Source organism: Dechloromonas sp. ARDL1 (assembly GCF_051122455.1).
GTDB lineage: Bacteria > Pseudomonadota > Gammaproteobacteria > Burkholderiales > Rhodocyclaceae > Azonexus.
The window spans coordinates 1,530,393-1,753,667 of the sequence record NZ_CP168939.1 but is presented as its reverse complement, the minus strand read 5'-3'; the positions used below and the strand labels follow the sequence as shown (position 1 = coordinate 1,753,667).

228 protein-coding genes, 5 tRNA genes, 1 pseudogene, 2 riboswitches and 1 other annotated feature (2 of these 237 running past the window's edge) are annotated in these 223,275 nt (G+C 57.3%); of the genes and pseudogenes, 135 read left to right on the top strand and 99 right to left on the bottom strand.

What is annotated here, in order from left to right:
• From pheS to rpoS, 10 genes are all read left to right on the top strand, one after another.
• A protein-coding gene (gene pheS, locus AB6Q56_RS08705; RefSeq protein WP_434516659.1) for a phenylalanine--tRNA ligase subunit alpha crosses the window boundary here: on the top strand, positions 1-715 show its 3' portion. Its footprint begins 332 nt before the window's first position; only the last 715 of its 1,047 coding nucleotides appear in the window; its start codon lies beyond the left edge, outside the window; it ends in the stop codon at positions 713-715.
• A 21-nt stretch (positions 716-736) separates the two neighbouring features.
• Entirely contained in the window at positions 737-3,121 is a 2,385-nt protein-coding gene (pheT, locus tag AB6Q56_RS08700) for a phenylalanine--tRNA ligase subunit beta (protein ID WP_434516658.1), read from the top strand.
• A gap of 7 nt (positions 3,122-3,128) precedes the next feature.
• On the top strand, positions 3,129-3,437 hold the full coding sequence (locus AB6Q56_RS08695; RefSeq protein WP_223879645.1) for an integration host factor subunit alpha: 309 nt from the start codon (positions 3,129-3,131) through the stop codon (positions 3,435-3,437).
• The gene (locus AB6Q56_RS08690) at positions 3,421-3,798 is read left to right on the top strand and encodes a MerR family transcriptional regulator (protein ID WP_434516657.1); all 378 of its coding nucleotides are present in this window, start codon (positions 3,421-3,423) and stop codon (positions 3,796-3,798) included. The genes AB6Q56_RS08695 and AB6Q56_RS08690 overlap by 17 nt, the downstream gene beginning before the upstream one ends.
• A 37-nt stretch (positions 3,799-3,835) precedes the next feature.
• Positions 3,836-3,912, top strand: a tRNA-Pro gene (locus AB6Q56_RS08685).
• Positions 3,913-4,013: 101 nt separating this feature from the next.
• Entirely contained in the window at positions 4,014-4,331 is a 318-nt protein-coding gene (locus tag AB6Q56_RS08680; protein ID WP_434516656.1) for an H-NS family nucleoid-associated regulatory protein, read from the top strand.
• A gap of 3 nt (positions 4,332-4,334) precedes the next feature.
• Positions 4,335-5,075, top strand: a complete 741-nt coding sequence (gene surE, locus AB6Q56_RS08675) for a 5'/3'-nucleotidase SurE (protein ID WP_434516655.1) — start codon at positions 4,335-4,337, stop codon at positions 5,073-5,075.
• A 53-nt stretch (positions 5,076-5,128) separates the two neighbouring features.
• Positions 5,129-5,734: a protein-L-isoaspartate(D-aspartate) O-methyltransferase gene (locus tag AB6Q56_RS08670; protein ID WP_434516654.1), complete on the top strand. Its 606-nt coding sequence runs from the start codon at positions 5,129-5,131 to the stop codon at positions 5,732-5,734.
• Between the two features lie 254 nt (positions 5,735-5,988).
• The gene (locus AB6Q56_RS08665) at positions 5,989-6,651 is read left to right on the top strand and encodes a peptidoglycan DD-metalloendopeptidase family protein (protein WP_434516653.1); all 663 of its coding nucleotides are present in this window, start codon (positions 5,989-5,991) and stop codon (positions 6,649-6,651) included.
• Positions 6,648-7,577 (top strand): RNA polymerase sigma factor RpoS, encoded by a 930-nt coding sequence (gene rpoS, locus AB6Q56_RS08660; RefSeq protein WP_434516652.1) that lies wholly within the window; start codon positions 6,648-6,650, stop codon positions 7,575-7,577. The genes AB6Q56_RS08665 and rpoS overlap by 4 nt, the downstream gene beginning before the upstream one ends.
• Here the strand turns inward: rpoS and mltB are convergent.
• The 4 genes from mltB to AB6Q56_RS08640 are packed head-to-tail and all read right to left on the bottom strand — an operon-like array spanning position 7,540 to position 12,424.
• Positions 7,540-8,586, bottom strand: coding sequence for a lytic murein transglycosylase B (mltB, locus tag AB6Q56_RS08655; protein ID WP_434516651.1), 1,047 nt, complete (start codon positions 8,584-8,586; stop codon positions 7,540-7,542). The genes rpoS and mltB overlap by 38 nt on opposite strands.
• On the bottom strand, positions 8,583-10,523 hold the full coding sequence (locus AB6Q56_RS08650) for a transglutaminase TgpA family protein (protein WP_434516650.1): 1,941 nt from the start codon (positions 10,521-10,523) through the stop codon (positions 8,583-8,585). The genes mltB and AB6Q56_RS08650 overlap by 4 nt, the downstream gene beginning before the upstream one ends.
• The gene (locus AB6Q56_RS08645) at positions 10,520-11,473 is read right to left on the bottom strand and encodes a DUF58 domain-containing protein (protein WP_434516649.1); all 954 of its coding nucleotides are present in this window, start codon (positions 11,471-11,473) and stop codon (positions 10,520-10,522) included. The genes AB6Q56_RS08650 and AB6Q56_RS08645 overlap by 4 nt, the downstream gene beginning before the upstream one ends.
• A gap of 3 nt (positions 11,474-11,476) precedes the next feature.
• Entirely contained in the window at positions 11,477-12,424 is a 948-nt protein-coding gene (locus tag AB6Q56_RS08640; protein WP_434517146.1) for an AAA family ATPase, read from the bottom strand.
• 120 nt (positions 12,425-12,544) lie between these two features.
• On the opposite strand from AB6Q56_RS08640, the gene AB6Q56_RS08635 reads away from it, so the two are divergent.
• From AB6Q56_RS08635 to AB6Q56_RS08615, 5 genes and pseudogenes are all read left to right on the top strand, one after another.
• Positions 12,545-13,471: a histone deacetylase family protein gene (locus tag AB6Q56_RS08635; protein WP_434516648.1), complete on the top strand. Its 927-nt coding sequence runs from the start codon at positions 12,545-12,547 to the stop codon at positions 13,469-13,471.
• Positions 13,472-13,554: 83 nt separating this feature from the next.
• Positions 13,555-14,775 (top strand): aspartate kinase, encoded by a 1,221-nt coding sequence (locus AB6Q56_RS08630; protein ID WP_434516647.1) that lies wholly within the window; start codon positions 13,555-13,557, stop codon positions 14,773-14,775.
• Positions 14,776-14,824: 49 nt separating this feature from the next.
• Positions 14,825-14,917 (top strand) — tRNA-Ser (locus AB6Q56_RS08625).
• A gap of 70 nt (positions 14,918-14,987) precedes the next feature.
• Positions 14,988-15,152, top strand: a pseudogene (locus AB6Q56_RS08620) (hypothetical protein); the annotation flags it as partial.
• A 69-nt stretch (positions 15,153-15,221) separates the two neighbouring features.
• Complete coding sequence (locus AB6Q56_RS08615; protein ID WP_434517145.1) at positions 15,222-16,631, top strand: site-specific integrase; 1,410 nt, start codon at positions 15,222-15,224, stop codon at positions 16,629-16,631.
• A gap of 49 nt (positions 16,632-16,680) precedes the next feature.
• On the opposite strand, the gene AB6Q56_RS08610 is transcribed toward AB6Q56_RS08615, so the two are convergent.
• From AB6Q56_RS08610 to AB6Q56_RS08595, 4 genes are all read right to left on the bottom strand, one after another.
• Positions 16,681-17,985 carry a hypothetical protein gene (locus AB6Q56_RS08610; RefSeq protein ID WP_434516646.1) on the bottom strand — a complete coding sequence of 435 codons (1,305 nt, stop codon included), beginning with the start codon at positions 17,983-17,985 and terminating at the stop codon, positions 16,681-16,683.
• Positions 17,986-18,557: 572 nt separating this feature from the next.
• Positions 18,558-18,725: a hypothetical protein gene (locus tag AB6Q56_RS08605; RefSeq protein ID WP_434516645.1), complete on the bottom strand. Its 168-nt coding sequence runs from the start codon at positions 18,723-18,725 to the stop codon at positions 18,558-18,560.
• Positions 18,722-20,467: a relaxase/mobilization nuclease domain-containing protein gene (locus AB6Q56_RS08600; RefSeq protein ID WP_434516644.1), complete on the bottom strand. Its 1,746-nt coding sequence runs from the start codon at positions 20,465-20,467 to the stop codon at positions 18,722-18,724. The genes AB6Q56_RS08605 and AB6Q56_RS08600 overlap by 4 nt, the downstream gene beginning before the upstream one ends.
• Complete coding sequence (locus AB6Q56_RS08595) at positions 20,464-20,823, bottom strand: plasmid mobilization protein (protein ID WP_434516643.1); 360 nt, start codon at positions 20,821-20,823, stop codon at positions 20,464-20,466. The genes AB6Q56_RS08600 and AB6Q56_RS08595 overlap by 4 nt, the downstream gene beginning before the upstream one ends.
• A gap of 550 nt (positions 20,824-21,373) precedes the next feature.
• Here AB6Q56_RS08595 and AB6Q56_RS08590 point away from each other — a divergent pair.
• The gene (locus AB6Q56_RS08590) at positions 21,374-21,730 is read left to right on the top strand and encodes an H-NS family nucleoid-associated regulatory protein (RefSeq protein WP_434516642.1); all 357 of its coding nucleotides are present in this window, start codon (positions 21,374-21,376) and stop codon (positions 21,728-21,730) included.
• Positions 21,731-21,787: 57 nt separating this feature from the next.
• On the opposite strand, the gene AB6Q56_RS08585 is transcribed toward AB6Q56_RS08590, so the two are convergent.
• The gene (locus AB6Q56_RS08585; RefSeq protein WP_434516641.1) at positions 21,788-22,051 is read right to left on the bottom strand and encodes a helix-turn-helix domain-containing protein; all 264 of its coding nucleotides are present in this window, start codon (positions 22,049-22,051) and stop codon (positions 21,788-21,790) included.
• A gap of 109 nt (positions 22,052-22,160) precedes the next feature.
• Between AB6Q56_RS08585 and AB6Q56_RS08580 the strand changes: the two genes are divergently transcribed.
• Entirely contained in the window at positions 22,161-22,571 is a 411-nt protein-coding gene (locus AB6Q56_RS08580; protein ID WP_434516640.1) for a bacteriohemerythrin, read from the top strand.
• A 254-nt stretch (positions 22,572-22,825) separates the two neighbouring features.
• Here the strand turns inward: AB6Q56_RS08580 and AB6Q56_RS08575 are convergent, their stop codons facing one another.
• Positions 22,826-23,092 (bottom strand): GIY-YIG nuclease family protein, encoded by a 267-nt coding sequence (locus AB6Q56_RS08575; protein WP_434516639.1) that lies wholly within the window; start codon positions 23,090-23,092, stop codon positions 22,826-22,828.
• A gap of 327 nt (positions 23,093-23,419) precedes the next feature.
• Here AB6Q56_RS08575 and AB6Q56_RS08570 point away from each other — a divergent pair, with 327 nt between their 5' ends.
• The 7 genes from AB6Q56_RS08570 (at position 23,420) to AB6Q56_RS08540 (ending at position 28,971) form a co-directional block, all read left to right on the top strand.
• A complete protein-coding gene (locus AB6Q56_RS08570; RefSeq protein ID WP_434516638.1) occupies positions 23,420-24,070 on the top strand; it encodes a 3'-5' exonuclease in 651 nt (216 codons plus the stop codon).
• Positions 24,067-24,711: a YceH family protein gene (locus tag AB6Q56_RS08565; RefSeq protein WP_434516637.1), complete on the top strand. Its 645-nt coding sequence runs from the start codon at positions 24,067-24,069 to the stop codon at positions 24,709-24,711. The genes AB6Q56_RS08570 and AB6Q56_RS08565 overlap by 4 nt, the downstream gene beginning before the upstream one ends.
• Before the next feature lie 48 nt (positions 24,712-24,759).
• Entirely contained in the window at positions 24,760-25,821 is a 1,062-nt protein-coding gene (gene rfbB, locus AB6Q56_RS08560) for a dTDP-glucose 4,6-dehydratase (RefSeq protein ID WP_434516636.1), read from the top strand.
• 24 nt (positions 25,822-25,845) lie between these two features.
• The gene (rfbA, locus tag AB6Q56_RS08555) at positions 25,846-26,724 is read left to right on the top strand and encodes a glucose-1-phosphate thymidylyltransferase RfbA (RefSeq protein WP_434516635.1); all 879 of its coding nucleotides are present in this window, start codon (positions 25,846-25,848) and stop codon (positions 26,722-26,724) included.
• A complete protein-coding gene (gene rfbC, locus AB6Q56_RS08550) occupies positions 26,724-27,260 on the top strand; it encodes a dTDP-4-dehydrorhamnose 3,5-epimerase (protein ID WP_434516634.1) in 537 nt (178 codons plus the stop codon). The genes rfbA and rfbC overlap by 1 nt, the downstream gene beginning before the upstream one ends.
• Before the next feature lie 76 nt (positions 27,261-27,336).
• Positions 27,337-28,350: a DnaJ C-terminal domain-containing protein gene (locus tag AB6Q56_RS08545; RefSeq protein WP_434516633.1), complete on the top strand. Its 1,014-nt coding sequence runs from the start codon at positions 27,337-27,339 to the stop codon at positions 28,348-28,350.
• 150 nt (positions 28,351-28,500) lie between these two features.
• Complete coding sequence (locus tag AB6Q56_RS08540; protein WP_434516632.1) at positions 28,501-28,971, top strand: GlcG/HbpS family heme-binding protein; 471 nt, start codon at positions 28,501-28,503, stop codon at positions 28,969-28,971.
• A gap of 17 nt (positions 28,972-28,988) precedes the next feature.
• Here the strand turns inward: AB6Q56_RS08540 and AB6Q56_RS08535 are convergent, their stop codons facing one another.
• From AB6Q56_RS08535 to gcvT, 4 genes are read right to left on the bottom strand one after another with little or no spacing between them, the layout of a single operon-like run.
• Positions 28,989-29,531 (bottom strand): DUF2946 family protein, encoded by a 543-nt coding sequence (locus AB6Q56_RS08535; RefSeq protein WP_434516631.1) that lies wholly within the window; start codon positions 29,529-29,531, stop codon positions 28,989-28,991.
• Positions 29,531-32,422 carry an aminomethyl-transferring glycine dehydrogenase gene (gcvP, locus tag AB6Q56_RS08530; protein ID WP_434516630.1) on the bottom strand — a complete coding sequence of 964 codons (2,892 nt, stop codon included), beginning with the start codon at positions 32,420-32,422 and terminating at the stop codon, positions 29,531-29,533. Before gcvP ends, AB6Q56_RS08535 begins: the two co-directional genes overlap by 1 nt.
• A 13-nt stretch (positions 32,423-32,435) precedes the next feature.
• Positions 32,436-32,822 (bottom strand): glycine cleavage system protein GcvH, encoded by a 387-nt coding sequence (gene gcvH, locus AB6Q56_RS08525; RefSeq protein WP_434516629.1) that lies wholly within the window; start codon positions 32,820-32,822, stop codon positions 32,436-32,438.
• Positions 32,823-32,845: 23 nt separating this feature from the next.
• On the bottom strand, positions 32,846-33,937 hold the full coding sequence (gcvT, locus tag AB6Q56_RS08520; RefSeq protein WP_434516628.1) for a glycine cleavage system aminomethyltransferase GcvT: 1,092 nt from the start codon (positions 33,935-33,937) through the stop codon (positions 32,846-32,848).
• A gap of 77 nt (positions 33,938-34,014) precedes the next feature.
• Positions 34,015-34,094: riboswitch (glycine riboswitch) on the bottom strand.
• 8 nt (positions 34,095-34,102) lie between these two features.
• A riboswitch (glycine riboswitch) is annotated at positions 34,103-34,191 on the bottom strand.
• 73 nt (positions 34,192-34,264) lie between these two features.
• On the opposite strand from gcvT, the gene AB6Q56_RS08515 reads away from it, so the two are divergent.
• The 15 genes from AB6Q56_RS08515 (at position 34,265) to pnp (ending at position 49,071) form a co-directional block, all read left to right on the top strand.
• The gene (locus tag AB6Q56_RS08515; RefSeq protein ID WP_434516627.1) at positions 34,265-35,140 is read left to right on the top strand and encodes a 3',5'-nucleoside bisphosphate phosphatase; all 876 of its coding nucleotides are present in this window, start codon (positions 34,265-34,267) and stop codon (positions 35,138-35,140) included.
• A 2-nt stretch (positions 35,141-35,142) separates the two neighbouring features.
• Positions 35,143-35,769: an L-threonylcarbamoyladenylate synthase gene (locus tag AB6Q56_RS08510; protein WP_434516626.1), complete on the top strand. Its 627-nt coding sequence runs from the start codon at positions 35,143-35,145 to the stop codon at positions 35,767-35,769.
• Positions 35,770-35,776: 7 nt separating this feature from the next.
• On the top strand, positions 35,777-36,427 hold the full coding sequence (locus AB6Q56_RS08505) for a site-2 protease family protein (RefSeq protein ID WP_434517144.1): 651 nt from the start codon (positions 35,777-35,779) through the stop codon (positions 36,425-36,427).
• 6 nt (positions 36,428-36,433) lie between these two features.
• Positions 36,434-37,636: a tryptophan--tRNA ligase gene (locus AB6Q56_RS08500; protein ID WP_434516625.1), complete on the top strand. Its 1,203-nt coding sequence runs from the start codon at positions 36,434-36,436 to the stop codon at positions 37,634-37,636.
• The gene (locus AB6Q56_RS08495) at positions 37,636-37,926 is read left to right on the top strand and encodes a lipid-A-disaccharide synthase N-terminal domain-containing protein (protein WP_434516624.1); all 291 of its coding nucleotides are present in this window, start codon (positions 37,636-37,638) and stop codon (positions 37,924-37,926) included. The genes AB6Q56_RS08500 and AB6Q56_RS08495 overlap by 1 nt, the downstream gene beginning before the upstream one ends.
• 1 nt (position 37,927) lies before the next feature.
• On the top strand, positions 37,928-38,824 hold the full coding sequence (locus AB6Q56_RS08490) for a segregation and condensation protein A (RefSeq protein WP_434516623.1): 897 nt from the start codon (positions 37,928-37,930) through the stop codon (positions 38,822-38,824).
• Positions 38,793-39,326, top strand: a complete 534-nt coding sequence (scpB, locus tag AB6Q56_RS08485) for an SMC-Scp complex subunit ScpB (RefSeq protein WP_434516622.1) — start codon at positions 38,793-38,795, stop codon at positions 39,324-39,326. Before AB6Q56_RS08490 ends, scpB begins: the two co-directional genes overlap by 32 nt.
• Positions 39,326-40,345, top strand: a complete 1,020-nt coding sequence (gene rluB, locus AB6Q56_RS08480; protein WP_434516621.1) for a 23S rRNA pseudouridine(2605) synthase RluB — start codon at positions 39,326-39,328, stop codon at positions 40,343-40,345. The genes scpB and rluB overlap by 1 nt, the downstream gene beginning before the upstream one ends.
• Before the next feature lie 117 nt (positions 40,346-40,462).
• On the top strand, positions 40,463-40,903 hold the full coding sequence (gene rimP, locus AB6Q56_RS08475) for a ribosome maturation factor RimP (RefSeq protein ID WP_434516620.1): 441 nt from the start codon (positions 40,463-40,465) through the stop codon (positions 40,901-40,903).
• A gap of 21 nt (positions 40,904-40,924) precedes the next feature.
• Entirely contained in the window at positions 40,925-42,397 is a 1,473-nt protein-coding gene (gene nusA / locus AB6Q56_RS08470) for a transcription termination factor NusA (protein WP_434516619.1), read from the top strand.
• A 17-nt stretch (positions 42,398-42,414) separates the two neighbouring features.
• Positions 42,415-45,114 carry a translation initiation factor IF-2 gene (gene infB, locus AB6Q56_RS08465; protein WP_434516618.1) on the top strand — a complete coding sequence of 900 codons (2,700 nt, stop codon included), beginning with the start codon at positions 42,415-42,417 and terminating at the stop codon, positions 45,112-45,114.
• On the top strand, positions 45,114-45,491 hold the full coding sequence (gene rbfA / locus AB6Q56_RS08460; RefSeq protein ID WP_434516617.1) for a 30S ribosome-binding factor RbfA: 378 nt from the start codon (positions 45,114-45,116) through the stop codon (positions 45,489-45,491). Before infB ends, rbfA begins: the two co-directional genes overlap by 1 nt.
• Positions 45,492-45,498: 7 nt before the next feature.
• A complete protein-coding gene (gene truB / locus AB6Q56_RS08455; protein ID WP_434516616.1) occupies positions 45,499-46,404 on the top strand; it encodes a tRNA pseudouridine(55) synthase TruB in 906 nt (301 codons plus the stop codon).
• 99 nt (positions 46,405-46,503) lie between these two features.
• Positions 46,504-46,773, top strand: a complete 270-nt coding sequence (gene rpsO / locus AB6Q56_RS08450; protein WP_434516615.1) for a 30S ribosomal protein S15 — start codon at positions 46,504-46,506, stop codon at positions 46,771-46,773.
• Between the two features lie 135 nt (positions 46,774-46,908).
• On the top strand, positions 46,909-49,071 hold the full coding sequence (pnp, locus tag AB6Q56_RS08445) for a polyribonucleotide nucleotidyltransferase (protein WP_434516614.1): 2,163 nt from the start codon (positions 46,909-46,911) through the stop codon (positions 49,069-49,071).
• Positions 49,072-49,174: 103 nt separating this feature from the next.
• Here pnp and dksA read toward each other — a convergent pair whose 3' ends face one another.
• Complete coding sequence (gene dksA, locus AB6Q56_RS08440) at positions 49,175-49,600, bottom strand: RNA polymerase-binding protein DksA (protein WP_150429228.1); 426 nt, start codon at positions 49,598-49,600, stop codon at positions 49,175-49,177.
• Positions 49,601-49,744: 144 nt separating this feature from the next.
• On the opposite strand from dksA, the gene AB6Q56_RS08435 reads away from it, so the two are divergent.
• The 19 genes from AB6Q56_RS08435 (at position 49,745) to AB6Q56_RS08345 (ending at position 60,959) form a co-directional block, all read left to right on the top strand.
• Positions 49,745-49,821 (top strand) — tRNA-Pro (locus AB6Q56_RS08435).
• 23 nt (positions 49,822-49,844) lie between these two features.
• Positions 49,845-49,921 (top strand) — tRNA-Arg (locus AB6Q56_RS08430).
• Positions 49,922-50,577: 656 nt separating this feature from the next.
• Positions 50,578-51,000 (top strand): hypothetical protein, encoded by a 423-nt coding sequence (locus tag AB6Q56_RS08425; protein ID WP_434516613.1) that lies wholly within the window; start codon positions 50,578-50,580, stop codon positions 50,998-51,000.
• An 89-nt stretch (positions 51,001-51,089) separates the two neighbouring features.
• A complete protein-coding gene (locus tag AB6Q56_RS08420) occupies positions 51,090-51,524 on the top strand; it encodes a hypothetical protein (protein ID WP_434516612.1) in 435 nt (144 codons plus the stop codon).
• Between the two features lie 393 nt (positions 51,525-51,917).
• A complete protein-coding gene (locus tag AB6Q56_RS08415; RefSeq protein WP_434516611.1) occupies positions 51,918-52,268 on the top strand; it encodes a hypothetical protein in 351 nt (116 codons plus the stop codon).
• 288 nt (positions 52,269-52,556) lie between these two features.
• Positions 52,557-52,883 (top strand): hypothetical protein, encoded by a 327-nt coding sequence (locus AB6Q56_RS08410; RefSeq protein ID WP_434516610.1) that lies wholly within the window; start codon positions 52,557-52,559, stop codon positions 52,881-52,883.
• Positions 52,880-53,188, top strand: a complete 309-nt coding sequence (locus tag AB6Q56_RS08405; protein ID WP_434516609.1) for a hypothetical protein — start codon at positions 52,880-52,882, stop codon at positions 53,186-53,188. Before AB6Q56_RS08410 ends, AB6Q56_RS08405 begins: the two co-directional genes overlap by 4 nt.
• Entirely contained in the window at positions 53,185-54,666 is a 1,482-nt protein-coding gene (locus AB6Q56_RS08400) for a type IV secretory system conjugative DNA transfer family protein (RefSeq protein ID WP_434516608.1), read from the top strand. Before AB6Q56_RS08405 ends, AB6Q56_RS08400 begins: the two co-directional genes overlap by 4 nt.
• Positions 54,663-55,397 carry a hypothetical protein gene (locus AB6Q56_RS08395; protein WP_434516607.1) on the top strand — a complete coding sequence of 245 codons (735 nt, stop codon included), beginning with the start codon at positions 54,663-54,665 and terminating at the stop codon, positions 55,395-55,397. The genes AB6Q56_RS08400 and AB6Q56_RS08395 overlap by 4 nt, the downstream gene beginning before the upstream one ends.
• Before the next feature lie 13 nt (positions 55,398-55,410).
• A complete protein-coding gene (locus tag AB6Q56_RS08390) occupies positions 55,411-55,659 on the top strand; it encodes a hypothetical protein (protein WP_434516606.1) in 249 nt (82 codons plus the stop codon).
• Positions 55,660-56,891: 1,232 nt separating this feature from the next.
• Positions 56,892-57,287: a hypothetical protein gene (locus AB6Q56_RS08385; protein ID WP_434516605.1), complete on the top strand. Its 396-nt coding sequence runs from the start codon at positions 56,892-56,894 to the stop codon at positions 57,285-57,287.
• A 110-nt stretch (positions 57,288-57,397) separates the two neighbouring features.
• Positions 57,398-57,628, top strand: a complete 231-nt coding sequence (locus tag AB6Q56_RS08380) for a hypothetical protein (protein ID WP_434516604.1) — start codon at positions 57,398-57,400, stop codon at positions 57,626-57,628.
• A gap of 618 nt (positions 57,629-58,246) precedes the next feature.
• Positions 58,247-58,414 carry a hypothetical protein gene (locus tag AB6Q56_RS08375; protein ID WP_434516603.1) on the top strand — a complete coding sequence of 56 codons (168 nt, stop codon included), beginning with the start codon at positions 58,247-58,249 and terminating at the stop codon, positions 58,412-58,414.
• Between the two features lie 14 nt (positions 58,415-58,428).
• Positions 58,429-58,668, top strand: a complete 240-nt coding sequence (locus AB6Q56_RS08370) for a hypothetical protein (protein WP_434516602.1) — start codon at positions 58,429-58,431, stop codon at positions 58,666-58,668.
• On the top strand, positions 58,668-58,892 hold the full coding sequence (locus AB6Q56_RS08365) for a hypothetical protein (RefSeq protein ID WP_434516601.1): 225 nt from the start codon (positions 58,668-58,670) through the stop codon (positions 58,890-58,892). Before AB6Q56_RS08370 ends, AB6Q56_RS08365 begins: the two co-directional genes overlap by 1 nt.
• A complete protein-coding gene (locus tag AB6Q56_RS08360) occupies positions 58,889-59,155 on the top strand; it encodes a hypothetical protein (protein WP_434516600.1) in 267 nt (88 codons plus the stop codon). The genes AB6Q56_RS08365 and AB6Q56_RS08360 overlap by 4 nt, the downstream gene beginning before the upstream one ends.
• An 84-nt stretch (positions 59,156-59,239) precedes the next feature.
• Positions 59,240-59,536, top strand: coding sequence for a hypothetical protein (locus tag AB6Q56_RS08355; protein WP_434516599.1), 297 nt, complete (start codon positions 59,240-59,242; stop codon positions 59,534-59,536).
• 2 nt (positions 59,537-59,538) lie between these two features.
• Positions 59,539-59,823, top strand: coding sequence for a hypothetical protein (locus AB6Q56_RS08350; protein WP_434516598.1), 285 nt, complete (start codon positions 59,539-59,541; stop codon positions 59,821-59,823).
• Complete coding sequence (locus AB6Q56_RS08345) at positions 59,817-60,959, top strand: type IV secretion system protein (RefSeq protein ID WP_434516597.1); 1,143 nt, start codon at positions 59,817-59,819, stop codon at positions 60,957-60,959. The genes AB6Q56_RS08350 and AB6Q56_RS08345 overlap by 7 nt, the downstream gene beginning before the upstream one ends.
• Before the next feature lie 99 nt (positions 60,960-61,058).
• On the opposite strand, the gene AB6Q56_RS08340 is transcribed toward AB6Q56_RS08345, so the two are convergent.
• Positions 61,059-62,153, bottom strand: a complete 1,095-nt coding sequence (locus tag AB6Q56_RS08340; RefSeq protein ID WP_434516596.1) for a site-specific integrase — start codon at positions 62,151-62,153, stop codon at positions 61,059-61,061.
• Between the two features lie 482 nt (positions 62,154-62,635).
• Here AB6Q56_RS08340 and AB6Q56_RS08335 point away from each other — a divergent pair, with 482 nt between their 5' ends.
• From AB6Q56_RS08335 to AB6Q56_RS08320, 4 genes are all read left to right on the top strand, one after another.
• Positions 62,636-63,310 (top strand): hypothetical protein, encoded by a 675-nt coding sequence (locus tag AB6Q56_RS08335; RefSeq protein ID WP_434516595.1) that lies wholly within the window; start codon positions 62,636-62,638, stop codon positions 63,308-63,310.
• A gap of 3 nt (positions 63,311-63,313) precedes the next feature.
• Positions 63,314-63,604, top strand: coding sequence for an HPr-rel-A system PqqD family peptide chaperone (locus AB6Q56_RS08330; protein WP_434516594.1), 291 nt, complete (start codon positions 63,314-63,316; stop codon positions 63,602-63,604).
• 65 nt (positions 63,605-63,669) lie between these two features.
• Positions 63,670-64,536 carry an HprK-related kinase A gene (locus AB6Q56_RS08325; protein WP_434517143.1) on the top strand — a complete coding sequence of 289 codons (867 nt, stop codon included), beginning with the start codon at positions 63,670-63,672 and terminating at the stop codon, positions 64,534-64,536.
• Positions 64,537-64,573: 37 nt separating this feature from the next.
• A complete protein-coding gene (locus AB6Q56_RS08320; RefSeq protein WP_434516593.1) occupies positions 64,574-65,602 on the top strand; it encodes a nucleotidyltransferase domain-containing protein in 1,029 nt (342 codons plus the stop codon).
• 34 nt (positions 65,603-65,636) lie between these two features.
• Here the strand turns inward: AB6Q56_RS08320 and AB6Q56_RS08315 are convergent, their stop codons facing one another.
• The 13 genes from AB6Q56_RS08315 to AB6Q56_RS08255 all read right to left on the bottom strand — a co-directional run bounded on the left by AB6Q56_RS08315 (position 65,637) and on the right by AB6Q56_RS08255 (position 82,554).
• Positions 65,637-66,329 carry a S1C family serine protease gene (locus AB6Q56_RS08315; protein WP_434516592.1) on the bottom strand — a complete coding sequence of 231 codons (693 nt, stop codon included), beginning with the start codon at positions 66,327-66,329 and terminating at the stop codon, positions 65,637-65,639.
• Between the two features lie 47 nt (positions 66,330-66,376).
• A complete protein-coding gene (locus tag AB6Q56_RS08310) occupies positions 66,377-67,291 on the bottom strand; it encodes a lytic transglycosylase domain-containing protein (protein WP_434516591.1) in 915 nt (304 codons plus the stop codon).
• Positions 67,292-67,301: 10 nt separating this feature from the next.
• Complete coding sequence (locus AB6Q56_RS08305) at positions 67,302-68,582, bottom strand: nucleotide sugar dehydrogenase (protein ID WP_434516590.1); 1,281 nt, start codon at positions 68,580-68,582, stop codon at positions 67,302-67,304.
• A gap of 103 nt (positions 68,583-68,685) precedes the next feature.
• A complete protein-coding gene (gene prsT / locus AB6Q56_RS08300) occupies positions 68,686-71,466 on the bottom strand; it encodes an XrtA/PEP-CTERM system TPR-repeat protein PrsT (protein ID WP_434516589.1) in 2,781 nt (926 codons plus the stop codon).
• A gap of 16 nt (positions 71,467-71,482) precedes the next feature.
• Positions 71,483-72,838, bottom strand: coding sequence for a PEP-CTERM-box response regulator transcription factor (gene prsR, locus AB6Q56_RS08295; protein ID WP_434516588.1), 1,356 nt, complete (start codon positions 72,836-72,838; stop codon positions 71,483-71,485).
• Positions 72,835-74,946, bottom strand: a complete 2,112-nt coding sequence (gene prsK, locus AB6Q56_RS08290; protein WP_434516587.1) for an XrtA/PEP-CTERM system histidine kinase PrsK — start codon at positions 74,944-74,946, stop codon at positions 72,835-72,837. Before prsK ends, prsR begins: the two co-directional genes overlap by 4 nt.
• A 134-nt stretch (positions 74,947-75,080) precedes the next feature.
• Positions 75,081-75,674, bottom strand: coding sequence for a plasmid pRiA4b ORF-3 family protein (locus AB6Q56_RS08285; RefSeq protein WP_434513752.1), 594 nt, complete (start codon positions 75,672-75,674; stop codon positions 75,081-75,083).
• 1 nt (position 75,675) lies between these two features.
• Positions 75,676-77,211 carry an IS66 family transposase gene (gene tnpC, locus AB6Q56_RS08280; protein WP_434513753.1) on the bottom strand — a complete coding sequence of 512 codons (1,536 nt, stop codon included), beginning with the start codon at positions 77,209-77,211 and terminating at the stop codon, positions 75,676-75,678.
• A 52-nt stretch (positions 77,212-77,263) separates the two neighbouring features.
• Positions 77,264-77,611: an IS66 family insertion sequence element accessory protein TnpB gene (gene tnpB, locus AB6Q56_RS08275; protein ID WP_434513754.1), complete on the bottom strand. Its 348-nt coding sequence runs from the start codon at positions 77,609-77,611 to the stop codon at positions 77,264-77,266.
• The gene (locus AB6Q56_RS08270) at positions 77,608-77,937 is read right to left on the bottom strand and encodes a transposase (protein WP_434517123.1); all 330 of its coding nucleotides are present in this window, start codon (positions 77,935-77,937) and stop codon (positions 77,608-77,610) included. Before AB6Q56_RS08270 ends, tnpB (AB6Q56_RS08275) begins: the two co-directional genes overlap by 4 nt.
• Before the next feature lie 124 nt (positions 77,938-78,061).
• The gene (locus AB6Q56_RS08265) at positions 78,062-79,429 is read right to left on the bottom strand and encodes a TIGR03013 family XrtA/PEP-CTERM system glycosyltransferase (protein ID WP_434516586.1); all 1,368 of its coding nucleotides are present in this window, start codon (positions 79,427-79,429) and stop codon (positions 78,062-78,064) included.
• Positions 79,430-79,681: 252 nt separating this feature from the next.
• Complete coding sequence (locus AB6Q56_RS08260; protein ID WP_434516585.1) at positions 79,682-80,929, bottom strand: pyridoxal-dependent decarboxylase, exosortase A system-associated; 1,248 nt, start codon at positions 80,927-80,929, stop codon at positions 79,682-79,684.
• A gap of 23 nt (positions 80,930-80,952) precedes the next feature.
• Positions 80,953-82,554: an acyl-CoA ligase (AMP-forming), exosortase A system-associated gene (locus AB6Q56_RS08255; protein WP_434516584.1), complete on the bottom strand. Its 1,602-nt coding sequence runs from the start codon at positions 82,552-82,554 to the stop codon at positions 80,953-80,955.
• Between the two features lie 81 nt (positions 82,555-82,635).
• Here AB6Q56_RS08255 and AB6Q56_RS08250 point away from each other — a divergent pair, with 81 nt between their 5' ends.
• The 19 genes from AB6Q56_RS08250 to AB6Q56_RS08160 all read left to right on the top strand — a co-directional run bounded on the left by AB6Q56_RS08250 (position 82,636) and on the right by AB6Q56_RS08160 (position 101,963).
• Complete coding sequence (locus AB6Q56_RS08250) at positions 82,636-82,887, top strand: acyl carrier protein (protein WP_434516583.1); 252 nt, start codon at positions 82,636-82,638, stop codon at positions 82,885-82,887.
• A 5-nt stretch (positions 82,888-82,892) separates the two neighbouring features.
• The gene (locus tag AB6Q56_RS08245; RefSeq protein WP_434516582.1) at positions 82,893-83,720 is read left to right on the top strand and encodes a hydrolase 2, exosortase A system-associated; all 828 of its coding nucleotides are present in this window, start codon (positions 82,893-82,895) and stop codon (positions 83,718-83,720) included.
• The gene (locus AB6Q56_RS08240) at positions 83,713-84,555 is read left to right on the top strand and encodes a hydrolase 1, exosortase A system-associated (protein WP_434516581.1); all 843 of its coding nucleotides are present in this window, start codon (positions 83,713-83,715) and stop codon (positions 84,553-84,555) included. The genes AB6Q56_RS08245 and AB6Q56_RS08240 overlap by 8 nt, the downstream gene beginning before the upstream one ends.
• A complete protein-coding gene (locus AB6Q56_RS08235; protein ID WP_434516580.1) occupies positions 84,552-85,592 on the top strand; it encodes a GNAT family N-acetyltransferase in 1,041 nt (346 codons plus the stop codon). The genes AB6Q56_RS08240 and AB6Q56_RS08235 overlap by 4 nt, the downstream gene beginning before the upstream one ends.
• A gap of 37 nt (positions 85,593-85,629) precedes the next feature.
• A complete protein-coding gene (locus AB6Q56_RS08230; protein ID WP_434516579.1) occupies positions 85,630-87,075 on the top strand; it encodes a hypothetical protein in 1,446 nt (481 codons plus the stop codon).
• A 115-nt stretch (positions 87,076-87,190) separates the two neighbouring features.
• Positions 87,191-88,384: a glycosyltransferase family 4 protein gene (locus AB6Q56_RS08225; RefSeq protein WP_434516578.1), complete on the top strand. Its 1,194-nt coding sequence runs from the start codon at positions 87,191-87,193 to the stop codon at positions 88,382-88,384.
• Positions 88,384-88,563, top strand: a complete 180-nt coding sequence (locus AB6Q56_RS08220) for a hypothetical protein (protein ID WP_434516577.1) — start codon at positions 88,384-88,386, stop codon at positions 88,561-88,563. The genes AB6Q56_RS08225 and AB6Q56_RS08220 overlap by 1 nt, the downstream gene beginning before the upstream one ends.
• A complete protein-coding gene (locus AB6Q56_RS08215; RefSeq protein WP_434516576.1) occupies positions 88,556-89,368 on the top strand; it encodes a glycosyltransferase family 2 protein in 813 nt (270 codons plus the stop codon). The genes AB6Q56_RS08220 and AB6Q56_RS08215 overlap by 8 nt, the downstream gene beginning before the upstream one ends.
• Before the next feature lie 10 nt (positions 89,369-89,378).
• Entirely contained in the window at positions 89,379-90,602 is a 1,224-nt protein-coding gene (locus tag AB6Q56_RS08210) for a TIGR04063 family PEP-CTERM/XrtA system glycosyltransferase (protein WP_434516575.1), read from the top strand.
• Positions 90,595-91,947: a putative O-glycosylation ligase, exosortase A system-associated gene (locus AB6Q56_RS08205; RefSeq protein WP_434516574.1), complete on the top strand. Its 1,353-nt coding sequence runs from the start codon at positions 90,595-90,597 to the stop codon at positions 91,945-91,947. The genes AB6Q56_RS08210 and AB6Q56_RS08205 overlap by 8 nt, the downstream gene beginning before the upstream one ends.
• Positions 91,940-92,908: a polysaccharide deacetylase family protein gene (locus AB6Q56_RS08200; protein WP_434516573.1), complete on the top strand. Its 969-nt coding sequence runs from the start codon at positions 91,940-91,942 to the stop codon at positions 92,906-92,908. Before AB6Q56_RS08205 ends, AB6Q56_RS08200 begins: the two co-directional genes overlap by 8 nt.
• A 164-nt stretch (positions 92,909-93,072) precedes the next feature.
• Positions 93,073-94,155, top strand: coding sequence for a glycosyltransferase (locus AB6Q56_RS08195; protein WP_434516572.1), 1,083 nt, complete (start codon positions 93,073-93,075; stop codon positions 94,153-94,155).
• Complete coding sequence (locus AB6Q56_RS08190; RefSeq protein WP_434516571.1) at positions 94,148-94,675, top strand: acyltransferase family protein; 528 nt, start codon at positions 94,148-94,150, stop codon at positions 94,673-94,675. The genes AB6Q56_RS08195 and AB6Q56_RS08190 overlap by 8 nt, the downstream gene beginning before the upstream one ends.
• Positions 94,676-94,752: 77 nt before the next feature.
• Positions 94,753-95,244: a hypothetical protein gene (locus AB6Q56_RS08185; RefSeq protein ID WP_434516570.1), complete on the top strand. Its 492-nt coding sequence runs from the start codon at positions 94,753-94,755 to the stop codon at positions 95,242-95,244.
• A 27-nt stretch (positions 95,245-95,271) separates the two neighbouring features.
• A complete protein-coding gene (locus AB6Q56_RS08180) occupies positions 95,272-96,954 on the top strand; it encodes a hypothetical protein (RefSeq protein ID WP_434516569.1) in 1,683 nt (560 codons plus the stop codon).
• Positions 96,955-97,062: 108 nt separating this feature from the next.
• The gene (locus tag AB6Q56_RS08175; RefSeq protein WP_434516568.1) at positions 97,063-97,626 is read left to right on the top strand and encodes a GNAT family N-acetyltransferase; all 564 of its coding nucleotides are present in this window, start codon (positions 97,063-97,065) and stop codon (positions 97,624-97,626) included.
• A gap of 16 nt (positions 97,627-97,642) precedes the next feature.
• Positions 97,643-99,106, top strand: a complete 1,464-nt coding sequence (locus tag AB6Q56_RS08170) for an oligosaccharide flippase family protein (protein ID WP_434516567.1) — start codon at positions 97,643-97,645, stop codon at positions 99,104-99,106.
• Positions 99,103-100,809: a hypothetical protein gene (locus AB6Q56_RS08165; RefSeq protein WP_434516566.1), complete on the top strand. Its 1,707-nt coding sequence runs from the start codon at positions 99,103-99,105 to the stop codon at positions 100,807-100,809. Before AB6Q56_RS08170 ends, AB6Q56_RS08165 begins: the two co-directional genes overlap by 4 nt.
• A 20-nt stretch (positions 100,810-100,829) precedes the next feature.
• Positions 100,830-101,963: a N(5)-(carboxyethyl)ornithine synthase gene (locus AB6Q56_RS08160; protein ID WP_434516565.1), complete on the top strand. Its 1,134-nt coding sequence runs from the start codon at positions 100,830-100,832 to the stop codon at positions 101,961-101,963.
• Between the two features lie 8 nt (positions 101,964-101,971).
• Here AB6Q56_RS08160 and AB6Q56_RS08155 read toward each other — a convergent pair whose 3' ends face one another.
• From AB6Q56_RS08155 to AB6Q56_RS08140, 4 genes are all read right to left on the bottom strand, one after another.
• Positions 101,972-102,901, bottom strand: coding sequence for an AAC(3) family N-acetyltransferase (locus AB6Q56_RS08155; protein WP_434516564.1), 930 nt, complete (start codon positions 102,899-102,901; stop codon positions 101,972-101,974).
• The gene (locus tag AB6Q56_RS08150; protein ID WP_434516563.1) at positions 102,894-104,087 is read right to left on the bottom strand and encodes a hypothetical protein; all 1,194 of its coding nucleotides are present in this window, start codon (positions 104,085-104,087) and stop codon (positions 102,894-102,896) included. Before AB6Q56_RS08150 ends, AB6Q56_RS08155 begins: the two co-directional genes overlap by 8 nt.
• Before the next feature lie 66 nt (positions 104,088-104,153).
• The gene (locus AB6Q56_RS08145) at positions 104,154-105,473 is read right to left on the bottom strand and encodes a right-handed parallel beta-helix repeat-containing protein (RefSeq protein WP_434516562.1); all 1,320 of its coding nucleotides are present in this window, start codon (positions 105,471-105,473) and stop codon (positions 104,154-104,156) included.
• Positions 105,474-105,490: 17 nt separating this feature from the next.
• Positions 105,491-105,757: a glycosyltransferase gene (locus AB6Q56_RS08140; protein ID WP_434516561.1), complete on the bottom strand. Its 267-nt coding sequence runs from the start codon at positions 105,755-105,757 to the stop codon at positions 105,491-105,493.
• Positions 105,758-105,897: 140 nt separating this feature from the next.
• Here AB6Q56_RS08140 and AB6Q56_RS08135 point away from each other — a divergent pair, with 140 nt between their 5' ends.
• The 5 genes from AB6Q56_RS08135 (at position 105,898) to AB6Q56_RS08115 (ending at position 110,854) form a co-directional block, all read left to right on the top strand.
• On the top strand, positions 105,898-106,455 hold the full coding sequence (locus AB6Q56_RS08135; protein WP_434516560.1) for a TraI domain-containing protein: 558 nt from the start codon (positions 105,898-105,900) through the stop codon (positions 106,453-106,455).
• A 68-nt stretch (positions 106,456-106,523) separates the two neighbouring features.
• A complete protein-coding gene (locus AB6Q56_RS08130; RefSeq protein WP_434516559.1) occupies positions 106,524-106,781 on the top strand; it encodes a hypothetical protein in 258 nt (85 codons plus the stop codon).
• A complete protein-coding gene (locus tag AB6Q56_RS08125) occupies positions 106,682-106,924 on the top strand; it encodes a conjugal transfer nickase/helicase domain-containing protein (protein ID WP_434516558.1) in 243 nt (80 codons plus the stop codon). Before AB6Q56_RS08130 ends, AB6Q56_RS08125 begins: the two co-directional genes overlap by 100 nt.
• Positions 106,925-106,960: 36 nt before the next feature.
• Complete coding sequence (locus tag AB6Q56_RS08120; RefSeq protein ID WP_231403494.1) at positions 106,961-108,169, top strand: GIY-YIG nuclease family protein; 1,209 nt, start codon at positions 106,961-106,963, stop codon at positions 108,167-108,169.
• Positions 108,170-108,274: 105 nt separating this feature from the next.
• A complete protein-coding gene (locus AB6Q56_RS08115) occupies positions 108,275-110,854 on the top strand; it encodes an EAL domain-containing protein (protein ID WP_196996153.1) in 2,580 nt (859 codons plus the stop codon).
• Between the two features lie 265 nt (positions 110,855-111,119).
• Here the strand turns inward: AB6Q56_RS08115 and AB6Q56_RS08110 are convergent, their stop codons facing one another.
• From AB6Q56_RS08110 to AB6Q56_RS08085, 6 genes are read right to left on the bottom strand one after another with little or no spacing between them, the layout of a single operon-like run.
• The gene (locus tag AB6Q56_RS08110) at positions 111,120-111,326 is read right to left on the bottom strand and encodes a hypothetical protein (RefSeq protein WP_434516557.1); all 207 of its coding nucleotides are present in this window, start codon (positions 111,324-111,326) and stop codon (positions 111,120-111,122) included.
• Positions 111,327-111,357: 31 nt separating this feature from the next.
• Positions 111,358-111,684 (bottom strand): hypothetical protein, encoded by a 327-nt coding sequence (locus AB6Q56_RS08105; protein WP_196996154.1) that lies wholly within the window; start codon positions 111,682-111,684, stop codon positions 111,358-111,360.
• A 23-nt stretch (positions 111,685-111,707) separates the two neighbouring features.
• A complete protein-coding gene (locus AB6Q56_RS08100; RefSeq protein ID WP_196996155.1) occupies positions 111,708-112,103 on the bottom strand; it encodes a hypothetical protein in 396 nt (131 codons plus the stop codon).
• The gene (locus tag AB6Q56_RS08095; protein ID WP_196996156.1) at positions 112,100-112,459 is read right to left on the bottom strand and encodes a transposase; all 360 of its coding nucleotides are present in this window, start codon (positions 112,457-112,459) and stop codon (positions 112,100-112,102) included. Before AB6Q56_RS08095 ends, AB6Q56_RS08100 begins: the two co-directional genes overlap by 4 nt.
• A gap of 14 nt (positions 112,460-112,473) precedes the next feature.
• Complete coding sequence (locus AB6Q56_RS08090) at positions 112,474-112,809, bottom strand: helix-turn-helix domain-containing protein (protein WP_196996157.1); 336 nt, start codon at positions 112,807-112,809, stop codon at positions 112,474-112,476.
• The gene (locus AB6Q56_RS08085; RefSeq protein ID WP_196996158.1) at positions 112,790-113,167 is read right to left on the bottom strand and encodes a type II toxin-antitoxin system RelE/ParE family toxin; all 378 of its coding nucleotides are present in this window, start codon (positions 113,165-113,167) and stop codon (positions 112,790-112,792) included. The genes AB6Q56_RS08090 and AB6Q56_RS08085 overlap by 20 nt, the downstream gene beginning before the upstream one ends.
• A gap of 191 nt (positions 113,168-113,358) precedes the next feature.
• On the opposite strand from AB6Q56_RS08085, the gene AB6Q56_RS08080 reads away from it, so the two are divergent.
• Both AB6Q56_RS08080 and AB6Q56_RS08075 read left to right on the top strand, forming a co-directional pair.
• Complete coding sequence (locus tag AB6Q56_RS08080; RefSeq protein WP_196996159.1) at positions 113,359-113,949, top strand: recombinase family protein; 591 nt, start codon at positions 113,359-113,361, stop codon at positions 113,947-113,949.
• 4 nt (positions 113,950-113,953) lie between these two features.
• On the top strand, positions 113,954-116,914 hold the full coding sequence (locus tag AB6Q56_RS08075; RefSeq protein WP_196996160.1) for a Tn3 family transposase: 2,961 nt from the start codon (positions 113,954-113,956) through the stop codon (positions 116,912-116,914).
• 33 nt (positions 116,915-116,947) lie between these two features.
• Here the strand turns inward: AB6Q56_RS08075 and AB6Q56_RS08070 are convergent, their stop codons facing one another.
• From AB6Q56_RS08070 to AB6Q56_RS07995, 16 genes are all read right to left on the bottom strand, one after another.
• The gene (locus AB6Q56_RS08070) at positions 116,948-117,826 is read right to left on the bottom strand and encodes a glycosyltransferase (protein ID WP_434516556.1); all 879 of its coding nucleotides are present in this window, start codon (positions 117,824-117,826) and stop codon (positions 116,948-116,950) included.
• Positions 117,827-117,828: 2 nt separating this feature from the next.
• Entirely contained in the window at positions 117,829-119,721 is a 1,893-nt protein-coding gene (locus AB6Q56_RS08065; RefSeq protein ID WP_434516555.1) for an XrtA/PEP-CTERM system amidotransferase, read from the bottom strand.
• A gap of 2 nt (positions 119,722-119,723) precedes the next feature.
• Positions 119,724-121,262, bottom strand: a complete 1,539-nt coding sequence (xrtA, locus tag AB6Q56_RS08060) for an exosortase A (RefSeq protein ID WP_434516554.1) — start codon at positions 121,260-121,262, stop codon at positions 119,724-119,726.
• A 7-nt stretch (positions 121,263-121,269) separates the two neighbouring features.
• Positions 121,270-122,466, bottom strand: coding sequence for a TIGR03087 family PEP-CTERM/XrtA system glycosyltransferase (locus tag AB6Q56_RS08055; protein ID WP_434516553.1), 1,197 nt, complete (start codon positions 122,464-122,466; stop codon positions 121,270-121,272).
• Positions 122,467-122,468: 2 nt separating this feature from the next.
• Positions 122,469-123,503, bottom strand: coding sequence for a FemAB family XrtA/PEP-CTERM system-associated protein (locus AB6Q56_RS08050; protein WP_434516552.1), 1,035 nt, complete (start codon positions 123,501-123,503; stop codon positions 122,469-122,471).
• Positions 123,500-124,345, bottom strand: a complete 846-nt coding sequence (locus AB6Q56_RS08045; protein ID WP_434516551.1) for an XrtA system polysaccharide deacetylase — start codon at positions 124,343-124,345, stop codon at positions 123,500-123,502. The genes AB6Q56_RS08050 and AB6Q56_RS08045 overlap by 4 nt, the downstream gene beginning before the upstream one ends.
• Position 124,346: 1 nt before the next feature.
• Positions 124,347-125,516: a non-hydrolyzing UDP-N-acetylglucosamine 2-epimerase gene (gene wecB / locus AB6Q56_RS08040; RefSeq protein WP_434516550.1), complete on the bottom strand. Its 1,170-nt coding sequence runs from the start codon at positions 125,514-125,516 to the stop codon at positions 124,347-124,349.
• A complete protein-coding gene (locus tag AB6Q56_RS08035; RefSeq protein WP_434516549.1) occupies positions 125,503-126,609 on the bottom strand; it encodes an XrtA/PEP-CTERM system-associated ATPase in 1,107 nt (368 codons plus the stop codon). Before AB6Q56_RS08035 ends, wecB begins: the two co-directional genes overlap by 14 nt.
• A 4-nt stretch (positions 126,610-126,613) precedes the next feature.
• On the bottom strand, positions 126,614-128,233 hold the full coding sequence (locus tag AB6Q56_RS08030; protein WP_434516548.1) for a TIGR03016 family PEP-CTERM system-associated outer membrane protein: 1,620 nt from the start codon (positions 128,231-128,233) through the stop codon (positions 126,614-126,616).
• Entirely contained in the window at positions 128,226-129,188 is a 963-nt protein-coding gene (locus AB6Q56_RS08025; RefSeq protein WP_434516547.1) for an XrtA-associated tyrosine autokinase, read from the bottom strand. Before AB6Q56_RS08025 ends, AB6Q56_RS08030 begins: the two co-directional genes overlap by 8 nt.
• A gap of 2 nt (positions 129,189-129,190) precedes the next feature.
• Positions 129,191-130,750, bottom strand: coding sequence for an XrtA system polysaccharide chain length determinant (locus tag AB6Q56_RS08020; RefSeq protein WP_434516546.1), 1,560 nt, complete (start codon positions 130,748-130,750; stop codon positions 129,191-129,193).
• Between the two features lie 66 nt (positions 130,751-130,816).
• Positions 130,817-131,419, bottom strand: coding sequence for an XrtA/PEP-CTERM system exopolysaccharide export protein (locus AB6Q56_RS08015; protein WP_434516545.1), 603 nt, complete (start codon positions 131,417-131,419; stop codon positions 130,817-130,819).
• Positions 131,420-131,565: 146 nt separating this feature from the next.
• Complete coding sequence (locus tag AB6Q56_RS08010; RefSeq protein ID WP_434516544.1) at positions 131,566-132,792, bottom strand: ABC transporter permease; 1,227 nt, start codon at positions 132,790-132,792, stop codon at positions 131,566-131,568.
• Entirely contained in the window at positions 132,792-133,382 is a 591-nt protein-coding gene (locus tag AB6Q56_RS08005) for an FtsX-like permease family protein (RefSeq protein WP_434516543.1), read from the bottom strand. Before AB6Q56_RS08005 ends, AB6Q56_RS08010 begins: the two co-directional genes overlap by 1 nt.
• Before the next feature lie 82 nt (positions 133,383-133,464).
• Entirely contained in the window at positions 133,465-134,559 is a 1,095-nt protein-coding gene (locus AB6Q56_RS08000; protein WP_046535740.1) for an IS5 family transposase, read from the bottom strand.
• Between the two features lie 83 nt (positions 134,560-134,642).
• Positions 134,643-135,332: an ABC transporter permease gene (locus tag AB6Q56_RS07995; protein ID WP_434516542.1), complete on the bottom strand. Its 690-nt coding sequence runs from the start codon at positions 135,330-135,332 to the stop codon at positions 134,643-134,645.
• Positions 135,333-135,441: 109 nt separating this feature from the next.
• Between AB6Q56_RS07995 and AB6Q56_RS07990 the strand changes: the two genes are divergently transcribed.
• Positions 135,442-136,302, top strand: coding sequence for a ThiF family adenylyltransferase (locus AB6Q56_RS07990; protein ID WP_434516541.1), 861 nt, complete (start codon positions 135,442-135,444; stop codon positions 136,300-136,302).
• 66 nt (positions 136,303-136,368) lie between these two features.
• Here the strand turns inward: AB6Q56_RS07990 and AB6Q56_RS07985 are convergent, their stop codons facing one another.
• The 4 genes from AB6Q56_RS07985 to AB6Q56_RS07970 all read right to left on the bottom strand — a co-directional run bounded on the left by AB6Q56_RS07985 (position 136,369) and on the right by AB6Q56_RS07970 (position 140,684).
• Positions 136,369-137,394, bottom strand: coding sequence for a hypothetical protein (locus tag AB6Q56_RS07985; RefSeq protein WP_434516540.1), 1,026 nt, complete (start codon positions 137,392-137,394; stop codon positions 136,369-136,371).
• A gap of 85 nt (positions 137,395-137,479) precedes the next feature.
• Positions 137,480-138,343 carry a THxN family PEP-CTERM protein gene (locus AB6Q56_RS07980; RefSeq protein WP_434516539.1) on the bottom strand — a complete coding sequence of 288 codons (864 nt, stop codon included), beginning with the start codon at positions 138,341-138,343 and terminating at the stop codon, positions 137,480-137,482.
• A 169-nt stretch (positions 138,344-138,512) separates the two neighbouring features.
• Complete coding sequence (locus tag AB6Q56_RS07975; RefSeq protein WP_434516538.1) at positions 138,513-139,853, bottom strand: DUF1302 family protein; 1,341 nt, start codon at positions 139,851-139,853, stop codon at positions 138,513-138,515.
• 18 nt (positions 139,854-139,871) lie between these two features.
• Positions 139,872-140,684, bottom strand: a complete 813-nt coding sequence (locus AB6Q56_RS07970) for an ABC transporter ATP-binding protein (RefSeq protein WP_434516537.1) — start codon at positions 140,682-140,684, stop codon at positions 139,872-139,874.
• A 48-nt stretch (positions 140,685-140,732) separates the two neighbouring features.
• Between AB6Q56_RS07970 and AB6Q56_RS07965 the strand changes: the two genes are divergently transcribed.
• Both AB6Q56_RS07965 and AB6Q56_RS07960 read left to right on the top strand, forming a co-directional pair.
• Positions 140,733-141,524 (top strand): outer membrane lipoprotein-sorting protein, encoded by a 792-nt coding sequence (locus AB6Q56_RS07965; protein WP_434516536.1) that lies wholly within the window; start codon positions 140,733-140,735, stop codon positions 141,522-141,524.
• Between the two features lie 15 nt (positions 141,525-141,539).
• Positions 141,540-142,985: a mannose-1-phosphate guanylyltransferase/mannose-6-phosphate isomerase gene (locus AB6Q56_RS07960; protein WP_434516535.1), complete on the top strand. Its 1,446-nt coding sequence runs from the start codon at positions 141,540-141,542 to the stop codon at positions 142,983-142,985.
• Here the strand turns inward: AB6Q56_RS07960 and AB6Q56_RS07955 are convergent, their stop codons facing one another.
• Entirely contained in the window at positions 142,986-143,357 is a 372-nt protein-coding gene (locus AB6Q56_RS07955) for an Mth938-like domain-containing protein (protein WP_434516534.1), read from the bottom strand.
• Positions 143,358-143,464: 107 nt separating this feature from the next.
• On the opposite strand from AB6Q56_RS07955, the gene AB6Q56_RS07950 reads away from it, so the two are divergent.
• A complete protein-coding gene (locus AB6Q56_RS07950; protein ID WP_434516533.1) occupies positions 143,465-144,712 on the top strand; it encodes a pyridoxal phosphate-dependent aminotransferase in 1,248 nt (415 codons plus the stop codon).
• 2 nt (positions 144,713-144,714) lie between these two features.
• Positions 144,715-146,025, top strand: coding sequence for a homoserine dehydrogenase (locus AB6Q56_RS07945; protein WP_434516532.1), 1,311 nt, complete (start codon positions 144,715-144,717; stop codon positions 146,023-146,025).
• Positions 146,026-146,098: 73 nt separating this feature from the next.
• On the opposite strand, the gene AB6Q56_RS07940 is transcribed toward AB6Q56_RS07945, so the two are convergent.
• A complete protein-coding gene (locus AB6Q56_RS07940) occupies positions 146,099-147,535 on the bottom strand; it encodes a PLP-dependent aminotransferase family protein (protein ID WP_434516531.1) in 1,437 nt (478 codons plus the stop codon).
• A 190-nt stretch (positions 147,536-147,725) separates the two neighbouring features.
• On the opposite strand from AB6Q56_RS07940, the gene AB6Q56_RS07935 reads away from it, so the two are divergent.
• The 5 genes from AB6Q56_RS07935 (at position 147,726) to AB6Q56_RS07915 (ending at position 151,655) form a co-directional block, all read left to right on the top strand.
• A complete protein-coding gene (locus AB6Q56_RS07935) occupies positions 147,726-148,061 on the top strand; it encodes a hypothetical protein (protein WP_434516530.1) in 336 nt (111 codons plus the stop codon).
• A 103-nt stretch (positions 148,062-148,164) separates the two neighbouring features.
• Positions 148,165-148,443: a DUF2249 domain-containing protein gene (locus tag AB6Q56_RS07930; protein ID WP_434516529.1), complete on the top strand. Its 279-nt coding sequence runs from the start codon at positions 148,165-148,167 to the stop codon at positions 148,441-148,443.
• Positions 148,444-149,568, top strand: a complete 1,125-nt coding sequence (locus tag AB6Q56_RS07925; RefSeq protein ID WP_434516528.1) for a hypothetical protein — start codon at positions 148,444-148,446, stop codon at positions 149,566-149,568.
• A gap of 33 nt (positions 149,569-149,601) precedes the next feature.
• Positions 149,602-151,029 carry a threonine synthase gene (thrC, locus tag AB6Q56_RS07920; protein WP_434516527.1) on the top strand — a complete coding sequence of 476 codons (1,428 nt, stop codon included), beginning with the start codon at positions 149,602-149,604 and terminating at the stop codon, positions 151,027-151,029.
• Entirely contained in the window at positions 151,026-151,655 is a 630-nt protein-coding gene (locus AB6Q56_RS07915) for an SAM-dependent methyltransferase (RefSeq protein ID WP_434516526.1), read from the top strand. The genes thrC and AB6Q56_RS07915 overlap by 4 nt, the downstream gene beginning before the upstream one ends.
• Here the strand turns inward: AB6Q56_RS07915 and AB6Q56_RS07910 are convergent.
• From AB6Q56_RS07910 to AB6Q56_RS07845, 14 genes are all read right to left on the bottom strand, one after another.
• Positions 151,642-151,779, bottom strand: coding sequence for a hypothetical protein (locus AB6Q56_RS07910; RefSeq protein ID WP_434516525.1), 138 nt, complete (start codon positions 151,777-151,779; stop codon positions 151,642-151,644). The genes AB6Q56_RS07915 and AB6Q56_RS07910 overlap by 14 nt on opposite strands.
• 68 nt (positions 151,780-151,847) lie before the next feature.
• Positions 151,848-152,711, bottom strand: a complete 864-nt coding sequence (nadC, locus tag AB6Q56_RS07905; RefSeq protein WP_434516524.1) for a carboxylating nicotinate-nucleotide diphosphorylase — start codon at positions 152,709-152,711, stop codon at positions 151,848-151,850.
• A gap of 32 nt (positions 152,712-152,743) precedes the next feature.
• On the bottom strand, positions 152,744-154,240 hold the full coding sequence (locus AB6Q56_RS07900) for an NAD(P)H-hydrate dehydratase (protein WP_434516523.1): 1,497 nt from the start codon (positions 154,238-154,240) through the stop codon (positions 152,744-152,746).
• Between the two features lie 9 nt (positions 154,241-154,249).
• Positions 154,250-155,149 carry a histone deacetylase family protein gene (locus AB6Q56_RS07895; RefSeq protein WP_434516522.1) on the bottom strand — a complete coding sequence of 300 codons (900 nt, stop codon included), beginning with the start codon at positions 155,147-155,149 and terminating at the stop codon, positions 154,250-154,252.
• Between the two features lie 25 nt (positions 155,150-155,174).
• Positions 155,175-156,032, bottom strand: a complete 858-nt coding sequence (locus AB6Q56_RS07890; protein ID WP_434516521.1) for a tetratricopeptide repeat protein — start codon at positions 156,030-156,032, stop codon at positions 155,175-155,177.
• Positions 156,033-156,050: 18 nt separating this feature from the next.
• The gene (locus AB6Q56_RS07885) at positions 156,051-156,725 is read right to left on the bottom strand and encodes a hypothetical protein (protein ID WP_434516520.1); all 675 of its coding nucleotides are present in this window, start codon (positions 156,723-156,725) and stop codon (positions 156,051-156,053) included.
• The gene (locus AB6Q56_RS07880) at positions 156,725-157,807 is read right to left on the bottom strand and encodes a beta-ketoacyl synthase N-terminal-like domain-containing protein (RefSeq protein WP_434516519.1); all 1,083 of its coding nucleotides are present in this window, start codon (positions 157,805-157,807) and stop codon (positions 156,725-156,727) included. Before AB6Q56_RS07880 ends, AB6Q56_RS07885 begins: the two co-directional genes overlap by 1 nt.
• 8 nt (positions 157,808-157,815) lie before the next feature.
• Positions 157,816-158,085 carry a phosphopantetheine-binding protein gene (locus tag AB6Q56_RS07875; RefSeq protein ID WP_434516518.1) on the bottom strand — a complete coding sequence of 90 codons (270 nt, stop codon included), beginning with the start codon at positions 158,083-158,085 and terminating at the stop codon, positions 157,816-157,818.
• On the bottom strand, positions 158,082-159,299 hold the full coding sequence (locus AB6Q56_RS07870; RefSeq protein WP_434516517.1) for an ABC transporter permease: 1,218 nt from the start codon (positions 159,297-159,299) through the stop codon (positions 158,082-158,084). The genes AB6Q56_RS07875 and AB6Q56_RS07870 overlap by 4 nt, the downstream gene beginning before the upstream one ends.
• 3 nt (positions 159,300-159,302) lie before the next feature.
• A complete protein-coding gene (locus tag AB6Q56_RS07865; protein ID WP_434516516.1) occupies positions 159,303-160,214 on the bottom strand; it encodes an ABC transporter ATP-binding protein in 912 nt (303 codons plus the stop codon).
• Entirely contained in the window at positions 160,214-161,203 is a 990-nt protein-coding gene (locus AB6Q56_RS07860) for a BtrH N-terminal domain-containing protein (RefSeq protein ID WP_434516515.1), read from the bottom strand. Before AB6Q56_RS07860 ends, AB6Q56_RS07865 begins: the two co-directional genes overlap by 1 nt.
• Positions 161,203-161,598: a hypothetical protein gene (locus tag AB6Q56_RS07855; RefSeq protein ID WP_434516514.1), complete on the bottom strand. Its 396-nt coding sequence runs from the start codon at positions 161,596-161,598 to the stop codon at positions 161,203-161,205. The genes AB6Q56_RS07860 and AB6Q56_RS07855 overlap by 1 nt, the downstream gene beginning before the upstream one ends.
• Positions 161,588-162,739 (bottom strand): beta-ketoacyl-ACP synthase III, encoded by a 1,152-nt coding sequence (locus AB6Q56_RS07850; RefSeq protein WP_434516513.1) that lies wholly within the window; start codon positions 162,737-162,739, stop codon positions 161,588-161,590. The genes AB6Q56_RS07855 and AB6Q56_RS07850 overlap by 11 nt, the downstream gene beginning before the upstream one ends.
• Positions 162,723-163,673, bottom strand: a complete 951-nt coding sequence (locus tag AB6Q56_RS07845; RefSeq protein ID WP_434516512.1) for a dialkylrecorsinol condensing enzyme — start codon at positions 163,671-163,673, stop codon at positions 162,723-162,725. The genes AB6Q56_RS07850 and AB6Q56_RS07845 overlap by 17 nt, the downstream gene beginning before the upstream one ends.
• A 158-nt stretch (positions 163,674-163,831) precedes the next feature.
• Here AB6Q56_RS07845 and AB6Q56_RS07840 point away from each other — a divergent pair, with 158 nt between their 5' ends.
• The 7 genes from AB6Q56_RS07840 to AB6Q56_RS07810 all read left to right on the top strand — a co-directional run bounded on the left by AB6Q56_RS07840 (position 163,832) and on the right by AB6Q56_RS07810 (position 169,394).
• Positions 163,832-165,469 (top strand): CTP synthase, encoded by a 1,638-nt coding sequence (locus AB6Q56_RS07840; protein WP_434516511.1) that lies wholly within the window; start codon positions 163,832-163,834, stop codon positions 165,467-165,469.
• Entirely contained in the window at positions 165,469-166,305 is an 837-nt protein-coding gene (kdsA, locus tag AB6Q56_RS07835; RefSeq protein WP_434516510.1) for a 3-deoxy-8-phosphooctulonate synthase, read from the top strand. Before AB6Q56_RS07840 ends, kdsA begins: the two co-directional genes overlap by 1 nt.
• Entirely contained in the window at positions 166,305-166,613 is a 309-nt protein-coding gene (locus tag AB6Q56_RS07830; RefSeq protein ID WP_434516509.1) for a DUF1330 domain-containing protein, read from the top strand. The genes kdsA and AB6Q56_RS07830 overlap by 1 nt, the downstream gene beginning before the upstream one ends.
• Before the next feature lie 36 nt (positions 166,614-166,649).
• Positions 166,650-167,933, top strand: coding sequence for a phosphopyruvate hydratase (gene eno / locus AB6Q56_RS07825; RefSeq protein ID WP_434516508.1), 1,284 nt, complete (start codon positions 166,650-166,652; stop codon positions 167,931-167,933).
• A gap of 6 nt (positions 167,934-167,939) precedes the next feature.
• Positions 167,940-168,224, top strand: a complete 285-nt coding sequence (gene ftsB / locus AB6Q56_RS07820) for a cell division protein FtsB (RefSeq protein ID WP_011288098.1) — start codon at positions 167,940-167,942, stop codon at positions 168,222-168,224.
• Positions 168,225-168,306: 82 nt separating this feature from the next.
• Entirely contained in the window at positions 168,307-168,777 is a 471-nt protein-coding gene (locus AB6Q56_RS07815) for a peroxiredoxin (protein WP_434516507.1), read from the top strand.
• Positions 168,778-168,893: 116 nt separating this feature from the next.
• Positions 168,894-169,394: an FKBP-type peptidyl-prolyl cis-trans isomerase gene (locus AB6Q56_RS07810; protein ID WP_434516506.1), complete on the top strand. Its 501-nt coding sequence runs from the start codon at positions 168,894-168,896 to the stop codon at positions 169,392-169,394.
• A gap of 46 nt (positions 169,395-169,440) precedes the next feature.
• Here AB6Q56_RS07810 and AB6Q56_RS07805 read toward each other — a convergent pair whose 3' ends face one another.
• Together AB6Q56_RS07805 and mutS are read right to left on the bottom strand one after the other, a co-directional pair.
• Positions 169,441-170,391 carry a metallophosphoesterase gene (locus AB6Q56_RS07805; RefSeq protein ID WP_434516505.1) on the bottom strand — a complete coding sequence of 317 codons (951 nt, stop codon included), beginning with the start codon at positions 170,389-170,391 and terminating at the stop codon, positions 169,441-169,443.
• A complete protein-coding gene (gene mutS, locus AB6Q56_RS07800; RefSeq protein WP_434516504.1) occupies positions 170,388-172,982 on the bottom strand; it encodes a DNA mismatch repair protein MutS in 2,595 nt (864 codons plus the stop codon). Before mutS ends, AB6Q56_RS07805 begins: the two co-directional genes overlap by 4 nt.
• Positions 172,983-173,208: 226 nt before the next feature.
• Here mutS and AB6Q56_RS07795 point away from each other — a divergent pair, with 226 nt between their 5' ends.
• The 3 genes from AB6Q56_RS07795 to AB6Q56_RS07785 all read left to right on the top strand — a co-directional run bounded on the left by AB6Q56_RS07795 (position 173,209) and on the right by AB6Q56_RS07785 (position 175,832).
• Entirely contained in the window at positions 173,209-174,759 is a 1,551-nt protein-coding gene (locus AB6Q56_RS07795; protein WP_434516503.1) for a tyrosine-type recombinase/integrase, read from the top strand.
• Complete coding sequence (locus AB6Q56_RS07790) at positions 174,756-175,355, top strand: helix-turn-helix domain-containing protein (RefSeq protein ID WP_434516502.1); 600 nt, start codon at positions 174,756-174,758, stop codon at positions 175,353-175,355. Before AB6Q56_RS07795 ends, AB6Q56_RS07790 begins: the two co-directional genes overlap by 4 nt.
• A gap of 81 nt (positions 175,356-175,436) precedes the next feature.
• A complete protein-coding gene (locus AB6Q56_RS07785; RefSeq protein WP_434516501.1) occupies positions 175,437-175,832 on the top strand; it encodes a PilZ domain-containing protein in 396 nt (131 codons plus the stop codon).
• Between the two features lie 186 nt (positions 175,833-176,018).
• Here AB6Q56_RS07785 and AB6Q56_RS07780 read toward each other — a convergent pair whose 3' ends face one another.
• Together AB6Q56_RS07780 and AB6Q56_RS07775 are read right to left on the bottom strand one after the other, a co-directional pair.
• Entirely contained in the window at positions 176,019-177,896 is a 1,878-nt protein-coding gene (locus AB6Q56_RS07780; protein WP_434516500.1) for a DUF5906 domain-containing protein, read from the bottom strand.
• Between the two features lie 156 nt (positions 177,897-178,052).
• Positions 178,053-178,268, bottom strand: a complete 216-nt coding sequence (locus tag AB6Q56_RS07775) for a hypothetical protein (protein WP_434516499.1) — start codon at positions 178,266-178,268, stop codon at positions 178,053-178,055.
• Positions 178,269-179,168: 900 nt separating this feature from the next.
• Between AB6Q56_RS07775 and AB6Q56_RS07770 the strand changes: the two genes are divergently transcribed.
• The gene (locus AB6Q56_RS07770; RefSeq protein WP_434516498.1) at positions 179,169-180,401 is read left to right on the top strand and encodes a diguanylate cyclase; all 1,233 of its coding nucleotides are present in this window, start codon (positions 179,169-179,171) and stop codon (positions 180,399-180,401) included.
• A 60-nt stretch (positions 180,402-180,461) separates the two neighbouring features.
• On the opposite strand, the gene AB6Q56_RS07765 is transcribed toward AB6Q56_RS07770, so the two are convergent.
• On the bottom strand, positions 180,462-180,818 hold the full coding sequence (locus tag AB6Q56_RS07765; protein ID WP_434516497.1) for a hypothetical protein: 357 nt from the start codon (positions 180,816-180,818) through the stop codon (positions 180,462-180,464).
• A 144-nt stretch (positions 180,819-180,962) separates the two neighbouring features.
• Here AB6Q56_RS07765 and AB6Q56_RS07760 point away from each other — a divergent pair, with 144 nt between their 5' ends.
• The 5 genes from AB6Q56_RS07760 to AB6Q56_RS07740 all read left to right on the top strand — a co-directional run bounded on the left by AB6Q56_RS07760 (position 180,963) and on the right by AB6Q56_RS07740 (position 185,328).
• A complete protein-coding gene (locus AB6Q56_RS07760) occupies positions 180,963-181,310 on the top strand; it encodes a hypothetical protein (protein ID WP_434516496.1) in 348 nt (115 codons plus the stop codon).
• A gap of 106 nt (positions 181,311-181,416) precedes the next feature.
• The gene (locus AB6Q56_RS07755) at positions 181,417-182,070 is read left to right on the top strand and encodes an ankyrin repeat domain-containing protein (protein ID WP_434516495.1); all 654 of its coding nucleotides are present in this window, start codon (positions 181,417-181,419) and stop codon (positions 182,068-182,070) included.
• Positions 182,071-183,040: 970 nt separating this feature from the next.
• Positions 183,041-184,333, top strand: coding sequence for a site-specific DNA-methyltransferase (locus AB6Q56_RS07750; protein ID WP_434516494.1), 1,293 nt, complete (start codon positions 183,041-183,043; stop codon positions 184,331-184,333).
• A 133-nt stretch (positions 184,334-184,466) separates the two neighbouring features.
• The gene (locus AB6Q56_RS07745) at positions 184,467-184,964 is read left to right on the top strand and encodes a pilin (protein ID WP_434516493.1); all 498 of its coding nucleotides are present in this window, start codon (positions 184,467-184,469) and stop codon (positions 184,962-184,964) included.
• 163 nt (positions 184,965-185,127) lie between these two features.
• Entirely contained in the window at positions 185,128-185,328 is a 201-nt protein-coding gene (locus tag AB6Q56_RS07740) for a hypothetical protein (protein WP_434516492.1), read from the top strand.
• A 114-nt stretch (positions 185,329-185,442) separates the two neighbouring features.
• On the opposite strand, the gene AB6Q56_RS07735 is transcribed toward AB6Q56_RS07740, so the two are convergent.
• A complete protein-coding gene (locus tag AB6Q56_RS07735; RefSeq protein ID WP_434516491.1) occupies positions 185,443-185,691 on the bottom strand; it encodes a hypothetical protein in 249 nt (82 codons plus the stop codon).
• Between the two features lie 136 nt (positions 185,692-185,827).
• Between AB6Q56_RS07735 and AB6Q56_RS07730 the strand changes: the two genes are divergently transcribed.
• Both AB6Q56_RS07730 and AB6Q56_RS07725 read left to right on the top strand, forming a co-directional pair.
• Positions 185,828-185,986 carry a hypothetical protein gene (locus AB6Q56_RS07730; protein WP_434516490.1) on the top strand — a complete coding sequence of 53 codons (159 nt, stop codon included), beginning with the start codon at positions 185,828-185,830 and terminating at the stop codon, positions 185,984-185,986.
• 64 nt (positions 185,987-186,050) lie between these two features.
• Positions 186,051-186,476 carry a lytic transglycosylase domain-containing protein gene (locus AB6Q56_RS07725; protein WP_434516489.1) on the top strand — a complete coding sequence of 142 codons (426 nt, stop codon included), beginning with the start codon at positions 186,051-186,053 and terminating at the stop codon, positions 186,474-186,476.
• Here AB6Q56_RS07725 and AB6Q56_RS07720 read toward each other — a convergent pair whose 3' ends face one another.
• From AB6Q56_RS07720 to AB6Q56_RS07690, 7 genes are all read right to left on the bottom strand, one after another.
• Positions 186,477-187,196, bottom strand: coding sequence for a matrixin family metalloprotease (locus AB6Q56_RS07720; RefSeq protein WP_434516488.1), 720 nt, complete (start codon positions 187,194-187,196; stop codon positions 186,477-186,479).
• A gap of 69 nt (positions 187,197-187,265) precedes the next feature.
• A complete protein-coding gene (locus AB6Q56_RS07715; RefSeq protein WP_434516487.1) occupies positions 187,266-188,168 on the bottom strand; it encodes a hypothetical protein in 903 nt (300 codons plus the stop codon).
• Positions 188,169-188,193: 25 nt separating this feature from the next.
• Positions 188,194-189,858, bottom strand: coding sequence for a secretin N-terminal domain-containing protein (locus AB6Q56_RS07710; protein ID WP_434516486.1), 1,665 nt, complete (start codon positions 189,856-189,858; stop codon positions 188,194-188,196).
• Positions 189,859-190,006: 148 nt separating this feature from the next.
• Complete coding sequence (locus AB6Q56_RS07705) at positions 190,007-191,221, bottom strand: type II secretion system F family protein (RefSeq protein ID WP_434516485.1); 1,215 nt, start codon at positions 191,219-191,221, stop codon at positions 190,007-190,009.
• A complete protein-coding gene (locus AB6Q56_RS07700; protein WP_434516484.1) occupies positions 191,218-191,910 on the bottom strand; it encodes a hypothetical protein in 693 nt (230 codons plus the stop codon). The genes AB6Q56_RS07705 and AB6Q56_RS07700 overlap by 4 nt, the downstream gene beginning before the upstream one ends.
• A gap of 18 nt (positions 191,911-191,928) precedes the next feature.
• Positions 191,929-193,542, bottom strand: a complete 1,614-nt coding sequence (locus AB6Q56_RS07695; protein WP_434516483.1) for a hypothetical protein — start codon at positions 193,540-193,542, stop codon at positions 191,929-191,931.
• Position 193,543: 1 nt separating this feature from the next.
• Positions 193,544-193,711: a hypothetical protein gene (locus tag AB6Q56_RS07690; RefSeq protein WP_434516482.1), complete on the bottom strand. Its 168-nt coding sequence runs from the start codon at positions 193,709-193,711 to the stop codon at positions 193,544-193,546.
• Between the two features lie 655 nt (positions 193,712-194,366).
• On the opposite strand from AB6Q56_RS07690, the gene AB6Q56_RS07685 reads away from it, so the two are divergent.
• The 5 genes from AB6Q56_RS07685 (at position 194,367) to AB6Q56_RS07665 (ending at position 201,844) form a co-directional block, all read left to right on the top strand.
• Positions 194,367-194,837: a type II secretion system protein gene (locus AB6Q56_RS07685; RefSeq protein ID WP_434516481.1), complete on the top strand. Its 471-nt coding sequence runs from the start codon at positions 194,367-194,369 to the stop codon at positions 194,835-194,837.
• Positions 194,834-195,280, top strand: a complete 447-nt coding sequence (locus tag AB6Q56_RS07680; protein WP_434516480.1) for a type IV pilus modification PilV family protein — start codon at positions 194,834-194,836, stop codon at positions 195,278-195,280. Before AB6Q56_RS07685 ends, AB6Q56_RS07680 begins: the two co-directional genes overlap by 4 nt.
• Positions 195,281-195,354: 74 nt before the next feature.
• On the top strand, positions 195,355-196,797 hold the full coding sequence (locus tag AB6Q56_RS07675; protein WP_434516479.1) for a LamG-like jellyroll fold domain-containing protein: 1,443 nt from the start codon (positions 195,355-195,357) through the stop codon (positions 196,795-196,797).
• A gap of 102 nt (positions 196,798-196,899) precedes the next feature.
• On the top strand, positions 196,900-201,282 hold the full coding sequence (locus tag AB6Q56_RS07670) for a LamG-like jellyroll fold domain-containing protein (RefSeq protein ID WP_434516478.1): 4,383 nt from the start codon (positions 196,900-196,902) through the stop codon (positions 201,280-201,282).
• Positions 201,283-201,358: 76 nt separating this feature from the next.
• Positions 201,359-201,844, top strand: coding sequence for a type II secretion system protein (locus AB6Q56_RS07665; RefSeq protein WP_434516477.1), 486 nt, complete (start codon positions 201,359-201,361; stop codon positions 201,842-201,844).
• Between the two features lie 31 nt (positions 201,845-201,875).
• Here AB6Q56_RS07665 and AB6Q56_RS07660 read toward each other — a convergent pair.
• Positions 201,876-203,107, bottom strand: a protein-coding gene (locus AB6Q56_RS07660) for an IS3 family transposase (protein ID WP_434517128.1) whose coding sequence is annotated in 2 segments (ribosomal slippage) — positions 201,876-202,819 and positions 202,819-203,107 — 1,233 coding nt in all. Because the reading frame shifts where the segments join, the coding sequence is not laid out codon by codon here.
• Positions 202,713-202,829, bottom strand: a sequence feature (AL1L pseudoknot). (Overlaps the previous gene by 117 nt.)
• Positions 203,108-203,264: 157 nt before the next feature.
• Between AB6Q56_RS07660 and tnpB (AB6Q56_RS07655) the strand changes: the two genes are divergently transcribed.
• Genes tnpB (AB6Q56_RS07655) through AB6Q56_RS07645 form a run of 3 tightly spaced genes read left to right on the top strand, consistent with a single transcriptional unit; the run spans position 203,265 to position 205,795 of the window.
• Entirely contained in the window at positions 203,265-203,612 is a 348-nt protein-coding gene (tnpB, locus tag AB6Q56_RS07655; protein ID WP_434513754.1) for an IS66 family insertion sequence element accessory protein TnpB, read from the top strand.
• Between the two features lie 52 nt (positions 203,613-203,664).
• Entirely contained in the window at positions 203,665-205,200 is a 1,536-nt protein-coding gene (tnpC, locus tag AB6Q56_RS07650) for an IS66 family transposase (RefSeq protein WP_434513753.1), read from the top strand.
• Position 205,201: 1 nt separating this feature from the next.
• A complete protein-coding gene (locus AB6Q56_RS07645) occupies positions 205,202-205,795 on the top strand; it encodes a plasmid pRiA4b ORF-3 family protein (protein WP_434513752.1) in 594 nt (197 codons plus the stop codon).
• A gap of 721 nt (positions 205,796-206,516) precedes the next feature.
• Here the strand turns inward: AB6Q56_RS07645 and AB6Q56_RS07640 are convergent.
• Complete coding sequence (locus AB6Q56_RS07640) at positions 206,517-207,353, bottom strand: ankyrin repeat domain-containing protein (RefSeq protein WP_434516476.1); 837 nt, start codon at positions 207,351-207,353, stop codon at positions 206,517-206,519.
• A 187-nt stretch (positions 207,354-207,540) separates the two neighbouring features.
• Positions 207,541-208,374 (bottom strand): ankyrin repeat domain-containing protein, encoded by an 834-nt coding sequence (locus AB6Q56_RS07635; protein WP_434516475.1) that lies wholly within the window; start codon positions 208,372-208,374, stop codon positions 207,541-207,543.
• Positions 208,375-208,524: 150 nt separating this feature from the next.
• Between AB6Q56_RS07635 and AB6Q56_RS07630 the strand changes: the two genes are divergently transcribed.
• Positions 208,525-208,887 (top strand): hypothetical protein, encoded by a 363-nt coding sequence (locus AB6Q56_RS07630; RefSeq protein ID WP_434516474.1) that lies wholly within the window; start codon positions 208,525-208,527, stop codon positions 208,885-208,887.
• 107 nt (positions 208,888-208,994) lie between these two features.
• On the opposite strand, the gene AB6Q56_RS07625 is transcribed toward AB6Q56_RS07630, so the two are convergent.
• The 3 genes from AB6Q56_RS07625 to AB6Q56_RS07615 are packed head-to-tail and all read right to left on the bottom strand — an operon-like array spanning position 208,995 to position 210,421.
• Positions 208,995-209,243, bottom strand: coding sequence for a hypothetical protein (locus AB6Q56_RS07625; protein ID WP_434516473.1), 249 nt, complete (start codon positions 209,241-209,243; stop codon positions 208,995-208,997).
• Between the two features lie 18 nt (positions 209,244-209,261).
• Complete coding sequence (locus AB6Q56_RS07620) at positions 209,262-210,104, bottom strand: DUF6036 family nucleotidyltransferase (protein WP_434516472.1); 843 nt, start codon at positions 210,102-210,104, stop codon at positions 209,262-209,264.
• A complete protein-coding gene (locus AB6Q56_RS07615; protein WP_434516471.1) occupies positions 210,101-210,421 on the bottom strand; it encodes a hypothetical protein in 321 nt (106 codons plus the stop codon). Before AB6Q56_RS07615 ends, AB6Q56_RS07620 begins: the two co-directional genes overlap by 4 nt.
• A 177-nt stretch (positions 210,422-210,598) precedes the next feature.
• Between AB6Q56_RS07615 and AB6Q56_RS07610 the strand changes: the two genes are divergently transcribed.
• From AB6Q56_RS07610 to umuC, 7 genes are all read left to right on the top strand, one after another.
• Complete coding sequence (locus tag AB6Q56_RS07610) at positions 210,599-211,066, top strand: hypothetical protein (protein ID WP_434516470.1); 468 nt, start codon at positions 210,599-210,601, stop codon at positions 211,064-211,066.
• A gap of 347 nt (positions 211,067-211,413) precedes the next feature.
• On the top strand, positions 211,414-212,145 hold the full coding sequence (locus tag AB6Q56_RS07605; protein WP_434516469.1) for a hypothetical protein: 732 nt from the start codon (positions 211,414-211,416) through the stop codon (positions 212,143-212,145).
• Between the two features lie 298 nt (positions 212,146-212,443).
• Positions 212,444-213,940 carry an IS21 family transposase gene (gene istA, locus AB6Q56_RS07600; RefSeq protein WP_434517118.1) on the top strand — a complete coding sequence of 499 codons (1,497 nt, stop codon included), beginning with the start codon at positions 212,444-212,446 and terminating at the stop codon, positions 213,938-213,940.
• Positions 213,930-214,730: an IS21-like element helper ATPase IstB gene (gene istB, locus AB6Q56_RS07595; RefSeq protein ID WP_434517117.1), complete on the top strand. Its 801-nt coding sequence runs from the start codon at positions 213,930-213,932 to the stop codon at positions 214,728-214,730. Before istA ends, istB begins: the two co-directional genes overlap by 11 nt.
• A gap of 446 nt (positions 214,731-215,176) precedes the next feature.
• On the top strand, positions 215,177-215,575 hold the full coding sequence (locus AB6Q56_RS07590; RefSeq protein WP_434516468.1) for a hypothetical protein: 399 nt from the start codon (positions 215,177-215,179) through the stop codon (positions 215,573-215,575).
• A gap of 42 nt (positions 215,576-215,617) precedes the next feature.
• Positions 215,618-216,058 carry a LexA family protein gene (locus tag AB6Q56_RS07585; RefSeq protein WP_434516467.1) on the top strand — a complete coding sequence of 147 codons (441 nt, stop codon included), beginning with the start codon at positions 215,618-215,620 and terminating at the stop codon, positions 216,056-216,058.
• Positions 216,058-217,359: a translesion error-prone DNA polymerase V subunit UmuC gene (gene umuC, locus AB6Q56_RS07580; RefSeq protein ID WP_434516466.1), complete on the top strand. Its 1,302-nt coding sequence runs from the start codon at positions 216,058-216,060 to the stop codon at positions 217,357-217,359. The genes AB6Q56_RS07585 and umuC overlap by 1 nt, the downstream gene beginning before the upstream one ends.
• Here umuC and AB6Q56_RS07575 read toward each other — a convergent pair.
• The 3 genes from AB6Q56_RS07575 to menD form a co-directional block, all read right to left on the bottom strand.
• Positions 217,330-217,872: an SOS response-associated peptidase gene (locus AB6Q56_RS07575; RefSeq protein ID WP_434516465.1), complete on the bottom strand. Its 543-nt coding sequence runs from the start codon at positions 217,870-217,872 to the stop codon at positions 217,330-217,332. The two genes, umuC and AB6Q56_RS07575, sit on opposite strands and share 30 nt — an antisense overlap.
• A gap of 504 nt (positions 217,873-218,376) precedes the next feature.
• Complete coding sequence (gene queF, locus AB6Q56_RS07570; protein ID WP_434516464.1) at positions 218,377-219,222, bottom strand: NADPH-dependent 7-cyano-7-deazaguanine reductase QueF; 846 nt, start codon at positions 219,220-219,222, stop codon at positions 218,377-218,379.
• A gap of 40 nt (positions 219,223-219,262) precedes the next feature.
• Positions 219,263-220,876, bottom strand: a complete 1,614-nt coding sequence (gene menD / locus AB6Q56_RS07565; RefSeq protein ID WP_434516463.1) for a 2-succinyl-5-enolpyruvyl-6-hydroxy-3-cyclohexene-1-carboxylic-acid synthase — start codon at positions 220,874-220,876, stop codon at positions 219,263-219,265.
• A 114-nt stretch (positions 220,877-220,990) separates the two neighbouring features.
• Between menD and AB6Q56_RS07560 the strand changes: the two genes are divergently transcribed.
• Both AB6Q56_RS07560 and AB6Q56_RS07555 read left to right on the top strand, forming a co-directional pair.
• Positions 220,991-221,067: transfer RNA gene (locus AB6Q56_RS07560), tRNA-Asp, on the top strand.
• 167 nt (positions 221,068-221,234) lie between these two features.
• Positions 221,235-221,636 carry an Hpt domain-containing protein gene (locus tag AB6Q56_RS07555; RefSeq protein ID WP_434516462.1) on the top strand — a complete coding sequence of 134 codons (402 nt, stop codon included), beginning with the start codon at positions 221,235-221,237 and terminating at the stop codon, positions 221,634-221,636.
• A 20-nt stretch (positions 221,637-221,656) separates the two neighbouring features.
• Here AB6Q56_RS07555 and AB6Q56_RS07550 read toward each other — a convergent pair whose 3' ends face one another.
• Positions 221,657-222,292: a response regulator gene (locus tag AB6Q56_RS07550; RefSeq protein WP_434516461.1), complete on the bottom strand. Its 636-nt coding sequence runs from the start codon at positions 222,290-222,292 to the stop codon at positions 221,657-221,659.
• A gap of 83 nt (positions 222,293-222,375) precedes the next feature.
• The gene (smpB, locus tag AB6Q56_RS07545) at positions 222,376-222,825 is read right to left on the bottom strand and encodes an SsrA-binding protein SmpB (RefSeq protein ID WP_434516460.1); all 450 of its coding nucleotides are present in this window, start codon (positions 222,823-222,825) and stop codon (positions 222,376-222,378) included.
• Positions 222,826-222,883: 58 nt separating this feature from the next.
• Here smpB and AB6Q56_RS07540 point away from each other — a divergent pair, with 58 nt between their 5' ends.
• On the top strand, positions 222,884-223,275 hold the 5' portion of the coding sequence (locus AB6Q56_RS07540) for a type II toxin-antitoxin system RatA family toxin (RefSeq protein ID WP_434516459.1). It continues 52 nt past the right edge of the window; the window shows 392 of its 444 coding nt (coding positions 1-392); its start codon is at positions 222,884-222,886; the stop codon falls past the right edge of the window.

The window sequence follows — 223,275 nt, the reverse complement described above, 5'->3', positions numbered from 1 at the left end:
CACGCTGGAGCGCATTGAATCCCTGTTCGCCTCGATCGGCTTCGAAGTCGCCGATGGCCCGGAAATCGAAGAGGATTTCCACAACTTCACCGCCTTGAACACGCCCGAGGATCACCCGGCCCGTTCGATGCACGACACGTTCTACCTGCAGAACCCGGACGGCACACTGGCCGACAAGGTGCTGCTGCGTACCCACACCAGTCCGATCCAGGCGCGCTACATGCAGGCTCACGTCGCCAAGTTCGGCCAACTGGAAACCATGCCCGAGATTCGTATCATTGCCCCGGGCCGCGTCTATCGCGTCGACTCCGACGCGACGCATTCGCCAATGTTCCATCAGGTCGAAGGCCTGTGGGTCGGCGAGAACGTTTCCTTTGCCGATCTGAAGGGCGTGATCGCCGATTTCCTGAAGAGTTTCTTCGAAACCGACGATCTGACCGTCCGCTTCCGCCCGTCCTTTTTCCCGTTTACCGAACCGTCGGCTGAAATTGACGTCGCTTTCATGAGCGGTGCGCTGAAGGGCCGCTGGCTAGAGATCGCCGGCTGCGGCATGGTGCATCCGAACGTCTTGCGCATCGCCGGCATCGATCCGGAAAAATACACCGGCTTCGCCTTTGGCTTCGGGCCGGACCGCCTGACCATGCTGCGTTACGGCGTCAATGATCTTCGCCTGTTCTTCGAAGGTGATCTGCGCTTCCTGCGCCAGTTCGCCTGATTCCATTTTCGAGACACGCCAATGAAATTCTCCGAATCCTGGTTGCGTACCCTTGTCGATCCGAAGCTGACGAGCGAGGAACTATCCCATCTGCTGACCATGGCCGGCCTCGAAGTTGAGGAGCTTGACCCGGTTGCTCCCGTTTTCGACAGCGTCGTCGTCGCCCATGTTCTGGAAGTCGTCAAGCATCCGGACGCTGACCGCCTGAATGTCTGCCAAGTCGATACCGGCAGCGGCAGTCCGACGACCATCGTCTGCGGTGCGCCGAACGTCGCTGTCGGACTCAAGGTGCCGTGCGCGCTGCCTGGCGCCAAACTGCCGGGTGACTTCACCATCAAGATCGCCAAGGTGCGCGGCATTGAATCCTCCGGCATGCTGTGTTCGGCCAAGGAGCTGGGTATTGCCGAAGAGGCATCCGGCCTGCTCATCCTGCCGGCCGATGCGCCGGTCGGTCAGTCGATTCGCCAGTACCTGGAACTTGACGATAACGTCTTCGAGATCAAGCTGACGCCGAACCGTGCCGACTGCCTCTCGCTGCAAGGGATTGCTCGTGAAGTCGGGGCCATTACCGGTGCAGCTGCGTCGCTGCCGCAAGTAGCGGAAGTGCCGGCCAGTATTGCCGACATGCGTGCGGTGGTGCTCGACGCGCCGGCCGCCTGCCCGCTGTACTACGGACGTATCGTCAAGAATGTGGATGCCAAGGCGCCGACACCGGAGTGGATGAAGCGCCGTCTGGAGCGTAGCGGCATTCGTGCCATTTCAGCCCTGGTCGACATTACTAATTACGTGATGCTCGAACTCGGCCAACCGTTGCACGCCTTCGATAACACCCGCTTGGAAGGCGCCGTGCATGCCCGCATGGCTAATCCGGAAGAAAAGCTATTGCTGCTCAATGAACAGGCCATTGCCGTCGATAGTGATGTGCTGATGATCGCCGACGACGCCAAACCTCTGGCTATGGCTGGGATCATGGGCGGCGAGGAGAGTGGTATCACCCTCGACACGACCGAGCTTTTCCTGGAGTCGGCTTTCTTTGCGCCGAAAGCCATTGCCGGCCGTGCCCGTCGCTACGGTTTTACGTCGGATGCGTCGCACCGCTTCGAGCGGGGCGTTGATTTCGGCGGCACGCGTGCCGCTATCGAGCGCGCGACGCAGCTGATTCTGGAAATCTGCGGCGGCCAGGCCGGTCCGGTGACCGAAGCCAAGGCTGAGTTGCCGGCCCGGACGCCGGTTCGTCTGCGCACCGCCCGTGCCGAGAAGGTTCTTGGCCTGGCCCTGGGGGCCGAGCGCATTGCCGGTCTGTTCAAGGGACTGGCCCTGTCCTTCGTGCAGCAGGGCGACGATTTCCTGGTGACGCCGCCGTCCTGGCGTTTCGACATGGAAATCGAGGAAGATCTGATCGAGGAAATCGCCCGTCTGTACGGCTACGACAATATCCCGTCGCCGGCGCCGCGCGGTCGCATGGAGATGATGCGGAAGCCCGAGGCGCAGCGCCCGGCCTACAGTATCCGCCAGATGCTGGCTGATCGTGGCTATCAGGAAGTGGTGAACTATGCCTTCGTCGAGGAGGCCTGGGAGGCCGATTTCGCGGCGAAAATCGCCGAGGCTGACCTGATTCGCTTGGCTAATCCGATTGCCAGTCAGATGGCGGTGATGCGTTCCAACCTGTTTGGCGGCTTGATTTCGAACCTGGTTACCAACCTGAAGCGCAAACAAAACCGTGTCCGTTTGTTCGAAGTCGGGCGCACTTTCCATCGTGATGCGGCGGCACAGCCGGTGGCTGGCTTTCGCCAGCCATGGAAGCTGGCCGGCCTGGCATTTGGTGGTGCCTTGCCGGAAGGTTGGGGCGCGGGTTCGCGCAAGGTCGATTTTTACGACGTCAAGGGTGATATCGAAGCGCTCCTCGCACCGGCCATGCTGCGCTTCGAAAAGCTGACCCATCCGGCCCTGCATCCGGGGCGTGCGGCGCGCGTTCTGCTGGATGCTCAGGAAATCGGCTGCATCGGCGAACTGCACCCGGAGTGGGTGCAGAAGTATGATTTACCGCAAGCCCCGGTGCTGTTCGAGCTCGATTTTGCGGCAGTGAAGTCGGTTCGTGTCCCGGCTTACGTGGAAGTTTCGAAATTTCCGCCGGTTGTGCGCGATCTCGCCATCGTGGTTGATCAGAACGTTGCCTTGCAGACCCTGATCGATAGTTTGAAAGGTCAGGTTTCCGGGCTCATTCAGGACATCCAGTTGTTCGATGTGTACGTCGGCAAAGGGGTTCCTGAAAACAAAAAAAGTCTTGCTTTCCGTATAGTTATGCAAGATACTCAACGCACTTTGCAAGATTCGGAAGTTGATGCTGCAATGCAGCAACTGGTGTCCTGTTTCGAACAGGCATTCGGTGCTCAACTGCGTGCCTGACGGAACAATAACGATGACGCTGACAAAAGCCGAGCTCGCCGACCTGTTGTTTGAAAAAGTGGGCCTCAACAAGCGTGAGGCCAAGGACATGGTTGAGGCCTTCTTCGAAGAAATCCGCAATGCCCTTGAAACCGGTGATGGCGTAAAGCTCTCCGGTTTCGGTAATTTTCAGCTGCGCGACAAGCCGCAGCGCCCCGGGCGCAACCCCAAGACCGGCCAGGAAATCCCCATTACGGCACGCCGTGTCGTTACCTTCCACGCCAGCCAGAAACTTAAATCGGACGTTGAATTAGCCTTCGATGGAACCGCGGCATAAAATTGCAGGCGGCGATGAATTGCCGCCGATTCCCGCCAAGCGCTACTTCACCATTGGTGAGGTCAGTGAGTTGTGCGGTGTCAAACCCCATGTGCTGCGCTACTGGGAGCAGGAGTTCAACCAACTGAAGCCGGTTAAACGACGGGGCAACCGCCGCTATTACCAACACCACGAGGTTTTGCTGGTGCGTCGCATCCGTGAACTTCTCTATAATCAAGGGTTTACGATTAGTGGTGCGCGGAATAGGTTGGACGAGGGGGGGGTAGTCGAAATCGCTGTCGCCGATGTTCCGGAAGTTGCCAAAATACCCGGAGGCCTGCGCAGTGAATTGAAATCCATCATTGATATGTTGCAGCTGTGAAAACGGCGGATTTTCGGATATAATGCAGGTCTCGTGTCGGGGCGTAGCGCAGCCTGGTAGCGCACTTGCATGGGGTGCAAGGGGTCGCGAGTTCGAATCCCGCCGCCCCGACCAAAATTAAAAAAACCGGCCTAGGCCGGTTTTTTAATTTGTGGCGTTGAAAAAATCATTTAGACAAATTAAATTATCACCACAATTTTATTAAGGAGGTAATCATGGATTTGTCCAATTTGAGCGTTTCCCAATTGCGCGACTTACTGCAGCAGATTCCGGCTGAAATTAAACGTCGTGAAGCTCAGGAAAAAGTGAGTGTCCTGAATGAATTGCGTGCTTTCGCCAAAGCCCGTGGTTATGCGATTGAGGAATTGTTGGCCAAGGAAGTCAAGCCTAAAGCTATTTCTGGAGGCAAGGTCAAGGTTAAATACCGCCACCCCGAGAATGCCGAACTGGAATGGACCGGTCGTGGTCGCAAGCCGAAATGGGTCGAGGCCTGGTTGGAGTCCGGTAAAACCATGGAAAATCTTCTGGTTTGATTTATGCGCATTCTGCTGAGTAACGATGACGGCTATTTCGCGCCGGGGCTTAGCGCCCTAGCCGATGCCTTGGGTGACTTGGGCGATGTGGTGGTGGTTGCTCCGGAGCAGAATCGTAGTGGTGCCAGCAACTCGTTGACGCTGGACAGGCCGCTGTTTTTGAAAAAGGCGGCCAACGGTTTTCATTTTGTGAATGGCACGCCGACTGATTGTGTGCATTTGGCAGTAACCGGGATGCTGGATAGCTTGCCGGATATCATCGTTTCCGGAATTAATAATGGCGCCAACATGGGGGACGATACGATTTATTCCGGAACAGTCGCTGCCGCCACCGAGGGGTATTTGTTGGGTATTCCCTCGATTGCCATTTCTTTGACCAGTTTCGATGGCAGGAATTTTGCATCGGCCGGATTGGTGGCACGGCAATTGGTTGAGCGTTTTATTCGCCAGCCGATGCAAGAGCCCGTCTTGCTGAATGTCAATGTTCCGGATATTCCATATTCGGAATTGAAGGGAATGGAAGTGACGCGCCTCGGGCGGCGTCACAAGGCTGAGCCAGTTGTTAAAACGGTTTCTCCGCGCAACGAGACGCTTTACTGGATCGGTGCGGCAGGCGCTGCAGCCGATGCCGGGCCGGGAACGGATTTCAATGCAGTCGAGCGTGGTTGTGTGTCGATCACGCCCTTGCAGATCGACCTGACGCATTCCGCGCAATTGCCAGCTCTTGTTCAGTGGATGGAGTGAGGCATACGGTGTTGCACGGCATTGGCATGACTTCACAGCGTACTAGAGCGCGTATGATCGAACGGCTGCGCGAGAAAGGTATCCGCAACGAGGCTGTCCTGAAAGCCATGGCAGCGGTGCCACGCCATGTTTTCGTGGAGGAGGCCTTGGCTTCGCGGGCATATGAAGATACGGCCTTGCCGCTCGGCATGGGGCAGACGATCTCCCAGCCATACGTTGTAGCCCGGATGATCGAGCTCTTGCTCAATGGCAGGAATACTTTGGGCAAGGCGCTGGAGATCGGTGCCGGTTGTGGTTATCAGGCCGCTGTGCTGGCGCAGTTGACGAACGAGGTCTATGCTGTCGAACGCTTGGGGCCGTTGCTGGAGAAGGCAAAAGCCCACATGCGAACCTTGCAGCAATTCAATGTTCGCCTCAAGCATGCCGATGGACAGTTTGGATTACCCGAGGCCGGGCCGTTCGACAGCATCATTGTTGCCGCCGCCGGTGTTCAGGTGCCGCCTGCGCTGTTGCAGCAATTGGCGCCTGGCGGACGTCTGGTCTTGCCAGTGGGGGCTGGTGAGCAGTATCTTAGTTTCATTGAGCATACGGCGCAGGGCTATATCGAAACCCGCCTCGATGCCGTGCGCTTCGTCCCGCTTTTGTCAGGAACACAATGATTCGTTTTTTCGCTGCAATTATTCCGACTGTATTACTGACCGGTTGTCTATCCCAGCAGCCGGCCCCCACTGTGGATCGGGCGGGAAGCACATCACCCCGCACATCAGCGCAGGCTCAGCCGGTTGGTCCAGGCTACTACACTGTCAAGCGTGGGGATACGCTATACCGTATCGCGCTCGACAATGGGCAGGATCACCGTGACATCGCAGCTTGGAACAATATTGCCAATCCTTCCTCAATCAAGGAAGGGCAGGTGCTCAGGGTCATTCCGCCGGGGGCTGCCGAGCCGACCGATGGGGCTGTGAGCAAGCCGATTGCCACGGTTTCCGGTGTCGAGGCGCGATCGCTGGATCAGCCGGCGCCGCAGGTGGCGGCCACTTCGGGCTCGTTGAAGCGGGAGCCTCGTGTCGGCAAGGAGCCCTATTCGGACGAAGCCTATGCACGACTGAACAAGCAGGCCGAGGCTGCTAAGCCGGTCGAAGTCAAGCCGGAAACGAAACCCGAGGTGCCGCCGCCGGCTCCCGCGCCGGCCTCGCCCTCCGGGCCTGACGACGTTGCCTGGGCGTGGCCGAGCACGGCCAAGGTGACTGCACAGTACAGCGAATCCGGCAACAAGGGTCTGGATTTCTCCGGTAAGGCTGGCGATCCGGTGCTTGCCGCTGGTGACGGCAAGGTGGTCTATGCCGGAAGTGGTTTGCGGGGGTTCGGCGAGTTGGTGATCGTCAAGCACAATGCGACCTTCCTGTCGGCCTATGCCCACAATCGCAAGATACTGGTCAAGGAAGGGCAGCAGGTTACCCGGGGCCAGAAAATCGCGGAAATGGGCAATACCGATGCCGACTCGGTGAAGCTTCACTTTGAAATCCGCAAGCAGGGCAAACCGGTCGATCCTTCGGTCTATCTCCCGAAACGATGAGCGAGACCGGCGACGACATCGGGGATGATTTCGAGGGGCAACCCGATGAATCCCTGCTGCCGCCGGAACCTGAACCTGTCACCCCGGAAATCGAGCTGCTCGAGGATGTGACGCAGCTTTATCTGTCGGAAATCGGCGCCAAGCCCTTGCTGACGCCGGAAGAGGAACTGGCGACGTCACGCTTGGTACGTCAGGGCGACTTTTCTGCCCGCCAGCGCATGATCGAGCACAACCTGCGGCTGGTGGTGAATATTGCCAAGCATTACCTGAATCGCGGTATTCCTTTGCTTGATCTGGTCGAGGAGGGCAACCTCGGCTTGATCCACGCCCTGGAGAAATTCGATCCGGAGCGTGGTTTCAGGTTCTCGACCTATGCGACCTGGTGGATACGCCAGAATATCGAACGCGGCATCATGAACCAGTCGCGGACTATCCGCCTGCCGGTTCATATCGTCAAGGAAATCAACGTTGTACTCCGTGCCATGCGGCATCTGGAATCGGAGGACAAGCGCGATTCGACTGTGGAGCGTATTGCTGCGCTGATCGACCGGCCGGTCGACGATGTGCGCCGTATCCTGTCGCTCAACGAACACATTGCATCGCTCGATGCGCCGCTGGAAATCGATCCCAACCATACGATCGGCGAGAACATCGCCGACGAAGGCGGTGCCGATCCGGAATCCCTGCTGCAGGAAAGCGAAATCGGTTTGCTGGTCGATGACTGGTTGGCGCAGCTATCCGAACGCCAGCGCTCGGTTATCGAGCGCCGCTATGGTCTTAACGGCGCCGACGTGGCGACGCTGGACGCCATTGCCACCGACCTCGGCCTGACCCGCGAGCGGGTTCGTCAGATTCAGATCGAGGGGCTGGATCGTCTGCGCAAGATCATCAAGCGCGGCAATATCTCCCGCGATTCTCTGCTGTAGCCGGAAGCTGGGTGCACAGCCGGTTGCGAATCTCTTCGGCCAGCTGGAATACCGACATCGCATAGAAGCTCGAGCGGTTGTAGCGGGTGATGACGTAGAAGTTCTCGAAACCCAGCCAGTATTCGGTTTCCTTGTTTGGCGAGACCAGATCGATCAGGGCGACGGTGGCTTGCGGGTCGGTTTCGGCACGGATGCCTTTGGCAGCCAGTTCCGCAGCCTTCAGGCTCGGACGAATGCCGGCCTGGAGCAGCGACGGATCAGGCGTGCCATTCGTTGCGGCGGACACGGCGATTGTCTGTCCGGCCTGCCAGCCGTGTTGTTCCAGAAAACGGGCGACGCTGCCGATGGCATCGTCGACGCTGTTGCTGAGGTCGACGCGCTGGTCGCCGTCGAAGTCGACCGCATAGCGGCGTTGGCTGCCCGGCATGAACTGCGGGATGCCGATGGCGCCGGCGAAGGAACCCTTTACGGCGAGCGGGTCGAGGGCGTTTTCCCGCGATAGGAGAAGGAATTGTTCGAGTTCGGTGCGGAAAAACTCGGCGCGGGGCGGGTATTTGAAAGCGAGGGTCGCCAGTGCTTCGAGAACGCGAAAGCCGCCGGTATTGCGGCCGTATTCGGTTTCGACGCCGATGATCGCAACGATGATCTCGGGCGGCACGCCATACAAGGCGCTGGCCTTGACGAGTTGCCCCTCGTTTTCTTGCCAGAAACGCACGCCGCCATCAATGCGGCGATCATTCAGAAAGCGCGGGCGGTAGCGCTCCCATGAGCGTTGCAGCGGCGAACTGGGCGGCTTGATCAGTTGCAGTACCTTGGCGTTCGGACGGATCTGGGCGAATTGGGAGAGCAGGGTGTCGGCATTGAAACCGTGCCGTTGTTCCAGATCGCGGGCAAAGTCGACGACCGCCGGTTCATCGGCAAAGCTGGTGGTCTGCGCGCCGGCGTGACCATACAGTGCGGTCGATATGAGGAGCAGTGTGGCCAGGGTGTTTTTGAGCTTGAGATTCATTGTTCAAATCGCGCGACGGCATCGCGCAATGGGGTTAGGTTGTCGTTGGCGTCGCCGTAGCGGACCCGAAGGTAGGCATCGACGACATTCTGGAAAGCTTCGCCCAGCTCAGGGTGTTGTTCCCGCACGCGCTGCGCCAATGCCATCGGCGTTTCCCAGGGCGCGCAGTGTACCTGTCTTCTGGCGAGTTGGCGCAGGGCTTTGTGCCAAAGCCGGAGGGCCGGATCTATTCTCGGTCGTTGATAGAGCGTCCACGCAGTCGTGGCAGCGAGCAGTATGCCGCAGACGATGCCCATCAGCGTTGCCAGACTGCGCCAGTCAGTGTCCGGGAGGCCGAGGCGGGACAGCAATTCGCGCTGGCGTTGCGGGTCGTAGCCCAGGACGTGCTGATTCCAGGCGTTGTTGACGGCTTCCCAGCGGTAACGCAGGTTGCGCAGCCAGTCGGCGCGCAGTTGCACAAGGGCGGGCAGGGGTTCGCCGAAGGCCAGGGCGTCGACGATGCCGGTTTCAATGCGGGCGGGGGAGACCGAGGCGGTCGGGTCGACGCGCAACCATCCGCGCCCTTCCAGCCAGACTTCGGCCCAGGCATGGGCGTCGGATTGCCGGACGACCAAGTGGCCGTCGAGCGGATTGAGTTCCCCGCCCTGATAGCCGGTGACGACGCGGGCCGGGATGCCCGCCGCCCGCATCAGAAAGACAAAAGCGCCGGCATAGTGCTCGCAGAAACCGCGTCGGGTCACGAACAGGAACTCGTCGATCCCGTTCGAGCCGAGGAGCGGCGGTTGCAGGGTGTAGGTGAATTCGGCCGCGAAAAGGTCTTGCGCCTTGCGGATGATCTCCTCAGGACGGAGACCGGTTTGCCGCCAGCCGAGCGCCAGGGCACGGGTTTTCGGGTTCGCTTGCGCCGGGATGCTGAGGTTGCGCTGCAGCGTTCGCGGGTCCTCGTCGGCATTGAAACGATAGTCGAGACTGGCGGCGAGCGCGAAACGTTGCCGCTCGGTCACTGGCTGGCGCTGGGTGGCAGCGAGGGCGGCATTCAGGAAGATGCCCTCGGGCAGGCTGACTGGCGCGTCGAGGGCCAGTATCCAGCGCTGGTTGTGTGCTTCCAGCGTCAGTTCGTAGCGGACCGGAGGCGACATCCTGTCCAGCGTTGCCGCGGCGCCTTGTCCGGTGTGCGGCCGCCAGGTCGTGCCGTCGAAATTCTCCAGAACCGGGCCGCGCCAATAGAGCTTGTGCTTGGCAGGCGACGCATCGATGAAGCGGGCGCGGAATGCGATGTCGGCGCTCTGCGCCAAGCGGGAAATGCTGCCCGGCGACATGCTGTCGGAGAGGCCGGTCATGCCGGCGTGCGCATCCGATGGCAGCCCCCACAGCGGGCCGGATATGCGGGGGAATAACAGATAGAGCACCAGCATGAACGGGATCGCTTGCAGGCACAGCCTGGCCGCGTAACGCAGGCTTGCGCCGCCCGTGTTCGATGGCCCGCCATGCAGGCGGATCAGGGTGGTCGTCAGCAGCCAGAGCGCGAACAGCAGCCAGATGCCCGTCGGAATGTTCTGGGAGTAGAGGTAATGTGTGAGCAGCAGGAAATAACCGAGCACGACGACGACCATGGCATCTCGTCGTGACTTCAGTTCGAGCAGTTTCATTGCCATGAAAACCACCAGCATGGCGACGCCGGCATCGCGTCCGAACAAGGTGCGGAACTCGATCAGGATGCCAGCGCAGCCGGCGACTACCAGTAGGATCAGCAGCCAGCGACCGGGCAGGCGCTCGTCTTTCCACCACAAGCGTACCGCCCAGAGCAGCAAAAGCAGGCTGATCGCGCTCAGCCAGTAGGCTTGGTGCGAAACATGCGGTGCGGCGGTGGCCACGGCGCTGGCAAATAGCCAGGGGCTTGCCTGGCGTTCGAGAGCTTGGTCGGCGCGTGTGCTCATGCTGGAAACAGGGCCAGCGCTTCGAGGCAACGTCGGCAGTGCCGGTCGCCACGCTCAGGTGGCAAGGAGAGATTGGGGAGGCGCAGGCCGTAGGGGTTGCCGGCAGCCTCGGCGGCGAGTATCCATCCGGCGAGTATGCCGAGGCGTACTTCGTCGGAGAGCCCCGGGGCGGTGTTTTGCCAGTCGAAAACCTGCTCGCTTTGCATGCCACCGGCAAATTCCTTGATCAGCAGCGGCCCTTCGCCGGCATGGCGGGCGCTGGCTTTCCATGCAACGTGGCGCGGCGAATCAGCGGGCTGCCTTTCGCGGAAGCCCGAGAAGTCCTCATGTCCGCCGTCGCCGTGCAGATTGTCGCCGCGCTGGCTGGCGCTCGCCGTCGGCATGGGGGCCGTGACGGGTTGGGGGTAGACCAGGCAACGCATCTCGGGCTGAAGGTAAGACCAGGCTGTAAACAAGCCGAGCGGATACCGGGTTGTCAGGCGTACCGGCGGCAAGGTCAGCCAGCCTCGCCGATGTGCAGGCAGCGGTACGCGAACCCGGGTCTTGCCCAGGCTTGCAACGGCTGCGCTGACCGGCAGGTCGACGTCGGCGGCGAGTTCAAGCGCCAGACGTGGGCTCTGCCGGTCATTATCGAGCGAAAGCTGGAAAAAGGCCGTTTCGCCGGCGAATACGGGGTCGCAGCGTCCTGGTGCGATGATCAGGCCGAACAGGTTGCGAAACGTGTGGATCATGCCGACGATGCCCAGCCCGGCCAGCAGGAAGACCAGCGCATGGCCCAGCGCAAGGTTGTAGTTGATGGCACCGAGCAGCATGACGACCAAGGCCAGTGCGAAGAGCAAGCCGCCGCGCGAAGGAAGGATATAAATGCGTCGCTGCCCGAGTCGCAGCGGCCCCGTGCCGTCGCTCTTCCAGCGGAAAAGAAGCTGCTTCAGATACGGGCCGATTTTCACGGATCAGGGAATCGCGACGCTGCGGATCAGGCGGGTGATGTCCTCCGTCTGCGCGTGGCCGCCGGTCTGTGTCGTGCGCAGGCGATGGCGTGCCACGGCCGGCAGGACGGCCTGCACATCGTCCGGGATGACCATTTCCCGGCCGTCCAGCCAGGCCCAGGCACGGGCGGCCGAGAGCAACGCGAGCCCGGCGCGGGGCGACAGGCCGTGCTGGAAAGCCGGGTCGTGACGTGTCGCATCAACCAGCGCCTGAACGTAATCGATGAGCGGGGGGGCGGCATGGACTTGGGCAACCGCCTGTCGGACGGCGGGTAGTTCGGTCGGTGAAATCCGGCTGCTCAGCGTGTCTGCCCGGTTGCGCTGCCCGCCGGCGGCGAGCAAGGCTCTCTCGGCACTCGGGTCCGGGTAGCCCAGTTCGATACGCATCAGGAAGCGGTCGAGTTGGGATTCGGGCAAGGGGAATGTACCGATCTGGTGCGCCGGGTTCTGCGTGGCGATGACGAAGAACGGCTGCGGCAGCGGGCGGGTCTGCCCTTCGGCCGTGACCTGGCCTTCTTCCATGGCTTCGAGCAGCGCGCTCTGGGTTTTCGGCGTGGCACGGTTGATTTCATCAGCGAGCACCAGTTGCGCGAAAACGGGGCCGGGCAGGAAGCGGAATTCGCTTTTGTCGCGCTCGAAGATCGAAACCCCGGTGATGTCGGCGGGCAACAGGTCGCTGGTGAACTGGATGCGCGAAAACTGCAGCCCGAGCAGGTGGGCCAGGGCATGGGCCAGTGTCGTCTTGCCCATGCCGGGCAGATCCTCGATCAGCAAATGGCCGCCGGCGAGCAGGCAGGCGACCGCCAACCTGATCTCGGTGTGCTTGCCGAGAATGATCTGTCCGGCTTCGCTCAGGATCTGGTCGAAAGGCTGGGGAGGTCCGGCAAGTGCCGAAAGTTTGCTTTTTAGCATCATCGATGTCCGTCGTTGCAGCGTTACGCGATTCTAATGCTTGAAGCGGCCGATATATTGGGACGATAATGGCATTTCGACGTGCGCCTTTTTGTGCGCCGGTTCGCAGAGAGAGAACAAGTGACGACCACTGCCTTCATCACCCATCGCGACTGCCAGTTGCACGACATGGGATCGCATCACCCGGAATGCCCGCAACGTCTCACCGCCATCAATGATCACCTGATTGCTCAGGGGATTGATGCCTACTTCGTTTACTACGACGCACCGCTGGCCACCTTCGAACAACTGCTACGCGTCCACCCGGCTTCCCATCTGGAACGCATCAAGCGTGCTTCTCCGGAAATGGGCGTCGTCCATCTCGACCCCGATACCGCCATGAATCCGCACACCTGGCAAGCTGCACTGCGTTCTGCCGGGGCTGGGTGCCACGCTGTCGACCTCGTCATGAAAGGCGAGATCGAGAATGCCTTCTGTGCGGTTCGCCCGCCGGGTCACCATTGCGAAAAGTCCACACCCATGGGCTTCTGCTTCTTCAACAACATCGGCGTCGCGGCGATGCATGCCATCAAGGCCCATGGTCTGGAGCGTGTCGCCATCATCGACTTCGACGTACACCATGGTAACGGTACTGAGGACTGCTTTGCCGGTGACGAACGGATATTGATGTGCAGTATTTTCCAGCACCCGTTCTACCCCTACAGCGGGACCGACAAGCCCGCCGCCAACATGTGCAACGTGCCGCTGGCGGCAGGTAGCGGCGGCGAGGAATTCCGCGATGCCGTCATGCAGGTATGGACGCCGCGCCTGCGCGAATTCAAGCCGCAGATGATCCTCATTTCAGCCGGTTTCGACGCCCATTACGAGGACGACATGGGCGGACTCAAGCTGTTCGAGAAAGACTATGCCTGGGTGACCGATCACCTGAAGATGCTGGCGGCCGAAATGTGCGACAAGCGTATCGTTGCCATGCTCGAAGGCGGCTACGTGATGACCTCCCTGGCCCGTAGCGTTGGCGCGCATCTGCGTTCGCTGGCCGATCTGTAAGCGCTTAATCCTTTAGGAAAAGGGCAGGCTGGGTTAAAATCCAGCCTCTTTTTCATGTTTGCAACGTTTAACCGGATAAATCCATGGCGTTGATTGTTCAAAAATACGGCGGCACGTCGGTCGGCAACCCCGAGCGCATCAAGAACGTCGCCAAGCGCGTAGCCAAGTTCCACGCGCAGGGCCACCAGGTCGTGGTGGTCGTTTCCGCAATGAGCGGCGAAACCAACAAGCTGATCGCGCTGGCCAAGGAAGTTCAGGCCAATCCCGACCCCCGCGAGCTGGATCAGATCTGCGCCACCGGCGAACAGGTCACCATCGGCCTGCTGTCGATGGCGCTCAAGAGCATCGGCGTTCCGGCACGCAGCTACACCGGTGGCCAGGTCAAGGTTCTGACTGACAACACCTTTACCAAGGCACGCATCCTGTCGATCGACGAAAGCAACATGCGTCGCGACCTCGACGAAGGTAAGGTTGTTGTCGTCGCCGGCTTCCAGGGGGTCGATGCCGACGGCAACGTTACCACGCTCGGCCGTGGTGGTTCCGATACCTCCGGTGTTGCACTGGCGGCTGCCCTGAAGGCGGACGAATGCCAGATTTACACCGACGTCGATGGCGTTTACACCACCGACCCGCGTGTCGTGCCGGAAGCCAAGAAGCTCGACACCATCACCTTCGAGGAGATGCTGGAAATGGCCAGCCTCGGCTCCAAGGTACTGCAGATCCGCTCGGTCGAATTTGCCGGCAAGTACAAGGTCAAACTGCGTGTTCTTTCCAGCTTCCAGGACGAAGGGGAAGGCACGCTGATCACTGTTGAGGAAGACAAGAACATGGAACAACCGATTATCTCCGGTATCGCCTTCAATCGCGACGAAGCCAAGCTGACCATGCTCGGCGTTCCGGACACCCCGGGCATTGCCTATCAGATTCTCGGCGCCATTGCCGACGCCAATATCGACGTCGACATGATCATCCAGAATGTCGGCCACGACGGAACCACCGACTTCTCCTTTACCGTCAATCGCGGCGACTTCGCCAAGGCACAGGGCATCCTCGAAGCCACCAAGGCTAAGCTGGGTGCGCGTGAAATCACCGGTGACAACAAAATTTGCAAGGTCTCGGCGGTGGGCGTCGGCATGCGTTCGCATCCGGGCGTCGCCTCCAAGATGTTCAAGGCGCTGGCTGACGAAGGCATCAACATCCAGATGATTTCGACCTCCGAGATCAAGATTTCCGTCGTCATCGACGAAAAATATCTTGAACTGGCCGTGCGCGTCCTGCACCGCACCTTCGGTCTGGATCAGTAAGGTTTGACCAAAGGGCGCGGAGCCTATATCATCCGCGCCTCACTGGTAAGGAGACGTGGCCGAGAGGTCGAAGGCACTCCCCTGCTAAGGGAGCATGCGGCCAAAAACTGCATCGAGGGTTCGAATCCCTCCGTCTCCGCCAGAGCCTGCAGCGAAAAAGCAAAAGCCCTTGATTTTTAAGGGCTTTTTGCTTTTCTAGTCTTACATGTTCGATGGTGATCCAAAGTGGTGATCCAGAAAGTGAGCCGAACATGTCAAACCTTCGGGTTCCGTCGTACCTTTCCAAAAGCCGTCATGGCATCTATTACGCACGCTTTGCCACCCCCACTGCGTTAAAACGGGCTTGCCCTAGTCTCCCTACGGAAATCCGGAAAAGTCTCAATACGCGCGATTTGCGCGATGCTGTTGTGCGTTCTAGGAAGCTCGCATTAGACTTCCGGCTTCTAATGACTCAAGCGATTGAAGCTATGAACCCGAGAGACAACTACAACGGGCAATTTCTTGTTGAGCGTGGTGCTGACGGTAGCATCCAATATAAGTTTGAAGAGGGTGACACTGCGGAAAAGGTCAAAGAGTACATCCAGCTATTGCAAGCAACTGGACAACTTCCGGTAGATGCCAACTCTTTGCAGCGGTCTGTGGTCGTTCCTAGTGATTCGGAAATGCGGGAGCTACGGATAGAAGCCAAGTCACAGAAAGCCGGTGGTATTTGGTTGTCTGAACTAATTCAAGCGTATGCCGATGAAAAGTTAGCTACAAACGAATGGACGGAGAACACTTGGCAGCAAACTTATAGGCCGTTGTTGCGTGATTTTCGAGAACTTGTATCTAAATCGAAGCGGACAATTACAAATAAGGATGGTTTAGAACAAGATATATGGGATATTCAAGCGTCTGAACTTGAAGAGCAACATATACAGACATACACAAGCGCTATGTTCAAGTTCCCGAAGAACTACGGCTCAATGAAAGGTCTAGAGGATGCAAAGCAAGCATTAAATGCCGGGCTTCCAACTCAGAGTAGGGAAAACGCATTTAAGAAGATGCGTATGGTAAAGACTTTCCTTACTTGGTCGTACAAGCGTAAGAAGTTGTCAGAGCAACTTGATATATTGTTGCCGACTGAAAAGAAAGATAAGAAGCGCGATAAGTCTAAGGATGGTTATCAACCGTGGGTGGATGCGGAGCTAAAAAAGATTTTTGAGCGTGAGAACTATCCGGCAGATGGCTTCAAGTTCTGGACGCCGCTAATTGCTCTATATACCGGCGCTCGGGCTAACGAAATAGCACAGCTTCTAGTGTCAGACATAAAACAGGTTGGTGGTATCCAATGTATCAGCATCATGGACTTGGATGATGATGTGGATGATGATGAACCTGTGGCGACTCCAGATGATAAGCCAATTAAGTCATTAAAAACGGCTGCTAGTCGTAGATTGGTTCCAATTCATCCGAAATTGATTGAGGTTGGATTTTTGAAGTTTGTAGAACATCAGAAAGAACAAGGCGAAAAGCGTTTGTTTCCTGAATTGAATTATTCTGATGTTGGTGGATACGGTCGCAACGTATCTAGAAATTTTGCAGAAGTAACCAAACGACTCGGTATATGGGTTGAGCGTAAGAAGGTCTTCCATAGCTTCCGAAGTACATTTAACGGGCGTTTAATGAAGCTTGGAACATCGCAAGAGTTGCGCGAGTTTTTGTTAGGCCATGCAAATGATTCGATGAATGTCCAAGCATACGGAAAGCAAATTGAAGACCGTCCTTATATGCAACTATATGAAGAAGTCAAAAAAGTTGATTTCGGATTGACTCATAAGGCTTGGGAGCCTGCTTTGAAGTTGCCTAGTCTTTAACTGTTGACTAGCCAGTGTTACACATGGATTGTTCCACTGGCTAGCGATATTAACTATTAAAATCTAGGTCGTCTTCTACTATAGGTAGCGGCACTTGAGCCTGAACGATAGGCGCGGGGTTCATGTAGGCATGAATCTTTGCGTTGAACTCTTCTATTTCAAAATTACATTTTGAAGTCTGAGTAGATACAAGTTTATCTTGTTCTTTTTCTGTTGATGCTTCTTTTAATTTATGCGCCAGCTTCTTGGCGTGCTTGCGTTTAATTAAATCTATATTAGATTTAATTGTTTCGTCACACATACGCAAAGCCATGCGTTTGACACTGCCGGGGTGTGTTGATTCGCTAACGGCTGCACGCAATAGAAAAGCCAAGCCTGCGCGTTCATTGGTTGGCGCTGTGGCTACCATGTGATGTACTTGAGGGTACTCGATACGGTTGGGCTTATCTTCTTCTGCACCGAGTTCTGTAGGCTTCTGCCAGCTTGTAGGGCAGGGTATGCCTAGCTTTGTAGCTAACAGGCCTACATTCCATTTATCACGCCCTTGGATGGCCTTGGCTGCTCTAATCCAGTCATTTCCGGCTAGAGTATTGCCGCGCTTACTGTCGTCCAATAATTGAAATAGTGTCTTTAAGTCGCTCTTGCTGTCTGTCTTGGTGTCGTATGCGGCTACTTCTGCGGCAATTTCTTTTGCAATATATCTTGCATCAAACTCGCCATTTTTCCGTAAATCAACACCATGACTATTGCACTTCAAGCCAAATTTCTTTAATGAAGCCTTCCATTTCTCTAATGCGACCTCTAGAAAGCCATCTATATTTGTACCGGGTGTATATGTAATCAGGTCGTGGATATGGATATGCAAGCCGTTGGAACCTACCGGCGATTCCATAGTTCTAATGCGCCCAAGGCTTCCTAATGCAGAAAGGTTATATTTTATTGATTGCCTGAAGTCATCTAGAGCAAGATAGAAATTGGCTACAAAGATGGACCAATCTATATCGCGTTTATGGTGGGCTGTAAGTGTTAGAAGTGCAATATGTATATTGCGTCTATCAATCTCGGGCAAGAATACTTGAGTAAGCCAGTCGCGCATATGGGCTGCTTTTACACCGGAGCAATGAGCGCAAAGGTGAGCATTGCCGCAGTGGGCAACATCGCACATCTTAGCTACTGTGCGGCCATCTTTCTTATTGACTTCAATATATGCGGTGTCTGGGTTGCTACTATTGTGAGCTTTTGCGCGTCTGCATAGCTTTAAGCCATCGCCTAAAATGTTTTCTTTGGTAGCTCTGTAATGCTTATTTAGTAGTCTTGCGGCTTTGTGCTGTCTTGTTGCTGTTCTGTAGTTCATTGGTTGAGTCCTCGTTAAATTACAAAACTGAGGAACTTTTACCAACTAATTTAAGCTAGCTTTACTTGACTATTTTTAACTATTGTGTAAAATAAGTACTTGAAAGAGATTGAGGCATTGGTTGGGTGCTATCAGTCTTGAGTAATTCAAACTGCTAATTTGAATTACTCCGATTACATTACTATATTAGATTGATATAGTCAACAAAACCGGGGCTAAATACTCCGGTTTTTTTACGCCTATAGTTTTATGTAAATCTATCTATTAATTAATTATATAAGTATTTATAGATGATTTTTATTTTTTTGAAAATCTCGGAAACCGTTGCGGCTGCTATCTTTGGGTTGTGTTTCTGACGGTGTTTTTTCCCGCTAATACAATTATTACCTAGGGCTGACGCCCCCCACCCATCCGGGCGGGTCCCCCTTAATGTATTTGACACATAAATAAAATGGGGTTGTGATTCTAATTAACTTGATGTATCAATCTAATTGGTGTATTGTTGTATTTGTCAGTTGCCCCACACGTGGGGATTGAAAGGCATAGATAGGGGTGTTAGTAAAATAACATTCCTATTTTTTGCTATTTTTATTATTGCAAGGTAGAGAAGGCTTTGGCTTTTCACTCTTCATGGTTTTTGCAGTAGCATCTATTAGCTCGGTTAATCCTAGCTTCTCTTCTTCGTGTATCAATGCTTTGACTGCGGCCTTGCGATAGGCCTTTTCAATTCTAGTTTTCATTGACAATTACAATCATCATTTCCAGAACCAGAACCGCCTTTACCTTTTTCAGGTTTGCCAGTTTCACTGTTATAGCCTTTTTGTTTTAAGAATTTACCTGTTCCAGATTCATAATCATAGCCAGCATTCTTTGATGCTTGTTTGAGACGGCCAGCAGGGTCATCCATAGAATCATCAGGCTCATTTTTACTAGATGCAGCCGCAAGACGCTCATTAAGTCCTTTGTCTGGTGTCCATGTTTCAGCATGTGGCTTCTCTGATTGAACCACAAGTTTTCGGTGTCGAGCTTGCTCCTGGTCAAACATCTCTTCGGATTGTTCACGAGTGAAGCCCTTAGACATAAAACCCCGCAAGGTGCGCTCTCTACGACTTGCTACTTCAGTTTCTTGTGAATCGACTGCAACCACTGATTGTTCGTTTCTTCGTTTCTGTTCAACTGCTCCATTTTTGCTATCGTTGAGTTTAGTTGATTTTGTTGGCTCGAATTGTGACCCAGTGTCAGGAACAGAGACAGGCTCAAGATTACTATAATCACGATGTTCATTAATAGAACTGGATTCTTGTAAGCTGGTACTGTCAAAGGCGGTGGGGGATTTGTGCTCTGGGCTATTAACTTGTCCAATTTCTTCATTGTCAATTGCTGCCGGTCTAATATTGGTTGCAAGTCTAAGGCTTGCTGCTGCTTCATCAATTCCGGTAGAGATTCTAGAGAGTCGTTCAATCTCTTCAACTGATATGATAGTTCCGATATTGCTTTCTCTTGTTGTACTTGCTCTATCTTTGAGTTCTTCAAGTTTTGTAAAGTCTCTTTCGTGCTCATAATTCAATTCCTTTTGTAATTTAGTCCATTTGTATCTATTTCCCAAGTCTGATGCTTTGGTAAAACTGTCCATTCCATCTATTGAGAATGACAGGCCATTTACTTTCGATGCGCTCATATTGGGTTTAACCCTAATTCCGTATTGCTCTGTAAGTTCTATGAACCTATCAAACCGCTTATTACATTGGGTATATGCGAGTTCTAGACGGCCTGCAAGGTCTAGACTAGGTGCAATCTCTCCTTTGTTGGCTAAATGAACTACAGCATTACTAGGGCGTTTAATTTGAGATTGTCTATGCTCGCCTTCGTGTTCCATTGCTTTACGGTGTGTGACTCGTTCTAGACCGTGTTTAATTTCTAATTGTTCATTAGTTAGTTCCCACTGGCGAAAGTCTCGAACTTTAACCTTCTTGCCTTCTTCATTAGTCATTGTTGAGCCATCCCATATTTTTCCGTGGCTATCTACCATGCTGGCTACAAAGTGGACATGAAGGTGTTTCTTGTCGCCATGTAATGCAAAATACATTGGACGGTCATAGCCCATTGTTTCACCGACAGCTTCACGAGCAACTTTAATAATTTTTTGATGGTCAAGGTATTCATTCCCATCTTTGTCGGTACTCATGAACTTTGCTGTATCAGAAGAGCCAAATGAGATAACACCAGCCATTGCAGGGCTGGCAGGTTGTTTTTTACCTGCTCGTTTTTCTTCATTCCATTGCATTAATTGGTCTGTTACGTCGTGGGAGGTACGGTTCCTCTCAACATCTAGGCCAGCATCAATGTAATCAGATTCAATAGACAAGGTTCGTTCGCCATGAATGTAATGTTTATTCTTTTTGTCTTTATCTGGCGCAATGGTGTATCTAACATAACGCTGTATGTCGCCCGATGATTCAACGCGGCGTACATTGGTTATCATAATTTAGCCTTGAGTTCTGCTAACTGGTCTTTCATTTCTTGCAATCTCAAACCCAAGCCACTTAATGTAACTCCTGATTCGGTTGCGATATTCGCAGCTTTAGCCAACTGATTGATGTTATTTCCGATTGCGGATAGTTCCCGCAACACATCATCTGTCACTTTTGGATTAGGTTTTTTGATTTCTGCTTTAGCCAAAATTGCTCGAACTAGTTGGCTTTTACCGAGGTTTGATTCTTCTTCTAATTCCTTAAATCTAGCCATTGTACTTTCAGTTAGTCTAATACTGACTACATGGCTTTTTTTCTTCTGGTAGTAATTAGCGTTCTGTTCTTTCTTTGCTATTTGTGTAGTCATTTTTCTGGTCTCCGTTTTATTTTTGTTTTAAGTATGCGAAGCATCAGGGGGACCCGTGGAGCGTTAGCGAGATGGGGGCGCTAGGGACTGACGAAATGAGCGCAGCGATTGTAGTCAGTTCCTATTGGTGCCTATCTCGTATAAATAGATAAAAACCAATTTCGTAACATCCATAGGTTAAACATAAATGCATTAACATACTTAATGAATTTAATATATCAAAATGTAGTCAGTAATTCAATAAATTAGCGAAATATATTTAACCTAACCTAATGTTGATGATTGGGATAAGAAAAAGATAGGCGCTATATATGTATTCGCCGCCTAGGTTAGCTAGTGTAATTAGGCTTTGTGTGGTTCGGATTGTTAAACTGACTACACTCAGAAAGGCACACTAGCCAGAGGTTTAATGTATGTTGGGTTCGTGTTTGGCTTGCTTGCAAACAAACAGGAACCAGACAAGTGCAGCGCGTCAGTATCTGTGTTGCAACAATCTCGTATGCGGTGTAGAGTGCTTACGGATTAACTTTCTATTGAGGGAGTGTGTAGGATGTCTAAGACTTACAAGGAACTAATCAAAGACCGCGCACAATTAGATGACGCGATTAAAACCGCTCTTGTAAATGAAAAACCTGCGGCTATCGCATCTGTTCTCGAATTGATTAAGGACTTTGGTCTTACTGCTGAAGAGTGTGGTTTTAAGGTAGCCGCACCAAAGAAGAAGGCATCAAAAGCTGTAGATAAGCCGGATGGTCGTACCGCACCTAAGCCCGCTAAGTATCGGAACCCAAACAATCCGAATGAGACTTGGACTGGTCTTGGTGCCAAGAACAAAAAGCCGGTCTGGGTTCAGGAATATCTGGCGGCGGGTGGAAAGATTGAGGACTGCTTGATTAATCCGAAATAAACGGAAGTGCCGCAGTTAGTCTTGGGTGGGGGAGGATGGCCGACAATATTGATAAGACTAGGGGAGTCTTGTTTGTCGGTCGTTCTTTTCTTGGGTATAGGTATTGATGAACATTGCGGCATCTATACCCATTGCTTCAGCAATTTCGACAAACTCCGGTACATCAATCCTGCGCTCACCTCTCTCTAGCTTTGAAATGAAGCTTTGAGGTTTTCGCAATCTCAGCGCAACTTCCGTTTGTGTCAGGCCAGCATCCCGCCTCGCCTGAACAATCAGACGACGAAAAATTTCATATTGCGGACTGTGGAGTGAGGTTGGCATCCTCCACAGGCTAATAACCCACTATAGAATATCCCAGTGTGGGTTATTTTTGCATCATCCAATGCTCCAGTGCTACAATGCACCCCAAATATCAAAACAGAATGTAGCTATGCCTCAGAAGACTCAATGGAATCCCGCTTTCAGTGTCGGCAATTCGACTCTTGATGAGCAGCATAAGAAGTTGCTGGCTGTTTGTGCGGCCTTGGAGGAATGCTGCGAGATGCAGGGTCAAGCAAAGATTTCGCGGTTTCACGAACTTCTAGACGAACTTGCGAGATATGTTTGGGAACACTTTAAGACAGAAGAGCGCATTCTGGCTAGATGTGGGTATGTAGGACTTGAAGACCAGAAGGTAGAGCATCTGGCCTATGAGGAAAAGCTCGTTGGTATTATTGCTGATGCTGCCTTTGGTCAGTATGACATTCAGGGAACATCCCTTTTCATGTCCGATTGGTGGCCAAAGCACATTCTGGAATCAGACATGAAATATAAGGAACATCTCCTACGCTCAGCCAACTGATAGCCATTCGGGCTACCAGGGGGAGGAATTGCTGTAGAATGCTGTTTGTTCGTACAGCGGTGTGCCAAAAAGTGAGCCAAAGTGGTGCGCCAAACTTGGTGTTTTATAGTGCTATCGAACTTGTAAGATTCTGAAAAATAAGGGTTTTTGCAAGGGGTGGTAGAGACGGCCTGAATCCCTCCGTCTCCGCCAACAAATTGTTGGATTCCTGCCAGTAAATGCAATCAAGCGCCCTTTGGGGCGCTTTTTTGTTTCTAGGGTTTGCCCTGAAGCGTCGCCGCGTATTTCCGTTTTTCCGCCGGGCTCAGCCGTTTGATTCGGTATTCGGCCTTCGACGCCGAGGAGCGGTCGGGGTGGGGCTCGAAGCCAAGCAGTCGGGCCGGCGGGTGCGACCGGGTGTAGCGGGCGCCGGTGCCGTTGCAGTGGGCGGTGTAGCGTGCTTCGACATCAACGGCGATGCCGGTATAGAGGCTGCCATCCGTGCATTCGATGATGTAGAGAAACCAGATTTTGCTAGTCATGGGCCGGAGCTCGGGCCAAGGCGTCCCGGATACGTTGAAGCGTTTTGTCGGGCTCCGCCCTGATTGAGACCTCCAAGCCTAGGTCACGGGCAATCGCGTTGATTTTGGCGGTGTTGAGTGGAATGCCGCCCCGATCGATTGCCGCGATCAGCTTCCTGGCGCGACCGTATTCGTCGAATGCTGGCGATTTGCGGAAAAGCCGTGTGAAAAATCGTGCAAAAATTCCGGGTTGGCGGTGTGATCCCATACACTGGCGTCTGTTCAAATTGCGAAGGATACAGCGATGCATTCAGGAGCGTCGAACGAGCATCGCCAGGAAGTCATGCGATGAGCGGCGTGGTACTCAATCGTCGTCAAATTGCCGACAGCGAACTGCCGTTCTACCGCGGGGTTTCCATGGCCGAAATCACCACGGTCGATTGTCCCGAGGCGGCCTGGTCTGCGCGTTCCATACTGCTGGCCGCACCGGTGGTCGGTTTCGATACCGAGTCGAAGCCGACCTTCCGCAAAGGCGAGGTGTCCACCGGCCCGCATTTGGTGCAACTGGCTGTCGAGTCGCAGGTTTATCTCTTTCCCGTTTGGTGCGAGGCGAATCACGCGGCCTTGAAGGACGTGCTGGAAAGCGGGGATGTCATCAAGGTCGGTTTCGGCTTGGGCAACGATCGCAGCGCGCTGAAATCGCGCCTGGGGATCGAATTGAATCGCGTAGTCGATCTCGGTGAGGTGTTGCGCGGTCCCGGGCATCGCGGAACCGTGGGCGCCAAGGTTGCAGTGGCACATTACTTTGGGGAGAAGTTGATCAAGTCGAAAAGGGTGGGTACCAGCAACTGGGCCAACCGACATCTCGACGAGCGCCAGATGCTGTATGCCGCCAACGACGCCCGGGTGGCCTTGAAAATCTACCATGCCTGGTTGCGCGACATGTCTCGTAACAGAGCGGTCTCAACGCATCCCGGTAATACTCAGGAATATTCATGATCGATTCACTGCCCGAACTCACCCTGCTTGAAACCCGCATTCTCGGAACCTTGCTGGAGAAACAGAGGACCGTGCCCGACACCTACCCGCTTTCGGTCAATGCCCTGCAGTCCGGCTGCAACCAGAAAACCAGCCGGAATCCGGTCATCGACGCAACCGAGGCCGAGATACTCGTGGCGCTGGATGCCCTGAAAGATCATGGCCTGGTGCGCGAGGTCAGCGGCAGCCGGGTCAGCCGTTTCGAGCATCTGCTGGAAAAGGTGCTGGGCGTGCCCACCCAGGCTTCCGCCTTGCTCGCCGTATTGATGCTGCGCGGTCCGCAGACGGCCGGAGAACTGCGCCTGAATTGCGAGCGCCTGCATCGCTTTGCCGATATTTCGTCGGTCGAGGCGTTCCTGAACGAACTGGCGGGTCGCGCCGAGGGCGCCTTGGTCGTTTTGCTGCCTCGCTTGCCCGGTGCGCGCGAAAATCGCTGGATGCATTTGCTCAGCGGGCAGGGGAGCGGCGAAACGCTGCAGGCGGCCGACAGGGCGGTTGTGGGATCGGCGGGCGACATGGACGAACTACGCGCACGCGTCGCTGCGCTGGAGGCCGAGGTGGCGGAACTGCGTAGCTTGGTACAGGGGAGGGCTGGGCAGTAGGGGCGTAGCTGAACGATAATTCCCGAAATTCCACACCTGACTAGCGACATGACCATTCTGGTAACCGGCGGAGCCGGATTCATCGGCAGCAATTTCGTTCTCGACTGGTTGGCCGGCAGCGGCGAGTGGGTCGTCAATGTGGACAAGCTGACCTATGCCGGAAACCTGCAAAACCTGAGCTCGCTCGCTGGAGACGAGCGCCATGTCTTCGTGCGCGGCGATATTGCGGATTCGGACCTGATCGCTCGTTTGCTGGCGGAGCACCAGCCCAGGGCCGTCGTGAATTTTGCCGCCGAGTCCCATGTCGATCGCAGCATCCATGGTCCGGAAGATTTCATCCAGACGAATATCGTCGGCACATTTCGCCTCCTGGAGGCGGTCAGGGCCTATTGGAGCGGCTTGGCGAACCATGGGCGCGAGGCTTTCCGCTTCCTGCATGTCTCGACAGATGAGGTTTATGGGTCGCTGGCGGCGGACGCACCGGCATTCACGGAGTCCAATCGCTACAAGCCGAACAGTCCGTATTCGGCGAGCAAGGCTGCAAGTGATCATCTGGTCAGGGCCTACCATCATACTTACGGTCTTCCGGTGTTGACGACCAATTGCTCGAACAATTACGGGCCGTTCCATTTTCCGGAAAAGCTTATCCCCTTGGTCATTCACAACGCCCTGGCAGGCAAGGCTTTGCCCATCTACGGCGATGGCCAGCAGATTCGGGACTGGCTTTACGTCAAGGATCATTGCAGCGCCATTCGCCGTGTGCTCGAAGCAGGTGCGGTTGGCGCAACCTATAATGTCGGCGGCTGGAATGAGCAGGCCAATCTCGATGTCGTGCGCCTGGTGTGTGAACTGCTGGATGAACTGAATCCGCGTCACGAGGGTACCTCATACGCCAGTCAGATTGTCTATGTGGCGGATCGTCCCGGACACGACCATCGATATGCCATCGATGCCGGCAAGATCGAGCGCGAACTGGGCTGGCGTCCACAGGAAACCTTCGCGAGCGGGATTCGCAAGACGGTGCAGTGGTATCTTGGGAATCAGGAATGGGTCGCCAATGTCACCAGTGGTGCCTATCGCGACTGGATTGTTCAGCAATATGCTTCGTGAGTTGTGCGTCAGTTAAGGAAAAGCATGCGTAAAGGCATCATCCTCGCCGGGGGATCCGGTACTCGTCTGTATCCGGTGACCTTGGCCGTTTCCAAGCAGTTGCTGCCGATTCACGACAAGCCGATGATCTATTACCCGTTGAGTACCCTGATGCTGGCGGGGATACGGGATATTCTAGTTATTTCGACTCCGCAGGATGTGCCTCGTTTTGAGCAATTGCTCGGCGATGGCAGCCAGTGGGGCCTGAACCTGACGTATGCCGTTCAGGCCTCCCCCGATGGCATCGCCCAGGCATTCGTCATCGGCCGGGATTTCATCGGTCGCGACAATTGTGCGCTGGTGCTCGGCGACAATATTTTCTACGGTCACGAATTTGCCCACGACGTCGAGGCGGCCTGTGCCCAGCAAAAAGGGGCAACGGTCTTCGTCTACCATGTGCAGGATCCGGAGCGCTACGGCGTCGTGGAATTTGACGCGGCCGGGCGGGCGCTTACCCTGGAAGAAAAGCCAAGCAATCCGAAATCCAACTATGCGGTGACCGGGCTTTATTTCTATGACAACCAGGTGCTCGATATCGCCCGTAACCTGCAACCGTCCGCGCGCGGCGAATTCGAGATTACCGACGTGAATCGGGTCTATCTGGAGCGCCGGCAATTGACGGTGCAGGTCATGGGGCGCGGCCATGCCTGGCTGGATACCGGTACGCACGAGAGCCTGCTGGAAGCAGGGCAATTCATCGCGACCATCGAGAAACGGCAGGGTTTGAAGGTGGCCTGTCCGGAAGAAATTGCCTATCGCAAGGGATGGATTGATGCTGGGCAACTGGATAAGCTGGCGCAACCGATGCTCAAGAATCCCTACGGCCAGTATCTGGTGTCGCTCCTGCGGGAGCGCGTCTTCTGATGCGTGCGACCCTGACGGCTATTCCCGATGTGTTGCTGCTGGAGCCGAAAGTCTTCGGCGACGAGCGCGGCTTTTTCTTCGAGAGTTATAACGAGAAGGCCTTTTTCGAGGCAACAGGCGTCAAGCCGCATTTCGTCCAGGACAATCATTCACGCTCCCTGAGCAACGTCTTGCGCGGCCTTCATTATCAGGTCGAGCAGCCGCAGGGGAAATTGGTTCGCGTTGCCTTGGGTGAAGTCTTTGATGTCGTGGTCGATATTCGCAAGGGCTCGGCAACCTACGGTCGATGGGTCGGGCAGCGGCTCTCAGCCGAAAACAAGCGGCAGATATGGGTGCCACCGGGGCTGGCGCACGGATTTCTGGTGCTCTCGGATGTCGCCGAGTTTTTGTACAAGACAACCGATTTCTATGCGCCCGAACATGAGCGCTGTATCGCCTGGAACGACCCCGACCTCGCTATCGCATGGCCGCTGGAGGGGCAGCCGCAGCTGTCGGCCAAGGATCAGCAGGGCATTTCGTTTCGCGATGCGGTGTGAGTTGGCTGTCCGTGATTGAATCTATCGAATATCGTCGTACGTTGGTTGCCGTGCAATATCCCTTCTTGATTTCCGTATGAGCCCATCGCTGATGGAAGTCGACCCCTTCGATATTCTTGGCGTGGCGCGGGATTCAGCTCCCGACGACTGGAAACGTGCCTACCGACGGCTGGCCATGCGCTGGCATCCGGATCGCAATGCCGATCCTGCGGCAACCGAGCGATTCAAGGAAATCAATGCGGCGTATGAGCAACTGATAGCGGCGGACAATCCGGAGGTCGTCGACGAAGACACCCGCGAGCATGAGGACGTCCAGGAGCCGGCGGTTGCCCGGGCGGCGGATATCCGCCTGAATATCGAGGTCAGCCTTGAGGAGGCGGCGGCCGGTTGCCGCAAACCGGTGCATTATTCGCGCGGCAGGCCTTGTGCGACGTGCGATGGTAGTGGTGAGGCGGGAGTGTCCAAAACCCGATTTTGTGCTGCCTGCCACGGCAGCGGTCGCGTACACGACGCAGATCGGGTTCTTGTTCGCTGTGGCGAGTGTAACGGGCGTGGACTGTTCACCGAGCGTATCTGCCCAGCGTGCGGTGGTAGTGGCCGCGATGCCGACGATGTCAGCCTGGAAATCACGATTCCGGCGGGCATGCTGCCGGGTGACGAATTGCGCCTGGTAGGGCAGGGCGAGCCAGGAGACGAGGCGCAGCAGGCGGGTGATCTCTACCTGACGCTCATCATTCGCACTCACCTGCTCTACCGTTTGAATGGCCGTGATCTGCAATTCGCCATGCCGGTCAGCGCCTTGAGCATGATGGCGGGGAGTACGATTGAATTGCCTTCCCTGACTGGCGTTTTCGATTATTCATTGGAGGCCGGGTTGGCAGAGCCTCGCCAGTTGCGAATCTCAGGCAGGGGCTACCCGGGGCGAGGGAAGCACAAGGCGGGGGATTTGCTGGTCGAACTGATACCGGTTTTCCCTCGGCAATTGAGCGTCCGGCAGCGCAAACTGCTGCTTCAGGCCGATTCCGCGCTGCTTGATGATGCCGAAAACGCCTTGCCGGAAATCCACGCCTGGCGACAGGCACAGGGCTGAATAGAGCGGAAGTGACAGGGCTACTGGTTTTCCCGGGGATGCCCCTCGCGGCTTTCCCGCTATAGTGCGTGACGGACCGGGGTGGCAGTTCGTTTTTGCTGTTTCGGCCGGTACGATCAACCAGACGATTCAGTTCCAGGAGACGATGTAATGGATATACGCAAACTGACCGCGCTTTCGTTGTTGTTCGCCATGCCTTTTGCCGCCCAGGCGCAATTGGTCGATAAAAAGGGGCTGACGCTGGCCGAAGCCCACAAAGCGGTGGTCGCTGCAACGGCGGAAGCCAAGGCCAATAACTGGAATGTGGTGATTGCGGTGGTCGATGACGCTGGTTACCCACTGAGAGTCGACCGTCTCGACAACGCTCAACGTCCCAGCGTCGATATCGCGATAGGTAAGGCCAGAACCGCTGCGCTCTTTCGCCGTCCGAGCGCGGCGCTTGAGGATGCGGTTAACAAGGGGCGCCCGGCCTTGTTGTCGGCCGAAGGCTATATCTTCATGCAGGGCGGAGTGCCGATCATCGTGAACGGTGAGGTGATTGGTGCGGTCGGCGTTTCCGGTGTGCGCGCCGATCAGGACGAGCAAGTTGCCACAGCCGGCGTCAAGGTGCTTGGGCGCTAGGCACAGGCCCCGAGGCTTCAGGGCTTCGGGGCAGGATTGAAGCCGTAGCGCAGGGCTACGGTGTCCGAATGAATCGGCTGAACGGGCATCTTTCCCCAGAGCACCCCAGTTTCACTCCCTTGCATCAGGTCGGCAAGGAGATAATCGGCCGCGGGGTTTCCCTCACGGTCGCGGCAGGCCGACAGAAAGCCGGCCAGGTCGCGGTCGTCAAGCAGGCCGATGCCAAGCGGCGTTTCGAGCAAGACGTTGCCCTGTTCGTCGAGCCAAACAGCAAGCGCTTCTCCGGCCGCTTCCCCGATGTGGCTGAATAGCCTGCCTGCATCGCTACGGAAGATCCACGGGGTGTAGGCCAGGCTGACAAAGACCCGTTGCGGGCCGTTTTGCAGAAACCAGTTGCCTGACGCATCAACCCCGTACTGGCGGTTGATGAAATCGATCAGGCCACGATGCGTGATGCGCTCTCCCTGCAATCGCCAGTCGCCCCGCCGGTCCAGTGACAACCAGCCGTAACAGGCCGGAACGTCGGGCCATTTGGCGATGGCAGAGAGATCGACCGCCATTAGTCGGCGTAAGCCTCCATCGGCGGGCAGGCGCAGTTCAGGTTGCGGTCGCCATATACATCGTCGATACGATTGACGCTCGGCCAGAACTTGTTGGCCGCCACCCACGGCAGCGGGAAGACGGCCTGCTGGCGGCTGTACGGATGCTGCCAGTCAGCATCGATGACATCCGCCTGGGAATGCGGGGCATTCTTCAGCGGATTGTTGTCGGCCGACCACACGCCATTCTCGATCTGGCGGATTTCCTCACGAATGCTGACCAGGGCCGCGATGAAGCGGTCCAGCTCGGCCTTCGACTCGGATTCCGTCGGCTCGACCATGATGGTGCCGGCGACCGGGAAGGACACCGTCGGCGCATGGAAACCGTAGTCCATCAGGCGCTTGGCGATGTCGATCTCGGCGATGCCGGTGGCGGCCTTGATCGGACGGATGTCGAGGATGCACTCGTGCGCCACGCGGCCGTTCTTGCCGACGTAAAGCACCGGGTAGTGGGCATTCAGCTTGGTCGCCACGTAATTGGCATTCAGGATGGCGACTTGTGTGGCCTTCTTGACGCCTTCGGCCCCCAGCATTGCCAGGTACATCCAGGAGATGGTCAGGATCGACGCCGAACCGAAGGGGGCGGCGGAGACCGCTCCCTGGCCGGCATTGACGCGGTTGGCGTCGCCGGTCGGCTGGATCACGTGGTCGGCCATGAACGGTGCCAGATGGGCCTTGAGGCCGATCGGGCCCATGCCCGGTCCGCCGCCGCCATGCGGGATGGCGAAGGTCTTGTGCAGGTTCATGTGGCTGACGTCGGCGCCGATGAAGCCGGGTGAGGTCAGGCCGACCTGGGCGTTGAGGTTGGCGCCGTCCATGTATACCTGGCCGCCGTTGGCATGGACGATGGTGCAGATCTCGCGAACCGCTTCCTCGAACACGCCGTGCGTCGACGGGTAGGTGATCATCAGGCAGGACAGGTCGTTCTTGTGTTCCTCGGCCTTGGCCTTGAGATCGGCGACATCGACGTTGCCGTTGTCGTCGCAATCGACGACGACGACCTTCATGTTGGCCATCTGGGCGGTAGCCGGGTTGGTGCCGTGTGCCGACTTGGGAATCAGGCAGACATTGCGATGCGCCTCGCCACGGCTGGCATGGTAGCGGTCAATGGCGACCAGGCCGGCATATTCGCCCTGCGCACCGGAGTTCGGCTGCATGCAGATGGCGTCGAAACCGGTCACGGTCTTCAGCCATTCGGTCAGGCTGGCGATCATTTCGAGATAGCCGGCCGCCTGATCGCGCGGAGCGAACGGGTGCAAGCCGCCGAATTCCGGCCAGGTGACCGGGATCATCTCGCTGGTCGCATTCAGCTTCATGGTGCAGGAGCCGAGCGAAATCATCGAGTGGTCGAGCGCCAGATCCTTGTTCTGCAGCGACTTCAGGTAGCGCAGCATTTCGTGCTCGGTGTGATGCGTGTTGAACACCGGATGCTGAAGTACGGCGTCGGTACGGAGCAGCGCGTCCGGCAGCGCGGAGTCGGCGGCGGCGACTTGCGCGTCGATGCTGGCGACATCGAGCGTGACCTGGGTGATCAGCTTGAACAGCGTCGCCACGTCCTCGCGCGTGGTGGTTTCGTCGAAGGAAACACCGAGTACGCCGGCCGAGACGCGGCGCAGGTTGTAGCCGGCAGCCAGGGCGTCGCTGTAAACCGCTTCGGCACGGGCGCCGAGGTCGAAGTGCACCGTATCGTAGAACTGCTTGGTCAGCAGGTTGACGCCAGCCCGCTTCAGACCTTCGGCGAGGATGGCGGTCAACCGGTGGATGCGGCCGGCGATCAGGCGCAAGCCTTCCGAGCCGTGGTGGACGGCATACATGCCGGCCATGTTGGCGAGCAGCACCTGCGAGGTGCAGATGTTGGAGTTGGCCTTCTCGCGGCGGATGTGCTGCTCGCGCGTCTGCAGCGTCATGCGGTAGGCGGTGTTGCCGCGGGCATCCTTGGAAACGCCGATGATGCGGCCAGGCATGGAGCGGACGAAGGCTTCGCGGGTGGCGAAGAAGGCAGCATGCGGGCCGCCGAAGCCCATCGGGATGCCGAAGCGCTGGCTGGAGCCGAGGGCGATGTCGGCGCCCATGGAGCCCGGCGACTTGAGCAGGACCAGAGCCATCAAGTCGGTGGCGACGGCCACGGTGGCACCCTTGGCCTTGAGGCTGGCGATGACGTCGGTCAGGTCGCGGACTTCGCCGTTGTCGTTCGGGTACTGGAGCAGGGCGCCGAAGAATTCGCCGTCCTTGTAGTCGTCAAGCTTGCCGATGACCAGTTCGAAGCCGAAGTAGGCGGCGCGGGTCTTGACCACGTCGATGGTCTGCGGGAAGCAGGCGGCATCGACCAGGAAGCGGTTCGATTTCGACTTGGAGACGCGGCGCGCCATGGTCATGGCCTCGGCAGCGGCGGTGGCTTCATCGAGCAGCGAGGCGTTGGCGATTTCCAGGCCGGTCAGATCGACGACCATCTGCTGGAAATTCATCAGTGCTTCCAGTCGGCCCTGGGCGATTTCAGCCTGGTAGGGCGTATAGGCGGTGTACCAGCCCGGGTTTTCCATGACGTTGCGCAGGATGACCTTGGGCGTCAGCGTGTCGTAATAGCCCATGCCGATGCAGGACTTGTTGACGACATTCTTGCTGGCCATGGCCTTGAGGTCGGCCAGCGCTTCGTGTTCGCGGCGCGGTGCCGGCAGGGGCAGGTCGGCCGGCAGGCGAATGGCGGCCGGGACGGTCTGGTCGATAAGTTGATCCAGGCTGTCGGCACCGATGGCGGCCAGCATGGCGGCCATTTCGGTAGTGCACGGTCCGATGTGACGGCCGATGAACTCGTCGTGCTGTTCCAGCGCGGAGAGCGGTTGATTGAGCGGCATGGGCAGTCCTTGCTTAGGCGGCGTCGGCGACGGCCTGGTAAGCAGCGGCGTCGAGCATCTTGTCGAGGTCGGCAACGTTGTCAGGCGTCATCTTGAATAGCCAGGCGGCGTAAGCGTCGGCATTAACCGATTCCGGCGCATCGGCGGCAGCCTGGTTCACTTCGGTGACGGTGCCGGCGATCGGGGCGTAGACGTCGGCGGCGGCCTTGACCGACTCGACAACGGCGATTTCCTTCTCGGCGTCGTAATGGGCGCCGACTTCCGGCAGCTCGACGAAGACGAGGTCGCCAAGGGCTTCCTGGGCGTGGTCGGTAATACCGACAGTGACGGTGCCGTCAGCGTTGAGCAGCATCCATTCGTGAGAGGCGGCGTACTTGAGGTTGGCGGGAACGTTCGACATGGTTTTCTCCTGAATGGATTGAATTAAATGACTGCTTTGCCGTTGCGGGCGAATACGGGTTTGGTGACCTTGGCCTTGAGCAGCTTGCCGCGAATGTCGACTTGTACTTCGTCGCCAATGGCGACGCCAAGCGGCAGACGGGCCAGCGCGATCGATTGCTGCAGGGTGGGCGAGAAGGAACCGGAGGTGATTTCGCCTTCGCCCTGGGCGGTGACGACCTTCTGATGGCCGCGCAGCACGCCCTTGTCGAGCAGGATCAGGCCGAGGAACTGGTTCTGCTGGCCGTTGGCGACCAGCGCGGCCTTGCCGACGAAATCGCGGTCGGTGTTCAACGAAACCGTCCAGGCCAGGCCGGCGTCGAGCGGCGACACGGTTTCGTCCATGTCCTGGCCGTAGAGGTTCATGCCGGCTTCGAGACGCAGCGTGTCGCGGGCACCCAGGCCGCACGGGGCGACGCCGGCATCCTTGAGCTTGTTCCACAGGCTTTCAGCCTCGCCGGCCGGCAGCATGATTTCGTAGCCGTCTTCGCCGGTGTAGCCGGTGCTGGCGATAAAATACTGATCGACTTGGGCGGCGAAGAAGGCTTTCAGGCCTTCGGTGGCGGCCTTGGCCTGCGGCAGCACCTGCCAAACCTTGGCGCGGGCGTTTGGACCTTGCACGGCGATGATGCCGAGGGCGTTGTCGCCATCGCGGCGCTGGGTGATGGTCACATCCATCTTCCATTCGGCGGCCTTGGCCTGCATCCAGGACAGATCCTTCTCGGCGGTGCCAGCGTTGACCACGATGCGGAAGCGGGTGTCGGTCAGGAAATAGATGATCAGGTCGTCGATGACGCCGCCAGCCTCGTTGAGCATGGCGGAGTAGAGCGCCTTGCCGGAAACGGTGAGCTTGGCGACGTCGTTGGCGACGAGGCGGGAGAGGAAGGGGCGGCAATCGGTGCCGACGACATCGACCGGACACATGTGCGACACGTCGAACATGCCGCAATCGTTGCGCACGGCGTGGTGTTCCTCGATCTGCGAGCCGTAGTTGACCGGCATGTCCCAGCCGCCGAAATCAACCATTCGGGCGTTGATCGCACGATGGGCTGCATTCAAAACCGTTTTCTTCAGCATATCAATCCTTTACAGACGTTTTGTGACGTCAGTTCTAGAAACGGAAAAGGGGTGAAACGTAAAACTCGCGTCTTGCGTTTCACCCCTCTGTCCTCGATACCTGAGAGATTTGCCCCATCGGTGGACGTTGTCTACGTCACTCTCCAGAGTTTTGCCGCTACTGCCAGCAGTCCCGCGGTCCTTTTGCCTGAGCGTTTTCGGGTGAAATTGCGCCTTCGGCGGCAGATCGAACTGCTCTCTCCCACGGAACGGGAGGCACTATAACGGGATGCGGCGGTCTGATCAACATGCTGCGCCGCACAAGGGAAGCCGGGTGGTGCCGCCTTCGTGATAAACTCTTCGTTTGCCTTCAAGCGCTTGCCTGTGACGCCCGCCAATTTCGATTTCCATTGCCATTCCATCGTTTCCGACGGTTTGCTGCCACCCGAGGTAGTTGCTCGACGTGCGGCTGCCAACGGCGTCGATCTGTGGGCGCTGACCGATCACGATGATATCGGCGGTTTGCCTCAGGCTAAGGCGACTGCCAGTGAAGTCGGCATGCGTTTCGTCAATGGGGTCGAAATTTCGATCGAGTGGCGTGGCACACCGATTCATATTGTCGGCCTTGGCTTTGATGAAGCCTATCCGGAATTGGTCAATGGCCTTAACGATCTCCGCCAGGGACGCGTCGAGCGCGCCCGGCGCATGGGCGATGCGCTGGCAGCTATAGGCATTCCCGGTGTCTATGAAGGCGCGCTGTGCTTCGTGACCAATCCGAGCCTGATTTCGCGTGCCCACTTTGCCCGTTATCTGGTGTCGATCGGTATAGCCCGCGATGTGCCGGGCGTATTTCAGCACTACCTGACGCCGGGAAAGCCCGGTTATGTCGATCATCAATGGGTGACGCTCGAAAATGCCGTCAATTGGATCAACAACGCCGGTGGTGTGGCCGTGGTTGCCCATCCGGGGCGCTACAAGATGTCCGGCGCCGAGATGCGCCGCTTCCTCGATGATTTCAAGGATGCCGGCGGGCGCGGCATCGAGGTGACCTGCGGCAGCCATTCGCCGGATCACGTCATGCATTTCGCCCGCCTGGCCCGTCACTACGAGTTCCACGCCTCGCGGGGCTCCGATTTCCACGGGCCTGAGGAAAGTTATGTCGATCTCGGCAAGCTGCCGCAGTTGCCTGAGGACTTGAAGCCGGTCTGGCGTCTGGTGGTCTGAGCATGGCACGCGTCGTCAATATCCATCCCGATTCGCCGCAGCAGCGCTTGCTGGTGCAGGCGGCCGAGTTCATCCGCAATGGCGCCATCGTCGCCTTGCCGACCGATTCCTGCTATGCCTTGGGTTGCCACCTTGGCGACAAGGAGGCGCTGGACCGTATCCGCATGATCCGCCAGATGGATGAGCGTCATCACTTGACCCTGATGGTGCGCGATCTGTCCGAAATCGCCACTTACGCCCGTGTCGACAACAGCCAGTACCGCCTGCTCAAGGCGGCGACGCCCGGTAGTTATACCTTTATCCTCGAAGGCAGCAAGGAGTTGCCGCGCCGGGTCATGCATCCGAAGCGCAAGACGATCGGGCTACGCATTCCCGATCATCCGGTCGCGCTGGCCCTGCTCGAGGAATTGGGTGAGCCGCTGCTGACCACGACGCTGCAATTGCCTGGTGACGAGGCTCCGCTGACCGAAGGTTGGGAAATCCAGGATCGCCTGGAAGACCAGCTCGAATTGGTCCTTGATGGCGGCCCTTGCGGCACCGAGCCGACCACCGTCGTCGACCTGACCGGCTCGGCACCCGAGCTGATCCGTGCCGGGCGCGGCTCACTCGCACCTTTCGGACTGGACTGAACGTATGCTGGAAAGCCTGATCCAGACCCTGGCTATCTCGGCACTGCCGGTGATCTTCGCGATCACGCTGCACGAGGCTGCGCACGGCTATGCCGCACGGCACTTCGGCGACCCGACCGCCTGGCAGATGGGGCGGATCAGCCTGAATCCGCTACGCCATATCGACCTCGTAGGCACCATCATCATTCCGATCGCCATCCTGCTGTTTTCGGGTGGCTCGTTCCTGTTCGGCTACGCCAAGCCAGTGCCGGTTGATTTCAGCCGGCTGCGGCATCCCAAGAAGGACATGTTCTGGGTGGCGGCCGCCGGCCCCGGTGCCAACCTGTTCATGGCCTTTTGCTGGGCGTTCATGCTCAAGTTGGCGTGGTTGATGCCTTCTTCGGAATTTACCTTGCCGCTGTCGGAAATGAGCAAGATCGGCATCATGGTCAATTGCGTCCTGATGGTCCTCAACCTCATGCCACTGCCGCCGCTCGACGGGGGGCGGATTGCGGTCAGCCTGCTGCCGCATTCGGTTGCCTGGAAGTTCGCCCAGCTCGAACGCTGGGGCTTCCCCATTTTGCTGCTCCTGCTGTTCACCGGTATTCTCGGTGCCGTCATGAATCCGCTGGTGATCACCTCGGCTCGGGTCATCGAACTCATCTTTGGTCTCTATTAATCGCTTATGTACGCTGAACGTGTTCTCTCCGGCATGCGCCCGACCGGCGCCCTGCATCTCGGCCACTATCACGGTGTTCTCAAGAACTGGGTCAAGCTCCAGCACGAATACCCCTGCCTGTTCTTCGTGGCCGACTGGCACGCCCTGACGACGCAATACGACAATCCGCAGGGGATCGAAAAATCGTCGATGGATATGGTCATCGACTGGCTGGCGGCCGGTGTCGATCCCAACCAGGCCACGCTGTTCATCCAGTCCAAGGTCCCGGAGCATGCCGAACTGCACCTGCTGATGTCGATGATGACGCCGCTCGGCTGGCTGGAGCGCGTGCCGACCTACAAGGACCAGCAGGAAAAGCTGGCTGGCAAGGATTTGACCACCTATGGCTTTCTTGGCTATCCGCTGTTGATGAGCGCCGACATCCTGATCTACCGTGCCGACAAGGTGCCGGTTGGCGAAGACCAGATTCCGCACGTCGAATTCACCCGCGAACTGGCCCGCCGCTTCAACCACATGTACGGCCGCGAGCCGGGTTTCGAGGACAAGGCGCGCGAGGCGGTCAAGAAGCTGGGCAGCAAGAAGGCGCGTCTGTACGAGGAGTTGCGCACCGGGTTCGTTCAGAACGGCGACAAGGAAGCGCTGGAGCAGGGCAAGGCGCTGCTCAACGAAATCCAGCACCTGTCGGCACTCGACCGCGAGCGCCTGTTTGGCTACCTCGAAGGTTCCGGCAAGATGATCCTGGTCGAGCCGGGCTACCTGTTGACGCCGGAATCGAAGATGCCGGGTCTCGACGGACAGAAGATGTCCAAGTCGTACCACAACACCATCACCATGCGTGAATCGGAAGAATCGGTGGCCAAGAAGGTCAAGAGCATGCCGACCGATACCAATCGTGTGCGTCGTACCGATCCGGGCGATCCGGCACGCTGCCCGGTGTGGCAGCTGCATCAGGTGTACTCCGATGACAGCACCAAGGAGTGGGTGCAACAGGGTTGCAAGACGGCCGGAATCGGCTGCATCGAGTGCAAGCAGCCGGTGATCGACGGTATCCTGAAAGAGCAGATTCCGATGCGCGAGCGCGCCCAGATGTATCTGGATGACCCGACGCTGGTCAAGAATATCATTGCCGACGGCTGCGAAAAGGCACGTGAACTGGCCCGCGAAACCATGCGCGACGTGCGTGAAGCGATGGGGCTGGAATACCACTGATGTTCGGCTATTCGTGGGAAGACCTGATCTGGATCGGGATTGGCTTTGGCGGCCAGGCTCTGTTCATGATGCGCTTTGTCGTTCAGTGGTGGTCGAGCGAAAAGGCGAAGCAGGTCGTCATCCCGGTTTCCTTCTGGTACTTCAGTATTTTTGGCGGTCTTGTCCTGACCGTCTATGCCATTCATCGCAGCGATCCGGTCTTCATCTTTGGTCAGGCCTTGAGTCTGGTCATCTATTTCCGCAACCTGCATCTCCACTACCGGGGGAAGGGCCGCACGGCGGCCTCCTGATATGACCGTAGCGGGCGACGTATTGGATACGCCGGAGATCGATCCGGCGGCGCAAACCGGGCTTTTCGAGCCGGTGGCGCGGATTTACGGACAGGCGATGGAGCAGATGCCGCTCGACCTGTACATCCCGCCCGATGCTTTGGCGATCATGCTCGACGCCTTCGAGGGGCCGCTCGACCTGTTGCTGTACATGATTCGTCGCGCCAATATCGACATCCTCGACATTCCGATGGCGCCGCTGACCCGGCAGTACCTCGACTACGTCGAGGCCATGCGGGCACAGAATCTGGAGTTGGCCGCCGATTATCTGGTGATGGCGGCACTGCTCATCGAGATCAAGTCACGCATGCTGTTGCCGAGGCCCAAGGCGGCCGAAGGTGATGAGACGGAAGATCCGCGTGCCGAACTCGTACGCCGGCTGATGGAATACGAGCAGATGAAACTCGCCGGCCAAAAGCTGAACGAGATGCCGCAGGCTGAGCGGGAGTTCTTTTGGGTCGAGACGCTGGTTGAAAAATCGCTGCTGGTCCGTCATCCCGAGGTCTCGGTCGACGACCTCAAGGAAGCCTGGATGGCCATCGTACGGCAGGCGGGATTGAAGAAGCACCACAAGATCGGTCGCGAGGAATTGTCGGTACGCGAGCACATGGGCATCATTTTGCGTACCCTGCAGGAAAAGGGTGGTTTCGTGCAATTTGAAACCCTGTTCGATCCGGAGATGGGGCCGCCGGGGCTGGTTGTGCATTTTCTGGCCATGCTCGAGTTGGGGCGGGAAAAAATGATCCGTATCACGCAAACAGAAGCGTTTGCCCCGATCTATATCAATCTCAGTTCGGGGGAACCGGAAGCAGTCATGGAGGAGGGCGATGGAGCCGAGCCAGGTCAAGCGGGTGCTTGAGGCCGCCTTGCTCGCGGCGCGCGAGCCGATGTCGCCGCACGATATGAGGCGTATGTTCGACGAGGAGCTGTCGACGGACATGCTGCGCAAGCTGCTCGACGAACTGCGCGAGGAATGGGGCGAGCGGCCGGTCGAATTGATTCAGCTCGCATCCGGCTGGCGTTTCAGGACACGGGCCGAATACCTTCCCTATATCGAGCGCCTCAATCCGGAGCGTCCGCCCAAGTATTCGCGGGCGGTGCTGGAAACCTTGGCCATCATCGCCTATCGTCAACCGGTGACGCGGGGCGACATTGAGGAGATTCGCGGTGTGGCCGTCAACGCCAACGTGATCAAAACACTGGAAGAGCGCGGCTGGATCGATGTCGTTGGCCATCGTGAAACGCCAGGTCGGCCGGCTCTGTTTGCCACGACCAAGCAATTTCTCGATGATCTCGGTCTTAGAAGTGTCAGCGAACTGCCGCCACTTGAACAAATCAGCCAGACACTGGAGCTGGAATAATGAAAAACAAACGCACACCATTCTGTCAATCTTCGGACCAGCCCCTGGACGCACCCCAGCGCAGTCCGCGCGAGGCGGGGCATCGTTCCGATGCGCCTGCGCGCGGTCGCGGCGCACAGCGTGAGCAGCCGCCAGGCGATGTGGGGGCCGCGAAACCCGCGCCGCGCCGCAAACCGGCGCCCAACATGGGCGGTCGGGCGCACCGGGGTAGTATTGCCCGCGACGGTCGGCCGCTGGCCGAAGCCAAGCCAGTTCGCCTGCAGAAGGTGCTGGCTGAGGCCGGTGTCGGTTCGCGACGCGAAATGGAAGAATGGATTGCGGCCGGCAAGGTCAGCGTTAATGGCGTTGTGGCAACCATCGGGCAGTCCGTGGTGCCGACCGACAAGGTCAAGGTCGGCGGCCGTCTGATCAATATTCGTTTTACCGGTAGTTCGCGGCCGCCGCGCGTCCTGATGTACCACAAACCGGAGGGTGAGATCGTGTCGCGCGACGACCCGGATGGCCGTCCATCGGTGTTCGCTGCGCTACCGCGTATGCGCGGCGGGCGCTGGATCAACGTCGGTCGCCTCGACTTCAACACTTCCGGCTTGTTGCTGTTTACAACCTCGGGCGAACTGGCCAACAAACTGATGCACCCGAGTTCCGAGCTGGTTCGCGAGTATGCCGTGCGTGTTCTCGGCGAGCTGACCATGGAGGCGCAGAAGCAGTTGCTCGCCGGGGTCGAGTTGGAGGATGGTCCGGCCAGCTTCGCCAGTCTGGTCGATGCCGGTGGGGAGGGCGCGAACAAATGGTACCGCGTGTCGTTGTTCGAAGGGCGTAATCGCGAGGTGCGACGCATGTTCGAAGCGGTCGGCTGTACCGTTAGCCGTCTGATCCGCGTGCGCTACGGCCCGTTCATTCTGCCGCCGCAACTGAAACGCGGCCGCTCGCATGAGTTGACCGAGGACGAGGTCAAGATGTTGCTGCGCGGACTGGGAAAGACCGCCCAGGTGCCGAAAAAGGAGCCGGAAACTACCTAAACTGATTTACCGGGGGGAATAAATTCGTTATAATTCACGGGTTTGTTTCTCCCGTCGTTTTCGGCGGGCATCTTTGTTTTTCAAGGTGGGCGTTTCGCCCATTTTTTATTTGTGGCCATGGATTTAAACACGCTGCTGGAAACGACCGTTGTCGGTCTGGGTTATGAACTCGTCGATGTCGAGCTGTCGCCGCGCGGCCGCACGATTCGTGTCTTCATCGATGCCCCGAACAAGGAGAGTGGCGTCGATGTCGAGGATTGCGCCAAGGTGTCCAATCAATTGACACGGGTTTTTGAGGTCGAAAACATCGACTTCGACCGCCTCGAAATCTCCTCGCCGGGCATGGATCGCGTGGTCAAGAAGGCTGCTGATTTCGAGCGTTTCGCCGGGCAGGATATCCAGGTCAAGCTGCGTATTCCGCACAATGGTCGCCGCAATTTCCAGGGCGAATTGCTGGGTCACAAGGATGGCAAGGTTGGCTTGCGCCTTGAAAAAGATGAAGTGGAACTGGAATTTACCAATATCGAGAAGGCACGTCTGGTGCCCCGATTCGACTGAAGGACTAGGAGGTTTTAGCCCATGAGCCGTGAAATGTTGCTGCTGGTCGATGCACTGGCCCGCGAGAAGAACGTCGCCAAGGAAATCGTGTTCGGTGCCCTTGAGCTGGCGCTGGCTTCCGCGACGAAAAAGCGTATCCACGACGAGGCCGAAGTGCGCGTCTCGATCGACCGCAATACCGGTAACTATGACTCCTTCCGTCGCTGGCAAGTCGTCGCCGACAGCGAGTATGTCAACGAATATCTGCAAGTTCCGCTGTCCGAGGCCCAGAAGGGGGATCCGGATGTCGAGGCAGGCGATTTTCTTGAGGAGCCGCTTGAGCCTATCGACTTCGGTCGTATCGGCGCCCAGGCCGCCAAGCAGGTCATCCTGCAGAAGATTCGCGACGCCGAGCGCGAACAGATTCTTTCCGACTTCCTGAGTCGCGGCGAGCACATCGTTTCCGGCACTATCAAGCGCATGGAGCGCGGTAATGCCATCATCGAGGCGGGCAAGATCGAAGCCCTGCTGCCCCGCGACCAGATGATTCCCAAGGAAAATCTGCGTATCGGCGATCGCGTCAAGGCTTATCTGCTGCGTATCGACCGCAACGCACGCGGTCCGCAGATCATACTGTCGCGTACCGCCCCCGAGTTCGTCATCAAGCTGTTCGAACTGGAAGTGCCGGAAATTTCCGACGGTCTGATGGAATTGAAGGCCTGTGCCCGCGATCCAGGTCTGCGTGCCAAGATCGCCGTCAAGTCCAACGACCCGCGTGTCGACCCGATCGGCACCTGTGTTGGCCTGCGCGGTTCGCGTGTTACCGCCGTGCGCAACGAAATCGGCGGCGAGAACATCGATATCGTGCTGTGGTCTGCCGATCCGGCCCAGTTCGTCATCGGCGCGTTGTCGCCGGCTGAGGTTTCCTCCATCGTGGTCGATGAGGAAAAGCACGCCATGGACGTGGTGGTCGACGAGGATAATCTCGCCATCGCCATCGGTCGCAGTGGCCAGAACGTTCGCCTGGCTTCCGAGCTGACGCAATGGACCATCAACTTGATGACCCAGGATGAGTCGGCGAAGAAGTCCGAGGCCGAGCATGCCGTGACCCGCGTTACCTTCATGGAAAAGCTGGATATTGACGAGGAACTCGCCGACCTGCTGATCGAAGAGGGGTTCTCGACGCTGGAAGAGGTGGCTTACGTGCCGCTGGCCGAAATGCTGGAAATCGACGGTCTGGACGAGGATATTGTCAACGAGCTGCGCAACCGCGCCCGTAACGTCCTTCTGACCGAGGCGATCGCCACCGAAGAAAAACTGGAGAACGTCTCCGAAGACCTGATCGGTCTTGAAGGGATGACCAAGGAATTGGCCGCCAAATTGGCCGAACATGACGTCAAGACCCGTGATGACCTCGCGGAGCTGGCGGTTGATGAACTGACGGAAATGACCGGCATCGACGACGAGCGTGCCAAGGAACTCATTCTGAAGGCACGGGCTCACTGGTTCGAGTGAGCGGGAGGTAGCAAAGTATGTCCGCAACAATCGTTTCACAATTTGCCGTTGAACTCAAAATGCCGGTCGCGGTCCTGCTCGAGCAATTGAGCAAGGCTGGCGTCAGCAAGAGCGGTTCCAACGATACGCTGACCGATCAGGATAAGGCGAAGCTTCTGGATTACCTGCGTCGTTCGCACGGTGACGAGTCGCAAACCAAGATTACCCTGACCCGCAAGCAAACCTCGGAGATCAAGGCGACCGATTCGCATGGTCGTGCCCGTACTGTTCAGGTCGAAGTCCGCAAGAAGCGTGTTTTGGTTAAGCGGGATATTGGCGAGCACGTTCCCGGTGCAGAGCATGAGGTGCAGCATCTGCCTGTCGAGCCAGAGGCGCCGGAGGTTGAGGTTGCTCCTGAGCCCGTTGTCGAAGTGGTGCCCGAGCCCATCGTTGAGATCGTGCCCGAGCCGGAAATCATTCCCGAGCCGGTGCCGGTGGTTGAAGAAGTGCCAGAGCCAGTGGTCGAGCAGCCGGCCGCGCCAGTGTTGGATCGCGCGGCGATTATCGGCGAGAAGGAATTGAAGGCGCGCCAGGAGGCAGCCGCTCGCTCCAGTCGTCTGCGTGAAATCCAGGAGCGCGAACTGCGTGAAAAGCAGGCACGCGAGGTTCAGTTGGCGCAGATGCGGCAACAGGCCGAAGTGGCTGCCGCTGCGGCCAAGGCGGCCGAGCTGGCCAAGCAGCAGGCTGCTGCCCAGGCCAAGGCCGGCGAAGGCGAAAAGGGTACCTTGCACAAGAAGCCGGAAACCGGTGCCAAGAAAGGCGACAAGGGTGGCCGTGCAGCCGACGATGGCAAGAAGAAAGGCGGTATCAAGACGCGTGGTTCCGATGGTGCCGGCGGTTGGAAGGATAATCGTCACGGCCACAAGAAATCGCACAAGTCCGATGATGGTCAGGGCAGCTTCCAGGCTCCGACCGAACCGATTACCCGTGAAGTTCATATTCCCGAAACCATCTCCGTGTCCGATCTGGCCCACAAGATGGCCGTGAAGGCGACCGAAGTCATCAAGGCGATGATGAAGATGGGTTCGATGGTCACCATCAATCAGGTTCTGGACCAGGAAACGGCCATGATCGTGGTTGAGGAAATGGGCCACAAGGCGGTTGCCGCCAAACTGGACGATCCGGATGCCTTCCTCGAGGAAAACGCCGAACACAAGGACATTCCGCTCGAGCCGCGCGCGCCGGTGGTTACCGTTATGGGCCACGTCGACCACGGCAAGACCTCGCTACTCGACTACATCCGTCGTGCCAAGGTGGCCGCAGGCGAAGCTGGTGGCATTACGCAGCACATCGGTGCCTACCACGTCGAAACCGAGCGCGGCATGATCACCTTCCTCGACACCCCGGGTCACGAGGCCTTTACGGCCATGCGTGCCCGCGGTGCCAAGGCGACCGACATCGTCATTCTGGTCGTTGCGGCCGACGACGGTGTGATGCCGCAGACCAAGGAGGCCATCCATCATGCCAAGGCAGCGGGCGTGCCCCTGGTCGTTGCGGTTAACAAGATCGACAAGCCGGACTCCAACCCGGATCGTGTCAAGCAGGAATTGGTTGCCGAAGGCGTCATTCCGGAAGAATATGGCGGCGATTCGCCGTTCTGCCCGGTGTCGGCCAAGAAGGGTACCGGCATCGATGAACTGCTCGAACAGGTGCTGCTGCAGGCCGAGGTGCTCGAACTGACGGCGCAGAAGGATGCGCCGGCCAAGGGGTTGATCATCGAAGCACGCCTCGACAAGGGCCGTGGTGCCGTAGCGACCATGCTGGTTCAGTCCGGTACCTTGAAGCGTGGCGACATCGTGCTGGCTGGTCAGGTCTTCGGCCGTGTGCGTGCCATGCTCGACGAGAACGGCAAGCCGATCAACGAAGCAGGCCCGTCCATTCCGGTTGAAATCCTTGGCTTGTCCGACGTCCCGGCAGCGGGCGAAGAGGCTATCGTGCTGACCGACGAAAAGAAGGCGCGTGAAATCGCGCTCTTCCGCCAGGGCAAGTTCCGCGACGTCAAGCTGGCCAAGCAGCAAGCCGCCAAGCTGGAGAATATGTTCCAGCAAATGGAAGAGGGCGAGATCAAGACCTTGCCGCTTATCGTCAAGGCCGACGTTCAGGGTTCTCAGGAGGCATTGGTTCAGACCCTGTCCAAGCTGTCCAACGAGGAAGTGCGCGTCAATGTCATCCACGGTGGTGTCGGCGCGATCAGCGAATCCGACGTCAACCTGGCGCAGGCTTCCGGTGCCGTCATCATCGGCTTCAATATCCGCGCCGATGCGGGGTCCCGCAAGCTGGCCGAGAACTTCGGCGTCGATATCCGTTACTACAACGTGATCTACGACGCGGTCGACGAAGTCAAGGCTGCGCTGTCCGGCATGCTGTCGCCCGAGAAGCGCGAACAGATCACCGGCATGGTCGAAATCCGCCAGGTCTTCCACGTTTCCAAGGTCGGTGCCATTGCCGGCTGTTACGTGCTGGAGGGTATCGTCAAGCGCAATTCCCGCGTCCGTCTGTTGCGCAACAACGTCGTCCATTGGGATGGTGAACTCGACTCGCTCAAGCGCTTCAAGGACGACGTCAAGGAGGTTCGCTCCAACTTCGAATGCGGTCTGTCGCTGCGCGGCAACAACGACATTCAGGAAGGCGATCAGCTGGAAGTCTATGAAATCCAGGAAGTGGCGCGCTCGCTGTAATGAAGAAGCAAGCACGAGGATTTCAACGTAGTGATCGGGTCGCGGAGCAAGTGCGCCGCGACCTGGCCGATCTGATCCGCACCGAACTGAAGGACCCGCGTGTCGGCATGATCAGCCTGACCGATGTCGAGCTGACGCCGGACTATGCGCATGCCAAGGTATTTTTTACCACGCTCAATGCTGACCATCTCGACGAAATCGAACGTGGCCTGAAGCGGGCCTCGGGTTTCCTGCGCCGTGAATTGGGGCGTCGTATCCATATTCATACGCTGCCGGAACTGCATTTTGTTTACGACAATTCGTTGGAGCGCGGTTCCAGTTTGTCGCAACTGATCGATCAGGCCAACGCCTTGTCCGATCAGACACCTGAAGAATAAGTTTCCCATGCAGCCCAAGGTCAAGAAAACCTGGAAACAGGTTGATGGCGTGCTTTTGCTCGACAAACCGCAGGGGATGACGTCGAACGATGCGCTGCAAAAGGCGCGTCGTCTTTTTTCGGCAGCCAAGGGAGGACATACCGGCACCCTTGACCCGATGGCAACGGGTTTGCTGCCACTGTGTTTTGGCGAGGCGACCAAGTTTTCCGCCGATCTGCTCGATGCCGACAAGACTTACGAGGCGGTGCTCAAGCTTGGCGTCACCACCGACTCCGGTGATGCCGAAGGGCGGGTTGTCGCGACGGCGCCGGTCGAGGTCACGCGGGCGCGGGTGCTAGAGGTCTTGCCAAGGTTTTCCGGTGACATTCAGCAGGTTCCGCCCATGCATTCGGCGCTCAAGCGCGACGGTCGGCCGCTTTATGAACTGGCGCGCAAGGGAATCGAAGTTGAGCGGGAGCCGCGCGCGGTAAGCATTCATGCCATCGAGTGCCTTGCATTCGAGGGGGATAGCGTCACCCTGCGAGTTTCCTGCAGTAAAGGCACCTATATCCGCGTTCTGGCCGCCGATATCGGCCAGGCGCTGGGTTGCGGGGCGCATCTGATTGCCTTGCGGCGCACGAGGGTGGGCGACCTGGATCTCAATGGCGCCCTGACCTTGACGGCGCTTGATGCGATAGACGAGCCTGATCGGGTGCTTCACCTGTCGCCGGTCGATGCTTTGCTGCAATCCTTGTACAGGGTCGATCTGGCAGAGGCCGAAGCCCAGCGTTTCAGCCACGGCAATCCGGTTCCCTTGCCGGCAGGGCTGGCCGGCAAAGTTCGCGTGTATACCGAACAACGCTTGATTGGCGTCGGCGAGCCGGGGCTCGGCGGATTGTTATGGCCTAAAAGGCTGGTGCAATTGGCTGGCTAGCCTGCTATAATCGTGTGCTTTCCGTCTCGGACGGATTTTCCAACTGGCGCTTGCTCTATCAAACTGGGGCTGCGTCGCAACAATGAAAGAGAGTTTGAAATGGCAATGACCACTGCAAACAAGGCGTCCATCGTCGCCGACTTCGCCCAGTCCAAGGGTGATACTGGCTCCCCGGAAGTTCAGGTTGCCCTGCTGACCGCTCGTATCAACGATCTGCAGCCGCACTTCAAGGAACACACCAAGGATCACCACTCCCGCCGTGGCCTGCTGCGTCTGGTTTCCCAGCGCCGCAAACTGCTGGACTACCTGAAGGGCAAGGACGTTGAGCGTTACCGCACCCTGATTACCAAGCTCGGTCTGCGTAAGTAAGGCACGACCGAAGCAAAGAAAGGGCGGCCCGGAGATTTCCCGGCCGCTTTTTTGCTTTTTGTTCCACCGTTGTTCTTTTGTTGTGTCGTAAGTTATTGTTATTGTTGTCTAATGTGATGAGAGTGAAAGGAAGTTATGTTTAATGTCGTGAAAAAGACTTTCGCCTATGGCGACCATCAGGTCACCATCGAGACTGGCGAAATTGCCCGCCAAGCTGGCGGCGCTGTCCTCGTTTCCATGGAAGAAACCGTGGTTCTGGTTTCCGTTGTGGCTGCCAAAAGTGCCAAGCCGGGCCAGGATTTCTTCCCGCTGACCGTCGACTATCAGGAAAAAGTTTATGCTGCCGGCCGTATTCCCGGTGGCTTCTTCAAGCGTGAAGGCCGTCCTTCCGAGAAGGAAACGCTGACCTCCCGCCTGATCGACCGTCCGATCCGCCCACTCTTCCCGGACGGTTTCTACAATGAAGTTCAGGTTGTTGCCACCGTGATGTCGCTGAATCCGGAAGTCGATTCGGATATTCCGGCTCTGATCGGTGCCTCTGCGGCCCTGGCCATCTCTGGCGTGCCCTTCAATGGCCCGATTGGTGCGGCTCGCGTCGGCTACATCAACGGTCAATACGTGCTGTGTCCGACCTTGAGTCAGCTCAAGGACAGCCAGCTCGACCTCGTCGTGGCCGGTACCGAAGCTGCCGTGCTGATGGTCGAATCTGAAGCCGACCAATTGTCTGAAGAAGTCATGCTGGGCGCCGTCGTTTTCGGCCATACCGAAATGCAGAAGGCGATCAACGCCATCAACGAACTGGTTGAGGAAGCCGGCAAGCCGGAATGGGATTGGCAAGCTCCGGCCAAGGATGAAGCCCTGCTCGCTCGCCTGAAGGAAGTTTGCGGCGCCAAACTGGAAGAGGCCTATAACATCACCGTCAAGCAGACGCGCAGCCAAGCCGTCAAGGAAATCCGTGCCGAAGCCGTGGCTGCCCTGTGTACCGGTGAGGAGGGTGCGCCTGACGAAAACACCGTCGGCAACCTGTTCTTCGAACTCGAAGCCGGTATTGTCCGTGGTCGCATCCTGTCGGGCGCTCCGCGTATCGACGGCCGTGATACCCGTACCGTGCGCCCGATTGTGATGCGTTCCGGTGTTCTGCCGCGCACCCACGGTTCTGCACTGTTTACCCGCGGCGAAACCCAGGCCTTGGCCGTCGCCACGCTGGGCACCAACCGCGACGAACAGATTATCGATGCGCTGGCCGGCGAATACCGTGATCGCTTCATGCTGCACTACAACATGCCGCCGTACGCTACGGGCGAATGTGGCCGTGTCGGTACCCCGAAGCGCCGCGAAATTGGTCACGGCCGTCTGGCCAAGCGTGCGCTGCTCGCCGTGCTGCCGAAGCCGGAAGATTTCTCCTACTCGATGCGTGTCGTGTCCGAGATCACCGAATCCAATGGCTCCTCGTCGATGGCCTCCGTTTGCGGCGGCTGCCTGGCGCTGCTCGACGCCGGTGTGCCGCTCAAGGCCCACGTGGCAGGTATCGCCATGGGTCTGATCAAGGAAGGCAATCGCTTCGCCGTGCTGACCGACATCCTGGGTGACGAAGATCACCTCGGCGACATGGACTTCAAGGTTGCCGGTACTACCGGTGGTGTTACTGCACTGCAGATGGACATCAAGATCCAGGGTATCACCAAGGAAATCATGCAGGTCGCACTGGCCCAGGCCAAGGACGCCCGTCTGCACATCCTCGGCCTGATGCAGGAGTCGGCTGCTGGTCCGCGTCAGGAAATGTCCGCTTACGCCCCGCGCCTCTATACCTTCAAGATCAATCCGGAGAAGATTCGCGACGTGATCGGCAAGGGCGGCGCCGTGATCCGTGCGCTGACCGAAGAAACCGGTACCACGATCGATATCCAGGACGACGGTACGATCACCATCGCCGCAACCAGCGGCGAAGCGGCGGCGGCTGCCCGTTCGCGCATCGACGCCATCACGGCGGAAGTCGAGATCGGCAAGATTTACGAAGGCACCGTGCTGAAGATCCTCGACTTCGGTGCCATCGTTCAGGTGCTGCCGGGCAAGGATGGTCTGCTGCACATCTCCCAGATCGCCCAGGAGCGCGTCAACAAGGTCGAAGACTACGTTAAGGAAGGCCAGGTTGTCCGCGTCAAGGTTCTCGAAACCGATGACCGTGGCCGCGTCAAGCTGTCGATGAAAGCTGCCGCAGCGGAAGAGGGTGCGCCTGTCGCTCCGCAGGCTGCAGCCACCGAGGTCGCTGCTCAGCAACAGCAACAACAGCAGCAGTAACGACGGGGCGTTGCTCCGAAAGCGCACAAAAGGCACCGCAAGGTGCCTTTTGTTTTTGGCGGCTCGATGATTCGAACTGCCATCTTGGGGGGGGCAAATTGCCTTATTTGGCCATCTGCTTTTCCTTGAGTTCGTCCAGTGTCTTGCAGTCGATACACAGGGTCGCGGTCGGACGAGCTTCTAGGCGCTTGATGCCGATCTCGACGCCGCACTTGTCACAGAAACCGTAGTCACCGCTTTCGATGCGGCCCAAGGTCTCGTCGATCTTCTTGATTAGCTTGCGCTCGCGGTCTCGGTTGCGCAATTCAATGGCCATGTCGGTTTCTTGGCTGGCACGATCATTGGGATCGGCAAAGACCGTGGCTTCGTCCTGCATGGTGTGTACCGTGCGGTCGATATCTTCGCTCAGTTCCTTCTTGAGGGTTTCGAGAATCTTGCGGAAATGAGCCAGTTGCTTGTTGCTCATGTAATCCTCGCCCGCCTTGGGCTGGTAAGGAGTGAAGTGCTTGTGGAGCAGGTCTTCTGCCATATTCTTGTGCCTTGTGCGCCTGATGACGAAAAAACGATTAAATATCATGAAGCCTGCTGTGAGGCAAGATATGTTTGTTGTACAAAGATAGTTCCTTGATCTGGCGTGTGTTTCCGGGTGGTGGTAGAATGCGCTCTCTCGTGTCGGGGCGTAGCGCAGTCTGGTAGCGCATCTGCTTTGGGAGCAGAGGGTCGTGAGTTCGAATCCCACCGCCCCGACCAATTCCTCTTTGTATCACCCTCAAGTGCCCGTAGCTCAACTGGATAGAGCAGCTGCCTTCTAAGCAGCAGGTCGGGGGTTCGAGTCCCTCCGGGCACACCACAAAACATAGATAGAATAAAGGCTTTTGGCGGTAGTGCTTACTAACCATTGCGGCTAAAAATGCAACATCCGGGACAGTGAGTGTCCCCGTTTTGTCCCCGTTGTTCCCGTTTGTTCCTTGCTTATCTGTCTCCGTTTCGTCCCGGCCGTGGGGATGGATTGGGATTCATCCACCTTGTGCGGGTACAAAGGAGGTTGCATGGGATGCTACGGGATGCTAAATTAGCCCTAGCTGGTCAGGTTTTAAGCGCGCAAGTGCAAGACGAGCATAGGCAAATCCCTCGCCGGTTGGCGCCGGCAGTCTGAGGTAGGGTTCCGGCGATAGCGCCGGCCACCACGCAAATGGGCGTGGCTCAGCTCCTTCGGAGCTGATGATGTCTTTTTCTTCCGTTTTTCCCGGTCGCGTGGCCGTGTCGCCGGCTGAGGCCGGCAAAGCTGTTTTTGGCTGGTCGCCAAAAACGACTGCAAACCGCCTTCAAGAAGGTAAATTTCCCTTGCCGGTGGTCACCCTTGGCGGTAAGCGTGTTTGCCGTCTGGAGGACTTGGAAATGCTCTTGGCGGGGAAGCCCGCAGGGCCTGTATCCCCAGCTGCAGTTGCCCCAGTCGTCACGCGCGGTCGTGGTCGTCCGCGCAAGATGGCGAGGGAGAGCTGAGCCATGACCAAAAATCACAGGTTTAAGGGATACCCATCAGAGTGCCTGGCCGCGATACGGCGCAATCTTGGCTTTGCGATCGACCTCGCATGGGCGTCAGGTTACGAACTCGAAAGCGTCCAATCCGAAATTGTGGCGGCAGTTTGCGCTGGAGAGGATCCGCGCAAGGCTGTCCCTGCAGTACTCGGCGTTCGGCGGTTGCCGAACGGCCAATGGCTATCTGCTGATCTGCACGTTATCGCCCGGTTTAACGCCCTAGTGGAGGGGGACATTACGGATATGCCGACGCCGAAACAGCGCCGTTCAGCATTAGTGGCGGGTCTATCGGTTGACCAGGGTATTGGGCTGCGCGCAGCCCAAAAACGGGTCAAGAAGATGATGGAGCGGGCGGGGCAAGGTGATCTGTTTGCCGGCGGGGAGGGCTGATCGTGGGGAGAGAGAGCAGGATCCAGCATCCCCCAGGCGAGCTTTTTGTCACGGGCCACCGATGGGTGGCAAGACAGGAGGGCTTGGCGGTGGCTCTGGTTTTGGGAGCCATTGACTTTCTTGATCGGGTGCGGGAGCGCAGCGGCGAGCCGGTGGCCAGCAGATCGCGGCTCTTGGCTGATCTGGAGGGGTTCGTCGGCAGAGATGCGGTCGACAAAGCGCTGAAGCGCTTGGTCGAGTTGGGTTGGGTAGCGCGGCATGACCGTACAGAGCTCGGGCGTGCCAATCTGATTCGAACTGCCGAATTTTCGTTGGTCGCCAGTGCAGTTCGGCCCGGCGTCCGGAATTCAGGACGTCGGGTTTCCGAGATCCCGGACGGAAATCCGGACGGGGCTCCGGACGACCATCCGGACACCGTATACAAGAAGAATATAAAAAAAGAAGAGAAGGCCTGCAGGGTCGCCGGCGAGCTATTCCTAGCCAACGTGCGGAAACGGAGCCAGGTCAAAAATGCGACAACCTAACCTCGTTCCCGTCTCCGCCGAGTTGAGTTGCGGGGCATCCGCCCCGCCTTCTTCTGCAGAACGGAGGCGTTTCCGCATCGCATGCCGGATGTTGAGGCAGTCGGGGCGCTTGGACAATGAACCGCCCCAACGCAAGAGGTCTGAATCAGCCGTCGATTTTTTGTGTCGTTGGGGGGTGGCAAGTTCCCCAGCCGTAGCGGCCGAGATGCTCATCCTGGGCGCCGGCCTGCAGTCGCTCCTGGATGAGCTTTGCAGGCTACCCGAAAGTGAACTTCCCCTTTGATTAACAGCAAGCCGGACGGCTCGAAGCTAACCCCGGAGGGGGGATTTGCCCTCTTGAAACGCACGCGAAGTTTGAGAAGCTGGTTATCCACACAACCACGGAGTCTCTTGATGGACGATTTTTCTCAGTATCCCATTTTGTTTGTTGTCGCAATCATCATTGGCTGGCTGGCCTCGGTTACTTTTTTTAAAGCCTGGCACCAACAGGAAAATGAAAGCGCTGCCATTCTTGCGGAGTGGGGTGGGTGGCGAGCCCTACTTGCTGGTTTTGGCATCGACATTAGTTATGCCGCGGCGCTGGCTATGTCGCTGCCTTACCCTCCGCTATTTTTGACATTAGTTGGCTATCTGGGCATTGGGTTATGGATGACTAGGCATTGGCGCTTTAAGTCAAAGGGGGCATGGCTGTTGCGCATGGCGCTTGCACTGCTGTGGCCACTGCACCGTGGCCGTCGCAAGTAGTTCGTTTTCTAGCCAGTTATGGATGTCACCCCAATCAAAAGAGGCATCCATGAGCACCAAATTTCCTTCAACGCTGCCCCGATCGAGGGGCTGTTCAACTCCACCAGCTAGCGAGGCTGTTGTTGCTATCACGGTGGAGGCGAGCTTCGCCCAGGATCAAGCGCTGCGCCTGACCTATCGTCTCGACGATGGGCATCTCTGCACCGTCGATCTGCTTCCAACTGGGCCAGTGCCACGCCCTGGTCAGCCCATCCTGCTGTTTATCACAAGCACCAATGAGCCTGTTCGATGCTCAACGCTCCCTTGGAGCGAGAAATGACCAGACTAAATATCCAAGAGTCGCTCAACGCGATGGCACAGCAGGCAACGCACGGCGACGGCAATTCGTATGATGTTTTTCAGCAGCGTTTTTCAAGCCTGATCGATTGCGCCTGGCCGGATCGTCACCCAAGCCGACTGGTAGTGCTCGAATTGGCAAGGCCAATGGGCTATCTGACGCCGGCCGAACTTGAGCGCGAGAAGGAAGAGACGGCAGAGATGGGTTACTGCTCGCACGGCATCGAACCACATTGCTGCCCTTGCGGTTGCGGCGATCGCGGTCCTTGGAGCGAATGATGAAAAACTTCGATATCTTCAAAATCTGGCTGGCCACCATCACCGTGTGGCTGCCATTGGCCTGGCTGCTGGCAGCTGGGCTCCTCGCTGAACAGCAGATATCTCATCTCGCCAACTGGCTTCTGAGCCGTGGTGACAACGAACTGGGTGAAACGCTGGCCTTGGCCGGGCAATGGCTCCCGGCGGCAATGGCCAAAGCTTGGCTGTTTTCCTGGCTGCTGGCCACGGTGGCTGCGGTTGGCCTTGGTCTTTTGCTCGAGCATGGCGCGCGGCGCCGTGGATCCTCAAAGAAGGTACCTAAATGAACCATGCAAAATTGCTTTCTCTGGGTTATGGCGTCGTCGCGGTCGGTGGGGTTTGGGCAGGTCTGCACTTGGTCAGCTTAAATCCCTTTTTGAAGGCCTGGCTGCTGGCTGGGTTTGTAGTGGTCACATGCCGTTTAGTGTTTGCGAAAGTTACCGGGCGCGCTACCGGCGGCGCCGTGATTGACATCCAGGAATTGGCAAAAAATCTCCAGCGCTACCAGGCAGGATATGACCCAACGCCACTGATCAAGAAAACGCCGGCAGACCAAGTATTCCTCGGTCTGCGCCATGACCGCGGCAGCAGGCCGGTCGCAGTCCGTGTGCCGGCGAGCACGATACGGAAGAACCATATTCAACTCCTGGGCGTCAGCGGAACCGGCAAATCCTCCCTTGCTGGCCTATTGCTTGGCCAAATGAATGCCCGGGGGGATGCCGTGGTTGTGTTTGATCCGAAAGACGACAGGAACCTCCCGCATGTGCTGGCCAGCTTCACTAGGCGGATGTATGTCATTGATCTGCGCCCTGATGCTCCGCCCCAACTCAATCCCCTGGTAGGGGCTTCTCAAAGCGAGGTGGAGGAAATGCTCAATGCAGCGCTGCAACTGGATCCAAGCGGCGATGCAGCGGTCGACTTCCACCGCGGCGAGGATCGTGACGCCTCGCTGGCAGCTTCTCGGCTTGGGGCTGCAAGCCTGCCCGAGTTGGCAGGTGCCTGCGCCGCGCGTGAAGATATCACCGAGCGCAAAAACTTCTGGCGTGAGCTTCGTCAACTGGCCGAACTCCCTGCCTTTGCAACGCGAGAGGGGTTGGATCTGGCCCAGGTAATTGCGGATGGCGCAGTCATTTACGTCATTGGCAGTTGCGACAACATGCGTGTCATCACTGCGCAGAAGCTGTTGCTGCAGCGTGTGCTGCAGCTGGTGAAGAAGCGGAGTGTTGAGGAGGCTGACCGCAGGCCTGTGATGCTCATGCTCGATGAGCTCAAGTACTTGCTCAGTAACAGCGCGCTCCGCGCTGCTGGCACGGTCCGCGATAGAAATTGCCATTTGCTTGTCGCTCATCAATCCTTGCAGGACCTCGAGGATTGCGGCGGCTTGAATCCGCGCGCAGTCGTAGGCGCGATCCACGGCAACACCGCTATCAAAATCGTGTACCGGGTGCTCGACACCCGGACAGCAAAGGAATTGTCCGACGGCAGCGGGCAGCAACGCGTGTGGGCGGAATCGACAGACAAAGCCGTAACCGACGGCGTGGAGGGCGGCGGTTACCGTGAGTCCGGCCGGGCTCACATTCCCGTCGAGATGTTGACTTCTCTACCCAAGCCGGAAGCTGACCAGGCCGCCGTCGGCGTTGTTTTCGGCCTGCCGCCGGCCTTCATTCTCTCCACCCGCTGGATGAAACCGTTGCGCAAGGCTCCGCCGCCTGTTGCTGCGTCGGCGTTGCCGGAATCTGTTCAAACTACCGAGGAGCTGATATGACGCTACTTGCCCCGGCAGAGCGCGCGGAGCGCGCTGCTGCGAAGCGTATGGCGGTGCTCCGCTTCATGCGAACGAATGTTTATACCGCGCCTGAGGTATTGATGGCGCTGCTTGCCACCTCTGCGCGGCAAGTCATCCAGCGGCTCATGCTGTCCATGCAGCGCGAAGACCTCATCAGATCCGAACAGGTTGTGATGCCGTCCGGCCGCCAACTGACGCTCTACGGTATCACCCAGCGCGGACAAATGCTCGCTGCAGATATTCAAGCTGGCGAAGCGATCAGCGACAAGGTGTTTGAGCCAGGTCGTGTTGCCTATTCGGTGTTGCAGCACACCCTCGATATCCAACTGTTGCAGATCCAAGCCGAGCGCGCCGGATGGCGCGATTGGCAACTGGGTGACCGGCTTGAGAAATGGACGGCGGGGCAGGGGCGTCCGGACGTGATTGCAACACACCCGAGCGGCGCGAGGTGGGCGCTTGAGTGCGAGAGAACGATTAAAACCAAAAAGCGCTATGCCGCTATCTTGTCTGATCGCCTGCAAGCAATCCGACGCGGCGACGTCGCGCGCATAGTCTGGCTGACGCCGACTGCCGACGAAGCAATCCGTCTCGCGTACCTGATCAAAAGCATCCCGAGCGTTGTTGCCGGTGGGCAGACCGCCGTCATTGACCCGGCGCGGCACCATGTAAACATTGATTTTCACGCTTACGACGCACTTCCAAACCTCTGAAAAGGAAAACGCAATGGCAATCCTCAAACCCAAAGACCACACGAAAACCCGTACGATGAGCTTCCGTTTGCCCGCCGATTTGCTGTCAGAAGTCGACGCGATCAAGGCACAAGCCGGCGCCGTCGGGCTGGCCTTTGATGTCAGCGATGTTGTACACAAAGCGCTGACATCGGCAGTGCGGCAGGCGCGCCAGGAGCTCGGCAACACTGTAAGCGGGCAGGTTGAGAACTCACCCGCTCCGCAGCCCAGTGCATTGCCGTGACCTCCTGCCGGCCTCTCGGTGCATGCCCTCGGTTTCCTGCTCCTTTGAGCAGAGCACCGAGAGGCGGCACCGAGGCTGCGCACCGATCGTGCGCAGGCCAGCCAGCAGCGCTGGCCGGCATCCTCCGACCAGGCCTGTCAGCACTGTTCTGCGCGCTTGGCCTGGCCGGCCAACTTGCGGCGCCAGGGCGGGGCGGATGCCCCCGTCCGTTCCGGCCGGCTCCCCCCTTCGCATCATAAGCGCTTAGGCGCTTCTGCTGCTGCGCCTCCGGTCGGATACCGCCCGGATTGACCCGCTACGCGGGCGGCTGGACGCCGGCCTTTGGCTCAATCCGTTCTGGCCTGGCTGGACGCCAGTCCTATCCACCTCCGTTACGCCCGCCTTTGGCGGGGGGCTGTGCCCCCGTCCGCAAGCGGACGGCTCCCCCGGCCCGGCGCGCCTCGCAGCGCGCGCCCCCCGGGTTTCCGGCTGCGCCCGGAACCTAGGGGCGGTCGTCCCGCCAGCCGCTTTGCGGCTATCGGTCCAACCTCGGCAGCCTTCGCTGCCGCCCTGGTTCTCGGTCTTGGTCCTGCTGCCGCAGGACGGCTTCGCGACGCTCAGCAATCGCATAGCGATTGCTTCACTGCTCGCCCCTGAAACCCGGGGGGCGCGCGCCGCTCCGCGTCTTCGCCGGGCGGGGGCAAGCCCCCCCAACCGACTGCCGGGCCGTGGGCGGCCCTCTGAGCGCTTGGGCGCTCAGCGTCGGTTGGCTCCCCCCGCCTTGTGGCAATCCGGCTGGGGCCGGATGCGCCACAAGGTGGCTGCGGCTGGACGCCTTGCCCCCGGCCGCGAGCGGCCGGCTCCCCCTTCGCCGCTCCGACGCTTCGCTGAGCGGGGGCCGTGCCCCCACTGCGCCTGCGGCTGGTGGCTCCCCCCTATGCCCTGGGCTGCACCCAAGGGGGCTGCGGCTGGACGCCTTGCCTCGGCCGCTGGCCGGCTCCCCCTTCGCCACTCCGACGCTTCGCTGAGCGGGGGCCGTGCCCCCACTGCGCCTGCGGCTGGTGGCTCCCCCTATGCCCTGGGCTACGCCCAAGGGGGCTGCGGCTGGACGCCTTGCCCCCGGCCGCTGGCCGGCTCCCTTTGGCGCCGCTCCGCGGCGCTTGGCGGGCAGTGGGCAGCCGGAAAAACCTCTGTTTCTTCGTCGTTGTGGCAATGCCGGTTCGTTTACCAGCCAGTTATAGAGCGAGTCATAAATGAAAGGAGTAGTTATGCAGCACTATCCATTTACCGGCGACCAGGTCGACGCATTCAAGAGCCAAGTTTTAGCTCACGTTCTTACGGTCGAGGATGACCGTTGGTGCTCGTTTCGTCACCATCATGCGCTGATGGCAGATCGCTGGGTTGGCCCGGATGGCGCGAACCCAGACGCCAGTCGAGAGGAATTGGTTGCGCAGGCAATGATGAGTTGCAACGTCCCTTCTCGGGCGGTAATCGCCGTTCGAGGTGGCTGGCAGTTAGTTGGGGAGATTGAGCAACAGCCAATCAAGTTCAACCCTGGCGCCGGACTCTATGTGTGGTCGATCTCACCCGATGCTGGCCATACGTTGCAAGTGTGGCTCTCTTACCCGGCTATGCCGAAGGGCTGGTGAAAAATGCTCGACTTGTCCACCGCCTGGGCAGCGGCTTGCTCTATTGAGGGAGCCCGCCGGCAGCCCTGGCCGTGGATAAGTGTTTCGCTCCATTTGTGATGGGAGGTGTTATGCGTGGATTGGAAATCCGATTGAAATTTGCGAGAGGAAAGCTCGCGGCGTCAATTTTCGGTGAGGAATTTGCGGATGAGGTCTGGGAAGCCTTGGCCGAAGCTAGAGCGCTGGGTGACTACGACTATCAAGAAGGCCGGGGTTTCTCGGATAGTCCGCGCCTGTTCAAGGATGAGCCGGTACTTCTTGGTGCTTGGCGTGATGGGTGGGGGGGATGGAGTGTCCGCTGACTTTCTCACCTGGCTTGTCCGCAAGACGGATTTTGTAGAGCTGTGCCCCGAACCTTTCCCAATATATCGGGGAAGGTTTCCCGATTGCATTGCATCTCTAGGTTCAGATTCTGGCGATGTCCCGATTCTTTCCTGATATGTCGGGGAAGATTGGCGCGTCGGCTGGCGCCGAACGGCTCTGCCAGGGTAGCCGAGTCAAGCTCGTCTATCTCCCAGCAAGCTGGGAGACAAGCCCTTCTGATCCTCGCGCTTGCGCCCTCCTGGCGCTCATAGGGGCAAGCCCCTTCCGGCCGCTAGCGGCCGGCATCGTGACGGCCAGCAGGCTGGCCTCTTTGGTTGCCGGAGACGCGTTGCAGTGGGCGTCTTCCTTTCCTGTGTTCCGTCTTCCCGTGCATGCAGGCCCCATGAACGCCGATGTGTAACACAGGGGCCGCGTCAGGCAAGGGCCGGCGCCTGAAGGCGCCTAAATCCGCCGGTTTTCATAACAGCCGGCCGCGAGCGGCCAACTGTTACAAAACTTCCGGTCGGATTTTCCCTTGTCAGCCGCTTAAACCCCTGTGTTCCCCAACGGCATGGGGCTCTGCAAGCAAGACGGATCACAGGAAAGGAGAAAACACTATGCCCACATCGCAACAACCGGCAACCAACAAACAAAAGCCACGGGGGGATGCAGCTATCCAGATCAGCTATGCAAAGCAGCAGGCTACCAAAAAAGGAGGACGGCCGCGCAAAGCAGTTCGCGCTGGCGGCATATCAGTTGAGCAGTTCTTGAAGCTTTTTCATTGATTAGGAGGTTGAACATGGCCCTGTTTATTGGAAACCCGAAGGCGTCCGAGCACCAACGCGGAGCTCACGATCTGTTCGCATGCTGTGATACCAGCAAGATGCGCGCTCCTGCAGGTATGGCGACACGCTGGCGGAAAACGCAGCGCCCGTGCACTAGCCCCCTGATGGATACGCCGGCATGGAATGCCTGGTGTAAAGGCGAGGAGGTCTGGGAACCTGTTTTCGTTCTGAAGATGGTCAAGGGAAAAGCCTGATGGTCAGCGGTGATCGCATTTTCGATGCCGCCTTTGCGGCGGCTTCGAATTCTCAACCACTCAAGGTGGCAGGTGTGCCGTATGCCGGCGAGTACGCCTTCGCAGAGGCATTGCGCCTGACTTCGGAAATTTTGGCCGGTGTTCTCTCGGTTTGTCCTGAACGACAGCGCAATGCGCGCCGTCGCCTCGAGCAACTTCTTACTTCTGGAAAGGAAATCTCATGAGCCTCTGGGACTCGATGAAACAAGGCTTCGGCTTCTCGTTTGGCGGCACGTTGGGCTGGCATATGGGCAACTGGGTGGCATCTCTCATCAGGCGTGCATGGAAGTTGATCGCCGTTGGTGCCTTTGCAAGTGGGGTGGGCGTGTGGACGAAGACGCCGACTCCGCCTGTTCAGCCTCATACGGCAAAAACGGCAGTTGTTAAGAAGGTCGATGCTCCAGCTGGCAACCAGCACGAGGTCAAAAACGAAACTCCTCACCGATAAGGTGACCTGGTTCGTTTACCAGCCAGTTATAAGTTGCGTGGCCAAGTCGGCTACTGCCTATCGAAAGTCGAAAGGAGTTTCACCATGCAACAACAAAACGAACATCCGGCGCTGTCGGCCGACGACCTGAAGGCCATCAAGAAGGCTATCAAGTGTCCGAAGAGCCTCATTAAAAGTGACACCGAAAAGGCGTTTCTCCAGGAGACGGCCGACCGCTTCGGGAAATTTGCTGAGCGAATTTTCCTGTCCGAGAAACAGATCGCTTGGTTACGCAAAATTGTTGCTCGAATGGAGGGCGGTGGCTCTAAGCAGGCATCTGGAAAAGCGAAACCGGAGCCAACTGACGATCTACCGGAGTACGGTGAGCTGGCGGGGGAATAGCCATGAGCCCGATGATGATGAGGTTTTGGCCGGTGCCTGCGTACGTCATTTTGGCTGGCATCTTCTGGGATGAAGCCTATTTGCGCGGCTATGTGGCGATGAGCCCCCTGGAACTCTACGGCATGGCATGGCTCACCGGTGTTTTGTTGTTTGGCAATGTTGAGTACATCGCCGCTGTCTGGCCAATGGTTCAACGTCGGTGGCGATTGGAGCATCTGTCGGCTGAAGAACATCCGGCGATGTCGGCCGACGATCTGAAAGAGCTGCCCGGGGAGGGAACATGCTGAAGCGCTATTTGGTTTTAGGGATACTGCTCGGCGTGGCTGGCAGCGCGATCGCTGCCGACACCTCGGGTTTGCAGGCCCTTGATAGGGTATTGAACTCCCTATTCGATATTTCTTCCGGTGTTGCTAGTAAGAGTCCGTTACTCGATGACGGAACGCGCTTGTATGGCTACTTGTTGCTGATTCTCATCTCGTGGAGCGGCATCCTGGTTGTGCTCGAGGGCGGTGCTTTGAATGCCGTTATCGCCAAACTCGTGGAAGTCATTATGGTGGCCGGGATCTGTAGCTTCCTGATGATGGCGAATACACAACAGGCACTGGTCAAGACGTTCGATGTGGCAGCTGGTAAGCTGGCAACGACCGTTAATTCAACTGCACCAGACCTTTCTAATCCAGCCGCTGCTATCAAGCAGATACTAGGTACCGGCTTTCGTGCAGTTCAAGATCTGTGGGATTCCAAGACGGAAACTAAGGACAAACAGCCTTGGTACCAGTTTGACATGCAAAACGGTGTCGCGGATTTGGTGATCGGCCTCATCATGGAGTCGATAGCGAAGATGGGTATCTCGATGGTAGTGTTGATCTGCCTGGGGCTCTACGTATACATCGTGATTAACGCCATGCTCCTCATAAATGTGGCGCTGATACTGGCTCCAATCATGCTGCCGTGGATGTTGTGGCCAAGTACTGCTTTTCTCGCGCAGGGTTGGTTGAGATTTCTTATTGTATGCGGTATGAATAAGCTAGTGGCTGCGATGTTACTGGGGTTTACGTTCTATTTTCTGGATGCGATTGGGGCCTATGCGCAGGAGGCGGCAACATCTCCGATCTTTAATACCTTCGCCTATTTCACTGCGCTCACGCTGGCAGTCATCATGACTTTTGCCATGCTGCAAGTTCCGAGGGTTGCAGCAGATATCATCTCCGGAACACCGGCCTTGGCTTTGCATCTACCGAAGCCGACGCCGCCTAGTCCACGGCGTGATTCCCCACGGCCTCCATCTCCAAGTTCGCCTCCGCCTGGCGGAGGTGGGGGGGCTGGGCGCCCTCCACCGGCGACACCGCGACCGCAAGGGCCTTCCGGGGGCTCGCCAAGTACGCCAACTCGGTCAACGCCCCGCGTGAACTTGCTCAAGTAGAGTAATCCACAAAATCTGTGGATAACTGGCCCTGTTGGCCATTAAAGCCCCCGATCTGGTTAGCTCCACTCGGGGGTGATTAATTTTTGGGCGGATATCTCACAAAGCCTGTCGCTGTTGCTCCAGTTGTTCCAGGCGAAGCGCCACGTCGGCTTTACTTAAATGGGTATAACGCTTGAGCATCTGCAGTGTTTTGTGTCCGCTGATCTCGCTGACCGTCATTGCATCGAGGCCGAGTTCAAAAAGCCGGCTGATAGCTTCATGGCGCAGATCGTGGAAATGTAGATCTGCAAGAAAATCTGGATCAACTTCCGTGCCAGCCTCGCCGCAGTCAACCACGTAAAGGCGCTGCGCGCGCTTTACTGCGCGTTTCCAGGATTGGGCAAGGGCTTCTTGTGTCGTGGCGAAGACCGGCCCGCGTAGCGTGCGAGGAAGGGCTTCCAGCACGGCCAATGCAGAAGGGGAGAGGGGCACGATTCGACGCTCGCCATTCTTGGTGTCTTCCAGCACGGCCGTACGTTTTACCTTATCAATGTGCTTCCAGGTCAGCATGAGAATTTCTCCCTGGCGCATCGCGGTGGCGAGGGCGAAACGGATGATCGGAGCGATCCACGGATTGGCCCGGCTCTTGCCATCCTTATCGATTGCACCAGAATTTTCGGCGGCATTGAGCAGATAACGTACTTCGTCCGCTGACACCCGCCGCTCCCGGCTTTTGCCTTGGGCTGGCATCTTGATTGATAAGAGTGGATTGGTGACAGGAATTCCCCATTCTTTCGCCGCAACATTGAACAGGTGTGCAATCAGCTTCAGTTCATGTCGCACCGTTTGGGTGCTAACAATCTTCAGACGGGTGTCACGAAATGCTGCGAAGTCTGAAGACTTCAGGCCGGCAAGAGATTTTTCCGCAAAGTCTGACCGCTCCAGCCAGTGCTTGATAAAGTTCTTTTCCTGACGCTGTGCCTTTTTCTTGCTGGTGATTTCTCGCTCATAGCGCTCGAGAGCAGTCCGGAGGGTGGTTGTCTCAGCTTCTCGGCGATCCTCGAAGATGCCGCGATCCATCTTGTTTTCAATATCCCTGGCCCAAGCCTCGGCATCTACCTTCTTTTCGAAAGTCCTGCTCTGCGTCGCATGTCCTTTACGACGTACTTTCGCTTGCCACCACCCGGATTCTCGCTGCTCGAAACTTGCCATCACTGTCCCCGTTTTGTCCCCGTAAATGGGTAACAGGATGGTGAAACAACGGACAACCATTGTCAAATGGTTGTTTTGAGGATTTTAGATTTTCCGCCTTCTAAGCAGCAGGTCGGGGGTTCGAGTCCCTCCGGGCACGCCATTCGATGCGCTGTGATCGATAACCAAGTTGCTTATCGTCCCTGCTCCACTGCTTGTCTAACTCTGGTATCAAATCCAAAAGTGCAAGTTGTTGCTAATTGGCCCTGAAGATTGTGTCGGCTGGTGTGGAGCTTGCTGCTCATGATGTGTCGGTTTTCTTTACATCGTGTTGTCCTGTGTGTTTGTTTTGGTTGGTTTTTATATAAAAATCAGTGCTATGTGTTTGTTTTTTGATCTGGTTTGATTATTGCTTTGGTATGGTCATTGAGAGTTTTTTCACATCTTTCTGTGCATGATGCTGTTACCCTTCATCAGAAAGATGACTACAGGATTTGGTGATAATGATGAACGACCACAATAAATCAGCTACTAAAGAGTCAAGGGATTTTGCGGCAGGAAAGTCAAATTCCCGAAGGCGGCTTCTGAAGCGAGGAGCTTCCGCAGTGGTTATTACAATGGCGAGCCGGCCGGTTTTGGCTTGGCATTGTAAATCGCCTTCGGTGACAGCCTCGGAGGCGCTTAATCCGTATACCAGTCTTGCGAAAAAAAATGCCAGTACGCGTATATGGGCGGATGAGACGTGGGGCCTGCGTGAATGGCAGGGGAATCTGGTTCGGACTTCGAATGGTAATGGGGTTACCGAATGGTGGGAGTCATCGAAGCCATGGAGCGTCTTTTTGCAACGCGCTTCGTTGAGTATTCTCTACCAAAATGTGAAGCTTGAGCATTTGACGGCGGTGGGCATTTCTCCGCCTTCAGGTATGGGGACGATGTCGGCGGTAAAATACTTGACCTCGTCTTCTGTACCGACATGGAAAAAGCGGGTTCTTGTCGCACAACTCAATTTGTTTACCTTGACGGGCCCAAATAGTGGTTGGCTGGCGAATGATCTTGATAATTGCGTAACGATGCAGCAATTGAACGAGATGGCTACTGGGAGCTATATTGTTGCCGGAAAGACGTGGAGTTCAACAGATATTAGCAACTATCTTTTCAACAACTGGATGGCGCGTTGATCTTTGTTGATTACTGATTTATGTGATCAGAGATATTGTTTCTGGCGTTTTTATGCGGATGATGAGGTCGCAGTCTTTGATTTAAGGACTGGAGCTACTCATGTACTTGATGAAGATTCAGCTGACCTTCTCGAGTGCTTGCAAGAAGGTGTAAAACCTCCATCTGTTCTCGTTGAAAGAATGCAATTACTTTTTCCAGAGACACCACAACAAGAGCTTGAAGCGTTTGTGATACATACTCTGGAAGAGTTTGAGATGCTGGGTTTGCTGGATGCAACGAGGTTGGGCGCTTGAGGGTTGCATCGCTTTCGTCCGGTGAGTTGACGCGGCGACTCCAGAAGAATGAACTTATCGTGAGAATGCCACCGTTTGTGGTGCGCTTTCGCTCCGATGTTCCATCTTTGACTCGGGATTTCCTGACGCTTTACTCAGATTACGAGCTTGCGGACATGAATGCTTTTGCGGATTTTCATGTTGAAATCCGCTATGTCCCTAATCTGAAGCGCCTGTTTGACCCGGAAATTCGTTTTTATTTTGATGGAATTCCATCATTTTCCATTTTGCCAGCACAGCAGTCGTTTCCAACGCTGGAGTGGGGCTTGAATTGGTGCGTTGCCGCGCATTCGCACCACTATCTGGTTATTCATGCTGCGGTTCTGGAACGGAATGGTTATGCGTTAATCATGCCTGCGCCTCCGGGGTCCGGAAAGAGTACGCTTTGCGCCGCGCTGATGATGAATGGCTGGCGTTTGTTGTCAGATGAGTTGACTTTGTACGATCGTAATACAGGTCATATTTATGGTCATCCGCGCCCTGTTAGTCTGAAAAATCGTTCAATAGACGTGATTTTAAGTGCATTTCCGGATGCCATCATGACGACCCCTGTCATGACAGAATCGAAAGGCATGGTTGCTTTGCTTAAGCCACCAGAGTCTGCCGTTGTTGCTGCAGCCGTTCCTGCCAAGCCGCGATGGCTCGTATTGCCGAAGTATGAGCAAGATACGGAAGCGAGATTTGAACACCAAGGTTCGGCGCGAACCTTGGCACTGATTGCCGAGCAGTCATTCAATTATGACCTGCTCGGCCTTGATGGATTCAAAGCGGCTGGGTCCTTGCTCCTTCAATGTAGTTGCGTGAAGTTTACCTACTCCAATCTGGATGAGGCGATTTCACTCTTTGAAAATATCGAGGCGCATATTCACGAGGTTACCGGTGTTACTCCTTGAGGTCTTGCGTAGGCCGCAACAGGTTTCATCGCTCTGCTTGAGTGATTGGGACTTGCTAATCAGACAGGCAAGAAGTGCAGATTTGTTAGGAAGGCTTTGGCGAGAGATTGCTCTCTCTGGGCTGGTAGATAGTGTTCCAGAGGCCCCTACGCGCCACTTGCAGGCCGCGAAATTGTTGGTTGAGCGGCAGCAAGATGCTGTTCGGCGGGAAATTGTCTATATTGATGAGGCGATCCGGGCTTCGGGGTTGCGAGCAATACTATTAAAGGGGGCTGCCTATGTGGCCACCGGAAAGGCATTGGCGGTAGGTAGAACCTTTTCTGATGTCGATATTCTGGTTGGCGATGACGACCTTGCGATGGCGGAGAAAGCTTTCTCAATCTATGGTTGGCAACCAGCCAAACAGTCAGCCTACGATGAGGCCTACTACCGAAAATGGATGCACGAAATCCCGCCCCTGGTTCATGTTAAACGAAATACCACTCTAGACTTGCACCATGCGATTCTTCCCCGTACAGCAAGGATCAAGGTGAATACCCAAGGGTTGCTAGAGCATATTGTCTTGGTCGACGGGTGTACAAATCTCTATGTTCTTCAGGAGACAGACATGTTGCTCCATAGCGCCACTCATCTGTTCCACGAGGGAGAGCTAGCACATGGGCTGAGGGATTTACATGACTTGCACCTCATGTTTGGGGAGTTTGGTGCTTTACCATCCTTCTGGAACGATCTGCTGATTAGGGCTCAGTACTTGGGATTGATGGTTCCTCTTCTCTATGCGGTACGCTACTCTCGGCGAAAGTTTCATACGGTTTTTCCTCAAGCGTTTTTGAGAAAACTGGAAAGCTATTCGGCTCAGGGTTCGGCATTGATGGATTTTTGTTACGACCGTGCATTACTTCCGAAGCATGCTTCTTGTGAGCGGTTCGGGAGTGGGGTTGCGCGAGTGATGGTCTACCTGCGATCGCACTGGCTAAAGATGCCATTAGGTCTTCTTGTTTATCATTTGTCGGTTAAGTCGCTGGCTAGACTGGGCGGCAAAGAAAGCAAGTCGACAACCGAGTAGTTGAATCTCCCAGTCTTTACGGAATTGCTCTATATCACTTTAGATGATTGGCTGGGATCGCATAGGTTATTCCTGAGGGGGATGTAATCGCTGCTTCTTTGCTCCCTTTCACGAAGACCATATTGATTACCCCGATTACAGTTCCTGATTCGATTTCATATACCGGACTGCCACTATTTCCAGGATAGGCGGTAGCATCAAGCTGGAAGACATCGAATACCCCCCGTTTGATTTGTTGGATCAGTTGCGGATTCAACTGGCTCGCATTTCCACCCGGTATGCCGATGGGGGTGATGGCCGAGACGATGCCTCGATGGGTGACCGGTGAGTAGCCTAGTGCGCCACCAATGGGAAAGCCTGTGAAGGCGATGCTCTGGCCTTCGCGTACTGTGGTTGAGTCACCTAGCTTTAATGCGGGCAGAGGAGGGCCGTCAATGCGGATGACGGCAAGGTCGCGTTCGTGAAAGCGTTGAACAATTTTGGCAAGGCGCAGAGTGCCTTCGCTCCCTTTGCTGCGAATCAATACGGCGAGAACAGGGTCGTCGGGAGCACTCATATTGGGTAGCACATGAGCGTTGGTGGCGACCTGATTGCCATCACCGAACACGAAGCCGGTGCCACGGAAAACGAAGGGGGGACTCTGGGTTTTCTTATAGGTACCGATGGCGACGATTGATGGCCTGATCTTGTCGACAAGATCGGGTAGGTCGGCACGTGCTGCGCTCATTGCAGATAACAGGCAACAAATTGCCCACGCAAGATAGGAGGGGAAACTCACATCAATCTTTTGGCATTGAGGATGCGGGGGAGGTCGGGCGAAGGGGGGGTTATTTGGGCGTCGAAGGGGTGTTCCTCCTTCTTGAATATCTCCCTGATTCGCTTTACGTAGCCTTGAGTTTCTGCGTAAGGAGGAATGCCGGCGTAGCGATTCACAGTGCCTTCGCCCGCATTGTAAGCAGCTGCCACTAGAGCAATGTTGCCCTCATAGTAGGCAAGGAGCCAGCGCAGGTAGGCGAGTCCTCCGCGAATATTTTGCTCGGGATCGAAGGGCTTTTTGACATTGAAGCGTTCGGCTGTTTCTGGAATTAGCTGCATAAGGCCTTGCGCATTTTTGGGCGAAACCGCGGCAGGGTTGAAGTTTGATTCAGCGCGAATGATAGCCATTGCCAGCCGCGGATATACTCCATATTCGGGAGCAAGCCGTTGCACCAGGTTCATGACTTTGCGATGCTCAGGAACCGCTTTGGCGATGATGTCATGGCCTTGTGCATCAAACCTGGCAAGAATATTGGCAATGCAATCCGGAGGCTTGTTTGGCGGGGGGCCAACCTGCTTGAGCATTCGTACCGCCAAGGAATCCCCCTGTTGGGCGGCGAGTGTAAAGAAATAGGCTGCAGCGGAGTCGTTGCGATCAATGCCACGCCCCATGGCATACATCCAGCCTAGACTGTATTGGGCTTCGGCATCACCAAGGTGAGCCGCTTCGCAATAGAATTCGACGGCTTTGTCTGGATTTCGTGCTTGCCCGCTGCCGTACTCATAGGCTTTCGCTTCTGCGCGTAGCGCAAGCACCTTGTCACGATCGGTTTGGGAGCTGGCCTGTGCAGGCTTGCATAAAAAAGCAGCTACCAGCAGCGCGCAAATTACCAAAGGAGCTTGGCGAGTAACGTGATCCTTTGCGCGCTGCATGACTCCTCCGTTACAAACGCCAGACAGAAACCCCGGCCATTTTGAAGGCTTGGTAGTCCAGCATGCTCTTGACGTCGGCAATGACGCCACCCGATTCCAGTTTAGACACGAATTCGGTTACTGGAAGGGCTTTGTATTGCTTGTGGTTGACCGCAGCTACAATGGCTGCCGCTTTGGGAAGGTTTTCCCAAGTGACAAGATCAACGCCATACTCGTGATGGGCTTCGGCGGCATCGGCGACGGGGTCATGCACGATGACCTTGGCGCCATAGGACTCAAGTTCCCGGATGACGTCGATAACGCGCGAGTTTCGCAGGTCCGGACAGTCTTCCTTGAACGTGAGACCGAGCACGATAATCGGGGAATCCTTAATCGGGTGACCAGCACGGATCAGCATTTTGATAGTCTGCTCAGCCACGAACTTGCCCATACCATCATTGATCCGGCGCCCGGCGAGAATGACTTCAGGGTGATAGCCTAGCTTCTGAGCCTTGTGTGTCAGGTAATACGGATCGACTCCGATGCAGTGACCACCGACAAGACCGGGGCGGAAAGGGAGGAAATTCCACTTGGTGCCCGCAGCCTGCAATACCTCCAGGGTATCGATGCCTATTTTGTCGAAAATGATTGCCAATTCGTTCATCAAGGCGATGTTAAGGTCACGTTGTGTGTTTTCTATGACCTTGGCTGCCTCAGCGACTTTGATGTTGGAGGCAGGGTAGACACCGGCACTAATCACGCTGCCGTAGATTTCTGTTACCTTGGCTAGCGTTTCCGGTGTGTCGCCAGAAACGACTTTGACGATCTTGGTTACGGTCCGCTCCTTGTCACCTGGATTGATACGCTCAGGGGAGTAGCCGACGAAGAAATCCCTCTTCCAAATTTTGCCGGATTCCTTTTCAAGGATAGGGATGCAGACCTCCTCGGTTGCACCCGGGTAAACTGTAGACTCATAAACAACGATGGCGCCTTGCTTCAGATTGCGACCGACTGCCGTTGACGAACCAATTAGTGGGCTGAAATCTGGTTGATGTGCGTCGTCGACGGGTGTTGGGACGGCAACGACGACGAAATCAGCATCCTTTAGCGCACCAGCATCGGTTGTTACCAATAATTTCGTTGCCGCCTGAAGGTCTTCGGTACTGACCTCGCCGGTTGGGTCAATAAATTGTTTGTAGCTTTCTACTTTTTCGTGCGACAGATCCACACCTATGGTGCGGAATTTCTTGCCGAACTCTACGGCAAGGGGCAAACCAACGTAACCCAAGCCAACGACTGCAATAGTGGTCATGTGCATTTCCTGTATGTAATGACTATCTAAAAAACTAACTGGTATACGTTTATGGCAATGTGAGTTTTGACACGCTCACAATCTGGAAAGAGCTAAATTTGGATCATAGGTTCTTTTGCAAACGAATGACCTCGTCCTGCTCGGGGAACTTCTCACCCAATTTTGCCAAGGCCTCGAGTTCCTTACGGGCTTCGTCTTTCTGGCCGGCGTTGATTAGCACCTTGGCAAGGTTCAGCTGGATGGCTGCGGCTTGTGGTGCCAGGGTCATTGCCTTCTTCAATATTTCTATGGCTCTGTTGGAGTCACCTTTCGCTGCGATTAGCATGGCTAAGGTATCCATGAACGCAGGCTGATTGGGAGCCAGTTGATTGGCCTTCTCGGCGAACTCCAATGCCTTGGTTTGCTTCTGTTCTCCCAGAACCCAAGCCAGATTGTTTAGAACCATGGCGTTGTTGGGTTGCAGAGCCAAGGCCGCATTATAGTGCTGGGTAGCAACCTGATAGTCCTTGCGCGCCGTTGCTAGATCACCCAAGTGCATGCGGAAGGCCGCATCTTTCGGATGATCCTTATTCCACTGAGCCGCAAATTTGTCGGCTTCGCTGGCGTTGCCCGAAGTAATGATCGTGGTGTGCGTCTTGATGGCAAGCTCGGTGAGAGGTGATGTCTTCAGCGCATTGCGATAGGCAGTGATCGCCTCACTCCAGTTTTTCTGTGAAGCTTGGATATCGCCTTCGAGAACCAGACCTACGGCTTCCTTAGGACGTTGTTTTTGTACATCGCGAGCGATGGATAGCGCTTCATTTGTGCGTTTTCCGTCGAGAGCGAGAAGAATTAAAGCACGTTGTGCCTCAATCAGGTTTGGCTTGATCTCTAGGGCCTTCTTCAGACTCTTGGCGGCCTCATCCTTGCTTTTGTTGGCAATATGAACTTCAGCAAGCCGCAAGTAGGGCATGGGTGACATCGGTTGTAGTCCTGCCAATTTGCCGTAGGTATTGAGTGCTTGATTCAGGTCGCCAGAGATCTGCTGGGCGCGGCCCAGTGCATCAAGGACTTCCGGCTTTTCCGGGAAGGCGGCGACGGCATCGTTGGCTGCGGTCAGCGCCTTCTTGTTGTCTTTCTGCTGCAACCAGTATTGAGTCAAGGCGATACGAGGCGCTGCCTCCGTGGGGTTTGCAGTCACCGCCTTGTTGATCAGGCTCGAAACTTCATCTGAAGAGCCTCCGTTATTGGCACGGAGTTCGGCAAGAGCCAGGAGGGCCTGGATATGCTTGGGGTCGGCAGCAAGCACCGCATCAAAACGTTTCCGTGCGTCGTCAGTTTTTTTGTCGGCTAGATCAAGTGCCGCCAGACTCGCTGCAGCGGGAAAGAACGCTGGATTAAGCGCGAGCGCCTTGTCGAAAGCAGTGCGTGCTCCCGCAATATCATTCTTGGCTAGCAGGGTGCGTGCTCGAAGATTGAATGTAGCAGGGTTGTCCGGTTGTTTTTTCTCGAGCGCATCAATCGCCTTCAGCGCCTTATCAACTTGATTGTTACGTAGATGAGCTGCGATTAACGCGAGGTCGGCGCTGGTGCCTTTGTCGGTCGTGGCAATCTGTTCTAAGTGATTGAAGGCCATGTCCACTTGCCCTTGGGCCATTTGGGCCAAGGCCAATGAGGTTTTCTTTGCTGCATCATTCGGATCAAGCTTGCTGGCTTTTGCAAAATGCTCGGCAGCTTTTCCCGCATCGCCATTTTGCAGGTATACCTCGCCAGCAAGGGATAACAATGTGGCGTCCTGGTCAATATGTCCAAGTACGGGTTGTAAGGTAGCCAAAGCCTTCGCCGGTTGGCCGGCGCGCAGGTAACTGGCCAGCAGGATGCGGCGGGCAAGTGGCAGTTGCGGTGCTGTTTGTAGGGCTTTAGTCAGATAGGTTTCTGCTTGAACAAAGGATTGCAGTTGATATTCGATGGCACCGGCCAGTTGGAGGGTTAAGGGGTTGTTCGGGGCAAGTTTGATCAACTGTTGAGCTAGCTCACGTGCCGCTTTGTAGTCTTTGCGCTGGTATGCGAGTTGGGTTTCGAGAAAAAGCGTTTGCGGGTGTTTGGGAGCTAGCTTCTTGAGAGTGTCGAATTGCTTGATCGCGTCATCCAGCTTTTGCTGCTGCAGGAGTTGATTAATCGCCGCGACATGTGCGCCAATGAAATCGGGCTTGGCTTCAATGGCCTTGCGAAAACTCAGCAGTGCTTCATCGGATTGCCCATTGGAAGCAGCCAACGCTCCGGCGAGGAGTAGTGCATCGTGGTTCTTCGGATTCGCGAGTAAAACAGAGGAAACAATGGTTTTTGCACCAGCCATATCGTTATTGCTTGCCTTCATGCGAGCGGTCGCTAATTGGGCTGGTGCGTAGTCTGCTTTTTCCGAGAGAGCTGCCGTAAGTTCATCGCTGGCCAAGTCGCGCTGGCCTTGGGCCTGGTAGGCGATACTTAGCGTCGTTTTGAGATCAGCGGCTGATTCTCCCGGGGGAACGCTAAGCTTTCCAAATTCGTCAGTGACTTTCTTGGCCTGCCCGGTTGCCAGTACAACTTTTGCTAGGAGTGGGACCGTTTGTTCCGGAGCATATTTCTGATCGAACGCCTTGCGTAGTTCCACTTCGGCACCGGCAATATCGCCGCTCTCGAACAGCGCTTTGCCAAGCAGGAAGCGCGCCTCGGGGAGATTAGGGTTCTGTTGAATGGCATTTTTCAACTGAATGACAGCAGCCTTGCCATCGTTCTTGGCCAAGTAGTCCTTGCTTGAAGCAATCAGCTTTTCCGGGCTGTCATCACCGCATGCGCCCAAGGTGGCGGCAAGCAATGCAGCAGAGACCAAGGCAGTAATTCTTGATTGGCGAAAAATCATGATCATTCCAGTCTGCGAAAAATTATTTGAGGCCAAGTCGGTGCATCAAGTCATAAAGTGTTGGGCGGCTGATCCCCAAGATTTCTGCAGTGCGAGCAATGTTGCCATCAGCACGGGAGATGGCGAGGGCGACTGCACGCCTTTCAGCATCCTCTCGGACTTGGCGCAGGTCAATGAAGTCATTGGCAACATTGAGATGCTCCAGTCCGATATCTTCACGGGTAATCTGCTGTCCATCGGCCATGATTACCGCGCGCTTGATAGCGTTCTCCAATTCGCGGACGTTTCCTGGCCATGAGTAGGCTTCGATTCCTCTTACAGCATCCTCAGTCAGTGTCATGCTGCCCCGTTTGTGTTCATCGGCAAAACGATGGACAAAGGCGTGGGCTAGCAGTGCCGCATCACCATCCCGGTTGCGTAGTGGCGGAATGTCTACGACGATCTCAGCAAGACGGTAGTACAAATCCTCGCGGAAGCGGCCTTCCTTGATGTGCGCCTTGAGGTCTTGGTGGGTTGCACAAACAATTCGCACATCAACGGCGATTTCTTGTCGCCCACCTAGACGCTCGATTACCCGCTCCTGAAGGAAACGCAGCAATTTGGCCTGCAAGGCTATCGGCAGATCACCAATTTCATCCAGCATGAGCGTTCCGCCATTCGCGGACTCAATCTTGCCTGGCGTTGTCTTGGCTGCACCTGTAAAGGCGCCTTTTTCGTAACCGAATAATTCGCTTTCAAGCAAATTGTCCGGGATTGCGGCACAGTTGATTGCAACAAAGCGGGTGTTTTTTCGCGGTGAAGCTTCGTGAAGACCACGAGCCAAAACTTCCTTACCTGTGCCACTTTCACCGAGCAACAGAACAGTGGCGTTGCTACTGGCAACTTTTTCGATGGTGCGGCAAATTTTTTGCATGCCTGCATCTCGGGTCAACAGGCCGCCCAGAGCAGTCGGGTGCTGCATGGATTGCAAGCGCCGGTTCTCTTGCTGAAGCTCGTGGAGACGAAAGGCGCGATCAATAGTCAATGACAGCAATTCTGGCGCAAACGGTTTGGCAAAAAAATCGTAAGCACCGAGTGCAATCGCACGCAAGGCATTGGCCTGATCGTTTTGCCCGGTAAGTACGATGACCTTGGTATCCGGCGCGATGGAAATTATTTGCTCAAGCAGTCGAAAGCCTTCAGAGACTGAGTCTGCATCTGGAGGGAGGCCCAAATCCATCGTCACTACCGGTGGTTGGTGTCGATGAATTTGAGCCAAAGCACTTTCGCGGTCGCCCGCGGTCAGTGTTTCGTACTGATCAAACGACCAACGGAGCTGCTTTTGTAGTGCCGGATCATCTTCAACGATCAGAAGAGGGCGATTTTTTTCTCCGCTCATGCAGCCTCCTGTGCATGTAGGTCGGAGCGTTGCCGGATTTCCAATATGGGCAGAACAAGGGTAATTTTTGTGCCTACATTCGGTGTGCTGTCCACCAGCAATTCTCCTCCGAGTTCGCGGATGTATTGAGCGCTTTCATAGGCACCAATTCCCATTCCGGCATCTTTCGTGGTTTGGAAAGGTTTGAACAATCGATCACGTATGAACTCTGGGCTCATGCCGTGTCCTGTGTCGCCAACTACAAGGTGGGCACGGTCACCGATACGGTCAAGGCTGATCCATACCGCACCGTCTGCCGGTGTGGCGTCCAGGGCGTTTTGAACCAAGTGTCCGATAACTCTTTCCAGTCTTTCGCGATGCCCGCGTGTCATTAGTGGAGTGTCGCTTTGCGTGGTAACTATGCGACCCTGTCGCGCCTTGTCACTGCGAATCTGCTCAATGACATCGGGAAGATTAACACCAACAGCTGATCCAGGGGGAGTCGCCCCTTCGCGCAATTGCATCATCAATTGCCGCATCCGCTCTACCGAATGTTCGACAGTCATCAGCATGTCATCCTGAAATTCCGGATTGTGTCGGTGTTTCTCGGCATTTTTCAGCATGAGAGCCAGTTGGGTTACGATGTTTTTGAGATCGTGTACAACGAAAGCGGACATTTTATTGAATGCATCGAATTTACGCGCTTCGAGGAGAGCCTCCGTCGCCTGCATTTTCGCGATAAAGCTAGCTGCTTGGCAGCCTGCCGTTCGTAGGAGGTCATTCACTTCCCAATTCACATCCATCTGGGTGCGTGAACTGGCGAGAATGGCAAAACCTTGCAACTCCGAGCCAACCATCAGAGGAATGATGAGCCACGCATTGGGTATGTCAGAGAGCCATGGCGGAATTTCCAGGTCGCCGTAACGGGCTGGGTAAGCACGAAACTCTTCCAGATTGACCACCCAGCCACTTTCCACAAGAAATAGGATTAGTGGGCTGTTGGTGCTGGCTGTTCCTTCACTGGCAGGCAGGTTCCAGCGTGCCGCCTGGCAGAAAATGCCTTGTCCATCGTGAAGCCATAAACTTCCCGCAGGACTTTCGACCATATTGGCCAGCCCGCGAATAACTTGTTCGCCCATTGCCTGAGGATTGTCCTGTGCGGCAAGGGTTTGGGTAAAACGCAGCCATTCCTCACGGTAGTCGTAACGGTAAGTAAAGAAATGCTTACCGATCAGCACCCGTATTTTTGCGCGCATAGACCCTGATATCAGCAATATGCCCAAGGTCATGAGACCTGCAAATACGAGTGCATATTGGAATGCACGCCCCCATTCGCCACCGAAATAGCGAACATAGTAGCCAACCACAGACATCAGTAGCAGATAAAGACCCGCGGCCAGCAATGTGGCTGAATGGAAGGCTGCGCGCTGTGAGAGACGGATTTTCGAGGTCCAGTCACGACCGCGCAGTGACGCAATAAATAGCAGGGGTAGGGTAATGGTATGAACTAAGCCCTTCGCCATAGCTGCGTCCGCATCAATGTGCTGGAACATCAAGGCATCCGAGTATAGATAGACATCAAACATCATTTGTCCAGCAAGTGCTACACACAGAGGTTTGATATTCCAACGGGCATCATCCGCAACATTGCGGAATAGTTGTTCAAGGAGAATTAGTCCAAGTACTGGCTTTGCCAAGCCATGAAAATAATAGGTTCTTGTCCACTCAGCTCCTTCTAGCAGTCTGCTGATGAAAAATAGATGGAGTGTGAGGCCTCCGATAATCGTAAGAGCGCAGGCTGGCATCAACCAGCCAGGTAACGATACTGCTGTAGCCCTTTCGGTTGCTCTGGGAGTCAGCAGAAAATAGATAAACGCATACCAAGACGCGTACAGAGCGATATCGATTGCTGATGCAAGGAATAGGAGGTTGGATTCTCGCGTTGTCAGGGCGGCAAAGCTAATGCCAGCCCAGAGAGCCCCGAAAACAACCGCCAAGAGCATGACGCGGGCGCGCCGACCAACCCGCCATTGGGCGCCAAGCGAGACTAGGTAGCTAGCCAGGAGGCTATAACCTACGCCAGCAGCCCCAAAGCTCCAAGCCAGCAAGGATGCGGTTTCGCTGTCCATACCCGCCTAGTGTGTTTCTAAAGTAGAGGACAAGAGTGAGGCTATTGGGCGCCCTTGCCGGTCAGAACCACTCCTACTGTTTCAAAAAGGACAAGCAGATCAAGGGTAAGCGTCGTCCCGAAGCCGTCTTGAAATCAGATTTTCAGGTCGTGTAAAGCGAGGCTAATGGCGACGACGTCCACGAATGCGGGATCGAAGGCATCGCCGTGCCATTCGGACATCGACTGGTGCTCGGGATGGTTGGGGTCGGTCATGGCTGCCACGAAGTCTGCGTAACCGGGCGCGCCACCGACATCTTCCGGAGGTGTGGCATTCGCGGCTTTCAGGAGCATGGCACGGTGGCTCAATTCGGGATCGCCTGGCAATTTCTTCTCGACCTTGACCCGGTGTTCCCAGTGATCGCCGAAGTCGTAGATGTACTTGAACGAACTCATGCCGCCCAAGGCGGTTTTGAGCTGGACTCGTGTCTCCGGGCGAACTGGCTCCCAATCGAATTCGGGGTCGGGAATGCCGAAGCGCTTGCCACCAAAGTCGAACTCGTGCAAGTGGTAATCGCACCAGCCGAAGGTGACTTGCAGGACCTGATGTAGATTGCCCAGCGTGATCGACTCCGGCACCAGGATGCGCCGCCAGATGGTCGGCTTGATCCAGGCCAGCTCAATCTTCAGTTGCAGCAGATCGGGAATCTTCTTGGCTCTGGGCTTCTTCAGCGCAATGACGTTACTCATTTCAGGCAGCTTTCTGTTCAACGGTGGCGTGATCGGGGTAAAGATTCCACGGGAGTAGCTCATGAATCCGATTGATCGGATGCTCGGCAATCCGGGTCAGGACTGTCCGCAAGTAAGCCTCGGGATCAATCCCATTGAGTTTCGCGCTACCGATCAGGCAATACATGCTGGCTGCGCGCTCGCCGCCGACATCCGAGCCGCCGAACAGGTAGTTCTTTCGCCCCAAAGCGACTCCGCGTAATGCACGCTCTGCCGCATTGTTATCGATCTCGATTCGGCCATCTGCGGCATAGCGGATCAACGCAGACCAGTGATTGAGCGCATAGCTGATTGCATCGGCAAGGCCGGATTTGCGTGATATCCGCTGGCGCTGAGCGTCGAGCCAGGCATGCATGATCTTGAGCAAGGGATAGGCTTGCACTTGACGAATGACCTGCCGCTCACCGGGCGATCGGCCACGGATTTGACTTTCGACGGCATACAGCTCGGCAATCTGGGCAATGGCCTCGGCCGCGATGGGCGAAGCCTGGGCCCGATAGACATCGACGAATTTGCGCCGGACGTGCGCCCAGCAGGCGGCTTCCTGAATCTTGCCAATCTCGTACAAGGCATCGAACCCGCTATAAGCATCGGCTTGCAGGATGCCGCGGAAGGATTTCAGATGATCACGGGGATGTTGTCCCTTGCGATCTTCCGAGTAGGCAAACCAGACTGCTGGCGGATCGCCACTTCCCGCTGGGCGATCATCCCGCACATACGTCCACAGCCTTGCGGTCTTGGTTCGCCCCTTGCCCGGCGCGAGCACTGGTAACGGTGTGTCATCGGCATGTACCTTGCTGCCGCCCAGGACATAACGCCGGATCGCATCCACCAGCGGCGAGAGCAAGTCATGGCAATGTCCAACCCATTCGGCCAGGAGTGCCCTGTCCAGGTCCAGACCGCTGCGTGCATAAATGGCGCTTTGCCGATACAGCGGCAAGTGATCGCAGAACTTACCGACCAGCACGTGAGCCAACAGGGCAGGACCGGCAAAGCCGCGGGGAATCGGACGGGCGGGGGCCGCCGCTTGGGCAATGTGATCACACCGGGTGCAGGCCAGTTTCGGCCGCACATGGCGAATCACTTTGAAACTGGCTGGCACGTACTCGAGCATTTCCGAAACGTCCTCACCGAGGTGCGTAAATTGCCCGCCACAATCCGGACAGCACTCTGCCGTCGGCATATGCGTCACCGTTTCGCGGGGCGCTGTTTCCGGGAAGGGCTTGCGGTTCCTGATTCGCGGCGTGTCGGCCGGTTTATCCGGCGCGGACGATATCGGCGAAGCCGGCGTGAGCGGCAGTGGCTCGAACGCCAGCCCAAGATCGAGTTGCCCCAATTGCGCCAGCGTTTCCGATTTCTGGCCAAAGTGCAGGCGACGATACTTGGCGACGAGCAGCTTCAGACGGGCGTTCTCCTCAAGCAGCCTTTCAACCTGCTGGCGCAGCTTATCGACTTCGCAGGAAGCCTGGCTGGTAGAGGATTGGTCTGGCTTGGGCATGACCGAAGTCTACGGGAATTCAGGGGCAGTGAACAGCCCCCGCAGGCCGGCTTTACGCCGCCCGCTCGGGCTGCCAGGTACGCGCAGGACGCCGCCAGTCGATCCCTTCCAGGAGCATGGCAAGTTGGGCTTTGCTCAGATGAACTCGCCCATCGGTGGCATTCGGCCAGATGAAGCGCCCGCGTTCGAGCCGCTTGGCAAACAGGCACAGACCATCGCCATCCCACCAGAGCAGTTTGACGAGGTCGCCGCGCCGGCCACGAAACACGAAGACGTGACCGCTGAATGGGTCTGCCGCCAATTGCTCCTGGGCAATGGCAGCCAGTCCATCAAAGCCACGGCGCATATCAGTCACGCCGGCCGCCAGCCAGATCTGCGTTCCTACCGGCAGTCCGATCATTCCCTGGACGCCAGGCAATCCAGTACCAGATGCAGTGCCGAGGCCGTGACATCGCCACACACACGAACGCTGGTCTGGCCCCGGACGATCTCGATATATCCCGCCGCCGCGGTGATCGTCGCCTTGGTGGCCTTTGTGTCGCCCGCCGGTTCTGCAATTACGGGCAGGAACAGGGGCTGAGGCTGTATCCCAACGGCCTTGGAGTCGCCCTGTATCTCGAACTGCCCCGCCCGATATTGCCGCCGCCACTTGAACACCATGTTCGTGTTCAGCCCGTACCGCAGCGCTAGCTTCGCCACCGACACCCCGGGCTCGCAAGCTTCCACGGCCAATCGGCGCTTGAATTCAAGCGGATAATTCGGCCGGCCACGCCGTCCGCCGCTAACAACCTCTGCTGTCTCCAAAATGATCCCCGCTACTTTGTTTGGCGGGCACCACTTTCTCTCTGTTTCAAACTATTCGCCAGACGGCCATGAAAGGACGCTTACGATCAAGGAAAAGGGAGTGATTTTTTACATAGTAGAGATCGTACTGAAGCTTTTCGGCAGAGTCTTCGACGGTGGCGCCATAGTGGTAGCGTACCTGAGCCCAACCTGTAACTCCGGGTTTGACACTGTGGCGAACGGCGTAAAAGGGGATTTCCTTTGTCAGTTGGTCGACAAAGAAAGGGCGCTCCGGACGCGGGCCAACCAAGCTCATGTCGCCCTTGAGAACGCTGAAGAGCTGCGGCAATTCATCTACACGGATTTTTCGAATGATGCGGCCAACTTTGGTGACCCGATCGTCCTTCGCTTTGGCCCATACCGGCTTCCCATCCTTTTCCGCGTCATTACGCATACTGCGGAATTTGATGACCTTGAACAAACGCCCATTCAGTCCAACACGTTCCTGACGATAGAGAATCGGGAAGCCATTTTCGATCACGATAGCAATGGCTGCAATCAACATGACCGGCAGGGCCAAGGTGATTAGAATCAAGGCACAGACAATGTCAAATAGACGTTTGACGACCGTTCTCAATGTCCCTTGTCGGAAGCCATCTCCGAAAATAAGCCATCCAGCATAGAGAGAATCCAGTCGAATTTGGCCTAAGGTTTGCTCAAAATGACTGGCCAGATCAAGTACCTTGATGCCATGAAGCTTGCAATCTAAAAGTTCGCGCAAGGGCATGGCTCCTCCGCGTCGTTCGGTGATTGCAACTACAATTTCATCAGCCTTGAGTTCTTTGGCGGTGTCCGTGAGCGATGTCGTACGGGAAAGAATCAGATTGCTCGGAATTGCGTGCTCTTCTTCAACCGGGCTTGGGAAAAACCCAACGATTTCTGCTGCCGGGTCTGCCTTGTTCAGTGCGCGCTTGACATCGATGGCACGTGCTCCGGTTCCAAAAACAAGGATTCGGCGGCTGATTGCCTTGGAAGTACTGGCATTATGGGTAGCGCTGACCCGCGTCACTAGCATGCCAAAGATGGCGGACATGGCAGACAGTTGAACGAATTCCTTGTTTAGGGAAGTCATTGGTAAGAGCGCAAAGATAGCGTAGGCCAGGGGGACGGCGAGATAGAGGGAGAGTACTGCTCGGGCACGGGTTTCACTGACATTACGGTTGTGGTGCCGTTCGTAGAAACCAAGCCATGCATTGATCAATAGCATGACAACTCCAAGTAAGCCGCCATAAACGACCACTTGAGTAATATTCACGGGGAGCCCATGACCAACCCACATGATAGCGATGATCAGACCGACGATGATGAATGAAAGGTCGAATAGCATCTGCCCGAATACTCGGGCGCGCATCCAGTGGTTAAAAATTCGAATCATTTCGATTCTCTGCCGTGGTGATATGGCGCATTATAGGTTTCGCTGATCATGATGCTCGTGGAGTATTTCACGCTGGGTTTGACATGCGGCAATGAAAGCGGACTGCTAGCAGTAAAGATTGATTTTTTGTTGCTGCGTTGCAGCAAAGTGAGGTGGCATTTTAGCCTGATCGTTCCCCTTTGGCATTAGATGTAAAGTGCATTGAATTGAATCACTCCGGGTTTGCAATAACCTACCGAAGGGTTGGGCGACTTACACCAGGACTTCAAGGACAACTGGGTGCCCCAGGAATCCCTGGGGGCTGGCACTGGCTCCGTAGGCACCGGATTGGAAAATGACTACAAGATCACCGATTTCTGCCTTTGGTAGTGTTATTCGGTCGGCCAATAGATCCAAGGGGGTGCACAACGGGCCGACGATGCTAACGGTCTCATTGTTATGCTTGTCCGTTCGATTATTGATGCTCACGGGATAGTTCTTGCGAAGTACCTGACCGAAGTTACCCGAGGCGGAAAGGTGGTGGTTGAGCCCACCATCAACTACGAGATACGTCAGGCCTCGAGATTCCTTGCGGTCGATGATACGGGTGACATAGAGACCGGCCTCGCCGACCAGATATCGTCCGAGTTCAAGCACAATTTTCGCTTGTGGCATCTCGCTGGCCGTACGTTCTATGAGGACATTCAGGTTATCCCCAATAGTTGCCAAGTCCAATCGCTGTTCACCAGGGAAGTAAGGAATGCCGAAACCGCCACCCAGGTTCAGTGAGCGTACTGGCGATAGTGCGTGATCGGCCAAGCGGCGGGCGAGTGCCCAAGAGTTTTGCTGGGCTTCGCAGATGGCTTCCGCCTTGAGGTTTTGTGAGCCAGTGAAGAGGTGGAAGCCCTCGAATTCGAGACCGGCAGCACCAATCTCCGTGAGCAGTTGCGGTACCCGTTCAGCGTCCACGCCGAATGGCTTCGGTCCTCCACCCATCTTCATTCCAGAGCCTTTTAGCTCGAACTCGGGGTTGACTCTGACAGCTACGCGCGCCGGGTAGCCAAGTTCCTCGGATATGGCAGCCAGCAAACCAACTTCTCGAAACGACTCGATATTGACCAGTATGCCGGCGGCGACCGATTGTCGTAATTCGGTATCCCGCTTGCCGGGGCCGGCAAAGCTGATTTCATGCGGATTGGCTCCTGAATCCAGCGCGACTTTCAATTCTCCGGCAGAAGCCACGTCTATGCCATCCACCAGTTCTGCCATCAGTCCAACGACTGCGGGCATGGGATTCGCCTTCATGGCATAGTGCAGCTTGATGCCGTTGGGTAGCGCAGCGCGAAGTTTCGCCACGCGTGTTTGTATGATGCTTCGATCATAGGCGTAGAACGGGGTTTGGCCCACGCGTGCAGCGACTCGCGAGAGCGGCAGCCTGTTGATCATTAGCTCACCATTGACTTCGGCGAAGTGTGTCATCGGTACGTGGACCGGGGGTGTGCGGGTAGCGCTGTTGGTCATGGGGGTTCTTGAGCGGGGGGCAGTTAGGAGGCGTAATTCTCTAGCCAACGGATTTTCAGCGCTTTGCGGTCGATTTTGCCGTTAGCGTTTCTGGGCAACGGGCCCACTCTGATGTCTATGCCGACGGGCACCATATAGGCCGGCATCCGCGATTTGCACTCGGCAAGCAGTTTTGCTTCATCCAGACGTGTGCCGGTTGCAGGCGTGGCAACTACCTGGATGGCTTGGCCGAGGCGCCCATCATCTATACCGAAGGCGACGCACTCGCTGACGAGTTGCGTGGCATAGAGTACTTCCTCAACTTCGGTCGGGCTGACTCGATAGCCTGATGTCTTGATCATTTCATCCCGGCGACCGATGAAATATAGAAAACCTTGTTCGTCGGAACGCACGGTGTCTCCAGAAAAAACGGCAATCTCCGGAAGCACGAGTCCCGACGCTCGTCCCGGCACGGCTGTCGGCAGCGGCTTGAAACGCTCAGCCGTTTTTTCTGGGTCGTTCCAGTAACCCATGCTGACAAGTGCTCCTCGGTGAACAAGCTCTCCCGGCTCGTTTGGCGCACAGGGTGTCCCATCCTCGCGGAGAACCAGGACTTCGGCATTGGGGATGGCCTTGCCAATCGAGTCCGGTCTGTGCTCGACCTCGGAGGGCGGCAAAAATGTCGAGCGGAAGGCTTCGGTCAGGCCATACATCAGGAAAGGTTTGCTGCTCGGCAATTGTCGCCGTAGGGCATTCAGTATTTCAAGCGGCATGCGCCCGCCGGTGTTTGCAAAATAGCGTAGATGATTGGTAGCGCCTTCTGGCCAGGATATTTGTGCCAATTGGATATAAAGCGGAGGCACGGCTGTCAATCCGGTGACTTTTTCGCGTTCGATGGCCTTGACTACGTCGCGGGGTAGCAAGTAATTCAGCAGTACGACCCGGGCGCCGACGTGAAAGGCGGTTGTCAGTTGGCTGAATCCGGCGTCAAACGACAAGGGCAGGGCTGCGAGGAGGGTATCCCCGGCATGGTTCTCCAGATAGCTGGCCACACTTTGGGCACCTACCACCAGATTTCGATGTGACAGAACTACACCTTTGGGTTTGCCTGTGCTGCCAGATGTATACAAAATCGCTGCCATGTCCGTGTCGATTACGCGATGCACAGATGTCTGCGGCTGCTTGATGAACGCCTGCCAAGATAGAACAGTCAAGGTTTTTGGCAGTTCATCGATGGGGTCTGAGTATTCCGGAACGATCGCGTGCCGTACCGAGGAGCAGACGTTTAATTGGTTAGCCAAAAGCAAAAGCCGTTGCGACGATGTGACCAGGCACTGCGCTTCACAGTCTTTCAGAACGTGAGCAACCTGTTCGGGTTTCAACAAAGGGTTGATTGGCACAAAAACACAGCCGGCCGCTGCTGCCCCAAAGCATGAGATCACCATTTGGGGGCATTTTTCCAGGTAGATTGCAATCCGGGCAGACCGAGGTATACCCAATGAAATCAGGCTGCTGGCGAATTGTTCCATTTGCCGGGCCAGATCTGCGTAACAGACGGATTCGTTGCCGTAGGTCAAAGCGATTGAATCCGGGGAACGGCTGGCGGAAGCCAAAGGAAGATGGTGTAGCAAGTTGGTCTCAAGCATGACGAGGCAATGACCTGTAGCAGGACAAGCAGGTAATGGCCCTATAATGCCGCGTCTCAAACAAAATGTCTTGGAGCTGCCTTGAACATTGAGCAGGAAGTATTGGCCATACTTGACGATGCGATGAGCTTGAAGGGGCGGGCCTTGCAGTTCTCGCGCAACACAGTGCTGCTTGGTGCACTACCCGAGCTTGATTCCATGGCAGTTTTGGCGATTATCAGTGGACTTGAAGCAAGACTGGGCCTGACGATTGACGACGATGATATTGACGGTGCTGTATTCGCTACTGTCGGAACGTTGGTCGATTTCGTCCAGGGGCATTTTTCGGGGTAAGTTAGTTGACACAGCGCCAAGCCTTTTTTCTCCCAGCTGAAAAAGGGCAGCGCTTTTGTATTTTTACCCCGTCGCTGCAGCAACCTGCGAGAGCGGCAGTGCTTTATCTGCATCCGTTCGCCGAGGAGCTCAACAAGAGTCGGCGCATGATTGCTCTGCAGGTTCGTGAACTGGCTGCGGCGGGCTTCGATGTTCTTCAGATCGATTTGTTCGGTTGTGGCGACAGTTCCGGCGATTTCGCGGACGCGAACTGGGCGGATTGGCTGGCCGATGGCCAACTCGCGCTTGATTGGTTGCGGGAAAACTCCCCGGGGGGGCTGTGCTTATGGGGGTTGCGATGTGGAGCCCTCCTTGCTTCCGATATTGCACGCAGGCAGGTCTTCGAGACGGCATTACTCTTCTGGCAGCCCGTTCTTTCCGGAGCAAATGTTGTCAGGGATTTTTTGCGTCTTGCTGTCGCCGGTGACTTGATGTCCGGGCATGGCAAGGAAAAACTCTCGGATATGCGCTCCCGACTGGCCGCGGGTGGAACTGTTGAGGTAGCGGGGTATCGTTTATCCGCAGCAATGGCGGATCAGTTGTCACGTGTCCCGCTGACGTGTCCTTCAGACTACAGGTCGAAGCGTGTTTTCTGGCTGGAGATTGGCAGCGAAACCCAATCGCCGCAAGCGCCTGCTACCAAGGCTGTGCTTGCACAACTGCAAGCAGCTGGTTCGGCTGTGTGTTACCGCGCATTGCCGGGGGCGCCGTTTTGGCAGACCGGCGAAATAGAGCTTGTGCCTGCGCTAATCGATGAAACGGTGGCACTGATGACCGGAACTGAAAATGCTTGAAGAGCACCCGCTCGCGTTTCATTGTGGCAATGCCGAACTTCTCGGCATATTGTCCCAGCCGGGAAGTGTTACCAAGATTGGTATATTGATCATCGTTGGCGGACCACAGTACCGTGTCGGAAGTCACCGTCAGTTCACCTTGTTAGCGCGCGCTTTGGCTGATGCCGGGTATGCATGCCTGCGTTTTGATCAACGAGGGGTAGGGGATAGCGACGGGGTACATCCAGGCTTCGATCGGATCGATGACGATATACAGGCGGCCATAGACGCTTTTTTTTCTGCGCTTCCGGCACTTGAACAGATCGTACTGTGGGGGCTTTGCGATGCGGCATCCGCCAGTTTGCTGTATTTGCAGCGAAGAGGCGATCCCAGAGTGGCGGGGATGGTCTTACTCAATCCCTGGGTGCGATCTGAGAAAACGCTGGCACGGACGAGAATTCGGCATTATTACGCGCAGCGCCTGCTGCAGCGCGAATTTTGGTCAAAACTGTTCAGTGGGAGATTGTCGTTAGGTTCAACCTTGGCCGGTTTTTGGTCGACCTTAAGGGCAAGATTAGGTGTCGAGGAAAAAGAGAGCGATAGTTTCCAGCAACACATGCGGGAGGCTTGGTGCAAGTATCGGGGTGAAACCTTGCTCATTTTGAGCGGCCAGGATTTTACCGCGCGCGAATTCATGATTTGGTGGAATACGTTTCGCACCGAAATGCCGGGAAGGGATCGAGTGACATTGATCGAGTTGCCCGATGCTAACCACACGTTCTCGTCGCAAGCGCATCGGCAAAATGTCGAGCAAGCAACAATCGCTTGGCTCGATACACGACTGGGCAGATCGTGAGCCCTCCTGCTTTTGTTACTCCCATTGCGTTCTCAAACAACCTGGCTGTGCCTGATAGTTTGCGCGTCGCTAATGATCCTCACCTAACCACGGCGTGGTTTTCCCTGCTGGCGCAAACGGCTTTGCCAGAAGGGGCTGAGGTGACAAGCTTGGGGGGGCGGTCGTCGGCTAATCTGTTTTTGATGCGTACTCCGGAGCGACCGGGAAAATTACTTTCATTGGCGACATACTACAGCCCGGTTTTCGGGTTGTGTGGTGACTCACCGATTGATGAAGAGGTTCTAAAAGAGCAGTTATCCTGCCTTCGGGAACGCAGATTCCGTTTCCATGAAGCCAGAATTCAACCGATGATCCTGGGGACTCCGGATTGGGAGATCGTCTCCAGAAGTCTTCAAGCAGCTGGCTGGGTCGTTGATCGCTTCTTCTGCTTTGGCAACTGGTATCTTCTGGTGAATCCCTTGAGTTATCAGGAATATCTCGCTCAACGGCCGGGCGCTTTACGCAGTACCATCCGCAGGGCACACGCAAAACTCAAGAGACATCCAGGTTTTCAAATAGACATTATTACCGGAGGGCGAGACTTATCCGCCGCAGTTTCGGACTACACGACGGTATATCAAAAGAGCTGGAAGGTTCCCGAGCCGTATCCGGAGTTCATTCCCGGTTTGTGTCGACTTGCAGCTGAACAAGGATGGCTACGTCTCGGTATCGCGCGCCTTGACGGCAGGCCGATTGCCGCGCAGCTCTGGTTGGTTGCTTCCGGTAAGGCAATGATCGTGAAACTTGCTTACGACGGCGAGTACGCCCACACGTCGGTCGGGACTGTGCTCACGGCCCATTTGATGCGCCATGTGATTGATGTGGATAAGGTGTCCGAAGTGGATTATCTGATGGGCGACGATCCTTACAAACGGGATTGGATGAGTCATCGTCGGGAGCGGTATGGCCTCATCGCGTTTAATCCCCGCTTTGTTGCCGGCGTCGCAGGTTTGGTTCGGCATCGCTTGGGCACACTGAAAAAAGAACTTTTTCGGTAATGTGCTTGTCAGCCAACAATGCACCGGGGAGCAACATATGATCAAGTCTCTGAGGCGATTCGCCGTTGTCCTTTTCGCTAGCTTGCTTCTGCTGTTGGTACTGATTTTTTCGGTATTTTCTTTTACCGATTGGGTCCCCGGCGATATTCAGCGATACATAAAAGATGTCCTGATGCTGCGGGCATCACTCACACTGGATCGCACTCCCGGAGAGTTGATTCGACATGCTCGGCAACGATTGGCGGGGCATCCCAAGTTGGAGTTCATTGCCATACCGGTGCTCGACTTCGTACAGCCATTCTACGAGCGTCCGGTCCCGAATAACTTGCTGCCAGTATTGGGCAAGGGTTGGAATTCACAGGCGCGTATCGAATCAAGCAGCGCAGACTTTCGCGTCGCCAGCGTTGCCGAGTTGCAAAACGCGATGCGACAGGCGGTGGCCGGTCAGCGAATCGAGATTCTTCCCGGCACCTACCGTATCAATGCAATTCTCGGGGGGAGCAATCCGGGGTTGGCGGAAAAACCGATCCTGGTTTTTGCATCTCAAGCCGGTAGTGTCCTGATCGAGGTCGTTGTCAGTGAGGCATTCCAGCTCAATCAACCTCACTGGCATTTCGAGAATCTGCATATACGTGGTAGCTGCGATAACCACGACTACTGTGAGCATGCGTTCCATATCACGGGTAAGGCCCGGAACTTTATCCTGCGGAATAACCTGATTGAGGATTTTGCAGCGCATATCAAGGTCAACGGTTACCGCGAAGACTGGCCTGACGATGGCTTGATCGAGTTAAACACCTTGCGTAACAGCGGGCCGCGCCATACCCAACGTCCCGTGACGCCGATCGATATTGTGGGAGCGAGTCGTTGGCGGGTTCAGGACAACTATGTGGCGAATTTTGCAAAGAGCGATCCGCGGGCAACTAGTTTCGGTATTTTCATGAAGGGCGCTGGGTTTGGCGGGCGCATTGAACGCAATCTGGTCGTCTGTAGTGCCAGCGAGATATCAGCTCCGGGAACGCGGGTTGGGGTTTCATTTGGCGGCGGGGAAAGCGGGCAGCAATACTGCCGTGACAAGCAATGCGTTACCGAGCATGACGGCGGAAGGGCAATCAACAATATCGTGGCGCACTGCAATGACGTCGGGATTGATATCAACAGAAGTGCCAATTCCTTCGTGGCGCACAACACCTTGATTAATACTGGCGGGATCGATGTTCGCGGGGAGAAATCGAGCGCCATGCTGTTTGGTAATCTGTACGAGGGCGTGGTGCGTGCCAGGAAAGGCGGCAGCCTACGCGAAGAGTTCTCCGAACGCCGCAGCATGAGCGAGGTTTTTCAAAATCCTGACGCACTCGATTTAAGTTGGAAGAAGCGCCCGGATCGTATTCCGAGGCATAAGCATGTTGCTGACGATTTTTGTCGCAAACCACGAGCAGAAGGGACGCAGCCGGGGGCTCTCGAAGAGGGCTCGGCCTGTTGAAGGCGGCGTGGTTTTTTTCACGATGATTTGATCGTCATGAACGTACAATACGCCCTCGTTGCTTCAAACCTTCCGCGGGCCCGGCCGGGTATTTGGCAGGAAAACTCTACTGTTCATGGCATCAACGTTCAAAACCCTCCTGTTCTCGACCTTGTACCCCAGCAGTATTCGACCTGTTCACGGAGTGTTTGTAGAAACGCGTTTGCGTGAGTTGCTTAAGAGCGGTCGTGTCGAAAGCAAGGTTGTCGCGCCGGTTCCGTGGTTTCCCTCCACGAATCCCAGTTTCGGCAGTTACGCCAAAATGGCTGCGACCCCCCGTTTCGAGCAGCGGAACGGGATTGAGGTTTTCCACCCAAGGTACTTTCTGCCCCCAAAGATCGGGCAGAACATTGCACCTTATGTGCTGGCTGCAGGTGCTTTGCCGACGATTCGGAAAATAATTCGCGACGGGTTTGATTTCGACCTGATCGACGCACATTTCTATTATCCCGACGGTGTCGCAGCATCAATCATTGCGGAGAAAATCGGAAAGCCGTTTATCTGTACCGCGCGAGGATCGGATATTAACCTCTACCGACAGTTCAAGACGCCAGCGAGCTTTTTGCGTAGCACAGTCGCCAAGGCCGGCGCCAACATTGGCGTGTGCCGAGATCTGGCCGAGCAGTTGATCGAACTCGGTGCTGATCGTGAACAGGTACACAGCATTCGGAACGGTGTCGATCTACAGCGGTTTTTTCCAGTTGACCGTAGTGCGGCACGTCAAGCCTTGGGCATAGAGCATTCCGGGATGCTCTGGATTTCGGTTGGCAATTTGATCGAATTGAAAGGGCACCATCTGTTGGTCGATATGCTGGCAGAGCGCACTGATGCCAATCTGGTGATTCTCGGGGCCGGGCCGATGCGTGCTGAACTCGAAGCACGCGCGAAATCGCTCGGTGTTGCGAATCGCCTGCAACTTGTCGGGCAGCAGCCCAACGACAAGCTGCATCTGTGGTTTAGTGCCGCAGATGTGACCTTCCTTGCCTCCAGTCGGGAGGGCTGGGCCAATGTCTTGCTGGAGTCTATGGCTTCCGGGACGCCGGTCGTTGCAACGGCCGTTAACGGTACGCCAGAGGTCGTCGCCAGTGCAGATGCCGGCCAACTTGCCAAATCACGTGATGTGCAGGGTTTGATGGCGGCACTTGACCAACTGCTTGCTACCTATCCTGATCGTGCCGCAACGCGACGCTATGCCGAAGCGTTCTCTTGGGAGGAAACCACGCAGCACCAGTTGGCAGTCTTCGAGAAAGTTTGTGGGGAAATGGGTTAATGGAAGGTTTGCTTTATCTCATCGACGTAATCTGTGTGATTTGGCTGTTGATCCTGGTTAATCGAAATGATCGGGATCATGAGGCGATGAAGCACGCCCAGTTGGGAATTTTCAGCATGAAACTTCCTGTGAATAAGACTGCTACGGTCAACGGTCATAAGGCTAAAAATCATGATTGACGTATCAGCCGTCGTTCTATCGTTCAATTCGAAGCGCTACATCGAAACCTGTGTTTGCAGCCTGATGGCAAGCTATGACGCCGCAAGCCTCAAGGGAGAGGTATTTGTTGTCGAAAATGGCTCAATCGATGGCAGTGTCGATATCCTCAAGAGCTTGCAGGCGCGGTTTGGTGAGCGTTTGAAGGTGTTTTACCTCACCGAAAATACGGGCACCACGCGCTCCCGCAATCTTGCCCTCCGTACGGCGCAAGGGAGGTCTGTTCTCGTACTCGATTCCGATGCTTATATGAATCCGGAGGCATTGCTTGCCATGCTGGCCTATCAGGCGGGTAACCCGAAAGCCGGACTTGTCGCACCAAAGCTTATTTATCCGGATGGGCGTTTTCAATTGAGCGTCGATGTCTTTCCAACCGTATCGCGAAAGATCAAGCGATACTTTGCTTTGCGCGAGCTCGAGAAGCGCGAGCCGCCAGCAGAAGCAGGCCCCGTCGACTACGCTATTTCAGCCTGCTGGTTGTTGAGCAAGGCAGCAGTCGAGGCAACCGGATTGCTCGATGAGCGCATTTTTTATTCGCCCGAAGATGTTGATTATTGCATTCGCCTTTGGCGCGCCGGATATCAGGTTCACTACTACCCCGAGGTTTCCGTCGTTCATGATGCGCAAGAAATATCCCGGCCCAAGGGTTTGGCCGGGATTAACAAATTCACCATCCGACACGCCAAGGGCTTGTTGTATCTTTTCCTGAAGCACCGCTACGGGTTCGGGCTGAGCGCGCTCTACCGCCGGCTCCGGCGTTTTGCCTGATATCTATCTCATGAAAATTCTGCACGTTTTCGATCATTCACTCCCTTTGCAGGATGGCTATTCCTCTCGCAGTTGGGCCATTCTTCAGCAACAACAAGCACGTGGCTGGATCGTTTATCCAGTCACAGGCCCTCGACAAAACTCGACAGCCGATGCTGAAGAAGTTGTAAGCGGCATGACCTTTTACCGCACTGCAGACCGCCCCTCAATCTGGGGACGATTGCCCGTCATCAAGCAATTCTGGACGATCTGGCTGGTTTATGCCCGCTTGTGTCAGTTGATTCCGACTCTCAAGCCCGACGTGCTGCACGCACACTCGCCGGCATTGAATGGTGTTGCCGCCCACTTGGCGGCAAAGCGCTTTGGCTTGCCACTTGTTTATGAAGTACGTGCCTTCTGGGAGGATGCTGCGGTAGACCAGGGTACCAGCAGCGAAGGCGGATTGCGTTATAAGCTGACCCGCGGCCTGGAAAATTTTGTTTTCAAACGAGCCGACCGTGTTACGACAATTTGCGAAGGACTCAAGCGCGATATTGAAGCGCGAGGGCTTTGCAATGCACCGATTACCGTCATCCCCAATGCTGTCGAATATGAGAGATTCTCCAAGGAAATGCCTCGGGATGAAGCGCTGGCCGGGCAATACGGCTTTGTGGCCGGAAACACCTTGGGGTTTATCGGTTCCTTTTATGACTATGAAGGGCTGGATCTCCTGATCGCAGCCATGCCGGATCTCCTGAAACGGAATCCGGACATCAAGCTGCTGCTGGTCGGTGGAGGCATGCAGGATCAGGCACTACGTCAGAAAACTGAACAATTAGGGCTGCAGAGCGCAGTGATCTTTACCGGCAAAGTACCCTTTGCCGAGGTTGAGCGCTATTACTCGGTGATCGATATTCTCGTGTATCCAAGAAAGTCTCTCCGCCTCACTGAACTGGTGACCCCACTCAAACCATTGGAAGCCATGGCCCAACGCAAGGTATTTATCGCTTCTGATGTCGGGGGCCACCATGAACTGGTTAAGGACGGCGTGACCGGTGTGTTGTTCAAGGCTGACAACCTTGGGGCCTTGATCGAAGCGATTAGTGGACTCATTGGTCGGCCAGATTTTCAAAAGACCCTTTGCGAAAATGGTCTGGCATTTGTTCGTAACGAGCGAAACTGGACAAATAGCGTTGCCAACTACGTGCAGGTTTACGGAGGTGCATGTCAAGAGATTGGGGGCGAGGATGCGTGACATTGCGATGTTCTTCGCAATGCTAGCCTTGCTGCCACTCGCATTCAAGAACAGCTACAACGCTTATCTTTTGTGGGGGTGGACAGCACTTTTGTCGCCTGTTTACTATCTATTCGGATTCATGCAGGGGTTACGTTACAACCTGATTTTTGCGGCGATCGCAATCGGACTTTGGCTTTTAGGGAAAGTGGATTTAAAGGGTAAGATCAGTGCCAATAGCTCAACACTATTGTTAATTGCCTTCACATTCCATGTGAGCCTTTCTGCTTTGTTTGGCTACGATAATAATCCGTGGAACGTTCAGGTTTACGAAGGGTTCGTCAAGGCAATGTTTTTTGTGTTGATGATGCCAATTTTTGTCAGCACACGTCTTCGAATCCATGCCTTGGTCGTGGTTATATGTTTAGCGTTGGGTTTTCATGGTGTTGTCGAAGGTCTAAAACTTATTTCCAGCGGGGGCGCTCACAAGGTTCGTGGTATCGAAACTTCAATGTTGAGCGATAACAACCATTTTGCCGTTGGGATGGGGATGGTTTTGCCACTGCTGATTTTTTTGATGATTCACCTCAAAGCACAGATTGCAAAATATGCTGCCGCCGCTGGACTGATTTTGACCGTGCTTGCGATTGTTGCTACTCATTCCCGCGGAGGCTTTCTTTGTATCTCCGTTGTCGGTTTATGGTATGCCTTCACCGCGCGCAGAAAGGTGTTTTCCTTTTTTCTTCTGGCGGTTATTTCTTTCCTGGCATTTCAAATGGCGCCTGAAGAGTGGTTTAGTCGCATAGAAACAATAAAGACCGCTGATGCTGATGAGTCATTTATGGGGCGAGTTATTGCTTGGAAAGTCAGTACTGCCGTTGCACTTGTAAACCCGATATTTGGTGGTGGCCTGCACGCAATTCAAGCTGCCCCTGTGTGGCAGGAGTTTATTTATAAGCTGGATTTTCTCTCGTTTATATCAACGCCTTTGCCGGATGCACAACATCCGAGAGCTGCTCATAGCATTTACTTCGAAATACTGGGTGATCTTGGTCTGGTTGGACTTTTACTTTTTATTTCAATAATCATAAATGCATTTTTGACTGCTGGTCGGATTCGGAAGCTTACAACTGGAGAAGAGAATTTAATTTGGGCTAGAGATCTTGCCGACGCATTGAGATTGGCACTTGTAGCTTACTGTATTGGTGGGGCTGGCGTCAGCCTGGGCTATTTGGAGTTATTTTATGTTATTGTCATGTTGCTGGCTGTTCTTCAAAATCACATCCAAGCCGTTTCTGATGTCGTGAACAAAAAGAGTGCCCAATCTAGCCTCTCATTGAACAGAAAAATAAATTTGGATGGTTGAGGCTATGTTCAATGCGGTAATTCGACGAAAGTTAAACAGTGCATCGAACGGTGCATTAACAATACTTCAGTACCATAAAGTCCCACTTGATGCGCCAAAATATATTGAAGGGGAGGTACTGGCTAGTGATTTTTCCTGGGGGTTAGAGCAGTTTAAGGAGTGGTTTAATTTCTTGCCACTCGATGAAGCCATACATCGTTTAAAGATTCACGATTTACCACCGCGATCAGCTGTTCTTTCTTTTGATGATGGTTACGCGGATTGGTTCGATCATGTCGTACCAGCACTCTTGGAGCACAGAGTTCCAGCTACGTTTTTTGTAACCAGTGCTCAAATCAACTGTTCAAAGCCGTTCTGGCACGAACGTGTCGCCATTGCGTTGGCCAGGCGTGGGGTGGAGAGACTGCCTCATGGATTTGAGTTTGCTACAAGCACAGGCGCGGAGAGTAGTTTGTCTCAAACGATAATCGCAGTGCAGAACCATCTCAAATATTTACCCTTATCAGAAAGAGAAGCAGCAATTGCCGTACTTGAAGCTGACTTGCCATTGAGCGGAGACTATCGGCCTTTCAGATCGGCAGATCTGATTCGCTTACGCGATGCGGGCTTTCAAATCGGTGGACATTCTCGACATCATCCTATTCTTACCTCTTGTGATGTCGCTCAGGCCAAGGATGAAATTGGCGGCTGCAAAGAAGAATTGGAAGCCATCCTACGGGAGCCGGTAACGGCATTTGCGTATCCAAACGGTCGCCCGGACTGTGATTTCAATGCCAGTCACGTTGCTCTTGTTGAAGCTGTCGGCTACCGCTATGCAGTCACTACGGCTCCGGGGGTTTCTCGCAGCGATACAGACCCTTTTCAACTGCCACGCTTTACCCCTTGGGCACGCTCTTCCTGGAGAAGTGCATTGCAATTTTTGCGCAATATGCGTGTATCACCCCAAATGGTGAAGGTATGAGTAACACTAAGGTATTGATGATTGCGTTTCACTTCCCACCTCAGGCTGGCAGTAGTGGGATTCAGAGAACACTCAACTTTGCCAAGTATCTCCCGAAAAATTGTTGGACTCCGTTTGTACTCTCGGCACATCCGCGGGCTTACGAAAGTTGCAGCAATGATTTGATGGCGAGTATTCCGCCAGAGATTCGGGTTGTACGGGCTTTTGCGCTGGATGCTGCCAAGCATTTGGGAATCAAACGCAAATACCCCGGGATTGTGGCCTTGCCGGATCGTTGGTCGGCATGGTGGATTGGTGGAGTGCTTAGTGGATTGCGACAAATTCGCCGTGAGAAACCAAGCGTTATTTGGAGTACTTATCCCATCAGCACTGCACACCTGATCGGATTGACGCTAAGTCGCTTATCTGGCTTACCTTGGGTTGCCGACTTCCGTGATCCGATGATCAATGGTGACTACCCAAGTAACCCCCTACAGCGTCGTGTATGGCAGTGGCTGGAAGGACAAGTTTTTCGCTATGCTAAACGTTGTGTATTCACAACCGAACGCGCTGCAGAAACCTATCGCCAGCGTTATCCAGGCGCAGCTGAAAAATGTCGCGTCATTGAAAATGGTTACGATGAAGAAGTATTTGCCGGAAATGTGGCGAAGAGGGATGGTGTGAGTGAGGGGCAACTGCTGATGCTGCACAGTGGAATCATTTATCCCCGCGACAGAAATCCCACAGCATTCTTCCAAGCTATTGCCCAGTCAATCAACAACTACTCTATCGAGCGTAGCCGATTGAAGATTCGATTTCGGGCACCACATCACGGCGACGAAGTTGCGCAGTTGGCAGCAACGTTTGGTCTTTCGGATATTGTCGAGATTGCACCGCCAATACCATATAGGGAAGCCATCAGTGAAATGCTGGGGGCAGATCTCCTCTTGGTTTTTCAAGGAAAGCAATTCAATGCTCAAATCCCGGCAAAAATATACGAATATCTCAGGACGGGAAAGCCGATTTTAGGCTTGGTGGATCCACAAGGAGACACTGCTCGCATTCTCGAAGAGTTTGACGCCTACATTGGGGCAAATATTGATTCGGCAGTCGAAATTGAACATTGCCTGGAACTTTTCATGGAAAGGTCGTCGAGTTTTGATTTTAAGTCCAAAGAAAGAGCGCGTGCGTCGACTGCATTTCGTTTCTCGAGAGGTAGTCAAGCCGTGGAGTTGGCCTCCTGTTTCCAAGAGTTGATGAGTGAATAGAACAGAAAGCGATACTATATTTTTAGATCGGAATTTATCCGTCTACCTTGACCTGGCGCGATTTATTGCCGCAGTGGCTGTTCTGCTCGGCCATATGAAGCAATTTGGATTTTACCCTGAGGGTGGTTTTTTTTCGGATTATGCGCACAGTGCAGTAATTTATTTTTTTGTGTTGTCAGGATTGGTAATCGCGCATTCGACAAAAAAAGGACATGGGTGGAAATCATATATTTTAGCAAGGGTTTCCAGAATATATTCTGTTGCGATACCGGCCATATTTCTTGGTTTTTTTTTGAAAGGCGTTGTTTATTATGTGGCTGGCGATTTTCCAGGATATTTGTCACAGGATTTTACCTGGATAAATTTTCTTGGCCCCATTTTGTTTTTGAACGAGTCATGGGGGGGGGTGCCAAGGTTCCCTGGAATGGACCTTATTGGTCATTATGTTATGAAGTGTGGTACTACGTACTATTCGGGTGTTTTATTTACTACAAAGGTAGGGCGCGTTTTTATGTTCTAGGCTTGGTTTGCTTGATTGCTGGGCCGGCTATTCTGTTGCTCTTTCCCATATGGCTGCTTGGGGTTCGTTTATCATCCATGAAAACTACTTGCTCATTTGGGAATCCGCTATTGGTTTTTCTATTCTTTGGTAGTCTTTGGGTGATATATTTTATTGTTAATAATGGAGTCGATGACGGCGTAAAAGATTATCTGCATCATAAGGTTCCTGGTTTTTGGAGGATGGCAGATTCCCAGAGGTTTGTCACTGATTATATTTTGGCGTTGTGTGTATTTTCCAATATATTTTCTGCTCGTTTCTTGATGCAGGGAGGTTCATTTTTTTCCGATCGCATCGCTCAGTGTATTTCAGCATATTCTGGCATGACATTTTCGCTGTATATGTATCATTTTCCCTTGTTGTATATGCTGAAAAGAATGAATATTTATTCTGTTGAGAGTGAGATATCTGCTATTCCTGTTGTATTTTTTGTGCTGCTGGTTTGTTGGGTTTTGTCGTTGGTTACAGAAAAAAAAGCAGTTTATTTGATGCGATGGCTTGATCGTCGATTAGTTGGTAAGCCTTGTTAATAACAAACTAAAATTTCGGGTCATTCTATGCTTGGTCATTTTTTTGGTTATTATGATTTTTCTGGATCCGAATATTGTTGCAAAGAAATAAAAGAAGGGATTCTGCGGGAGGTTGGTCAAATAGGTGGATTTTTTCAGATGGAGTCTGGAAATCAGCATCGTAGCCTTCTCGTTTCTAATGTGTTTGTGCTTGAGAGGAAAATTTCCAGGGTTGGAATTTCGCTTTGTGGTGACCTAGTCGCCAAGGACTCTGAAAAAACGCTTATCGAACTTGCTTCGGGGGAAATTGATTTTTCTGGCGAAGTGATCAAATCGATGCTCAAAGGAGCAAATGGAACGTTTGCTTTTGCGGCGTTAGCTGACGAATTGTGGTTGGCAACAGACTTTCTCGGAGGGCGCCCACTGTTTCATGCTGTTCATGAAGGGGTATTGATTTTTGGTACTTCCTTTGAACTGATAAGACGCCTTATTCCCAAGCCTTGCTCGCTCGATTTTCAGGCAGCCAGCGAAGATTTTTGCTTCGGGTACCCGCTGTCTGATAGAACGTTGGCTAACGAGATCAAGGTTCTCCGCGGGGGAGAGTATATTCGCTGTTCTAGAGGAGAGTTTGAAGTTGCTTATTACGAGCGATTTCCAGTAGAACTAGAGACATTTACGGCAATAGAATCTAGTTTAGAAGCGAGTGCCTTGGCTATTAGGGCTGCTATCCATGACCGAGTTCAGTCGGGAGAGTCGCAAGTAGCCTTGCTTAGCGGGGGACTGGACTCACGTGTGATTGTTTCGGAGTTGCTTGAGGAAGGCCATCAGGTGACTGCTGCTAACTATTCACTTGTTGGGACATTGGATCGAATTTTTGCAGAGCAATTTTCAGAATCATCGAGGATTAGTCTACGAATTAACAATTTCCAGAAGCAATATCACTGCCTTGCTCAAGGAGAAACAACGTCATTTTCTCTAAACGCAGCCCAAAGCGGCTTGCCAGAGAAAAGGATTTTTTCTGGAGATGGCGGTGGTGAAATTTTCGGTTTTATCGATATAAAACCAGAGTTTTTCCAGTGTTCTTGTTTTGATGATTTCGTGAATTTAATGATCCATCAGCAACCATCAAAGTATATTGGTGGTGATAAATTTAGAGATAACATTATAGATGCATGTCGAGATGGTCTGCGTAGTCAGCTTGATCATATCGGTTTTCGGGATGAGCTAAAGGCTGCCTATGTGCTCTATTTGGTTAATGACTTAAGGCGGCATTTGCATGAGTATTTTTCTGGTTTGTGTAGTGAAACAAGGGAGCTGCTATTACCCTATTATGATCGCCGAGTGATCGGTGCAGCTCTTCGTATTCCAAATATTAGTAAAGAACTGGTCGGCCATGGTTATTATTATCGCTTGTTGGACCATCTGTCGCCGGCAATAAAGCTTGTTCCTTGGCAATCCTATCCCGGTTCAATTCCATGTCCTGTGCCATATGAAGAGGGTCGTGGAGTTTCTCAATGGGGTTATGAAAGAGAAACTAACCGACGTGATGCGAGGCGATGGGCTTTTTTGGCGTTGAGGTCGATTAATCTATCGGTGCAGAATAAAGAAATTCGTGCAGTAATATTAGTGGTTCTGTGCTGCTTTGCTATTATCGGGTTGTACAAAAATAGCTATATATTTAAGCAGATTCTGAGAGTTAATCGGTATTTTTCGTTGGCTAGACGGAAGTGATTTATTTTCTTGGTGTTTTTGATGCTTAAGCTAATTGTGTATTATTTTGGGCGCCTCGGCTTCGTGTTTAAATACGACTGGTATTCATTCTTCTGCTTGGATCATAAGATGAAGCTGGCTCCCTGTTCGGGTACGATTAGCCTGCGCGAAGTAAAAAACGATGTTGCTGATGACGAGGTTTTTGGATGGGTAACTATTAAAGAAGCCCGCCAACTTATAAAAAATCCATTACATCGATTTTTTTTGCTCCAAGACAATGGCGTTGTAGTGGCGAGTTGTTGGGCACAATTTTATGAGATTAATCTAGACTTTCTTGATGTGAAGAAGGTTATTCCGAATAATTCCGTTTATTTGACACATGTGGTGGTGAAAGATGAATTTCGAGGACAAGGTTTCTCGAATCGCTTATTGGAAGCTGTTTTAAATAAGCTGCAAACAGAAGGGTTTAATCGAATATATATATGCTGCGATAGCCGTAATGTTTCGATTAGGAAAGTGTTTTCTCGGCTTGGATTTGGGTTTTATCTTGGTATTCGATTTTTCAGATTTGGATTGTTTCGTTTCTATACGATGTTTTCAGAATCAGGTTGCAGCCATTCTCGTCGTGGAGTAAACCCATTCCCGGTTGATGTTCATTTTTTAGAGAGCAGAAAAACCTGCGATGAATCATGATTAAGGAGACGTTATTTTGAAATCAGGGGATACGCCTCTGAAGAGTGCAATTCTCGTCGTTTCATTGCGCTGGATTGATCGCCTGATCGGCTTTGTCAGCACGTTGATTCTTGCCCGACTGTTGATGCCGGAGGATTTTGGGCTTATCGCAATGGCATCAATAGTCATTGGTTTGGCTGAAGCGATGCTTGATGTTGGCGTTAATGTCTTTCTCATTCAAGCAAGAAACCCTACATCAGATCATTACAACACCGGTTGGACCGTAAGAATTCTTCAAGGGTTTCTCCTGTTTTTACTTTTGTCGTCGGCCTCTTTATTCGTAGCGCAATATTTCGGTGATGAACGCGTTCAGCTGGTGTTAGTCGGTTTGGCCTTCGCAGGTTGGATTGCTACATTTGAAAACATTGGAGTAGTTAATTTTCAAAGGGATATGCGTTTCACCAGGGAGTTTCGTTATCTATTCACTCGGCGAATATTCGGCTTTTTTGTCACTATCGGATTGGCTCTGGCGCTTCGTTCCTATTTTGCGCTTGTCATTGGTACCGTCATGATGCGTCTCTTTGGCGTCGCGTTGAGCTTTTGGATGCATCCGATGCGTCCTCGTTTTAGTTTGGGAAAAATATCGGAAATGATGGGGGTGTCGATATTTTTGATGCTCAAGAATATTTTTATGTATGTTGACGGAAATTTTCACAAGGTGGTTCTGGGGGGCGGTACAAATACGGCATCTATGGGGGGCTATACAGTCGCTTGCGAAGTAGCCGATTTACCAAGTTCGGAAGTGTTGAGTCCCATCAATCGTGTCTTGTTTCCAATGCTTACCAGAGCGCGTGATGATATAAACGAGCAGCTTAGAATAATGAATCTGACACAAGGAATCCATTTATTGATAACAATTCCAGTTTCTGTTGGGTTGTGCTTGTTGGCCGATGAGACTGTACGTATTCTTTTAGGTGAAAAATGGGTTTTTGTGGTGGGCGCGCTGCAGGTTGTAGCATTCTTTAATATAACTTCTTCGGTTATTAGTGCTCCAAATTATCTGATGATGGCAAATGGATTTTTCAAGGTGGTCATGTGGATTTCATTTGTACAGCTTGTTTTGTTTGGTTTTGCGTTTTATTTTAGTCCGTGGCCGATCACGATGGAGAATGTTGCTTTGATTCGGTTGTCCTGCCTAGGGCTTGGTACTGTTTTTGGTTATTACGTATTTAAGAAACTTGTTCCTCAAGCAAAATTAAAAGATCTTTTTGATAATTCTATTCGTCCAGTTTTGGCGTCAATTTTGATGGTGTTATTCATTATTTATTTTGTTTTTGACGCTATTTCGGACCAAAATGAAGTTTCAAGGTTTTTGATTACCGCCTCAACAGGAGCGTTCGTTTATGGTATTACAGTGCTCCTTCTTTGGCTGCTGCAATCAAGGCCGGCAGGGCCTGAGATGTATGTATTCGAGCGCATCAAAGAAAGGTTCGGCAAGTGAATACGAGAGTATGCGATTTTGCTTGGCTGGAAAATAATTTCGAGGGTGTTGAGTTTTTTTTCCTTGCCATGGCTCTCAATGGTACAGAATTTCATCTAGATATTGCTGATAGTAGGAGCATAGATTCGATCCAAATCCCTGGCATCGTTTTTTTATCTTCTCTATCCACGCATCATTCCTCATCCTTGGCCATTGAATCCACGCAAGCTGTCACAATTTTTCGTGGCTATGAATTGGATATTGGTATCTCAAGTTACGATAATCGTGTGACAGAAGTTTTGCCGAAGTCGTTGGAGAATGGTGTTTTTGCTTTTATTCGTTACAACAAGCATTCTAAATCGCTGATTGTACGATCAGACCTGTTTGGTGTATCACCTCTGTTTTATAGAATTGACAATGGTATATTTTACTTGTCAAGCCATAACGTTCTTTTAAGGCGGCAGGGGGATAAATCGGACACAAGTGGTGAGATTTCGCTGCTAAATTATGGTTTTGCTTTTGATCAACATACTTGTCATGCCGACATAAAACGCTTCCCTCCCGGTATGCAGGCAAGCATTGACGCCAGTGGCCATATTATCTGGCAACCTTGGGGGTGTTGGAGCAACTTAGGGCAAGGTGATCGTTTTGTAGATGATAGTGCTGCTCAAGAGGTGGAGTCAGCTTTTCGAGAGGCTATGCAGCGTTGCACTGCACTAGCGCATGGCGATATCGTATTGCCACTGTCCAGTGGGTATGACTCAAGGCGTATGTTTGGGTTTTTAAATGAGGAAAATCTTGAGTTTGAAACCATTACAGCTCAGGCGTACAAGCGTATTGGTAATCGCTACTACGATATCGATGGGCGGTTTGGTCCCGAAGTAGCACGGCGATTCGGACGGCCAAACCGCTTGGTTCCTGCTCGAACGCCTGAAGGTTTGTCTGCAGATTTGGCGCGGCGTGATCTTCTGATTGGTAGCGAAAGTCTCATGCATGGCTGGTCCATGGGCCTCTTTGAGGCATTGAGAGGGAACACTGCTGCTTGTATTTTTGATGGTTTGGGTGGAGATGCCCTGGGAAATTCTGGTTTTGTTTTTCCCGGGTTTCATGTCAACTATGAAAATAATATCGATATCCTCTTCAATGAGACAGCTAAACCCGGCTTTGCCCGTACCTTGGGATACCAGGGGGAAGTCTATGATGGCTATAGACAGGCCTATCGAGATTATTTGAATTCGCTGCCACCGGGAACTAATCAGTGTGAACTTGCTTTCCTTTTACTTCGTACCCGCCGATCGATTGCGCCGTGGATCTTGATGAATCAGGCGCCTGGTAGTTTGGTGGTTTTTCCTTATCTCGAACTTGGACATGTCAGAAAAACTCTGGAGTTTTATCCAGGGGAGAAGTATCGTGTTTTTTTGCAAAAATACTGCCTAGAAAAATATTACCCTCATTATTTTTCTATTCCAGGGTCGAGGGCTATGCCTGCAGTACTTCCGCCACTCCCCATAGGTGATTCGAATCAGCTTGATAAGGTCGAGCATCAATATTTTTTCTCAGCAGAAATTGTTGATGCAATCGAATCTCGCATTCATGGTCTGAATAAATATTACTTTGCGCTTTTTAGAAGCCGTTTGGCACTTAAATATAGTAGACCATGGCTTTTTGAAACGTTGGCGAGATACATTCGATCAGAGATCAGAACGGGGTATTTTCTAAGGTAGTTTGTTGGGTGGAGGCGGATATGTTACAGACCGGTATAGTCAAGACATCAAAAAAGCCATTTGAACGGCGAGTTCCTATATATCCAGAGCATCTGCCATGGATTGCACCTGAGCTACGTTCATTTTTGACTTTTGAAAAAGGATATGGCCTTGATTTTGGCTATGCAGATGAATATTTCAAAGGTTTGGGAGCCAAAGTAGACCATAGAGAAAACATATTTTCAGAATCTGACTTGCTGATCTTCCCCAAACCACTTGCTGAGGATTTGCTGGAAATGCGTGAGGGTCAGGTTCTTTGGGGATGGCCTCACTGTGTTCAGCAGCATGCAATTGCCCAAGCTGCCATCGATCGAAAATTGACACTGATTGCATGGGAAGCCATGCACAGTTGGAGTCGCGGTAATGAAAAGCAAATGCATATTTTCTATAAGAACAATGAGCTTGCAGGTTATTGTGCTGTTCACCATGCGTTGCAAATCAAAGGTATTGATGGCTTTTATGGTCCCAGGCGGTTCGTTCTGATTTTGGGTTATGGTTCGGTGGCACGTGGGGCGATCCACGCACTTCATAGTCGTGGCTTCAATAACATTCTGGTTGTAACGAGAAGGCCTAGCCATCTGGTAGCGGATAAGCACCCGGATGTGTATTTTTCAACACTGCAAAATATTGATGGTCAGCTTTATTCGGTTGATGCAAGCCAGGAACGCACGCTACTTAAAAAATTGATTTCGGAAGCGGACTTGATCTGCAACTGCGTTCTTCAGGATACAAATGACCCGTTGATGTACATCCAGGCAGACGAGGTTGGTGTATTCAAGAAAAATGCCATGCTTGTCGATATAAGCTGTGATCAAGGGATGGGCTTTCCCTTTGCTGTGCCAACCACGTTTGGCGATCCTGTCTTTACAGTTGGCGACGGTGTTACTTATTATTCTGTCGATCACACGCCCAGTTATCTTTGGAGTGCCGCCTCGCGAGAGATTTCTAAAGCGCTTTTACCTTATCTTCCGGCGGTGATGGCTGGGAAGGCTGCTTGGGACGAGGTGAGTGAGATAGGAAATGCTATTGAGATCAGAGATGGCAAGGTGTTAAACGAAAACATCCTCCGCTTTCAACACCGTGATGCAGAGTATCCATATCGATATAAGACCTGAACGAATCACTACTCAGTTATACCTGGTTTAATTCCCGACAAAGTTTCTGGCGGTGTATAAATTGTGATTCCCTTTTGGGCGAGGTTTTCAAGTTGTCCATAGAAGTGTTCGGCACTAATAAACCATGCTTTGGCGAGCCCAACTTGTCCGGAAGAGAGTAACCCGCTGCTCTTTAGATATTCGTACATGAAAGACCGAAGATCATCGCGCGATTTATAGTCGATACGGTGCTGAGTGACGTCGGAGTGATAGGGGCGTACCGGGACAAGGTAGTCCTCTCCGTTCCAGCCTTTGCACGGGATTTGGTAGGTGTTTTCCATCCAGACGGAAACAGGAAAGGCGTTGCCCAAGGTGTCTTCAAGTAGGTGATAGAACGTTACCGGACCCATAGAGATGCCGAGACCGAGTACTTTGCCGTTCAACTCGTGAAATCGCTGCCAGGGTGATCCTCTGCCGAAGACAGAGGGGGCTAGATGATGGGCTTCGGTCAGGTGTTTTGCATACTTGCCGATGGCTGATACCGAATGCGTTGGGTGAATGCTGCGCTGAACGTCGGGAAACTGCAAAAATGCTTCGGGCAGCGCCCCCATGTTAGTGCCATGGATGCGTGGGTCGAAAACGTAGTCTTCCATTTGGCATGTGCCACTGATGGAGCCGCCGGGCATGTAATAGGTCGGCAGGAGCAGTGTCCCCTCCGGGCCAACGGCATCAAGTAATCCTTGAATGACGGCCTTTGGGCCGCCATCGACGTAGCCCAAACTTTTCAGGGAAGAATGGATGAAGAGGATATCGCCTGGCTCAATGCCCATCTTTTTCAGATCGGCAGTAATCTGGGCAGTTGTAACGTGTGGCTGGCTTTGTTTGAGTTCTTCTTCGCGACGTTTTTGCTGGACCTTGCCGATGATGCGCTTGATCGTCGTTTTCAGCCCATCAAGCATGACCCTCTCCTTGTATGTCCATTTCGAGCAGATGAGCATCAATGAAGAATTTTGCTGCCCAGTTCAGATACTCCCACTGACCATAGCCACCATCCACCGGGAAAGAGCCTTTGATCCCACCCTTTTGGTCGGAAGGGCCGTCGAGCCTGACGGTGCGCCGGACGTATGCCGTTAGCTTGCATCCAGCCTCCAAGTAGGTTTGTTTGCCGGTTTCACGGTATAGCAGGAAGAGACAGTGAGCAATTTGAACGGATCCAGTCAGACAGACGTAGTTGACCGCACCTTGCCAGGATGCATCCAGTCGGCCGGGAAGACGACCGTCGGCCTGGATGGCAGGTAGCAGGCCATCGGCCGTTTTCCTGGCTGCAGCCAGGAAATCGGGGCGACGGGAAAGTAGGTAGCCTTCGATTACGCCACGCAAAACGTATCCGATGGTATGGGTCAGCGGCGCCTTTGGATTCGTCAGGCAATTGGATGCGAACCAGCCATTCGCAGTCAGTTTGGTGAGGGCCCAGTCGACCTGGCGCAGTCCTGCTTCGCCATAGCCATGGCCAGGAGCAACCCGTTCAGCTTCGAAGAGCCCCCAGGCCACATGGGTCTCGTAAGCTTTTTCGCCGGGTGCGGCAAACGGCGTCGGATGTTTGCGCCAGCAGCCGTCAGCATCGAGATCATCGCGCAGCCAGGCAGCAGCTTTGTGCATGGCTTGAAGATAGCTCGGGTCGTCATACTGGCGGGCGCCGGCGGCGAGTCCGAGCAGAATCTGGCCGGTGTTGAAGGTTACCGGAACTTTCGGTGTTGCGTCGATCTTGCCTCCTTGAAATCCACCTTCAGGAAACTGGATTTTGACGCACCAGTCGAGCATGCGGCGGGCGCGTTCGTGCAGCGTTTCGTTGCCAGTACGTTTGGCAAGGTCAATGAAGGTAGGAATGATGTAGCCAGTCGTTTCGGGGTAGGAGGTTGCCCAGCCCTTGATCAGACTGTAGTCACGGGCCACGCCGCCGTCGGCAGAGGCGGAGTTGTCCTGCGCGGCACAGAGCCAGGTCAGTGCCGCATTGATAGCCTCTTGATGACGAGGTGGAACGTCATGTGGCAAGCCTTGGTGATCGAGTTTCTGCTCGGAAATGGCGAGCTCGGTCAATACTGGCTTGGCGGAACCGAAGAGGGCAGATTTGAGTTTGTTCAGCATGGCGGTACGGGGAAAATTGTTGAGTGGAATCTTGAGGTAGTCGGTCTGGAATTGGTAGGGGGTTTTTCACAGAGCGCTTTTCTGGTTCTGCGAGTTAGTGTCGATCTGGATGGCCCCCGGATGACGAACCGGCTTTGAAATATCCATTAGCCCCATGGGGTGCTGGTACTGCTGCCTTACAGTCAGGGCTGGTTTGCCTACTGTGATGGCTGTATTACGCAGTCGTGATGCCGGTTTCAGGGCGTAATCATAGTTTTCGGGGTGGATGAATTCATCTAGCCTGACTCGCTGATTGTTCTCGTAGATGCCAGGTAGTTGGCCGTCGGGTCTGGTTTTGGCGTTGGGGCGATCGGCGGGGTTCAGGGGGTCGGGACCGTAGAGAAGGTTGTTGATGGCATGGATGCTGGCCGGGCCGGATTTAAGTAGCAGGAACCAGCCGTTGTTTGGACGGTTATCGATGAGCGTATTGTTGATCAGGTAGAGGGTGTTCTCATTCCATTTGTAGCCTTCGACACCGAACGAGATCATGTGCCCGTTGGTGGCGTAGGGACCTTGTTGAATGATGTTGCCTATAACGTACGCAATCCCCCCGCTGGGGAGATCGATTTCGTAGCTGGCACGACCGGTTTCGTCGGTGAGGCGATTGTAGACAATATGGCTTTCACGGGCGCGGGATTTGACGAGCTGGCCTACATTTGCGTGGTGGGAATAGCTGCCGGTCATGCGAAAGCGCTTGATGCTGCCGACGTAAACATTGTGGGTTTGACCATCGCCATAGCCGTTGCGGGCAAATTCGCTATTTTCGATGTCGAGTTCCGACGTTTCGTCGTTGTGGGTGAGGATGCCGTTCTCGTTGTCGAAAAATCCACAGTTGCGGATGACAAGATGGCCTTTTTCAAAGCGGATACCGGCGCCGTTCCTGTGTTCCACCTTGCTGTCGTGGAAGCTGATATTCTCGATCGTGATGCGGCCACCGCGCACAATCCAGATTCCTTTGCGCTCAACGTGGCGCCCATTGGCAAAGAGGCGGACAGGGCCGCCAATGCCGCGAATGGTGAGGTTATCCTGATTCCAGATGGCGACGTCGCCCACGTAGTCGCCGCTGTCGATTTCGACGGTATCACCGTCGCGGGCTACGCGGGCTGCAGCGGCAATCGTGGCATAGGTTTGTCGGGGACCAACGCGCAGGACTCGCTGGCCTGGGGTTTCGGCCGTGCTGCTGTTATCCGGCGGAGTGACGGTGAGACTTCCATCGGTGCCACGCCGGATTTCACCCAGATAGGTGGGCTCCGGCGGTAGACCATTGTGGGCGCTGGCCGGGTGTGGTGGCAATGCAACGAAGCCAAGGAGCAGTAGGCGGGGAAGAAGTGTGTCGGCGAGCCGCATGGAGGCCAATTCAGGCTTCAGGAGAACAGGCGAGCATAGTCGCGCATCATGCCGTTTATGGCAAATGAATCGAGCGCGGTTTGGCGCGCGGCGATGCTGAACTGTCGCGCAAGGTTGGGCTGGCTGTGAAGTTCCCAGAGTGCGCTGGCAAGCGCTTTGTCATCATCTGGAGGGATGAGGCGTCCGTTCTGGCCGTCCCGGATGAGCTTGGGCGTGCCCCCGACAGCGGTGGCGATACAGGGTAAGCCGCTGGCCATTGCTTCTTGCAAGGTGGGGTAGAGCAAGCAGTCGTGTCACCAGCCGCCACCTTGGAGTAAGCCGGAACCCCAGAAATTTCCGTCAAGCAATCAACATGTTTTGTCTCGCGCCCGGTCGATACGCTCCGCCGTGGCGGCCTGGCGCTTGACGGGCCAGGCTGTATCGGGTGCCACTGGAGCGCTACGCCGAGCTGGTCCAGCATTTTCCGGCTTCGGAAAGCTACCACCACGCCTACCCGGGCGGCATGCTGGACCACGGCCTGGAAATCGTGGCCTACGCGCTGAAGCTGAGGCAATCCCATCTCCTGCCGGCCGGTGCCACGCCGGAAGCCCAGGCCGCCCAGGCCGAAGCCTGGACTGCGGGCACCGCCTACGCAGCACTGCTGCACGACATCGGCAAGATCGCCGTCGACCTGCATGTCGTTTACGCCGACGGGACGGTCTGGCACCCCTGGCACGGCCCGCTGCGGCGGTCAGGCCGTACCGCTACCGGACTGACCGCGAATACCGTCTGCACGGCGCCGCCACCGGGCTGCTCTACGTCCTGGCCGGCCAGTTACGAGCATGCTGGCACGCTCTGCGAGCTGGTCATCCAGGCCGACCAGGCCTCGGTTGCCCAGGAACCTGGCGGCGATCCAGGTAAGGCATTGGCGGCGCCCAGGCACGCGCTGCAGCGCAAGCTGCTGGACGGCCTGCGCTATCTACTCGGGAGGAATTCAAGCTGAACCAGCCCCAGGGCTCGGATGGATGGCTGACCCAGGACATCGACGGCATTCCGTCGAACAGCACGGCGGTGTTCAACGTCCTGCAGGACCATGGCATTGTCCTGGCCACGCCGGATGGCAAGGCGATCTGGAAGGCCACCGAGTCTCTTCCTCCAACCATGGAAGCGCCGTCCCTCGAATCTGTTGAATCGGTGACACTGATCTACACGCCATTACCGGCACCTGCGTGGCCGTCCATGCAAAGCAGGAACAGTTGGCCGATTGGCAATGGGTGCAGAAACGATTCGAGAAGCTGCAACTGCACCGCAAGCAACCGAACGGTCTGAGCATCTGGACCTGCACGGTCACCAGGCCGCGGAAATCGCGGCGCCTCCACGGCTACTTGCTGAAATATCCACGAGTTCTGTTCAACAACACGCCGCCAGACAATCCATATCTGGCACTATCACCCGCCACCAGCCCTGAGTAGGCTCGATGTCGGCCTTGATTTCCGTAAGTACTGCCCTTGAAGAAAAACAGCAATGGTCTGGACGCCAGCACACTCGGCAAGATCGTTCTGGCCCGATGCCTGGAACAGCCGCTGGGCGCCTACGAACGCTCAGTCGGGCGCATCGAAGCCTCGCTCCCGTTCCGCGGCGCAAGCTGGGTGAAGCCTGCCTCGATTCCGGGTGCGATTTTCGATGCGGACCTCGCCACGCGTCATTCCGCCCCCGCCACCCTCGGCAGGGTCGTTCGTCACGAAGGCGGGCTCGTCTTCATGTATCGGCATGAGGTTCTCGGACGCGAATATCGGTTCGACGAGACAGCGATCGGGGATATGCGCGCATCCGGCGCCATCGCCGGCGACCAGATCGCGCTGCTCCATCGTCTGCGCCTCGTCAATAGCCGCAACCGACTCACCCATGCACTGATGAATTCGTTGCTGGACGCACAGCGCGACTTTCTCGCCACGGGCGATCCGCTCGCGCTCGCCCCCTTGCCGCAGGTGCACCTGTCGAGACGCATTGGCGAACGAGTGGAGTTGCCCATGGTGGCAGATGCAGGCCGCATTTCCCGGCTCGTGCGCGGCCTTGCCATCACGATGCCGGACGGCAAGACATTGCCCCTGTCCAGACTATTCCCCAGCGAACGGCAACTGCATTGTCATCGACTTGATTTGTTGGTAAAAAGCGAGAAACAACTGCTTCTTGCAGGTGAGATTGCGCGCCCATGGTCCGACGCACAGCTTGCCGCGCTTCTGGAGCAACAACACGGAACCCGCCTTTCGCGGCGATCGATCGCCGCCATCCGTCACCAGCTCGCGCTTCCCGACTGCCGCCGTCGCGCGGCGCTTGCGGACTACCGGATGGCAACGGAGGGATTTTCCGCGTTGCTGCCCCTGACGCCGTCGGTGCTCGCGGTGCATGTGCCATGCCGGGCAGGTGTCTACGAGATTCGCGCGCCGGTCGCCGTCGAGAACCGATGTCCCGCCGACGCGGTCGAGCGACTGCCGGTGGTGTATATCGGCTCGACACAGGGCTTGCGCAAGCGCCTGGCTGATCACCTGCGGGGCAGCAGTGGTAACATGATGCTTCACCGCCATCTGGCGGAAGGGAGGGCGAAGGTGAGGTTCCGGATCGTCGAGGAAAACTGGCGCGGCCTCGAACGGCGGCTGTATCTCGCGTACCGCGAGACCTTCGGCGTCCCGCCGCCGTGCAACCGGATGAGTCCATGAACAACAAGAACCGTGAATTGGAAAGCGCCTTGCGCAAGCAAGCAAGCAAGCAAGCCTGACGGCCATTTCGTGTCGCCGGAATGGATGGCTGCGCGAGCGGGTGCGATGAAGCCGGCCGACGAGATGGCCCAGGCGATGATGGCCGCGCTCGGTCTGACCGAGGCCGGCATCGCCGCGCGCAAAATCTTCCTTGAATTCACGGACGAGGATGCCGCCCGGCTCAAACGCCTGCACGGGCTGCTTTCCGGCACGGAGCAGGATTTCGCGCGGCGTTTCTACGATCATCTGCTGCGCTTCGAGGAAACGCGGCGGTTCATTCCGGACGAGGCGTCGCTCGATCGTCTCAGAACCACCCAGGCGCAGTACTTCGATACCCTCACGGCCGGGACCTATGACGCCGACTACGTGCGCCATCGCCTGCGCGTGGGCCTTGCGCATCAGCGCATCGGCCTGGAGACGCAATGGTATCTCGGGGCGTACGCCAAGTATCTCGCCGATGCGCTGCCCGACCTGTGGCAACGCCTCGGCGACGATCCCGACCTAGCCATCGCGACACTCCAGTCCCTGCTCAAGATCGTCCTGTTCGACATGGGACTGGCGATGGACACCTATGTCCATGCAGACCGGCAGGCGATCCTGTCCCTGCGGGAATACGCGGAACTGGTGTTCTCGGCGATTCCCGACGGACTAGCCGTGCTGACGGCCGACCTCACGGTCATCTCGATCAACCGCGCCTTTGCCCGGCGCTTCGAGTTGAGCGAGATGGATGCGCACGGCCAACCGCTGGCGATGCTGATCCGGGCGGAAGGTCTCGATCACCATTTGCACGAGGTTCGGGAAACCGGCATCGTCAAGCGTGACCTGTTTTTCGAAATGGCGCGCGCGCCGGATGGCCCGGCGATCCCCGTGCGCGCAACCCTGACTGGCATCCGCCTTGCGGAAGAAGAAGAAGAAGAAGAAGAAGCTCGTCTGCTGGTCATCGTGGAAGACATGACCGAACAGGCCCGCCTCCAGGACGCATTGCGGGAGAGCGAAACCACATTGCTGCGCGCCCAGGAAGTGGCGCGCATCGGCAGCTGGCGGCTCGATTTCCTGGCCGGGACGCTGGCCTGGTCGCCGGAGGTCTACAGGATTTTCGGCGTCGATCGGAAGGCAGCCATCCGTTATGGGACCTTCCTCGCCTGCGTCCATCCGGAGGATCGGGAGATGGTCGACGCGGCCTGGCAGGCGGCGCTCGCGGGCGCGCCCTACCACCTGCAACACCGCATCGTCGCGGATGGGGAAGCGCGCTGGGTGGAAGAACGGGCGGAGATCGAGTTCGATGGCGAACATCGGCCGATCAAGGCCGTGGGCACCGTGCAGGACATCACCGACCGCAAGGCGGCCGAAACGCGGATCGAAACTCTGGCGTTCTATGATCCCTTGACCGTGTTGCCCAACCGCGCCCTGTTCATGGATCGATTGCGCCACGAACTGGCGGCCGCCGAGCGACGCGGCCAGCGGCTGGCCCTGCTCTTCCTCGATCTGGACCGGTTCAAGGACATCAACGACACGCTCGGCCACGATGCGGGCGACCGCGTGCTCGTGGAGGTGGCGCGGCGCTTCCGGGAGGCCCTGCGCGAAGAGGAGACGCTCGCGCGGTTATCCGGCGACGAGTTCGTCATCATTGCGTCGGATTCCGGCAAGGCGGCCGTGCGCATCGCGGAGCGGATCGCCGAGGCATTGGCGACCCCGATAGCCGTGGGCGACCAGGGCTTCAGCGTCTCGACGAGCATCGGTATCGCCATTTTCCCGGAAGACGGGACATCTACCGAGGCACTGCTCAAGCATGCCGACATCGCCATGTATCGCGCCAAGGGCGCGGGCGGTGGCTACCGCTTTTACCGCGCCGAAATGGGCGAGGAACTGGCGCGCCGCCTGGGCATCGCCAAGCGGCTCGAAAAGGCGCTTATCAATGGACAATTGCAGCTCCATTATCAGCCGCAGGTGAATCTGGCGAGCGGCGCGCTGATCGGCGCCGAAGCCTTGATGCGCTGGACGGATCCCGAATGGGGTTCCGTCAGTCCCGCCGACTTCATCCCCATCGCTGAGGAGCGCGGCCTGATCGTTTCCCTGGGAGAATGGGCGCTCGCCGCGGCCTGCGGGCAGGTGCGCCAATGGGAAACGGACGGCCGCCCGATGCCCGGGAGAGTCGCCGTCAATGTCTCGGCCAGACAATTAGAGGACGACGGTTTCGTGGACACCGCCATACGGATTGCACGAGAGAACGGCGCCGCTCCCGCCCGCATCGAGCTCGAACTGACCGAGAGCGGCATGATGCGCGACCCGGACCGGGCCGTGGAGATCACGCAGGCCCTGGCGGCCGCCGGGTTCTCGTTATCGATCGACGATTTCGGAACCGGCTATTCCTCGCTGTCCTATCTCAAGCGATTCCCGGTGAGCCGGCTCAAGATCGATATCTCTTTCGTGCGCGACATGTTGAGCGACCGAAACGATCGCTCCATCGTCGGCACGATCATCGCGATGGGCCGCGGCATGGAACTGGAAACCCTGGCCGAAGGCATCGAGCATGCCGATCAGGCGACGGCTTTGCTGGCCATGGGATGCCATCTGGCGCAAGGATTTCATTTCGGAAGACCCAAGCCAGCAGATCGTTTCGAGGAAAGCTGGTTGACGAAACGTTGATCACTGCCATTATCGATCATGTGGAAGGCATTTCATGTGGCCTTCCCCTTGTAAGGGGTGCCGGCATTCACCTTGCCATGACCCTACCGTGCCGCATACCACATGGGGTTGCAAGCCGGAACCCCAGAAATTTCCGTCAAGCGATCAACATGGTTTGTTTCGCACCCGGTCGATACGCTCCTGCATCGCCTGCATGACTTCTTCATGGGTATGCGCCTGGCGTTGGGGTCGTCGGCCTCCCGCAGGGCTTCCTCGACCTCACGGGTCATGCACTCTCGTATTCCTCCGGCCACAGCGTTTGTTCCATGCGCAGCGACGCTTGGCCCAACAGGTGCAGCAGACCAAACAGGCGCATGTCGTCGGTGGCGACGATGTGCTCCCGAATCCGTTCCTGGATCGCCTCGCTGGCACTGTGCGCTTCTGGTGAGGCGGTGGCTTCGGGAACTCCACTTCCTCGGCGATCCGCGCCCAAGCGCTGGCCAGCGTCTCGATGCTGGACACGCTCATTTGCTCATCCACTTGCGCAGCAGGCGCTGTTTCAGGGCGGCGCGCTCTTGCGGGTTGCGTCCCTTGTGGTTGGCGATGCGATCCGCCGTGGCGGCCTGGCGCTTGACGGGCCAGTAGGAGCGGCCGTCCTTGCCCATCGACCAGACGCTGCTGACCTGGTTTTCCAGCAAGGGCAGGTGGGCGCTCAGCGCATCCGGCGATGCACTGGCCAGCGCCGTGCGTTCGCGAGTTCGCCAGCGCTGATGCCAGAGCTTCTTGTCCTCGCGCTCGCTGCGGCACGTCGTGTGCCCAACGATGGGTGTCTTGCGGCGGCTGCGACTCATAACGTGTCTGTCTCCCAGAACATTCAGGACTGATCCCAGGCGTCGATGGTCAAGACCAGATCGGCAGGACAGGCGGCCACACGGTCGGCATGCACTTCGACCTTTCCCATCCAGCCGGGCGGCTGGGCGTATTCCTCGCTTTCGTCGATACCGAAAATCCAGACGCCATCCTTGGACGGCTGGATGCCGCCGCCCTCAATCAGCGGCAGCACGTCGGCAGCGCGAGCGGTGTAGCGGTTTGGGTAGCCGCCTCCGGCGAGCTTGGCAACCGTGCCCGCTTCCGTCAGGCGCTCAATCCAGCGGATGCCGTCCGCGCCTGTCTCCCACTGCGCCAGGATGGCCGCACGGCGGGCCTCCTGGTCGGCGCGGTCGCGTTCCTCAGGGCTTTGCGTCGATATGACGATCCACCAGCCGATCATTCGGCACCGTCCAATCCGCCGTAGTACAGGCTGTCCGGGTACAGCGCCGTCAACCGCGACAGCGTGTCCTGTATCTCTTCCAGCTTGGTCATCATGTAGGAAACCTGCTCGTCCAGATCACCGGCCAGCTCGAACAGGTCGGCAACCTGGCTGCGCGATCCCTCGTTGATGACGGCCATCGCCAGTTGGTGCAACTTCAGCAGGTCGGTGCGAAGCTGCGGCGGGGCGGCGTCTTCGCCATCGTTGAGATCGTCGCGCAGCTCGTCCATGGCATCGACCGCACGCAACAGCGAATGCGTCTCGAAATTCTCCGGAGACAGCTTGTCCCATTCTTCGTCGGTAATGCGCGCGGCCATCGTGACGTTCCTGGTCAGGCGGTGGCGAGCGTCAGGTGCCCGACCGGCTCGGATGCCGGGCGCACCTTGATTTCGATGTCGTAACCGAGGCGATTCAGGCAGTCCATCAGCTTGCGCTCGGACAGGTTGGTGAAATCGCCGTGCATCATGCCCGACACCTTCGGTTGCGGGATGCCCATGCGCTTGGCCGCGGCTTGTTGTGTCAAGCCAAGCGCACGCATCGCTTTCCTGATCTCGACTACCAGGCCGGTTTTGATTTTCAGTTTCTCGGCATCGGGCAGTCCAAGGTCGGCAAAGACGTTGCCCGAGCTGCGTTGAACCTCGACGCCTTCAATGATTCGTTTTTGCATTTCGTAGCTCCTGTGCCAATGCTTCGGCCACCTTCAGCCGAGCGCGGATGATGTCCATGTCCACCTTTGGCGTGGCGATCCCGCTCTTGCTCTTCTTCTGGAAGCAGTGCAGGACGAACACCGCTTCCGCAAACTTCACCGTGTAGACCGCCCGATACGTGCCACCGGCATCGTCTTCGATGACTTCCAGCACACCGGCACCGCCAAAGCCCTTGAGCACCTTGGCCGCGTCGTCCTGGTCGCCCATCTGCGCCAGCGACAGCGCGTAACCGAAACGCCGACGCACGTCCGGCGGCAACGCCATCAGATCCTTGTAGCTGCTCGCGATCCATTCGAGCGGTTTTTCTTTGTCGGTCATGATGGCATCTTATACCTGTTCAGGTAATTTCACAAGTACGGCAGGTTCAAGGGGCATGTCGTGAAACACTTGTTTTACGACACCTCCGCAAAAGTCATGTGCACCAACCCATGGATGGCCTCAAAATTGTGCGGAAAACTCTGTCGCCACGCGCTACCATACGGAAACCTATTTCTGATGGTTATCCGCCTATGTTGATTGGCTACATGCGCGTGTCGTCTGACACCGACCGACAGAGCACGAACTTGCAGCGCGATGCACTGCTCGCCGCCGGCATCGATCCGCGTCACCTGTTCGAGGATCACGCCTCAGGCGCGAAGGATGACCGCGCCGGCCTGGCGCAGGCGCTGGAATTCGTCCGGCCCAGTGACGTGCTGGTCGTGTGGAAGCTCGACCGGCTCGGCCGCTCGCTGTCGCATCTGCTTGGCATCGTGACCTCACTCAAGGATAAGCGGGTGGCGTTCCGCTCGCTGACGGAGAACCTGGACACCACGACGCCATCGGGCGAGTTCCTATTTCAGGTGTTCGGCGCACTCGCGCAATATGAGCGCGCCTTGATCCAGGAGCGCGTCGTCGCGGGGCTGACCGCCGCGCGCAAACGCGGTCGGATCGGCGGCCGACCACCTGCCATCGTTGGCGAGAAACTGGACGCCATCATTGCCGCGCTCGATGGCGGCATGTCCAAGGCGGCGGTGTGCCGTAACTTCAATGTCAAGCGCACCACCTTGATCGAAACGCTGGCGCGGGTCGGCTGGCCCGCACCATCGCAACCAGGAGCGTAGGGGCATGGCGGACGGCAACGCGGAAGATCAGTGGCTGTTGGCACCGGCCGAACGCGAGCTGGTGATGACCAAGAACCGAGCGACCCGGCTGGGCTTTGCCATCCTGCTGACCTTCTTCCGCGAGCGCGGCCGTTTCCCGCGCGACGAAACCGAAGTCGAGGCACAGGGCATAGCCGCGCTCGCCAAACAATTAGACGCACCCGCGCCCATTGACGGCGAAGCCTTCCTCACGGGCCGCACTGCCGAGCGGTTGCGCGGCGAAATCCGTGCGCGTTTCGGCTTCCGCGAAGCGACGGTGGCCGACGCTGAGCTGCTGACGGAGTGGCTGCGCGATCATGTTGCCGGAGAAGTCGGCGGTGACATCGAGCCGATGATCGAACGGCTGGAAGGACGTTGCCGCGAACTCGCCATTGAACCTCCGACACCAGACCGGATGGAGCGCATCGCGCGTAGCGCGTTGCGTGCCCACGAAGACCGCTTTCATAACGGAGTCCATGAGCGGCTGCCGCCCGCAACCCGCGAACGCCTGGATGCCTTGCTGCGCCCCGAAAAATCGGGCCACGGGGAGAGCGCCGTTGAAGATGCTCAAGGCGAAGCCGCAGGCAGCGCGCCGGCCGTTCTGCTGAAACTGCGCGGCAGTCCCGGCCGCCCAAGTCTTGCCAGCATGCAGGACGAGTTGGCGAAGCTGGAACTGATCCGGGGCATCGACCTTCCCGCCGATCTATTCGACCAAGCTTCGCCGCGCGATCTGGAGCGCTGTCGCCAGCGTGTGTCGGTCGAGGTTCCCCGCGATCTGCGCCGGCATCCCGATGCCGCGCGCCTCACTTGGCTGGCCGCTTTCGTCTACCTGCGCGCCCGCAGCCTGACCGATGACCTGGTGGACTTGTTGATCGAAACCATCCACCAGATCGGCGCGCGTGCCGAGCGCAAGGTCGAGCGCGAACTGCTGGAAGATCTCAAGCGCGTGTCCGGCAAGCAGAACCTGCTGTTCAACCTGGCCGACGCTACGTTGGCCCAGCCGGATGGCGTGGTGCGCGACGTGGTGTTTCCGGTGGTCGGCGAGCAGACGCTGCGCGATCTGGTCAAGGAGTGGAAGGCCACCGGCCCGACCTATCGCATCACGCTGCGCACGGTGATCCGCAATTCGTACCAGGGGCACTACCGGCGCATGGTGCCGACCTTGCTGGCCGCGCTGGAATTCCGTTCCAACAACGACCGCCACCGCCCGGTGATGGATGCACTCGACTTGGTGAAGCGCTTTGCCGACACCAAGGTGCACGTTTTCCCGGCTGACGTGGATGTGCCGCTCGATGGCGTGGTACGCGGCCTATGGCGCGAAGCCGTGATGGAGAAGGACGCCGCCGGCCGGGATCGCGTCAACCGCGTCACCTATGAAATCGCGGTGCTGGAAGCGCTGCGCGAGCGGCTGCGCTGCAAGGAAATCTGGGTGGTCGGCGCAAACCGCTACCGCAACCCCGACGACGATCTGCCGACCAACTTCGAGCAAAACCGCGAGGACTACTACCGGGCGCTGAGTCTGCCGCTCGATGCGGAGCGTTTCATCGCCGACTTGCAAGCCGAGATGCGCGAGGCGCTGTCCACCTTCGACGCCGGCTTGAAGAAGAACCCATTCGTCCGGCTGAGCAGCAAGGGCGGTGGCTGGATCACGCTGACGCCACTTGATGCGCAACCCGATCCGCCCAATCTGACTGCGCTCAAGGCCGAACTCAACGCCATCTGGCCGATGACCAGCCTGCTCGATATGGTCAAGGAAACCGATCTACGGCTGAGCTTCACCGATGCCCTGAAAAGCCCGACCTCCTACGAGACGATGGATCGCTCGGTGTTGCAGCCGCGCCTGCTGCTGTGTCTGCACGGCCTGGGCACCAATGCCGGCTTGCAGCGCATGGCCGGACTGGATTCCGGCACCACGGCACGCGACTTGGCTTATGTGCGCCGCCGTTACATCAGCGTGGACGCGATGCGTCGCGCGATTGCCATCGTCGCAGACGGCACACTGCATGCCCGCAACCCAGTGATCTGGGGTAGCGGCACCACCGCCTGCGCGTCGGACTCCAAACACTTCGGCGCATGGGATCAGAACCTCACCACGCAATGGCACGTCCGCTACGGCGGGCGCGGTATCATGATCTACTGGCACGTCGAGCGCAGCTCGCTGTGCATCCATTCGCAGCTCAAGTCGCCGTCGTCGTCGGAAGTGGCGTCAATGATCGAGGGCGTGATCCACCATTGCACCGAGATGGAGGTGGATCGGCAGTATGTCGATTCGCACGGCCAGAGCACGGTCGCGTTCGCCTTCTGCCGACTGCTCGGCTTCCAGTTGCTGCCCCGGTTGAAGGCGATCCACTCACAGAAGCTGTACCGGCCGGAAACCGGCAAGGCCGATGCCTACGCCAACCTGCAACAGATTCTGACCAAGCCCATCGACTGGGACTCGGTGCGGCAACAGTACGACCAGATGGTCAAGTACGCCACCGCGCTACGCCTAGGGACGGCGGAAACCGAAGCCATTCTACGACGCTTCACCAAGAAGAACGTACAGCATCCGACCTACAAGGCGTTCGCTGAGTTGGGTAAAGCGATCAAGACCATTTTCCTGTGCCGCTACCTGCACGACGAGGCGCTGCGCCGGGAAATCAACGAGGGGCTGAACGTGGTCGAGCAGTGGAACGGCGCGACAGACTTCGTATTCTTCGCCCGCCGTGGCGAGATGGCGAGCAACCGCCGCGAGGATCACGAAGTCAGCATGCTCGCGCTGCACCTGATCCAGAACTGCATGGTCTATATCAACACGCTGATGATCCAGAAGGTCTTGGCCCTGCCGCACTGGCAAGGCAGGTTCACGCCGCGCGACTACGCCGCCCTGACGCCGCTGATATGGGAACACGTCAACCCATATGGGCGGTTCGACCTGGACATGAATACCCGGCTTGATCTGCCGTGATCGAGATGGCGGTTGATGACACGACTGCTTGTTCTACCCCAAGGTGCAGGAAGTACCTTCTGCTTGTGATGGCAGGACAAAACAATCGAGTTGGCGCAGGAGGTCGGGAATGTCGTCACGCGGGCCGGGGAGCCACGCAGCGTCAAGGGCATTGCCTTCGCGCAGGATGCGTTCGACTTCGCCTCGCAGGGGGCCTTCGCCGATGAGGACTAGGCGCAAGCGGTCGATGGCTTCAGGGTGTTCGTGACGCAGCCGAACGAAGGCACGGGCGAGAGAGGGTTGATTCTTGACGGTCTGCATGCGCCCGACGGTACCGAGCAGCCAGTGTTTGCCGGGTTGAAAAGGGCACCAGGGAGCAGCAGGTGGGGGACATTCAGCCGGTTGGAAGAGATCGGTATCGACGCCATTCGCAATCAACGAGCGGTGCTTGGCAGGGATGCCGATGGCGCGCTCCAGATAGTCGTTGAGGTCCTCGGAAACTGCGATGTAATGGCTGACGAAAGGCTTGTAGAGTTTTCGGACCTTGATGTAGCGCGGATTCGTGCCGTTCGGATCATGCGCATCCCAGCCATGTTCGGCGTGGATGCGCGACGGAATACGGGCAAGCCAGCCGAGTGGAACGAGTTCAAGCGCAGCAAGGTTACAGGTATGAAGGACGTCAGGTTTCAGTTGCCTGAGCAATCGGTAGATCTTTGGGTACAGCGGAATGGCGTGCCCTGGTTGTTTGTTCAGTGCTATGAATTGCACATCGGGGCGTTCGATACGTTCCTTGAAGTCGCTGATTGTTGTTAATGAGAGGACGATATGCTCATAGCGGTCAGCCGGGAGACGGTTGATAAGTTGAACAACGACGTTTTCCAGACCGCCAATGGAGAAGCTGTAAACGACGTGGACAATTCGGCGGCGCTTCATGATCAGGCGAAGGTATTGCTCAGAAAGGCATCGAACATGAGAAGCGACCACAGTGGGGCTGAGAAATCCCGTTGGCCACTCTGGTGCTTTTCCAGCATGAAGCGGAGGGTATTGGCGTTGAAGTAACCAGTTTCGGCGAGACGGGGGCCCAGAATGGCATTGCGCGCCCGTTCTGCGAGTGGGCCGCGAAGCCATCGGGCAAGCGGAACCGAAAATCCCATTTTGGGACGATACAGCACATCATTCGGCAAATGAGGTTCCATGGCTTTCTTGAGCAGCCACTTTCCTTCTTGTCCCTTGATTTTCAGGCTCGATGGGAGCGTCGCCAGCCATTCGACCAACACATGGTCCATCAAGGGTTCGCGTACTTCGAGGGAGTGCGCCATGCTGGCGCGGTCTACCTTGGTGTTGATGTCACCAACAAGCCAGGTTTTGTAGTCCAGATACTGGATGATGGCAAGCGGATCGTCCGTCTGAGCCTGATTCGCTTGTTGGCGGAACAAATCCAGGGTGTTGTAGCCGGCCAGTTGCTGCTTGAATTCGGTTGTATAGAGTTGATCACGCTGTTCGCTGCGCTGTAGCGACACCGTACGCAAGTAAGCTTCCACTGGATCGCAGGCGAGGGACTGGAAGGTGGTTTTAGCTCGCAACGGCCGTGGAGCCCAATCGGCTTTAGGGTAGAGTCTTCCGAGGGTGCCAAATAACGGTCGGCGCACGGCAAGCGGCAAAGCACTGCGTGCGCGTTCTTCCATCATGTGTAGACGGTATCGGCGGTAGCCTCCAAAGCTTTCATCTCCGCCATCCCCGGATAGGGCAACTGTGACATGTTGCCGGGCCAACTGGCAGACCCGATAGGTCGGAATTGCCGAGCTGTCCGCGTAGGGTTCGTCGTAAAGCCAGGCTAGGTGATCAATGAGGTCGAAATCGTCGCTGTCGACAATATCGAGATGATGTGCCGTGCGGTAGCGTTCCGCCACCATGGCAGCAAAACTGGATTCATTGAATTTGGGATCCTTGAATCCGATGGCGCAGGTGCGAACCGGGTTGGGCGAGATTTCTGCCATCATCGCGACCACAGTACTGGAGTCCACCCCCCCGGAAAGGAAGGCGCCCAGCGGCACGTCGGCAATCATCCTGAGCTGGATGGATTCCTTGAGATGATGTTCCAACTGGACCAGCGCATCCGTTTCAGGAATAGGATTGTCGAGGCTGAACCGGACGTCCCAGTAAGGAATAGGGGCTGGAATGGATTTTCCGCGCCGCACGGTCAGGGTGTGGGCGGGAGGTAGTTTTTTAGCCGTCGAGTAGATACAGCGTGGGTCGGCGACGTAGCCGAGGGTGAAGTATTCTTCTACTGCAAGTGGGTCGATTTGACGGCGAAATGCAGGATGGGCAGTGACGACTTTCAGTTCCGATCCGAAGATGAAGGTCCCGTCATCGAGGAGGGCGTAGTGTAGCGGTTTGACCCCCATGCGGTCACGGGCAAGAAACAGCGTTTCCTTATTCCTGTCCCAAAGTGCAAAGGCAAACATGCCGCGAAAGCGGTCAACGCAGGCAGAGCCCCAGCTTTCCCATGCGTGTACGATGACTTCCGTATCGCTTCGGGTGTGAAAATGATGGCCAAGTGCTTCAAGCTCAGGGACAAGCTGCTGGAAGTTGTAAATTTCGCCATTGAAGACGACGCAAACGCTGCCGTCTTCGTTGAATAAAGGTTGCTGTCCTGTTGCCAGGTCTATGATCGATAAGCGGCGGTGACCAAGCGCCAGGCCGGGTTCCAGATGAATACCCGCTTCGTCGGGGCCGCGATGCAATTGGATGTCGTTGATGCGGGAAATCAAGTCGCGTGAGTAGTCTTGCTTGCCGCGTGTGTCGAAGAGGCCGGAAATGCCGCACATGTTTATTGTTGTCCTGAGGCGTTTGCCATTTTTTTGATATTTTCCGCGTTGGCTGCAACAAAGCGGGTGAGACGTTCCAAGGCGATTGGATCCATTGGGGTATAAAGGGCCACTACAGCGCCGTGATCGCCTTGGCCAAGAAGCTGGTTGCGTGCGGTCAAGAGTTTGCCTTTGACTGGGCTTGCTGTTGCTTCGTTACCGATCAGATACCAATAGATAGCCATCAGCTGGAGTGGATTCCCACTGGTTTGTTGGGTGAGGTTCGCAATTTGAACCGGAACGGTTGTGTTACCCACAGCTATTTCACCAGGCGATTGCGAGGTGATTCGCCAATCAGAATTCTGGTAGGTTGCCAGCATGTTGGTAGAGGAGATCAATTTTCGCTGCGGACTTTGATTTTTATATTGTGCAATGTACAGGCCGAGAGGTACGCCCTCAAAATCAACTTGTACATTTCCTTCTGCTGTCGGGTTCTGCCAGTCAGGTTTGAATTCGAAGGCCTTGGCCTTGTGAGCGGGAAACTCTGAAATGGAAAATTGGAGGGTGCGGGTGGGGAGAGTATCGGCGTTAACTGTGAGTTGACGGTAGATCAGCGGCCCGGTAACGACGAAGGCTGCCAACAGTGTTGCTGTCTTGGCAAGTACCAAAGATTGCTGGGGGCGGGGAGTGCTGTCGTTAGATATGTCAGTCTCAGTTGTGATGGGGCGCACCTCTGCCCATCGCATGGAAACGGCAAAAAGAGCACCGATTACCAGTCCAAAAAATACCCAACCGTAGATCAGATGGTCTACCCCGGCAGCCAATTTGTTACCGGAAAGATGACCAAGCATGACGATCAGGTATGCTCTGAGCCAATTTGCAACGATTGGAACGAGAAGCGCGGCCAGCATGAACAAAAGGCGGCGCTTGGTGCTCGTAAAGTTAAGATAAGCGAAGAGGGTTCCAACCATAAGTGAGGCGATGATGTAGCGAATGCCGCTACATGCTTCAACGACCGACCAGTTGCCAGAAGGAATGACAAACTGCAAACCTTCTCGGTAGACAGGAATACCCGAGACTCGAAGGGCCAGAACGGTGAAGTCGGCAGTCCAATTCATGAGTTTGGGCATCATGAACTCGCCAAATGGTATGGCGAATAGCAAAAAAAACAGCGGGAAAGCGAGCCTTTTTGCAAGCGGGAGACCAATCAGAGAAATGATGGTGACGATGACAATCAGTCCGAGCGCTGGTTGGGTTACCGCGTTTACCGCTGCCAATTCACCCAGTAGCCATAGAAAACCAAGTGGAATTGTGAGAAACGTCAGGAGATAGCGGGGGTCGGGAGAGTGTTTAGAAAGCTCCTTGCGCTCACTCCAGATCAGCCAAAATGCTATGGGAAGTACTGCATAGCCATGCGCATAAGTATCAGAGGTATCCCAGAGGTTGATGATGCTCCTGAAGGTATCCAGATACCAGTATCCGAGCCACATAAAGAGCAGCAGGGAAGTGATAATGACAGGTGTCCAATTGAGGGAGCGAGGTTTGGTTGAAAAAGTGAACAAGGGATCCTCAAGGGGGAGGCAAGTAAGGTCCAATTATGCCGATTTGATTTTCCCAATTGTAATTGCTACAGATGCGCAATCTGGCGTTTTCTCCAGTGACCTGAGCGACCTCGGGTGATTGAATGAACTCGCCGATGATTTTTGCATAGTCATCTGGTGCTGACGCGCGCCGTAGTTCGGAATCGGGAAAGTCGCTGAATACTTCATCGCATTGTCTGTCCAAGACGACGGGTTTGCCCATGGCCAAGGCCTCAAGGACTTTGTTTTGTAAGCCGCGAGAGGTTTTGATCGGGGCAACGATTATCCTTGCATGTTTCAAATAGGGGCGGACATCGTCAACGGTACCCGTGACCGAAACGTGCTGACTTTCAAGGGCTTGAAGCTGTGAAGAAGGGGAGCGCCCGACCGCATAAAAGCGAATACTCGGATGGCGACTGACCAACAATGGCATAACTTGGTATATAAACCACTGGGCTGCCTGATCGTTGATCCAATAATTCATGGTGCCGGTGAATACGATCGGAATTTCATCTTCTGCGTATGGAGAAGAAAGTTCGTGCTTTGCATTGAAATAGGCAGTGTCAACACCGTTCCGTATCACATCAACGTGGAAAGCGTTTTCTGGCGATAATCTGCAGAAAGCACGTTTTTCCTCTTCACTGACGAAAAAGGTACGAGTTGATTTTGCAGAAATCCGGCGTTCGTAATTGAGAAGAACCTTACTTTCTCGGGAAAATAGCCATTTCATTACGCCGCGCTGAGTTTTTGAATAGGCTTTCCATTTGAGTGAATCAACATCGACCAGGTCCAGAAAGATTGGCAAGCGTGTCTTTGTTTCGACGTATTGAGCCATACCTGAACAAAAAACGATTGCGGCTTCAATGTTGTGATTCTGGATTGTTTCGGATACCCAGCGTTGCATTTTGGCATCACGAAAGTAACGGACTGTTAGAGGGTCACCAGACAGCAAGCCATTGAGTGCTCGCAGGCGGGCTGCTACTGGAAACAGTTGAATTGCCTTGATATCTGTACAGAATTCCTGCAAGGCCGGGATATAGCTTAGATCGGCAGCATCGTCGACGAATGTTCCCAAAAATACCTTGTGATCTCTGGATAGGTATTTTAGAAGGTGAAAAGAGCGAAGCTTGTCACCTTTGTTGGGCGGATATGGAATACGGTGTACAAGGTACAGCAGATTTGCCATGTTCAGCCGAGATTACGCACAAGATACGGGCCAATGGCATTGGCAATAGGGATCGGCAAGCGTTGCCACAGCGCGATGAACAGACGATATTTAGGATTCATCGGATTGTTTTGGGGAATGCCATCGCGATTCAGCAGCACGTACTCGTAATTCAGTTGCTGGGCTTCGAATTCCCATAGTCTTTTGAATTCGAAAGATCCTGTTCCTTTCTTGCTGCGTCCGAGATCGAAAATGTGACATCCGCGTGCGGCCGCACGCTTCATGAGTTCCCAGTACTTGAGGTCGTTAGCCGCCAGATTTCGCGCGGACATTTTTTCTCCCGCATAGTAGGCCATTACGCGATCCCGGAAATAAAACGAAAGAATGGCCGAGACAGGTACTCCGTCCTTTGTGCGGATAGTCAGAATTTCGCACTTATCCTGAAAGACACGTTTCAGCTCAGAAAAGTAGCGCTTGGGTAGTGCTGGAGTTCCGTGGTCACGAACATTTTCAGCATAGACGGGGAAGAACTCATCGACATCGTCATCATGCGTAGCATACAAGCCGAGCTTGATAGCTTTTCGCACCATATTGCGGCGCTTCTGCGGGATGCAAAGCATCTTCTCGTCAAGAACACTCGGGATTTTCCGTACAAACGTGACATAGAGATCTTGCGTCGGCCAATCGGGATGTCTGGGATGAATGTTACGAAACTCTATGTGCTCCACACCGAGTCGCTTGCCCAGATCGATTGCCGCCTGCTCCAGTGCATGTGATGCTTGAGGAGCTATAGCTGCTATGCCTCCGTATACTGCAAAAGGCAGCGCAACGAGTGCATTGCCAAACAGTCTGCTATTGACGTGCGCCAGCGGAAGGACGCCTGTAATTTGGCCTTCTTTTTCCGCGTATAGAAAATAGCATCGATGATGGAAAACACCGGAAATCAGTTGCTGCCACCCAGACAGATGAAAGAAGGTGGCATCGGGGCAGCTTTCTACAAAGCTGTCCCAAACTCGCGCCTTGGTGGCGTCATCTTCATGAAGCTGCCGGACAATCATTGGCGAGACATTGGATCAAGATAGATTTGATCCATTCTTCCCCATTTGAAATCTGCCAAGAGGCGGCGTAGTTTCCCCTCCATTTTTTCCAGATTTACGTAATGACGAAACCTGGTTTTTGCGCTGATTCCTTCGATACGGGGTTGGTTGGCATCAATCTCCCAAGGGTGGAAGTAAAACACAGCAGATAGATTCTCCGTGGTGTTTATGTGCCGTATCATCCAGGCAGAGATGTTGTAGGGCAGGAGCCGGAAGAAGCCACCACCGCTGGCCGGCCAGTTTTTTTCAAACATTCTTAGTGTGGTGGGGGGGATCTCCAACAGGCTGCCCCTTTTGTGAGCATGCCGAGGCGCGTCAGGCATACCATAGTGGTCATGCTTGACTGGGTAGATGCTTGAGCTGTAGAGGTAACCGGCACGCTCCAGGCATTCGAATGCCCAAAGATTATTTTCCCCAATTGAGAAACTCGGGGCGCGATAACCCTTCACAGCGGCGCCAGACAAATCCTCAAGAACAAGTTTTGCGACGTGGATATCGGAGTAGAAACTCTCCGGGGTTTGGTCACTGGCTCGCTCATGACCATAACCATGACTGGCGATTTCATGACCGGCGGAAACGATCTGGCGAACGATGCCAGGATAGCGCTCCGCAATCCATCCCAGTGTAAAAAAAGTTGCTTTGGTTGCGTGCTCATCGAGCATGGCGAGAATGCGGTCAATATTTTGCTCAACGCGGCATTCCCTGCTACTCCATTCGCTTCTGGGCACGTGAGGTGCCAATGCCGACACCTGGAAATAATCCTCGACGTCGACCGTCAGCGCATTAACAGGGGCGGCCGACATATCAGGCAGTTGCTACAGATCTGACTATTAACCAACTACTTAGATCTTCTGCGATTCGTTGTGCCGCACGACCATCCCAAAGTTCGGGGATGCGTCCGCGCTTGCCGTTTCCAGAGAGGGTTTCTTCGGTCATGCGACGAATGAGCGGAATGTCACGCCCTACCATGGTATTGGTGCCCTGTTCAACCGTGATCGGCCGTTCTGTATTCTCGCGCATGGTTAGGCATGGAACTCCCAGCGCAGTGGTTTCTTCTTGCAGACCGCCAGAGTCTGTAAGCACAATCCGAGCGGAGGCCATCAGGCCAAGCATTTCGAGATAACCCTGTGGCGGCAGCATGATCATGCTGGGCGTATCAATCAGTTGCTGCAGGCCAAAACGTTCGATGTTGGTCTTGGTGCGCGGGTGTAGCGCGAATACCAGCGGTAGCTTCTCGGAAATTCTTCGCAGTTCGGTCAGAAGCGATGAAAGGGTATCTGCATGATCGACATTGGACGGGCGATGCAGTGTTACGAGCCCATAACCTTCAGGTGTCGAGATGCGTTTCGGGTCAATACCGTGCTCCTGCAAAGTCGTCGCCGGATCTCGCGCGAATTTCTTGTTCTCCAAGAGTGAGTCAATCATGACGTTACCGACGAAACGAACCCTGTCTGCAGAGATTCCCTCACGTATGAGGTTGCCTTCAGCGCTACGTTCTGTGGTGTAAAGGAGGTCGGCGATCTGGTCGGTTAGAACGCGGTTGATTTCTTCTGGCATGCCGCGGTCATAGCTGCGTAGTCCGGCTTCGACGTGTACGACGGGGATGTTTTTTTTCACTGCGACTAGGGTGCAGGCGAGCGTCGAATTGACGTCACCTACGACAAGGATGCACGAGGGCTTTCTTTCATCGATCACAGGTTCAAATCGCTTCATCACTTCAGCAGTTTGAACAGCGTGAGACCCTGATCCGACCTCCAGATTAATATCCGGCTTGGGCAGTCGTAGATCATCAAAAAGCTTGTCGTTCATGTCTTTGTCGTAATGCTGGCCTGTATGAACCAACAGCGTTGGAATGGCGGGCACATTCTCCGAAAAGGCTCGCAGGATTGGGGCCATTTTCATGAAATTGGGACGGGCCCCGACTACACAGATAACGGGTCCCAAGCCTTGGGGCCATTGCTCAAGTTTCGACATTTTCTTTGACTCTCAAATTATCAGCAGAAAGGTTGCCGCTATGGAGCAACCTTTCCATTAGATTCAGGGTGGCACTGTTGATTCGTTCGAGTTGCAGCAGACTTTGCTCGAGGCGAGCAAGCCGTTCCACGACGTGCTCAGCACTGAGGACTGCGAGCAATTGTTCGGGGGGAAGGGGGGCTGATACGCCTGATCCGAGCGATGAGTTGCTGATGAGTGACGCGTTGGTGCCAGACAGTGAGACGAGATTGGCCTGTGAAGAAATCTGGGTTTCGCCGCCGATTGTCTCCTCAAAAATCTCTCTAGCTACTTCTTCTACATCCTGGATATTGAAACTGTCTTGCTGGTTGAGAAAACCAAATAGCAACAGGCGGTCGCATACGGAATTGATTCGGCGCGGAATGCCACTGCTGGCTTTGAAAATTGCCTCGAACGCCGAGGCTGTGATCTTTGGACTTTCCTTGGCACCAGCCAGCTTGAGGCGATGTTCAATGTATGCCTGGGTTTCAATAACATCTAGTGGGCCAATGTGACAGGCCGCGATGACGCGTTGACGAAATTGCATCATGTGCGGACTTTGCAGTATCTGACGAAACTCGGGCTGGCCGATTAGGAAGCTTTGCAGCAATGCCTGATTTCCGTACTGGAAATTGGACAGCATGCGAAGTTCTTCGACCGCGCGGGCAGTAAGATTCTGCGCTTCGTCAACAACCAGTAAGCAACGCTTTCCCTTGGTTGCCATGCTGATCAGGAAAGCTTCCAGCGACATCAGGACATCGGATTTTGCGACATCCTTGGTGCGTAGTCCAAATGCGGCACCGACCAAGCGCAATGTATCGTCAGCATCTAGTTGGGTACTGACCAGTTGGGCTGCGACTACTTTCTCAGAGTCTAAGTTTTCGAGTAATCCACGAACTATAGTAGTCTTCCCTGCACCTACTTCTCCAGTGATTACAATGAACCCTTCGTTTTGGTGCATGCCGTACTCAAGATAAGCCTGAGCACGGCGATGCTGCTTGCTGCCAAAGTAGAAGGTGGGGTCCGGATTCAGCTGGAAGGGTTTGCTGTTCAGTCCGTAGAATGCTTCGTACATGCGTTTAGTAGGTGTAGATCACGGTACCGATCAGGGCGTTTTCCTTGAAGGAAACTGTTCCGTCGGATTCGGTGTGGCGGAGACTCAAGGAGCCGGTGGTTTTTGTACCGAGCTTGGTGGCGAGATTCAACTGGTATTGGTTAGTTGATGTTCTCAGAGAATTGCTACCTATGCCTGTGCTTTCCTGGCGAGACAGTAACGCATTCAGCGTTGATAGTGAGCTGATTTGGTGTGAATAGTTGATGATGAAACCCTCCTGCCGTATTTCTGATGCACGGGAGAAGTCGTCAGTTGTTGTTGCGGCAGCTAAGGTTGATTGGCTCAGGTTCCGATTTACCAAGAAGGTGATGGAGTTGCGCGCGCCAAGAAAAACTAGCGCTAACTGCTGGCGACGCTGGATCGTCGCCCGTGAGGCCAGAAAGCTACTTGTGACTTGGGCATTGGGGTCCAGCGTTGGATGTGTCAGGAAAAAGCTCTGGATGGCAGCAGTTCGAGCGGGCTCCGGCAAGCCGGCATATTGGGCTGCAATCACATCGTAGAGGCTACCGTAGCCCTGGCTGGCAAATTGGTTGGGTAGCACGGAAACATCGCGTGTGTCAGTGAACCGGATGCTACTCATTGGGAAACGATGCGAGAGGCTGATGTTATGCCCGTCACCGAAGAAGCGTCGTTCTTTGAATGCGGAGAGTTGGGTCCGTTCTGTGGGGTTCCATTCAAAGCCGTAACCGTGCGTAGTTTTCCCCTGTTGATCCATGGAGGCGTAATTGTTTTCCTCCCTGCCACCAGAACCAAGGATGCGGAACTGTGGCGTGATTGCATAGGTAAGTTGGCCGGTAAAGCGGCTGGCGTCGGTTTGGCGCCCGGTGCTGTAATTTACATTTTGAGTGCTAGCATCTGCTGACCACTGTAGATTCCGGAATGGTGTGCTCCCCTTGAGTTGCCCTGCCCACTCCGAAACATCAATGTTTGCCACCCTGTTTGCATCGGAGCGCGTGGTCGATTGGTTGTAGCGCAGTGAATAATCTACCACCCCCCCGAGTTGGCCTCGCATAGAGGGTGTCAGGCCGAAAGTTCGAGTTTCCGTCGAATTAGCATTGACTGTGCCGGTGCCTGGCGATTGTGCGCCAAATGCCGATATCGATTGTTGCGCAATGCGGGCATTGGCATCTACGAACACCCAGTTGTCCACTGCCTCCAAGGTGGCAAAGCTGTTCAGGCTATTTTGTGTGCGACTGTGATCCGATTTTGCATACATCTGGGCGTTCAGGGTGTAATCCAGATAGGCTTTGAGCCGAGCTGATTGACCCTCGATGCGTATCCCTGGCGACAACTGAGTAATTAGGTCACCTTCCCTATTCCCTTGGGCTCGATTAATTGCGGCATTATCGGTGAGGGTTTCAGTCAAACCAATTCTCGGCTTTATTGACCAGGCGCGAGCCAGGGGGCCCGCCTCTTTGCTTTCCGATGCTGGCACGCCGGAGTTCTGGCTAGTCTGTATGGCACCAGACCCTGGCACTCCTCCGCTGAGGTTGGTAATTGATCCTGGGGTACTTTGCGCAAAAACTGAAGTTGTCACAAAGCCAAGTGCCAGCACGGTAAGTTGATTGAGTTTCGTGTTAAGCATTCTGACCGTACCCGTAACCATACCCATAGCCATAACCTGCGGACCCACTCTCTCGGGATTGATTGAGGACCATCATTTTGACGGGACAGGATTCAATCGTTCCGACAGCCTCCTTGACCGCAGAGTGCGCTGTCTGACCTGCATGGACAACCAGAACCACTTGTCCCATATGAGTTGCCAGGGCTCGGGCTTCGGTTGTCAGGAGAAGGGGAGGGGAGTCGAAAATGATAATCCGGTCCGGGTAACGGTTGGCCATGTCATGCAATAGTCTGACCATGGCGGCACTGGCGAGCAATTCTGTTGCGCGCTGGTGCTGAGTGCCGCTTGGGAGAAGAGAGAGTTTTTCGATGTTGGTCCGTAGGAGAACGTCAGAGATATCAACCGAGTCCTGATCAACCACATCCAGCAGCCCTGCCGCCGGGGGAAGTCCGAGCATATTCAGGACTGACGGGCGGGCAACATCGGCATCAACCAGCATGACCGTATTGTCGAGTTCCATCGCGATGCTGATGGCCAGATTGATGGCTGTGAAGCTCTTCCCTTCGCCTGGCAGGGCGCTCGTTACCATGATCAAGTTGCCATTTGGAACGCGAGGTACGCCCTTACCCATAGCGTTGGCGATCAGTGGTCGCTTGATTACCCGATATTCATCGGCCATCTTGCTACGAGTTGCGTTGGGGACCAGAAGTCCCGCGCTAGCGATAGAGTCGAGATTGATGTCGACCTTCTTTCGAGCGCTAGTTTTTGGGGAAAGCGATAGTGGCGTGGGTTCCGGAACCTGTTGAGGTTTGTGGGGGAGGGAGTCCTGTTTGCTTGCCAAACTCTCCTTGATACTAGTAGGGTCAGGGCGATCCGCGGGAGCTGGTATTTTGATTTTCGTCGGCTGTTCCGGGAGTTCGACACCTGCCTGACGCAGTTGCTCTAAACGCTTTGCAGCTTGCTCAATGAGACTCATGTTCAGGCTCCTGCTGCGCGCTTGGCAAGGAAACTCAGGGCGACAATACCTGCGCCATAACTGACGAACAATCCAGCCGTGGCCGCGATGAAGCGGCGTAAACTTGCTCGCTCCTGCTTAATGCGAGCTTCATTGGGTAGAAGTGATACGGTGCCAAGCACCTGTAGCCCTGTCACATCACGAAGGGTTTTTGCATCGAAAAATACAGGGCGAATCTGACTGGCCGTAAAAGCGGCGAACAGACCTGCAGCCAGAGCTGCAACCAATCCTCCTGGAAAAAGAAGCATGCGATTTGGGGCGACAGGGGAACTCGATGCACGTGGTGGATCAATCAGGCGGAAATCTGCAACCGAGCCAGTTGAGTCGAGGTCGCCAGAAAGCTCTGCGCTTTCTCGTCGGCTTACCAGTTGTTCGTAATTTTTCTTGTGTACGTCGTAATCGCGATTAAGCTGGACGTATTCTGCTTCGATCTGAGGGGCTGTCTTCATCATTTCTTTCTGACGCGATGCCCGACTTTCGTATTCGCTGACGCGGGCACGAAGCGATGCAACGGCGGCTTCCGATGTTGCTAGCGAGCGCTTAAGTTCCATACTGGCGGCACCGCTACCGGCAAGAAGGGCTGGGTTTGTCGCAGCAGCCTTGCGTAATTCAGCTACCTCGCGGCGCTTCTGATCCTCGAGTTCCTTGATCACCCTGCGTGTGTTTAGGACATCGGGGTGCTGCTCGGTATATTTCTGAAGCAGGGTGTCAAGATTCCGCTTTTGGGTTTCGATACGGCCATCCAACTCTGGCATCGAGACACCCGCGCCATCAGAGTCTCCGCCGCGGCCCATGTTGTCTCCAAGGATTTGTCGTTTCAAAGCATCGCGGGATTGTTCAGCTTCGCGCAGTTCGAGTTTGGCTTGGGTCAGCAGATTGTTTGTCTCTGCGAACCGTCCCAGCGAATCTTTGCCTTCGGTTGTCTGGAACTCAATATTTTTGACCTTGAACTCCTTGAGGCGTGTCTCAGCTTCCGTTAGCTTGGCTTCAACCGACTTGATTTGATCATCAATAAACTTTCGTGCCGATTCCGAATCCTGGCGCTTGTTTCCCAGACTTGACTCGACAAAAATTGAAACCAACGCTTGTACTACCCTTTGGGCTCGTGCCGGGTCGGTGTCGCGATATGAGAGCGTGTACAAGTTGTCGCGGCCTACGCCCTGAATTTTGAGGGATTGAGTGAGCGACTCAATGAGTGCCTCCTGCTCTGCCTTCCCTTTGATATTCAGATCGAGATCCGCCATACGGATAACTTTCTCGACGTTTGGTCGGCTGATCAAGGTGCGGCTAAGCATCATAATCTGCTGGTCAACGTTGGGCTGCACCGCTAGGCCCGCCATCAGCGGCTTCAGAATTGATTGGGTATCGACAAAAATCCGAGCGGAGGCTTCATAGCGGTCAGGAATGCGGAGGATGGCACCGGCTGCGATTGCCCCAACGATCCAGGCAAACAACATCCCTAGTCGACGATGTTTCCAAGTCGCGCGCAATATCGCCGATATCTGGCGAAGAATTTCATCCATCTAGACGTCCAGAATCAAAGCCGCTCCAGATCAGGTGATCGGAGCGGCAAATATAATAACTGAGAGTTAAAACCAGCTTTGCGGAATGATCAGGACATCTCCCGGCTTTACTTCCACGTTGGCCGATACATCGCCACGTTTGACGAGGTCCTTGAGTCGAACGCTGTATTGCGCGTTGTTCTCCGAGGTACGCAGGATGGAAGCTCGGTTTCCGTCAGCAAAGTCGGTCATGCCACCTACAGCAATCATTACATCCAAGAGGGTCATCTTTTGCTTGTACGGGAGAATTTGCGGTTTCGCAGCTTCGCCAATGACGCGAATCTGTTCGCTGTAGGGGCCAACAAAGCCAGTGACAATCACGGTTACTACCGGGTCACGGATGAACTTGGCAAGTTCTTTTTCGATTTCTCGGGCAAGAGTGGTTGAGTCCTTGCCCATAGCGTTCAAGTCATCAATCAGTGGTGATGAAATCTTGCCGTCAGGGCGAACCGGGACTGACATTGACAGCTCAGGGTTGCGCCATACGACAATATTCAGATTGTCACCCGGGCCGATTTTGTAACTGTAATCAGCAGAAGCCGCTGCAGATGGTGCTGCTGGGTAAGATCCGCAGCCGACGATAGAGAGTGATGCGGCAGCAATGGCCAGCCATTTGAGTGCAATTTTCATGGGATTTATCGTATTGGACATTTCAATTCCCTGGACAAAGATGATCGGTGAGCTGGACCAAACAACCAACAGGCATAATCATAGCGGAACTCCGCTGGGTTGTAGTGAAGGTAACAGGGTCCAATCGGAAGTATTTCACGTTCATGCTACACGCCGTGTCGGAGCGCTTCGACAATATCTGCTTTGGCAGCTCGTCGTGCAGGAATGATGGCTGCAAGCATGGAGGCGATAAAGCCAACAGCACCCGCTGTGAGGACAGAGGTTGAATCCAGTCGAATCAGTGCGGTATAGCCGAGATTTGCATTCGGTGGGGGTGGCATTGGAATGCCAATTGCCGAGATTCCTAGGGCAGCAAGGCAACCTAGGATTATGCCAAGAAGGCCGCCAATGAGGCCTAGCCAGATATTCTCGATCATGATCAACCTGAACACCCAATCGGAACGGTCACCCAGTGCTCGCATGGTGCCAAACTCTCGTGTTCTCTCAAAAAGCGTCATGTTGATGCTGTTTATGACGCTGAGCAGGACCATGATCAGAATGATCAGGCGCAAGACGCCAAACTGCCTGTCATACAGGTCTACTGTTTTTTCGTAGAAATCGGAGAGCGTATACCAGGGGGTTACGTCAAATCCCTGATTTGCCAACAGTTGCTTGGTCGACATCGATACAGCTCTTGTCGACGCAGTATCTTTTAATTGAATCACCAGAAAATGTATGCCTCCGCTATCCATTAGTGTCTTGGCTGCGTCGAGTGGAATGCGTACCGCGCGGGCATCAAATTCCTTCGAGAAACTTTGAAAAATTCCGACAAGCTCGAAATCCAAAGTATTTACGGCGCCGGCAGCCAGAGTCATAACGATGGTTACGCGGTCTCCGATTTTCAACCCCAGAGATTTTGCTACTCCGTCACCAACGACAATACCGTCGCGGTCGGCGCTGGTAAGTGCTCTGCCCTCGAGGTAGTTCAGAAATGTGCCGAGCTTAGCTTCCCCATCCGGTTCTATTCCTTCGCCGACAATTCCAAGATCGCGATGCCCATTGTTGATAACTCCAGTAAATCCAAGTCGCGAAATGACTTGATCAATTTCTGGTATCTGGCTCACTAACTTAGCTCGGAGCTCATCTCCTTCCTTGATCAGGAATTTTTCTGGTGCCCGCGTTTTGTTATCGTTGTAGCCAGTCCGCGTAATCTGAATATGGCCAGTTTGGGAGTGAATAATTGCTTCGCCTAATTGGATAAAGATATCCTTAACGAAGCCGCCGGCCAGGATTAGACCAGAGACTCCGATAGCAATTGCCGCCAAAGTGGCTATGGTGCGGATTTTCTGGCGAAGAATATTACGCAGGGCTAAAGAGAAAAGGATGTTCTGCATTACTGATTTGTACGCAATGCGTCAACAATGTTTAAGCGGCTTGCTTTCCAAGCGGGCATTAGGCTGGCAAGTAAGGTTGTAATAGTTGAAAGTGCAATTGCATCAAATACCAACTGCGCGGTTATTATGATCTGGCCGGTAAACCCTCGGGCCATGCCTGGAGGAGGGGGCATGGGTATGCCAATATATGAAATCAGTTCTGCCAAACAAATGGCCGAGACGACACCAACAACGCCGCCTGCTAGACCTAGAAGCAACCCTTCAAGCAAAAACTGCATCCATATCTCCCGACTGCGCACGCCAACGGCAAGGATGGTGCCGATCTCTGTTGTGCGCTCAAGTACGCTCATGGTCTGAATGTTGGATATCGTCAGTACGATAATGACACCAATAATTATTTTGATTATCTCAACCTGCTTGCTAAACAAAACTACAGTTTTGTTATAGAAATCAGCTAAATCGCTCCATGGAACCAGTTGGAAGCTTTCTGAAGGCAAAATAGATCTGAGCTTATTGATGGTGACTTCAGTAGTATCGGTATCTTCTAGCAGGCTGCTGAAATACCGCCCTGCAACTGCAGACGGTGGCATGGAACGGAGTCGTTTTTCGTAAGGCGAAGCGGATTTTCGGTCGTTCGCACGTGTTTTACAGGGATTCCGAGGTGTTTTCCTATCATATTGCCCCCAGCGGACGGATTGCTCCCAAGGAGCGCATGCGCGTCAGGTTGTAGGCGGCCATGGTCAGCACGAACAACTGATCGACCTTCTCCAGTCCGCGCACCATCACCTGGCGTATCGGCCCAATGAACTTGGCCCAGCCGAATCCCTGTTCGATGAGTTTGCGCTTTTGCTGGGAGATCGCGTAACCGTCACTGCCGGCAATGTCGTCCGGCACGGCAGAACGGCGATGGCTGGTGTTCTGCGCCACATGGGGAATGACATTCAGTTCGATGAGTGCCGCAATGAATTCCTGGGCATCGTAGCCCTTGTCCGCGCCGAGGGTGATTTCAGCCGTTTCGCCGGCGACTTGGCGGGCATCGGCGATCAGGGCCTTGGCAACTTCCCGCTCGGCATAGCCATCGGCCGTGGTCACGACCGCACTGGCAATGAGTCCGTGGCGGTTGTCGCTCAAGGTGTGTCCCATGTAGCGCAACTCACTGGCGGTATTGCCCTTGCGGTACAGTCGGGCATCCGGGTCGGTACGTGAGGCGTGGGTGTCATTGCTGCGTGACTGGCCCTTGAAATTGCCGCCGCCTTCATCATCTCCGCCGTCCTTGCGCAGGAAACTCTTGTGTCCCGCCCAAGCCTGGATGAGCGTGCCGTCGACACTGAAATGTTCGCCTGATAGCCAGTTCTGCTTCTCGGCAATGGCCAGTACCGCATTGAAGAGTTCGATCACGGCATCGTGGGCAATCAGGCGTTCGCGATTCTTGGTGAAGACGGTGGGCACCCAGACTGCATCGTCCATCGATAGGCCGATGAACCAGCGAAAGAGCAGGTTGTACTGGGTCTGCTCCATCAATTGCCGTTCCGAGCGAATGCTGTAGAAGATTTGCAGCAGCATGGCACGCAGGAGTTTCTCCGGGGCAATGCTGGGGCGACCGCCTTTGACGTCGGCGGCATACATGCCGCTGAGCAGGGGTTCGATATCCTTGAGCGCCCGATTCACCATCGCCCGGATCGGCCGCAACGGGTGCTGCGCCGGCACAAAGTCGTCCAGGCGACGCATCGTAAACAAACTCTCGGTGAAGGTGTCGGCTCCGCGCATGATCCGCTTTGTGCTCTCGGTAATCTCGGTGAATCTCTATAACGATCAAACCCGCTGTTTCGTCGACAGGATGGGGAAGTATTTCAGCAGCCTGCTAGGAGTCCCACCCACGAAGTTGCGCCATCTACACGCATTAGTTTCTGGGCCAATGGAATCGGAATGCGCAGAGCGTAGTTGTCGAATTCCTTGTTGATTGTGTAGAAAATCCCTGCGACAGTGGCTTCAATTGCGCTGGCTCCACCGTTAGCTGCGGTACCCAAGAGGACGATCTGTGAGCCCGGCTTGGCGCCAAGGTTCTTGGCTAGTCCTTCCCCCAGAATGACCGATTTGTCGTCCAGACTGCTCAGGTCATTTCCTTCGGAAATGGTAATTCGGCTACTAATCGGCCGCTCACGAACCGGATCAATTCCTTCGCCAGAGAAAGTTACGGTTGTGTCACCCACGCTGGCCAGTCCAAAAAATACTAGGCGTGGTGTCAGGCTCTTTAACCCTGGGTGTGCGGCTACCAACAGTTCCTGTTTTGACTGGGCTGGTAACAGAAAACTGTAGGGATCAGACAAGCCTTTTTCGAAATAGCCTGGACGTACAACTTGAAAATGCCCGAGTTGGGAGCGAATTGTTGCATCCCGCATGTCGTGGAAAATCCAGTTGATAAACCCCCCAGCGAGAAGGAAGGCAACTACCCCCCCCGCGACCGTTAAGACAGCCACGGTTGTCCGACTACGATTTCGGAGTAAATTCAGAACTGCAAGACGGATAAGTGTCTGAGGCACGGACGCATCCTGCGAATAAGGGTAAGGTGATTGTATCGTGGCAGAGATAGAATGCCACTGTTCGGATTGAATTTGATTCTTAGATGATGCTTGAGCAAAGAGGGGTTACATGAACAACTTTGATTACGCGCAGGCTTTTTCCAGAAATATTGGTTGGGTTACAGAGGCTGAGCAAGCGCGTTTGCGAGAAACGCGAGTTGCAATCGGCGGCCTTGGTGGTGTTGGCGGGGTGCATTTGTTGACACTTGCCCGTTTAGGTATCAGCAAGTTTTCAATCGCGGATTTTGATGTTTTTGATATCGTCAATTTCAATCGTCAGATTGGCGCGCTGACTTCAACCATTGGCCGATCGAAACTGGAGGTTCTTTCGGAAATGCTTCGCGACATCAATCCGGATGTCGATCTCAGAATATTTCCCGATGGTGTCAATCAGGGCAATATCGATAGCTTTCTCGAAGGGGTTGATGTTTACGTCGATGGTTTGGATTTCTTTGTTTTTGAAGCTAGGCGCGTCACGTTTTCCGCTTGTGAGTCAAAAGGGATTCCGGTTGTTACAGCTGCGCCGCTTGGGTTAGGGGTTGCGTTGGTAGTATTTGGTCCGGGGAGTATGTCTTACGAGGAGTATTTTGGTTTCAAGGGTTGCCGGGATGAACTTGATCTGGCAATCAATTTTCTTGTCGGATTATCTCCAGCGATGCTTCAGCGAGGCTATGTTGCTGACATGAGCCGAGTCAATCTTCGGGAGCGGCGAGGTCCGTCATGTATTGCTGCTTGCCAGCTCTGTGCGGGGGTGGCGGCGGTTGAGGTTCTCAAGTTGGCATTGAAGCGCCCCGGCGTTCGGATGGCGCCTTGGGCTAGCCAATTCGATGCGTATCGAATGAAATACATTTGTACATGGCGCCCGTGGGGGGCGAAAAACCCCATTCAGCGGCTAATGGGGTTTCTGGTTAGGCGGCAGCTAGGTGTATAACCAAATAGTGAGTAGCGTTGGATTTTTTTTGCGCTCTGTAGCCGGTTGAAATGCCGGTTTCGAGCTCTACCTGAGAAACGTCGGGGTGATGAACGAATCTACATTCTTTCGCTTCGAGCGCTCTGGGTGGCGGGTGGGGAATCCGATGCGCAGGATGATATGCGGTAGTTCATCGGCTTCAAGATTCAAAGTGGTGCGAGAGATTGATAAGGCTTTCTTTGCTAACCCTGCGGCAGCTTTATCAAGCTTATTTTTTTGCAATCGGTGTGCAATGTCGGTAATGACATAGTATGGGTGTACAGCAACGCCTGTTTGGTTGAGTTTTGTCCAGATCTCGGCCAAGGTCTTGCCGGCCTGCCAGGTTAGCGTCGGCTCTTGCTTGCTGGAAATTACTAGGAGGGCGGGTGCGTTGCTTACCGGTAGGCTGTCGACATGCGCCATAAGCTTTGAAATACCCAGGAAATTCAGCAGCGACATGCGTGGCCAATATGAAATAAATTTCATAAACGCCCTGCCTCCGGGGGGGAGGTGCAGTGTCCTCAAATCCAGGCCATCGCCTATTTCGGCTTCAGACGATGACCAGCGTAGGCTGGAAAACAACCATTCGTGAAGCTCTTCGTTTTTGAAGCGAAGTTCTGAGCAAATTGCTATCGCCTCAGCAATTTTCCGAATAGAGGAGGGGACGGAGATAAATTGGAGTTTTAGTTGGTTGTCGGCTGCAATCTGCGCAATAGGGGAGCTATTGATCGGGCCGATAAAGGGATGTCGGTTTGTATGTCGTTGGCGAAGCGCATGTTCCGTTGCCTCAGAAATTCTGTCTGGCGGTACAAATGAAAGTCGCCAGTTTCCGAGGGGGTCAATGGCTGACGAGGTGTTGCTCGTCCCGCAGATTTGCTCGAGGTTGTAGCTGAGAGCGCCGGTGCTCAGCAGCGTTGCATGTCCTGTTGGGCCGAATAAATCCTTTGTGCCTGCGTGATGATAGACAACCTCCCAGTGGTTGCCAGCATTCACAAATTGCCAAGGTTGTGAGTTATCCGCTGACGGTGCGGTTACTGCTAGATCAATGGTGCGCTTGGCAATTTCAGGTGTCATGGCTCATTTTATTCAACGCGTTGATAAAGAAAAACCCCCTGTGTTGTTGCACAGGGGGTTTTGACAACGCCAAATGGGGTTGGGGTTATTTTTGCTTACGACGGCGGGTTGCAACAAAACCCAACAGGCTGGCGCCGAGAAGGCCCAGGATGCCCGGTTCAGGAACCTTCTGAATGGACAGCGAGGCGCCCTTCACGGTGACTTGGTTTTCTTCAGTGGTGAAACCAAGGCAACCAATAGCAGCCCCTGCTGCAGCGCATTCGGCGTTGGAGAGCAAACCAAATCCATCAAGTTGCAGCTTTACGTTGTACCAATCGTCAGGAGAAGCGCTCAGCTTGATCAATTGGTTCAGGCTGTAATCGGCACCAATCGTCAGGCCGGTTCCCGTGATGTCCAGCGTAAAGATGTCGCGGCAAGGGGTAACGCTTGCCGCAGCGCAGGTGCCGGCGATGTTATCGGTTTCCTTGAAATTGATTGCAAACGTCAAGACAGCCGGAATGACTGGGCCGACGAGCGGGTTGATCGGTTGCAAGGTAATGACATCGAACAGTGTTGCGGTTTTCAGGAACTGGCCTGTCACATTGTTGTTGGTGTGGCTAAAAGTCACCGTTTGAACTGGTGCTGCTCCAGTGTTCAGGGTGCCCGCCCAGGCGCCATTGGTGCCGCCTGCGACAGAAATAGAACTCGGGGTTTGAGGATTGGAGAGCGGCCAGCTAACCCCCCAAGACAAAGTCGATGGCAATCCCAACGTCGGATTGGTGTCGCTGGCAATAAACGGCCCGCCTTTGCTGGGGTCGTCGGTAGAGTAGGCGGAGAATCCCGAATTAACGGTGGCTGCCCACTGGGTGATCGCCGGAAGGGCGTTGGCTGCACCGGCCGAAAGCATGCCAACGGTCAGGGCTGATGCCAAAATGGTGCGCTTCAGGGGGGTGGAAGATTTCTGGATCATGATCGCTCCTTGATATTGGTTTAAAGCCGACACGGCGGTCTGCGCTTTGCCTTGTTTTAAGCAACCTGCATGCCAGATATGTAATTCGTTGATTTTAAAAAAATAATTTGTTTGTTTTTTTCAGGGAGGGGGAGGGGTGTAAAAAAAATCGACACTCGTTGCCACGCCTTTAAAAAGAGAAGCGGACCTCGGAGTAGACCCGGTCTTGTTGGTCATACCGCCCAAATAACCCCGTAGTAGGCCCATTGAAAACATCCGCCCCAAATACCCAGCGCCAGTTGCGCTGGAAGTTCCATGTCACTCTCGGTCGGAAAAGCCAGTCCGTCCGGTTCAGGCTGGAGATGAAAAGAGCCTGGGCCTCCCAGTTGGGAACGACCTTGGTGTTTAGCAGCAGGCTATAACCGTTCTCGCGCTTGTCTGAAATGATGTCTTCGTTGAAGCCAAAATACTGGCGCTGGAAGATCTGGATGTTTAGGCGGCTTTCGGCAGGCAAGGTAAAATCGAGTCCCGTGGCCCAATCAAGTGTGTTCTGGCGGACGACGCCGTCGCTGTCCTGTGGGTTCAGCGAAGTGAAACTACGGCCGCGTGTATATACACCTTCGGCTTTCCAGACAATATCGCCAAAGTCCTTAGCGAGTGTGCCGCCGTACTGGTGAATGCGGTCGTGGCGTGCTTGGTAAATGAAAGTTTGCGAAGGCAAATCGATGTTGCGATAGAAAGTTGCGTTGCTGTCGGTGCTGCGGTAATAGAACGCGGAAACGTCCCAGCCACTCTTAAGTGTGGAAATGCGCGCCCCGTAGTTCATGTTGTCTGCAGCATTTCCCGAGCGCCGTTGCTCCGGGAGGTATTGGGCCTTGAAGCCCGGTGCGACTGGTTGGTGTGGGAAATACTCTGCGCCCGGTTTGCCAATATTGTCTACTGTCGCCACCGGAATCCAGAGCAGTTCGGCGTGGATGTCATCCACGAAGTATTCTGCGCGGGCTGCCCATTGCGGGGTTCTCAGCTGATCGAATTCCGGCAGGATGAATTCACGCATGTCACGTGCGGAGACAACGTCCGCGAAAAAGAGGCCAACCATTTCACCCCAGACAACATGCTGGCGGCCAAGGCGAAAATCCCAGTTGCCGGCGCTGAAATCAACGTAATTCTCGCGCAGCTGTATATCCCAGCGCTGGTTTTTCTCAACATCCGGGTTGTAGAAATCATTGATGCCGTAGGCGAAGTCGTAATCAATGCGTGCGCCCAGTTTCCATTTCAGGTCGCTGCCGAGTTTTCCGTTGCTGCTCAGATCGGCTCGGGTGCGCAACTTGGACCAATGAGCAGGATCGGGAGTGGTTCGGGCGCCTTCGAACTGGACGAACCCCTTGACGCCGTTCCCGGCATCCTTGCTGCGGGGTTGGGGCAAGTCGTCACCAAACAGTGCGTCTCGACTGAGGGTGTCATCTTCGGCGGCGGTTGCACCCAAGGAAAGGCAACAAATTGCAATCAGGGTCAGGTGGCGTGGCAGCATTAGGGAAATCACGATTGTTTAGTTCCGTGCAACAGAGGAGGGGTTGAGCGCCATTGGCTGTGAATGCGGAAGTTCCGGCAGAGGGTCGTCGGGGGGCTCTGGCAGGGTGCGGATTCTGGCCATGCTCCAGGTTTTTTCCGCTGCATTACGGACTCCGAAGGCGGTAATGTAGCCGTCTTCGATTTTTATCAGGCGGTCTGCCTGGTCGATTACTTTCTGGTCATGAGTCGAGAAAATGAAGGTGGTTTTCAGGTGACGGTTGATTTGCTTCATCAGGCGCAGAATTTCGATGCCTGTTGTCTTGTCAAGGTTGGCCGTGGGCTCATCCGCCAATACGATAGCTGGCTTTACGGCCAGCGCGCGTGCGATGGCAACCCGTTGGCGCTGGCCGCCGCTCAATTGGTTGGGGCGATTGTTGGCGCGGTCGCCCAAGCCAACGATATCGAGAAAGTATTTAACCCGTTTTTTTCGTTCGTCCGCTGAGATGTCCTTGCGGTGCAGCAGGGGGTATTCAACATTTTCGGCAGCGGTGAGCACTGGCAGCAGGTTGAAGGTCTGAAAAATGAAGCCTATCGAACGCGAGCGCAGGTCGGCGAGCTGATTTTCAGTCATGTTCGAGACGTCCTGATCGTTGATGTAGATCTTCCCCTTGCTGGGGCGATCAATGCAACCGATGAGGTTGAGCAGTGTCGTCTTGCCGCTGCCGGATGGGCCTGAGATTGCCAGAAACACGCCCGGGTCGAATGAGCATGTAATATCATGCAAAGCCTGAACGGTTTGTTCGCCGAGCTTGAAATCCTTGTATACGTGTTCGATGCGGACGACGCTCATTGTCAGCCCCCTACGGGTGGATTCAGCAGACATTTTGGGAGAGTGCACATGATTCGCTTAGGCCATCGTCGGGTGTCAACTTGGATAGGTGTGGCTTCCGGCATTCTATTTTTGCTCCAGTCAGGGGCTGGTCTGGCGCAGGATACGACTGTTGCATCAGCGGATGAGGCTCTGGCCCGCAGTATAGTGGATAAGGCGGACAAGATTCGCTTTCCGGCTGAGGGCTTTCAGGTTGACATTGTAATTAATACGTTCAAATCGGACAAAGATGCCGAGATGAGGAAATACCGTGTGCTATCGAAAGGAAACGAGAATACGGTTGTTCAGGTGACGGAACCAGCTGCGGAGCGCGGGCAGATCATTCTAATGAAAGGACGCGATCTGTGGATTTTCATGCCAGAAGTTTCGCAGCCCGTGCGTATTTCCTTGGCGCAGCGTTTGACCGGCCAGGTGGCGAATGGCGACTTGGCTCGAGCCAATTTTGCCGGTGATTACAACCCCAAAATTTTGCGCAACGAAACAATCGGTGCCGAGCGCTACCACGTTCTTGAGCTGATTGCAGTTGACCGCAGCGTCACCTATCAGCGGGTCGTTTATTGGGTGAACGAAAAATCGGGGTGGCCTTTTAAGGCGGAGTTCTATTCCCTGTCGAATCGTTTGCTAAAGAAATGCAGCTACGAAAACTTCCAGACGTTGGCCGGTCGTCTTCGTCCGACGCGCTTGGTCATGGAGGATGCCTTGCGTAGTGGTGACAAATCGATTCTTGAATATAGCGAAATGAAGCTTCGCGAATTGCCAGATAAGGTTTTTACCAAGGAATACCTGAAAAAGCTCGATTGATATGTTTTTAAATTGATGGGCTTACCAAATGTGATTCCGGTTGTTCTTTCCGGTGGTTCCGGAGCCAGGCTTTGGCCATTGTCGCGCGAAAACCATCCCAAACAGTTACTGCCGTTGGTGGGCGAGAAAACGTTGTTGCAGGGAACAGTGGCTCGTCTTGATGGGATGGAGGGCTTGGGCGAGCCTTTGCTCGTTTGCAATGAAGTGCATCGTTTTGCCGTGGCAGAGCAGTTGCGCCTCTTGGGCAAGCAAGGGCAGATATTGCTCGAACCCTGCGGGCGCAATACGGCCCCTGCCTTGACGTTGGCTGCCCTGTGGGCGCGGCGGGATGAGGATGACCCGGTACTGGTTGTCATGCCGGCCGATCATGTCATTGACGAGGGGGAGGTGTTCCGTGGTGCGGTGACAAGGGCGATCGCACTTGCCGGGCAGGGCTTGGCTGTAACGTTTGGGGTTGCGCCGGATTGTCCTGAGACGGGCTATGGCTATATCCAGTGCGGCGAGAAGCTTGCGTTCGACGACGAAGCCTACGCCTTGGCGCGCTTTGTCGAAAAACCGGATCGCGAAACGGCGCTGGCATATCTCGACGCCGGCGATTATCTCTGGAATAGCGGCATCTTCGTGATGAAGGCCTCTACCTGGCTGTCAGCATTGTCGGCATTCCGTCCTGACATTCTGGCGGCTTGTAGCGATGCATTGGCGGGCGTGAGTCAGGACGGGGATTTCGTGCGTGTCGATCGCCAGTCATTCGAACGATGCCCATCGGATTCGATCGACTATGCGGTCATGGAATGTCTGGCGGCCGGGCTGTCGGGACTATCAGGGGCGGCGGTGATTCCCTTGTCGGCCGGTTGGTCTGATATTGGTGCCTGGGATGCCCTGTGGAAGGTGTTCCCCAAGTGCGGAGAGGGCAATGCGACGCGTGGGGATGTGATGCTCGAGTCTTGCCGGAATGCGCTGGTTGTTTCGGAAAGCCGCTTGGTTGCCTGCATTGGCTTGAGCGATGTGGTTGTGGTTGAAACGAACGATGCGGTCCTGGTGGCTCGCCACGATGCGACGCAGGATGTTAAAAAGATTGTCGATCGTTTGAAGGCGGAAAAGCGCTCCGTAGCGCAGTGGCACCGAAAGGTGCACCGGCCATGGGGCTGGTACGACGGCGTCGATTCGGGTGAGCATTTCCAGGTCAAGCGGATATGCGTCAAGCCAGGGGCTTCGCTTTCGTTGCAGATGCATCGCCATCGCGCCGAGCACTGGGTCGTGGTGACGGGGACGGCCAAGGTGACCAAGGGCGATGAGGTGTTTCTGGTTTCGGAAAACCAGTCGACCTATATTCCGCTGGGAGTAAAGCATCGCCTGGAAAATTCCGGCATCGTGCCGCTCGAGATGATTGAAGTGCAGTCGGGTAGTTATCTTGGCGAGGACGATATCGTTCGCTTCGATGATGCCTACGGGCGCGGCTGATCAGTCGAAGAGCAGGGCCGCAGCGACCTTGCGGCCCTCGGCTGCCAGTATGTTGTAGGTTCGGCAGGCGGCTTTCAGATCCATGACGTCGAGTCCGATCCCTGCCGGGGCAAAGGGGCGGAGCAGTGCGCCCGCCGGGAAGCGCAGGCGGCTTCCGGTTCCGAGCAGGATGATCTCCGTTTTTAGCGCCAGGAGTCTTTCCATGTCGGCTGTTGTCAGGGTGGCGACGGTGGCTGATGTCCAGGAGGGAATGACCGTATCGGGTAGCAGGATCAGGTTCGCGAAATGTTTTTCCTGATTGACGGTCACAAAATCGTCGCCATAGGCAGAGAACAGGTTGAGTCCGTCGGTGTTCGATGTGTGAAGTTTCACTGCGCTGTATTCCTGAAAGCCCGCTCAAATTGCGGTGCACCATACGATAAAGTAGGATTATACCTTTGGCCTGAATGGCCTATCTGCCGCTACGTCGGAACCTGCCCATGAAACACGTCAAGAAGTCTGCCAAACTCGCCAACGTCTGCTACGACATCCGCGGCCCCGTGCTGCAGAAAGCCAAGCAGATGGAGGAAGAGGGCCACAAGATCATCAAACTGAATATCGGCAACCTGGCCGCGTTCGGTTTCGATTCGCCCGAGGAAATCCAGCAGGACATGATCCGCAATCTGCCGAACGCGGCCGGTTACACGGATTCGAAGGGTATCTTCGCGGCGCGCAAGGCGATCATGCACTACACCCAGCAAAAGGGTATCAAGGGTGTGACGCTGGACGACATCTACGTCGGCAATGGTGTTTCCGAACTGATCGTCATGGCGATGAATGCGCTGCTCGACGCAGGCGACGAAGTGCTGGTGCCGGCCCCCGACTATCCACTGTGGACGGCGGCGATCAGCCTGTCTGGCGGTACCCCAAAGCATTACCTGTGCAACGAGGAAAAAGGCTGGTTGCCCGACCTTGACGACATCCGCAGCAAGATCAACGCGCATACCAAGGCGATCGTGCTGATCAATCCGAACAATCCGACCGGTGCGCTGTATCCGGACGACCTGCTGTGTGAAATCATCGACATCGCCCGCAAGCATCACCTGACTATCTACGCCGACGAGGTGTACGACAAGGTGTTGTATGAGGGCGAGAAGCACACCTCGATCGCGTCGCTGTCGGAAGACGTGTTGACGATCACCTTCAACGGCTTGTCGAAGAACTATCGTTCCTGTGGCTACCGGGCCGGCTGGATGGTCGTTTCCGGCGACAAGCGCCACGCCAAGGATTACATCGAAGGCCTCGACATGCTGGCCTCGATGCGCTTGTGCGCCAATGCGCCGGGGCAGCACGGCATCCAGACCGCGCTCGGCGGCTACCAGAGCATCGACGACCTGATCAAGGAGGGCGGCCGTCTGCGTCGCCAGCGCGACATCGCGCATGAACTGATTACGGCGATTCCGGGGGTTTCCTGCGTCAAGCCGAAGGCGGCGCTGTACATGTTCCCGAAGCTCGATCCGAAGATCTACCCGATCAAGAACGACCAGCAGTTCATCTCCGAGCTCCTGCAGGAGGAGAAGGTGCTGCTGGTTCAGGGAACCGGCTTCAACTGGGTCAATCCCGACCATTTCCGGCTTGTCTTCCTGCCTCATGAAGACGATCTGCGCGAGGCGATCGGACGCGTCGCCCGCTTTCTTGAAAACTATCGCAAGCGTCACAACACCAACCATCTCGTTAGCAAAGACTGAACATGAAACCCATTAATGTTGGCCTTATCGGCATCGGCACCGTCGGCGGTGGCACCTGGACCGTTCTCAATCGCAATGCGGAAGAAATTACCCGTCGCGCCGGCCGTCCGATTCGCATCACGGCCGTCGCCGACAAGAATGTGGAACTGGCCAAGCAGGTGACGGGTGGCTCCGCTCGCGTGACCGACGATGCGTTTTCCCTGGTCAACGATCCGGAAATCGACATCATCGTCGAGTTGATCGGTGGCTATGGCGTGGCCAAGGAAGTGGTCATGCAGTCCATCGCCAATGGCAAGCATGTCGTTACCGCCAACAAGGCGCTGCTCGCCGTGCATGGCACCGAAATCTTCACGGCAGCCCAGCAGAAGGGCGTCATGGTCGCTTTCGAAGCGGCCGTGGCCGGTGGCATCCCCATCATCAAGGCGCTGCGCGAAGGCCTGACCGCCAACCGTATCGAATGGGCGGCCGGCATCATCAACGGTACGACCAACTTCATCCTGTCCGAGATGCGCGACAAGGGCTTGTCCTTCGACGACGTGCTGAAGGAGGCCCAGCGTCTGGGCTATGCCGAAGCCGATCCGACCTTCGACATCGAAGGCGTCGATGCCGCCCACAAGGCCACCCTGATCGCCTCCATCGCCTATGGCATCCCGGTCCAGTTCGACAAGGCCTACGTCGAGGGCATCACCAAGCTGGAAGCCTCCGACATCAAGTACGCCGAACAGCTCGGCTACCGCATCAAGCTGCTCGGCATCGCCAAGCGTCGCGAGAAGGGCATTGAGCTGCGTGTGCATCCGACCCTGATCCCGGCCAAGCGCCTGATCGCCAATGTCGAAGGCGCCATGAATGCCGTCGTCGTCAAGGGCGATGCCGTCGGTACCACGCTGTACTACGGCAAGGGCGCCGGCGCCGAGCCGACCGCTTCGGCCGTGATCGCCGACCTGGTCGATGTCACCCGCCTGGCCACCGCCGATGCCGAACACCGCGTGCCGCACCTGGCCTTCCAGCCGGACGCCATGTCCAGCCTGCCCATCCTGCCGATGAGCGAGATCGAAACCGGTTACTACCTGCGTCTGCGCGTTGAAGACAAACCGGGCGTGCTGGCCGACATCACCCGCATCCTGGCCGATCAGGGTATCTCCATCGATGCCCTGCTGCAGCGCGAGCCGGAAGAGGGCGAGGGCGAAACCGACATCATCATCCTGACCCATGTCTGCCAGGAAAGCGCTGCCGACGCGGCGATTGCCAAGATCGAAGGCCTGTCGGTACAGAAGGGCAAGGTCAAGCGCATTCGCCTGGAAGAACTGCAGTAAGCCGTTCGCTGCCGAACAATCCAACGGGCGCTGTGGCGCCCGTTTTTCATTTGTCGGTGTCGACGTTTGAATGCTATGCCAGCTGCCTGCACAGTTCGCCGAGACGTTTGATGGCCGCGTCGATCTCGGCGGTGTGAGGCCAGCCACAATTCAGGCGTACGAAATGCTCGTAACGGTTCGAGTTTGAAAACATCAGGCCCGGCGCCACCAGGATGCCCTCGGGCAAGGCCGCGTCGAACAGGCGTTGCGACGAAAGGTGGTCAGGCAGTTCGACCCACAGCGCCATACCGCCGTCGGGATTATTCATCCGGGTACCGGAGGGGAAATGGGTGACGATCGCTTCGCTCATCTGCTGGCGCTGTACTCTCAGCGCACCGCGCAGGCGGCGCAGATGGCGGTCGTAAGCGCTGGAACCGACGATCTCGGCGACGGCCAGTTGCGGCAGTTCCTCGTTGTAGTGGGTTTGGGCGTGCTTGAACATCTCGACGCGCGCCTGCCAGCGCCCGCCGGAAATCCAGCCCAGGCGCAGGCCGGGCGCCAATATCTTGTGGAACGAGGCACAGTGCATGACGTTGCCGGTCTTGTCCCAGGACTTGAGCGCTCGTTGCGGCGCCTCACCTTCGCAGAGCGCGCTGTAGGTATCGTCCTCGATCAGCGGGATGGCCTGCTGATCGCAGAAAGCGACCAGTCGGGCCTTGTGGGCATCGGGCATGATGCTGCCGAGTGGATTCTGGAGGTGGGGAACGACGATCATCGCCTTGATGTCGGGGTGTGTTTGCACGGCCAGTTCCAGTGCTTCCAGCGATATGCCGGTGTGTGGACTGGTCGGGATTTCCAGCGCGCGCAAGCCCAGGCTTTCGAGGATTTGCAGTATGCCAAAGAAAGTCGGCGATTCGACGGCGACAATGTCGCCGGCCTGGGTTACCGCCCGCAAGGCAAGATTCAGCGCTTCGATACAGCCTTGGGTAACGACGATTTCATCGGGGGCGATCAGCATGCCGGCGGCCATCGCGCGCTTGGCCAAAATCCCGCGAAATCCCGCGTTGCCTTGATGCGGGCCAGCATTGACCAGTAGTTCAGGGTTCCGGCGCAAGGCCCGGGTGGCCGCATTTTTCAGGGCTTCGCCGGGGTACAGCTCGGGTGCGCCGCGCGCTCGGGAAAAATTGGCTTTGACCGGGCCTTGTCGCGTGCGGGCGATGAATTCGGAAACCCGGGTATGTACGCCGACGTACTGGGCGGGATCGATCGCCTGGCCGGGTAGCGGCTCGGAAAGCGGCCGGCTGCTCGTTCGTTGCGGCTGGCGAACGAAGTTGCCCGAACGTGGGCGGGATTCGAGCCAGCCTTCGCTTTCCAGTTGCCGACAGATTTGCAGTGCCGTGCTGAGGCTGACCGAATGGCGCTCCATCAGCGTGCGCACGGCGGGAAAGCGGTCACCCTGGGCAAGCGTCCTGGCCTCGATGGCATCGCGGTAGTGATTGGCCAGGCGGCGGTAGAGCGGTAGTGAGTCCATGTCTCATCATCCTCCGGCCGGCCGGTCGCCGACAGATATAGATTCGGGAAAAACGCACCGTAACAGATAGAGGCTTCCGGTGTCTGCTTCGGTTCAGATAGTTCGTTTCTGTGGCTGTTTCAGGTGCCTCATCCCGCCTACGATGGGCTGGTCTCCCCAAGGGTTGGGGATCTGGGTAAGGAGGGCGGAAATGGATGACAGGCGAACGATCGATTTGTCGGTCGGCAAGGGAGAAAACCGGCAACTCTTGCTGGAAGCCGGAAGCATGGTACTCGTCGTATCCGGCGAGGTCAGCATCGACTGGACGGCAGGCTGGATGTGCGGTCAGGCGCTGCGGGTGAAGCAGCGTCTTGTCGGCGAGGAGGTCTGGCTCGCCGAGCGGGGCGGCTGGGTCGATATCGTCGGAAATCGCAGCGCACAGCTGGCCGTCATCCCGCCGGATCGCATTTCGTTCTGGCACAAGGTGGGAGACTGTCTCGAGTCGTGGATAGCCGGCGTAGCGGCACGGCGCGAGCGGGCTGGATAACCTCTGGCGCGGTAAGCCTATTGCGATACGGATCAAGGAACTAGCGAGCGATCCCGGGCAGAATCGATTCCGATTGCCATTCCGGCAAGCCATTCAAGGAGTTATGATGCAGACCATTCATCCCGTTCATTCCTGTGACCGCCCCACTGCCGAAGCCCTCTACCCGTTCGATGCGCGCGGTATCGCCAAGCGTTTCCGCCACGCCGCCATCTTTGGCGCGCTGGATGCGCTGATGCCGGGTGAAACCATGCGTTTTTGCAACGATCACGATCCGCTGCCGCTGCTTGCCCAGCTGCAGCAGCGCTATGGCCAGCATCTGAGCATCACGTATCAGCAGCGCGAGCCGGGTGCCATCGTCATCGACTTCAAAGTCATTGCCTGAGTGATACGGACCGCGAGCCTCAGTCTTCTTGCCCTGATCGCCAGTGTCGTGCTGGCACTGAGTGGCTGGGGTTCGCCTTTGGCGGTGGCGCATCTGGCGTTCGCCGTCGGCATCGTGCCTTTGATTTTTGCGGCCATGATGCATTTTGTGCCGGTGCTGACGCGTACCGGCGATACCGATCCCCGCATGGCCTGGTTGCCTACCGCAGTGCAGTTGGTCGGTCTGCTTGTCGTCGGCGGTATGCAAGGGATACTACCCTACGGAACGGTATATGCCGCGGCCGCGTTCGACATCGTGGCAGCGGCGGTGTTGATCAACTGGATCGCCTTGCGGGTGAGGGCGACGTTGGGTACGCCGCATCCCGGTTGGCGCTGGTACGGCGTGGCGATCGGTTGCCTGATCCTGGCGCTGGCGAGCATCCTGCTGACCCCGTTCTGGCCTAACTACTGGCGCGCCCTGCGCCTGTTCCATCTGCATCTCAATACCCTGGGCCTGGTTGGTCTGGCGGCGCTGGGCACCTTGCCGGTGTTGCTGCCGACAGCGTTGGGGAAACCCGATCCGGAATCCGCCGGCTGGTTGCGCCGGCGCCTGTGGCTGGTTGCTTCGGGGGCCTTGCTCGTCGCGACCGGCGCCGTGATTGCCTGGCCGTTCTCGGCGCCCGGCGCGATGCTGATTTTCGTCAGCGTACTGGGGCTGGCCGGACAGTGGGTGCGACGTTTCGGAGTCCGTCCGTTAGTGACCGACGGCGCCGCCGCTTCGTTGCTGGCTTCGTTGTGCGGTTTGTTGCTGGCACTGCTGGCAGGTTTGCTGCACGGTGCGGGTTTCCTGTCCGCGGGCGCGTCCTTGTCGGCTTGGGTGGCGGGCTTTCTTTTGCCGCTGGTCAGCGGGGCGCTCAGCCAGTTGCTGCCAGTCTGGCGGTGGCCCGGGCCTGCGACCCCGGAGCGCCTGGCGATGCGGCAGCGTCTGGCCGCCACCGGCGCATTGCGCGGTGCCTTGTTTGTCGCGGCGGCGCTGGCCTTGCTGGCCGGGTTTCAGCGTTTGGGCGGCGGCTTGCTACTGGCCGCTGTCGGACTGTTTGTTGTCGCGCTGGCGCAAGCCGTACGCGTGCAGCGTTCAACGCGGTAAAATCGCTGTCTTTCGCTTTTTCAGGTTTTCGCCATGCGCTATATCTCGACTCGCGGCCATGCCGCGCCCCAGGCTTTCTGCGACATCCTCCTCGGCGGTCTGGCCCCGGACGGCGGCCTCTACCTGCCGGAAGCCTATCCGCAGATCACTCGTGCCGAGCTGGATGCCTGGCGCCAGCTGTCGTATGCCGACCTGGCCTATGAAATCCTGTCCAAGTTCATCACCGACATTCCGGCCGCCGATCTGAAGGCGCTGGTCGCCAAGACCTATACGGCCGGGGTGTATTGCCACACCCGCAACGGCGGCGACGCTGCCCAGATCACGCCGCTGACCAAGCTGGAGGATGGCCTCTATACGCAGGAATTGTCCAACGGGCCGACGCTGGCTTTCAAGGACATGGCCATGCAGTTGCTCGGCAACCTGTTCGAGTACGTGCTCGACAAGCGCGGCCAGTCGATCAACATCCTCGGCGCCACCTCGGGCGATACCGGCTCGGCCGCCGAATATGCGATGCGCGGCAAGCACAACGTCAAGGTTTTCATGCTGTCGCCGGACGGCAAGATGAGCGCCTTCCAGCGCGCCCAGATGTATTCGCTGCAGGACGCCAATATCTTCAACATCGCCGTGACCGGCATGTTCGACGACGCGCAGGATATCGTGAAGGCGGTCTCCAACGATGCCGAGTTCAAGGCCAAGTACAAGATCGGTGCCGTCAATTCGATCAACTGGGCACGCGTTGCGGCCCAGATCGTCTATTACTTCCAGGGCTATTTCCTGGCCACCAAGTCCAATGACGAACGTGTTTCCTTCTGCGTGCCGTCAGGCAACTTCGGCAACATCTGCGCCGGCCACATCGCGCGCATGATGGGCCTGCCGATTGCCCAGCTGGTGCTGGCGACCAATGAGAACGACGTGCTCGACGAATTCTTCCGCACCGGCGTTTACCGTCCGCGGACCTCGGTCGAAACCAGCGTCACTTCCAGCCCGTCGATGGACATCTCGAAGGCGTCGAACTTCGAGCGTTTCGTTTTCGATCTGGTCGGGCGCGACCCGGCGGTCGTCCGCGAACTGTGGGCCAAGGTCGACAAGGGCGAGGCCTTCGACCTGTCGGCAACGCCGCATTGGGCCAGGATGCCGGAATTTGCCTTCGTGTCGGGCAAGAGCACGCACAACGACCGCATCAAGACCATCCGCTTCGCCCAGGGGCGCTACAACATCATGCTCGATACCCACACGGCCGATGGCCTGAAGGTGGCGCTGGAGCATCGCCAGGAAGGCATTCCGATGATCGTCCTCGAAACCGCCCAGCCGGCCAAGTTCGAGGAAACCATCCGCGAGGCGCTGGGTACCGAACCGGTTCGTCCGGCCGATCTCAAGGGAATCGAGAGCCTGCCGCAACGCGTTGTCGTCATGGCGCCCGATGTGGCTGCCGTCAAACAGTTCGTCGTCGAGCGCGTTTGAGCTTCGATCACGAGGCGTTCTGGTCTGCCCGCTATCGCGATGCGGGCGATGACTTCCTGTTCGGCACGGCGCCGAACAGCTTCCTTGCCTCGCAGGCAGAACGTTTTGGGGCCGGCATGTCGGTCCTCACGGTAGCTGACGGCGAAGGACGGAACGCGGTATGGCTGGCCGAACAGGGCTGTCGGGTCACGGCAACGGAAATTTCGCCGGTAGCGCTCGAAAAGGCCGCCAGGCTGGCCAGGGGTCGGCATGTATCGGTGGACTGGAAGGCAGCCGACATCCTGAACTGGACATGGCCGCAGGATATCTACGATGCCGTGGTCGGCATTTTCATCCAGTTCGCCACGCCGGAGGAGCGCCCCCGGCAAATCGGCGGCATGAAGCAGGCGGTGAAGCCGGGTGGATTCCTGTTATTGCAGGGCTATACCCCGAAACAACTGGATTACCGTACCGGCGGGCCGTCGGCCGTTGAAAACCTCTATACCGAGGGGCTGTTGCGCGCCTTGTTCGCCGACTGGGAGATCGTGCTGCTTCGCGAGCACGAGGACATTCTGGATGAGGGAACGGCGCATCGCGGCCGTTCGGCGCTGATCGATCTGGTAGCGCGCAAACCTACAGGTAGATGACAGCCGGGAAGACGGCCACGGCAAGGACCAGCACCAGCCATTCAAGGTTGTGGCGGGCCAGGAAGCCCGTGAAGTGCAACACCAGAATCGAGATCGCGACGATGTAGAACAACGCGAACAGCATGTGGATACCCCTGATTTATTGTAATCGACCGTCTGTCCGGCAATTATGACGACAATCTGCCGAAATGCCTAGCCGACGAAGCGCATCGACAGGTCGAGTGCCTTGACATCCTTGGTCAGTGCGCCTACCGATATCCGGTCCACGCCGGTTTCGGCGATGCCGCGAATCGTTTCCAGCGTCACGTTTCCGGAAGCTTCGAGGATGGCGCGATTGGCGTTGATGCGCGAGGCTTCACGCATCATCTCGAGGCTGAAATTGTCGAGCAGGATCATGGTGGCGCCGGCATTCAACGCCTGATTCAGTTCATCCAGACTCTCGACTTCGATCTGGATGAATTTACAACGATCCTTAGCCTGTTCGGCGACCAGCTTGGCGGCTGCCATGGCTTGGGCGATGCCGCCCGCCGCGTGGATATGGTTTTCCTTGATCAGGATGGCGTCCCACAGCGCCAGGCGATGATTGCCGCCACCGCCGGCACGAACGGCGTATTTCTGGGCAATGCGCAGGCCGGGCAGTGTTTTGCGGGTATCGACGACTTGTGCCTTGGTTCCGGCAATGGCGTCGGCGTAGATGCGCGCCTTGCTGGCGACGGCGGAGAGCAGTTGCAGGAAGTTCAGGGCGCTGCGTTCGGCGGTCAGCAGGGCACGGCCGTTGCCATCGATTTCGCACAGCAGCTGGTTAGGGGCGATGCGGTCACCATCGGCGCCGTGCCAAGTCACCGTTGCTGTCGGATCGCAGCGGCGCACGCATTCGTCAAACCAGGCAGTGCCGCACAGGACGCCGGCTTCGCGGGAAATCACGGTGGCCTTGACGCGGCGTTCGCCCGGAACAAGGCTGGCAGTCAGGTCGCCGGCACCGACGTCCTCGGCCAGGGCGGCATCTACATTGCGGTTGATCTCGGCGGTCAGCGGGTAATCGAATTCGATGGTCATGTCAGGCAATCGGCGGCGATGGAGGCCGCATTTTACAGGCTGTTGGACTGGCGGACCCAGGCATTGAAGAGATGGCGGGCTGCATCGACGATTTCGCTTGCCGTCATGCCGGCCGGACCAATGCCTTCCTTTGCCAGATGGTCGGCGGCGGCACCATGCAGATGAACGGCCGCCAGCAGGGCGCTTTCCGCAGGCCAGTTATGGGCGAGCAGCGCGACGATCAGGCCGCACAGGACGTCGCCCATGCCGGCGGTGGCCATGCCGGGGTTGCCGGTCGTGTTGATCCACCAGCGACCGTCGGGCGTCGCGATGACGGTGCCGCATCCCTTGAGCGCAATATAGCTGCGATAGCGGTCGGCGAGTTCCAGGGCAGATTTGATGCGGTCGTTCTGTACATCGCGTACCGAGCAGCCGAGCAGGCGGCCGGCTTCCGCAGGATGCGGGGTGAGAATGGCCGGCCCGACGCGGTTATAGAGATTGCCTTCAAGGCGGCCATCTTCGGCCAACAGGTTCAGCGCATCGGCATCGAGTACCAATTGCACCGGCGCCTTGAGCGACTGTTCGAGCAGACGCAGGGCCTCGGATGAGCGGCCAAGGCCCGGGCCGCAGGCCAGCGCCTGTAGGTCGGCTTGCAACAGCGTATCGGCGCGGCGCAGCATCAGTTCGGGCTGCAGCAGGTCAACGGCCGGGGCGTCGGGGTCAAGCATGCCGAGGTAGACGCGGCCGGCGCCCAGCTTGAGGGCTGCCCGTCCGGCCAGGAACGTGGCGCCGACCATGGACTTGCTGCCGCCCAGGATGCCGGCGCTGCCGAAACTGCCTTTGTGGGTGTTCAGGCGCCGCGGCCGGAGGCGGTCGGCAAAGTGGCTGCGAAGCAGAAGTCGCCCATCGGGAGGCGCCTCGGAGACGGCATCGAGTTCAAGGTCGGCAACACGAATCTCGCCGCAGTGATCGGGGCCATCGCCGGTGCGCAGTCCAGGCTTGTCGGCGATGAAGGTCAGGGTGTGGCTGGCGTTGATGCAGGGAGGATGACTGAGGCCGGTGTCGGCGTTCAGTCCGGAGGGACAGTCGAGCGCCAGCAGAGGGCAGGCGTCGCGCACGGCCAGTTTGTTGGCCGTCGCGATCCAGCGGGCGTAGATGCCTTCCGGGTTACGGGCGAGACCGATCCCGAACAGGCCATCGACCAGCAGCGACCAGTGCTTTCCTTCCGGAATGTCGCTCTGCGTCGCGCCGCCTTCCGTGGCAAAGCGGCGGTACGCGGCCTGGGCATCGGCCGGCAGCTTGCTTGGGTCCCCGGCAAAGACGACGCACACTTCGAAAAAGCGTTGGCGGAGCAGGCGAGCCATTTCCAGTGCGTCGCCGCCATTGTTGCCGGGGCCGGCCAGAACCAGCACGGGACGGTTCCGGTTGTCGGCCAGTTGCGCGGCCCAATCGGCCGCCGCAGCACCGGCACGCTGCATGAGCGGCAGATCGGCATGCCGGGCCTCAAATTGGCGTAGCGCCGGCGAGCGATAGAGAGCGTCGGAGATCATGTCCTGATTCTATCCCCAAGTCTGTTTGGCATGACGGATGGTGGTGGCGTGAATACGCACCGTATCGTCGATCCGGCGGGCGTAGCCGCCGGCCATGGCGATGGCGAGCGCTACGCCTTCGTCGCGGCAACGCGAGAAAACGTGCCTGTCGCGTTCGGCAAGTCCTTCGAAACTCAAGGCCAGGCGGCCCAGACGGTCGTCGTGGTAGGGATCGGCGCCGGCCAGGTAGATGACAAGGTCGGGGCGTGCCAGGTCGAAAGCGGTATCCAGTCCTTCGTCCAGGCGCAGCAGGTAGGCGGCGTCGGAGCAGCCGTCGGGGAGCTCGATGTCGAGATCGCTGGTTTCCTTGTCGAAGGGGAAATTGCGGGCGCCGTGCATCGAGAAGGTGAAAATGCTGTCGTCGCCGCGCAGGATGCTCGCCGTACCGTTGCCCTGGTGCACATCGCAATCGACAATCAGTACGCGCCCGGCCCGGCCTTCGGCTTGCATGGCGCGGGCGGCGACGGCAGCATCGTTGAAGACGCAGAAGCCTTCGCCGTGCTCACGGAAGGCATGGTGCGTGCCGCCGGCCAGGTTGGCGCTGACCCCGTCCTCGATGGCCGCCCGGCAAGCGCAGATGGTGGCGCCGGCCGAGCGGCGCGAGCGCTCAACCATGCCGGCGCTCCATGGGAAGCCGATGGCCTTCAGTGCCTTTTCCGGCAGCAGGCCCTGAGTCACGGCTTCGATATAGGCGGCATCGTGGGCGCGGCCCAGTTCTTCGTCGCTTGCTGCGTGTGGCAGGTGGAAATCCGCTTCGCTGAATTCGCCGCTGGCGAGCAGGCTTGCCCGCAGCCGGGAATATTTTTCCATCGGGAAGCGATGGCCGGCCGGCAGCGGCAGGACGAAGACATCGGTGTAGAACAGCCGCACGGCCGATGCCTTCGCCGGAGGACTCTCAGTTCAGGGTGGCGGACAGCTTGCGGCGGAATTCGCGGACGAGGTCGTCGTACTGTTCGCCGGAGAGCGCTTCGAACAGCGCCAGAATGGCCTTGCGCGCCGCTCCTTCGTTGAAGAAGCGGTCGCGGCGGGCGACTTCGAGTGCCGCTTCGAGCGCTTCGCGGAAACGGCTTTGCGCAGCGTAGGCCTTGGATAGTTCAAGGCGGGTCGCGTGGTCGTCCGGATTGGCTTCCAGCTTCGCCTCCAGCGGCGCGATGTCGGCGGCGCCATCGAGCAGCGCCAGGCGTGCGCGCAGGGCATTTGCGCGCTCCGGCTCGTTGGCGTACTCGCCGGCCAGCAGTTGCTTGGCCTCGTCGTTGCGGCCGAGTTGCATCAAGACATCGACGGCGTCGAGCTGGATTGCCTGGTCCTGCGGGTTGGCCTGGCTGGCCTGCACCAGAACGGCCAGTGCTTCGTCCAGCTTGCCTTCGGCGACCAGCGCGGCGGCCTGCTCGCGCAGGTTGAGCTGCTCCGGTCCTGCCGGCAAGGCGATGCGATCGAGGAACTCGCGAATCTGCCCTTCAGGAATGGCGCCGTTGAACTCGTCCACCAGTTGTCCTTGGAACAGCACCTTGACCGACGGAATGCTACGCACGCCGAAGTGCTGGGCCAATTCCGGGTTCTCGTCGGAATTGACCTTGGCCAGGAGGAAACGGCCCTTGTATTCCTCGGCCAGCTTTTCCAGCATCGGCTTCAGGACCTTGCACGGCTCGCACCACGGCGCCCAGAAATCGACGACGACCGGCACGGTCTCGGCCGGAATCAGGACTTTGGCTTCGAACTCTTGGATGGAAACGTCAAATGCAAACTCGGACATGGTGAGGGCCTGAAAAAATTAAAGTCGGGCGAATTCTACCGCCAGTCGTGGGCTGGTGGCGGATTGCAGGGAAAAGGCCGGCGACTGGCTGGTAGTCAGCCATTCATTCAACCGGACTGGAAAGTCGGGTGTGTCGGGATGGCTGGCGGAGCCGGCTACCTCTGATATCTGGAGGCGAGCCAGTGTGTTTTCAAGCGGATGCGCTCCAAGCGCCAGCCAGAGCCCGGAAGCCGCATCCGCCCAGTGATCGAGCTGGGCGCACAGCACTTGGGCGCAGCGACCTTGATCCAGCCACAGACAAGCCAGGGCGAGCAGCGTGCTCCAGTGGGCGCTGTCTACGCCGTCCAGCGGCAGGTGCATGGCCGACTGCAGGCCGGGCACGAAGGGCTGGATTTGCGCGGTGGCCAGGGCCGGCTGGGTGGCCAGGAAATCGTAGGGCATCGGTTCACCGCCGCCCAGGCAGACTTCGTTCAGCAGATTCAGGGTTTCCAGGCGCGGGCCGCTGGTCGATTGCCAGAGCAGGATGGTCGGTAGTCGGCGCTGTTGATCCGGCAGACAAGCGCAAGCGCCGATCAACGCCAGTTGGGTCAGCGCTGCCGCACGGCGCAAGGGTTTTCCGATGGCCGTGCGGACCGCTGCAGGCAGCGCATCTGGCGCGAACTGCTGACTGGCGACGGCGTTGAGGAAGGCCATCAGCTGCGCTCCACAACCAGGCTGGCCAGGCCGCCGCCGAAGCCGATCAGGTTGAGCAGGGCGTGGCGGACGACGGCGGGGCGGCGAACTGTGAGCGGAGACAGGCCGATTTCGGCATCCATGTCGCGGTAATTGGCGGTGGCCGGGATTTGCCCTGCGTCGAGGTTGGCCAGCAGGGCGGCCAGTTCGGTAATGCCGCTGGCGCCCAGTGTGTGGCCGAGGGCCGGTTTCAGCGACAGCAGGGGCGGCATGGGCTCATCGGTGAATATCTGGCGCAGGGCATTGGCTTCGGCCAGATCGCTGCCTGGCGAACCGGCGGCCTGCAGCTTGATCAGGTCGATGGCGGCCGGGCTGGTGCCGGCGGCGCGCAGGCAATCACGCATTACACCGGCAATCGGCCCGCCTTCCGGGTTAGGGCCGGTGGTCGAATAGGCATCCAGGCCGCTGGCGACGCCGGCGATTTTCCAAGGGCCGGGTGTGGCGGACAGCCGGATAGCGGCGACCGCTTCACCCAGCACCAGGCCGTCGCGGCCGGCGTCGAAAGGTCGGCACAGCGAGTGGGAGAGCAGTTCCATGGCGGCGAATCCGGCCAGCGTGCTGTCGTTGGCCAGTTCAATGCCGACGACGATGGCGTCGTCGATCAACCCGGCCGCGATCAAGGTGGCGGCGGCGTCGATGGCCGAGAAACCGGAGGTGCAGGCCGTCGAGAAACTGCTGCGCGGACCGGAGAGGGCCATCCAGTCGGCAATCTGTCGGCTGAACGAGGCGCTGCCAATGGGCATGTCGAAGGGCGCGCCACGTTGTTCGAAAAGCCCGATCTGGAAGGACGACGAGGCGACGAACAGCGCTGTCGTCGGGGTGTGCGGCCCGAGTTGCGCGCTGACGTGGCGTACCGCCTGCTCGGCGCGCAAGGACCAGTCGGGTTCGTCCAGCGGCAGGGCGAAATAGGGAAAGTGCCGCTCGCCCAGCGTGCGCTGGCCGGCCGTGCAGTCGCCTGCCCACAGCGCTTGGCCCACAGCGGCCGGCGAGGTGCCGCGGGCACAGAGCAGGCCGCTAGCTACGATGTGGACCGGCCGTACCATGCCCAAGGTCAGCCCCGGCTGGCCAGCCAGCCTTCCAGGTGTTCGGCCAGGTTGGCGACGTTGCTCAGGATACGCCGGGTTTCCTTGCTGTCCGGCAGGCGCAGGCCGTATTGCTTCTTGATCGCCATCGACACCTGCAGGGCGTCGAGCGAATCGAGCTGGAGTGGGGCTTCCGGCCCAAACAACACTTCGTCGTCGGTGATGCTGGCCGGGTCGCAATCCTTGTCGCAGGCTTCGACGATCAGGGTTTTCAGGGCGAGACGGAGTTCGGCGCTCATGCGGATTGACGGTGGTTGAGCCAGACCGCGGCGGCCAGGGCGGCCAGCGCGAAGGCGAGCAGTTGGAGAAGGGCAGGCAGGATGGCGGCAAAACCGCCGTGGCGCAACATGACCGTGTGGAAGCCCTGCAGCCCCCAGGCCATCGGCGAGAACTCGGCCAGCGCCTGCATGGTCGCCGGCATCATGAACTTGGGCACCATGATGCCGCCGATGGCGCCCATCAGGATATTGCCGACGCCACCGATGATCGTCGCCTGCTGCGTCGTTCGGGCCAGGCTGGCGACGAGCAGGGCGCAGGCGACGGCCGCCAGGCTGACCGCCATCGACACCAGCCACCAGTGCAGCAGGCCTATCCCTTGCGGCATGACCAGCGCTTCGCCGCCGAAAAGCGGCACGACGAACATGCCGACGCCGACCATCAGCACCGCCTGGATCTGATTGACGATGAAGAAGGGCAGCAGCTTGCCGAGCAGTACCAGGCGGAAGGGCAGGCCCATGGCAGCCAGACGGCTCAGCGTGCCCTGCTGACGCTCGACGATCAGGATGGCGGATATCGGGATGACGACGAAGAACATGGCGAAGACCAGCCAGGCCGGCACGTTCTGCTGCACCGACGACGGCGGGCGGATGCTGCGTTCGTTCTGCACGGCAACGGTGACGATCTCGTCCGGCCATTCGCGGTCCGGCGCATTGGCGGCGACCGGCAGGCCGAACAGCTTGCCAGCCTTGCGCGTCAGTTCGTCGGCGCGCAGGGTGCCCAGCGCGGCGCTGGTCTGGGTGCGGAAAGCCAGTTGCAGCGCGGGGTTCAGGGTCGGATCGACGAACAGGCCGAGCGGCTCGGTCGGCTGGCCGTCGGCGCCGCCGGGAGCGAGCAGGCGTTCGCCGAAGCCCTTGGGCAGCACCAGGACCAGCGCGTAGCGGCCGTCGCGGATGGCCTGCCGGGCGGTGTCAGGGCTATCGACACTGGCCACGTGGCGGAAGCTGCCGGCCTTGTTCAGGCGTAGGATCAATGATTGCGAATGCGGGCTGTTGTCGAGGTCGACGATGGCGTAGCCGACGTCGATCGCCGCGCCGGGCATGAAGGCGTCGTGCAAGGCCATGGTCATGACCAGGATGAAAATCACCGGCATCAGGAACAAGGCGGCCAAGCCATGCCGGTCGCGGAGCAGGGCCAGCGTTTCCTTGCGCCACAGCGCATTCAGTCGGGGCATCATCGCTCAGTCCCGTAGCGAGCGCTTGGTCAGGCGCATGAAGAGGTGTTCGAGGTTTTCGCGGCCGACCTTCAGTTGCTGCACGGCGCAGCCGGCAGCGGTCAAGTCGTCGAGCAGGCGGGGCAGGGTGGCGGGAGAGGTGAGCTGGAGGCGGTATTTCATGCCGCCTTCAGCGATGGCGGAATGGCGGGCAGCCAGCTCGGCCGGCAGTTCGCTTCCCAGTTCCAGTTCGACCACCGACTCGTCGCAACGCAGCAGCGCATCCAGCGCGCCTTCGCTGAGCACCTTGCCGTGGTCGACGATGGCTACCCGCTGGCAGATGGCCTCGACCTCTTCCATGTAGTGGCTGGTGTAGATGACGGTGGTGCCGCTGGCCGGCAGGCCGGCGATGGCGTCGAGCAAGAAGCGGCGCGATTGCGGGTCGACGCCGACGGTGGGTTCGTCGAGAAGCAGAAGCTGGGGGCGGCCGAGCAGGCCGATGGCCAGGTTCAGGCGCCGGCGCAGGCCGCCGGACAGTTGTTCGGCCGGTTTGCCGACGACCTGTTCGAGGCGGGTGAAAGCGACGGCCGAGGCGATCTGTACCCGCCGTTCGGCGTTCTCCAGGCCGAGCGCACCGCCGAAGAAATCGAGGTTCTCGGCAACGGTCAGCATCGGGTAGAAGGCGTAGTCCTGCGGTACCAGGGCGATGGCGCGAGGCTCGGCGGCGCGGGCTTCGGCCAGCGGGCGTCCATTGAACGCGATACTGCCGCCGGTTGCCGTCTGCAGGCCGGCGAGGATGGAGATCAGCGTCGTCTTGCCGGCGCCATTGGGGCCGAGCAGGCCGTAGACGCCGCCGGCCGGGATGTCCAGCGTGACGCCGTCGAGCGCCGGCGTGTCGGCATCCCGGTAGGCAAAGGAAACGCCTTCGATGCGCAGCATCACGCGGCGCGGCGCAAGTCGCGAAAGAAGGTCTGCTCGCGGTCGGCGATGGCGCGCAGCTTGTCGGCCAATTTCGGCGGCTGCAGCGGGTCGCGGTCACGAATCATGCGCGCCGTGGCCAGCGCGAATTCCCGCCATTCGTCGCCGATGTCGATCAGCTGCTCGGCCAGTTCGCCCAACGCCGGGCGATTGAGCAGGTCAGCCGCTTCCTGCAGGAAGCTGGCATAAATGAAGCGGAAGCCGCCCCCGCCGGTGCCGATTTCCTCCTGCATGCGCACGACCTGGCCGATGAACAGCTTGCTGTGCGCTGCGCCGCTGCCGGCATCCAGCTTGGCTATGGCCTTGGCCAGCCAGCGGATGCCGCGCACACCGATGATGGGCAGCGGGGCGTCGAGCATGATGCGCGTCGTCTTCTTGATGGCGGCCGGCAGCACTTTCTGCCAGTCCGGCATTTGCGGCGTGCCGACCGGGTAGTAGAGCAGTCCCTTGGGGGCCAGCGCCCCTTTGGCGAAGCGGGCGCGCTGCAGGTCGGCCGGCGGGCAGGTGACGACCGTTTCGGCGACCGGGTCGGACAGCTGGTAGTCGCCCGACGTTTCGCGGCCGAAGGCCAGCACGTTATGGGCGTTGAAATGAAAGCGCAGGTCTTCCGGCAGGTAGGGCAGCCAGAAAACGGAGGTCTGCAGGCCGACCAGCTTGCCTTGATCGAGCAGGTCGTTCAGGCGGGCGACGCCGGCGGCTGGATTGCCGAAGGTCTCGAAGCGCATCTTCAGGCCGAGCGGCTTCTGCAGGCCCTTGATGATGGCCTTGGGTGGCATCCGGTAGGCGACCAGCGGCAGGCCGTTGATCTTGATGATCGGCAGATAGGCGAAGGACAGGGCCGAAGACAGACCGAAGGTCATCGGCTCGGACAGCGGCAGGCCGTGGTGGCGCAGCATCGCCGACATGACGCCGCTTTCGCAGTGCGAGGCCTGACTGTGCTGGAATTCCATCAGTCGGCTTTTTTCAGTTGCTCGACGCTGAGGCCCATGGCGTCGGCGTAGGTCGCCAACAAGGAAGGCGATAGCTTGGCGAAAATGGCCGGGCGGAAATGGCGGCGGATGCGCCATTGCCAGATGCCGCTGGCCTGCGCCAACAGCGGTACGTCCATGCGCACCCGGTACATGTGGTATTCGAGCGGCGAGGTCTGGCCGTTGAGCGCGCGCTGGCGGGCGTCTTCGGCCAGGCGCAGCAGGTCGTCGACGGCCTGTTTGGTGACGATTTCCTCGACCTCCCAGCCGGCCGACTGGACGATGTGCAGCTTGCCGTCGGCACCGCGCGCATACATCGCCTTGCGATGGCCGCCCAGCGTGCTGTTGCCCTCCTGCGGGACTTCGCTATCCAGCATGGTCGACGGCCGTCAGGTGCATCAGCGAACCGGTGAAGCGGCCGCTTTCGGGTACGAAGCAGAGCAGGCGGTCACCGGTTTGCAGGCGGCCGCTGCGGAAGAGTTCGTCGAGGATGATGAAGATCGACGCCGAGCCGGTATTGCCCTTGGTTTGCAGGTTGGTGAACCATTTTTCCGGGGCGATGGCGAAATTGGCGTGGGCCATGTAGGTAGCCAGCGGCTGCCGGAAGTATTCGGAAGACATGTGCGGCAGGAACCAATCGATGGCCTCGGCGGCCAGGCCGTGTGCGGCCCGCGCCTTGACCAGCGGTTTGCCGAAGGTCTGCTCGACGACAGCCTCGTTGAGCAGGCGGACATCCTGCTTGACCATGAAGATGGACTGCTCGGTCCATTCGTTGGCGGTGTATTCCTGCCAGCCACGGAAGTGGCCGTCGGGCGTCTTGTCGCCGCCGGCGTACATGCATACCGGCATGCTGTCGGCATTCGACTGGATGTCGATCCAGTCGATGCGCAGCGACAGGCCCGCGCGTCGCGGTTCGGACTCGACCAGAAAGGCGCCGGCGCCGTCGGACAGCATCCAACGCAGGAAATCCTTCTCGAAGGCGATTTCCGGGTTGTCTTCCAGTTCAGCGACGCGGTGCGCCGATTCCGGCTCGTAATGGCGGGCGAGCAGGCCGCCCGAGGCGCGTTCCGAACCGCTCGCCACGGCCTTGCCGGCCAGCCCGGTCATTACAGCCATGGCAGCGTATTTCAGCGCGCTGATGCCGGCCGCGCAGATGCCGGCCGTCGACACCACCTCGCAGGGTGGCGTGCCCAGCTCGCCGTGCACCATCACGGCATGGCTGGGCATCAGCTGGTCGGGGCAGGAGGTGCCGCAGGCCAGCACGTCCGGCGCGCCGGCATCGAGGCGGCGGATGGCCTCGGCTGCGAGTGCGGCGTTCGAATGGGTGAGGGTTCCGGTGGCTGGGTCGATGGCGTAGTGCCGACTGCGAATGCCATTGTTGCGCAGTACGATGCGCCGGGCACGCGACGGCTTGCCGCCGATCATGCCGAGCACCTGTTCGATCTCGTCGTTGGCTACCGGTGCATTGGGCAGAAAGGAAGATGTGCCGGTGATGTAGGCACTACCGCGACTGGTCATATTTTTTTAGATTGAATTCCTCGGACCCGCTTGGTTGTTCCAGCTGAGCGCGCAGCCCCTCCAGGCGCGATTTCAGCAGCGGGGAAAGCAGCCATTGTAACAATAGGCTGGTCGGAACGACCGTCAAAACCATCACGATCAAATAAAGGGAAAACACCAGCAAGGCCGGGCGCCGCTGCCAGCTGCCGCGTTGACCGAAAGCGCGGATCAGCCGCGACCATACGCCGAAGGCACGCCGCCCGGCGCGTTCGCTGATCGCCAGCCGGGGATTGACGGTCACGGCGCGCAAGCCGCGCAGCATCGGTTGCCCGGATCGTTCGGCATTGCTGTCCAACGCGTCGGCCAGGGCGCGGCCGAATCGGTGGGCTCCCCGGATTTCGTCCGGGGCGACGCCGGCTGGTGGCATGCCGAGAAAGCTGTCGCGCTTGCCGGTCAGCACCCAGCGCGGCGTCGTGATGAAGGTGGCGAGTGGGTGGCCACGGTCGGTAAACGCAATGTGGTCGCACAGTTTGCCGCCGGCCTCGGCGATCAGCTGCCGCATGGTTTCCTGGGCCGACAGCCACATATTGCGGCAGGCAACCAACGTGACGACCGGCTTGGTGCGGATCAGGCTTTTGCCGGCATCGCTGTGCAGGAAGGCGGTCATCGGCAGGGCGGGCGATAGGTACCAGACTTGGTAGCACAGGATGATCAGGTCGAATTCGGCGTCGGCGGCGACGGTCAGTGGTTGCAGTGGTGGCGCATCGCATTGCACACACTCGGGCATGGCGTCGACAAAATCGACGACGGGCCACGGGAAGGGGTAGGGCGTGGCCGGAACCAGAGTTTCCTGGTGTACCCGATGACCGGCCTCGCGCAGCGGACCGACCACTTGCGCGGCGATGTCGGAAAGCTGCCCGGTTTGCGAATAATTGACGACGAGAACGTGCTTCAAGTTGGCTTCTGGCGGTGGATTCTGGGGCGATTCTAACAAAGAGAAAAGTGGCCTTGTCGCTATCCGCCTATTCGATCTGAATGCCATGCCAAGTCGACGTGCTTGGGGATTTTCGAGCTTATCGGCTATCATTCTGCTTTCCCGCAGCCTGTCTTTCCATGACCAAATTTGTTTTCGTTACGGGTGGTGTCGTGTCCTCTCTGGGCAAAGGCATCGCCGCCGCATCGCTCGGGGCCATTCTGGAATCCCGCGGCATCAAAGTTACCCACCTCAAGCTCGACCCCTACATCAACGTCGACCCCGGCACGATGAGTCCTTTCCAGCACGGAGAGGTTTTCGTCACCGAGGACGGCGCCGAGACCGACCTTGACCTTGGCCACTACGAGCGCTTCACCAGCGCCAAGATGACCAAGCGCAACAATTTCACGACCGGCCAGGTCTACGACACCGTGCTCAAGAAGGAGCGTCGCGGCGAGTACCTCGGCAAGACCGTGCAGGTCATCCCGCACATCACCGACGAAATCAAGGGCAAGGTCAAGGCCGGTGCCGAAGGCGCCGACGTGGCCATCGTCGAAGTCGGCGGCACGGTCGGCGACATCGAATCCCTGCCCTTCCTCGAAGCCATCCGCCAGATGGGTATCGAGGAAGGTCGCAACAACGTCTGCTACATGCACCTGACGCTGTTGCCCTACATTCCGACTGCCGGCGAACTGAAGACCAAGCCGACCCAGCACTCCGTCAAGGAACTGCGCGAAATCGGTATCCAGCCGGACATCCTCCTCTGCCGCGCCGACCGTTCCATTCCGGTCGAGGAACGCCGCAAGATCGCGCTGTTCTGCAACGTGATGCCGGAAGCGGTCATCGAGTGTCTCGATGCCGATTCGATCTACAAGATTCCGGGCATGCTGCACGAGCAGATGCTCGACGAGATCGTCTGCCACAAGCTGAACATCCTGGCCAAGGCGGCCGATTTGACGGTCTGGGAAAACCTGATCGTCGCCCTGGAGCACCCGCTGCACCAGGTGAAGATCGCCTTCGTCGGCAAGTATGTCGATCTGACCGAGTCGTACAAGTCGCTGATCGAAGCGATCAAGCACGCTGGCATCCATACGCGCAGCCAGGTCGATATCGTCTATCTCGATTCGGAGGATATCGAAAAGAACGGCACCGGCGTGCTCGAAGATCTGGACGCCATCCTCGTTCCTGGCGGTTTCGGCCGTCGCGGCACGGAGGGCAAGATTGCCGCCATTCGCTATGCTCGCGAGAACAAGGTGCCTTACCTCGGTATCTGTCTCGGCATGCAGCTGGCTGTCGTCGAATTCGCTCGCGACGTGGCCGGTATGGCGGGTGCGCACTCCACTGAATTCGTCCAGGACACGCCGTACCCGGTGATCGGCCTGATCACCGAATGGCTGGATGCTTCCGGCAAGGTCGAAAAGCGCAGCGAGGATTCCGATATCGGCGGCACGATGCGCCTCGGCGCTCAGGTCTGCAAGCTGAAGGAGGATTCTCTGGCACGCCAGATTTACGGCGCCGCCGAGATCACCGAGCGTCACCGTCATCGCTATGAAGTCAACAACACGCTGCTCGCCCAACTTGAAGAGAAGGGGCTGATCGTTGCCGGTCGCGCGCCGGGTACCGATCTGTGCGAAATGGTCGAGCTGCCGGCTGACGTCCATCCGTGGTTCGTGGCTTGCCAGTTCCATCCGGAATTCACCTCCAACCCGCGTCAGGGTCATCCGCTGTTTACGTCCTACGTGAAGGCGGCACTGGCCAATAAACAGGGCAAGAAATAATGAAACTTTGCGGTTTCGAGGCTGGTCTTGACCAGCCTTTTTTCCTGATCGCCGGACCTTGTACCGCCGAGTCGGAGCAGCTGTGCCTGGATGTGGCGGGGTATATGAAGGAGGTTTGTGCTCGACTGGGCATCAACTACATCTTCAAGGCATCGTATGACAAGGCCAATCGCAGTTCCGGTACTTCGGTACGCGGCCTGGGCCTCGACGAAGGCCTGCGCATCTTCTCCGAAGTGCAGCGCCAGATCGGCGTGCCGGTACTGACCGATGTGCACGATATTGACCAGATCGCTCCCGTGGCGGCCGTTGTCGACGTGCTGCAGACCCCGGCTTTCCTGTGCCGGCAGACCGATTTCATCCACGCTGTGGCTTCCTGCGGCAAACCGGTGAATATCAAGAAAGGCCAGTTCCTGGCGCCGGGCGACATGAAGAACGTCGTTGCCAAGGCTCGCGAAGTGAACAACGGCGCTGACAACATCCTGGTTTGCGAGCGCGGCGCTTCCTTCGGCTACAACAACCTCGTTTCCGACATGCGCAGCCTGGCCATCATGCGCGAAACTGGCTGTCCGGTGGTGTTCGATGCCACCCATTCGGTGCAGTTGCCGGGCGGGCAGGGTACTTCCTCGGGGGGGCAGCGCGAGTTCGTTCCGGTGTTGGCACGGGCTGCGGTGGCAGTCGGCATTTCCGGCTTATTCATGGAAACCCATCCGTGCCCCGAAAAGGCATGGTCCGACGGTCCGAACAGTTGGCCGCTGGATCGCATGGAAAGCCTGCTCGCTACCCTGGTGGCGCTCGACAAGGCGGTGAAATCCGCCGGATTCGAGGAACTGAAGTAATGTCGGCCAAGGGCTATATCGTTGCCGAGGTGAAGGTGCACGATGCCGATGCCATCGCCCGATATCGCCAGCTGTCTACCGCCGCCGTCGAGCAATATGGCGGTCGTTTCCTGATCCGGGGCGGCGCTTCGGAAGTTCTCGAAGGCAAGTGGTCGCCGCCCGAGCGGATGATTGTTGTTGAGTTCGAGTCGGTGACGCAGGCCAAGCGCTTCTACGATTCGGCCGAGTATCAGGCGGCCCGCAAGGTCCGCGAACAGATTGCCGAAATGAACATGCTGGTCATTTCCGGTGTTGATAATCAAGTTTAATTTGTTCTTTCAACCTTTTGAAAATAAGGAAGAAATATGAGTTCTATCGTTGATGTTGTTGCCCGCGAGATTCTGGATTCCCGTGGCAATCCCACTGTCGAAGCCGACGTTTTGCTCGAATCCGGCGTCATGGGTCGTGCGGCAGTTCCGTCCGGTGCGTCCACCGGCACCCGCGAAGCCATCGAACTGCGTGATGGCGATGCCAGCCGTTACCTTGGCAAGGGCGTGATGCAGGCTGTCGAGAACATCAACACCGAAATCTCCGAAGCCATCATCGGTCTTGATGCTCAGGAACAGGCCTTCATCGATCAGACCATGATCGATCTCGACGGTACCGACAACAAGTCGCGCCTCGGCGCCAATGCCATCCTGGCAGTCTCCATGGCCGTCGCCAAGGCCGCTGCCGAAGAGTCCGGTCTGCCGCTCTACCGCTATTTCGGCGGCATGAGCCCGATGCAGATGCCGGTGCCGATGATGAACATCATCAACGGTGGCGAGCACGCCAACAACAGCCTGGATATTCAGGAATTCATGGTCATGCCGGTCGGTGCCGCCAACATTCGCGAAGCCATCCGCTGCGGCGCCGAAATCTTCCACGCCCTGAAGAAGTTGCTGAACAAGAAGGGCCATTCGACTGCCGTCGGCGACGAAGGTGGCTTCGCCCCGAACCTGGGCAGCCATGCCGAAGCCCTGCAGATCATCATGGAAGCCATTGAAATGGCCGGTTACGTGCCGGGCCAGGACGTGCTGCTGGCGCTCGACTGCGCTGCTTCCGAGTTCTACAAGGATGGCAAGTACAAGCTGGCTGGCGAAGGCCTGGAGCTGACCTCTGCCCAGTTCGTCGATTACTTGGCCAACCTGGCCGACCAGTTCCCGATCGTCTCGATCGAAGATGGCATGTCCGAAGCCGACTGGGACGGCTGGAAGCTGCTGACCGATCGCCTGGGCAACAAGGTGCAGATCGTCGGCGACGACGTTTTCGTCACCAACACCAAGATCTTCAAGGAAGGCATCAAGAAGGGTATCGGTAACTCGATCCTGATCAAGATCAACCAGATCGGTACCCTGTCTGAAACCTTCGCCGCCGTCGAAATGGCCAAGCGCGCCGGCTACACCGCCGTGATCTCGCATCGCTCCGGCGAAACCGAGGACAGCACCATCGCCGACATCGCCGTCGGCCTCAACGCCGGCCAGATCAAGACTGGTTCGCTGTCGCGTTCCGACCGTATCGCCAAGTACAACCAACTGATCCGCATCGAGGAAGACCTGGGCGATACCGCTTCCTACCCGGGCCGCGAAACCTTCTACAACCTGCGTTAATCGCGCATGCGTTGGCTGACGGTCGGCCTTCTCGCAGCCATCGGCCTGCTCCAGTACCCCCTGTGGGTGGGTAAGGGGGGCTGGCTGAAGGTGTGGGAATACGACCGTCAGTTGCAGCAGCAAAAGGAAGTCACCCGCAAACTGGAAATCCGGAATGCGGGTCTCGATGCCGAAGTTCGTGACCTGAAGCAAGGCTACGATGCCATCGAGGAGCGTGCCCGTTTCGAACTGGGCATGGTCAAGCAGGACGAAACTTTCGTCCAGATTCCGGAAAAAGTTCCCGGAAAATAAATCTTCAAACTCTGCCAAACGTAGTAGTCACCGGTATTTGCCTCCGCTAGAATCGTTCTCAGCAGTCCCCGAGGAGAACAAGATGCTGCTCAAGGTTGGCGAAAAGGCCCCTGTGTTTTCACTGCCGGATGCCGATATGGAGACGATCGATCTGGCAAGGTACCAAGGCAAGCACATAGTCATTTTCTTCTATCCGAAGGATGGAACGCCTTGTTGTACCAAGGAAGTGACTGATTTCTCCGACCATGAAGAAGAGTTTCTACGCCATAACTGTGTCCTGTTGGGCATCAGCCGGGATGATTGCCTAAAACACGCCGAATTCCGTGACAAGGAAGGCATCGGGATCGAATTGCTGTCCGATACGGAAGGAATTGTCTGCAAGCAGTATGGCGTCTGGCAGGCCAAGGAAGTGGATGGGCACAAAAGATTCGGTGTTTGCCGCTCCACCTTCGTTATCGACCGTACAGGGACCATCCGGCACGCTTTGTACAACGTGAATTACAAGGGGCACGCGCTTGATGTCCTGCGTTTGGTCAAGGAACTCAATACCTGAGCTTTCGGGGTGCAATGCTAAAATGACGCGTTCGCGCAGATTCAAGCTTTGCCACAAACGCGTCGCAAGGTTGGCGAATAGCCGAGAATGCCCATCAATACTAGGAAATCCATAGAATGAACATGCAGGTTGCCAAGAATACCGTCATCACGCTCGACTACCACGTCAAGGATCCGGATGGGGAGGTTGTCGACGAAGGCCGCGAGCCGCTGGTCTACCTGCATGGCGGCTACGACGATATTTTCCCGAAAATCGAGGAGGCGCTGCAGGGCAAGAAGATCGGTGAATCGGTTCAGGTCAAGTTGCAGCCGGATGAGGCCTTCGGCGAATACGATGCCGAAATGGTCCAGATCGAGCCGCGCAAGGATTTCCCGAAGGAACTTCAGGTCGGCATGCAGTTTGAAGGCGGTCCGGAAGACGGTGGTGAGGACGATTTCGTGATTTATCGGGTAACCGATATTGCCGACGACAAGGTCGTTCTCGACGGCAACCACCCGCTGGCCGGCATGGCACTGGTGTTCACCTGTACCGTGACGGCGATTCGTCCGGCTAGCGAGGAGGAGGTCGAACACGGCCATGTGCACCATCCGGACGAGGACGGCGAAACCTGCCACTGAGCAATTTTCTTGCTTGAGACCAAGCCCGCTTTGGCGGGCTTTTTCGTTACTGGGTGGGTTGTGGCCAGGGATGGCTAGCGAAGCGCAGCGGATTCGTCGCCTCGCTATCGATGATGCCTTCCGTCCATCCCATGATCGGGTAGCCGAAAGTCTCGATACGGACGAAATTCTGGATGGTGCGACCGTTGCGGTCGCGTAGCGGCTGGTCGATGCGGCTGATATGGGTGTCGCCATGCACGGCGACGACCTGTCCGGGGAAATTCAGGGTCTCCTCGCGCAGCGTATCGAGAAACACCCGATAGCCGCGGTGCGGAAAGCCTTGCGCATAGTGCTCAAAACCGGGGTTGGCTTGGAAGAGAAGGACGACGGCCGATCTTTTGTCACGCCTGGCTTGGGCGAAGCTATCTTTCAACCAAGCGACGACGGCCGGGTTGCGGGCCAGGAATTCAGGCCGCGGCTCGTTGCTCATGCCCCAGTTATTGTTGCTTCCTGGCAGATTCAAACTGACGAAGAGCACTGGCCCCAGGCTAAAGCGGGCGTGCTCGGGGTAGGCACCGGGCTGGCGTTCGAGTGCCAGCGTGGCCTGGCCGAGCGATCGATCCTTATTCCAGAACAGGCTGCGCAGCTTGGCTAGTCGCTCAAGCGGGTCGTATCCGCCATTGCTGAGGCGCTGGCAATCGGTCCATTCGTTGTCCCCCGGGACAAAAACGAAGGCTGCCCGACTGGCATCGAACAGCTGGAAACGATCTGTAAACACCTCGTCGGAGCATAGGCTTGAGCCCGACTTGAAATCGCCGATATGCACGATCACATCGATTCTGCGGTCGGCCATGGCTTCCATCATCTTCGGCAATTCGGCCCGCTCGCGTTCCGAGTAGGGGGTGTCGCCGATCAGCGCAAAGCGCCAGGTGTCGGCAATGCCTGGTGCGATGCAGCTTAGCGACAGCAGGAGAGCGAAAAGAACGCTGGCTGCAGTCTTGGCGCTGCCGATTTTCACCGGAGCAGGCTTTTCAGGGCGTATAAGGCATCAAGTGCCTCGCGCGGAGTCAGGCTGTCGGGGTCGATGCTAGCCAGCCGGTCGACGGCCGGATGTGACTCAGGTTCTAGCGGCTCCGGTTCGCCCTGGGCGAAGAGGTCCGGCTGCAGCGGATCGACGGTTGCCCGTTGCTCGAATTCGCGAAGTTGCTTGCGGGCGGCGCGGACGACGGCGGACGGGATGCCGGCCAGTGCGGCAACTTGGATACCGTAGCTCTGGTTAGCCGGGCCTTCCTCGACGGCATGCATGAACACGATGCGGTCGTTGTGTTCGACGGCACCGAGGTGGACGTTGGCCAGTTCCGAATATTCGTGAGACAGGCGGGTCAGTTCAAAGTAGTGGGTGGCAAACAGCGTCAGGCTGCGGTTCTTCTCGACCAGATGGCGCAGGATGGCAAAAGCGAGTGCCATGCCGTCGAAGGTCGAAGTGCCGCGACCGATTTCATCCATCAGCACCAGACTTTGGCTTGTCGCATGGTGCAGGATGGCCGCTGCCTCGGTCATTTCGACCATGAAGGTCGAGCGGCCGGAGGCGAGGTCGTCGGAAGCGCCGATACGGGTAAAGATGCGGTCGAGCGGCCCGAGTACGCATGATTCGGCCGGCACGTAGCTGCCGATGTGGGCGAGCAGGGCGATCAGCGCCACCTGCCGCATGTAGGTCGATTTACCGCCCATGTTCGGGCCGGTGATCAAGAGCAGGCGGCGGTTGTCGGCGAGCAGGCAGTCGTTGGCGATGAAGGTCTCGGCCTGGTTGGCGAGTTCGCCTTCGACAACCGGGTGGCGGCCATTGACGATGTTAAGTTGCGTGTCGGCAGCGAATTCCGGTTTGCACCAGTTGCGTTTGAGGGCTGATTCGGCGAAACCAGCCAGTAGGTCGAGTTGGGCGACGGCGCGGGCGATGGTCTGCAGGGTCGGGACAACCGGCAGCAGGGCGTCGAGGATGGCTTCGTAGAGCAGCTTTTCGCGGGACAGTGAGCGTTCCTGAGCCGACAGCGCCTTGTCCTCGAAGGCCTTCAACTCCGGTGTGATGTAACGCTCGGCATTTTTCAACGTCTGGCGGCGACGGTAATCGTCGGGAATCTTGTCGACGTTGGCGTGGGTGACTTCAATGTAGAAGCCATGCACCTTGTTGAACTCAACCTTGAGGCTGGAAATCCCCGTACGCTCGCGCTCCCGGGCTTCCATATCAACGAGGAAAGCGCCGCAGTTGTCGTTCAGCGAACGCAGTTCGTCGAGATCGGGATCGTAGCCCGGCGCAATGACGCCGCCGTCGCGCACCTGGGCGCCGGGCTCGGCGGCGATGGCGCGAACCAGCAATTCAAGGGCGGTTTCCGGCGGCTGCAGTTCGGAAAACAACTGGGCGATCAGCGGGGCGGATTGCTCCAGGAGCGGAGCGCGCAACTCCGGCAGGCGGGCCAGCGATTCGCGCAGGCTGGCCAGGTCGCGCGGGCGGGCGTTGCGCAGCGCGATACGGCCGGCGATGCGCTCGATATCGGCAATGCCGCGCAGTGCCCGGCGCACTTCGCCGGCCAGCCGCCCATAGTCTTCGAGCAGCCCTTCGACGGCGCCGTGGCGCAAGGCAGGAATGTCGCGCTCGCGCAGCGGGTGGTGCAAGGTATGGCGCAGCAGGCGCGATCCCATGCTGGTCACGCAATTGTCGAGCAGCGAAAACAGCGTTGGGGACGGTTGGCCGCGCAGGGTCTCGGTCAGTTCCAGGTTGCGCCGGGTAGCCAGGTCGAGGCCGAGATAGGCGCCTTCCAGTTCCACGGTCAGCCCGCGCAGATGCGGCAGCTTGCCGGATTGCGTTGCCTGGGCATATTGCAGCAGGGCGCCGGCAGCGGCAACGGCCGGTTTCATGCCTTCGGCGCCAAATCCGGCCAGCGAAGCGACCTCGAATTGGTCGCAGAGCAGGCGGCGAGCTGAATCGAAATCGAAGTACCAGTCCGGCTGGCGGGTGCGGGCGACATCGGTGCCGAAATTGGGGGCCCAGCTTTCCGGGTAGAGGATTTCCGCCGGCCGAATGCGTTCCAGTGTCGCCGGAATCTGCTCCGCCGGCACCTCGATCAGGATGAACTCACCGCTGGCCAGGTTCAGCCGTGCGATCCCGGCCGTATTCCGATGCGTGGTCACGGCGAGCAGCCAGATATCCTGCTTGTCGTCGATCAGGGCCGCATCGGTCAGCGTACCGGGCGTGACAATGCGGGCGACCGCACGTTCGACCGGCCCCTTGCTGGTGGCCGGATCGCCGATCTGCTCGCAGATCACTGCAGATTCGCCCATCTTGACCAGGCGGGCAAGATAAGGCTCCAGCGAATGGAAGGGCACGCCGCACATCTTGATCGGCACGCCGGCCGACTGGCCGCGCGTGGTCAGCGTGATATCGAGCAGCCGCGCGGCTTTTTCCGCATCTTCATAGAACAGTTCATAAAAATCGCCCATCCGGTAGAAGAGCAGGGTATTCGGATGGTTCGCCTTGAGAGCGAGATACTGGATCATCATCGGCGTGTGACTTACCGGGTCTTTGTTTTTTAACGGCTTTTCTTTTTTATCCATATATATTCAATGTGTTAGCGGCGTCTCCGCTCCGACATTCCCCGTCAAGTTCCGACATTCCCCGCCAGTTTTTCGGCCGTTTTGGCTTCCCGTCAGCTTCCCGGGAATCCGATTCGGGGGTAATATCGGTGTTTAGGAAGCCTGAATCAGGCTTCCTAAAAAATCATTAGTTGTAACAACGACTTACCGGAGTGATCCGGGAAGCCAAAATCGCGAAGGCATCGACGTGAAACATGAGCTGACAATCGCAAACATCAAGTCTTTCGTCCTCGACAAAAAACCGGTCGGCGTCGATTCCGCAGGCCGTATTATCTTCGAACCCAACCCTCGGGGCGAACCATACTATGTATTCGATTCCGCGCCCGGGGCTCCGGTCGGATTCGGGCTGAAGGTTTCGAAGAGGAAGACATTCGTCATCCAGCGCAAAGTGGAGGGAAGAACCTTTAGGGCGAGCCTCGGATCCGTCGCCGAGTTCCTCCAGGAGCAAAACGGTTTGGAGAAGGCTCGCGCGGCGGCGGCGAAGATCGGCGCGGAGATTCGCACCCAGCAGGTCAATCCCAACGTCGTCGCCAAAAAACAATCCGCGGCGGAGTTAACCCTCGGTCAGGCTTTCGCGGCTTATCGGGTTCACCTTACGACCCGAGAGATCAAAAGAGCCAAGCCTGAAACCCTGAAGGTTTTCGACCGATGCGCGAAGCGGTTCGAGGATTGGCACGAGCGCAAGATTCGGACGCTGGACATCGATGAGATCGTCGCCCGGTTCAGGGCTCGACAGAAGGTGGCAGCCACGGCGAACGAGCAGGAGTTCAGACAGGCATACACGGTGGTGAGACATGCCATTGGGAGGGAGGAGCTCGCTGCGGCGTCCGCCCGCAGACCGCCTCTGCTGACCACGAACCCCTTCGGGATCATCGCGCTCGAAAAGCTATATCGCACATCAGACATGATAGAGCGCGAGAGAAGGGAGAGGATGGTCCGCAACCCGCTAACCCCGAATGAGACTCTCGGAAAGTTTCTGGAAGCCTTGTGGGCAAAAAGGTCCACAAGGGAAAACAAGACGGGCTGCGACTACATCCTGACAACCCTGCTCGTCGGAGCTCGGAAGATGGAGTGCTCCAAAATCCAGTGGGCGGAGCTGCTGACCGAACAAGAGAAGCTAACCCGATCTTGGGTGGATCTCGAGAAGGGCATCATATTCTTCTACAAGACGAAAAACGGACTGGATCATCTCCTGCCGATAGGGCCTTGTCTCATAGAGCTGCTTCGACGCAGGCAGACGGAGGCGGCCGAAATGATCGAGGACGACAGGATGACATTTCAGGCGAGAAAATGGGTGTTCCCCGCAAGAAACAGACAGAACAAGGCGGGGCATTACAAGGACGCGAAGGACCTCCTCGACCGAATCCGGGAGATAGCCCAAATCCCCGTGCTGACCAGACACGACCTGCGTCGTAGCTTCGGCACGGTACTGGAAGCCTTGGATGCCCCGCAGTCGATTAGCAAGCGGTTCATGAACCACGATCAGGCTGAAACCCATAATCGATACACGCAGGCGGAGTGGGAGAGGTTGAGAAAATGGATGGATCGCATCGAGGAGGCGATCCTGATCAAGGGGCCGAATGTTTGGAACGCGCTCAAGCCCCTGGAGAAATCCCCCTTGGCAGCCGACCCCCTGCCGGTCGTGCCTGATGACAAGCCAAGGCCGGGACGCCCCAAAAGAACGGCCGAGGATAAAATGGGAGAGCCAGATGACATTGAAGCCGGAGATGGGGAATGACCACCGTATCAGAACTCGAGACGCTTGATCTCCTTAACAGACTGCCTGACACGACGCTGCTGAAGACCTCTGAGGCGGCGGTGTTGCTGCGAACATCTGTGCGCAGCCTGGAGCGTCTAAGGCAGACCCCCGGAGGTCCGCCCTACATGCAGGGAGGGGCGATGGGGGCATCCGGTGCGAATCAAAAGTGCCTCTATAGGAAAGGGGATCTGCTCGCATGGGTTGAGTCCAACATGCTCTCCAGCAATGTCGAGGCGGCTATAAGGAAGGGGCAGCTATTCAAAACCATCCACGACTTGGCGGAGGAGCGACCATATTGGGTGGATGTGACCGGTCAAATCCGCGGGGACGTCGAGAGCACCGAGGTCGAGGATTTCCTCAAGAGGCTAGGGAGTCCGATGTGGGATATCGAGTGGCTGAGCGCGGATGAGGTATCCCTCAGATCATGGTCAGACCCGGATACCAAGAGATCCCATACCCAATCGGTGGAGAGAGTTTTAACCGATGTCTTGGGGGCCGTGCGGGGCGCTCAAGAGCTCGACGAGTTCGAGAGGGATGCCCTAAAAGGCGGAGATTCCGTGAGGGAAAAAATCTAGTCCGCTCCCCCAACTGACGGGCGGGGTGGCGCGTCATTTCCCGCCCCGGTAGCCTTTATCCATGCATAACGGGAGAAAGGCATGACACCAAATCAGTCGGTCCTACCGAGAAGGATGGAGAAAAGGGGCGAGCGCAGGCATCCGACGCCGCCCAAGTTCGTGACCGCCGTATGGTTGGACAACGGGGAGCAAAGAAACACCAAGGGGTATCTGACCGACCTGAGCGCGGGCGGGTTCTCGGCGATGTTAGAGAAGCCGATAGCCAAAGGGAGGCTTTGCAGGATCGTCTTCAACTTGGGGATCATAGACGCCGAGGATTTGGGAGTGGTGACGGCGGGGGTTAGGGTCGCGAAATGCGCCTACGATGAGCCTTACCACAAGCTCGGTTTCCAGTTCGAGTCGATAACCCCGCCCGATCTAGCGAAGGTCAAAAAGGCGATTCGGTTTTTTGAAATCGAGTATGGGCTTCTTTATTAAGCCGCGCGGCCGTTGTTTTGATCCCTTCCTTCGGAGTAAAAGGATCCTCCGGGCCACCATACTGGATGATCCCGTCGGGGACGATTCCAAGCTCCGAAGCCGTCACTATCCATCTGAGGGCGTCCTCCCTGCACTCATGGCCGAACCAATCCAATATTGAGAGGATGGCCAACTTCTCATCGGTAATCATAATGCCCCTCCGCCGACTTCATTGCGTGCCTTCGCTGGGGAGCCGGAATCCATGGTGGGAAGTGGAGGTGACTCCGAGCTCGTATAGGACGCGGCCATCACATCGGCCATGAACTGCCCTATCTCATGTCGGGCCGTCCCATCCCATTCGGAGAAAGCTTGAAGCATCTTCGGGCTCGCCCTCCTCAAGTCGATATCCGATGGAGGGAAGCTGGGCAGGTCGATGGGGGATTTCATAGGCGTTTGGCGCGGGGCCACCGTCATCTCGCAACCTGGAATCTCCATTCGTTTTTCAAGACGGGCGGGGGACAGGCCGTAGATCTCCTCTAGTAGAGTAATCTTGGGCTGAACAGGGCCGAGAGCTCCGAAATCCGGTGCTGGGCCAAGGCCGCGCTCCTCCCCCGACGTGAGGTGGCCGGTGCCCGCGCGGGCGACCGGGTCGATGTTTACCCAGCGCACCATTTTGCCGGCGTCGTTCTTGGCCTGTCCCTCCGTCAATGCGTTTCCGAAAAGCTTTTTGGCGCGGGTCCAGAACTCATGGGAGTTGACCGGATGGCGGCCGTTAGCCTGGCAATACTCTTGAAAGCGGGCGTATACGTCATCCTTCTGCGACGACTTGGATCGAGCGGGGGTCAGCATGTCGCCGATACCTCCATGGTCGGCGATCCAGGCCCCGACGATGTCGGAGTTGGCGATAGCCGCGCGTTTGATTCTCGCGCTGGAATCGGATTCGAAGAGCCGTCCGCCGCGTCCGAGGTAGCGCAGCAAACCGACTAGCATCCAGTCCAAGACGAGCTTGCCTTCACGCTCGAAAATCGCTCGGTCAAGACCCTCGCGCCTATCGGCCTCGGGGATGACGTGTTTCCATTCAACGAAGATGAAGCGGCGCCAGAATCCGCCCGTGGAGTTGCGACAGCGAATGCCGAACTCCTGATTGCTGTTGATTATCCACTTGGCGCGTGAGACGACGTTGATTGAGTCCTTGAACTTACGGTCGACCGGGGTCAGACCTTCGCCGAGCAGCGATTTGAGTCGCCCTTCGTTGAAACCGTCCTTCGGCGTCTCATCGACCACCGCGAGCGTCGCATCTTGTATCCCGTTGAGGGAGAAACCGTCCAAATTCGAGAGATCGACCGCGTGCGTGCGGTGGAAGCGCTGGATCAGGCCGGACATGACGCCCTTGCCATTAGCTCCGTCCCCCATCCACAGGTGGCTCTTCTGATCGCTGCGACCGACGAGCAGGGTATAACCCGCGTACTCCTGTATGGATAGAAGCGACTCGGCGGCCTCGATTCCCTCAGGTGATGGCTCGGCACCATCCATGTGGCACGGGAATGATGAAGACAGGAACCTGCCGAACATCGAATCCGATGGCATTGCGGCCGGCACATACGGGGAGCCGTCCTTGCCCGACACCCGAATGGGCACGGAGGACATAACGGCCCTATCAAGAGATCTGGTCGGGGTTTTAAGATATACGCCGGCATCGATGGTGCGCCCCTTTTCATCCTTACGGAACACGACCTCGAGCCACATCCCCTCGGTGGGGATGATGCAGCGGTACTCCTCCTGTGTCTCCGGGAGACCGTCGATCATCCGGGAGTTGATCCTCGGGACGGCGAGCTTCGCGCTGGCTACGGCGGAGGATGCGGTTTTGGCGGTACGGCGCTTCGGGCATCTGCGCAGCCATTCGAAGGCGTGTGAGCAGGCATCCGACTCGGGGACGGGTGCGTAGTGATTCTCTTCCCATTTATAAAGATCCCCATTCCATACGGCGTGGGTGCCGGCATCGGCGAGCTCATCCGCGTACAGAGACTCGGGGGCCTCCCCCTCGTCCGAACCTGAATCAAATCCCATCCTCTTGGCCTTTGCCATAAATCCTCCCGCCGTTCGTCGGCTTTTCTTATCTCGACACAGGGATGGTTTGACTTCAGAGCGCCGGCCCGGCATTAATAGAAGGGCAATCTCCTCGGCGGTTCGGAAGAACCTCCCTGAATCCCCCGGGCGCCTACCCGGGGGATTCGCTTTCCATCACCTGGGGCGGATGACCGCCTCGATCTCTCGGGTGCGGGCGGCGGCGATAAGCCCGCGCACCACATCGGAGATGGAGATCGAATGCTTGGTGGTTACCTCATTGAGCCAGGAGCGCTCGTCGTCACCCACGCGCAACGTGACCCATTGGGTTTTGCTCGCTGACTTGCTGGTCGTCTCGATGATCAATGGTTTGTTCTCTGTCTTATCGCTCATTTATTTATCCTTTCGTGTAATACCTGCTGTAACACACTGCCGGATCGGAGACGGAAATCAAGAGCGCGAAGGCTTCCGATGACGAACGGCAAATCGTCCCATGGGATCCCCGGCGGAGCCTAATAACGGCGCCTCGAAGAACCCGTGTCCCACATCCTTGTACGACGATGCCAATGTACATCCGAGGATTCGTAGTGTTTTCAGATTGCCAAATCGGAGATTTGTCACGATGGGAAATCAGGCATAAACGGCCCGCGAACCGGTACAGCTTCAATCACGATCACAGGGGTAACGGGGTTCACGGGGTTTTCCCGACATGGGGCCTATGTCATGCAAAATCCGACCCGTTCGGGATGGTGAAAATCGATATTTCACAATCAAATCCAAAATACCCCGTTATCCCCGTTATTCCATGTGAATCAATGACTTAACCCTGTTATTGCCCCGTGATTTTCCAAAGCCACCCCGTGATTCCATGAAATGCCGAAAAATCGGCCGAAAGGCCGTGAAGCCCCATGGGGCGGTTGTTTTCAAGGAATGGGGTTCGGTTTTGCGGTGGTTGCGGAGCGGCCAGCGATGCCGTTCGTCGGGTTCGAGGTTTCGGTGGTTGTACGGAGGTGTCGAATCCGGATTCACGGGGTATGCGGGGGAGAAATCACGGGGTGGATACCGGTACCCCGTGATTTTTTTCGGGTGATTTTTGCCGCCACGCCACTCGTCCCATGAATCCGTTTCCGGGGTTCCCCGCCGACGGACGGGCGGGATCTTTCCATTCCCTGCCGGCAAACTCTTCTCAAGCGCGGGCGTTTGATATCGCCGACGGCGCCGGAAACCGGGAGATTGGAGATGACTGAGATAACGAAGAGCAGGAGGTCGGGGGATAAAAGAGGTGATGTAAGGATGGAGTTGCCGACTAAGTTCGAGTCGGGGAGATTGGGGTCGATTGCCGCCGCGCTGATCGCCGCCGGTCTGCCGTTCGCGGCGCATAGGTTGCTGCCGGGATCCGCCTTGGTGGACTGGAGCTCCGTGATCGGGCTTGTGGCCGGGGCCGGCCTCGCATGGAAAAGCTGGGGGGGGATCGCAAGCATAGCCGGCGGGGTGGAGGGATACGCCAGGGACGGCGGCCCGACCCCTCCGCCTCCCGGAAGATTCTCCGGGTGTGAGGCCGCGGCCATATCGGCGACGATGGTGCGCCTTATATCGCGCATTCAGCAGCAAGCCGGCGACGCGAACAAGAAGGCGCGGGCGGATGCTTATATCGGCAAGACTCTGGCCCTGCTCGACGCCCTCGAGGATCCGGTTTTTTGGATAGGTCAGAAGGCCAGCGGGGATTTAATCATCACCTACGCCAATACCGCGGCCGGGGCGCTGGGCATACAAGTTGAGAGCTCACCCCCGAGATGGCTGGGCGATCCCTTCCACTCCGGCCGCGTCGAGGCGCGGTTCGGGGAGGATCGGGAGGCTTTCCATTTCGAGTTCGTGAAGCGCGAGGTCACCGAGTCCAGACGCAAAGACGATCCGCAGAAATGGGATGGGCGCCCCGTGAATGGAACACCGGGCCGCGCTAGGGTGGAGGATGCGGTCGTGGCGGTCCTCGGGCGCGACATAACCGAGCGCAAGCGCATGGAGGAGCGCGAGCGCGTCAAAGGGATGACGGACAATCTGACGGGGATACTCAATCGGGCAGGATATGAGGAGAAGAAAAAAGAGGTCTCCGGAACCGGACAACCCTATGCCTTGGTTTATATCGATCTCGACAAGTTCAAGCCGGTGAATGACACCCACGGCCACCCGGCCGGGGATGCCCTGCTGATAGCGGTGGCCAAGTTGCTGAGGACCTTCCGTGGGATCCCCTTCCGCCTCGGCGGGGATGAGTTCGCGATGATCATTCCCGGGGCGAACAAGGCCGATACTGAGATGGTGGCCAAGGACATCGTCACGGGTTGCAACGTGCCATTCAATATTCATCCCGCGGGCGGAGAACCCATCACCGTCCAGATCGGGGCATCCGTGGGCTGCGCGTGCTACCCGCTTCACGCTAACGGCATGGAGGGGTTGTTGAAGGCCGCCGACGAGGCGATGTACGAAGCCAAGCGCGGTGGGCGCAATCAATACGCCTTCCCGAAGGCTTGAACCGAGCAAGCCTCATCGGAACGGATGCAAATCACGGACCTGAAGGCCCGTGATTTTTTTTCAATCAAGCAGGAGTTTGAGAGTGTCGGGGGCCGGTGGAAAGCGGACGAGGCACCCGAACTTGGCGAGGCTTGTATGCACGCTCGATTGAGGCTCGCCCCTAATGGCGAAGATTATCGGCAATCCGGGAAGGTCGCGCGAAAGGGTCAGCGCATGTAATGAGGAGCCCGCGCTGTCGTCGAAAATGGCGCAGACGACGGATCTCATCATCGAAGGGGATGGGGGGATCCGGCGGATCGGGGCGATGCCCAGGTTTTCCATCGTGGCCGTCATGAGGGCCATATCGTTTCTATCCTGAAACATCAGCAGGGCGGCGCAGGGCTCAGGTGTCGGGTCCTTCCGTCTTTCATCTCTCATATTCGATTCTCCTCCTCCCAGAGTTTTGCTCGTTGAATGGCATGTCGCAACACGTCATGGTTTCGGCCCGACGGACGGTTGACGAGCCTTCCGCCGGTCGGACATGACAACCTCGGCTCAACCCGGCAGCCTCGAACAAAACAAATGGAGATCACCATGGAAGAGCAAGAGGGAATGTATGAAGGACCGGGTTCGGAGCGCTTGTCTGAGATAAGCGATGAGTTGAGGGAGATTCAGCAAGCCATCCTTGAGAAGGTCGAGGAGGCCAAGTATCTTCTGGTGGAGGCGGGGCTTAATGGATCCCTTGAACAAGCGGAAAGTTATTGGATGCCCCACATCATCTGCGCGGTCACGAAGGACCACTCATACCTCGGCGGATCCATGTACACCCTGGAGGATTCCATCGAGGCCGTGGACGAGGCGATGAGCGAGGCGGTCGAGATGGAGACCGAGAAAAAAGCTGCCGGCGCGGCGGCCGGCCTAGCCAGATAACGTCCGCGGGATATTCCGCCCTTTTCATTACCCCCCCTCTGTTTCCGACGCGCGGTCGTGCATTCCGGGGATGCGCGACCCTATAGTGAAATAAAAAGGAAATCGAATGGAGACCACGGACAAACAAAGACTGAACTCACTTCTGCTTCTAGCGGCCATTCGAGGTGACTCTCGCGAGGTCGCTCGATTGGGTTGCGCGGGGGCCGACTCGAACGCCACGGGAAGTAACGGAGAAAACGGACTATCCATCGCCGCGTACAGAGGGGACGCGCTTCTCTGGAGAACCTTCAGGGCTCTGGGGTGCGTACCCAGGACCGATAACTCGGGAAATCACCCCGAGGTTATCCGCAGGGATAAATATGGGGTGGGCTCCGGCCTCCGTTGGGAGAGGTTCATCAAAGCTTGCGAGACGGGGGATATCTCAACGGTTCGAAGGATGGGAGATGTCTATCCCGATTTAGTTCTCGGCAGGGATGGATGGGGGAGAACGGCTTTACATTTCGCGGCCGGATCCGGGTGGGAGATAGTGCTTAAGTATCTCATCGATCTGGGCGCTGACCCACATGAACCCGACCGGCTAGGAAGAACACCTTGGCTTGAGTCATCCACCGCCAGGCTAGGGGCCGCCATTCGGGAGATAAACCAGTATGGGAGAGGGCATCTCCATCGCATCCCTGATCTCGTGGCTGACAGCGAGTTATGGGCGCAGCGGGAGCGCGGGATCGCCCTGTTCGGCTACTCGGAAGGGGGCAGGGGATGACGAGCTCGGGAAAGGTTAAAAGAGATAAGAAATCGTTGAGGGCCGTGGTCACCGGAGCGGGATTGCCGATAAACACCCCCCTGCTCAAAGCCACCATCGCCGCGCTTTATTGGAATGTGGAGGTGGCATCGCTCATCAAAGGCGTAAATAAGGATTTTGCCTTCGTGAATGTCACGAGGAGGATAGATGAGTTGCTTCTTGAGGCGGGTTGGCCCGTTCCTTCCGGAAGTTCCCATCTTCTGGCTCGCAAACTCATGGTTTCACATGACCGAGCGAACAATATGGAGATCGCGGTCATGTCCGCGGTCATTCACTCCGGAATGATTTCCGGTAGAAGGGCCGGCCCGAGGGCCATTGCTCGACTGGCCTCGCGCTATCTGCGATCCGGCGTCCCGCCGCTCCCTTCATTGCCCGAAGTCGATTCTCCGACCTCTTCGGTATCGGCGGCCATCCGAAGAACGAGGCGCGGGACCGATGGGGGCGGCGTCTTTATCGAAAGCTCGTCTCCACCTCCCCGCGGGTATGCGGAGGGGTTTTGGCTCGACGAGCTGAAGCCCATGCTACAGGCTGGGAGACTGGAGGATTTTAGGGCGGCCTTGGCCATGGATTGGTCGGGGCGGGAAGGCAAGACGCTCTTGGGGGCTTTATTGATCCTTTGCGCGGAGACGGTGCCCGGACGGGTGGGAGCAGATGAAACTTGTCCTTACTGCCTCGCCATTCTTGGGGCGGGGGCCAGTTTAAGGTGCTCGGACGCTCAAGGACGCAAAGCCCATGAGCTAGCTAACGGGCGCACGGCGGCCATTCTGCGAGTCGCGGGTGGGATCAGAGCTCTGGGGCCAATGATGTTGTCGATTCGTTGAGGGAGGTTCCGACGGACGGCCCGGACTGCAAACATAAGATCCGGGAGGATGGTGGGAGTGACATCCTGAATAGATGGGTGGATCCAATAAAAATAAAAAAGGAGCCATGCATGAGCAGAAAGGTGAAAAGGCCGCCACCGGAGACGAATCTAGCGAATATTTTTGAAAGGGCCCGAAAGGCGTGTCTCGCCCTTCCTCCCGATCTGACATGGCCGGAGCCCGATCCTGACAAGAATCTGATCATCGAGGATGTGAGCATCGGGGAGGACAGGGAGGACGAGGAGCGCGTCTCGCACATGCTCATCGAGAGCGACAACATCCATGCCTTGGGGCTGCTGAGGGAGACCCATCGACAGAGCGTTGATCTGATCTATATCGACCCCCCATACAACACCGGACGGCTGGACTTGGGGTACCGGGACCGCTGGGAGCCGGCCGACTGGATCCGCTTCATGTTCCCTAGGTTGGTTCTCGCCCGCGATCTGCTAGCTCCGCACGGGGCGATCATGATCAGCATCGACGACAACGAGGTGCATCGGCTGAAGCTGCTGATGGACGCCATCTTCGGGGGGCCGAACAGAGTGGCCGGAATGATCTGGCAATGCCGCACTTTCATGCGCAGCCTCATCTCCGAGGACCACGAGCATGTGCTCGTCTATTCAAGGCATCGTGCGGATATCGTCCCGTACTGGAGCAGGAAGGACGAGCCGACGTGGTTCGGGAAGCGCGTGCGGCGCGAGTACGTAAACCCCGACGATGATGCCCGCGGGCCATGGCGCGATTGCAAATGCAAACCACCCTCCGGTAAGGGGAAGAAAAAAGGCGGGGACGACTACGACTACAGCATAAACACCGGGACGGGCGAGTTACGAAGGGGAGCTGTCACCGGAGACGGTTGGATCCATCGAATCGACTGGGAATATGTCCTAGGGACGATGGTATCCCTCATCGAGGAGGGGAGGCTCGTCTGGTACAAGAAGAAGAACGGGGCGCTGGATTACAGGGTTAAGCGCTTCGCCGCCGAGGAGCCGGAGATCTCATGCTTAGGAAGTGTGATGACGGAGGCTCAGATGATGACCGCACGGGGTAAGGACGACCTGCTCGCAATCGGGGTCGATCCGGGCGACTTCAAGCACGCGAAGCCCGTGAAGCTGATCCAGCACCTGATCCAAGTCGCGGCTCCGGACGCGACCATCCTAGACTTCTTCGCGGGAACGGGCACGACGGGGCATGCCGTGATGGCCCTCAACGCCGCCGACGGTGGGGCCAGGAAAGCGATTCTGGTGACCAGCGGGGAGAACGATATATGCCGCCGCCTCACATGGCCTCGATTGATGTCCGCTCGGAACGCGACCGGAGGTACGGGCGACCTGATCATGGCCCGGGTGGAGGATAAAAAATAGTTAGGGAGTTTCGGACGGGCGGAGCCGTCCGGCCTTGATTAAAGGCCATTCATCCGGGATCGTGGATGGAGCGGATCCTAAAAAATCCGCAAAGCAAGACGACACAAACAATAAATAAAAACAGGAGATGGAAATGCTTTCAAAAATGCAAAAAGGCTTCACCCTCATCGAACTCATGATAGTCGTTGCCATTATAGGAATATTGGCAGCGGTAGCAATACCCGCCTATTCAAACTATACGAATAAGGCTAAGTTCAGTGAGGTCGTACTCGCCACCTCGGCCTCAAAGACGGCGGTTGATGTATGCGCACAAGACGGTTCATGCGTCCAGAACGGTAATATCGATCTCACCCCGGCGGCCGGTTACAACCCTCCGGTCATCCCCTGTGTCGGAGCGTCCATATCCGACAATACCGGAGGAACATGCCCATCCAGAAACACCACGTCTAAAGTTGAAAGTATCGAGGTTGCTCAAAGCGGAACCGCGGCACTGATCACGGCGACTTCGACGCAAGCCGACTTCGGTGGAAACGCCAGCGACTACACCCTGACTGGAACTTATCAGAACGGCACGGTGAGCTGGGTGCAAGGCGGTTCTTGCAAGACCAGGGCAGGCGGCGCGATCTGCTAATCGGCGAGACTCCTACGAACCCCGCTCCGGCGGGGTTATTCTTCGTCCATGTCGCTCCCGACGGGCGGTGATTTCTTGGCACCTTGTGACCGACGTGTGGCCTGGCTCATACGACAAGGTTCACCGATGATGGGATCGTAAACAAAAACCAAGGGAGACGAAGATGCAATATCAAATGACGCTGGAGATGGGCCGAGGGATCGATATAACGTCGGACAGACTGTACGTGCCGCGCGGGGATGAGCTGGATCGTAGGGTCGCCAAGCTGCTCAGCTTGAAGGCTGAGGGGAAATCGATGAAGGAGATCGCTGAGATCATGTGTCCCGGAATGCAACTCGATGAAAAGGTGGAGGATGAGATCTAATCGCAGGGAGCGGAACGGAGAACACGGCGCGTCCAAATCGGGCGCGTTTTTTTATTGAGCGGGGAAATAAGAAACCCCGCCGAAGCGGGGAATGTCGCAATGGAAGCGTCTCGGTTATTTGGTTACTTCACCGCTCCAAAGTTTTCTTGGAAGCAGCTTGCCGTTTGAGTCACAAGTTGAATCCATCGCGGCCCCATAGATCTCGCAGCTTTTCGAGTATGCGGCCGTTTTGCCGGAGAACGACCAAACAAAACCGAAGGACAGCACCCCCACCAGGACAATCGCTAGCAGGCGCCGCTCGAAGGCGCTCGCACATTTATCCGCCTCGAACAAATCCACTTCTGCTCCCAGGGTTCTTTTCATGGCTCCTCCTTTTTTCTTTCATATTCCCATGCCATGAGGGGATTGCAACCCCCGTCAGCACCATCCCGACGGACGGGCCGGATCTTCCGATTTCCATCCGGCACGCTGGATGTATGAAAACCAAACGGAGGTGGCCATGGCAAGAAAACAGCGCAGGGAACGGGAGAAAAGCAAGCGCGAGGAGGCTTGGGCACAAAGCATGGACAAGCTTATTTTCCTTGGGGAGGTGGCCGACAAGGGGGAGCCGAAATCGGATCGTGATGAGGAGGTGGCCGATGCCTCGGACGAGGACTAGCTCGTCGGCCCTGATGGTCGTTTGCGGCGCTTTGGCCGCCTTGGCATGGCCTTGTGCGGAAGTCATGGCCCGCGATGCGACGCCTGACGCGAGGACGGAGGCTTGCCTGGTTATGGCGGCTCATAGGCATGGAGTGGATCCATGGCTGCTGGCGGCGGTAGCCAGGACTGAGAGCGGATTCAAACCAACCGCCATCAACGTTAACGGTAACGGCTCGACCGACTACGGACTCATGCAGATCAACGATATCTGGACGGGGAGGCTGGCGGCTCAAGGGATAGGCCGAGCGAGCCTCGCCGACCCATGCGTGAGCGCGTATGTGGGGGCTTGGATCCTATCCGGATATATACGAACCCACGGCGACGTCTGGAAGGGCGTCTCGGCCTACAACACGGGCAGCCCGAGCAGGGGAATGGGCTACGCGGCGCGCGTAAAGGCCAATCGTGACGCGCTGATCTCCGAGATTTCAGCCAAGCGCGTCTCGCGCTGATCAACGTGCCGGGATCAGGGCGGCCCTGAAACGTACCTTTATATCCTCGGGTGCCGCGGCGTACATATCGCGCCAATCCTCTCCTCCGAGCTCCGGCATGCCCGCTTTATACAGCACGGCGGCCACGGCCATATCGCGACTGGAGAGCTCACCTTTAATATGGTTTCCCTGCGCCTCCTCAAGTTTCGGACGCATTATCGAATCCGGGTCGTTTGAATGCTCCAGACCTAACAGATGGCCTATCTCATGAGTCGCGATGACATCCAGAGTCCCCAGGCGCGTGGGGGAGGTGGATAGTTCCGGTTTCGTGGCAGTGAACTCTATCGTCCCGCCGACGATGCGGGACGCATCTGATTTGCCAGCGCAGGGCCGCGCGAAGGCCGCCATGTTCGGGTATTTAGGATGCCCGCTTCCCCATCCGATAACGACGGGGCTGACTGCCGAGCATTTTTCGGAAGCCTCCATGGTCTCGCGCGTAACACCCGCGAACTTGAAGCGAACCGGGACGACTTTTTCCCATCGGCGCGTGGCCGCTATAAGGACGGTGACCGCATCCTCCGTCGATATTCCCGCGGGTTGTTCGAGCTCGGAGTAGCGCCAAACTATCTCAGCTCCGGAGTCCCATCTGGTGGTAGGTGTCTCCTCTCTATTTTCGTATGCCGCCGTTTGCCCGGCGCAGACCATCAGCGCGGCGAAAGCCGCTAAGCACTTCTTGAACATATCAATCTCCCGTTTGAGTCGCCAAGAACCACAACGACGGGCCGGGGCCAAGCCGGCTCGTCGCTCGCATCAGTTTGTGAAAAGTACGTCCCCATCCAAGCTATCCGCCGCCCTGCTAAATCTGTCCGTCGTGGACGGGGTGCTCGGAACGGGGAGAGGTTGAGCCTTAACCTGCGCCATCGGTATCGGAGCCGCTACTGCGGGACGGTTTTCCGCCACCGCCGTGGGGGTTGGACGGGGTTGTTCTTGAACCACCTCCTTCAAAGGTTCCCGCTTTTTGATCGGTGCTTCGGCTTCGGACTTTTTAACCATCTCATCCGAGAGCTTTTTGCGGGCCGAGGCCGATGACACCACCCTGGTTGCGGCCGCCAAAGCCTCCTGAGGGGCCCCGTTCTCCTTGGCCTCGCGCAGCGCGGCCTCCGCTGATTCCGCGGAGTCGATCATGCCCAATGCCGTAGCATGGGAGACGGATAGTCGCCAAGATCTCGGATATTTCCCGATGGACAGGACCGCGACGCGGCGGGCATCGGCCCAGCGCGACTGAGCGACGAGCTTGGCTGCCAACCATTCGGCTGACGCCTGATTGTCCAGCACGTCCTGGCGCAGGAACATATCCGACAGGGCGTCATATCCCAGCGGGGCCAAAAACTCGGCGGCGGCCACCGCTTGGCGCGGGGATCCGTATTTAAGCAGGGCCATGGCGGGCTCGCGGCCGCCTTCAGCCTCTCCGCGCGAGATCCGAAGGGCGAGCAGTCCCTCGGCGGCTTTCGAGTCGCTTGGATCCGCTTTAAGGGCGGCGGCCAAGTTGTCGTCCGCCTCGTCGAAACGCCCGTCCGCGGCGTCCGTTAAACCTCTTTCCGTCAGCGACTGGGTTCCTATGCGTCCTGACACCGGATTGGCCGCGGAGTATGCCAACACTGGGAATGCCAAGGTCAAGGCCAAGAGGAGTGATTTGATTTTGTTGTTTTTCATTTTCGATTCTCCGTTTTCCCGTGCTTTATTGATCCGATCCGGCGCCCGCTTGCCAATCCGCTTGGCCCCTTATGACTGTCGCCTTGAGCAGGATGACCAACTCCGTCTTCTCTCCGCTCGAGGAGCAGTCTCCACCGACGCATGGCACACCCGGTATCCCGGAGCGCGAGTTCGTGCCTTTCACCCGCATAAGTCCGCCCACGACCGCCGTGCCACCATCCAAGAGGCGAACGACCGTGTCCGTGTCTTGTATCGATGAAGAGGCGATGGGCATCGAGACGGTTCCCGCGCTGCCGAGGGAGACGTTGAGCGTCTCTTGTGTGACGTTTGTCATGTGCGGACGGACGTTTATGGTCACCATCCCTTCCTTGCTTACATGCGGGGTCAGCGTGTATTCGATCCCGGAGAAGTAATCCGCGGTGGTTACCGTCGGTGTCGTGGTGGTCCCGGTATTGCCCGTGGTCGAGGTCGTGTTCGTGGTGGCCCCGGTCGCATATGCCCGCTGGTTCCCCACCTTCAAAAGGGCGGGTTGATTATTCAGGGTGCTGATGCGCGGCGATTGAACGACGCGCGTGGAACCTTGAGTGTCGAGGAACGAGAGCATTGCGGCGAAGTTGCCGAACTGCGCGGCGAGACCAACCGTGCTGCCCGTTCCACTGGTTAGTAGCGTCGCGGCCGTGCCGGCAACGGCTTTCGAGAAGGTCGTATTGCCGGATGATAGCGTCGCGGCTCCGGGGTTGACGTTGCCGCCGCCGGGAAGGACTCCACCGCCGACATTGCCCCGATTGTTGAACAGGGACCAGTTGATGCCAGCTTGAAACTGATCGTTAAGGGACACCTCCACGATTTTCGTTTCGATGAGCACTTGGCGGCCGGCGACGTCCTCTTGCCGCTTTATGTATTCCTCGACCTCGCGCACCCTTGCCGCAGGGCCCCTAACGAAAACGGTCCCGGTCATCGGATTGACGGACACCTGATTGCCGGTGTCCGAGCCTATGATGGCCGTCACGGCCTCTTTGAGAGTTCCGTAGAAATCCGTCTTCTGAGCACCAGAGATTGTGCTGCTCCCTCCCGTGTTTTGGTTCGAGCTTCCAGTGCCGTTTGTTCCGGTCGCGGAGGTCGTCCCGGTGGTGTTCGAGGATGTGCCTCCTGATGAGGCTCCGACGGTCGATGAGGAGTTGCGCTGGCCGGCCAAATACCCGACTTCGAAGGTGCGGGAGAGTTTGGATGGCTTGTCGATCAAAACTCGACGACCGGAGACCGAGAAATCGAATCCTCTGGCATCGCGCAGAGCTTCGAGAGCCTCCCTCCAGTTCACATCCCGAAGGGTTATCGAGACCTTGGCGGCCTCCGCCTCATCGGTCAGAACCGCCGTCATCCCGGAGCCCGCGAGCACATGAGCTATAACCTTTCCGGCGGGAAGCTCGTAGGCGTCCACGTCGAACCTCGGATCGGTCTTGCGACCCGAAGGCTTCGGCATCTCGATTTTAAGTTGTGGAGCCGCCGCCGCGGACGCCCTTCGCGCCGCCTCTAAGGCGGTTTCCTGCGAGATCATTTTCTCGTATGCGTCGCGCTTGGTGGCGGCCGCGTAGCTGGCGGACTCGGCGTCCAGTTTAGTGGTAGCACATCCGCTCAATCCGGTGACCAGCGCCGCCAACGTGGTCAAACCTATTGTTTTTGCCTTTTTCATTCCTCGTCTCCCTTTTTCCGCATCTCCGTGCGTGATCCCAGCTTCCCGGATTGGGAAAGGGGGGACAAGAAGGCGAGGGGGCTACCCGACGAACGGGGGAGGGGATAAACGAGGCCACCCGACGGGCGGCCCCGTATTCAACCGCCGATCAGTGGCCGCGCAGGGCGACCTTAGCGAGATCCCATATGGGAAGTCCGATGGCGATGATCATGATCAGAACCAACATGCCGATGAAAATGATCATCAGGGGCTCGATCAAGGAGGGGAGCATTTTCACGGTCTCCTCCGTCTCATTCTTGTAGACGGCCGCCAGCTTTTTCAAACCGACATCGAGGCGCCCGGTCGTGGCGGCCGACGTGATCATAGCGAGAGGGATCGCGTTCTCTTTGAGCTTGAAGATTTCACTGGACGCGAAGGAGGTGCCGATATCCTTCCCCTCCTCGAGTTTCACCGCGATGATGCGCAGCTTGTCCTCGATGGCCGCATTCCCCGTCGCGTCGAGCGCCAAGGTCATCGTGCGGTCAATCGGGAGGCCGGTCGCGTGCCCATCGGCCAAAGCGTGACAGTAGCGGGCGAGCGATGCCTTCATGACCAGTTTTTTCATCACCGGCATCTTGGCTACGATGCGCTCCAGTGATTCCCGCCCCTCATCCGTGGCCGACCATTTAAGGAATGCGACGATGCTGACGGTCAAGCCGCCGATGATCAGGTACCAATAGTCGATGAAGAACGAGGACATCGACATGAAGGCCAAGGTCAGGGCCGGCAACTCGGATCCCAAACCCTCGTACATTTTCGCGAAGGTCGGTAGCACGAAGAAGTTCACTATCAATAGCCCGGCTAAGCAGACGCCGAGAATGATTTTCGGATAGAGCAGGGCTCGGCTGACCTGCTCCCCCATCTCGCGGGAGAATCGGCGCATCTCGAATACGCGCATCAGGGCCGTCACAATATTGCCGGTCTCCTCTCCCGCGCGGACGATGCCGATATCCAGGCGCGTGAAGATTTTCGGATGACGTGCGAGGGTTTGATACAACTCCAAACCCGACTCGAGATCGTCTCTTATTTCCCCGGCCAGCGCCGAGACCGGAGTGCCGGAGAGACTGGTCTGAATCGTGGAGAGTGCTTCTTGGATGGCGATGCCGGCATCCATCATATCCCCCAGGGAATAGAAGAAATGCTCTATTTCCTTTTTGGTGGGTTTTCCCTTGATGGACGATGACACGTCCTCATCTACGGAGCGCACCTTCAGTCCTGATTCCGTGCGCAGCGCGGTGGCGACCGCCATTGCGCTCTCTCCCTCTTTGCGGCCGGTTTGTCTGCGCCCCGATTCGTCGATGGCCACGTATTTATAAAGTTTCATTCTCCCTCCTTCGTTTTATCTTTCCCCTCTCTCTTGAGCTTGGTTCCAACCCAGTCGCTGTCCGGGCCGACGACGGCCGTCTCGACACGGGCGGCGATGCGTCCATCCGGCAGGACGCCCACGTCCAGTGCGAAGGTTCGGGCTCCTTTGGAGGCTTCCTCGACCCTGCGCACCGCGGCATCCAGGGCGTCCCAGTCACGCGCCACCAGCCTTGTCTCTATACGGTGAAGCCAGCGGCCATCTTGGGTGGCCGTCGGCCATCCCTCGCCATCGGTCTCCGAGGTGGCGAGCTCCGCTCCGGCCGCCTGAGCGACAACCGCCGGGAAGTCCGGGGCTGCCCCGGATTTGGCTATGCGCTCCGATGCCATGCGCTCGGCTTCCGCGGCCAAGGCTTCGAGGCGTGACGCCTCCTCTCGAGCTTTTATGTTCGGGTCGGTGACGACCACCTTGGATGCGGCTATGTAAGCCTCATGCTGCGCTTTGACCGAGACTGACAAACTCGTGGCCTTCATGGCTTTTATTCCGGGTTCAAGGCCGTTAAACCAAACCATGGTGGCCACCAAGCTCAGCCCGGCGAGCCCGAATGTCCGTCTCTGTGATGGTTGGAGTTTCCCGAAACCCTGGGCGGCGCGGGCCGTCCAGATTCGAAACCACTCCGCAGGGCTAGAGTTCCAGTTCATCGCTCCCATTCTTGTCTCCTCGTCTTGTTATTGTTTTTTCAGCGGTGCGGTTTGCGGCGGAAGTCCGACGGTCGGACGTTGGCGCGGAAGGCGCTCGCCCTGAGCCGCGGAGGTCGGCCCGGCCGATGCGACATTCCCCGCCTTCTCACCGGGGCTGTACCCCGTGCCGGGTGAACCAGAGGATGCCGCGCTCGCTCCGCGGTCGGTAAGCCTCGGCTCATCTATCCTGAACGACCATGTTTTCCCTGACCAACCGGTCTGCGACGAACCCCAACGTCCATAACCGATTCTGGTGAGGGACAGGGAAGCCGCGATGGCGGAATCGCGGGAGGAGGCGCTTCCGAGCGCCGAGAGGGCCGGGGGATCCCCCACCGTGGACCATCGGGCGGAGAAACCATCCAGACCGGCCCCTTCGGCCGAGAACTTGGAGAACGCGCTCATCGCTTCGCCCGCGGCGCTCGGGGGGAGTTCCAATCCCGGCTGGCGGGCGTCTGCCTCGGTTTTTCTCAATCTGGCTTTTGCCATGCGCTCCGTTAATGCGTTCGCCTCGGCTTCGAAGCGCCTTTTCTCTATGGCCGGGTCGGGGATGGCTGACGCCGCTTTCTTCGCGATCTCCTCCTCGGCGAGAGCGCGTTTTAAGCATCGGCTCTCATACCCAGCGAACATCGATGAGATGGATATGGCCAGCAGCGACCATTTAACGGTTTTCATCAACAAACCGACCATCCTTTTCTCGTCCGCGGGCTTGCTGGACCAGAAATCCATCAACCCGTCTGCGGGGATCAGGGCCGCGCCGTGAAGTGCCAGGCGCTCGGGGAGCTCCGATGGCGGGCTATCGAAAATAGCGACATCCACATTGAAGCTCTCACTGATGCCGCGGGCGAAACCGGCCCATTTCTCTGCGTATTCCTTCCCCGGCGGGGTGACGATGGTCAAACATTCGATCTGGGTGTCGGGGGAGATCTGCTGCAGGAGGCTGAGGATGCTCGTCTCTATGTCCTCGAAGATCTTCACGATCCCGCCTTGGGCGCTCATTTTCGAGAGTCCCCAGTCCAACTTCAGGGCGTAGGCGGCCCCTCCCGTCTCATCGGCCACTAGAACGAGTGAGGATCTGCTCCCCAGAACCAACCAAGCCTTGCGCCGACCTACGGATGCGGGGGCTATGTCCCTGCAGCCCGCGATGAGGGCGTCCGCCATTGGGATCGCGAAATCGACATTCCAATCCGCCGCGCTCGCCGCCGAATCGAGAAGCCCGAGGGATTCCTTCATGATCGCGCAGCCCACGGTCGGGTCTTTCCCGGCTATGCCGGGGGACGTGGTGTATTTACAAACCGAGCCATCTTGGGTGAAACGAGCGTCGTCGTCCTTCCCAGTCATCAGGAACCAGAACGCCTCTTTGTCCCTATCGGGGCCGGTGAGAGCCTTGGGGGGCTCGATCATGCCCCATTTGATAGATGGTTGAGTCAGCACGACCTTGACCCTGCCGGAGATCTCGCGCTTGTCCTCGACGCGGGCGACCGTCCCGTCCGTGCGCACTATCGGTCCCAGGATATCCTCGCGCGTCAGAGCCGTGAGGGATACCCCGTCCCATAACGCGGCGCGGGTTTTTTGATTAAGTTTTTTCGATTTCATGCCGAACATATCAGGCTCCCTTGCGTCCGACAGGGGTCTCGTCCGCGCCGGTTTTGTTTGTCTTTTCTTTCTTCTCCGCCTTCTCAGGGATCTCATCCCCGATCCAGACCTCCGAGCCGTCCGAGAGGGTGACGCTGCCTCTACCCACCGAGCGCAGCTTGAGGTCGCTCTTCGGCATGTTTTGTCCTGGGAGGATCGTGCGGCCGGAGACGGACGCGCTCGGGGAGCGGCCGGCGAAAGTGGCTTGCAGCTTCGGTCTCTCGGGTTTCACCTCCGGCGTCGCCGATATCGCCCCGGGAAGCTGCAATGGCATCCCTTGCATCTGAGCCCCCGTAGGGAGGGGCGGTAGGGCGGCGGGATTGGCAGGCAATGTAGTCCCCGGTACCACGGTTGGATTCGTCGGAAGAGACAAGGGGGGCATCAAATCCGGTGAGCCCGGGAACATGGATCCGGGTTTAGACATCGGGCCTTTGCTGGCCGGGAGCAGAGCCGCCGCGGCCTCGGCGGGGAGCGGTGTGGGTTTGTATCGTTGGTATTCGGCCACCCCCAGCGGATCGGCCGGTTTCTCCCCTGTCTCTACCGTGATCATGGCCCCGGCTTGCGCCGTCCCTGTAGTTATTAGCAGCGCGAGCGCGGCTCCAATCGTTTTTATTCCCATCTTCTCCCTCTCCTGTTTGCATCGCATATGAAAAGCCTGCCGGATCGGATGAGCCGCGTCCTCGCCGTTCGTCGGGTGGAACGGTGTCCGGGGACGGACGGGAGCCGTCCCGGCCGACGGGCGGACGGGACAAATGAGGATCGGGCCGGTACTTCTATATGGGAGGAGGTGACGTATGAGAAAGAGAAACCTTAAAGGTATAGGCGCCGCGAAACAGTCCGGAATGACGCTGCTCGAGATAATCGTGATGCTCTTCATCATGGGGATACTCGCGGCGGGGGGCACCTTCATATCCAGCGAGGTGGTGCCGGCGGCCCTGCAATATCACTACGTCTCGAAAACGAGGGCGGTCATAGAGACGGCTCGGACTCAGGCGCGGTCGGCGGGTCGCAGCGTGTATGTCTCCGCTCAAACGGGAGGTGTCGCCGTTTGCTGGTCATCACCCTGCATACCGGGAGCGGTGTCGGCCCCGGTGCTCGACGATTTCGGCGACGCCATAGGTTTCGCGATGCCCAACGCCTGGCTATATAAGGATCTCCCCGCGGCCGCGGAGTTCAAGGAGGACGGTTCGACGACGGGATGGACGGCCATCCGCATCGGTGACGCGACGATTGACCTCGACGCGGATACGGGGAGGATCAAATGAGAACTCACGCCGCGAGAAGAAAACAGTCCGGTCTGCTTTGGCTCACCGAGTCCCTGGTGGCGATGATCATCATCTCCGTCGTCCTCATTCCCGCGCTGAGGCTGATCCCCGACCTAGGGGTTCTCCAATCCCATGTCTCGGAGGACGCGGCCCTGTCGACCCTCGCATCGTCGGCGGGGGAGGCTCTGAGGCTGACCGGTGAGTTCCCCCCGTGCGGGGCCACGGTCAGCGCGGCGGGCACTTGCGCCGTCCCGGACGGGGTCATCTCGACGGATTACGCGCGGCGCGGATTCACCGTCTCGGCGACGGCGGCGGCGGTGGCTTTCGACCCGTCGTCGATTTCCGGGAGCACGACCTCCGGGGATTTTTTCAGGATAAGCGGGGTCGCCACATCCCCGACGGGTAGAACGCAGGCGTTCGAGACATTGGTGGCCAAACCATGAGAACGACGGGAGGAGGAGACATGGGACTACGAATGAGGGGGCCGATGAGCGCCCCCCGGAGACAGCGAGGGGTGATGATTTTGGAGATGGTGATCGCGGCCTTCTTCGTCCTCGCGCTGGTCGGGGCGGTTTCCGTGGTGGCCCCTATCGCCGGACAACTGACGGGTTTGGGGAAATCCTCATCCGCCGTGGACAGCGCGGACACCATTCGTGACGCGCTGCGCAGGGATTTCCGCGGGGCCGTGAGGGACTCCATCCGTATCACCAAGACGAACGACGGCAGGACGCTCGCCGAGTTCGTCCCGCAAACGGGCAGCGGGATATACAAGCAAAGCCCGGGAGGGGCCACCTCGACCTCCGCATGTCCGACAGGTGGGAAGGGCGACGCTCTAGCTTTCGGTGAGGCCGACACATGTTTCAAGTCCGACGGGGTGGCCGGGCTGACCCAAGTCGCGAGCGGCATGTACGTATCCCTTCCCGGTTTCGGGGCGGCGCGGTTTTACGGATCGGGTTCCGCCGCGCTGACGTCCATCCAGCTCGGCTCGACCGACGCGCGGATCGGTATAGCACAGACGACCCTGACCTCCGGCTCCACGGGATCCGTTTTCCAGGTTTCCGGCGCACAACCCGTGACCTGGGAATGCGACCCCGCGCAAAAAACCATCAGTCGGATCACGGGATACGGAAGGTCTCAGACCCAGCCCACCGATTTCCCGGGGGCCACCCGAAAGACCTTCTCGACCGGGGTGGACTCATGCTCATTCCGTATCGGTGACACCTCCGAATGGACGCGCACGGCGCTTCTTCTCCATTTCGACGGGGAAGGAACGGCGGTGACGGATTCGTCCCCCGATCCGAAGACCGTCTCCATCATCGGGGACGCATCGCAGGTCGCGGATGTCGGCTGGTTCTGGAACGGGGCACGTTTCACCGCTGGGCGGGTCGCGGTGGCCTGGACATCGGCTCAGGAGCCCGGCTCGGCCGACTTCACCGTGGACTTTAGATTGAGAGGGTCGGGAGATCAGGCGGGCGTCGTAGCGTCGGCGGAACCTGCGGGCGGTGGATACGGGCCATGGAGATTCGTGAGGGGCTCCGACGGCATGCTGAGATTCTTCTCCTCATCGAACGCGATATCATGGAACGTGGCGAATGGGGTCGCCCTCGGCGCGGTGTCCGCTGACTATTACAGGCATTTCGCCGCGGCCAGGAGCGGGTCGACGATACGGCTGTTCGCCGACGGGGCCGTGGTCGCCACGGCGTCCGTCTCCGGGAACTTGTCCCCCGGGACGGGCGGGGTCTCGGTGGGGGCCGCTCTGGACGGTTCCTCCCCATATGCCGGGGATGTGGACGAGTTCAGGCTGATGGTCGGCAGGGCCGCCTGGGTCTCAGGATTCGACGTGCCGACGAGCGCATATAAGAAGCCCGATGACGCCTTCGTGGCAAGCGTCTCCATCACGGAGAACGGGGCACCGTCCTTGGTGTCGGTGGCGGCCGAACCGCGCAACGGGAACAACTGAGCCCACGGATTCGCCGGCCGGCGGAAGTGGAGCCGTACCCGACGGGCGGGCCGGACTGCCGGGCCTCCTATGGTTACCTTGTACGCATCCATGGGAGAAATAATGAAAATCAAAGCGCAAAGGAAAGGGGATCTCGCGAGGGAAGTCGGCATCCGAGGGGTGAGGGGACAGGAGGGTGCCATTGGGATGATGACCGCCTTCCTCATGGCGGTCTTGGTCGCGGTGATCTCCGCGGCGGCCTACACGGCGATATCGTCGGCTCAGCGCGGAGGAAGGACGGAGGATACCCGAGCTCAGGTGGACGCGGCGGCTCGGGCGGGGCTGGACTGGACGAGACTCAGAGCCCTGAAAGGTTTGTGCGACGCTAGCGCGACATTCAGCGGGACAAGCGCCATACCGGCATGGCCATCCCTCACCGTCAAGACGACCTGCGCCAAAGACGGGACGGGAAACTCCTCATACAAGCTCACATCGATAGCCTGCACGCAGGCCACATGCCCAGGCGCGGCCCCGCTACCGAGCGGCTACGCCGAGAAAAGACTCGAGGCTCGGGTCGGTCTGGCCGCCGATCAAACCGCGCGGCACAAGGACGCCGCGCTCGAATGGATGCGCAGCGCGGGCCCCGTCCGGCTCTTCGATTTCGAGGAGAACTCGGTCTCCTCGGTCGTTCATGATAAGAGGCCGGACGGCAAGACCGTCATCGATTTGCGATACGACGTCGCCGAGGGGGCTACAGCCTTCGCCGACTCGTCCTCGACACCTAAAACCGTCACCTCGAACGGGGCGCTAGGGACCGACGCGGTCTTCGCACTCGGCGGCGGGGCGGTGGAGCTCGACGGAACCTCCGCGTCGATCTCGGTGGCCGGGCATTCCGATCTCTATGTGCCTCCAGAGGCGGACTTCACCTTCGAGACTTGGATCTACCCGAGGACCAAAACCGGGACGCAGGGCCTCGCTTACGCCGGGAGCGGAAAGTTCGGGGTGCGGGTGATCGGCGGGGTTGTCTATGCCGGGCCATACGGTGGCACGGCCATCCTCAACTCGTCGACCTTGCTCAAAGCCTCTTCATGGAACCTCATCTCGGTCGTCAGGCAAGACGGACACCTTAGGATCTACATCAACGGGGCCATGGCTACGGCACCCGTGGCGTGGTCCGGGGAGGTCGACTGGACGGGCGGGGTGACCATCGGGGCCGAGCCGTCCGCTTACACCGATGGATACCTCGACTCGACCTCTTTAGTGGTCGGCAGGGCGACCAGGGTCGACGACTTCGCCCTTCCCCCATCGGACGTCGCCTCTTTGAAACGAGTTATGCGTCTCGGCTGCGAGACGGCCACAGGAGGAACCTCCGGAACGGGAGAGAGCGGATACGGGGCGAGCTTCCTCGACCACGACTCTTCTCCATGGAGAAATCCGGTGACCGTCGTCCCTACGGCCGCCGGCGATACCAGCACGATATTCCCTCAACCTGTGGGAACGTATGTCGGATATGGCTCACGACAAGCCTGCATCATGTCCTCGGCTACTTACGGGGCGGGTTATTTCAAGGTCGGTGGTACGGCCTCGTCTAAGGCTTTCGGGACGGGGGATTTCACGGTCGACGGGAACGTCCTTCACTCCAGCAGCACCTCATCCCCCTATTTCATGGTCGGAAATTGGGGCGGAGCCGGGATCGGGGGGTGGAGGGTCAACAAATATGGAAACTTCCTCCAAGTCCAGGTCATCGACGGCACGTCCTCGACCGTCCAGACCTTCACCGGGACAAGAACAATCTCTGCGAACACCAACATCCATTGGGCGGTGGTGAGGAAGAACGGGAGGCTGAAAACTTTCATTAACGGCATAGCCGACTTGGATGTGGCTCTGACCGCCAACATCCTGTCTCCGATGACCGAGACATGGGTCGGGGTCTCCCCGCAACTGGACTCCTACAAGCTTGTGACCGTCTATCTCGACGAGGTGGGGATCCTCGTCGGCAAGTCCGTATGGACGAAAGCCTTCGCCGTGCCCGAGGCGGCAGACAGGGACTCCTATTTCGGAGACACGCTGAAAATAGGCTTCGATGGATCCATAGACGACCAGTCGAACAACCCAAGAGCTATCACCAATCAAGGGGTATCTCTCGGTTCGGGATCCGGGGCCGCGGTCGGGACGGGTTACGGGATCTTCGGAGGGGGGAGACTAACAGTTCCCGCCAATAAATCCTTGGAGATCCGTCGCGGGGCCTTCAACGTCTCCCTCTGGGTCAAGTTCGCCGCATCGGATATGGGTCGCGAGGTATGTCCAATCGACGGCGGGGCGGGAGGGATCTTGCTTTGCAAGACTGCGAACGACAAATGGGTTTTCGGCCGCAACGGCGGCACGATGTCCGCCGAGTTCGACGGTTTCATTAAAGCGGGAGTGTGGTCCCAGTTGCAGGTGGAGAGGAACAACAGCATAGTCCTGGTTTACGTGGACGGCATGGTTCTTACCACCGCATCGCAACTCGGGGGTACGAACTACTACTATTCCTCGACCTACGCCTCCATCGGATCCCGCGTCGACGGATCGTCGGCTCTCCAGGGAGCGATGGACGAGATTGAGATCACCAAGGGGCGTTCTTTCCGTCCAATCGCCGCACCATACGTATTCCCGATACGAGGAAACGCTTTCGCGGCGGAGAGGGAAACTCTGCTGATGCATTTCGACGAGCTCGCTACGTCCCAGACGGCTTCCATCGTCGACTCATCTATATACGCCAGAGCGTCGGGCTCCTGCACCTCTGCCGTCTGTAAAGACGAGGGTGGGGAGGCCGTCTTCGGAAGGTCGAGGTACTCGGCATACAACCAAGTGGGCGGGGCTTTGCCGGAGCATATGTTGGACAAGGTGGATTTCACCGTCGATTTCCGGACGAAAATAGGTGCCGCGAATCAATACAACGCTTTGGATTGGGGCGGGGCGGTCACTTATGCCGGTCGTTTGACCTTCAACACAGACGGCTCCGGCCTTTTTGCCGGCAACGCCGCGTCTCCCGGGACTTACGTCTCATGTCCCGCCGGAACCTTCGTTGCAGGGAAATGGATGCACGTGGCCGTCTCCGTGCAGGGCAACAACGCTTATATGTTCAAGGACGGTAAGCTCTGCGGATCCGTATCAGGGTTCACCCGCGCCACCTACAGCGCGGGGACCGGTATCACACCATATGTGAGAACCCCGACGGGAAGTTATACCTACATCGACGAGTTCAGGATACTCCGAGGTCGCGGCATGTGGAACGCCGACTTCACCCCGCCAGCCGCCCCATATAACGGTGACGGCACGTGGACGGCATCTCATGTGTTGGAGAAGATCTACGGGGATCACGCCGCCGTAACAGGGACGGCGACACCTTGGACGGACGACCTCGGTACGAAGGGAGTCGAGTTGCCTCCAGGAGCGTTCGGAAGGTTCGGGCCGGTTACGTCAGACGATCTGGGATCCGCCGGGGGAACCTTGGCGGTGATGGCCAACCCGCCGGCCGCATCCGTGACTGGTTCCGCGAACACGCGCATGCTGTCCCTCTCCTCGGACAGGACCGCGGCGAGCAACCTGCTAGCCATCCTGCGCGGAGACGCCGAGCAGACCTTCGCGGGCGGGGCGGGCGACTCGACCGGGCAATGGAACTCCGTGCAGTCAGGGGCGGCGGCCATGACGCGCGACACCTGGGGGATATTCGGATTCTCGGCCGGTTCCTCGGGCACGGGTTCCCTCATCAAGGATGGGACGACCACGAACACGGGGACGGTATGGTCTCCCGCAGCCGTGACGCGCACATTCGGGACTTTCGGGGCGGACGCCTTCGGAGGTTCGGGATTCCCGGCCACATATGGTGTGGCGGCGGTTTATGGGAAGGTTCTCGCGGCGGCGGATTGGGATGGGATCAAGAGCGGGTGGGAGACCGGCAAGCTGCCCGATGAGCTGAAGTTCAGATCCGCCGACTCGACCATGGCGGACAAGGTCGGCAACGTCGTCGCCGCGACCGACGTAACAGCCGACGCCAACGGCAGATCCATAGGGCCTGTCTGGGTCTTCCCGGGAACGACCGGGCAGACCGTGTCCTCCACCTCCGATAAGTTCCCGGCGGGGACCGGGGATTGGGAGGCGGAAGCCTTGCTTTTACCAGACGAGCTGCCCCTCTCGAAGGACGGGGCGGAAGTGCTCGCTTATGGCGACATATCGGTCAGGCTCCTGTCCGACGGCAGCGCGGCCATCTACTCCTCGGGAACGAGGGTTTCAAAAACCGGGGCGGCGGTCAGGCCCGGTGTCCCGGTCAGGCTTCATGTCGGTAGGAAGGGTGGATACCTCCAATACGGGATCGGACGGGTGACCGGAGCGAGCCTCTCCGATAGCGTGAACATGACGGGGAACACACTGTACATCGGGAGAGACTTGGGGACGACGGGAACCAAGTCTTACAAAGGGCTCGCACGCGACGTCCGACTGTTCGTGGGCAAGCATCCCGACTGATGGGTAAACCGACGGGCGGGCCGGACTTCAGGCCCGCCGATCCGCATCATGGTTAAAACGAACATGCGGAGGAGACATGGGTGAGGAGCGGAAAAATGGACAAAAAGGGACGACCCTGATTGAGTTGGTCATTGGGATCATAGTCCTCGGCATCCTCGCCTCAATAGCTTGGCCGTCCTGGGTGAGCGTCAAGAGCGAGGCCGGGGCCGTCGCCGCGGAGCGGACGAAGGAGAGCCTCAAGGCGAAATGGTTGGCCGCCAGGAACGACCACGACCGCGGGGCGGCGGACGAACCTACTCTCGGCAGGCTGGTGGGTTATAAAGCAGCCGTACCCCCAGCTCCCGCCACGATCCCGATGTTGCTCGATTATTCATATCATTTAGAACCCGATTGGTGGGGGCATATGTATGCCATCGATCTAAACAACACGGGATCCGAAGGTTGGAATACGGTGAAATCCGTCCCATGGTCAGGCCAGATCACTTGTATGGGCTCCAATAATATGTTTCTCGAAACCGCTTGGGCACCCGTCTCTCCATCCGCTGGATTTTTGTCATACTGAATCGCCCCGGGTTTCGTAGAGGCTCCGAGGTTTAAGTGCAGGCGGTCGTTGCCTGCACAAGGGATTGTGAATAGTACCGTTCCTCCGCCTCGGCGGGCGGGATGTTTCCGATGGGCTCGAGGAGTCGAGTGTGATTGAACCAAGTCACCCAAGTCAGGGTGGCCAGCTCCAGGGACTCGATGGTTTTCCAGGGGCCCCGGTGATAAACCAATTCGGCTTTGTAGAGGCCGTTGATGGTTTCAGCCAGGGCATTATCGTAAGAGTCGCCTTTGCTGCCGACAGAGGGCTCGATGCCTGCTTCGGCCAGCCGCTCGGTGTAGCGGATGGAAACGTACTGGCTTCCCCTGTCTGAGTGATGAATCAGTGCCCCGTCACGCTTGGGCTGTCGGTCATACAGCGCCTGCTCAAGCGCATCGAGGACAAAATCGGTACGCATTGACCTGCTGACACGCCAGCCGACGATACGACGAGCGAAGACATCAATCACAAAGGCGACATAGACAAATCCCTGCCAAGTAGAGACATACGTAAAATCAGAGACCCACAGTTGGTTCGGGCGCTCGGCCTTGAACTGGCGATTCACCCGATCCAGCGGGCAAGGCGTACGGGTGTCGCTGAAGGTCGTTTGCATGATCTTGCCGCGCCTGACGCCTTCCAGGCCAAGATGCTTCATCAGCCGTTCGACCGTGCAACGCGCCACGGGCGTTCCCTCACGGAGCAATTGCCGCCAAACCTTGCGGACACCATAGACTTGGAAATTGGCCTGCCAAACCCGTTGAATCTGAGGAATCAGCAATTCATCCCGTTGCGCCCTGGCGCTCCGCAGGGAAGGATTGCGTTGCCGGGCAGCGTGACGCCAATAGCCAGACGGGGCAACCTGCAATAGCTTGCAGAGCGGCTCGACCCCATATGTCTCCCGGTGCCGGTCAATAAATGTCCTCACTTCTTCTTGAGGCGGTCGAGCTCCGCCTGCGCGAAAAACGCACTGGCTAGCCGCAGAATTTCGTTGGCCTGACGGAGCTCCTTGTTCTCCCGCTCCAAGGCTTTCATACGCTCACGCTCATCGGTGGTTATCCCATCGCGCCGGCCCGTATCCACTTCATGTCGCTTGACCCAGTCATGCAACGTCTGGGCTGCGCAACCAATCTTCGGGGCTATCGATTCAATGGCTGCCCATTGCGACGGATGTTCTTTGCGGGCTTCTTGTACCAGCCTCACCGCACGTTCTCTGACTTCAGGGGAATATCTGTTTGATTTGCTCATCATGGCTCCATTCTCTCAGGTAATGGAGCCTCCTCAATTCCCGGGGCGATTCAGCGGGATATATCGAGATCGTCCGGGGCCAGACCAGCGTTCGTGTGTGTGGCGATGTCACGGCCTCGGCACTGCATCTGGTACTGGATTGCCTGGCGTCCAGGGAATGATCGGACTGCCGGTAGGAACGCAGATCTGGCTGGCGGCCGGCGTGACTGATATGCGCCGTGGCTTTGATGGACTGGCTGCCATTGCCCAGGAGCAATTGGCGGCAGACCCATTCAGCGGTCACGTCTTCGTGTTTCGTGGCCGGCGCGGCGACCTCGTCAAACTGCTCTGGTGGGATGGCGATGGTCTGTGCCTGTTTGCCAAGCGGCTCGAACGCGGGCGCTTCATCTGGCCGAATGCCACCGATGGGCGAGTTCATCTGAGCAAAGCCCAACTTGCCATGCTCCTGGAAGGGATCGACTGGCGGCGTCCTGCGCGTACCTGGCAGCCCGAGCGGGCGGCGTAAAGCCGGCCTGCGGGGGCTGTTCACTGCCCCTGAATTCCCGTAGACTTCGGTCATGCCCAAGCCAGACCAATCCTCTACCAGCCAGGCTTCCTGCGAAGTCGATAAGCTGCGCCAGCAGGTTGAAAGGCTGCTTGAGGAGAACGCCCGTCTGAAGCTGCTCGTCGCCAAGTATCGTCGCCTGCACTTTGGCCAGAAATCGGAAACGCTGGCGCAATTGGGGCAACTCGATCTTGGGCTGGCGTTCGAGCCACTGCCGCTCACGCCGGCTTCGCCGATATCGTCCGCGCCGGATAAACCGGCCGACACGCCGCGAATCAGGAACCGCAAGCCCTTCCCGGAAACAGCGCCCCGCGAAACGGTGACGCATATGCCGACGGCAGAGTGCTGTCCGGATTGTGGCGGGCAATTTACGCACCTCGGTGAGGACGTTTCGGAAATGCTCGAGTACGTGCCAGCCAGTTTCAAAGTGATTCGCCATGTGCGGCCGAAACTGGCCTGCACCCGGTGTGATCACATTGCCCAAGCGGCGGCCCCCGCCCGTCCGATTCCCCGCGGCTTTGCCGGTCCTGCCCTGTTGGCTCACGTGCTGGTCGGTAAGTTCTGCGATCACTTGCCGCTGTATCGGCAAAGCGCCATTTATGCACGCAGCGGTCTGGACCTGGACAGGGCACTCCTGGCCGAATGGGTTGGACATTGCCATGACTTGCTCTCGCCGCTGGTGGATGCGATCCGGCGTTATGTCCTGGGCGGCAGCAAGGTACATGCCGATGACACACCGTTACCAGTGCTCGCGCCGGGCAAGGGGCGAACCAAGACCGCAAGGCTGTGGACGTATGTGCGGGATGATCGCCCAGCGGGAAGTGGCGATCCGCCAGCAGTCTGGTTTGCCTACTCGGAAGATCGCAAGGGACAACATCCCCGTGATCATCTGAAATCCTTCCGCGGCATCCTGCAAGCCGATGCTTATAGCGGGTTCGATGCCTTGTACGAGATTGGCAAGATTCAGGAAGCCGCCTGCTGGGCGCACGTCCGGCGCAAATTCGTCGATGTCTATCGGGCCCAGGCTTCGCCCATCGCGGCCGAGGCCATTGCCCAGATTGCCGAGCTGTATGCCGTCGAAAGTCAAATCCGTGGCCGATCGCCCGGTGAGCGGCAGGTCATTCGTCAAGTGCAAGCCTATCCCTTGCTCAAGATCATGCATGCCTGGCTCGACGCTCAGCGCCAGCGGATATCACGCAAATCCGGCCTTGCCGATGCAATCAGCTATGCGCTCAATCACTGGTCTGCGTTGATCCGCTATGCCGCAGATGGCCGAATCGAGATCGATAACAATGCGGCAGAGCGTGCATTACGCGGAGTCGCTTTGGGGCGAAAGAACTACCTGTTCGGCGGCTCGGATGTCGGCGGCGAGCGCGCAGCCAGCATGTATTGCCTGATCGGTAGCGCGAAACTCAATGGGATTGATCCCGAGGCTTACTTGCGGACAGTCCTGACCCGGATTGCCGAGCATCCGATCAATCGGATTCATGAGCTACTCCCGTGGAATCTTTACCCCGATCACGCCACCGTTGAACAGAAAGCTGCCTGAAATGAGTAACGTCATTGCGCTGAAGAAGCCCAGAGCCAAGAAGATTCCCGATCTGCTGCAACTGAAGATTGAGCTGGCCTGGATCAAGCCGACCATCTGGCGGCGCATCCTGGTGCCGGAGTCGATCACGCTGGGCAATCTACATCAGGTCCTGCAAGTCACCTTCGGCTGGTGCGATTACCACTTGCACGAGTTCGACTTTGGTGGCAAGCGCTTCGGCATTCCCGACCCCGAATTCGATTGGGAGCCAGTTCGCCCGGAGACACGAGTCCAGCTCAAAACCGCCTTGGGCGGCATGAGTTCGTTCAAGTACATCTACGACTTCGGCGATCACTGGGAACACCGGGTCAAGGTCGAGAAGAAATTGCCAGGCGATCCCGAATTGAGCCACCGTGCCATGCTCCTGAAAGCCGCGAATGCCACACCTCCGGAAGATGTCGGTGGCGCGCCCGGTTACGCAGACTTCGTGGCAGCCATGACCGACCCCAACCATCCCGAGCACCAGTCGATGTCCGAATGGCACGGCGATGCCTTCGATCCCGCATTCGTGGACGTCGTCGCCATTAGCCTCGCTTTACACGACCTGAAAATCTGATTTCAAGACGGCTTCGGGACGACGCTTACTTCACATCTGCCAGGTTTGCGGTTTCAATCGGTGAGCAAGCCGTTTAGTTCTACTCACTTTTTGTTAACGGCTTGCCTAATGGCGCCATTTTTATCTCATTGCCGCCTATTGCCTCGTTGGAGCGGGGCATCTGGCTCCCGGGCATTTATCGCCGCACCAGCCCCTCTGATAGACGGCCTCGCAGGCGTCGCACACCGGGTCGCCCCATATGGGAGCGTGGGGTACCGCAGGGGCCGAGAAGACCAGCTTTGTGATGGGTTGGTATGTCATCGGCGCGGCCTTGGGTGCGGCCGGGGCTTTCGGGGCTATTTTGGCTATTTTGGCTATGGTCTCCATGTTCTCTCCTCGTTTTTTGTTGTCGATCATGCCATTCCAATCTACTACCCATGGGATTACAGGGCCAGGCCGTTCATCGGAGATCGCATTCCGGTGGACGGGCGGATGCCTGTCGGGTTTCCCATTCTTCCGACGGACGGGCCGGACAAATCATCGGGATTAGGCCAGTGTGATTGAAGAAAGCCCAAGGCCACCGTGGGCGGAGGAAGATGCATCGACCTCCATGAAGACAACGGAGCTTATGACCGCAGGGATAGACCGCTGTCCACCTTGGTTGGCCCCCCGAAAGGGGGGCTAACTTATTGGGATGTTAAAAGCCCCCGTGGGGGCCTCGATATTCGTCGGGGTTAGGCGCTCAAACCCGATCCGCCATGGCCCTCTCGATAAGCTCCATTTTTTTGCATCCGGCGATAGGCCCCAAACCCATGGCCCGTTCCAAAGCGGACGTTCCATCCTGCGATCTAATATCCAAGGACGCTCCGGCTCTCAACAGAAGTCGCACCGCCCCATCGGTCTCGCGCATGCCCGATGCCGCCAACAAAGGCGTCTCCCCCGCCCGATTCGTGGCGTCTAGGGAAGCTCCCGCGGCGAGTAGGATTCTCACCGCGTCATCGTGTCCGGCCATCGAGGCGTAGTGCAGCGGCGTGTTGCCACGGTAATCCTTCGTCTCGGAGGATGGCCAAGCCCATGACAATAAGTCGAGCATCTCCATGTCCGTCTCAAGCGCTCGCAGGAAGTCGCCGATACCCGGAGCAGGGGCTTTATCTTGGAGAAGCACGCGCTTCAGGGTTTTGATGGCTTTCTCGCGCGGTATTAGTTTGGTTATAAGCGCGGCGTAAACCGAAGTCGGAAGGATGGCTCCCGCATCCGCGAGAACCGCGATGATTTCGCAAAGGTCGCCGTATCTAGCGTCGTTCGGGCCGCAGGTCGCCCGCGCCAGCATGCACGTCGCGTAGGCCGCCGGGGTGCAGCTATACCCGGGCAATGGATACTCGAAGCGTCCTTGCGGGTCGGCACCCATCGACACCAGCATAGTGAAGAGGCGCGGAGCGCACACCTCGGTTTTGCCGCAAAGGTCGATGACGGCCCTCAGCGGCGACCATTCTCCTTCTGGATCCATATCGGCCCCGTTTTTTAGCGCCAAAAAAGCACCGCGCTCATCGCCGCGCTCAAGCGCCGCGGCGAGTTCCATGTTCAGCTCCGAATCTCCCATCCTCATGTCAGTCTCCCCGTGTTGTCAGAGTTTCACTCTCGCTCCATTTCGGGAGGACTTAAAGCCCGTCCATCCGGGGATCGGGCTCCCCATATCGAAACCCGACAGGCGGCGAATAGGTGGATGGATTTGAGAATGCCGGGCCGGTTATGGGGGCCCCGCGTTCTCACATCCGAGCGCGACCTCTTGTCGCGGATGGGGTTATCGCGGATCGTTCCAGATCCGCTCTCTCCTCGGCCGAGATTAGGACGCCCAATGGCTTGTCGTTATCTCTCAGCCTGGCGCGGCTCGCCGGAGAGAAACCGTGGTCATCCCGTTTGGTTGGGTCGGCGCCGAAATCGATCAGGGCCTGAGCGGCCTGCGCCGTCCCGTGTTCGGCGCAGGAGTGCAGCGCCGTTCGACCGATTTTGTCGCAAGCCTTGTGATCCGCTCCGCGCTCGATGAGCAACGTGCAGAGTTTGGCGGCCGTCGGACCGTCCGAGACCCTGGCCGCGCGGTGCAGAGCGGTCTCCCCCTCGGATTGATCATTTGACCAATCCGGTACGCATCGAGGGGCGTTCGGGTTAGCGGCGGCGTCAAGAAGCAGTTCGGTCATCTCGACGGAGCGCTCTCCGGAGAATACGGCGCAGAGCAGCGGCGGGGTGTCGCTTTGGGGACGTCCATTCAAATATCCATTGGGGTCCGCGCCGTGAGCCAGGAGCAGGGCCGCGCATTCGACGTTTCCCGCCATGGCCGCATAAACCAGAGGCGCGGATCCGTCATGCATGTCGCCGAACCGGGCATCCGCGCCCGCCTCCAGAAGAGTCTCCACTATGGCGGGGCTCCATTCCGCGGCTAGCCCGAGAGCCTTGTACCCATCCGAGGATTGAGTGGAGTTAGGGGAAGCCCCGGCTGACAACAACTCCCTGACCCTTTCAAGAACATCGCACTCATCATCATTGACTTGGCGGCAGGCCCAGCAAAGCTCGTCGTCCAAATCCATCTCATCACCGTAAGCCATGATCCCTCCTTGATTGACAATCGGACTATCGCGCCGATGACGTGGTCATGGAAGTCCGACCGTCGGAAATGGTTATTGGCCCGACGTGTGGCCTGGCCCCGGTTTTTCGGGTTTGAGAGGATGGTGGCACCAATAAAAATGGAGGCGCGGATGAGAGATAAAGTCGGAAACGAACGGAGGAGCACAGAGGAGGTTCTATCCACCACCGAAAGCCTCCACGGGCGATTTCTCCTATGGGCCGCGGTGGTGGAGTCCCTAGGGGATGTCCTGCAGCCATGTCTGGGCGAGGGCTTGGACAAAATCAGGCGGTCGGATTCCGAGCTCTACGATTTGGTGGTGCGCAGCGCGAAAACCAACGTCGAAGAACTATGGGATTCCGAGGAGCCATACGCCGAGTACGCTCGGATCGTCGTCACCCATTACATGGGCGAGCAGATCGCCATCGAGGAGGCGGCCATTTTGGGGTTGGAATGCCGACGGGGCGAGACGCGGAGAAAGCTCGGAAGGCTATAGCGAGTTATCCCCGGATTCTGTGGAAAACCATGGGGAAAATCCAGCGTTATCGACGTAGCTGCGGGGCCGAGTCGGTCATGCCCAAATAACGGGCAAAGGATGGGTATCTAGCCCGGAAACGTCTCCAGCAGGGTCTTGACCCTGGCGAGTCCATCCTCGATCTCCCGAACCAAACCTGCCGCGATGGGATCATCTTTCGGGGCCGTCTCTTGGGCCCACAAACAGAACTCCGCCATCAGGGCGGCCCTTTCCTTCGCGAGCTTGGAGTCCCTTAGCCCCGACTCGATGAGAGCGGGGAGGGCGGCGGCCGCCCGCAGGCGGTTGAGAATCGGGGTGGGTTCGGGGATTTTGCTCATCCAGCCATTATAAATCGGCTATCGGAGAATGGGTCCCGGTGGTGCCTTCACAGCCTCATGAGATGAATGGGCGAACGGCGACGCTCTTCCGTCCATGCCTATGCCGGCGACAATCCGGCCGGTGTCGTCGCTGACGATGCACCCGACCCAGGAATGCCTAGATATGCCTTCGGCCTTCACGAAGGCCACGATGACCGACGCCGCATCCTCAATGCTCGCTGTCCGGAAAATCAAGGGTTGGCTCCTCTTGCAGACGGCAATCGAAAGAAAGGTCTCCTCAGGATGGCCCGGGGCGGATTCCGCCAGCCTGTCCTCGACGGCCCACTCAGATCTCCATACTCTTAGGATGTTGTTCCTCACCCGCTCGTGTCTGTCCGGATCCTTTGGGGAGGACGGTAAAGACGACACTAGGGACATGATCTCATCGAGAGATACCATGTTCTCTCGCACCATCACGCCGAGGAAATCGATGTCCTTCTCTCGGAAGGCGACGGCCTTCGACACGAATAAATCGGCCGCGCTGATGCAGAAACCGGTGGGGTAACCGTCCGGCCCTGCCGGCACCTTGGCCACGCGCCACTCCCAGCCAGTGGGAAGAACCACCGTGTCCGTGGAGATGCCCTGGGCGTAATAGCCGAAGGTGTCGTGAAAATCCGAGCCCTCGCCGATCAGCACGTCGATGGCGTCGTATTCCTCGGGTTTGTTCCTCGGGTAGATATCGGCCTCCTCGGAGAAGAGGAGGGCATCCGGGGCATTCGGGTAGTCGCCGAGAATGGCCTGACTTCCAACGACGATGATCTCGTTGTCCTTGGAAATCTCTGCTGCCGAACGAATGATGTGGAGGAGTTCCTCGTATATCAACGCCCGCTCCAGCGGGCGAAGATCTCCTTGCGCTCGGTCTCGGAGAGGATTCCGGTGAAAGGCGTGGAGGAACGCAGACGGGCGCTGTCCTGATCCTCGCCGACAAGCACGCGCAGGATTCGATCTTTACCGGAAGAGAGGATCTCCTCCCACTCGGTGTAGGAGCGCACGACGCCGCGCGTGGACTTCCAGCGGGAGATGTTGGAGCGAGCGCGATCCACCAGGGACGGGTTCGTCTCCAGTTTCTTCGCGATCAGGCGGTGCATTTCAAGGCTGCGCCAATCGCTGGTCAAATATTTGTTGCCATCGATTTCCACAATAAAACTCCGTCACTTACACCCCCTAAGATAATCGATTCTCGATATTTATCAAGGGGTTTTGCCATGGAATGGGAGGAGTCGGCTCTTTGATTCGTGCATTCGGGGATTGTTCCGACGTTCGGTCGAGACATCCGACCATGCATCCGGGAGGATATTCGGAAAAAGGAGACCGAAATGGCGCGGAGCAAGAAGACCCAAAGGAGGAATGAGGAGCAAACACGGGGTTGCAAGGAGAGGGACTACACCTGGCCGACGGAGAAACCCCTGTACGCTTTCGCGTTTCGCACGCACGGTCCTGCATGGCCGTATATCGACAGGCTGGCGGAAGATGGGGTCATCGAGTTCTCGAAGCACAAGTTTCTAGGCAGCCCCGGAATGGATGGCTCGCGCAGATTCGAGATAAGGATTTACAGGCCCGGGATCTACCGCTACGAGAACCTTAGATTCCCGAAAGACGATCAAATGCATCACATCCTCGGCTCCGATGGATGGTTCGTGCTGGAGGCGAATCGGTCGATCCGGAGAATCGACGAGGGGCAGGCCAAGGCGCTGATAGGGAGCCCGGAAGCCCCTAATCCCGATGCCCTGCCATACCCGAAGACGAACCGTCCTCCGCGCCACAAGCGCATCTGGGGGGAATGAATGGCCTTCAAGCCATACCCATGTGCCGAATGCGGCGACCCTCATCCCGCGCTTGTCCATGCCCCCGAGGACATGGCTTATTTCGTTTATTGCGACGGGTGCGACCATGGGGGCTCCCCGGCGGTTATTAATCTATCGGGAGACGAGAATGAGGCGTCGGCTCGGGCCGTGGTCGCATGGGACTCCGAATGGATAGCTAAGCACCGCGCTCCGCTGGTTGAGTCCTGCTCGATGGGATGGGATTCCAAGGGCCGCAGAAGAATCTAACGGAGCCGACCGGCGGCTGTCGGATGACAAGCATCCAGATCCATGGGATTGATCCTAGGGTATTCAACAAGGAGACCAGCATGGATCATCAGGACGACCCGTTCAGGGAGCCTGCCAAGGGCAAAACTCTGCTTTGGGTGAGTGAGGGAAGGAGATATCAGGTTTGGAGGGATGGGACCGACGAGGATGTGGTCTCGTTTTGCACACAAGGCGGTGGATGGCTCGGAAAAATGCCGAGGGATGAGTTCCTACAGAAGTTCGAGCGCCTTGAGCTGGATCCGTCCATCAAGCAGCCCGCGTTCGTCGAGTCCGACTGGATAGATGGTAGGTTGCCTTGCCACAGTAACGGCAACGTGTGGAACGGATGGGGTATGCCGGAGTTCGAGCTCGCCACCGCCATGGCATTGGCCGAGAAAATGCCCGAGCTCAGGTACGACGAGCCGTCAGACTCCTTCATCTGGTCACCCTCCGACGATCCCGAGGAGTGGGAGCGCTATGGGGGCAGGGAGATCGTCTCCGAGGACAGGCTGGTCAAGACATACCCGATTGGGGCCGGATCCTGGACATGGGAGGCGTGCGAGACGGCCACGGCGAACGAGCGGCTAGAGACGGCGGCCATTGAGGGGGACGAGAGGAGAGTGATCCTAGCCATCGCGGATGGAGCCGACCCCAATGCCAAGAACCGGGCTGGGGAGACCATCAGGGACGCGGCAAGGGCGGCCGGTCAAACAGCCTGCGCCGATCTACTGGACGGGCTTGTGGGAAAAGCGACGCCCCAAGAGGAATCAAGGGCCGGGCAGATAGCTCGCTAGGTCTTCCCTTATCGGGAAAGGGCGGGACTCTCCGACTTTTCCAGCCCCTTGAAAAACCGCTTCCCGGCGGAGGAGAGGCATTGATCCCTTGTGTCCTGGTCGTGGATGTTTGAGCAAGCCGTTCTGCTCTCCTCAATCGAGGATGCCGCCTCCGATGCCTCAATAAGGCAATCGGCCGCAAGCTTGTTGACGCTCGTTGAAAACTGACCAGAAAAGTGGGGGTGTGCGCGCTGAAAATTGACCAGGGTGATTAACTCGTCCGCTCATTTTTTGAGCAGGATTTTAGGAGATGATCACCATGAAGGATCTGGGAAGGATTCGGCGGTTGTTTTATCGGGATGGCCTATCGCTGTCCGAGATTTCGCGGAAGACGGGGTATAGCCGGAACACCGTCAAACGTTGGTTACGGACACCGGAAGGGGCGGAGCCGAAGTACGAACGGCAGAACCCGAACATCAAGATTGCCCCGTATGCGGCGCGCCTGATCAAGGCACTGGAGGCGGATGCCCGCCGTCCGAAACGGGATCGGCGCACAGCACTGAAACTGTTTGGCGAATTGCAGGCCGCCGGATTCACCGGTACCTACTGCCGGGTCACCGAATTCATCCGGCGCTGGCGGGCCGATGGCGGTGCAGCCGTCAGTAAAGCCTTCGTTCCGCTCCACTTCGAGTTGGGCGAAGCCTTCCAGTTCGACTGGAGCGAAGAGCATCTGGTCATTGGCGGGGTCTGGCGCAAGATTCTCGCCTCACATCTGAAACTCTGCGCCAGTCGGGCCTTTGTCGTTCAAGCCTATCCGACGCAAGGTCACGAGATGCTGTTCGATGCCCATACCCGCTCGTTTGCGGCGCTGGGTGGCATTCCCCGGCGCGGCATCTACGACAATATGAAGACGGCCGTGGATAAGGTGCAGAAAGGCAAATCCCGCATCGTCAATTCGCGCTTCTCGGCGATGGCCTCCCACTACCTGTTTGATCCGGATTTCTGCAATGTCGCCAGCGGCTGGGAGAAAGGCGTCGTCGAGAAGAACGTCCAGGATAGTCGGCTCCGTCTCTGGCAGGATGCCGGCAAGGAGCGATTCAGTTCATTCACCGAACTGAACGTCTGGCTGCTCGAGCGCTGCCGGGGGCTGTGGCAGGAATTGCGTCATCCCGAGTACGCTGACCTGACAGTGGCCGAGATGCTCGAACACGAACAACCGAGCCTGATGCCGATGGTCGCATCCTTCGATGGCTACGTCGAAACCTTGGGCAAGGTATCGAGCACCTGCCTGGTGACGCTGGATCGCAACCGCTACTCGGTACCGTGCGAACTGGTGGGCCAAGCCGTCAGCCTGCGTCTTTATCCGGAACGGATCGACATTGTGGCGCACGATACTCGGGTGGCCAGTCATCCCCGCAACTTCAGTCGGCAGCAAACCCTCTACGACTGGCAGCACTACATCCCGCTGATCGAACGCAAGCCAGGGGCCTTGAGAAATGGCGCGCCGTTTGCCGACATGCCGGAGCCATTGCAACGATTACGCAGCTTGCTCCTGCGCCGGGAAGGTGGTGATCGGGTGATGGCCAAAGTGCTATCGGCAATTTCGCAGTTTGATCTGGAAGCGGTGCTGGTTGCCGTCGATCTGGTGCTGGAGTCCGGCCTACCCAGTGCCGAGCACATCGAGAACATGCTCAACCGCCTGAAGTCGGGTCCCATGCCGCCACCGGTGGAAACGCCACTCACCCTCAGCGAAGTACCGATTGCCGATACCGGCCGCTATGACCGCTTGCGTACCGAGGTGACTGATCATGCGTGAGCTGATGAGCGAGTTCAAGGAACTGCGTTTGCACGGCATGGCCGGTGCCTGGGAGGAGCTGACAGCCAACGGTAGCAGCCGTGTCGAAGCCTCACGTTGGCTGATCGAACATCTACTGCAAGCCGAGCATACTGATCGAGTGATGCGTTCGATTGGCTATCAGATGCATGCGGCCCGCTTCCCGGTACATCGTGATCTGGCCGGATTCGACTTCGAACAATCGAAGGTGGATCAGAAGCTGATCCGGCAACTGGCCGACCTCTCCTTTGCCGAGGAAGCCCAGAACGTCGTGTTCATTGGTGGCACGGGCACTGGCAAGACCCACCTCGCGACGGCGCTGGGTGTCTCGGGCATTACCCATCACAGCAAGCGGGTGCGTTTCTTCTCGACGGTTGATCTGGTCAATGCGCTGGAACAGGAGAAGGCTGCTGGCAAAGCCGGGCGGATTGCCTTGGGGCTGCTGCGCATGGATCTGGTCATCCTCGATGAGTTGGGCTATTTGCCGTTCAGTCAGGCCGGTGGCGCCTTGCTGTTCCACTTGCTGTCGAAACTCTACGAGCACACCAGTGTGATGATCACGACCAATCTGACCTTCGCCGAATGGCCGAGCGTCTTTGGCGATGCCAAGATGACCACTGCCTTGCTCGACCGGCTGACGCATCACTGCCATATCGTCGAGACCGGGAATGAGTCGTTTCGCTTCCGGCACAGCACGGCAACGGCCAAGTCGAGGATCAAGGCGCGGGAGCAGAGCAAGCGGGGAAATCCACCCGAAGCAGATCCGTTCTGATCGAGGCCGCGTTGGGAAATCCGTTCCGGACTCCGTCCTCCACGGCTTTCCCAACGCATTCGTCGTGGCTCGGAAATCAGTTGTTCTGAGCTACACTTATCCACAAGCCCACCTATGTCAGGTGGCTATCACACCTGGTCAAAATTCAACGCGCACAGGTGGTCAAATTTAAACGCGCGCCGACACGGAGACCGCAGAGCGATGCTCCGCTGTGCTAGAGGCGAAACTGGAGGCGGAGAGAGACGCTCACGAGCGCGCTCGGAAGGATGCCGACGACCGCAAGACGGAAAGCGCGGGACTTGTGGCGACCATAGGGGCGGGAAAACGAATGACGGCCCGACGGAGGGAGCGCCAACAGCATTGGTGACGCCTGAGTCTCCCGACGGGTGGCCTCGCATCCCTATCTCCGATCCGGCAGGCTGGATCGAAAGAACGGGAGATGAGCCATGGACAAGGGACACCTAATAGAAGCCGTGAGACGCACGGGCATGGACGTTTTGCAGTTGGCGGGTGCGACCGGGGCCATATTCGCTCTGGACACGATACTGCGCGTTATGGGGATTGGCGGCACCCCGTTGCTCGTGTTCGTCGCTATGGGTATCGCGGGGGCCTTAATCGAGCCAAAGGTGCATATTCACGGCCCGCTCGCCCTTGTGGCCTGTGTGGCCGCGCCGATATACGGTCTCGCGAACGTTTTGCCCTTGCTGCCATGGATCGCTCTTTTCTTCCTCGGTGGGCTCGGCAAACATTACTCGAAAGCATCCGGGGATAGCCGCTTCGAGGGGATAGGTCTTCTCGCCATGATAGGGGCCTGCGCGGGTTTCTTCAGCGCGATAGGAGGCTAGGCGGTCGTATGCCGACTTCGGCGTTTCGGCTATACTGGATATATGAACAGTATCCCGAGGGGCGCCGCCCCTTTCCCTCTTGAGAGCATACCTATTCCCCATGCAGGGGGGAGCGTTCCCGCCGGCTTTCCATCGCCCGCCGAGGACTTCGACGTAGAGCGCCTGAGCCTCGTGGATCTGCTCACCCCGCATCCGCTGACCACATTCCTGTGGCGCGTCAGCGGCCAATCCATGGTGGATGCCGGCATCTCCGACGGGGATATCCTTGTCGTGGATCGGTCATTGAGGGCGGGGCACGGAGACGTAGTGGTCGCCCAGGTCGACAACGATTTCACCGTGAAATATCTCCATAGGCGCGGCGGCGCGTTCAAGCTGGTGCCGGCGAATAGAACCTACCCGGACATCGTGCCTCGCGACGGGCAGACCGTCTCGCTGGTCGGCGTGGTCACATCGGTCATAAAGCAGTTCCGAAAGCTTGCCTGATGTTCGCCCTGGTGGACGGTAACAACTTCTACGTCTCCTGCGAGCGCGTATTCAGACCCGATCTGGAAGGGCGCCCGGTGGTCGTCCTATCGAACAACGACGGCTGCGCGATAGCTAGGAGCGACGAGGCGAAGGCTCTCGGGATCAAGATGGGGCATCCTTTCTTCAAAATACGGCGCGAGTTCCCTAATGCCGGGGTGATCGCCCTGTCGGCGAACTTCGTCCTCTACGGGGACATGAGCAGCCGTTTTATGGGCATTGCCGCGGCCCTCGGGCCGGGGCAGGAGATCTACTCCATCGATGAGTGCTTCGTCGATTTGAGCGGGGTTGGAGGCGACCTTGTGAGGCGAGCCAGGGTCATTAGAAATCGCCTGTTACATTGGCTCGGCCTTCCGGCGGGGATAGGTATAGGCCCGACCAAGACGCTAGCGAAGCTGGCGAACCACGTGGCGAAAAGCGCGGTACGGAAACCGGGGAGTTATCCGGAGAGGTTCGGGGAGGTCTGTGACCTGTCCGCCCTCACGGCATCGGGATTGGATGAGGTGCTCGCGGCCACCCCGGTCGGGGAGGTCTGGGGTGTCGGGCGGAGGATAGGGGCTCAGCTCGAAGAAATGGGGGTGACCACGGCTCTGCAACTCTCGCGCATGGAGACCGGGTTGGTCAGAAGACGCTGGTCCGTGGTTCTGGAGCGCACCGTGAGAGAACTGCGAGGGGAATCATGCATGAGGATTGAGGACGTGGTTCCCGATAAACGGCAGATAGCTTGCACGCGCAGCTTCGGTGGCCGCGTGTCCGATCTCAAATCCTTGGAGGAGGCGGTGAGTCTTTTCGCGAGCAGGGCGGCGGAGAAACTGAGAGGGCAGAACGGAAAGGCCGGAAGGATCCTGGTGTTCATCCACACTAGCCCGTTCTCCGACGGTCCCCAATATGCGAAATCCGCGACCATATCCCTGACCCGACCGACCGCGGATACGTTGGTCATCGTGCGCGGAGCCATCAAGGGGCTGCGCGGCATATACCGGCCGGGATACGATTACTCGAAGGCGGGTGTGATGCTGATGGATATAGGCCCGGCGGGGATAGGGCAGGGCGAGCTCGATCTATTCGGAGGGCAGGAGGGAGATGAAAACCCCGATCTCATGGCCGCCGTGGATGGGATCAACGCCAGGTTCGGCAAGGGGATGATTCGCGTGGCCTCGTCTGGGGCGGGCGCGGAGAGACGGGAATGGCAGATGCGCCAGGAGTTGAGAACCCCGAGATACACCACCAGCCTATCCGACATCCCCATCGCCAGAGCGTAGGGCCGTGACCGGGACGGCCCGCATAGCGTCGGATGGGAATGGCAGGAGAAGATGTTTGACGGAGGAGGTCGGGGCCGCGAGCCACTCCTCGTACCGATCCTCTGGAAGAATGACGACCATGCGCTTCTCGTCGTCGGGGCGGTGGAAGTTCCTCATGAGCCCGTGTGAGTCGGCATTGATCGTCAGCATCGTGAAGCTATGCACGATCTCTCCTGTGGGTTTGTCGATCCACTTGTCCCACAGTCCGGCCAGACCCATCGGGGAGCCATCCTCTCTGGATATGGCCGTGGCGATGTTTTTCCCGGTGCGCCAATCAGGCTCGACCACATGATCCGCCGGGATGATGCAGCGCTGGCGCTTGGCCCATGGGGTCTTGAATGATGACGCCGTCTCGACGGTCTCCGACCTAGCGTTGAAGGTCGAGTATTTGATCTTGCGCTCCTTGGACCAAAACGGGAGCAGACCGAACTCGCCGAGAAGGAGCTCCCGACCGTCGTCCGACGAACGAATCATCGGGGCGACATACCCCTTCCACACATGGGTGCGTGCGCCTAGGTCAAGCTCTGGGAAGACCCCGAAGACGGACAGGCGCGGGGCGGACAGCGTGGGGAAATAGTTCGAGCACATAACCGTTCAGAAGCTCAAGGAGGGAGACTTGATTATCCATCACGAACGCCCGTGGTGCCCTGAGATGCGGCACCGGAAAAAAGTCGCACCGTTGGTGGTGCGGCTAATAAATGAGTACCATAAGAGCGCACCTTGATGACCCCGCGTTATCGGTGTGTGACTTTCGGGAACCCGATTGTCTTTCCGGGAAGCGGACTACCGCCAAGCTCCGCCATTTACCGACAAGCACCCCTCATTTGGCGCTTCCCTGAGGCTTCCCGGCTTCTTTGTTTCAAACGGGAAGCCTTGATTTATAAGGGAAATAAAATAACCGGTAGGTGCTGGATCATCATCGGTGTGTGCTTGGGCTGCTCGGTTTTTGCTTCTTTGGCCATATTCTTGTGATGTGGGTTACTGCCGGATTTCGCGGGTGTTGTTGGGACTGGGGAAGTCGCCCGTGCTGCGGAAAGGGTTGATATCCAGCCCGCCGCGCCGGGTGTAGCGGGCATGGACGGCCAGCGCCTGCGGCTGGCAGCGGGCTTGTAGATCAGTAAAGATGCGTTCCACGCATTGTTCGTGGAATTCGTTGTGGTTACGGAACGACACGATGTAGCGCAGCAGCCCGACCCGGTCGATCGGCTGGCCGCGATAACGGATGACGAGCATCGCCCAGTCGGGCTGGCCAGTGACCAGGCAGTTGGACTTCAGCAGGTGCGAATACAGGGTTTCCTCGATTGCTTCGCCCGCTTGGGTCGTCAGCAAGTCGGGGGCGGGCTGGTAGCGGTCACAGACGATGTCGAGCTCGTCGATCAGGATGCCCTGCGGCAAGCCGATCGTGGCCGTTGGCGTGCTGGCCAGGGGCTGCAGGGCGACAGCGATATCGCGGCCGGCTGCCGCTGAGAGGTCGCGCTGCATCGTCCGTGCAACTGCTTCGGGTGTCTCGAAGGTGCTCTGGTTGAAGGAGTTGAGGTAGAGCTTGAACGATTTCGATTCGATCAGGTTCGGGCTGTCAGCGGGCACGCGGAAGCTGCCAACCGCAACGACCGGTTTGCCCTTGGCATTCAGCCACGAAAGCTCGTAGGCGTTCCACAGGTCTTCGCCGACGAAGGGCAGGGCCGAATCAACGATGCCGATTTCGCTGCGCTTGAGCTGGCGCGGAATCGGGAAAAGCAGTTCCGGTGCGTAGCGGTTCTGGTATTCGGTAGCCTTGCCCAGCGGTGAGGCATGGCTGGGGTCGTGAGGTTTGGTCGTGGTCATGGGGGCGGATTTTACCTGCTCGCCGGTTGCGGATTTCAGCTTATGCCTGTTTGAGTTCAATCAACTGTGGGCCGCAGTCATCCAGCGCTCCGGTCAGCTGTATTCGCAGCTCATCGGCGGTGGTGGCTGCACGGTAGGACAGTCCGAATGCCTTGGCTGCGTGCTCGAAATTGATATGCTGCGGCGTTCGCCAGCCGCGTGAGAACTCGGGAAGCGAACGTTGCGGGAGGTGGTCGAAGATACCGCCCCCGTCGTTATTCACGACGACGATGACGATGTCGTGGCCACGGGTCTGGGCCAGTCCGCCGATGTCGTGCTGGCAGGTCAGGTCGCCGATCAAGGCGACCGTGGGGCCATGTGCGCTGGCGATGCCGGCGGCGGTCGATATGTTGCCATCGATACCGCTGGCGCCACGGTTGGCATGGATATGCAGCGTCTTGGCCGAATGGCCGGACAGCGAGTCCAGTTGCCGAATGGCGAGTGAGTTGCCGACGAACAGGGCGCTCCCATCGGGTAGTGCGTCGACGATGGACTGGATGTGCGTGTGCTCGCGGTGGTCCGCAGCCTGCTGTTCCAGGGCAATGAACTGCCTGAGCCAGCCGTCGTTTGCCTGTACTAGGCGCTCTTGCAGCATGGCCTTGCAGAACAATTCGGGATCGGTGCGCAGAATGTGGGTCAGTTTGTGCGCGGGATCGATCCGGCGCGGCCAGGAATCGACTGCTATCTGGGTGGCAGCGCTAGCCGACACGTAGTTCTGCAGATTGCGGGTGACCGGAAAGGAACCAAAGCGGATGATCCACTCGGGCATTGGCAGGTCGTCTGCTCCGCTACCTTCCAGCCAGCGGTTGTAGCCGACACAAAGATGAGAGTGGTCATGCGGGCCGAAGCGCAGCCCGGACAGTGGTTCGGCCAGGATAGGGCTGGCCAGGGCATTGGCCAGTTCGACCAAGGCGGTATTACGTTGCGCGGCAATGGGCATGTCTCCGCACACGATGATACCGGGACGGCCTGAGAGGCGGTTTGCCAGCATGCTCAGTGTTGGGCGATCAGGTTCGGCTATTGGTGAGAGGCACTGAATGGGTTCAATTGGTGCGGCAGGAGAGGGATGCCCGGCGGCGAGCAGTGGCTCGCGAAAGGGTTGATTGATGTGCACAGGGCCGGGATAGGGCCAGGTGGCCTGCTCCACGGCACGGGCGGCAAGGCGATGCAGGTATCCCGGATCGAATCCGTCGCTGGGAGTGCCCGGCGAATGGCAGGCCCGGACGTAGGGGGCGAACATCGCTGTTTGAGGAACGGTCTGGTTCGCCCCGCAGTCATGTAGCTCCGGCGGGCGGTCGGCGGAAACGGCAATCAGCGGAACACCGGCTTGGGCTGCTTCCACGATGGCGGGTAGCCAGTTGGCGGGGGCGGTTCCTGAGGTGGCCAGCAGCAGGACCGGGCGTTGCTGCGCCTTCGCGATACCCAGGCCGAAAAACGCGGCACTGCGTTCGTCGATGGCAACATGGCTGCGCATGCCCGGATGCCGCAGCAGTGCGATGGCCAGTGGTGTCGATCGCGATCCGGGGGAAATGACCGCGTCGGTAATCCCGGCGACGGCGAAACCGGCAATCATGGCTTGCGACCAAGCGAGGTTGAGTGAGCCGGTATCGGTCATTGGAATAGTCAGTTGGCAAAAAATATCAATTGTAGTCGTTGTGGTTCGCCCAGAAACACAGGACCATGCTACTATTCGCCCCGCTCGCCGCTGACCGGCGGACGAGCCCGACGCGGAGTGGTAGTTCAGTCGGTTAGAATACCGGCCTGTCACGCCGGGGGTCGCGGGTTCGAGTCCCGTCCACTCCGCCAGTCATCATCAAGCCCGATAAGCTTTGCTTTCGGGCTTTTTGTTTTTCGAGCATCCATTGGGCGATGTTCCGCCTTTTTCCGGCTGACCTAGGGTAATGCCCAGTTCCCCGGGGCTCGCCGTTGCGCCTAAGCTATGACTGAATAATACAAAAAATCAGGTCTGTTTTATGTCGGAGAACGGCTTTCCAAAATTTCAGGGGGGGTATTGCAACCTCGATTACCTGTTGCAAAACCTTGGACGCAATGAGGAAACGGCGAGGCGCCTGGCTCGTCTGTTTCTGGAAAACTATCCTGTTTTGCTCGAGCGGATGCTGTTGGCGCTCAAGGCTGGGGATCATCCTAGTCTCAAGAATACATTGCACGATATTCGTAGCAGTTGTGTCCTGTTTTCCGGCCATCATTGCGTGGATATCGCGCGGCGCTTTGAAGATTCTCTTCGCGAGCATGCAACCCAGGCCGATGCGATGCTTGCTAACGACGACTGGGAATTGATGGCGGAAACCTTGTGCCATTGCCTTAATTGCATGGCTTCCGAGATGAAGGCGTATTTCGAAGATTCGTCGACGTAAGCCGTATCGCTCAGGCTCGCCTAGCAAAGAACGCCAGACTGCACAGCGAAGCGCGTCAGCCCGGTGACGTCGTGAGCTCCGATTCGCTCCATCAGGCGCCCGCGGTGAAATTCCACAGTTTTCGGGCTGATGCCGAGATCGCGGGCAATTTCCTTGGTTGTTTTGCCCGAGGCAACCAGACGCAGAACTTCCCGTTGCCTTGATGTAAGCTGGGCTCCGCCATTGCTTTCGCCTTTGCTACCCGGGGTCGCCGCGTAGTCTCGTATCCGTGGTGACAGGTAGATCTTGCCAAGCAGTACTGTATTCAAGGCTTCGAGAAGTTCCCCGATGACGAAATCCTTCAGCAGGTAGCCATTGGCGCCGGCCGCCATTCCCTGTTCGATGATTTCCGGGCGGTCGATGCTGGAGAGGATCAGGATTCGGGTGCTGGCGTCAAACTGGCGAATGCTTCTCGTGACCTCGATTCCCGATGGGCCTGGCATTGCAATGTCAAGCAGGATGGCGTCCGGAGAGAGTGTCCGAATGGCGGCAACGGCCTCGTCACCGTTGGAGCATTCCGCGATGAGTTCGTGATCGGGAAGTGTTTCGAAAAGGGCACGGATACCGGCGCGAATCAACAGGTGGTCATCGGCGAGAATGATGCGGGATGCTTTCATGGTCGAGCTTTCGAGTGTTCGACGTTGCTCATCATGCTTGGTCTGATTCGGCAGGGGTTTGATAAAAGTCGACTAACCGCGTTTTATCTTTGATGTTCCTTCATGGCGCGCTGTGCTTCCCGCTTGGAGTCTTTTTCCAGTTCGGAAGCACGTTTGTCGTGTTGTTTCTTTCCCTTGGCCAATCCGATTTCGAGCTTGATCCTTCCGCGCAGAAAGTGCAAGTCGAGTGGCACTAGGGCGTAGCCGGTACGCTCGACCTTGCCGATCAGCTTGCTGATTTCATTGGCGTGCAGCAGCAGCTTGCGAGTACGCGTCGGATCGTGCTTGTTGTGCGTCGATGCCGTGGTGAGCGGACTGATATGCATGCCGATCAGGAACAATTCGCCATTCTTGATGATGACGTAGGATTCCTTGATGTTCATCCGGCCGGCACGAATGGCCTTGACTTCCCATCCTTCGAGAACAATGCCTGCCTCATATTTGTCTTCGACGAAGTAATCGTGGAAGGCTTTTTTATTGACCGTAATGCTCATGCTGCCTGGCGATCCATTAAAATTGCGATTCTACAGGATACAGGAACGCTGCCACCGCATGGCTCTGGTTGAAAAGACAGTCTTGATCGAGCAATCGGCCGAACGGATGTTCGAATTAGTCGACCGCTGCGAGGATTACCCGGCATTTCTTCCCTGGTGTAGTCACACCGAGGTGAAGTATCGGGATGCGGTGAAGACGGTTGCGACCTTGCATATCAATTATCACGCTGTGAAGTCTTCGTTTACAACCGAAAACGATAAGGAATACGCTCGTCAGATGAGTATTCGTCTGATCGATGGGCCATTTCGTCGACTCGAGGGGGCGTGGCATTTCAAGGCGCTAGCTGAAAACGCCTGCAAGATCGAATTCAAGTTGCACTACGAGTTTTCGAGCAAGCTGTTCGAGAAGGTCATCGGCCCCGTATTCAGTCACATTGCCAATACCTTTGT

Excerpts from the sequence above, each read along its gene's own strand:
- pheT (WP_434516658.1), top strand. The coding sequence starts at position 737 with ATGAAATTCTCCGAATCCTGGTTGCGTACCCTTGTCGATCCGAAGCTG.
- AB6Q56_RS08690 (WP_434516657.1), top strand. The coding sequence starts at position 3,421 with ATGGAACCGCGGCATAAAATTGCAGGCGGCGATGAATTGCCGCCGATT.
- AB6Q56_RS08680 (WP_434516656.1), top strand. The coding sequence starts at position 4,014 with ATGGATTTGTCCAATTTGAGCGTTTCCCAATTGCGCGACTTACTGCAG.
- surE (WP_434516655.1), top strand. The coding sequence starts at position 4,335 with ATGCGCATTCTGCTGAGTAACGATGACGGCTATTTCGCGCCGGGGCTT.
- AB6Q56_RS08670 (WP_434516654.1), top strand. The coding sequence starts at position 5,129 with ATGATCGAACGGCTGCGCGAGAAAGGTATCCGCAACGAGGCTGTCCTG.
- rpoS (WP_434516652.1), top strand. The coding sequence starts at position 6,648 with ATGAGCGAGACCGGCGACGACATCGGGGATGATTTCGAGGGGCAACCC.
- mltB (WP_434516651.1), bottom strand. The coding sequence starts at position 8,586 with ATGAATCTCAAGCTCAAAAACACCCTGGCCACACTGCTCCTCATATCG.
- AB6Q56_RS08650 (WP_434516650.1), bottom strand. The coding sequence starts at position 10,523 with ATGAGCACACGCGCCGACCAAGCTCTCGAACGCCAGGCAAGCCCCTGG.
- AB6Q56_RS08640 (WP_434517146.1), bottom strand. The coding sequence starts at position 12,424 with ATGCTAAAAAGCAAACTTTCGGCACTTGCCGGACCTCCCCAGCCTTTC.
- AB6Q56_RS08630 (WP_434516647.1), top strand. The coding sequence starts at position 13,555 with ATGGCGTTGATTGTTCAAAAATACGGCGGCACGTCGGTCGGCAACCCC.
- AB6Q56_RS08615 (WP_434517145.1), top strand. The coding sequence starts at position 15,222 with ATGACTCAAGCGATTGAAGCTATGAACCCGAGAGACAACTACAACGGG.
- AB6Q56_RS08610 (WP_434516646.1), bottom strand. The coding sequence starts at position 17,985 with ATGAACTACAGAACAGCAACAAGACAGCACAAAGCCGCAAGACTACTA.
- AB6Q56_RS08605 (WP_434516645.1), bottom strand. The coding sequence starts at position 18,725 with ATGAAAACTAGAATTGAAAAGGCCTATCGCAAGGCCGCAGTCAAAGCA.
- AB6Q56_RS08600 (WP_434516644.1), bottom strand. The coding sequence starts at position 20,467 with ATGATAACCAATGTACGCCGCGTTGAATCATCGGGCGACATACAGCGT.
- AB6Q56_RS08595 (WP_434516643.1), bottom strand. The coding sequence starts at position 20,823 with ATGACTACACAAATAGCAAAGAAAGAACAGAACGCTAATTACTACCAG.
- AB6Q56_RS08590 (WP_434516642.1), top strand. The coding sequence starts at position 21,374 with ATGTCTAAGACTTACAAGGAACTAATCAAAGACCGCGCACAATTAGAT.
- AB6Q56_RS08585 (WP_434516641.1), bottom strand. The coding sequence starts at position 22,051 with ATGCCAACCTCACTCCACAGTCCGCAATATGAAATTTTTCGTCGTCTG.
- AB6Q56_RS08580 (WP_434516640.1), top strand. The coding sequence starts at position 22,161 with ATGCCTCAGAAGACTCAATGGAATCCCGCTTTCAGTGTCGGCAATTCG.
- AB6Q56_RS08575 (WP_434516639.1), bottom strand. The coding sequence starts at position 23,092 with ATGACTAGCAAAATCTGGTTTCTCTACATCATCGAATGCACGGATGGC.
- AB6Q56_RS08570 (WP_434516638.1), top strand. The coding sequence starts at position 23,420 with ATGAGCGGCGTGGTACTCAATCGTCGTCAAATTGCCGACAGCGAACTG.
- AB6Q56_RS08565 (WP_434516637.1), top strand. The coding sequence starts at position 24,067 with ATGATCGATTCACTGCCCGAACTCACCCTGCTTGAAACCCGCATTCTC.
- rfbB (WP_434516636.1), top strand. The coding sequence starts at position 24,760 with ATGACCATTCTGGTAACCGGCGGAGCCGGATTCATCGGCAGCAATTTC.
- rfbA (WP_434516635.1), top strand. The coding sequence starts at position 25,846 with ATGCGTAAAGGCATCATCCTCGCCGGGGGATCCGGTACTCGTCTGTAT.
- rfbC (WP_434516634.1), top strand. The coding sequence starts at position 26,724 with ATGCGTGCGACCCTGACGGCTATTCCCGATGTGTTGCTGCTGGAGCCG.
- AB6Q56_RS08545 (WP_434516633.1), top strand. The coding sequence starts at position 27,337 with ATGAGCCCATCGCTGATGGAAGTCGACCCCTTCGATATTCTTGGCGTG.
- AB6Q56_RS08540 (WP_434516632.1), top strand. The coding sequence starts at position 28,501 with ATGGATATACGCAAACTGACCGCGCTTTCGTTGTTGTTCGCCATGCCT.
- AB6Q56_RS08535 (WP_434516631.1), bottom strand. The coding sequence starts at position 29,531 with ATGGCGGTCGATCTCTCTGCCATCGCCAAATGGCCCGACGTTCCGGCC.
- gcvP (WP_434516630.1), bottom strand. The coding sequence starts at position 32,422 with ATGCCGCTCAATCAACCGCTCTCCGCGCTGGAACAGCACGACGAGTTC.
- gcvH (WP_434516629.1), bottom strand. The coding sequence starts at position 32,822 with ATGTCGAACGTTCCCGCCAACCTCAAGTACGCCGCCTCTCACGAATGG.
- gcvT (WP_434516628.1), bottom strand. The coding sequence starts at position 33,937 with ATGCTGAAGAAAACGGTTTTGAATGCAGCCCATCGTGCGATCAACGCC.
- AB6Q56_RS08510 (WP_434516626.1), top strand. The coding sequence starts at position 35,143 with ATGGCACGCGTCGTCAATATCCATCCCGATTCGCCGCAGCAGCGCTTG.
- AB6Q56_RS08500 (WP_434516625.1), top strand. The coding sequence starts at position 36,434 with ATGTACGCTGAACGTGTTCTCTCCGGCATGCGCCCGACCGGCGCCCTG.
- AB6Q56_RS08495 (WP_434516624.1), top strand. The coding sequence starts at position 37,636 with ATGTTCGGCTATTCGTGGGAAGACCTGATCTGGATCGGGATTGGCTTT.
- AB6Q56_RS08490 (WP_434516623.1), top strand. The coding sequence starts at position 37,928 with ATGACCGTAGCGGGCGACGTATTGGATACGCCGGAGATCGATCCGGCG.
- scpB (WP_434516622.1), top strand. The coding sequence starts at position 38,793 with ATGGAGCCGAGCCAGGTCAAGCGGGTGCTTGAGGCCGCCTTGCTCGCG.
- rluB (WP_434516621.1), top strand. The coding sequence starts at position 39,326 with ATGAAAAACAAACGCACACCATTCTGTCAATCTTCGGACCAGCCCCTG.
- rimP (WP_434516620.1), top strand. The coding sequence starts at position 40,463 with ATGGATTTAAACACGCTGCTGGAAACGACCGTTGTCGGTCTGGGTTAT.
- nusA (WP_434516619.1), top strand. The coding sequence starts at position 40,925 with ATGAGCCGTGAAATGTTGCTGCTGGTCGATGCACTGGCCCGCGAGAAG.
- infB (WP_434516618.1), top strand. The coding sequence starts at position 42,415 with ATGTCCGCAACAATCGTTTCACAATTTGCCGTTGAACTCAAAATGCCG.
- rbfA (WP_434516617.1), top strand. The coding sequence starts at position 45,114 with ATGAAGAAGCAAGCACGAGGATTTCAACGTAGTGATCGGGTCGCGGAG.
- truB (WP_434516616.1), top strand. The coding sequence starts at position 45,499 with ATGCAGCCCAAGGTCAAGAAAACCTGGAAACAGGTTGATGGCGTGCTT.
- rpsO (WP_434516615.1), top strand. The coding sequence starts at position 46,504 with ATGGCAATGACCACTGCAAACAAGGCGTCCATCGTCGCCGACTTCGCC.
- pnp (WP_434516614.1), top strand. The coding sequence starts at position 46,909 with ATGTTTAATGTCGTGAAAAAGACTTTCGCCTATGGCGACCATCAGGTC.
- dksA (WP_150429228.1), bottom strand. The coding sequence starts at position 49,600 with ATGGCAGAAGACCTGCTCCACAAGCACTTCACTCCTTACCAGCCCAAG.
- AB6Q56_RS08425 (WP_434516613.1), top strand. The coding sequence starts at position 50,578 with ATGACCAAAAATCACAGGTTTAAGGGATACCCATCAGAGTGCCTGGCC.
- AB6Q56_RS08415 (WP_434516611.1), top strand. The coding sequence starts at position 51,918 with ATGGACGATTTTTCTCAGTATCCCATTTTGTTTGTTGTCGCAATCATC.
- AB6Q56_RS08410 (WP_434516610.1), top strand. The coding sequence starts at position 52,557 with ATGCTCAACGCTCCCTTGGAGCGAGAAATGACCAGACTAAATATCCAA.
- AB6Q56_RS08405 (WP_434516609.1), top strand. The coding sequence starts at position 52,880 with ATGATGAAAAACTTCGATATCTTCAAAATCTGGCTGGCCACCATCACC.
- AB6Q56_RS08400 (WP_434516608.1), top strand. The coding sequence starts at position 53,185 with ATGAACCATGCAAAATTGCTTTCTCTGGGTTATGGCGTCGTCGCGGTC.
- AB6Q56_RS08395 (WP_434516607.1), top strand. The coding sequence starts at position 54,663 with ATGACGCTACTTGCCCCGGCAGAGCGCGCGGAGCGCGCTGCTGCGAAG.
- AB6Q56_RS08390 (WP_434516606.1), top strand. The coding sequence starts at position 55,411 with ATGGCAATCCTCAAACCCAAAGACCACACGAAAACCCGTACGATGAGC.
- AB6Q56_RS08385 (WP_434516605.1), top strand. The coding sequence starts at position 56,892 with ATGAAAGGAGTAGTTATGCAGCACTATCCATTTACCGGCGACCAGGTC.
- AB6Q56_RS08380 (WP_434516604.1), top strand. The coding sequence starts at position 57,398 with ATGCGTGGATTGGAAATCCGATTGAAATTTGCGAGAGGAAAGCTCGCG.
- AB6Q56_RS08375 (WP_434516603.1), top strand. The coding sequence starts at position 58,247 with ATGCCCACATCGCAACAACCGGCAACCAACAAACAAAAGCCACGGGGG.
- AB6Q56_RS08370 (WP_434516602.1), top strand. The coding sequence starts at position 58,429 with ATGGCCCTGTTTATTGGAAACCCGAAGGCGTCCGAGCACCAACGCGGA.
- AB6Q56_RS08365 (WP_434516601.1), top strand. The coding sequence starts at position 58,668 with ATGGTCAGCGGTGATCGCATTTTCGATGCCGCCTTTGCGGCGGCTTCG.
- AB6Q56_RS08360 (WP_434516600.1), top strand. The coding sequence starts at position 58,889 with ATGAGCCTCTGGGACTCGATGAAACAAGGCTTCGGCTTCTCGTTTGGC.
- AB6Q56_RS08355 (WP_434516599.1), top strand. The coding sequence starts at position 59,240 with ATGCAACAACAAAACGAACATCCGGCGCTGTCGGCCGACGACCTGAAG.
- AB6Q56_RS08350 (WP_434516598.1), top strand. The coding sequence starts at position 59,539 with ATGAGCCCGATGATGATGAGGTTTTGGCCGGTGCCTGCGTACGTCATT.
- AB6Q56_RS08345 (WP_434516597.1), top strand. The coding sequence starts at position 59,817 with ATGCTGAAGCGCTATTTGGTTTTAGGGATACTGCTCGGCGTGGCTGGC.
- AB6Q56_RS08340 (WP_434516596.1), bottom strand. The coding sequence starts at position 62,153 with ATGGCAAGTTTCGAGCAGCGAGAATCCGGGTGGTGGCAAGCGAAAGTA.
- AB6Q56_RS08335 (WP_434516595.1), top strand. The coding sequence starts at position 62,636 with ATGATGAACGACCACAATAAATCAGCTACTAAAGAGTCAAGGGATTTT.
- AB6Q56_RS08325 (WP_434517143.1), top strand. The coding sequence starts at position 63,670 with ATGCCACCGTTTGTGGTGCGCTTTCGCTCCGATGTTCCATCTTTGACT.
- AB6Q56_RS08315 (WP_434516592.1), bottom strand. The coding sequence starts at position 66,329 with ATGAGCGCAGCACGTGCCGACCTACCCGATCTTGTCGACAAGATCAGG.
- AB6Q56_RS08310 (WP_434516591.1), bottom strand. The coding sequence starts at position 67,291 with ATGCAGCGCGCAAAGGATCACGTTACTCGCCAAGCTCCTTTGGTAATT.
- AB6Q56_RS08305 (WP_434516590.1), bottom strand. The coding sequence starts at position 68,582 with ATGACCACTATTGCAGTCGTTGGCTTGGGTTACGTTGGTTTGCCCCTT.
- prsT (WP_434516589.1), bottom strand. The coding sequence starts at position 71,466 with ATGATCATGATTTTTCGCCAATCAAGAATTACTGCCTTGGTCTCTGCT.
- prsR (WP_434516588.1), bottom strand. The coding sequence starts at position 72,838 with ATGAGCGGAGAAAAAAATCGCCCTCTTCTGATCGTTGAAGATGATCCG.
- prsK (WP_434516587.1), bottom strand. The coding sequence starts at position 74,946 with ATGGACAGCGAAACCGCATCCTTGCTGGCTTGGAGCTTTGGGGCTGCT.
- AB6Q56_RS08285 (WP_434513752.1), bottom strand. The coding sequence starts at position 75,674 with ATGAGTAACGTCATTGCGCTGAAGAAGCCCAGAGCCAAGAAGATTCCC.
- tnpC (WP_434513753.1), bottom strand. The coding sequence starts at position 77,211 with ATGCCCAAGCCAGACCAATCCTCTACCAGCCAGGCTTCCTGCGAAGTC.
- tnpB (WP_434513754.1), bottom strand. The coding sequence starts at position 77,611 with ATGATCGGACTGCCGGTAGGAACGCAGATCTGGCTGGCGGCCGGCGTG.
- AB6Q56_RS08265 (WP_434516586.1), bottom strand. The coding sequence starts at position 79,429 with ATGATTCGAATTTTTAACCACTGGATGCGCGCCCGAGTATTCGGGCAG.
- AB6Q56_RS08260 (WP_434516585.1), bottom strand. The coding sequence starts at position 80,929 with ATGACCAACAGCGCTACCCGCACACCCCCGGTCCACGTACCGATGACA.
- AB6Q56_RS08255 (WP_434516584.1), bottom strand. The coding sequence starts at position 82,554 with ATGCTTGAGACCAACTTGCTACACCATCTTCCTTTGGCTTCCGCCAGC.
- AB6Q56_RS08240 (WP_434516581.1), top strand. The coding sequence starts at position 83,713 with ATGCTTGAAGAGCACCCGCTCGCGTTTCATTGTGGCAATGCCGAACTT.
- AB6Q56_RS08230 (WP_434516579.1), top strand. The coding sequence starts at position 85,630 with ATGATCAAGTCTCTGAGGCGATTCGCCGTTGTCCTTTTCGCTAGCTTG.
- AB6Q56_RS08225 (WP_434516578.1), top strand. The coding sequence starts at position 87,191 with ATGGCATCAACGTTCAAAACCCTCCTGTTCTCGACCTTGTACCCCAGC.
- AB6Q56_RS08220 (WP_434516577.1), top strand. The coding sequence starts at position 88,384 with ATGGAAGGTTTGCTTTATCTCATCGACGTAATCTGTGTGATTTGGCTG.
- AB6Q56_RS08215 (WP_434516576.1), top strand. The coding sequence starts at position 88,556 with ATGATTGACGTATCAGCCGTCGTTCTATCGTTCAATTCGAAGCGCTAC.
- AB6Q56_RS08210 (WP_434516575.1), top strand. The coding sequence starts at position 89,379 with ATGAAAATTCTGCACGTTTTCGATCATTCACTCCCTTTGCAGGATGGC.
- AB6Q56_RS08205 (WP_434516574.1), top strand. The coding sequence starts at position 90,595 with ATGCGTGACATTGCGATGTTCTTCGCAATGCTAGCCTTGCTGCCACTC.
- AB6Q56_RS08200 (WP_434516573.1), top strand. The coding sequence starts at position 91,940 with ATGGTTGAGGCTATGTTCAATGCGGTAATTCGACGAAAGTTAAACAGT.
- AB6Q56_RS08195 (WP_434516572.1), top strand. The coding sequence starts at position 93,073 with ATGGCGAGTATTCCGCCAGAGATTCGGGTTGTACGGGCTTTTGCGCTG.
- AB6Q56_RS08185 (WP_434516570.1), top strand. The coding sequence starts at position 94,753 with ATGAAAACTACTTGCTCATTTGGGAATCCGCTATTGGTTTTTCTATTC.
- AB6Q56_RS08180 (WP_434516569.1), top strand. The coding sequence starts at position 95,272 with ATGCTTGGTCATTTTTTTGGTTATTATGATTTTTCTGGATCCGAATAT.
- AB6Q56_RS08175 (WP_434516568.1), top strand. The coding sequence starts at position 97,063 with ATGAAGCTGGCTCCCTGTTCGGGTACGATTAGCCTGCGCGAAGTAAAA.
- AB6Q56_RS08160 (WP_434516565.1), top strand. The coding sequence starts at position 100,830 with ATGTTACAGACCGGTATAGTCAAGACATCAAAAAAGCCATTTGAACGG.
- AB6Q56_RS08155 (WP_434516564.1), bottom strand. The coding sequence starts at position 102,901 with ATGCTTGATGGGCTGAAAACGACGATCAAGCGCATCATCGGCAAGGTC.
- AB6Q56_RS08150 (WP_434516563.1), bottom strand. The coding sequence starts at position 104,087 with ATGCTGAACAAACTCAAATCTGCCCTCTTCGGTTCCGCCAAGCCAGTA.
- AB6Q56_RS08145 (WP_434516562.1), bottom strand. The coding sequence starts at position 105,473 with ATGCGGCTCGCCGACACACTTCTTCCCCGCCTACTGCTCCTTGGCTTC.
- AB6Q56_RS08115 (WP_196996153.1), top strand. The coding sequence starts at position 108,275 with ATGAAGCCGGCCGACGAGATGGCCCAGGCGATGATGGCCGCGCTCGGT.
- AB6Q56_RS08105 (WP_196996154.1), bottom strand. The coding sequence starts at position 111,684 with ATGAGTCGCAGCCGCCGCAAGACACCCATCGTTGGGCACACGACGTGC.
- AB6Q56_RS08100 (WP_196996155.1), bottom strand. The coding sequence starts at position 112,103 with ATGATCGGCTGGTGGATCGTCATATCGACGCAAAGCCCTGAGGAACGC.
- AB6Q56_RS08095 (WP_196996156.1), bottom strand. The coding sequence starts at position 112,459 with ATGGCCGCGCGCATTACCGACGAAGAATGGGACAAGCTGTCTCCGGAG.
- AB6Q56_RS08090 (WP_196996157.1), bottom strand. The coding sequence starts at position 112,809 with ATGCAAAAACGAATCATTGAAGGCGTCGAGGTTCAACGCAGCTCGGGC.
- AB6Q56_RS08085 (WP_196996158.1), bottom strand. The coding sequence starts at position 113,167 with ATGACCGACAAAGAAAAACCGCTCGAATGGATCGCGAGCAGCTACAAG.
- AB6Q56_RS08080 (WP_196996159.1), top strand. The coding sequence starts at position 113,359 with ATGTTGATTGGCTACATGCGCGTGTCGTCTGACACCGACCGACAGAGC.
- AB6Q56_RS08075 (WP_196996160.1), top strand. The coding sequence starts at position 113,954 with ATGGCGGACGGCAACGCGGAAGATCAGTGGCTGTTGGCACCGGCCGAA.
- AB6Q56_RS08070 (WP_434516556.1), bottom strand. The coding sequence starts at position 117,826 with ATGAAGCGCCGCCGAATTGTCCACGTCGTTTACAGCTTCTCCATTGGC.
- AB6Q56_RS08065 (WP_434516555.1), bottom strand. The coding sequence starts at position 119,721 with ATGTGCGGCATTTCCGGCCTCTTCGACACACGCGGCAAGCAAGACTAC.
- AB6Q56_RS08055 (WP_434516553.1), bottom strand. The coding sequence starts at position 122,466 with ATGGCAAATCTGCTGTACCTTGTACACCGTATTCCATATCCGCCCAAC.
- AB6Q56_RS08050 (WP_434516552.1), bottom strand. The coding sequence starts at position 123,503 with ATGATTGTCCGGCAGCTTCATGAAGATGACGCCACCAAGGCGCGAGTT.
- AB6Q56_RS08045 (WP_434516551.1), bottom strand. The coding sequence starts at position 124,345 with ATGTCGGCCGCCCCTGTTAATGCGCTGACGGTCGACGTCGAGGATTAT.
- wecB (WP_434516550.1), bottom strand. The coding sequence starts at position 125,516 with ATGTCGAAACTTGAGCAATGGCCCCAAGGCTTGGGACCCGTTATCTGT.
- AB6Q56_RS08035 (WP_434516549.1), bottom strand. The coding sequence starts at position 126,609 with ATGTACGAAGCATTCTACGGACTGAACAGCAAACCCTTCCAGCTGAAT.
- AB6Q56_RS08030 (WP_434516548.1), bottom strand. The coding sequence starts at position 128,233 with ATGCTTAACACGAAACTCAATCAACTTACCGTGCTGGCACTTGGCTTT.
- AB6Q56_RS08025 (WP_434516547.1), bottom strand. The coding sequence starts at position 129,188 with ATGAGTCTCATTGAGCAAGCTGCAAAGCGTTTAGAGCAACTGCGTCAG.
- AB6Q56_RS08020 (WP_434516546.1), bottom strand. The coding sequence starts at position 130,750 with ATGGATGAAATTCTTCGCCAGATATCGGCGATATTGCGCGCGACTTGG.
- AB6Q56_RS08015 (WP_434516545.1), bottom strand. The coding sequence starts at position 131,419 with ATGAAAATTGCACTCAAATGGCTGGCCATTGCTGCCGCATCACTCTCT.
- AB6Q56_RS08010 (WP_434516544.1), bottom strand. The coding sequence starts at position 132,792 with ATGCAGAACATCCTTTTCTCTTTAGCCCTGCGTAATATTCTTCGCCAG.
- AB6Q56_RS08005 (WP_434516543.1), bottom strand. The coding sequence starts at position 133,382 with ATGCCACCGTCTGCAGTTGCAGGGCGGTATTTCAGCAGCCTGCTAGAA.
- AB6Q56_RS08000 (WP_046535740.1), bottom strand. The coding sequence starts at position 134,559 with ATGCGCGGAGCCGACACCTTCACCGAGAGTTTGTTTACGATGCGTCGC.
- AB6Q56_RS07990 (WP_434516541.1), top strand. The coding sequence starts at position 135,442 with ATGAACAACTTTGATTACGCGCAGGCTTTTTCCAGAAATATTGGTTGG.
- AB6Q56_RS07985 (WP_434516540.1), bottom strand. The coding sequence starts at position 137,394 with ATGACACCTGAAATTGCCAAGCGCACCATTGATCTAGCAGTAACCGCA.
- AB6Q56_RS07980 (WP_434516539.1), bottom strand. The coding sequence starts at position 138,343 with ATGATCCAGAAATCTTCCACCCCCCTGAAGCGCACCATTTTGGCATCA.
- AB6Q56_RS07975 (WP_434516538.1), bottom strand. The coding sequence starts at position 139,853 with ATGCTGCCACGCCACCTGACCCTGATTGCAATTTGTTGCCTTTCCTTG.
- AB6Q56_RS07970 (WP_434516537.1), bottom strand. The coding sequence starts at position 140,684 with ATGAGCGTCGTCCGCATCGAACACGTATACAAGGATTTCAAGCTCGGC.
- AB6Q56_RS07965 (WP_434516536.1), top strand. The coding sequence starts at position 140,733 with ATGATTCGCTTAGGCCATCGTCGGGTGTCAACTTGGATAGGTGTGGCT.
- AB6Q56_RS07960 (WP_434516535.1), top strand. The coding sequence starts at position 141,540 with ATGGGCTTACCAAATGTGATTCCGGTTGTTCTTTCCGGTGGTTCCGGA.
- AB6Q56_RS07950 (WP_434516533.1), top strand. The coding sequence starts at position 143,465 with ATGAAACACGTCAAGAAGTCTGCCAAACTCGCCAACGTCTGCTACGAC.
- AB6Q56_RS07945 (WP_434516532.1), top strand. The coding sequence starts at position 144,715 with ATGAAACCCATTAATGTTGGCCTTATCGGCATCGGCACCGTCGGCGGT.
- AB6Q56_RS07940 (WP_434516531.1), bottom strand. The coding sequence starts at position 147,535 with ATGGACTCACTACCGCTCTACCGCCGCCTGGCCAATCACTACCGCGAT.
- AB6Q56_RS07935 (WP_434516530.1), top strand. The coding sequence starts at position 147,726 with ATGGATGACAGGCGAACGATCGATTTGTCGGTCGGCAAGGGAGAAAAC.
- AB6Q56_RS07930 (WP_434516529.1), top strand. The coding sequence starts at position 148,165 with ATGATGCAGACCATTCATCCCGTTCATTCCTGTGACCGCCCCACTGCC.
- thrC (WP_434516527.1), top strand. The coding sequence starts at position 149,602 with ATGCGCTATATCTCGACTCGCGGCCATGCCGCGCCCCAGGCTTTCTGC.
- AB6Q56_RS07910 (WP_434516525.1), bottom strand. The coding sequence starts at position 151,779 with ATGCTGTTCGCGTTGTTCTACATCGTCGCGATCTCGATTCTGGTGTTG.
- nadC (WP_434516524.1), bottom strand. The coding sequence starts at position 152,711 with ATGACCATCGAATTCGATTACCCGCTGACCGCCGAGATCAACCGCAAT.
- AB6Q56_RS07900 (WP_434516523.1), bottom strand. The coding sequence starts at position 154,240 with ATGATCTCCGACGCTCTCTATCGCTCGCCGGCGCTACGCCAATTTGAG.
- AB6Q56_RS07890 (WP_434516521.1), bottom strand. The coding sequence starts at position 156,032 with ATGTCCGAGTTTGCATTTGACGTTTCCATCCAAGAGTTCGAAGCCAAA.
- AB6Q56_RS07885 (WP_434516520.1), bottom strand. The coding sequence starts at position 156,725 with ATGGCCTTCCTCAACGCCGTCGCCAGTCAGCAGTTCGCGCCAGATGCG.
- AB6Q56_RS07880 (WP_434516519.1), bottom strand. The coding sequence starts at position 157,807 with ATGGTACGGCCGGTCCACATCGTAGCTAGCGGCCTGCTCTGTGCCCGC.
- AB6Q56_RS07875 (WP_434516518.1), bottom strand. The coding sequence starts at position 158,085 with ATGAGCGCCGAACTCCGTCTCGCCCTGAAAACCCTGATCGTCGAAGCC.
- AB6Q56_RS07870 (WP_434516517.1), bottom strand. The coding sequence starts at position 159,299 with ATGATGCCCCGACTGAATGCGCTGTGGCGCAAGGAAACGCTGGCCCTG.
- AB6Q56_RS07865 (WP_434516516.1), bottom strand. The coding sequence starts at position 160,214 with ATGCTGCGCATCGAAGGCGTTTCCTTTGCCTACCGGGATGCCGACACG.
- AB6Q56_RS07860 (WP_434516515.1), bottom strand. The coding sequence starts at position 161,203 with ATGGAATTCCAGCACAGTCAGGCCTCGCACTGCGAAAGCGGCGTCATG.
- AB6Q56_RS07855 (WP_434516514.1), bottom strand. The coding sequence starts at position 161,598 with ATGCTGGATAGCGAAGTCCCGCAGGAGGGCAACAGCACGCTGGGCGGC.
- AB6Q56_RS07850 (WP_434516513.1), bottom strand. The coding sequence starts at position 162,739 with ATGACCAGTCGCGGTAGTGCCTACATCACCGGCACATCTTCCTTTCTG.
- AB6Q56_RS07840 (WP_434516511.1), top strand. The coding sequence starts at position 163,832 with ATGACCAAATTTGTTTTCGTTACGGGTGGTGTCGTGTCCTCTCTGGGC.
- kdsA (WP_434516510.1), top strand. The coding sequence starts at position 165,469 with ATGAAACTTTGCGGTTTCGAGGCTGGTCTTGACCAGCCTTTTTTCCTG.
- AB6Q56_RS07830 (WP_434516509.1), top strand. The coding sequence starts at position 166,305 with ATGTCGGCCAAGGGCTATATCGTTGCCGAGGTGAAGGTGCACGATGCC.
- eno (WP_434516508.1), top strand. The coding sequence starts at position 166,650 with ATGAGTTCTATCGTTGATGTTGTTGCCCGCGAGATTCTGGATTCCCGT.
- ftsB (WP_011288098.1), top strand. The coding sequence starts at position 167,940 with ATGCGTTGGCTGACGGTCGGCCTTCTCGCAGCCATCGGCCTGCTCCAG.
- AB6Q56_RS07815 (WP_434516507.1), top strand. The coding sequence starts at position 168,307 with ATGCTGCTCAAGGTTGGCGAAAAGGCCCCTGTGTTTTCACTGCCGGAT.
- AB6Q56_RS07810 (WP_434516506.1), top strand. The coding sequence starts at position 168,894 with ATGAACATGCAGGTTGCCAAGAATACCGTCATCACGCTCGACTACCAC.
- mutS (WP_434516504.1), bottom strand. The coding sequence starts at position 172,982 with ATGGATAAAAAAGAAAAGCCGTTAAAAAACAAAGACCCGGTAAGTCAC.
- AB6Q56_RS07790 (WP_434516502.1), top strand. The coding sequence starts at position 174,756 with ATGACCACCGTATCAGAACTCGAGACGCTTGATCTCCTTAACAGACTG.
- AB6Q56_RS07785 (WP_434516501.1), top strand. The coding sequence starts at position 175,437 with ATGACACCAAATCAGTCGGTCCTACCGAGAAGGATGGAGAAAAGGGGC.
- AB6Q56_RS07780 (WP_434516500.1), bottom strand. The coding sequence starts at position 177,896 with ATGGCAAAGGCCAAGAGGATGGGATTTGATTCAGGTTCGGACGAGGGG.
- AB6Q56_RS07775 (WP_434516499.1), bottom strand. The coding sequence starts at position 178,268 with ATGAGCGATAAGACAGAGAACAAACCATTGATCATCGAGACGACCAGC.
- AB6Q56_RS07770 (WP_434516498.1), top strand. The coding sequence starts at position 179,169 with ATGGAGTTGCCGACTAAGTTCGAGTCGGGGAGATTGGGGTCGATTGCC.
- AB6Q56_RS07765 (WP_434516497.1), bottom strand. The coding sequence starts at position 180,818 with ATGAGAGATGAAAGACGGAAGGACCCGACACCTGAGCCCTGCGCCGCC.
- AB6Q56_RS07760 (WP_434516496.1), top strand. The coding sequence starts at position 180,963 with ATGGAGATCACCATGGAAGAGCAAGAGGGAATGTATGAAGGACCGGGT.
- AB6Q56_RS07755 (WP_434516495.1), top strand. The coding sequence starts at position 181,417 with ATGGAGACCACGGACAAACAAAGACTGAACTCACTTCTGCTTCTAGCG.
- AB6Q56_RS07750 (WP_434516494.1), top strand. The coding sequence starts at position 183,041 with ATGAGCAGAAAGGTGAAAAGGCCGCCACCGGAGACGAATCTAGCGAAT.
- AB6Q56_RS07745 (WP_434516493.1), top strand. The coding sequence starts at position 184,467 with ATGCTTTCAAAAATGCAAAAAGGCTTCACCCTCATCGAACTCATGATA.
- AB6Q56_RS07740 (WP_434516492.1), top strand. The coding sequence starts at position 185,128 with ATGCAATATCAAATGACGCTGGAGATGGGCCGAGGGATCGATATAACG.
- AB6Q56_RS07735 (WP_434516491.1), bottom strand. The coding sequence starts at position 185,691 with ATGAAAAGAACCCTGGGAGCAGAAGTGGATTTGTTCGAGGCGGATAAA.
- AB6Q56_RS07730 (WP_434516490.1), top strand. The coding sequence starts at position 185,828 with ATGGCAAGAAAACAGCGCAGGGAACGGGAGAAAAGCAAGCGCGAGGAG.
- AB6Q56_RS07725 (WP_434516489.1), top strand. The coding sequence starts at position 186,051 with ATGGCCCGCGATGCGACGCCTGACGCGAGGACGGAGGCTTGCCTGGTT.
- AB6Q56_RS07720 (WP_434516488.1), bottom strand. The coding sequence starts at position 187,196 with ATGTTCAAGAAGTGCTTAGCGGCTTTCGCCGCGCTGATGGTCTGCGCC.
- AB6Q56_RS07715 (WP_434516487.1), bottom strand. The coding sequence starts at position 188,168 with ATGAAAAACAACAAAATCAAATCACTCCTCTTGGCCTTGACCTTGGCA.
- AB6Q56_RS07710 (WP_434516486.1), bottom strand. The coding sequence starts at position 189,858 with ATGAAAAAGGCAAAAACAATAGGTTTGACCACGTTGGCGGCGCTGGTC.
- AB6Q56_RS07705 (WP_434516485.1), bottom strand. The coding sequence starts at position 191,221 with ATGAAACTTTATAAATACGTGGCCATCGACGAATCGGGGCGCAGACAA.
- AB6Q56_RS07700 (WP_434516484.1), bottom strand. The coding sequence starts at position 191,910 with ATGGGAGCGATGAACTGGAACTCTAGCCCTGCGGAGTGGTTTCGAATC.
- AB6Q56_RS07695 (WP_434516483.1), bottom strand. The coding sequence starts at position 193,542 with ATGTTCGGCATGAAATCGAAAAAACTTAATCAAAAAACCCGCGCCGCG.
- AB6Q56_RS07690 (WP_434516482.1), bottom strand. The coding sequence starts at position 193,711 with ATGCCGAAGAGCGACCTCAAGCTGCGCTCGGTGGGTAGAGGCAGCGTC.
- AB6Q56_RS07685 (WP_434516481.1), top strand. The coding sequence starts at position 194,367 with ATGAGAAAGAGAAACCTTAAAGGTATAGGCGCCGCGAAACAGTCCGGA.
- AB6Q56_RS07680 (WP_434516480.1), top strand. The coding sequence starts at position 194,834 with ATGAGAACTCACGCCGCGAGAAGAAAACAGTCCGGTCTGCTTTGGCTC.
- AB6Q56_RS07675 (WP_434516479.1), top strand. The coding sequence starts at position 195,355 with ATGATTTTGGAGATGGTGATCGCGGCCTTCTTCGTCCTCGCGCTGGTC.
- AB6Q56_RS07670 (WP_434516478.1), top strand. The coding sequence starts at position 196,900 with ATGAAAATCAAAGCGCAAAGGAAAGGGGATCTCGCGAGGGAAGTCGGC.
- AB6Q56_RS07665 (WP_434516477.1), top strand. The coding sequence starts at position 201,359 with ATGGGTGAGGAGCGGAAAAATGGACAAAAAGGGACGACCCTGATTGAG.
- tnpB (WP_434513754.1), top strand. The coding sequence starts at position 203,265 with ATGATCGGACTGCCGGTAGGAACGCAGATCTGGCTGGCGGCCGGCGTG.
- tnpC (WP_434513753.1), top strand. The coding sequence starts at position 203,665 with ATGCCCAAGCCAGACCAATCCTCTACCAGCCAGGCTTCCTGCGAAGTC.
- AB6Q56_RS07645 (WP_434513752.1), top strand. The coding sequence starts at position 205,202 with ATGAGTAACGTCATTGCGCTGAAGAAGCCCAGAGCCAAGAAGATTCCC.
- AB6Q56_RS07640 (WP_434516476.1), bottom strand. The coding sequence starts at position 207,353 with ATGGAACTCGCCGCGGCGCTTGAGCGCGGCGATGAGCGCGGTGCTTTT.
- AB6Q56_RS07635 (WP_434516475.1), bottom strand. The coding sequence starts at position 208,374 with ATGGCTTACGGTGATGAGATGGATTTGGACGACGAGCTTTGCTGGGCC.
- AB6Q56_RS07630 (WP_434516474.1), top strand. The coding sequence starts at position 208,525 with ATGAGAGATAAAGTCGGAAACGAACGGAGGAGCACAGAGGAGGTTCTA.
- AB6Q56_RS07625 (WP_434516473.1), bottom strand. The coding sequence starts at position 209,243 with ATGAGCAAAATCCCCGAACCCACCCCGATTCTCAACCGCCTGCGGGCG.
- AB6Q56_RS07610 (WP_434516470.1), top strand. The coding sequence starts at position 210,599 with ATGGCGCGGAGCAAGAAGACCCAAAGGAGGAATGAGGAGCAAACACGG.
- AB6Q56_RS07605 (WP_434516469.1), top strand. The coding sequence starts at position 211,414 with ATGGATCATCAGGACGACCCGTTCAGGGAGCCTGCCAAGGGCAAAACT.
- istA (WP_434517118.1), top strand. The coding sequence starts at position 212,444 with ATGAAGGATCTGGGAAGGATTCGGCGGTTGTTTTATCGGGATGGCCTA.
- AB6Q56_RS07590 (WP_434516468.1), top strand. The coding sequence starts at position 215,177 with ATGGACAAGGGACACCTAATAGAAGCCGTGAGACGCACGGGCATGGAC.
- AB6Q56_RS07585 (WP_434516467.1), top strand. The coding sequence starts at position 215,618 with ATGAACAGTATCCCGAGGGGCGCCGCCCCTTTCCCTCTTGAGAGCATA.
- umuC (WP_434516466.1), top strand. The coding sequence starts at position 216,058 with ATGTTCGCCCTGGTGGACGGTAACAACTTCTACGTCTCCTGCGAGCGC.
- AB6Q56_RS07575 (WP_434516465.1), bottom strand. The coding sequence starts at position 217,872 with ATGATTCGTTCGTCGGACGACGGTCGGGAGCTCCTTCTCGGCGAGTTC.
- queF (WP_434516464.1), bottom strand. The coding sequence starts at position 219,222 with ATGACCACGACCAAACCTCACGACCCCAGCCATGCCTCACCGCTGGGC.
- menD (WP_434516463.1), bottom strand. The coding sequence starts at position 220,876 with ATGACCGATACCGGCTCACTCAACCTCGCTTGGTCGCAAGCCATGATT.
- AB6Q56_RS07555 (WP_434516462.1), top strand. The coding sequence starts at position 221,235 with ATGTCGGAGAACGGCTTTCCAAAATTTCAGGGGGGGTATTGCAACCTC.
- AB6Q56_RS07550 (WP_434516461.1), bottom strand. The coding sequence starts at position 222,292 with ATGAAAGCATCCCGCATCATTCTCGCCGATGACCACCTGTTGATTCGC.
- smpB (WP_434516460.1), bottom strand. The coding sequence starts at position 222,825 with ATGAGCATTACGGTCAATAAAAAAGCCTTCCACGATTACTTCGTCGAA.